Source organism: Serratia myotis, assembly GCF_027474885.1.
In the GTDB taxonomy this organism is placed as follows: Bacteria; Pseudomonadota; Gammaproteobacteria; order Enterobacterales; family Enterobacteriaceae; genus Serratia; species Serratia proteamaculans.
In genome coordinates this window covers 921,570-1,152,255 of record NZ_CP099707.1, presented here as the reverse complement: position 1 = coordinate 1,152,255, position 230,686 = coordinate 921,570, and the positions used below count along the sequence as shown (strand labels likewise).

The 230,686-nt window shown below is 55.4% G+C and carries 218 protein-coding genes, 1 tRNA gene and 1 other RNA gene (2 of these 220 only partly in view); 82 read left to right on the top strand and 138 right to left on the bottom strand.

Annotated features, from left to right (window positions below; all coding sequences use genetic code 11):
• Positions 1-1,727: the 3' portion of an alkyl/aryl-sulfatase gene (locus NHG65_RS05335; protein WP_261427406.1), read on the top strand. Its footprint begins 250 nt before the window's first position; the window shows 1,727 of its 1,977 coding nt (coding positions 251-1,977); its start codon lies off the left edge, out of view; the stop codon is at positions 1,725-1,727.
• Between the two features lie 586 nt (positions 1,728-2,313).
• Complete coding sequence (locus NHG65_RS05330) at positions 2,314-2,649, top strand: hypothetical protein (RefSeq protein WP_499183019.1); 336 nt, start codon at positions 2,314-2,316, stop codon at positions 2,647-2,649.
• A gap of 32 nt (positions 2,650-2,681) precedes the next feature.
• Here NHG65_RS05330 and NHG65_RS05325 read toward each other — a convergent pair whose 3' ends face one another.
• The 9 genes from NHG65_RS05325 to NHG65_RS05285 all read right to left on the bottom strand — a co-directional run bounded on the left by NHG65_RS05325 (position 2,682) and on the right by NHG65_RS05285 (position 11,549).
• Entirely contained in the window at positions 2,682-4,571 is a 1,890-nt protein-coding gene (locus NHG65_RS05325) for a hypothetical protein (RefSeq protein ID WP_499183018.1), read from the bottom strand.
• Between the two features lie 401 nt (positions 4,572-4,972).
• The gene (locus NHG65_RS05320) at positions 4,973-6,013 is read right to left on the bottom strand and encodes a major capsid protein (RefSeq protein ID WP_499183017.1); all 1,041 of its coding nucleotides are present in this window, start codon (positions 6,011-6,013) and stop codon (positions 4,973-4,975) included.
• Between the two features lie 34 nt (positions 6,014-6,047).
• Positions 6,048-6,416 (bottom strand): hypothetical protein, encoded by a 369-nt coding sequence (locus NHG65_RS05315; RefSeq protein ID WP_499183016.1) that lies wholly within the window; start codon positions 6,414-6,416, stop codon positions 6,048-6,050.
• Positions 6,417-6,431: 15 nt separating this feature from the next.
• Positions 6,432-6,650, bottom strand: a complete 219-nt coding sequence (locus NHG65_RS05310) for a hypothetical protein (protein WP_499183015.1) — start codon at positions 6,648-6,650, stop codon at positions 6,432-6,434.
• Positions 6,651-7,252: 602 nt separating this feature from the next.
• Entirely contained in the window at positions 7,253-7,552 is a 300-nt protein-coding gene (locus NHG65_RS05305) for a hypothetical protein (protein ID WP_499183014.1), read from the bottom strand.
• Positions 7,553-7,867, bottom strand: a complete 315-nt coding sequence (locus tag NHG65_RS05300; protein ID WP_499183013.1) for a hypothetical protein — start codon at positions 7,865-7,867, stop codon at positions 7,553-7,555.
• 498 nt (positions 7,868-8,365) lie between these two features.
• A complete protein-coding gene (locus tag NHG65_RS05295; protein ID WP_499183012.1) occupies positions 8,366-9,172 on the bottom strand; it encodes a hypothetical protein in 807 nt (268 codons plus the stop codon).
• Positions 9,173-9,320: 148 nt separating this feature from the next.
• Complete coding sequence (locus tag NHG65_RS05290) at positions 9,321-9,524, bottom strand: hypothetical protein (RefSeq protein ID WP_499183011.1); 204 nt, start codon at positions 9,522-9,524, stop codon at positions 9,321-9,323.
• A gap of 1,500 nt (positions 9,525-11,024) precedes the next feature.
• Positions 11,025-11,549, bottom strand: coding sequence for a hypothetical protein (locus NHG65_RS05285; RefSeq protein ID WP_499183010.1), 525 nt, complete (start codon positions 11,547-11,549; stop codon positions 11,025-11,027).
• 1,168 nt (positions 11,550-12,717) lie between these two features.
• Between NHG65_RS05285 and NHG65_RS05280 the strand changes: the two genes are divergently transcribed.
• The 3 genes from NHG65_RS05280 to NHG65_RS05270 are packed head-to-tail and all read left to right on the top strand — an operon-like array spanning position 12,718 to position 13,874.
• Positions 12,718-13,269 (top strand): tyrosine-type recombinase/integrase, encoded by a 552-nt coding sequence (locus NHG65_RS05280; RefSeq protein ID WP_499183009.1) that lies wholly within the window; start codon positions 12,718-12,720, stop codon positions 13,267-13,269.
• A 22-nt stretch (positions 13,270-13,291) separates the two neighbouring features.
• Positions 13,292-13,648, top strand: coding sequence for a hypothetical protein (locus NHG65_RS05275; protein ID WP_499183008.1), 357 nt, complete (start codon positions 13,292-13,294; stop codon positions 13,646-13,648).
• Positions 13,649-13,664: 16 nt separating this feature from the next.
• Positions 13,665-13,874 carry a hypothetical protein gene (locus tag NHG65_RS05270; protein ID WP_499183007.1) on the top strand — a complete coding sequence of 70 codons (210 nt, stop codon included), beginning with the start codon at positions 13,665-13,667 and terminating at the stop codon, positions 13,872-13,874.
• 3 nt (positions 13,875-13,877) lie between these two features.
• On the opposite strand, the gene NHG65_RS05265 is transcribed toward NHG65_RS05270, so the two are convergent.
• From NHG65_RS05265 to ffs, 3 genes are all read right to left on the bottom strand, one after another.
• Positions 13,878-14,354: a hypothetical protein gene (locus tag NHG65_RS05265; RefSeq protein WP_499183006.1), complete on the bottom strand. Its 477-nt coding sequence runs from the start codon at positions 14,352-14,354 to the stop codon at positions 13,878-13,880.
• A 101-nt stretch (positions 14,355-14,455) separates the two neighbouring features.
• Positions 14,456-15,535 carry a tyrosine-type recombinase/integrase gene (locus tag NHG65_RS05260; RefSeq protein WP_499183005.1) on the bottom strand — a complete coding sequence of 360 codons (1,080 nt, stop codon included), beginning with the start codon at positions 15,533-15,535 and terminating at the stop codon, positions 14,456-14,458.
• Between the two features lie 106 nt (positions 15,536-15,641).
• Positions 15,642-15,738: signal recognition particle sRNA small type (ffs, locus tag NHG65_RS05255), an RNA gene on the bottom strand.
• 158 nt (positions 15,739-15,896) lie between these two features.
• Here ffs and NHG65_RS05250 point away from each other — a divergent pair.
• A complete protein-coding gene (locus tag NHG65_RS05250) occupies positions 15,897-16,211 on the top strand; it encodes an MGMT family protein (RefSeq protein WP_099065378.1) in 315 nt (104 codons plus the stop codon).
• 65 nt (positions 16,212-16,276) lie between these two features.
• On the opposite strand, the gene NHG65_RS05245 is transcribed toward NHG65_RS05250, so the two are convergent.
• On the bottom strand, positions 16,277-16,768 hold the full coding sequence (locus tag NHG65_RS05245) for a YbaY family lipoprotein (RefSeq protein WP_099065379.1): 492 nt from the start codon (positions 16,766-16,768) through the stop codon (positions 16,277-16,279).
• A gap of 230 nt (positions 16,769-16,998) precedes the next feature.
• On the opposite strand from NHG65_RS05245, the gene tesB reads away from it, so the two are divergent.
• Positions 16,999-17,862 carry an acyl-CoA thioesterase II gene (gene tesB / locus NHG65_RS05240; protein WP_099065380.1) on the top strand — a complete coding sequence of 288 codons (864 nt, stop codon included), beginning with the start codon at positions 16,999-17,001 and terminating at the stop codon, positions 17,860-17,862.
• A gap of 90 nt (positions 17,863-17,952) precedes the next feature.
• Here the strand turns inward: tesB and amtB are convergent, their stop codons facing one another.
• From amtB to NHG65_RS05215, 5 genes are all read right to left on the bottom strand, one after another.
• Positions 17,953-19,239 carry an ammonium transporter AmtB gene (gene amtB / locus NHG65_RS05235; protein ID WP_157765418.1) on the bottom strand — a complete coding sequence of 429 codons (1,287 nt, stop codon included), beginning with the start codon at positions 19,237-19,239 and terminating at the stop codon, positions 17,953-17,955.
• A 36-nt stretch (positions 19,240-19,275) separates the two neighbouring features.
• Positions 19,276-19,614, bottom strand: coding sequence for a P-II family nitrogen regulator (gene glnK, locus NHG65_RS05230; RefSeq protein ID WP_012005549.1), 339 nt, complete (start codon positions 19,612-19,614; stop codon positions 19,276-19,278).
• Positions 19,615-19,907: 293 nt separating this feature from the next.
• On the bottom strand, positions 19,908-21,686 hold the full coding sequence (gene smdB / locus NHG65_RS05225) for a multidrug efflux ABC transporter permease/ATP-binding subunit SmdB (RefSeq protein ID WP_261427408.1): 1,779 nt from the start codon (positions 21,684-21,686) through the stop codon (positions 19,908-19,910).
• Complete coding sequence (locus tag NHG65_RS05220; RefSeq protein ID WP_261415415.1) at positions 21,679-23,454, bottom strand: SmdA family multidrug ABC transporter permease/ATP-binding protein; 1,776 nt, start codon at positions 23,452-23,454, stop codon at positions 21,679-21,681. Before NHG65_RS05220 ends, smdB begins: the two co-directional genes overlap by 8 nt.
• Positions 23,455-23,545: 91 nt before the next feature.
• Positions 23,546-24,007, bottom strand: a complete 462-nt coding sequence (locus NHG65_RS05215) for an Lrp/AsnC family transcriptional regulator (protein ID WP_085115469.1) — start codon at positions 24,005-24,007, stop codon at positions 23,546-23,548.
• 122 nt (positions 24,008-24,129) lie between these two features.
• On the opposite strand from NHG65_RS05215, the gene NHG65_RS05210 reads away from it, so the two are divergent.
• Positions 24,130-25,170, top strand: coding sequence for a PLP-dependent cysteine synthase family protein (locus NHG65_RS05210; RefSeq protein ID WP_085115535.1), 1,041 nt, complete (start codon positions 24,130-24,132; stop codon positions 25,168-25,170).
• Between the two features lie 60 nt (positions 25,171-25,230).
• Here the strand turns inward: NHG65_RS05210 and cof are convergent, their stop codons facing one another.
• Positions 25,231-26,055 carry an HMP-PP phosphatase gene (cof, locus tag NHG65_RS05205; protein WP_499183004.1) on the bottom strand — a complete coding sequence of 275 codons (825 nt, stop codon included), beginning with the start codon at positions 26,053-26,055 and terminating at the stop codon, positions 25,231-25,233.
• Between the two features lie 104 nt (positions 26,056-26,159).
• On the opposite strand from cof, the gene NHG65_RS05200 reads away from it, so the two are divergent.
• Complete coding sequence (locus NHG65_RS05200; protein ID WP_499183003.1) at positions 26,160-27,887, top strand: SgrR family transcriptional regulator; 1,728 nt, start codon at positions 26,160-26,162, stop codon at positions 27,885-27,887.
• Between the two features lie 118 nt (positions 27,888-28,005).
• Entirely contained in the window at positions 28,006-28,704 is a 699-nt protein-coding gene (queC, locus tag NHG65_RS05195; RefSeq protein ID WP_099062278.1) for a 7-cyano-7-deazaguanine synthase QueC, read from the top strand.
• A 130-nt stretch (positions 28,705-28,834) separates the two neighbouring features.
• Here the strand turns inward: queC and NHG65_RS05190 are convergent, their stop codons facing one another.
• The 9 genes from NHG65_RS05190 to bolA form a co-directional block, all read right to left on the bottom strand.
• Entirely contained in the window at positions 28,835-29,248 is a 414-nt protein-coding gene (locus tag NHG65_RS05190; protein WP_085115465.1) for an acyl-CoA thioesterase, read from the bottom strand.
• A 155-nt stretch (positions 29,249-29,403) separates the two neighbouring features.
• Entirely contained in the window at positions 29,404-29,787 is a 384-nt protein-coding gene (locus NHG65_RS05185; RefSeq protein ID WP_499183002.1) for a ComEA family DNA-binding protein, read from the bottom strand.
• A gap of 139 nt (positions 29,788-29,926) precedes the next feature.
• Entirely contained in the window at positions 29,927-31,813 is a 1,887-nt protein-coding gene (gene ppiD / locus NHG65_RS05180; RefSeq protein ID WP_499183001.1) for a peptidylprolyl isomerase, read from the bottom strand.
• 182 nt (positions 31,814-31,995) lie between these two features.
• The gene (gene hupB, locus NHG65_RS05175) at positions 31,996-32,268 is read right to left on the bottom strand and encodes a nucleoid-associated protein HU-beta (protein WP_085115462.1); all 273 of its coding nucleotides are present in this window, start codon (positions 32,266-32,268) and stop codon (positions 31,996-31,998) included.
• Between the two features lie 215 nt (positions 32,269-32,483).
• Positions 32,484-34,838 (bottom strand): endopeptidase La, encoded by a 2,355-nt coding sequence (gene lon / locus NHG65_RS05170; protein WP_112347696.1) that lies wholly within the window; start codon positions 34,836-34,838, stop codon positions 32,484-32,486.
• 194 nt (positions 34,839-35,032) lie between these two features.
• On the bottom strand, positions 35,033-36,304 hold the full coding sequence (clpX, locus tag NHG65_RS05165; protein ID WP_085115460.1) for an ATP-dependent protease ATP-binding subunit ClpX: 1,272 nt from the start codon (positions 36,302-36,304) through the stop codon (positions 35,033-35,035).
• Between the two features lie 162 nt (positions 36,305-36,466).
• The gene (gene clpP / locus NHG65_RS05160; protein ID WP_012005535.1) at positions 36,467-37,090 is read right to left on the bottom strand and encodes an ATP-dependent Clp endopeptidase proteolytic subunit ClpP; all 624 of its coding nucleotides are present in this window, start codon (positions 37,088-37,090) and stop codon (positions 36,467-36,469) included.
• Positions 37,091-37,651: 561 nt separating this feature from the next.
• Positions 37,652-38,956: a trigger factor gene (gene tig / locus NHG65_RS05155; RefSeq protein WP_099062283.1), complete on the bottom strand. Its 1,305-nt coding sequence runs from the start codon at positions 38,954-38,956 to the stop codon at positions 37,652-37,654.
• A 366-nt stretch (positions 38,957-39,322) separates the two neighbouring features.
• The gene (bolA, locus tag NHG65_RS05150; RefSeq protein ID WP_012005533.1) at positions 39,323-39,637 is read right to left on the bottom strand and encodes a transcriptional regulator BolA; all 315 of its coding nucleotides are present in this window, start codon (positions 39,635-39,637) and stop codon (positions 39,323-39,325) included.
• Positions 39,638-40,002: 365 nt separating this feature from the next.
• Here bolA and NHG65_RS05145 point away from each other — a divergent pair, with 365 nt between their 5' ends.
• The 8 genes from NHG65_RS05145 to NHG65_RS05110 all read left to right on the top strand — a co-directional run bounded on the left by NHG65_RS05145 (position 40,003) and on the right by NHG65_RS05110 (position 48,917).
• Positions 40,003-40,581 carry a lipoprotein gene (locus tag NHG65_RS05145; protein WP_099062285.1) on the top strand — a complete coding sequence of 193 codons (579 nt, stop codon included), beginning with the start codon at positions 40,003-40,005 and terminating at the stop codon, positions 40,579-40,581.
• A 53-nt stretch (positions 40,582-40,634) separates the two neighbouring features.
• On the top strand, positions 40,635-42,113 hold the full coding sequence (gene ampG / locus NHG65_RS05140) for a muropeptide MFS transporter AmpG (RefSeq protein WP_112347698.1): 1,479 nt from the start codon (positions 40,635-40,637) through the stop codon (positions 42,111-42,113).
• 443 nt (positions 42,114-42,556) lie between these two features.
• Positions 42,557-43,507, top strand: a complete 951-nt coding sequence (cyoA, locus tag NHG65_RS05135; protein ID WP_037424327.1) for a cytochrome o ubiquinol oxidase subunit II — start codon at positions 42,557-42,559, stop codon at positions 43,505-43,507.
• Between the two features lie 4 nt (positions 43,508-43,511).
• Entirely contained in the window at positions 43,512-45,503 is a 1,992-nt protein-coding gene (gene cyoB / locus NHG65_RS05130; protein WP_085115455.1) for a cytochrome o ubiquinol oxidase subunit I, read from the top strand.
• The gene (locus NHG65_RS05125; protein WP_012005528.1) at positions 45,493-46,110 is read left to right on the top strand and encodes a cytochrome o ubiquinol oxidase subunit III; all 618 of its coding nucleotides are present in this window, start codon (positions 45,493-45,495) and stop codon (positions 46,108-46,110) included. Before cyoB ends, NHG65_RS05125 begins: the two co-directional genes overlap by 11 nt.
• Positions 46,107-46,445 carry a cytochrome o ubiquinol oxidase subunit IV gene (locus NHG65_RS05120; protein ID WP_012005527.1) on the top strand — a complete coding sequence of 113 codons (339 nt, stop codon included), beginning with the start codon at positions 46,107-46,109 and terminating at the stop codon, positions 46,443-46,445. The genes NHG65_RS05125 and NHG65_RS05120 overlap by 4 nt, the downstream gene beginning before the upstream one ends.
• A 17-nt stretch (positions 46,446-46,462) precedes the next feature.
• Complete coding sequence (gene cyoE, locus NHG65_RS05115) at positions 46,463-47,353, top strand: heme o synthase (protein WP_012005526.1); 891 nt, start codon at positions 46,463-46,465, stop codon at positions 47,351-47,353.
• A gap of 199 nt (positions 47,354-47,552) precedes the next feature.
• Positions 47,553-48,917, top strand: a complete 1,365-nt coding sequence (locus NHG65_RS05110; protein ID WP_499183000.1) for an MFS transporter — start codon at positions 47,553-47,555, stop codon at positions 48,915-48,917.
• A 160-nt stretch (positions 48,918-49,077) separates the two neighbouring features.
• Here NHG65_RS05110 and NHG65_RS05105 read toward each other — a convergent pair whose 3' ends face one another.
• A complete protein-coding gene (locus tag NHG65_RS05105; protein WP_012005524.1) occupies positions 49,078-49,569 on the bottom strand; it encodes a YajQ family cyclic di-GMP-binding protein in 492 nt (163 codons plus the stop codon).
• 182 nt (positions 49,570-49,751) lie between these two features.
• Between NHG65_RS05105 and panE the strand changes: the two genes are divergently transcribed.
• Complete coding sequence (gene panE, locus NHG65_RS05100) at positions 49,752-50,663, top strand: 2-dehydropantoate 2-reductase (RefSeq protein ID WP_499182999.1); 912 nt, start codon at positions 49,752-49,754, stop codon at positions 50,661-50,663.
• Complete coding sequence (gene yajL, locus NHG65_RS05095) at positions 50,626-51,216, top strand: protein deglycase YajL (RefSeq protein ID WP_099062288.1); 591 nt, start codon at positions 50,626-50,628, stop codon at positions 51,214-51,216. The genes panE and yajL overlap by 38 nt, the downstream gene beginning before the upstream one ends.
• A 34-nt stretch (positions 51,217-51,250) precedes the next feature.
• On the opposite strand, the gene thiI is transcribed toward yajL, so the two are convergent.
• Positions 51,251-52,699, bottom strand: coding sequence for a tRNA uracil 4-sulfurtransferase ThiI (thiI, locus tag NHG65_RS05090; RefSeq protein ID WP_099062289.1), 1,449 nt, complete (start codon positions 52,697-52,699; stop codon positions 51,251-51,253).
• 232 nt (positions 52,700-52,931) lie between these two features.
• Between thiI and xseB the strand changes: the two genes are divergently transcribed.
• From xseB to NHG65_RS05070, 4 genes are all read left to right on the top strand, one after another.
• Positions 52,932-53,195 (top strand): exodeoxyribonuclease VII small subunit, encoded by a 264-nt coding sequence (xseB, locus tag NHG65_RS05085; RefSeq protein ID WP_099062290.1) that lies wholly within the window; start codon positions 52,932-52,934, stop codon positions 53,193-53,195.
• Positions 53,196-53,200: 5 nt separating this feature from the next.
• Positions 53,201-54,121 (top strand): (2E,6E)-farnesyl diphosphate synthase, encoded by a 921-nt coding sequence (gene ispA / locus NHG65_RS05080; RefSeq protein ID WP_099062291.1) that lies wholly within the window; start codon positions 53,201-53,203, stop codon positions 54,119-54,121.
• A gap of 34 nt (positions 54,122-54,155) precedes the next feature.
• On the top strand, positions 54,156-56,021 hold the full coding sequence (gene dxs, locus NHG65_RS05075) for a 1-deoxy-D-xylulose-5-phosphate synthase (RefSeq protein WP_099062292.1): 1,866 nt from the start codon (positions 54,156-54,158) through the stop codon (positions 56,019-56,021).
• Between the two features lie 107 nt (positions 56,022-56,128).
• Entirely contained in the window at positions 56,129-57,103 is a 975-nt protein-coding gene (locus NHG65_RS05070) for an aldo/keto reductase (RefSeq protein WP_099062293.1), read from the top strand.
• A gap of 43 nt (positions 57,104-57,146) precedes the next feature.
• Here NHG65_RS05070 and pgpA read toward each other — a convergent pair whose 3' ends face one another.
• The 6 genes from pgpA to nrdR all read right to left on the bottom strand — a co-directional run bounded on the left by pgpA (position 57,147) and on the right by nrdR (position 61,275).
• A complete protein-coding gene (gene pgpA, locus NHG65_RS05065; protein ID WP_219015541.1) occupies positions 57,147-57,701 on the bottom strand; it encodes a phosphatidylglycerophosphatase A in 555 nt (184 codons plus the stop codon).
• Positions 57,643-58,626, bottom strand: a complete 984-nt coding sequence (thiL, locus tag NHG65_RS05060; protein WP_099062295.1) for a thiamine-phosphate kinase — start codon at positions 58,624-58,626, stop codon at positions 57,643-57,645. The genes pgpA and thiL overlap by 59 nt, the downstream gene beginning before the upstream one ends.
• A gap of 52 nt (positions 58,627-58,678) precedes the next feature.
• Positions 58,679-59,095 (bottom strand): transcription antitermination factor NusB, encoded by a 417-nt coding sequence (gene nusB, locus NHG65_RS05055; protein ID WP_085115442.1) that lies wholly within the window; start codon positions 59,093-59,095, stop codon positions 58,679-58,681.
• A 20-nt stretch (positions 59,096-59,115) separates the two neighbouring features.
• The gene (gene ribH / locus NHG65_RS05050; protein ID WP_099062296.1) at positions 59,116-59,586 is read right to left on the bottom strand and encodes a 6,7-dimethyl-8-ribityllumazine synthase; all 471 of its coding nucleotides are present in this window, start codon (positions 59,584-59,586) and stop codon (positions 59,116-59,118) included.
• Between the two features lie 119 nt (positions 59,587-59,705).
• Positions 59,706-60,815 carry a bifunctional diaminohydroxyphosphoribosylaminopyrimidine deaminase/5-amino-6-(5-phosphoribosylamino)uracil reductase RibD gene (gene ribD / locus NHG65_RS05045; protein WP_099062297.1) on the bottom strand — a complete coding sequence of 370 codons (1,110 nt, stop codon included), beginning with the start codon at positions 60,813-60,815 and terminating at the stop codon, positions 59,706-59,708.
• A gap of 10 nt (positions 60,816-60,825) precedes the next feature.
• Entirely contained in the window at positions 60,826-61,275 is a 450-nt protein-coding gene (gene nrdR, locus NHG65_RS05040) for a transcriptional regulator NrdR (RefSeq protein ID WP_004949256.1), read from the bottom strand.
• 186 nt (positions 61,276-61,461) lie between these two features.
• Between nrdR and NHG65_RS05035 the strand changes: the two genes are divergently transcribed.
• Positions 61,462-62,016, top strand: a complete 555-nt coding sequence (locus NHG65_RS05035) for a SadB/YajI family lipoprotein (RefSeq protein ID WP_283602667.1) — start codon at positions 61,462-61,464, stop codon at positions 62,014-62,016.
• A 46-nt stretch (positions 62,017-62,062) separates the two neighbouring features.
• On the opposite strand, the gene ttrA is transcribed toward NHG65_RS05035, so the two are convergent.
• The 3 genes from ttrA to ttrB are packed head-to-tail and all read right to left on the bottom strand — an operon-like array spanning position 62,063 to position 66,928.
• Positions 62,063-65,146: a tetrathionate reductase subunit TtrA gene (gene ttrA, locus NHG65_RS05030; protein ID WP_261427420.1), complete on the bottom strand. Its 3,084-nt coding sequence runs from the start codon at positions 65,144-65,146 to the stop codon at positions 62,063-62,065.
• Positions 65,139-66,197 (bottom strand): tetrathionate reductase subunit TtrC, encoded by a 1,059-nt coding sequence (gene ttrC, locus NHG65_RS05025; RefSeq protein WP_499182998.1) that lies wholly within the window; start codon positions 66,195-66,197, stop codon positions 65,139-65,141. The genes ttrA and ttrC overlap by 8 nt, the downstream gene beginning before the upstream one ends.
• Complete coding sequence (ttrB, locus tag NHG65_RS05020; RefSeq protein ID WP_499182997.1) at positions 66,194-66,928, bottom strand: tetrathionate reductase subunit TtrB; 735 nt, start codon at positions 66,926-66,928, stop codon at positions 66,194-66,196. Before ttrB ends, ttrC begins: the two co-directional genes overlap by 4 nt.
• Before the next feature lie 153 nt (positions 66,929-67,081).
• Between ttrB and ttrS the strand changes: the two genes are divergently transcribed.
• Both ttrS and ttrR read left to right on the top strand, forming a co-directional pair.
• The gene (gene ttrS, locus NHG65_RS05015) at positions 67,082-68,839 is read left to right on the top strand and encodes a tetrathionate respiration histidine kinase TtrS (protein ID WP_499182996.1); all 1,758 of its coding nucleotides are present in this window, start codon (positions 67,082-67,084) and stop codon (positions 68,837-68,839) included.
• Entirely contained in the window at positions 68,814-69,434 is a 621-nt protein-coding gene (gene ttrR / locus NHG65_RS05010) for a tetrathionate respiration response regulator TtrR (RefSeq protein WP_262261326.1), read from the top strand. Before ttrS ends, ttrR begins: the two co-directional genes overlap by 26 nt.
• 59 nt (positions 69,435-69,493) lie before the next feature.
• On the opposite strand, the gene secF is transcribed toward ttrR, so the two are convergent.
• The 5 genes from secF to queA all read right to left on the bottom strand — a co-directional run bounded on the left by secF (position 69,494) and on the right by queA (position 74,979).
• Positions 69,494-70,462: a protein translocase subunit SecF gene (gene secF / locus NHG65_RS05005; protein WP_099062303.1), complete on the bottom strand. Its 969-nt coding sequence runs from the start codon at positions 70,460-70,462 to the stop codon at positions 69,494-69,496.
• 10 nt (positions 70,463-70,472) lie between these two features.
• Positions 70,473-72,320, bottom strand: a complete 1,848-nt coding sequence (gene secD / locus NHG65_RS05000) for a protein translocase subunit SecD (protein WP_099062304.1) — start codon at positions 72,318-72,320, stop codon at positions 70,473-70,475.
• A gap of 25 nt (positions 72,321-72,345) precedes the next feature.
• Positions 72,346-72,678, bottom strand: coding sequence for a preprotein translocase subunit YajC (gene yajC / locus NHG65_RS04995; RefSeq protein WP_012005503.1), 333 nt, complete (start codon positions 72,676-72,678; stop codon positions 72,346-72,348).
• A gap of 33 nt (positions 72,679-72,711) precedes the next feature.
• The gene (gene tgt, locus NHG65_RS04990) at positions 72,712-73,836 is read right to left on the bottom strand and encodes a tRNA guanosine(34) transglycosylase Tgt (protein WP_085115431.1); all 1,125 of its coding nucleotides are present in this window, start codon (positions 73,834-73,836) and stop codon (positions 72,712-72,714) included.
• Positions 73,837-73,908: 72 nt separating this feature from the next.
• The gene (gene queA / locus NHG65_RS04985) at positions 73,909-74,979 is read right to left on the bottom strand and encodes a tRNA preQ1(34) S-adenosylmethionine ribosyltransferase-isomerase QueA (protein WP_207976272.1); all 1,071 of its coding nucleotides are present in this window, start codon (positions 74,977-74,979) and stop codon (positions 73,909-73,911) included.
• Between the two features lie 122 nt (positions 74,980-75,101).
• Here queA and NHG65_RS04980 point away from each other — a divergent pair, with 122 nt between their 5' ends.
• From NHG65_RS04980 to ggt, 3 genes are all read left to right on the top strand, one after another.
• Positions 75,102-75,683: an ACP phosphodiesterase gene (locus tag NHG65_RS04980; protein WP_099062305.1), complete on the top strand. Its 582-nt coding sequence runs from the start codon at positions 75,102-75,104 to the stop codon at positions 75,681-75,683.
• 229 nt (positions 75,684-75,912) lie between these two features.
• Entirely contained in the window at positions 75,913-76,515 is a 603-nt protein-coding gene (locus tag NHG65_RS04975; RefSeq protein ID WP_012005499.1) for a peroxiredoxin C, read from the top strand.
• Between the two features lie 230 nt (positions 76,516-76,745).
• Positions 76,746-78,509: a gamma-glutamyltransferase gene (gene ggt, locus NHG65_RS04970; RefSeq protein WP_283602662.1), complete on the top strand. Its 1,764-nt coding sequence runs from the start codon at positions 76,746-76,748 to the stop codon at positions 78,507-78,509.
• Between the two features lie 64 nt (positions 78,510-78,573).
• Here ggt and malZ read toward each other — a convergent pair whose 3' ends face one another.
• Positions 78,574-80,397, bottom strand: coding sequence for a maltodextrin glucosidase (gene malZ / locus NHG65_RS04965; RefSeq protein ID WP_261415397.1), 1,824 nt, complete (start codon positions 80,395-80,397; stop codon positions 78,574-78,576).
• Positions 80,398-80,646: 249 nt separating this feature from the next.
• Between malZ and NHG65_RS04960 the strand changes: the two genes are divergently transcribed.
• Entirely contained in the window at positions 80,647-81,912 is a 1,266-nt protein-coding gene (locus tag NHG65_RS04960) for a mechanosensitive ion channel family protein (protein ID WP_413502073.1), read from the top strand.
• A 131-nt stretch (positions 81,913-82,043) separates the two neighbouring features.
• Entirely contained in the window at positions 82,044-82,307 is a 264-nt protein-coding gene (locus NHG65_RS04955) for a hypothetical protein (protein WP_099062310.1), read from the top strand.
• A gap of 33 nt (positions 82,308-82,340) precedes the next feature.
• On the opposite strand, the gene proY is transcribed toward NHG65_RS04955, so the two are convergent.
• The 6 genes from proY to phoB all read right to left on the bottom strand — a co-directional run bounded on the left by proY (position 82,341) and on the right by phoB (position 89,886).
• Positions 82,341-83,747 carry a proline-specific permease ProY gene (gene proY, locus NHG65_RS04950; protein WP_099062313.1) on the bottom strand — a complete coding sequence of 469 codons (1,407 nt, stop codon included), beginning with the start codon at positions 83,745-83,747 and terminating at the stop codon, positions 82,341-82,343.
• 71 nt (positions 83,748-83,818) lie between these two features.
• A complete protein-coding gene (brnQ, locus tag NHG65_RS04945) occupies positions 83,819-85,138 on the bottom strand; it encodes a branched-chain amino acid transport system II carrier protein (protein WP_261415394.1) in 1,320 nt (439 codons plus the stop codon).
• Positions 85,139-85,584: 446 nt separating this feature from the next.
• Positions 85,585-86,691 (bottom strand): cobalamin-independent methionine synthase II family protein, encoded by a 1,107-nt coding sequence (locus NHG65_RS04940; RefSeq protein ID WP_099062315.1) that lies wholly within the window; start codon positions 86,689-86,691, stop codon positions 85,585-85,587.
• A gap of 210 nt (positions 86,692-86,901) precedes the next feature.
• A complete protein-coding gene (locus NHG65_RS04935; RefSeq protein ID WP_099062316.1) occupies positions 86,902-87,840 on the bottom strand; it encodes a PstS family phosphate ABC transporter substrate-binding protein in 939 nt (312 codons plus the stop codon).
• A gap of 15 nt (positions 87,841-87,855) precedes the next feature.
• Positions 87,856-89,172, bottom strand: a complete 1,317-nt coding sequence (phoR, locus tag NHG65_RS04930) for a phosphate regulon sensor histidine kinase PhoR (protein WP_085115417.1) — start codon at positions 89,170-89,172, stop codon at positions 87,856-87,858.
• Positions 89,173-89,196: 24 nt separating this feature from the next.
• Complete coding sequence (gene phoB / locus NHG65_RS04925; RefSeq protein WP_020825449.1) at positions 89,197-89,886, bottom strand: phosphate response regulator transcription factor PhoB; 690 nt, start codon at positions 89,884-89,886, stop codon at positions 89,197-89,199.
• 201 nt (positions 89,887-90,087) lie between these two features.
• Here phoB and sbcD point away from each other — a divergent pair, with 201 nt between their 5' ends.
• The 3 genes from sbcD (at position 90,088) to licT (ending at position 95,736) form a co-directional block, all read left to right on the top strand.
• Positions 90,088-91,320, top strand: a complete 1,233-nt coding sequence (sbcD, locus tag NHG65_RS04920; RefSeq protein WP_413502074.1) for an exonuclease subunit SbcD — start codon at positions 90,088-90,090, stop codon at positions 91,318-91,320.
• The gene (sbcC, locus tag NHG65_RS04915) at positions 91,317-94,568 is read left to right on the top strand and encodes an exonuclease subunit SbcC (protein ID WP_499182995.1); all 3,252 of its coding nucleotides are present in this window, start codon (positions 91,317-91,319) and stop codon (positions 94,566-94,568) included. Before sbcD ends, sbcC begins: the two co-directional genes overlap by 4 nt.
• A gap of 325 nt (positions 94,569-94,893) precedes the next feature.
• Positions 94,894-95,736 carry a BglG family transcription antiterminator LicT gene (gene licT, locus NHG65_RS04910; RefSeq protein WP_099062319.1) on the top strand — a complete coding sequence of 281 codons (843 nt, stop codon included), beginning with the start codon at positions 94,894-94,896 and terminating at the stop codon, positions 95,734-95,736.
• A 2-nt stretch (positions 95,737-95,738) separates the two neighbouring features.
• Here the strand turns inward: licT and NHG65_RS04905 are convergent, their stop codons facing one another.
• The 3 genes from NHG65_RS04905 to mak form a co-directional block, all read right to left on the bottom strand.
• Positions 95,739-96,125, bottom strand: a complete 387-nt coding sequence (locus tag NHG65_RS04905) for a type II toxin-antitoxin system VapC family toxin (RefSeq protein WP_085115413.1) — start codon at positions 96,123-96,125, stop codon at positions 95,739-95,741.
• The gene (locus tag NHG65_RS04900) at positions 96,122-96,355 is read right to left on the bottom strand and encodes a type II toxin-antitoxin system Phd/YefM family antitoxin (RefSeq protein ID WP_099062320.1); all 234 of its coding nucleotides are present in this window, start codon (positions 96,353-96,355) and stop codon (positions 96,122-96,124) included. The genes NHG65_RS04905 and NHG65_RS04900 overlap by 4 nt, the downstream gene beginning before the upstream one ends.
• 102 nt (positions 96,356-96,457) lie before the next feature.
• The gene (mak, locus tag NHG65_RS04895) at positions 96,458-97,366 is read right to left on the bottom strand and encodes a fructokinase (RefSeq protein ID WP_261415391.1); all 909 of its coding nucleotides are present in this window, start codon (positions 97,364-97,366) and stop codon (positions 96,458-96,460) included.
• Positions 97,367-97,576: 210 nt separating this feature from the next.
• Here mak and NHG65_RS04890 point away from each other — a divergent pair, with 210 nt between their 5' ends.
• On the top strand, positions 97,577-98,317 hold the full coding sequence (locus tag NHG65_RS04890) for a response regulator (protein WP_112347729.1): 741 nt from the start codon (positions 97,577-97,579) through the stop codon (positions 98,315-98,317).
• Here NHG65_RS04890 and NHG65_RS04885 read toward each other — a convergent pair.
• The 6 genes from NHG65_RS04885 to NHG65_RS04860 all read right to left on the bottom strand — a co-directional run bounded on the left by NHG65_RS04885 (position 98,292) and on the right by NHG65_RS04860 (position 104,612).
• Positions 98,292-99,305: a carbohydrate kinase family protein gene (locus NHG65_RS04885; protein ID WP_261415390.1), complete on the bottom strand. Its 1,014-nt coding sequence runs from the start codon at positions 99,303-99,305 to the stop codon at positions 98,292-98,294. The two genes, NHG65_RS04890 and NHG65_RS04885, sit on opposite strands and share 26 nt — an antisense overlap.
• Positions 99,305-100,165, bottom strand: a complete 861-nt coding sequence (locus tag NHG65_RS04880; RefSeq protein WP_012005474.1) for a ketose 1,6-bisphosphate aldolase — start codon at positions 100,163-100,165, stop codon at positions 99,305-99,307. Before NHG65_RS04880 ends, NHG65_RS04885 begins: the two co-directional genes overlap by 1 nt.
• An 11-nt stretch (positions 100,166-100,176) precedes the next feature.
• On the bottom strand, positions 100,177-100,863 hold the full coding sequence (locus NHG65_RS04875) for a D-lyxose/D-mannose isomerase (RefSeq protein ID WP_413502076.1): 687 nt from the start codon (positions 100,861-100,863) through the stop codon (positions 100,177-100,179).
• Positions 100,864-100,924: 61 nt separating this feature from the next.
• Positions 100,925-101,869, bottom strand: a complete 945-nt coding sequence (locus tag NHG65_RS04870) for an ABC transporter substrate-binding protein (protein ID WP_085115406.1) — start codon at positions 101,867-101,869, stop codon at positions 100,925-100,927.
• A gap of 204 nt (positions 101,870-102,073) precedes the next feature.
• Positions 102,074-103,063, bottom strand: coding sequence for an ABC transporter permease subunit (locus tag NHG65_RS04865; protein ID WP_499182994.1), 990 nt, complete (start codon positions 103,061-103,063; stop codon positions 102,074-102,076).
• Between the two features lie 28 nt (positions 103,064-103,091).
• Entirely contained in the window at positions 103,092-104,612 is a 1,521-nt protein-coding gene (locus tag NHG65_RS04860) for a sugar ABC transporter ATP-binding protein (RefSeq protein ID WP_207976295.1), read from the bottom strand.
• 141 nt (positions 104,613-104,753) lie between these two features.
• On the opposite strand from NHG65_RS04860, the gene NHG65_RS04855 reads away from it, so the two are divergent.
• Positions 104,754-107,366, top strand: a complete 2,613-nt coding sequence (locus NHG65_RS04855; RefSeq protein ID WP_261415387.1) for an ATP-binding protein — start codon at positions 104,754-104,756, stop codon at positions 107,364-107,366.
• An 88-nt stretch (positions 107,367-107,454) separates the two neighbouring features.
• Positions 107,455-108,366 (top strand): recombination-associated protein RdgC, encoded by a 912-nt coding sequence (rdgC, locus tag NHG65_RS04850; protein ID WP_012005468.1) that lies wholly within the window; start codon positions 107,455-107,457, stop codon positions 108,364-108,366.
• A gap of 63 nt (positions 108,367-108,429) precedes the next feature.
• Here rdgC and ppnP read toward each other — a convergent pair whose 3' ends face one another.
• The 7 genes from ppnP to NHG65_RS04815 all read right to left on the bottom strand — a co-directional run bounded on the left by ppnP (position 108,430) and on the right by NHG65_RS04815 (position 114,071).
• A complete protein-coding gene (ppnP, locus tag NHG65_RS04845) occupies positions 108,430-108,720 on the bottom strand; it encodes a pyrimidine/purine nucleoside phosphorylase (protein ID WP_099062330.1) in 291 nt (96 codons plus the stop codon).
• 212 nt (positions 108,721-108,932) lie between these two features.
• A complete protein-coding gene (locus tag NHG65_RS04840) occupies positions 108,933-109,610 on the bottom strand; it encodes an AroM family protein (protein WP_207976299.1) in 678 nt (225 codons plus the stop codon).
• A gap of 4 nt (positions 109,611-109,614) precedes the next feature.
• A complete protein-coding gene (locus NHG65_RS04835; RefSeq protein ID WP_099062332.1) occupies positions 109,615-110,544 on the bottom strand; it encodes a DUF1177 domain-containing protein in 930 nt (309 codons plus the stop codon).
• A 32-nt stretch (positions 110,545-110,576) separates the two neighbouring features.
• A complete protein-coding gene (locus tag NHG65_RS04830; RefSeq protein WP_099062333.1) occupies positions 110,577-112,142 on the bottom strand; it encodes an OPT/YSL family transporter in 1,566 nt (521 codons plus the stop codon).
• Positions 112,143-112,337: 195 nt separating this feature from the next.
• Entirely contained in the window at positions 112,338-113,111 is a 774-nt protein-coding gene (locus NHG65_RS04825) for an IclR family transcriptional regulator (protein ID WP_099062334.1), read from the bottom strand.
• Positions 113,112-113,418: 307 nt separating this feature from the next.
• A complete protein-coding gene (locus NHG65_RS04820) occupies positions 113,419-113,619 on the bottom strand; it encodes a YaiA family protein (RefSeq protein ID WP_099064866.1) in 201 nt (66 codons plus the stop codon).
• Between the two features lie 47 nt (positions 113,620-113,666).
• Positions 113,667-114,071: a nuclear transport factor 2 family protein gene (locus tag NHG65_RS04815; RefSeq protein WP_489844782.1), complete on the bottom strand. Its 405-nt coding sequence runs from the start codon at positions 114,069-114,071 to the stop codon at positions 113,667-113,669.
• A gap of 98 nt (positions 114,072-114,169) precedes the next feature.
• On the opposite strand from NHG65_RS04815, the gene NHG65_RS04810 reads away from it, so the two are divergent.
• Complete coding sequence (locus tag NHG65_RS04810; RefSeq protein ID WP_413477188.1) at positions 114,170-114,931, top strand: helix-turn-helix domain-containing protein; 762 nt, start codon at positions 114,170-114,172, stop codon at positions 114,929-114,931.
• Here NHG65_RS04810 and NHG65_RS04805 read toward each other — a convergent pair.
• From NHG65_RS04805 to NHG65_RS04785, 5 genes are all read right to left on the bottom strand, one after another.
• On the bottom strand, positions 114,888-115,475 hold the full coding sequence (locus tag NHG65_RS04805; protein WP_219015510.1) for a TetR/AcrR family transcriptional regulator: 588 nt from the start codon (positions 115,473-115,475) through the stop codon (positions 114,888-114,890). The genes NHG65_RS04810 and NHG65_RS04805 overlap by 44 nt on opposite strands.
• Before the next feature lie 194 nt (positions 115,476-115,669).
• The gene (aroL, locus tag NHG65_RS04800) at positions 115,670-116,194 is read right to left on the bottom strand and encodes a shikimate kinase AroL (RefSeq protein WP_112347741.1); all 525 of its coding nucleotides are present in this window, start codon (positions 116,192-116,194) and stop codon (positions 115,670-115,672) included.
• Positions 116,195-116,311: 117 nt separating this feature from the next.
• Complete coding sequence (locus tag NHG65_RS04795; RefSeq protein ID WP_261427439.1) at positions 116,312-116,830, bottom strand: GNAT family N-acetyltransferase; 519 nt, start codon at positions 116,828-116,830, stop codon at positions 116,312-116,314.
• A gap of 89 nt (positions 116,831-116,919) precedes the next feature.
• Positions 116,920-119,043: a TonB-dependent siderophore receptor gene (locus NHG65_RS04790; protein ID WP_413502080.1), complete on the bottom strand. Its 2,124-nt coding sequence runs from the start codon at positions 119,041-119,043 to the stop codon at positions 116,920-116,922.
• The gene (locus tag NHG65_RS04785) at positions 119,036-120,151 is read right to left on the bottom strand and encodes an ABC transporter substrate-binding protein (RefSeq protein ID WP_207976314.1); all 1,116 of its coding nucleotides are present in this window, start codon (positions 120,149-120,151) and stop codon (positions 119,036-119,038) included. The genes NHG65_RS04790 and NHG65_RS04785 overlap by 8 nt, the downstream gene beginning before the upstream one ends.
• Before the next feature lie 218 nt (positions 120,152-120,369).
• Between NHG65_RS04785 and NHG65_RS04780 the strand changes: the two genes are divergently transcribed.
• On the top strand, positions 120,370-120,831 hold the full coding sequence (locus NHG65_RS04780; protein WP_099064874.1) for a GNAT family N-acetyltransferase: 462 nt from the start codon (positions 120,370-120,372) through the stop codon (positions 120,829-120,831).
• On the opposite strand, the gene NHG65_RS04775 is transcribed toward NHG65_RS04780, so the two are convergent.
• Positions 120,832-121,389 carry a class I SAM-dependent methyltransferase gene (locus NHG65_RS04775; RefSeq protein ID WP_112347746.1) on the bottom strand — a complete coding sequence of 186 codons (558 nt, stop codon included), beginning with the start codon at positions 121,387-121,389 and terminating at the stop codon, positions 120,832-120,834.
• Between the two features lie 244 nt (positions 121,390-121,633).
• The gene (locus NHG65_RS04770; RefSeq protein WP_099064876.1) at positions 121,634-121,918 is read right to left on the bottom strand and encodes a YdgH/BhsA/McbA family protein; all 285 of its coding nucleotides are present in this window, start codon (positions 121,916-121,918) and stop codon (positions 121,634-121,636) included.
• Between the two features lie 309 nt (positions 121,919-122,227).
• Here NHG65_RS04770 and NHG65_RS04765 point away from each other — a divergent pair, with 309 nt between their 5' ends.
• Positions 122,228-123,406, top strand: a complete 1,179-nt coding sequence (locus tag NHG65_RS04765) for a low temperature requirement protein A (RefSeq protein WP_099064877.1) — start codon at positions 122,228-122,230, stop codon at positions 123,404-123,406.
• A gap of 45 nt (positions 123,407-123,451) precedes the next feature.
• On the opposite strand, the gene NHG65_RS04760 is transcribed toward NHG65_RS04765, so the two are convergent.
• Positions 123,452-124,816, bottom strand: a complete 1,365-nt coding sequence (locus NHG65_RS04760) for an esterase-like activity of phytase family protein (protein WP_207976318.1) — start codon at positions 124,814-124,816, stop codon at positions 123,452-123,454.
• Between the two features lie 447 nt (positions 124,817-125,263).
• On the opposite strand from NHG65_RS04760, the gene aqpZ reads away from it, so the two are divergent.
• A complete protein-coding gene (gene aqpZ, locus NHG65_RS04755; protein ID WP_012005450.1) occupies positions 125,264-125,959 on the top strand; it encodes an aquaporin Z in 696 nt (231 codons plus the stop codon).
• Between the two features lie 114 nt (positions 125,960-126,073).
• On the opposite strand, the gene NHG65_RS04750 is transcribed toward aqpZ, so the two are convergent.
• Positions 126,074-126,844, bottom strand: a complete 771-nt coding sequence (locus NHG65_RS04750; protein ID WP_499182993.1) for a class I SAM-dependent methyltransferase — start codon at positions 126,842-126,844, stop codon at positions 126,074-126,076.
• 119 nt (positions 126,845-126,963) lie between these two features.
• On the opposite strand from NHG65_RS04750, the gene NHG65_RS04745 reads away from it, so the two are divergent.
• The 3 genes from NHG65_RS04745 (at position 126,964) to NHG65_RS04735 (ending at position 129,293) form a co-directional block, all read left to right on the top strand.
• Positions 126,964-127,749 (top strand): helix-turn-helix transcriptional regulator, encoded by a 786-nt coding sequence (locus NHG65_RS04745; RefSeq protein WP_099064880.1) that lies wholly within the window; start codon positions 126,964-126,966, stop codon positions 127,747-127,749.
• A 126-nt stretch (positions 127,750-127,875) separates the two neighbouring features.
• Positions 127,876-128,640: a DUF2076 domain-containing protein gene (locus tag NHG65_RS04740; RefSeq protein ID WP_499182992.1), complete on the top strand. Its 765-nt coding sequence runs from the start codon at positions 127,876-127,878 to the stop codon at positions 128,638-128,640.
• A gap of 101 nt (positions 128,641-128,741) precedes the next feature.
• Positions 128,742-129,293 (top strand): GNAT family N-acetyltransferase, encoded by a 552-nt coding sequence (locus NHG65_RS04735; protein ID WP_499182991.1) that lies wholly within the window; start codon positions 128,742-128,744, stop codon positions 129,291-129,293.
• On the opposite strand, the gene NHG65_RS04730 is transcribed toward NHG65_RS04735, so the two are convergent.
• From NHG65_RS04730 to NHG65_RS04705, 6 genes are all read right to left on the bottom strand, one after another.
• Positions 129,281-129,544: a hypothetical protein gene (locus NHG65_RS04730; protein WP_099064883.1), complete on the bottom strand. Its 264-nt coding sequence runs from the start codon at positions 129,542-129,544 to the stop codon at positions 129,281-129,283. The two genes, NHG65_RS04735 and NHG65_RS04730, sit on opposite strands and share 13 nt — an antisense overlap.
• A gap of 95 nt (positions 129,545-129,639) precedes the next feature.
• A complete protein-coding gene (locus NHG65_RS04725; RefSeq protein WP_207976328.1) occupies positions 129,640-130,083 on the bottom strand; it encodes a thiol-disulfide oxidoreductase DCC family protein in 444 nt (147 codons plus the stop codon).
• A gap of 63 nt (positions 130,084-130,146) precedes the next feature.
• Positions 130,147-130,476 (bottom strand): hypothetical protein, encoded by a 330-nt coding sequence (locus tag NHG65_RS04720; RefSeq protein WP_207976330.1) that lies wholly within the window; start codon positions 130,474-130,476, stop codon positions 130,147-130,149.
• Between the two features lie 213 nt (positions 130,477-130,689).
• On the bottom strand, positions 130,690-131,859 hold the full coding sequence (locus NHG65_RS04715) for a type I restriction endonuclease (RefSeq protein WP_207976501.1): 1,170 nt from the start codon (positions 131,857-131,859) through the stop codon (positions 130,690-130,692).
• A 431-nt stretch (positions 131,860-132,290) separates the two neighbouring features.
• Positions 132,291-132,917, bottom strand: coding sequence for an isochorismate family cysteine hydrolase YcaC (gene ycaC, locus NHG65_RS04710; RefSeq protein WP_012005442.1), 627 nt, complete (start codon positions 132,915-132,917; stop codon positions 132,291-132,293).
• A gap of 136 nt (positions 132,918-133,053) precedes the next feature.
• Positions 133,054-133,935, bottom strand: a complete 882-nt coding sequence (locus tag NHG65_RS04705; protein WP_219015501.1) for a pirin family protein — start codon at positions 133,933-133,935, stop codon at positions 133,054-133,056.
• Between the two features lie 126 nt (positions 133,936-134,061).
• Between NHG65_RS04705 and NHG65_RS04700 the strand changes: the two genes are divergently transcribed.
• Positions 134,062-134,970, top strand: coding sequence for a LysR family transcriptional regulator (locus NHG65_RS04700; protein ID WP_099064885.1), 909 nt, complete (start codon positions 134,062-134,064; stop codon positions 134,968-134,970).
• On the opposite strand, the gene NHG65_RS04695 is transcribed toward NHG65_RS04700, so the two are convergent.
• Both NHG65_RS04695 and NHG65_RS04690 read right to left on the bottom strand, forming a co-directional pair.
• Positions 134,971-135,354 (bottom strand): VOC family protein, encoded by a 384-nt coding sequence (locus tag NHG65_RS04695; protein ID WP_262261367.1) that lies wholly within the window; start codon positions 135,352-135,354, stop codon positions 134,971-134,973.
• 1 nt (position 135,355) lies between these two features.
• Positions 135,356-136,138, bottom strand: a complete 783-nt coding sequence (locus NHG65_RS04690) for a DeoR/GlpR family DNA-binding transcription regulator (protein ID WP_099064887.1) — start codon at positions 136,136-136,138, stop codon at positions 135,356-135,358.
• A 258-nt stretch (positions 136,139-136,396) separates the two neighbouring features.
• Here NHG65_RS04690 and NHG65_RS04685 point away from each other — a divergent pair, with 258 nt between their 5' ends.
• A complete protein-coding gene (locus NHG65_RS04685; protein WP_099064888.1) occupies positions 136,397-137,014 on the top strand; it encodes a hypothetical protein in 618 nt (205 codons plus the stop codon).
• Positions 137,015-137,023: 9 nt separating this feature from the next.
• Here the strand turns inward: NHG65_RS04685 and NHG65_RS04680 are convergent, their stop codons facing one another.
• From NHG65_RS04680 to pagP, 3 genes are all read right to left on the bottom strand, one after another.
• Positions 137,024-137,287, bottom strand: a complete 264-nt coding sequence (locus NHG65_RS04680; RefSeq protein ID WP_085115377.1) for a putative hemolysin — start codon at positions 137,285-137,287, stop codon at positions 137,024-137,026.
• A 57-nt stretch (positions 137,288-137,344) separates the two neighbouring features.
• Positions 137,345-137,830: a YjjA family protein gene (locus tag NHG65_RS04675; protein WP_099064889.1), complete on the bottom strand. Its 486-nt coding sequence runs from the start codon at positions 137,828-137,830 to the stop codon at positions 137,345-137,347.
• A gap of 247 nt (positions 137,831-138,077) precedes the next feature.
• Complete coding sequence (pagP, locus tag NHG65_RS04670; RefSeq protein WP_243457869.1) at positions 138,078-138,668, bottom strand: lipid IV(A) palmitoyltransferase PagP; 591 nt, start codon at positions 138,666-138,668, stop codon at positions 138,078-138,080.
• Between the two features lie 805 nt (positions 138,669-139,473).
• Between pagP and NHG65_RS04665 the strand changes: the two genes are divergently transcribed.
• Positions 139,474-141,150 carry an alpha-keto acid decarboxylase family protein gene (locus NHG65_RS04665; protein ID WP_207976339.1) on the top strand — a complete coding sequence of 559 codons (1,677 nt, stop codon included), beginning with the start codon at positions 139,474-139,476 and terminating at the stop codon, positions 141,148-141,150.
• Positions 141,151-141,176: 26 nt separating this feature from the next.
• Here NHG65_RS04665 and NHG65_RS04660 read toward each other — a convergent pair whose 3' ends face one another.
• Positions 141,177-142,085: a LysR family transcriptional regulator gene (locus NHG65_RS04660; RefSeq protein WP_499182990.1), complete on the bottom strand. Its 909-nt coding sequence runs from the start codon at positions 142,083-142,085 to the stop codon at positions 141,177-141,179.
• 67 nt (positions 142,086-142,152) lie between these two features.
• On the opposite strand from NHG65_RS04660, the gene NHG65_RS04655 reads away from it, so the two are divergent.
• Entirely contained in the window at positions 142,153-143,010 is an 858-nt protein-coding gene (locus tag NHG65_RS04655; protein ID WP_499183459.1) for an alpha/beta fold hydrolase, read from the top strand.
• A 15-nt stretch (positions 143,011-143,025) separates the two neighbouring features.
• Complete coding sequence (locus NHG65_RS04650) at positions 143,026-143,634, top strand: glutathione S-transferase (RefSeq protein ID WP_207976507.1); 609 nt, start codon at positions 143,026-143,028, stop codon at positions 143,632-143,634.
• Here the strand turns inward: NHG65_RS04650 and NHG65_RS04645 are convergent.
• Positions 143,631-144,746, bottom strand: a complete 1,116-nt coding sequence (locus NHG65_RS04645; RefSeq protein ID WP_499182989.1) for a DUF1615 domain-containing protein — start codon at positions 144,744-144,746, stop codon at positions 143,631-143,633. The genes NHG65_RS04650 and NHG65_RS04645 overlap by 4 nt on opposite strands.
• Positions 144,747-144,878: 132 nt before the next feature.
• Here NHG65_RS04645 and NHG65_RS04640 point away from each other — a divergent pair, with 132 nt between their 5' ends.
• From NHG65_RS04640 to NHG65_RS04625, 4 genes are all read left to right on the top strand, one after another.
• Entirely contained in the window at positions 144,879-145,349 is a 471-nt protein-coding gene (locus NHG65_RS04640; protein ID WP_207976343.1) for a GNAT family N-acetyltransferase, read from the top strand.
• Between the two features lie 122 nt (positions 145,350-145,471).
• Positions 145,472-146,332: an SAM-dependent methyltransferase TehB gene (gene tehB / locus NHG65_RS04635; RefSeq protein WP_499182988.1), complete on the top strand. Its 861-nt coding sequence runs from the start codon at positions 145,472-145,474 to the stop codon at positions 146,330-146,332.
• Positions 146,333-146,486: 154 nt separating this feature from the next.
• Positions 146,487-147,125 (top strand): leucine efflux protein LeuE, encoded by a 639-nt coding sequence (leuE, locus tag NHG65_RS04630; RefSeq protein WP_085115370.1) that lies wholly within the window; start codon positions 146,487-146,489, stop codon positions 147,123-147,125.
• 159 nt (positions 147,126-147,284) lie between these two features.
• A complete protein-coding gene (locus tag NHG65_RS04625) occupies positions 147,285-148,784 on the top strand; it encodes an aldehyde dehydrogenase family protein (RefSeq protein WP_499182987.1) in 1,500 nt (499 codons plus the stop codon).
• 36 nt (positions 148,785-148,820) lie between these two features.
• Here the strand turns inward: NHG65_RS04625 and feaR are convergent, their stop codons facing one another.
• Positions 148,821-149,729: a transcriptional regulator FeaR gene (gene feaR, locus NHG65_RS04620; RefSeq protein ID WP_207976349.1), complete on the bottom strand. Its 909-nt coding sequence runs from the start codon at positions 149,727-149,729 to the stop codon at positions 148,821-148,823.
• A 192-nt stretch (positions 149,730-149,921) separates the two neighbouring features.
• The gene (locus NHG65_RS04615) at positions 149,922-150,560 is read right to left on the bottom strand and encodes a DsbA family protein (RefSeq protein WP_261415365.1); all 639 of its coding nucleotides are present in this window, start codon (positions 150,558-150,560) and stop codon (positions 149,922-149,924) included.
• Positions 150,561-150,784: 224 nt separating this feature from the next.
• Here NHG65_RS04615 and NHG65_RS04610 point away from each other — a divergent pair, with 224 nt between their 5' ends.
• Positions 150,785-151,033 (top strand): hypothetical protein, encoded by a 249-nt coding sequence (locus NHG65_RS04610; RefSeq protein WP_099064903.1) that lies wholly within the window; start codon positions 150,785-150,787, stop codon positions 151,031-151,033.
• Positions 151,034-151,142: 109 nt separating this feature from the next.
• On the opposite strand, the gene NHG65_RS04605 is transcribed toward NHG65_RS04610, so the two are convergent.
• The 3 genes from NHG65_RS04605 to NHG65_RS04595 form a co-directional block, all read right to left on the bottom strand.
• Complete coding sequence (locus NHG65_RS04605) at positions 151,143-152,375, bottom strand: YncE family protein (RefSeq protein ID WP_499182986.1); 1,233 nt, start codon at positions 152,373-152,375, stop codon at positions 151,143-151,145.
• A gap of 46 nt (positions 152,376-152,421) precedes the next feature.
• Complete coding sequence (locus NHG65_RS04600) at positions 152,422-155,346, bottom strand: condensation domain-containing protein (protein WP_499182985.1); 2,925 nt, start codon at positions 155,344-155,346, stop codon at positions 152,422-152,424.
• Between the two features lie 100 nt (positions 155,347-155,446).
• Positions 155,447-157,570, bottom strand: a complete 2,124-nt coding sequence (locus NHG65_RS04595; protein ID WP_099064906.1) for a TonB-dependent receptor — start codon at positions 157,568-157,570, stop codon at positions 155,447-155,449.
• A 503-nt stretch (positions 157,571-158,073) separates the two neighbouring features.
• Between NHG65_RS04595 and NHG65_RS04590 the strand changes: the two genes are divergently transcribed.
• Positions 158,074-159,675 (top strand): condensation domain-containing protein, encoded by a 1,602-nt coding sequence (locus NHG65_RS04590; RefSeq protein WP_499182984.1) that lies wholly within the window; start codon positions 158,074-158,076, stop codon positions 159,673-159,675.
• A 72-nt stretch (positions 159,676-159,747) separates the two neighbouring features.
• Positions 159,748-162,843 (top strand): amino acid adenylation domain-containing protein, encoded by a 3,096-nt coding sequence (locus tag NHG65_RS04585; RefSeq protein ID WP_499182983.1) that lies wholly within the window; start codon positions 159,748-159,750, stop codon positions 162,841-162,843.
• A 46-nt stretch (positions 162,844-162,889) separates the two neighbouring features.
• On the opposite strand, the gene NHG65_RS04580 is transcribed toward NHG65_RS04585, so the two are convergent.
• Together NHG65_RS04580 and bhsA are read right to left on the bottom strand one after the other, a co-directional pair.
• Positions 162,890-164,236 (bottom strand): condensation domain-containing protein, encoded by a 1,347-nt coding sequence (locus tag NHG65_RS04580; RefSeq protein ID WP_499182982.1) that lies wholly within the window; start codon positions 164,234-164,236, stop codon positions 162,890-162,892.
• Between the two features lie 448 nt (positions 164,237-164,684).
• Positions 164,685-164,939, bottom strand: coding sequence for a multiple stress resistance protein BhsA (gene bhsA, locus NHG65_RS04575; RefSeq protein WP_099064910.1), 255 nt, complete (start codon positions 164,937-164,939; stop codon positions 164,685-164,687).
• 304 nt (positions 164,940-165,243) lie between these two features.
• Here bhsA and NHG65_RS04570 point away from each other — a divergent pair, with 304 nt between their 5' ends.
• From NHG65_RS04570 to NHG65_RS04560, 3 genes are all read left to right on the top strand, one after another.
• The gene (locus NHG65_RS04570; RefSeq protein WP_261251597.1) at positions 165,244-166,842 is read left to right on the top strand and encodes an ABC transporter substrate-binding protein; all 1,599 of its coding nucleotides are present in this window, start codon (positions 165,244-165,246) and stop codon (positions 166,840-166,842) included.
• Positions 166,843-166,959: 117 nt separating this feature from the next.
• A complete protein-coding gene (gene cybB / locus NHG65_RS04565) occupies positions 166,960-167,484 on the top strand; it encodes a cytochrome b561 (protein ID WP_085115534.1) in 525 nt (174 codons plus the stop codon).
• A gap of 384 nt (positions 167,485-167,868) precedes the next feature.
• The gene (locus tag NHG65_RS04560; RefSeq protein ID WP_499182981.1) at positions 167,869-168,474 is read left to right on the top strand and encodes a hypothetical protein; all 606 of its coding nucleotides are present in this window, start codon (positions 167,869-167,871) and stop codon (positions 168,472-168,474) included.
• Between the two features lie 82 nt (positions 168,475-168,556).
• Here the strand turns inward: NHG65_RS04560 and hxsA are convergent, their stop codons facing one another.
• From hxsA to gpt, 9 genes are all read right to left on the bottom strand, one after another.
• Positions 168,557-169,186, bottom strand: coding sequence for a His-Xaa-Ser repeat protein HxsA (gene hxsA / locus NHG65_RS04555; protein WP_499182980.1), 630 nt, complete (start codon positions 169,184-169,186; stop codon positions 168,557-168,559).
• On the bottom strand, positions 169,183-170,295 hold the full coding sequence (gene hxsC, locus NHG65_RS04550; RefSeq protein ID WP_499182979.1) for a His-Xaa-Ser system radical SAM maturase HxsC: 1,113 nt from the start codon (positions 170,293-170,295) through the stop codon (positions 169,183-169,185). Before hxsC ends, hxsA begins: the two co-directional genes overlap by 4 nt.
• On the bottom strand, positions 170,288-171,682 hold the full coding sequence (gene hxsB, locus NHG65_RS04545) for a His-Xaa-Ser system radical SAM maturase HxsB (RefSeq protein WP_499182978.1): 1,395 nt from the start codon (positions 171,680-171,682) through the stop codon (positions 170,288-170,290). Before hxsB ends, hxsC begins: the two co-directional genes overlap by 8 nt.
• Entirely contained in the window at positions 171,679-171,948 is a 270-nt protein-coding gene (hxsD, locus tag NHG65_RS04540; protein WP_499182977.1) for a His-Xaa-Ser system protein HxsD, read from the bottom strand. The genes hxsB and hxsD overlap by 4 nt, the downstream gene beginning before the upstream one ends.
• Positions 171,949-172,445: 497 nt before the next feature.
• Positions 172,446-173,699: a glutamate-5-semialdehyde dehydrogenase gene (gene proA / locus NHG65_RS04535; protein ID WP_061806728.1), complete on the bottom strand. Its 1,254-nt coding sequence runs from the start codon at positions 173,697-173,699 to the stop codon at positions 172,446-172,448.
• Positions 173,700-173,708: 9 nt separating this feature from the next.
• A complete protein-coding gene (gene proB / locus NHG65_RS04530) occupies positions 173,709-174,812 on the bottom strand; it encodes a glutamate 5-kinase (protein WP_499182976.1) in 1,104 nt (367 codons plus the stop codon).
• Between the two features lie 115 nt (positions 174,813-174,927).
• Positions 174,928-175,329: a sigma factor-binding protein Crl gene (gene crl / locus NHG65_RS04525; protein ID WP_262209253.1), complete on the bottom strand. Its 402-nt coding sequence runs from the start codon at positions 175,327-175,329 to the stop codon at positions 174,928-174,930.
• Positions 175,330-175,388: 59 nt separating this feature from the next.
• Positions 175,389-176,636 (bottom strand): esterase FrsA, encoded by a 1,248-nt coding sequence (gene frsA / locus NHG65_RS04520; RefSeq protein WP_261427475.1) that lies wholly within the window; start codon positions 176,634-176,636, stop codon positions 175,389-175,391.
• A gap of 144 nt (positions 176,637-176,780) precedes the next feature.
• Positions 176,781-177,239 carry a xanthine phosphoribosyltransferase gene (gene gpt / locus NHG65_RS04515; RefSeq protein WP_112347789.1) on the bottom strand — a complete coding sequence of 153 codons (459 nt, stop codon included), beginning with the start codon at positions 177,237-177,239 and terminating at the stop codon, positions 176,781-176,783.
• A gap of 323 nt (positions 177,240-177,562) precedes the next feature.
• Here gpt and pepD point away from each other — a divergent pair, with 323 nt between their 5' ends.
• Complete coding sequence (gene pepD, locus NHG65_RS04510; protein ID WP_112347790.1) at positions 177,563-179,023, top strand: beta-Ala-His dipeptidase; 1,461 nt, start codon at positions 177,563-177,565, stop codon at positions 179,021-179,023.
• 52 nt (positions 179,024-179,075) lie between these two features.
• On the opposite strand, the gene dinB is transcribed toward pepD, so the two are convergent.
• Positions 179,076-180,137 (bottom strand): DNA polymerase IV, encoded by a 1,062-nt coding sequence (gene dinB, locus NHG65_RS04505; protein WP_499182975.1) that lies wholly within the window; start codon positions 180,135-180,137, stop codon positions 179,076-179,078.
• 196 nt (positions 180,138-180,333) lie between these two features.
• On the opposite strand from dinB, the gene NHG65_RS04500 reads away from it, so the two are divergent.
• Positions 180,334-181,218: a glycerophosphodiester phosphodiesterase family protein gene (locus tag NHG65_RS04500; protein ID WP_499182974.1), complete on the top strand. Its 885-nt coding sequence runs from the start codon at positions 180,334-180,336 to the stop codon at positions 181,216-181,218.
• 37 nt (positions 181,219-181,255) lie between these two features.
• Here NHG65_RS04500 and nqrM read toward each other — a convergent pair whose 3' ends face one another.
• Genes nqrM through NHG65_RS04460 form a run of 8 tightly spaced genes read right to left on the bottom strand, consistent with a single transcriptional unit; the run spans position 181,256 to position 188,365 of the window.
• Complete coding sequence (nqrM, locus tag NHG65_RS04495; RefSeq protein ID WP_012005403.1) at positions 181,256-181,483, bottom strand: (Na+)-NQR maturation NqrM; 228 nt, start codon at positions 181,481-181,483, stop codon at positions 181,256-181,258.
• Between the two features lie 10 nt (positions 181,484-181,493).
• The gene (locus NHG65_RS04490) at positions 181,494-182,522 is read right to left on the bottom strand and encodes an FAD:protein FMN transferase (RefSeq protein ID WP_499182973.1); all 1,029 of its coding nucleotides are present in this window, start codon (positions 182,520-182,522) and stop codon (positions 181,494-181,496) included.
• Complete coding sequence (nqrF, locus tag NHG65_RS04485; RefSeq protein WP_099064925.1) at positions 182,523-183,746, bottom strand: NADH:ubiquinone reductase (Na(+)-transporting) subunit F; 1,224 nt, start codon at positions 183,744-183,746, stop codon at positions 182,523-182,525.
• A 15-nt stretch (positions 183,747-183,761) separates the two neighbouring features.
• Positions 183,762-184,358 carry an NADH:ubiquinone reductase (Na(+)-transporting) subunit E gene (gene nqrE / locus NHG65_RS04480; protein ID WP_085115343.1) on the bottom strand — a complete coding sequence of 199 codons (597 nt, stop codon included), beginning with the start codon at positions 184,356-184,358 and terminating at the stop codon, positions 183,762-183,764.
• 6 nt (positions 184,359-184,364) lie between these two features.
• The gene (locus tag NHG65_RS04475; RefSeq protein WP_020825369.1) at positions 184,365-184,994 is read right to left on the bottom strand and encodes an NADH:ubiquinone reductase (Na(+)-transporting) subunit D; all 630 of its coding nucleotides are present in this window, start codon (positions 184,992-184,994) and stop codon (positions 184,365-184,367) included.
• A complete protein-coding gene (locus tag NHG65_RS04470) occupies positions 184,987-185,781 on the bottom strand; it encodes a Na(+)-translocating NADH-quinone reductase subunit C (protein ID WP_085115342.1) in 795 nt (264 codons plus the stop codon). Before NHG65_RS04470 ends, NHG65_RS04475 begins: the two co-directional genes overlap by 8 nt.
• Positions 185,771-187,012 (bottom strand): NADH:ubiquinone reductase (Na(+)-transporting) subunit B, encoded by a 1,242-nt coding sequence (locus NHG65_RS04465; protein ID WP_085115341.1) that lies wholly within the window; start codon positions 187,010-187,012, stop codon positions 185,771-185,773. The genes NHG65_RS04470 and NHG65_RS04465 overlap by 11 nt, the downstream gene beginning before the upstream one ends.
• A 3-nt stretch (positions 187,013-187,015) precedes the next feature.
• Positions 187,016-188,365 carry a Na(+)-translocating NADH-quinone reductase subunit A gene (locus tag NHG65_RS04460; protein WP_499182972.1) on the bottom strand — a complete coding sequence of 450 codons (1,350 nt, stop codon included), beginning with the start codon at positions 188,363-188,365 and terminating at the stop codon, positions 187,016-187,018.
• Positions 188,366-188,849: 484 nt separating this feature from the next.
• On the opposite strand from NHG65_RS04460, the gene dpaA reads away from it, so the two are divergent.
• Entirely contained in the window at positions 188,850-189,620 is a 771-nt protein-coding gene (dpaA, locus tag NHG65_RS04455) for a peptidoglycan meso-diaminopimelic acid protein amidase (RefSeq protein ID WP_207976395.1), read from the top strand.
• Here the strand turns inward: dpaA and NHG65_RS04450 are convergent.
• Entirely contained in the window at positions 189,552-190,358 is an 807-nt protein-coding gene (locus tag NHG65_RS04450) for a class II glutamine amidotransferase (RefSeq protein WP_099064928.1), read from the bottom strand. The genes dpaA and NHG65_RS04450 overlap by 69 nt on opposite strands.
• A 98-nt stretch (positions 190,359-190,456) precedes the next feature.
• A complete protein-coding gene (gene lpcA, locus NHG65_RS04445) occupies positions 190,457-191,038 on the bottom strand; it encodes a D-sedoheptulose 7-phosphate isomerase (RefSeq protein ID WP_004949058.1) in 582 nt (193 codons plus the stop codon).
• Positions 191,039-191,283: 245 nt separating this feature from the next.
• On the opposite strand from lpcA, the gene fadE reads away from it, so the two are divergent.
• Both fadE and NHG65_RS04435 read left to right on the top strand, forming a co-directional pair.
• A complete protein-coding gene (fadE, locus tag NHG65_RS04440) occupies positions 191,284-193,740 on the top strand; it encodes an acyl-CoA dehydrogenase FadE (RefSeq protein WP_099064929.1) in 2,457 nt (818 codons plus the stop codon).
• Between the two features lie 284 nt (positions 193,741-194,024).
• On the top strand, positions 194,025-194,177 hold the full coding sequence (locus NHG65_RS04435) for a Hok/Gef family protein (protein WP_085115335.1): 153 nt from the start codon (positions 194,025-194,027) through the stop codon (positions 194,175-194,177).
• 84 nt (positions 194,178-194,261) lie between these two features.
• Here the strand turns inward: NHG65_RS04435 and mtnK are convergent, their stop codons facing one another.
• On the bottom strand, positions 194,262-195,461 hold the full coding sequence (mtnK, locus tag NHG65_RS04430) for an S-methyl-5-thioribose kinase (RefSeq protein WP_099064930.1): 1,200 nt from the start codon (positions 195,459-195,461) through the stop codon (positions 194,262-194,264).
• Between the two features lie 144 nt (positions 195,462-195,605).
• Between mtnK and mtnA the strand changes: the two genes are divergently transcribed.
• Entirely contained in the window at positions 195,606-196,634 is a 1,029-nt protein-coding gene (gene mtnA, locus NHG65_RS04425) for an S-methyl-5-thioribose-1-phosphate isomerase (protein ID WP_499182971.1), read from the top strand.
• Positions 196,635-196,651: 17 nt separating this feature from the next.
• Here mtnA and NHG65_RS04420 read toward each other — a convergent pair whose 3' ends face one another.
• The 3 genes from NHG65_RS04420 to NHG65_RS04410 are packed head-to-tail and all read right to left on the bottom strand — an operon-like array spanning position 196,652 to position 198,491.
• Entirely contained in the window at positions 196,652-197,194 is a 543-nt protein-coding gene (locus NHG65_RS04420) for a 1,2-dihydroxy-3-keto-5-methylthiopentene dioxygenase (protein ID WP_099064932.1), read from the bottom strand.
• Positions 197,191-197,880, bottom strand: coding sequence for an acireductone synthase (mtnC, locus tag NHG65_RS04415; protein ID WP_099064933.1), 690 nt, complete (start codon positions 197,878-197,880; stop codon positions 197,191-197,193). The genes NHG65_RS04420 and mtnC overlap by 4 nt, the downstream gene beginning before the upstream one ends.
• Positions 197,877-198,491, bottom strand: coding sequence for a methylthioribulose 1-phosphate dehydratase (locus tag NHG65_RS04410; RefSeq protein WP_207976401.1), 615 nt, complete (start codon positions 198,489-198,491; stop codon positions 197,877-197,879). Before NHG65_RS04410 ends, mtnC begins: the two co-directional genes overlap by 4 nt.
• Positions 198,492-198,652: 161 nt before the next feature.
• Between NHG65_RS04410 and NHG65_RS04405 the strand changes: the two genes are divergently transcribed.
• Together NHG65_RS04405 and NHG65_RS04400 are read left to right on the top strand one after the other, a co-directional pair.
• Entirely contained in the window at positions 198,653-199,813 is a 1,161-nt protein-coding gene (locus NHG65_RS04405; RefSeq protein WP_413481086.1) for a pyridoxal phosphate-dependent aminotransferase, read from the top strand.
• The gene (locus NHG65_RS04400; protein WP_099064935.1) at positions 199,801-200,574 is read left to right on the top strand and encodes an amidohydrolase; all 774 of its coding nucleotides are present in this window, start codon (positions 199,801-199,803) and stop codon (positions 200,572-200,574) included. Before NHG65_RS04405 ends, NHG65_RS04400 begins: the two co-directional genes overlap by 13 nt.
• A 33-nt stretch (positions 200,575-200,607) precedes the next feature.
• On the opposite strand, the gene NHG65_RS04395 is transcribed toward NHG65_RS04400, so the two are convergent.
• From NHG65_RS04395 to NHG65_RS04350, 10 genes are all read right to left on the bottom strand, one after another.
• Positions 200,608-201,960 (bottom strand): nucleobase:cation symporter-2 family protein, encoded by a 1,353-nt coding sequence (locus NHG65_RS04395; RefSeq protein ID WP_499182970.1) that lies wholly within the window; start codon positions 201,958-201,960, stop codon positions 200,608-200,610.
• Between the two features lie 37 nt (positions 201,961-201,997).
• The gene (gene uraH / locus NHG65_RS04390; RefSeq protein WP_499182969.1) at positions 201,998-202,333 is read right to left on the bottom strand and encodes a hydroxyisourate hydrolase; all 336 of its coding nucleotides are present in this window, start codon (positions 202,331-202,333) and stop codon (positions 201,998-202,000) included.
• Positions 202,326-202,826, bottom strand: a complete 501-nt coding sequence (uraD, locus tag NHG65_RS04385) for a 2-oxo-4-hydroxy-4-carboxy-5-ureidoimidazoline decarboxylase (RefSeq protein ID WP_261415281.1) — start codon at positions 202,824-202,826, stop codon at positions 202,326-202,328. The genes uraH and uraD overlap by 8 nt, the downstream gene beginning before the upstream one ends.
• The gene (gene hpxK, locus NHG65_RS04380) at positions 202,826-204,082 is read right to left on the bottom strand and encodes an allantoate amidohydrolase (RefSeq protein ID WP_499182968.1); all 1,257 of its coding nucleotides are present in this window, start codon (positions 204,080-204,082) and stop codon (positions 202,826-202,828) included. The genes uraD and hpxK overlap by 1 nt, the downstream gene beginning before the upstream one ends.
• The gene (locus tag NHG65_RS04375; RefSeq protein ID WP_099064940.1) at positions 204,082-205,323 is read right to left on the bottom strand and encodes a pyridoxal-phosphate-dependent aminotransferase family protein; all 1,242 of its coding nucleotides are present in this window, start codon (positions 205,321-205,323) and stop codon (positions 204,082-204,084) included. Before NHG65_RS04375 ends, hpxK begins: the two co-directional genes overlap by 1 nt.
• A 161-nt stretch (positions 205,324-205,484) precedes the next feature.
• A complete protein-coding gene (locus NHG65_RS04370; protein ID WP_099064941.1) occupies positions 205,485-206,228 on the bottom strand; it encodes an amino acid ABC transporter ATP-binding protein in 744 nt (247 codons plus the stop codon).
• Positions 206,209-206,865, bottom strand: a complete 657-nt coding sequence (locus NHG65_RS04365; protein WP_085115321.1) for an amino acid ABC transporter permease — start codon at positions 206,863-206,865, stop codon at positions 206,209-206,211. Before NHG65_RS04365 ends, NHG65_RS04370 begins: the two co-directional genes overlap by 20 nt.
• A complete protein-coding gene (locus NHG65_RS04360) occupies positions 206,865-207,530 on the bottom strand; it encodes an amino acid ABC transporter permease (RefSeq protein WP_099064942.1) in 666 nt (221 codons plus the stop codon). The genes NHG65_RS04365 and NHG65_RS04360 overlap by 1 nt, the downstream gene beginning before the upstream one ends.
• 12 nt (positions 207,531-207,542) lie before the next feature.
• Entirely contained in the window at positions 207,543-208,265 is a 723-nt protein-coding gene (locus tag NHG65_RS04355) for a transporter substrate-binding domain-containing protein (protein ID WP_488175598.1), read from the bottom strand.
• Between the two features lie 286 nt (positions 208,266-208,551).
• Positions 208,552-209,391 carry a MurR/RpiR family transcriptional regulator gene (locus NHG65_RS04350; protein ID WP_499182967.1) on the bottom strand — a complete coding sequence of 280 codons (840 nt, stop codon included), beginning with the start codon at positions 209,389-209,391 and terminating at the stop codon, positions 208,552-208,554.
• Between the two features lie 271 nt (positions 209,392-209,662).
• Here NHG65_RS04350 and NHG65_RS04345 point away from each other — a divergent pair, with 271 nt between their 5' ends.
• From NHG65_RS04345 to NHG65_RS04325, 5 genes are all read left to right on the top strand, one after another.
• The gene (locus tag NHG65_RS04345; protein WP_499182966.1) at positions 209,663-211,249 is read left to right on the top strand and encodes a gamma-glutamyltransferase family protein; all 1,587 of its coding nucleotides are present in this window, start codon (positions 209,663-209,665) and stop codon (positions 211,247-211,249) included.
• 25 nt (positions 211,250-211,274) lie between these two features.
• Entirely contained in the window at positions 211,275-211,466 is a 192-nt protein-coding gene (gene hpxX / locus NHG65_RS04340) for an oxalurate catabolism protein HpxX (protein WP_499182965.1), read from the top strand.
• On the top strand, positions 211,463-212,863 hold the full coding sequence (locus NHG65_RS04335; RefSeq protein ID WP_499182964.1) for an AtzE family amidohydrolase: 1,401 nt from the start codon (positions 211,463-211,465) through the stop codon (positions 212,861-212,863). The genes hpxX and NHG65_RS04335 overlap by 4 nt, the downstream gene beginning before the upstream one ends.
• 2 nt (positions 212,864-212,865) lie before the next feature.
• On the top strand, positions 212,866-213,252 hold the full coding sequence (gene hpxZ, locus NHG65_RS04330) for an oxalurate catabolism protein HpxZ (protein ID WP_112347814.1): 387 nt from the start codon (positions 212,866-212,868) through the stop codon (positions 213,250-213,252).
• A 227-nt stretch (positions 213,253-213,479) separates the two neighbouring features.
• Positions 213,480-213,773 (top strand): CopG family ribbon-helix-helix protein, encoded by a 294-nt coding sequence (locus NHG65_RS04325; RefSeq protein ID WP_261283689.1) that lies wholly within the window; start codon positions 213,480-213,482, stop codon positions 213,771-213,773.
• A gap of 9 nt (positions 213,774-213,782) precedes the next feature.
• On the opposite strand, the gene NHG65_RS04320 is transcribed toward NHG65_RS04325, so the two are convergent.
• On the bottom strand, positions 213,783-214,667 hold the full coding sequence (locus NHG65_RS04320; RefSeq protein WP_499182963.1) for a siderophore-interacting protein: 885 nt from the start codon (positions 214,665-214,667) through the stop codon (positions 213,783-213,785).
• A gap of 5 nt (positions 214,668-214,672) precedes the next feature.
• A complete protein-coding gene (locus tag NHG65_RS04315; RefSeq protein WP_219015459.1) occupies positions 214,673-215,896 on the bottom strand; it encodes an MFS transporter in 1,224 nt (407 codons plus the stop codon).
• 137 nt (positions 215,897-216,033) lie between these two features.
• On the opposite strand from NHG65_RS04315, the gene NHG65_RS04310 reads away from it, so the two are divergent.
• The 7 genes from NHG65_RS04310 to NHG65_RS04280 all read left to right on the top strand — a co-directional run bounded on the left by NHG65_RS04310 (position 216,034) and on the right by NHG65_RS04280 (position 224,861).
• Positions 216,034-217,779 carry an IucA/IucC family protein gene (locus NHG65_RS04310; protein WP_099064951.1) on the top strand — a complete coding sequence of 582 codons (1,746 nt, stop codon included), beginning with the start codon at positions 216,034-216,036 and terminating at the stop codon, positions 217,777-217,779.
• Entirely contained in the window at positions 217,776-218,726 is a 951-nt protein-coding gene (locus tag NHG65_RS04305; protein ID WP_099064952.1) for a GNAT family N-acetyltransferase, read from the top strand. Before NHG65_RS04310 ends, NHG65_RS04305 begins: the two co-directional genes overlap by 4 nt.
• Positions 218,723-220,471 carry an aerobactin synthase IucC gene (iucC, locus tag NHG65_RS04300; protein ID WP_499182962.1) on the top strand — a complete coding sequence of 583 codons (1,749 nt, stop codon included), beginning with the start codon at positions 218,723-218,725 and terminating at the stop codon, positions 220,469-220,471. The genes NHG65_RS04305 and iucC overlap by 4 nt, the downstream gene beginning before the upstream one ends.
• Positions 220,468-221,796 (top strand): lysine N(6)-hydroxylase/L-ornithine N(5)-oxygenase family protein, encoded by a 1,329-nt coding sequence (locus NHG65_RS04295; protein ID WP_499182961.1) that lies wholly within the window; start codon positions 220,468-220,470, stop codon positions 221,794-221,796. Before iucC ends, NHG65_RS04295 begins: the two co-directional genes overlap by 4 nt.
• A 36-nt stretch (positions 221,797-221,832) precedes the next feature.
• Positions 221,833-224,070 carry a TonB-dependent siderophore receptor gene (locus NHG65_RS04290; protein ID WP_099064955.1) on the top strand — a complete coding sequence of 746 codons (2,238 nt, stop codon included), beginning with the start codon at positions 221,833-221,835 and terminating at the stop codon, positions 224,068-224,070.
• Positions 224,071-224,170: 100 nt separating this feature from the next.
• Complete coding sequence (locus tag NHG65_RS04285; protein WP_099064956.1) at positions 224,171-224,545, top strand: type II toxin-antitoxin system RelE/ParE family toxin; 375 nt, start codon at positions 224,171-224,173, stop codon at positions 224,543-224,545.
• Entirely contained in the window at positions 224,532-224,861 is a 330-nt protein-coding gene (locus NHG65_RS04280) for a helix-turn-helix domain-containing protein (protein ID WP_207976426.1), read from the top strand. Before NHG65_RS04285 ends, NHG65_RS04280 begins: the two co-directional genes overlap by 14 nt.
• Before the next feature lie 27 nt (positions 224,862-224,888).
• Here the strand turns inward: NHG65_RS04280 and puuE are convergent, their stop codons facing one another.
• From puuE to NHG65_RS04265, 3 genes are read right to left on the bottom strand one after another with little or no spacing between them, the layout of a single operon-like run.
• On the bottom strand, positions 224,889-225,827 hold the full coding sequence (gene puuE / locus NHG65_RS04275) for an allantoinase PuuE (protein WP_219015454.1): 939 nt from the start codon (positions 225,825-225,827) through the stop codon (positions 224,889-224,891).
• 19 nt (positions 225,828-225,846) lie between these two features.
• Positions 225,847-226,590 (bottom strand): aspartate/glutamate racemase family protein, encoded by a 744-nt coding sequence (gene hpxA, locus NHG65_RS04270; RefSeq protein WP_219015453.1) that lies wholly within the window; start codon positions 226,588-226,590, stop codon positions 225,847-225,849.
• Positions 226,587-227,336, bottom strand: coding sequence for a GntR family transcriptional regulator (locus NHG65_RS04265; protein WP_219015452.1), 750 nt, complete (start codon positions 227,334-227,336; stop codon positions 226,587-226,589). The genes hpxA and NHG65_RS04265 overlap by 4 nt, the downstream gene beginning before the upstream one ends.
• Positions 227,337-227,502: 166 nt before the next feature.
• Between NHG65_RS04265 and NHG65_RS04260 the strand changes: the two genes are divergently transcribed.
• Positions 227,503-228,963 (top strand): NCS1 family nucleobase:cation symporter-1, encoded by a 1,461-nt coding sequence (locus NHG65_RS04260; protein ID WP_207976435.1) that lies wholly within the window; start codon positions 227,503-227,505, stop codon positions 228,961-228,963.
• Between the two features lie 46 nt (positions 228,964-229,009).
• Here the strand turns inward: NHG65_RS04260 and NHG65_RS04255 are convergent.
• Together NHG65_RS04255 and dnaQ are read right to left on the bottom strand one after the other, a co-directional pair.
• A tRNA-Asp gene (locus NHG65_RS04255) sits at positions 229,010-229,086 on the bottom strand.
• A 146-nt stretch (positions 229,087-229,232) separates the two neighbouring features.
• A complete protein-coding gene (gene dnaQ, locus NHG65_RS04250; protein WP_099064962.1) occupies positions 229,233-229,973 on the bottom strand; it encodes a DNA polymerase III subunit epsilon in 741 nt (246 codons plus the stop codon).
• A gap of 72 nt (positions 229,974-230,045) precedes the next feature.
• Between dnaQ and rnhA the strand changes: the two genes are divergently transcribed.
• Entirely contained in the window at positions 230,046-230,513 is a 468-nt protein-coding gene (gene rnhA, locus NHG65_RS04245; protein ID WP_099064963.1) for a ribonuclease HI, read from the top strand.
• Here the strand turns inward: rnhA and NHG65_RS04240 are convergent.
• Positions 230,510-230,686, bottom strand: the end of a protein-coding gene (locus NHG65_RS04240; RefSeq protein ID WP_099064964.1) for a class I SAM-dependent methyltransferase. The gene runs 543 nt beyond the window's last position; only the last 177 of its 720 coding nucleotides appear in the window; its start codon lies off the right edge, out of view; its stop codon occupies positions 230,510-230,512. The two genes, rnhA and NHG65_RS04240, sit on opposite strands and share 4 nt — an antisense overlap.

Sequence of the window (230,686 nt, the reverse complement as noted above, 5' to 3'; positions counted from 1 at the left end):
AGTATTCCTTCATCAAGGAAGGCGAAAAAGCGCCGGATACCGTCAACCCGAGCCTGTGGCGTCAGTCGCAGTTGATTAACATCAGCGGCCTGTTTGAGGTCACAGATGGTGTTTACCAGATCCGTAACCTGGATCTGTCCAACATGACCATCATTGAGGGCAAAGAGGGTGTGACTGTGGTTGACCCTCTGGTTTCAGCCGAAACCGCCAAAGTGGGCATGGATCTCTATTTTAAAAACCGAGGGAAAAAACCGGTTGTCGCTGTTATCTACACTCATAGCCACGTTGACCACTACGGTGGCGTACGAGGTGTGGTCGATGAAGCTGATGTTAAGTCGGGTAAAGTGAAAGTTTATGCGCCCGCCGGCTTTATGGAAGCGGCCGTGGCAGAAAATATCATGGCGGGTAACGTCATGAGTCGCCGCGCCAGCTACATGTACGGCAACCTGTTGAAACCAGAAACCAAAGGTCAGGTTGGTGCAGGTCTGGGTACCACCACGTCGGCAGGTACCGTCACCCTGATTGCCCCAACCAACATCATTGAGAAAGATGGCCAAAAAGAGGTCATCGACGGCCTTACTTATGATTTCATGCTGGCGCCAGGCTCTGAAGCACCATCAGAAATGCTGTGGTTTATCGAAGAGAAGAAACTCATCGAAGCGGCAGAAGATGTGACCCATACGCTGCATAATACTTATTCCCTGCGTGGCGCAAAAATTCGTGAGCCGCTCCCTTGGTCAAAATATATCAACGAAGCGATAGTTCGCTGGGGCGACAAAGCGGAAATCATTATGGCTCAGCACCACTGGCCAACCTGGGGCAACGAAAACGTCGTTAACCTTCTCAAGAGCCAGCGTGATCTTTACCGCTATATTAACGACCAGACTCTGAGAATGGCGAATGAAGGCCTGACCCGTGATGAAATAGCGGCGAAGTTCAAACTGCCGGACAGCCTGGCGAAAACCTGGGCCAACCGAGGTTATTACGGTTCTGTAAGTCATGATGTCAAAGCAACTTATGTGCTCTATCTCGGCTGGTTTGACGGCAATCCGGCCACGCTGGATGAACTGCCGCCGGAAGAGGCCGCGAAGAAATTTGTCGATTACATGGGCGGTGCTGATGCGATCCTTGAGAAAGCCAAAACCGACTTTGATCAGGGCAATTACCGTTGGGTTGCTCAGGTCGTCAGCAAAATAGTCTTTGCCGATCCGAACAATCAGGATGCACGCAATCTTGAGGCTGATGCGCTGGAACAACTGGGCTATCAGGCTGAATCTGGCCCATGGCGTAATTTCTATCTCACCGGTGCTCAGGAGCTACGTAACGGCGTGGTGAAAGGACCAACCCCGAATACCGCCAGTCCGGATACCGTGCGGGCGATGACGCCTGAGATGTTCTTTGACTTCCTGGCTGTACATATCAACGGTGAAAAAGCAGGCAAGGCCAAAGCCGTGTTTAACATTGATCTGGGCAGCGATGGCGGCAAGTACAAGCTGGAACTGGAAAATGGAGTACTCAACCACACCGCCAATGCCGAAGCGAAAGATGCCGATGCCACGCTCACGCTTAACCGCGACACCTTGAATAAAATTATCCTCAAGGAAGAAACGCTAAAACAGGCGGAGGATAAGGGAGAAGTGAAGGTGACGGGTAACGCTGCAAAAATGGACGAAATGTTAGGCTATATGGATAACTTTGAATTCTGGTTCAATATTGTAACTCCGTAACCCCAATACCCTGCGGCTTTCTACGTCGCAGGGTAAATCCGGCCAATACCAACGGTTCGCATATTGCCCTGTCGCCCTGCCACATTTAAAACCCTCCGACAGCCCATCGTCTCTTTCTGGCATCATGAAATTCGCCGGCATGCTGCCCTTGCGCTTTGCTTTTAGCCTGCAGTGGGTAATTTAAGGATTTAGTTTTATCGAGGGATAGCAAATGTCTTGGGGGGGACGAGCCGAGATTGCTCAGTGACTGAAATTGGTGGAGGCCCTGCCAGCTTGCGCTGAAAAGAAAAACCTCTTTGTATTCAATGCACTGTGAGTAGGTGATACACCATTATTGTGACACCTGTAGACGGCAAAATCAACGTTGGTAACGCTACGTGAAATCTGCAAGATTACGTGACCGTAGAGGGGGGAAATTTTACAGAGCAACATTTCTATTTACTGCATTTGAAAAACTGTTTAGCTCCTTTAATACATACTCTATAATCCCCTGTGCATTCTTGGGACTTGGCGTTATCATCCTCTTGGTGGAGATGTCCCGGGAGTGTCCCTCGATAACACTATGCTAAGGGAATAATAAAAACACATGAAGAAAATAATTTTTATTGCAATAATTTCATTTCTATTTAGCATGCCAGTCTTAGCAGAATCGTTTACATGTAAACATTCAATTTTCAAAGCTGAACATGAAGAAGAAAAATATTATTCAAACTCCGCTCAATTCAATATCACCCCCAGCATGCTAACTGTAAAGATGGGCGGGCAATCATTTTCATTCCCTCCATTAAGGGAGATAAATGACACAATGAAAGCCACACAATCAGGTAGAACCGTGGTAAGCATGGATCTAGGTTCTGAAGTTAGGTTCAAGGTTCTTGATTTAGATACTGGTGATTTAACAACATTCATTAATTGCAATTAAAAAATAAGGGGCTATCACACCCCCTTTACTTATCAATTCCAGTTATTACCCTGTGTTGCCTGCATTCCCAAAGTCATATTTCTAAACTCATCCCCTACTGCTTGCGCTGTTTTAGCTTGGATGATATTACCAAACTCAGGATCTGGACTAACATTAACTTGAGTGTTAAGGGTCGGCGTTAGGTTAACGTTAATCATCGGGTTTTGATATTGAACAGAACTATTCAGAAGCCCACTTTTATCTCTTAAATCTATAGTAGGTGTCGGTGTAGTTATTGGGCTTTGTGTTGAATCGCCTTTACCACTAAATACATTTCCAATGCTATCAGCAATCGAACCACCAAAAATAAATTTATTAAGTTGATCATTAGCAGAGGTGTACCAACTTTTCGGACTGCTATCACCTGCACTTTTCATTAGTCCATCAAAAGTAAACTTAGTGAGGAACTTGGAGATTCCATCCAGCTCATTAATAGTGTTACCCAGTAACCCACCAAGTTTATAAACAGGCTCGTGTAATAGTTTAAATGCCGAATCTAAATCCTTTGTTGAGCCTATAGCATCGGCAATACCCAGGGAGAATTTATCCTGCAATGCAGATGTTTGCATATCAATAGCAATTCCAAATTGATTGAGTTTCTGGGATGCTGCAATCATTTCCGGTGTTAGCATTGTCCCCGCATCCTTCATGTCTTTCAAGGATTGAACAAGAGCCGCACCATCATTCTCAAACAACGGACGGTAATAAAGTAGGTCATCACCTAGCCCTTCAAACAGGTTATTTATTTGATTGACTGACAAACCTAATTGCTTGCCTTGATTCTGAATGAGATTAAGGAATTCGAGAGGTCTATCTTTGTAGGAATCAATGGTATTTTTATCGAGTCCCAACTGATTAGCCACATCACCTACCGAGCCACCACCAGACCATTCTTGCTTTTTCGCATTCCAAGTCGCGTTATTTTGAAAATCACCGAGTTTTTCTGAAATATCCTTGAAATTGTCAGCTATTTTTTCGGGGTTAGCACTATCAACACCCTGCTCTCTACCATATTTAACCATGGCTTGGATTACGGATGCATATGTGTTGGAGTTTTTCGCGGCGAGGCTATATTGCATATTGCGGCCTGTAGATTGTTTAGCCGCATTTAGCCCCGCATAGCCAGCACCAGCAACACCAGCTAATGCTGCGCCACCTGCCAGATACGCACCCGCGCCAGTAGCAAGCCCACCAAAACCGAATCCGCCCCTACCTACTGCATTATGCGGTTTTTGTACTCTCTGTAATCTACGTGCTGCCGCCGCTGCGTCTCTCGTTTTCTGAGTTAACATAGCCATTTGGTGATTCATTGATCTGAGGTCAGACTCTCCACGGCGATATTGATTAACAATCTCCTGCGCCGCTTTAGCTGCCTGATATTTCTGGGTTGCATCTAATCCCTGCATTCTTTGGATATTATAGAGTGCTCTCTCCTGTTTCATAGTAGCGTTTAAATCGACTCGGGTAGCTACCGCCCGTTTCTTAGCTGCATCAGCCTGCTGCTTAGCCAATAGTTTTGCATCGGCCGTTTGTTGTGCCATAGCCTGAGTTTGGCGTTTAACCATTGCAGGGTCGCCGACAGCAGTCCCTACCATCCCCGTCCCCGAGCCTCCCTTTCCATGATTCGGTAAAGTTATTTTATAACGTTTGTTGGCGTTGTTTAGTTCATGGGCAATCTGTTTATTACCTACCCTAACGGCGCTCGCTGCTGCCTTGGCTTGCTTCTGAATATCTCTAACATCAAAAGCGTTTTTCATGGCGCCTTTAGCCTGCATTCCTTCTTTTAGGCGTTTCATTTCTGCCATGGCTTTTTTGAAGCTTTGGGCGTCTGTGGTATAAACTATTTTATTATACAGCGTTGCTGCGTTTACCTTTACTGCCATTTATTCTCCTATTATTTCACTCTTTGGTCTTCAATAGTTAAGGCTGTTGCCAAATCCATACCCTGTTCCATCCGAGAAATAACGGTACTACGCGCTATCCCGAAACACTTACATAGTGCATTGAGGTTTAGTACCTTTTTATCCAATGCTTCCTCCAGTGAAATATTCATAAACTTAGCATGGTTACTTTTTTCTATTACAAATCTCATAATGATAAATTACCTCTATCGATAAATATAACGAACATTGTTAAAAAGAAAGGAGCATTAAGCCCCTTATCTTTGCCTGCTCCACAGGTTTCATCTTTGATGAAATATTGCTGGCTATCGCCAGTTTCCCCAGAGGGGGGAAAGCTCCATAGGAGCCATGAAGTCGCAATGCGACCTTCTTTAATCAATAAATTATGCTGCGGTAGCAAATACTATTGCTTGCGGCAGTTGAACCAATGGCAAGACCGATGCTTCAAATGCAACTGTTGGGAAAGACCATTTATCGTCAGTGGTTACATATTGATGTGTTTCACCCAATCCTTGCCCCAGTGTAGCGTGTTTAACACCAACACCTGTATGCAAGGTATATACTCCAGCAGACTCAGAGAATTTAGGGATGAATACTGCACCATTCTCGCCAACATAAGCCTCTAACGCCGCGTCTCCGGTGACATCTACAAACGAGAATCCCTTAAACTTCCACGTGGTATACCCCGGTAGAGCCTCTGCAAATTGGGTGTAGAAGTTGCTAGGATCATTGCTTCCCAATACATACAGCATGGCCTGCGTAATTGATGGGTGATAACGCAGTGCGTTCGCCATATCCCCAGTACACAACACCACAACAGACTGTAGATTACCTGCCTGTTCCAGTGAAGCCTTGCGGATCACACGCCATACATTATCCAATTGTGCTGGAATGTTCGCAGTATCCGAAATATCGATAGTGGTCGTGGTTTTGGTCTGACCGAATTCGGTATAGAAATTCAGGTCGCCTTGGTCTGCATAGTCAGAATATGCCATTCCACCGAGAATTGCCTCTTGGAGGTATTTCTCTTTGGTGCGGTCATAGGCTTTCACCTGCTCGATTGCGAGATCACTCAGCACCTCACCAATCGCTTGTTGGCGATCCATTGATTTACGGCTGACATACTGCTCTACGTCGTGGCTCTCAACGCTGTTAATGGCGGAGAAATATTTCATATCGTAGAGATAGGCAGCACCAAACGGACGACGTACAGCGTTGAAATCGGAATGCACAGAACGTTTATTCTCAAGAAGCACTTGCGACTGGTCAGCAATGAGACGTTGGATTGCAACACGATTGACCGCATGATTTTCCGGGGTGAACAGGTTGAGTGAACTAATTACAAAATTTTCTTTCGGAACTGCGTTGTAAATGTCACTTGATAGGTCATATACATAACCATTTAGTGGATTAATAATATTCATATTTTTTTCCTTTATTATTGTTATTAGTGGATTATTACGAGGTGTAAACACCGCAGGTCGCAAACGAGAATCCCTGAGTAGAAAGTACGGTTTTCAAGGCGTTAAGGTCAGCGGCAGCGCCTGCAATCATCGCGGCATCAATCAGCACCACGCCGAATGGACGTGCAGCACAAATGAATTTCTCACCAGCGAATGTTTTTTCGAGGATGACGAAAATATTTTCAGATGTACTGGAAGCGGTAGCAAAACCACCTGTTGATTTATCCAGAATAGAGCCAGCGAGGAAATCGCGAGTTGCTGGAACACTCAGTTCAATTTTAATATCAGCCAAAAGGCTGTCTGTTGCATATGAAATCACATCTGCTTTACATAATTCGGATGCATTGGTATAAAATATAGGCATGGTTCTCCCTGTTAATTATTTAATTTTCAGTTTTTTATTTAATGATGTCATAAAATTGTCATCAGTTTCGACATTGCTTTTATTCAGCATTTTTACTACATCCTCAGACATCGAGACTTCGATATTCTCGGCTTTCGCCTTGAGGTATAATTCATTCGCGAGTTCAACATCATCGACTAACAGAGTCACTGCAATTCGATTATCTCTCGCTTTTTTAATTTCAATTGATTTCATTTTTCACATCCTTTTTTAATAACTTTCAAAGTTACTTTTAACTTTTATTTATTGATTTATAATGTATTTTTCTCATTGTTAACTATTACTTTCGAAGTGACTTTCATTAACCTTCACGGATTCAGATAAAAATATAGCCCCCACATGGGAGGCATATATTAACTAAAAGCAATTAAAGTAAAGAAAATAAAGAAAATAATCAACAAGGAGAATTATTGATTTGGGAAGGGAGTAAAAACGCGGTGGAGTTGTTCAGGCTATCGCGTTAATATCCCTAATCGGGTTACTCTCCACCGGGAATTATCATCCGATGGACAAGATAAAATTTGGTTGGGTAGTCAATGCCAATATCCTACCCGGAGCGGAAAGCCTACTTTCCAATAACGGCATCTTACTCTCTCACCCTTCTGAGAAGCTCCAGAATAATTTTTTCAGTGATAAATCCGCCAGTGACAAATTCAACACTATACGCATTAACACTCGCCCAGAACTGGTCAGAACATAAAGCGGCGTTTAATAACGTGAGGAGATAAAAAATATCCCCTCTAATACTATCTTAACAGTTTTCATTGTATTTGTCAATTAATCATATTGACTTGTCATTACTTTCGTGATAAAGACTCAATCAGTTCTCCAACGCTTTTCATATATTCCATAACAGCGACAGATAGGAATGAGGGGGTGATAACACCTTGATACTCCTCGAACTCCTCGTATATCTCCAACAGTCTGTCGTTAGCTTCACAATATGAATCTAGCACCATATCCACCTGCTCTGGGTAAACTACCGTCCGACCTACCAAGGTTGCCATTTGTTGTTGCAAGCGGGTTAAAGATACTTTTTGAAACTCATGTATCTTGGCTTGAAATAGATTGTTAATGTTATTAATTTTTATCTCCATTTAAATTGCTTTATAATTATTTTCTAATTTTTCCAATCCTACACTCGTCAGTGTCAGATCCTGCGGATACTCAATAGATAATTTCCTGACTGATTTTACTGCTGACCTGAGTTCACCAATTGAGGTTAATAATTTAATTATTCTCTTCTCGAGGTCAGTGTCGTATGGGTCAGATGTTTTATGAATGTACTCAAGATCTTTTATAATCTCGTCCAGCCCATCAAAAATAGCGATGCCATTTCTCACCAATTTCTTTCTTAACAGAACACTGAACATGGTTTCGAGGTTAGATAGTAGTTGATAGTTATTATTCATTGCCAGCCTCCCCACCTGATTTCTGGTGCAGGACGTCCACGCAATAACCCTCGTACATTTCATTCTGCAAACGATTCATTTGGAGCCAGCCGTTATATTCAAGCTCGCTATGAAAACCCATGCTTTCCCATTTCTCAAGGTATTGCAGGTGGTCAACGCCAATTAGCCGAGGTCGCGGTTTAAATACAACCCCTTTCCCAATGCTATCAATAATTTCTTTTTCCTCATCAGATAGAGGGCTTGACAGTTTATAGCGGGGTTTAGGTTCCCTGCGGGTAACAGTTCCTTTGTTGGTTTTCTTACCTGTTGCCTTGCGCTTCTTTTTAACATTATTGAATATTGAGTAATCTTCCAGTTGATTCGAGTTTGATTGACCGAATAGTCCGATTGAAATAACACCCCCTATTATTGTTTAGTTTTAAATTTTATATTGTGAATTGAAAAGAAAAGATACATTAGTACTAAAACATTTATGTAGAGCATAAACATGCATACCTCTCAAAATACTATATCGTCGCTCGATGTTGCGTAATCGTAGATATCCCCATCATCGGATAGATATCTCTCCAGTTGCCCATCGTTAACGAGGGCCGCATGATGCTGCCGATTAAATACCCTTCCCGTTGCCGTTTCATACACGTCAATAAGGCGCTGGACGTTGATACAGGAACCCCTGAATTCGGCCTTATGTTGGTAGGCAAACTCTCGAATATCGTTTAGCGTGGCGGTAGATGGCTCTGTATGTATTGTCGCTATGCGACTTTCATCAAAGATGAAACCTGCTTCGCAGGAATGAGGGGGTTTTAATTCCGTTGGATCAACATCATCCCATCCAGTAAAGTAGTCTGGATCTTCCTTTGGTTCCTCAGGACTGCTCCCAGGGATTTCTGTTGGTTCAGGTGCTGGTTGAACGACTAGATTTTGTGTAGCGCGATCAGTCACCTCGTGGCGTGTGCCCTTATTTTCAGCATAGGAGCGCCCTGTGGTCATTTCTGAAGTTATGTCGTTAACGGTGTATAGGTTGCTGCTGCCTACACGCTCAACACGCTCTATGAGGCCCATTGTAACTAATGCACCAATTCGATCTTTGGCAGCATCGCGGGAGATGCCAAACACGTCAGCTATTTTGTTGTGGCTGGGGAATGCTTCCGGCCAGTTTCTGAGATAACAGTATAGATTTTTTAGGGAGTCAGTAAATTTGTGCGTATTGCCACTATGAATAATTTGGTTAATTTTTAATATTTCATAATCAACCATTAGGAATTGTTTAGTTTGATTTACTTCTTGGTGTTCTTTTTTTGTCATCGTCCCTCTGTTCGCTTGAGTTTTTATTCGCTAGATCTTTTAGTAAGTGCCTGATAAAACCAGCACGGGAGTGATCACCACGCTGTTCATCGATATACCCCAGTACAGCCGCACTGAGTAGTAATTTTAATTCCATACTATTAACCTCTCATTGTTCCAATAGAAATAGTTCTAAAGCTTCCTGCGCGCTTCTCTTAGCATACACCGGATAGCCCATCATACGTTTTTTAAACTCGTCAACACTCAATATAGAGTCTCGCAGAATTCCTAGAAATATGTCGCGGCGGGTTGGCAGAACATCGTCTGGGTAAGGTGTTGTATAGTTTTTATCGTAGTTATTTTCAGTTGTCATTAGTCCTCAATTTCGGGGTTAACAGTAACGTTTGTGTTCCGTTTTTCGTAGAACTCAGCGAATTGCATAATCTCCCGTTTTAATAAATATGTTGTAAATTGCTCTCTACTCATTCCTGACATTTCACACATCAGGGATAAAAAATTTAGTTGGGTTTCATTTAATGCTTCTCTATATTCCGATTTAATCATTTACCCTCGTTTTTGTTGAGCGCTTCGAATTTCCTTGCACTTTCCTGTACTCTATATAATGCAATGCCAAGCCGGATGAGATCTTTATACTCGGTGGATGTTGCGCTGGTCGGGGACAATTTATTAATCAGTCGGCGTAGGTTTTGGGATCCGTCATGAATGGCATCTGCAACACTCTGCGCGCTTTTAAACTTTCTATTTTTATTCATATTCCTCCGATTTTGGATGTAAAAATGCCCACCGAGGGAAAACCCGGCAAGCTCTATATAAGTTAGTTTTATTTGCTACCTAATATTAATATAACACATATAAGTGACAATGTCAGTATATTACAGTAAATAATTAACCTATTTTATAATACTCTTTATTAGCAAGAATTACAAATTAATTTTACAACCTATCTAAAAGCTCCTGTAAGCCATTCTAAGCAACTCTAAGGGAATAGATACACATCGGCCTACCTAATGCAATAAAAAACCCACACAGAGGCGTACAGCCCGATATAGGAGCTATGGCACCTATACCTATAGGATAATAATACCCTCGCCGCGCAAAAGCTGAGGGCTGGCTGTGCCATGCCGTAGACACATCAACTCTATTGTATAAAGTGCTGTGTTTATTAGTTTATGACCAAATGGTCAAGTACTGTTTATGACTAAATGGTCATACAATACTAACTTAGATCTTATTTATACTAACTTATATTAATTTATTAACTACTAATAATAATTAATTACTAATAACTATTAATTTATAATTATTAAAATAAAAGATCATGTTTTATGGTCGGTACCGACCATGATCTTTAGTGCACGTCCGTGCACTGATCTCTATGCCTGCGGCACTTGAGCACATCAAACACGAATCAATAATGAATGTAATGAATATTGGTTATGAGTGTTAAAGATTAAAAGGTTGAGAGTAACGATAACCGAATTAAACCTTTTACATAGTCGTCGTGCGGAGCACAATAAAATACATCGGCATGATTACCAATTGTAGGCACATCAATACTAGCATAGTCATGCCGATAGACAGCATGACCGGAACGGGCATAGAGAACCTACAAAAAACATCATGATTATGGCTGATTACTATTAACCCTTTATCAGCCAATAAAATATTAATATTGTAAATAGTGTCCCATTGCCGCAGGCATAGAGATCATGGTCGGTACCGACCATAAAACATATATATATTAAATAATATAATAAAGGTTGATCTAATAGTTAATATAATAGTGGTAGGTTTTCCCCCTCCCCCGGGGGGTTTACTCCCTCCCCCCTCGGGGAGAATATCCCCCTACCAGTCAACCTATATTTACCACTTTTAGCACTTTTCCTTTAGGTGTATGAAGCCAAACGTTTGACAGACCCAAACTAGTTAGTGATACATTATCGTCGGAACCTGAAATTTCCTTAAGGAATCCTTTTAATACTATAGGGATATCTTTTTCCTCATCTCCAACCAACTCAAAATCTATACCTTCACGTGGATACCCCATAATCCCCATATCAGAACCATCTCCATCTCCATCTCCATTTCCTTGGACAAAATCAAAATAATAAAACTCATCCTCATAGGGAATCATGACATTGCCAATTTTGATTTTTACAGATGAGATTCCATAAGAACGAAGCGGCTCCCTTGCCATTTCTGGATCATGAAACACCTCGGGAACCTCCGTATAAATCAACTTAGCTCTAATTACGTTCATAAATAAAATCATATTTTCAGGGAGAAGATCCTCCTTACCTACCCCAGCAATAAAACACTCTTTTTTCTGTTTATTCATTTTATAGGCCACTTTGATTTCAAATTTATTATCACTCATAAAGTTATATCTCCTCTCAGACTAGTAATTACCTCTCCAAATATAAATATTCGAAGTGATGTTTTTTCTCGTTTGCTTGCTTCCCCTTTATTAAGTGATAAATCTAAATACTATTCAAGCCCCCTTAAAATTAAGAGAACAATGAAAACTATCAAAAATTGGTCAATAAATGACGAAAGTTGGCGGCAGCGCGTGGAACAGGAGAGAAAACGTAGTTGTAAAGATAGAGGCTGCCATAAAATAACAAACAAAAACATATTGTTATCTAACAAACCTCATTTAGAATTTACTTTGAATAAAGATACACCTATTTTATCAAATTATATCACTCCAGTAACAAACATCCTAATAACCAAAATAAATATAAAAATACAAATTACAATAAAAATGATATAAAAATAATCATTTAATCCCCCTTTATTCGATGCAATTACCCAGGGCAACCCAGTGACAGGGAACAACGGTAGAACCGCGTACAGACACGCTGAGGCCATCTCCTGCTTACTTCCGTGCAATATGGCGTATCAATACCTTCCAAACAGAATCATCTCTTTTTGAATGATTTAATTTATTGTTAATTTTTCTTTACAAAATGAATGATAATTGATCGTGTTTGTAATGATATTGATTCTCATTACCAAAAATGAAATCGGCACGGCCATGCCCCCATCGCTCTATGCGACAATATGACAAATTGGAAGTTAGATACTAGTAGCACTGTAATATCAGTCAGTTACGAACATGCTGATTGTTGTGTCTATGGCGCAGCCATTCTATTCAGTGTTTATTCACGTTTTATGCAGGATTATTTCGAGGGATATTTTGAAATCATAAAGGAATTTTTTTTACCCTTTGGCAATCTTGCTAAGCACTGCCACATCCACAATAATTATTTAAATATCAATCACTTATAACAAAATCCACTTAACTGTTTAAATGGTGCTTAAATAGCGTTTAATAGGGTTTAATACCCCTTAATTACCTTCAATTCCTTTCTAATAGTTACCACGCTAACCTTTATCATTTTGTGCTTAATGCAACTAGTAATCTGTTGAAATAGATCATATTTGTGATAAATAATAACTCTATTGAAATGTAAGTTAGATTGGTCACGTGGCTACTTTCCCTAAAGGGGAAATCTGCTTGGCAGACATAGAAGGAGATAGTCATGAGAGTTGAGGCGTTGCGCAGTAAAGAAGAAATCCAGGAATTCAAAACGTTGTTGGTCGAGATGAACAACGGCAACACGCTGTACCGCGATCTCTTCATCTTCCTTTCCCATACCGGCTATAGGATATCGGATGCCCTGCTGGTTGAGTTCTCACACATCAACGGTGATGAATTGGAGGTTAAGGAGCAAAAGACCGGCAAAATCCGCCGTGTTCGATTGCATCCTGCTGTTCTGGGCATGATTGCAGAACGCAGAGAGAGACACCCGCACCATACCTTCCTGTTCGAGGTTGAGAGCAACAGAGCCAAAGGCAAGCCCGTTAGCCGTCAATCTGTCAGCAAGGCGTTCAGGGAAGCTGGGGAACGGTTAGGAAAGAAGGTGGGGACGCATAGCGGGAGGAAGACGCTAGGATACGCTGTCTACAAGAAGACAAAAGACATTGGCTTGACCATGAAAATGCTTAATCATAGCAGCGCTGCCACAACTCAAGCTTACATTGGGATAACTGATAGTGATGTGTCCAAAGCCATGATGGAAGTTGATTTTTAAAAGTTAATAATAGGAATAAACCATGAAAAATTTATTGATGATTGTAGCTCTGTTAGCTTCTTTTGGTGTTAAAGCTGATCAGGTGTTTGAGTGTGATATGTATGTCAGCAAGCTAATGGAAGGAACGCCAGATATTCTTCCCGGCACTACTGTTAAAAAGGGCAAGGTTCAAATCTATAACAAAGCGACTGAGTTTGCACTCCTTGGAAAAGTTAAAGAAGATACAATCTCATCAGGTAAATTAGATAGTGATGGTGCCTCAGTTAGGCTTGCAGGAAAAGATAAAGTCGTCTTTGCCCGTGCAGGGGGAGCGTATGCAATAATTATGGGCACCGACATGCTTAATTTTCATAACTGTGTCTTAACTGCTGAGAATTAACCTGATAGGGATTGATATGAAAAACGCTCTGTACGCCCTTCTACTGGCTTTTAGCTTACCTGCTACCGCTGGAGTCACCTTGATACTCTCAGAAGAACAAGAAGCCTCTGGGGGCGGTAAAATCTGTATCTATGAAAACAGCCAGAGAACAGAAACGACTACGGTTAGCGCTGGTCGCTCCTGCCCTCATACAAAGACGTTTGAAGATGATGGTGCCAATAAGTAAATTTTATTTCGGAGAGGGAGACCAAGGCACCAAGTAAAACTCTTCACCATTACATAACACGCTCAGTCTGTCCCAATTTAAGGTGGCTGTAGCAGGGAATTCATCTTGATTAGGTAATGTATAGCCTGCGGTCCCGGAGATCATAAACGAATTACCAGTGATGGGTTTACCCGGTCGAGAGACATAAGATTCATAATCTGAAAGATAAATCCAACCTTCACTTCCCACCTTTGTAAAGATCAGTCCATAAATTTGCCCTTTGGAATCAACTATACGAAACTCATCATAAAGCATCGGTTTCGCGTCATCACCCAACTCCACAATACGTTTAATTTCGGGCGATACATTTGCAGGGACTCGGGTCATAACAGCGTTTAGAACCTCCGAATCTCTGACATCGGGATATTCTGCATTAATCCATTGATCACACGTATATTCCTTTCCACCATGGCAATAAAAAATCCTGCAATTTGAAGCCATAAATATCTCCTTTGCTGTGTATAAAGTCTTAAACATAGCGTAACCCGTTTAAAAGGCAATAGAAGTTATAAAGCCCGTTGGTGGTGATACGCACAAAGCAGTTACAACATCTCCACCAAAGCAACCAACTGGCCTACATCGACATTCTTCCCGTAACGGTTGTAGGTTATCGTCCCGTTGCTATGCCCAAGAAGTTGGCTTGCAAACTGTTCAGGCACTCCCATTTCTTTCAGCCTAGAGGCCGTGTAATGCCTTATGCTGTGAAATTCCGGCAATCCGTGAGGCTTGCGGAAACTCCCAAACCACTTACTGAACGCATGCGAAAAAAGGCCAAGGTGGGGTGACAGTTTAGGGAACAATCGAATCTCCTGTTTTTCAACATAGGTGAGCAACTCCGCGCCCAACAACCTCGAGCTGATAGGTACGAACCGCCGCGAACTGGAGGTTTTCAGGCTCTGCCCCTCGTTCAGATCATCAATGCGGAAACACCACGTACCGTTAACCTGCATTACGTCATTCTTATAGAGTTGGCAAGCCTCGTTTTGCCTCATGCCGGAGTAGCGGCAGATGAGAATGATCCATCTCCTCCACTCAACCACATCCTGAATAGCATTGTGCAACTGTTTCAGGTCATAGGCAGTGTAGGCAGGTCGCCTATCCATTGGTGCAGTCGAGTCTTTAACATTCATGCCCTCAAATGGATTTTTAATTTCATCATCAGTTCGCATGTTAAGCCACCGGAAGAACCCCGCATTTTTCTTGATATACCGGTTTCTGGTCGATGCTGAACCTTCCAACGTATCCACATAATCAGCCGCACTGCGCTTGCTGAATGGTTGTTCTGTTGTCGCCAGATAGGCGTTAACGCAGCGCTCTATGGTGAGCAACTCACGCTCTCCGACAGTATCTTTTTTAGATGCGATGTAAGTTTGCAACTCTTTCTTGAGATTGATTTTGGGGTGTTGGAGTTGTTGTTGTGCAGCCGCAGCAGGTGACGTGTGTGCCGGGATGCCCTCGGAGAGGGGGAAATGACGGGAAACAAGATAGCGCTGAACGCGTTCCAGAGCTTCACGCTTTGAACGGGTGCGAAGTGATACGCGGATTTCCCGACGTTTTCGAGCTGTCAGGTAGATTCGACGGTAATACCAAATGCCGTGGCGGGAGAGAACGAGGTGAGACATAGTTAGCTTCCTAAGTGATACACAAAAAGTGTGACACCTACGAATTCAATGCACTAAATCTCAATTAATAACTGATAAATCAATCAGTTACTTAAATTGGTGGAGGCCCTGCCAGCTACATCCCGGCACACACGTCACCTGCTGCGGCTGCTTCCTTCCGGATCTGACCGAGTTCACAAGTTAGTGTTGCGGGAGAACCAACAGGGCCCCCATTGACGGCTTCACATGACTGCGAAGCGGTGGCTAGTATCGGTGATGGCCAACCAAATAGCAAGCCAACCGGGGCCAACCGCTGTTTTCTTACCCACCTTGGCTGTGGCACACTTCCCTTATTGGTTTTTGCTGCAGCAGGAAAACAGAAATGGAACCAGAAGACGCCTCATTCAGCCAGCGCGTGTTCCACGTGGTGGCCGCCATTCCCTATGGCAAGGTCACGACCTATGGCGAAATAGCGAAACTGGCCGGTTCACCGCGCGCCGCGCGTCAGGTCGGTGGCGTATTAAGGCGCCTGCCGGAAGGCAGCAGCCTGCCCTGGCATCGGGTGATTAACCGGCACGGACAAATTTCGCAGCAGGGGGAGGACTTCCAACGCCAGCGGCAGGCATTGCTTGAAGAAGGGATTATCTTCGGTACGCACAGCACGGTTGACCTGTTGGTTTATGGTTGGCGCTGGTAACAACAAAACAGCCTTTGGCCGGAGCGCAAAGGCTGTTAAGGGTTTACTGCTTAAGGGTTACCGGCTTAAGGCATGGTCGCCGGGGCGGCCTGAACGGCAACGCCCTGCACCGGAACCATCACCAGATCGGCACGGGTGCCGTTACGGTTCACCACTTCCTGGATAGTGTCGGTAATAAAGGTCATCTGACCATTTACCGTAATTGCCGCACTCAGGATAATGCGTGCATTAGGCTGAATATCGGCCGGATTGTACGGCAGGACAAAATTAAACGGCGCCTGCTTGCCCTCGGTGCGAACCGCACGCTGGGCGATCACTTTAGACGGAGCATCCGCCAACGAGGCATCAGAGAGCGTGACGGTCAGTACCGCATCCGGTGGCAGCGCAATGCGCTGGCGAATGTTAACCGAACCAGTCACCGCCGGGCCCTGAATCTGCGTTTGCGCAATCGCCGGGTTTCCCGCTGTCGGAACAGGCACGTCCGCACTCTTTTGGGCACAACCCGCCAGGGTAACGGTTAACGCTGCTGCTCCACCTACGATTTGCCAGAGTTTCATGGATCGGTCTCCTTTTTTATTATCAACACGTTGGTGGCTTTCACCACCGCACCTATTAAACTTAGCACAAAACACTGAAAAATCCATTTAGTCCTGCCTATTAATCACTTACCCCTCTAATAACACTCAGCATTCAGTCAATTTTCTCTGTGCCATAACGCAATATATTGACGGCTTGCCGTGATATTCCGCACACTGCGCAAAATGATTATTAAAAGGGTAGTAACTTTATGAGCCAGGCACTGAAAAACCTCCTCGATCTGCTGGATCTGGAGAAAATTGAAGAAGGGCTGTACCGCGGGCAAAGTGAAGATCTGGGGTTACGCCAGGTATTCGGTGGTCAGGTGGTGGGTCAGGCGCTGTATGCCGCCAAACAATCGGTACCGGCGGAGCGCAGCGTTCACTCGTTCCACAGCTATTTTCTGCGTCCGGGTGACAGCAGCAAGCCGATTGTTTATGACGTGGAAATCCTGCGTGACGGCAACAGCTTTAGTGCCCGACGCGTCAGTGCCATTCAGCACGGCAAACCCATTTTCTATATGACCGCGTCCTTCCAAAGCCCGGAAGAAGGTTTTGAACATCAGAACACCATGCCGGACGTGCCACCGCCAGAAGGGCTGATGTCTGAGTCAGACATTGCCCAGAAGCTGTCGCATATGCTGCCGGACAAAGTACGTGAGAAGTTTATCGGCCAGAAGCCGATTGAGATGCGTCCGGTCAAATTCCACAATCCGCTGAAAGGCAGTGTGGAAGATCCGCACCGCTACGTGTGGTTCCGCGCCAACGGTACCATGCCGGACGATCTGCGCATCCATCAATATTTGCTGGGTTATGCGTCTGATTTCAACTTCCTGCCGACGGCGTTGCAACCCCACGGCGTCGGTTTCCTGGAGCCCGGCATGCAGGTAGCCACCATCGATCACTCAATGTGGTTCCACCGCCCATTCCGCATGGATGACTGGCTGTTGTACGTGGTGGAAAGCACTTCCGCTTCCGGTGCCCGTGGATTTGTACGCGGCCAATTCTATACCCGTGAAGGCGTACTGGTTGCCACCACGGTACAGGAAGGCGTTATCCGCCAGCGCGAAGCCTAAACGCCAGCCAAAGAAAAAGGGCGATGTCTCCATCGCCCTTTCTATCATCATTATTTTTCGAATTATTTAGCGCACTGCCCTTCTTCAGGCCTATTGGTTATAGGCACTCTCGCCATGGCTGTTGACGTCCAGACCTTCGCGTTCCTGTTCTTCCGGTACGCGCAGACCAACGATGGCGCCCGCCACTTTGAAGGCAATGAAGGCGGCCACACCAGACCACACCAGCGTGGTTACCACACTTAACAGCTGGATCCACACCTGATGCCCCATGGTGACACCCTCAGCATACCCCGTGCCACCCAGTGAAGTGGAGGTGAATACCCCGGTCAGCAAGCAACCGACGATACCGCACACGCCATGTACACCGAACACGTCACAGGTATCATCTACCTTCAGCCATTTCTTCAGCGTAACCACGCCCCACAGACCGGCAATACCGCCAATCAGGCCGATAATCAACGCCCCGCCCACGCCCACGGTGCCTGCCGCCGGCGTGATGGCAACCAGCCCGGCGATCATGCCGGAACAGGCGCCCAACAGTGAAGGTTTGCCACGAACAATCCACTCGGCAAAGGTCCAGGAGAGGATAGCACCCGCAGTCGCCACCACGGTGTTCAGGAACGCCAGTGCCGCAATGCCGTTAGCCGCGCTGGCAGAACCGGCGTTAAAGCCAAACCAGCCAATGTACAGAATGGAAGCCCCGGTAAACACCATTGGCAGGTTGTGCGGTTTGAACGCTTCTTTACCGAAACCGGCCCGTTTGCCCAACAGGTAAGCCCCCACCAGACCGGCGCTTGCGGCGTTGATATGCACAACGGTGCCGCCGGCAAAGTCCAGCGCGCCATCAGCGGCCAGGAAGCCGCCGCCCCACACCATGTGGGCAATCGGCAGGTAAGAGATGGTGAACCAGATGGCCGCGAAGATCACCACCGCAGAGAAGCGGATGCGCTCGGCAAAACCGCCCACTACCAGTGCCACGGTAATACAGGCGAATGAACACTGGAAAGCCACGTGGATCATCTGGCTAAAGGTTCCGGTGACACTATCGATACCAATGCCTTTCAGCATCGCCGTCTGGAAACCGCCGAAGAACGCATTGCCTTCGCTGAAGGCCAGGCTGTAGCCATAAAGCACCCAGAGTACGCACACCAGTGCAAAGGTGACGGTTACCTGGGTCAACATGGAGAGCACGTTTTTGGAACGCAGCAAACCACCGTAAAACAAAGCGACACCCGGCAGGGTCATGAACAGCACCAAAGCGGTGCAAATCATCATGAAGGCGTTATCCGCCTTGTCTGCGACCGCCGGAGCGGCCAGTGCCAAAGAAGGAACCATGGTTACCGTACTCAGGCCCAACATGGATAAAAGTTTTTTCATTATCAATCCATCCCCATTACTTTACTGAGCCAGTGATTACAGTGCTGCTTCGTCTGTTTCGCCGGTGCGAATGCGAATGACACGTTGCAATTCGGCAACGAAAATTTTGCCGTCACCGATTTTGCCGGTGTAGGCCGCTTTACTAATGACATCAACCACTTCATCTAACTGATCGTCAGCGATAGCGATGTCGATTTTTACTTTAGGTAAGAAGTTGACGCTGTATTCAGCTCCGCGATAGAGCTCAGCATGTCCCTTCTGGCGACCAAAGCCTTTTACTTCGCTTACGGTCAGCCCCTGAATACCTACAGAGGATAGGGCTTCACGCACGTCCTCCAGCTTGAATGGTTTAATCACCACGGTCACCAGCTTCATATTGCCCCTCCACGAATTAAGCCCAAACTCCCCCCTGGTACGAGTCTTATAAAGCAAAGGCTATGCCACAAATGGTTTTGTACGCTAATTCAGCAAATTAACCGGCAGGACGGCAATCGGGTGCACTGCGATGAGCCAACGACGCGCTACCGCACAGGGAATTGATTAAATATTGCGCACTATTTTGGTGCGTGACGCGTCGAAAAAGTGCAGAGAAAGGGATTTAAAACGCGGCGATGCCAGTTTGTGGTGCGTGGTGGAAAAGAAAGAGGCCGCTAAAGCGGCCTCTGACATTATGCAGGTTGTGTTTCTTCGCGGTTGGCGGCAGCCAGCTCTTCACCCACCAGTTGCAGTTGATACATCTGGTAGTAACGCCCCTGCTGCGCCAGCAGTTGCTGATGGTTGCCCTGCTCGACCGCCTGACCCCGGTGCAACACCAGAATCGAATCGGCATCAACAATGGTCGACAAACGGTGAGCGATCACCACCAGCGTGGTGTGTTCGCGGATCAAACGCAGCGCCCGCTGAATCGCTTGTTCCGTGCCTGAGTCAATGTTGGCGGTGGCCTCATCGAGGATCAGGATCTGCGGTGCCTGTACCAGTACCCTGGCCATCGCCAATAACTGCTTCTGGCCCACCGATAGATTATTGCCCTGTTCGCCCAGCCGGGTATGAATGCCCTGCGGGAAACTGCGCACCAACTCGGCCAGTTGTACCGTTTTCAATGCCTGCCAAACCGCCTCTTCGCTGATATTGCGTCCCAGCGTGACATTGGCCAGCACTGACTCGGCGATCACCACCGGGTCCTGCTGCACCATCGCGACACCCTGGCGCAGAGTCCGGTGTGAAAGGCTGGCCAGAGGACGTCCGTCGAGACGCACTTCCCCCTGATCGACCGGGTAATAGCCCATCAGCAGGTTGGCCAGCGTGCTCTTACCGCTGCCGGTATGGCCGACCAGCGCCACGAAGCCACGCGAAGGGACCGACAGCGAAATATGCTGCAGTACCTTTTTGTCATCACGGTAGGCAAAACTCAGGTCGTCAATATCAATACGGCCGCTCTCCAGTGGGCGATCGTCCGCCCCGTAGCTCTGCTGTTTGCGATCCATCAGTTCGAAAATACGCTCGCCGGCCACCACCGCCTGCTGCAGGATAGACTGCTGCGATGTCAGCTCAATCAACGGCTCATTCAGACGGCCCAGATAGTTGATAAAGGCATACAGCACACCAACGCCGATCGCCCCCTCACCGCTGAAGCCGAACAACATCAGCAGACCGCACAGTACCAGCGCCGAGAACAGGCTGAGCAGCGGACGCAGCAGGAAACCGTCCAACCGCAGCGTCTGCATACGCGCGGTATAGTGGGAACGGCTGGCGGCGCTCATGCGCTCCCCGAAGCGGATCTGCTGGCGGAACTGCTGGATCACGCCCATGCCGTTAATCACTTCGTTAAAGCCGTCGTTGATGTCCGCCAGATAGCTACGTACCCGGCGCACAATAGGGATGCTGTAGTACTGATAAATGCCCATCACCACAAATACCGCCGGGAAGATGCAGATCGCCACCAGCGCCATACGCCAGTCAAGGCTGAACATCGCCACCAGCATGGCACCGATCAGCGCCGCGCTTTTCAGCACCGTGGACACCACCATCACGTACAGATCTTTGATCACCTCGGTGTCATTGGTCACCCGCGAGATCAACTGCCCGACGGGTTGGGTATCAAAGGCGCTAAGTGGTTGGCGCAACGCAGCGTCCATCACGTCAGTTCGCAGACGTTGAACCACCCCGACCGCCGCCTGGTTGAACAACAACGCCTGAAAATAGTGCAGCGCCGCCGCCAACAGCTCCAACAGGATATAGGCTGCTGCCAGTCCGCAGACGATAGTCAGCGGTAACTGGCCCTTGGCAACGTAGTTATCGATAAAATAACTGACCAGGATCGGCCCGGCGACTTCCGCCGCCGCGGCGACCCACAGCATCACTACCGCCAGCCCCAGCGGCTTTCGGTACGGCGATCCATAAGCCAGCAAGCGCTTCAGCGTCGGCCACAGCTTTTGCATCTTATTCATTGGCTTCACTCTCCTCGCCGCTTTCCGGGGCCTCATCCAATGCCGCCTCCAGTTGCTGATAGCGATACATATCGCGATACCAGCCGGGTTGAGCAGCCAGGGACGCATGCTGGCCACGCTGTGCCACAGCGCCGTGCTGGATCACCAGAATTTCGCTGGCTTCGGTCAGTGCCGAAAGCCGGTGCGCGCTGATAATCACCGTGCGGTTTTGCCCCCAGCTGCGCAGGTTATGCAGGATCTGGTGTTCGGTACGGCCATCCACCGCCGACAACGCGTCGTCGAGGATCAGGATTTCTGCATCCAGTAACAGGGCGCGGGCAATGGAGATACGTTGCTTCTGCCCCCCAGAGAGCATCACGCCACGCTCGCCCACCTCGGTTTCATAACCCTGCGGCAGGCGCAAAATATCCTCATGCACACTGGCCAGGCGGGCCGCGCGCTCAATCTGTTCCTGCGTCGCCCCCGGATTTCCCAGCGCGATGTTGTTCGCCACGCTGTCCGAGAATAAGAACGGCGTCTGGCTGACCACGGACAACCGTGAGCGCCAGTCGTCGAGTTTGACCTGGGTCAACGGCAGCCCCTGATAGCTGATCTGGCCGTCATCAACATCAAATTGGCGCTGGATCAGTGACAACAGCGTCGATTTACCGGCGCCGGTCGGGCCACACAGGCCGAGCATTTGCCCTGGTTCCAGCTTCAGCACCACATCATGCAGCGTCGGCTGACTATTGCCCGGGTAGTGGAATGCGCGGATGTCGATCGCCAGATTGCCACGCCCGGCCGGCAGCGATTGCTCACCGTCGGTCACTGCCGGGGCTTCATCCAGCAGGCTGCGAATACGGCTATAGGCCGCGCTGCCGCGTTCAACGATATTGAACATCCAGGCCAACGCCAGCATCGGCCAAATCATCAGGCCGAGGTACATCACGAAGCTGGTCAGTTGGCCCAGCGTCATGGTTCCGTTCACCACCATCCAACTGCCACCGCCGATCGCCAGCAGATTGGCGGTACCGATGGCGATATAAATCGTTGGGTCGAAACGAGCATCCACCCGCGCCACGTGCATGTTTTTGGCACCGGTCTGGGCAGCGACTTCGGCAAACTGATTAGACTGATGATCTTCCAGACCGAACGCCTTGATCATACGGATGCTGGTCATGCTTTCCTGCGCCTGATCGTTCAGGCTGGAGAACGCCGCCTGCGCCGATTTAAAACGCTGGTGTAACTGGTCGCCATAGTACTTGATAACGATCGCCATGATTGGCATCGGGATCAGCGACAGCAGGGTTAGCTGCCAACTAATTTGGGTGCTCATCACCACCAGCACCGCCAATCCCATCACCAGCGAATCCACCAGCGTCAGCACCCCTTCACCGGCGGCGAAAACCACCCGATCGACATCGTTGGTGGCGCGCGCCATCAGATCACCGGTACGGTGACGCAAATAGAAGGCCGGATTCTGACGGCTAAGCTGGCGGTAGAAGTTTTCACGCAGTTCGACGGCAAGCTGGTAGGACGCCCCAAACAACAGCACCCGCCACACGTAGCGCAGCAGGTAGACAACCACGGCGGTGCCGAGCATCAGCCCCAGCCATGCCATCAGCACGCCGCCGGACATCTGTTTTTCGGTGACGCCATCCACAATGATCCCCACCAGCTTGGGCGGCAACAGTTGCAGTATGGCAATGATGATCAGCAGCACCACCGCCCCGAGGTAGCGACGCCACTCGCGGCGGAAATACCAGCCGATTTGAGCAAATAGTCTCACGCAGTTTTATTCCAGGATGTAATGGTTTTGTCTCTTGTTCTGCCTCAGCAGAGTAGGATACCACCGTTACTTTGCCAATTTGGTGAACTTTTCACTCAGGAATCGGCAGTGCAGTGGTGTATTTGATTTTTTCCATTGCGAAGCTGGAAGTGACGTCGATCAGCCCCGGTACGCCGTTCACCAGACGCTTGTAAAAGCTGTCGTAGCTCTTCATATCCGCCACTTCCACCTGCATCAGGTAGTCGTATTCTCCGGCCATGCGATAGAACGCCAGCACCTCTGGCATCTGCTTGGTCAGTTGCACAAACTGTTGATACCACTCGCTGCTGTGCTGCTGGGTTTTGATCAGCACAAATGCCGTCAGGCCCAGGCCGAGCTTTTCGTTATCCAGCAGCGCGACTCGCCCCCGGATATAACCGTCTTCTTCCAGCCGCTTGAGCCTTTTCCAACAGGGTGTCGACGTCAGATTGACCGCGTCGGCCAGCACCTGCAGCGGCTGCGTACAGTCCTGTTGCAGCATGCACAGTAATTTACGGTCTGTTTTATCTAGCATATCGGCAACCAGGAGAATAATTTTCTCTCATTAGGCGATTAAACAGGGAAAATGGCAATCCTTTTTTCCCCACAGCAGGCTATATTATGCATCAAACAAGCCCCCTATTCTGAGGCCAGATGATGACAAATTCTTGGGTAAAATATGCTATCGGCGAAATAGAAGCGGATTTTCAACGCTCCGCCGATACCCACCTGATCCGCCTGAACCTGCCGGAATTTCCCGGTATCTGCCTGTACCTGAAAGACGAAAGCACTCACCCGACCGGCAGCCTGAAGCACCGCTTGGCGCGTTCACTGTTCCTGTACGGCCTGTGTAACGGCTGGATCACCGAAAACACCACGATTATCGAGGCCTCCTCCGGCAGTACGGCGGTGTCCGAAGCCTACTTCGCCCGGTTGATTGGCCTGCCGTTTATTGCCGTAATGCCTTCCTGCACCGCACGCCGCAAGGTTGAGCAGATCGCGTTCTACGGCGGTCGTTGCCACTTCGTCGACCATGCGGCGCAGATTTACGCCGTCTCCGAACAGTTGGCGCAAGAGCTGAACGGCCACTATATGGATCAGTTCACCTACGCCGAACGGGCAACCGACTGGCGCGGCAACAACAACATCGCCGACAGCATCTTCCGGCAGATGGCGCGTGAACCCTTCCCGGTGCCAAAACATATCGTGATGAGCGCCGGCACTGGCGGCACCTCCGCGACTCTGGGCCGCTATATCCGCTATCAGGGGCACGACACCCGCCTGACGGTGGTCGATCCGGAAAACTCGGTGTTCTATGATTGCTTCCACCAGCGCGACCGTACCCTTATCGGCAGTTGCGGCAGCCGTATCGAGGGCATTGGCCGCCCACGCGCCGAGCCCTCGTTTATCCCGTCGGTGGTCGACAGCATGATCCGCGTGCCGGATGCCGCCAGCGTCGCCACCATCCACTGGCTGGAGACGGTTCTCGGGCGCAAGGTGGGGGCCTCTACCGGCACCAACGTATGGGGCGCGCTGCAGTTGGCGAAGCAAATGCGGGAAAACGGCGAGCAGGGTTCGATCGTCACTCTGCTGTGCGACAGCGGTGAGCGCTACCTGGACACCTATTACAACCCAGAATGGGTCAGCAACAATATCGGTGATCTGACGCCGTATCTGGCGCAGCTGGCGGATTTGTAATCGGCAGGTTCAGACGAAAAAAAGCCGGGTAAGTCTTACCCGGCGGCTGCCAATAAAGCCTCATAATTCGGGGGAATAGGTGAGGTAAGGTGAACGCAGCCAATGTTGCAAATAGTGAGCCACCGCCTGCTGTTCGCAGTGACCGATAACCTGTAGCTGTGGCAACAGCGACTTCAACTGTGGCAGAGCATTGCCCATCACCACCCCGTGCCCTACCGCCGCCAGCATTTCCTTGTCGTTCATCGCATCACCAAACGCCATACAGTCCGCCATCTTCAGCCCCAGATGGCGGCTCAGCATATTCAGCGCCGACCCCTTGTTGCAGCCCAGTGGCAACACTTCCAGGCATTCATAGGCCGAGAAACAAAGATCGACACGCGCAGCAAAGTGCTGACGCAGCTGCACCTGAAGTTTCAGCAATTCCTCGTGCGGACCAACAAAACAAACCTTGCTGTTGCCGAACGCCGGTAAACGCCGCAGTTCGGTAAGCTGGTAATGGAAGCCGCTCAGATGGTGGGCCAGCAACATTTCCTCCGGCAGCGCAAACCCGGTCATCCAGCCTTCATCACGGAAGACGTGCATGCTGGCGTCGGTTCGCCAGTGGGTATGCAGCACCTCTTCGGCAATATCGGCCGGCAAGTCGGTGGCGTGCAGTTGCTGCCCCTGATTGTCATAGACCCGCGTGCCGTTGCCGGTAATCAGGTAGCCCTGCAGGCCTAACTGCGCCATGATCGGCTGCGCATCAAGATAGTGCCGCCCGGTGGCGAAAGTGACGATCATCTCCCGCTCGAGGAGTTGCTTTAGCACCGCCAGAGTTTCCAGCCCGACCCGGTGATCCGGTGTCAACAACGTGCCGTCCATATCAAAAGCCGCCAGGCGATACATAAAGACCTCGTGAATGTGAACGCGATTACAGTCCCTGCAGTATGGGATGGTATTTGCGGAAGTAATAGTGAACAATTCTGGAAAACTGTTCCGGATTTACTGACATGCGTCTGACCCACCGCCTCAGCCAGTATCAACGCCTGTACCTGCAACTCGGTAGCGCACCGGTCGCCATCACCATTGGTGAGCTGGCAGCGATGTTCTATTGCAGCGAGCGCCACGCCCGCACTCTGGTACAACAACTGCAAGATCAGGGTTGGCTGAGCTGGCAGTCACAGCCCGGGCGCGGTAAACGTGCGCGTTTGCACTGTCTGATAACGCCGGACGAGCTGCGGGCTGCCCATCTTCAAAGGCTGCTGCAGGAGGGCGATCATCAGGGTGCGCTGGAAATGGCGCAGTTGGATCCGCAACATTTACAGGAACTGCTTAGCCCACATCTTGGTGGTCAATGGCAAGCCGGCAGCCCAACGCTGCGTATCCCCTACTACCGCACGCTCGAATCGCTGGATCCGCTGACCCTTACCGGCCGCGCCGAACAGCATTTGGTTGCCACCCTGCATGCCGGGTTAACGCGGTTTATTACCGGTAATCCCGAGCCACAATCAGATCTGGCTCACCATTGGCAAATCAGCGATGACGGCCTGCGCTGGCAATTCTTTCTGCGCGGCCAACTACGCTGGCACAACGGTGAACCACTGACCGGCCAGCAACTGCTGCAAACGCTGGAAAAACTGCAGCAGCATCCTCGCAGTCAACCCAGCCTGGCCAACGTTGCCAGCCTCAGTCTGCCCCATCCGCTGTGCCTGCAGTTTGATTTGCAGCATCCGGACTACTGGCTGGCGCACCGGCTGGCGGAATTGCCTTGCCTGCTGACCCACCCGGATGCTTCAGGCATGGGTGCCGGCCCGTTTAAATTGACGCTGAACCAACCGCACCTGGTCCGACTGGAGCAACACCCGTTTTACCATTTGCAGCATCCCTATCTGGAGAGCATTGAGTATTGGATCACTCCCGAACTGAATGTTGGCGATGCTTATACCAGTTGCCAGCATCCGGTACGCATTACCCTTGGTCAGCAGGAAGAGATGGCGTTGGCCCGCCCGGTACAGCGCAGCATGAGCCTGGGTTGGTGCTATCTGGCAGTGAATTTGAAGCACGGCGTACTCAGTGAAGCACAGGGGAAAAAACTGCTGATGCTGATCCAGCGATCCGGCCTGCTGGCCAATCTGCCGGTGCCCAACAGCGTCATCACCCCCAGCCACGAAATGCTGCCCGGCTGGGCAATCCCACAGCATCAGGCCGACGAGGATATTGCCCTGCCCGCCAAATTGACGCTGTTGTATCGGCCACCGGTGGAGCTGGAGACGGTCACAGTGGCCTTGCAGCAACTGTTGGCGCAACATGGCTGCGAGCTGGAGCTACGCTACTACGCGGGCAAACGTTGGCAGAGTACCGAACAAATCGAACAGGCCGATCTGCTACTGGCGGATAACCTGATCGGGGAATCACCGGAAGCGACGCTGGAAAGCTGGCTGCGGCAGGATACGCTGTGGCGGGGTATCCTGCCCGACGCTCGCTGGCAGCATCAGCAACAAACGCTGCAACAGATCCAGCAGCTCCCGGCACAGCCGCCGCGATATCAGCAATTGAAAGACTATTATCAGCAACTGATGGCGGCAGCGATCATCACTCCGCTGTTTCACTATCAGTATCAAATCAGCGCGCCACCGCGCATTCATGGCGTTACCCTGACCGCCCACGGTTGGTTCGATTTCTGTCAGGCCTGGCTACCACCGCCGGTGGACACCATGGGATCCCCTGCGACAAACTAAGTCTGGCTGGCTCTGCGGTAACCAGACATTTCTGCTACCATTGTTGCCGCAACGCATTTTTATCCTACCGCCCGAATGTGTATCGGGTAGGGTCTCAGCAATAATTTGAGGTTATTTTATGAAGCGCGCGGTTGTCGTTTTCAGCGGTGGACAAGATTCCACGACCTGCTTGATTCAGGCATTGAAACAGTATGATGAAGTTCACTGCGTCACCTTTGACTACGGCCAGCGCCATCGCGCCGAGATTGAGGTGGCTCAGGAACTGTCGGTGGCCCTGGGGGCCAAGGCGCATAAGCTGCTGGACGTAGGCCTGCTCAATGAGCTGGCGATCAGCAGCCTGACCCGTGACAACATTCCGGTTCCCGCCTACGACAGCACGCAGAGCAATGGGTTACCGAGCACCTTTGTGCCAGGTCGCAACATTTTGTTCCTGACGCTGGCAGCGATTTATGCCTATCAGGTCGAAGCTGAAGCGGTGATCACCGGCGTCTGTGAGACTGACTTCTCCGGCTACCCTGACTGCCGTGACGAGTTTGTCAAAGCGCTGAACCAGGCAATAGTGCTGGGCATCGCCCGCGATATCCGCTTTGAAACGCCACTGATGTGGCTGAACAAGGCAGAAACCTGGGCACTGGCGGATTACTACCATCAGTTGGATCTGGTGCAACAGGACACCCTGACCTGCTACAACGGTATTAAGGGTGACGGCTGCGGTGAATGTGCGGCCTGCCATCTGCGCGCCAACGGGCTGAAGCAATACCAAATCAACAAGGCCGAAGTGATGGCGAGCCTGAAGCAAAAGACCGGTCTGGTCTGATTGATCCCCCTAAATAATTCAAGTTGCATCGAGGCGGCAAGTAAACGATTCGGGTAAGTGAGTGCGGCCAACAAGGATGCGGCTTGAAGTATGACGGGGTTAACGGCGGCACGGGCTGCCGCTCGTTGCTTTACTGATCTTCTGGCGGCGTGAGCACCTGTAAGTGTTCGCGCAGTTGTCCCTCAATCGGCAAGGCCCGTTGGGTTTTCAGATCGACACAAACGAAGGTCAGTAGCGCATCCGCCACCTGAGCCCCCGTGGCATCCTGCAATACCTTCTGGCTCAACACGCCACTTTTGCCGTTTAGCTGCACCATCTGGCTGTCAATGCGTAGCTTGTCGCCCAATACTGCCGGGGTGCGATAGTTAATATTGATGTTCACCACGATGAAGGCGATGTTATTTTCCGTCATCCAGCGGAAGCCTTCCTGATTCTCCAGCCAATCCCAACGCGCCTCTTCCAGAAACTCCAGATAGCGGGCGTTATTCACGTGCTGATAAACATCAAGATGATAACCACGAACTTTGATAAAGGTCTGGTGCATAGGAAACGGCCACTCCTGCCTGGTGATTACAGAAAGAAGGAGCCGCAAGCGACTCCTTCACCCATTTGGTCAAGATGCCAAACTGGTAAGACCTGTAAAATGTAGCAGAGGAAAAAGGGCTGCATTATCACTTTGCCACGCAGCCGTGATCGAAATCACATTTTGAGCCGCGTGCGATTCCTTTCAAACAGTGCAGGCCCAATGCCCGGTACTTCCTGAAGTTGCTCAATCTGCGTAAAGGGGCCGTTCTGCTCACGGTAGCGCACAATGCTCTCCGCTTTCTTCAACCCTACCCCTTTGAGCATGCTGGCCAGTTGTTCGGCATCGGCCTGATTGATACTGACCGACGCCTCATCATTGGCAGTCGCTCCGGCCTCTGCACCTTGTCCTGCATTACCCGCCGGCACGGACAGCACCGGTTGCCCAGCCCCCACTTTCTCTTCCGCGGCCACCGATAGCCCGGCCAGGGAGAGCAGTGCTACGGTCAACAACGCTTTGAAGCTGAAAGCCTTTACCGCTTTTATTTCTGTAAGTTGCATGCTGTGTCCTCCTTGTGTTTAACAGCAAGCTCACCTTGCCGCAGCGGGCAAACTTCAGCAATTGGCGGATTTCAGATATGGAAAAGGCCGCGAAAGCGGCCTTTGAGGATTACATTGCGTTGCAGAAAACTGCGGCGCTTTACTGAGGTTGCTGCTGCTCAGCAGCGCCCATGGTGATCTTGGCTTCTTTGCGCAGGCTGGCCAGCAGAGAGTCAAAGGACACACCGGTCGAACCTTCTTCCATTTTGCTGACGAAGGTTTTCATTTCTTCTGCCGGCAAGGTGCCAGGGTTAACTGCATCCAGCGCAATCAGCACCACGTTGTCCTGACGATCCTGCGACATGCCATAAACCGGCTTGCCTTCCTGCGGATGCGGCAACGCGAACACGCTCTGCACCAACTGGCTGTCTTCCGGTGCACGAGCCATCTTCTGCACGCTGCCAAAGCTCAGGCCGGCCGCTTTCATCGCCTCGTCGCCCTTACCCTGTTTCAGCTCAACCAGCAGTTTCTCGCCCTGCAGTTTCGCTTCCTGTTCCGCTTTGTTGCGTTTGACCAGCTCCGCCACGCGATCTTTCACCTGGTCGAAGGGTTCAATGCCTTCCGGCTTGTGGCCAGACACGCGGATCACGAAGGCACGGTCGCCATCAACGGTGATCACGTCGGAGTTGCTGCCCGGAGAACCGCCCTCGCCAATCAGTGTGCCGTCGAAAATCGACTGAATGACCGGTTTGAAGTTCAGCGCTGCCGGAATATTGTCGCGGGTAAACCAGTCGGTATGTGCCGCTTTCACACCAGCCGCTTCTTCGGCTGATGCCAGAGACTCGTTATCGCTGGTAGCCGCTTCACTGACCTTCTGCTGCAGCGCGTAATAAGCGTCTACGGCTTTCTCCTGCTTAACCTGCTTGGCGATGGCGTCACGCACTTCGCTCAACGGCTTCACTTTCTCCGGCTGAATGTCGTTCAGACGGATCACCAGATACCCCACTGAGGACTTCACGACGCCGGAAAGCTGGCCTTTTTCGGTCAGGTTAGCCTGCTTCAGTTCGTCTGCCGTGGTGTCCGGCTCCAGCCAACCCAGCTCACCGCCAGTACGGCGTGAGATGATGTCGGTGGATTTGTCTTTCGCCAGCGTGGCGAAATCACCGCCTTTTTTCAGTTCGTCCAGTACCGCATTGGCTTCCGCCTCGGTTTTCAGCTGGATCACGCTGTAGTTCTTGCGCTCAGGCTGGCCGTAGCTGCTTTTGTGCTGGTCGTAGTAGGCGCTGATATCCGCATCGGCTACCGTTACCTTGTCCTGCATGGAAGCGGCATCCATTGGGATGTAGCTTACTTTGACCTGTTCTGGCGCAATGAAGCTGTTCTTGTTCTGGCTGTAGTAGTCTTTCAGCTCGTCGTCGGTCACGGTCTGCTTGGCCTGCAACGCTTTCAGATCCAGCGTCGCCAGACGCACATCGCGCTGTTGCAGCACCAGTGCCGTCATGTCCTGAGCTTCGGCAGGCAGAATAAAGCCTGAACCGCCGAAGGCCTGGATCACCTGCTGGTTAACCAGCTGCTGACGCATGGACTGCGCAAAGTTATCGGCGGTGTAACCCATGCGGCTAATCAGATCGAGATATTTGGCGTTATCGAACTGGCCGTCAGTCTGGAAGTAAGGCGCCTTGCGGATGGCGTCTTTTACCTGATCGTCGCTGACGCTCAGGCCTAATTTCTTGGCGTATTGATCCAGCAGCATGTTGTCGATCAACTGTGACAGCGCCTGGTGGCGCATCTGCTGCATATAGCCTTCGTTGCCCGCCAGTGCGGAGAACTGGTCACCCAGCTGTTGCTGCATGCGGCTGCGTTCGCTTTGGAAAGCCTGTTCCAGCTGAGCGCGCTCGATCACCTGACCATTTACTTTCGCTGCATAATCGCCGGAACCGCCGATCAGGTAGTTACCCACCCCGGTCAAAATAAATGACAAGATGATCAGGGCCAGGATGATTTTGAGCACGACGTTATTAGCTGCCGCGCGTAAATTGTCCATCATAGTGTGACAACACTCCGCTGTGATGTGGATTAAAAACACCCTTGCGCAGGCGCGTTCCCTGCGACAAAAATAAAAAAAGCGCATCAATCTGATGCGCCTTATATCTTACCTTACCAGCACCGTTGCGTCAGGTGATTGTTTATTACAAAACCCTGTAACGCTAAACGGTTAGACGCAAACAATCAGTTTACTGCGTCTTTCAGCGCTTTCCCTGCACGGAAGGCCGGAACTTTGGCTGCCGCGATGGCGATCTCTTTACCGGTTTGCGGATTACGGCCAGTACGGGCCGAGCGCTCACGCACGGTGAAGGAACCGAAACCTACCAGGGCCACATCATCCCCTTCCTTCAAGGATTCAGTAACAGATGCAATCACTGCATCTAAAGCACGCCCAGCTGCCGCTTTGGAAATATCAGCACCTGCGGCAATTTTGTCGATCAGTTGTGACTTATTCACTCTATCATCCCCTCTAGAATTCAATCGTCGCACCGAAAATTCCCTACGGCGCGACAGCGCAGCTGTTATATCAATCCCATCGTGCCTTGGCAAGCCACCGAAAGCGTGACAAAACGCGGGCCGACAGCTGTCTAACTTAGCGGTACAAAAAAAGACTGGCAAGTCCGAAATGACTTGCCAGCATAAGTTTTATCAATGGTTTTTGCGATACGTCACTATTTTGCCGCTACCGGCAGTGCGCCAAAGGCCGGATTAAGCAACGCAAGGTCCAAAACTTCATCAATTCGTTGCACCGGATGAATATCCAGATCGGCGATAACATTCGCCGGGATCTCTTCCAGATCGCGCTTGTTTTCATACGGGATCAGCACGGTTTTGATACCGCCGCGATGGGCCGCCAGCAGTTTCTCTTTCAGGCCACCAATCGGCAGTACCTGACCACGCAGCGTGATCTCGCCGGTCATCGCCACATCGGCGCGAACCGGGTTGCCCGTCAGGCAGGAAACCAGCGCGGTACACATCGCAATACCGGCGCTCGGGCCGTCCTTCGGTGTAGCGCCTTCCGGCACGTGCACGTGGATGTCACGCTTCTCGTAAAAATCAGGGTTAATCCCCAATTTATCCGCGCGCGCACGCACTACGGTCAGTGCAGCCTGAATCGACTCCTGCATCACTTCACCGAGCGAGCCGGTGTAGGTCAGCTTACCCTTGCCCGGTACGCAGGCGGTTTCGATGGTCAGCAGATCGCCACCCACTTCCGTCCACGCCAGGCCGGTAACCTCACCCACGCGGTTTTCGGTATCCGCACGGCCGTAGTCGACACGCTGTACGCCCAGGTAGTCTTTCAGGTTGTCGCCGTTGATCTCAATATGCTTGATCTTCTTGTCCATCAGCAGCGTTTTCACCGCTTTACGGCACAACTTGGAGATTTCACGCTCCAGGCTACGCACCCCAGCTTCACGGGTGTAGAAGCGGATAATGCCGGTGATGGCGCTATCGTCGACCGTCAGCTCACCTTTCTTCAGGGCGTTACGCTCGAGCTGCTTCGGCAACAGGTGCTGCTTGGCAATGTTGAGCTTCTCGTCCTCGGTGTATCCGGACAGGCGGATCACTTCCATACGGTCCAGCAACGGCGCAGGAATGTTCATCGAGTTCGAGGTAGCCACGAACATCACGTCGGACAGATCGTAATCCACTTCCAGATAGTGATCGTTAAACGCCACGTTCTGTTCCGGATCCAGTACCTCAAGCAGTGCAGAGGCTGGGTCACCGCGCATGTCGGAAGACATCTTGTCGATCTCGTCCAGCAGGAACAGTGGGTTTTTCACCCCAACCTTGGCCATTTTCTGGATCAGCTTGCCCGGCATGGAACCGATATAGGTACGACGGTGACCGCGAATTTCCGCTTCGTCACGCACGCCACCCAACGCCATACGCACGTATTGGCGACCGGTCGCTTTGGCGATCGACTGACCCAGCGAGGTTTTACCTACGCCAGGAGGCCCTACCAGACACAGGATAGGCCCCTTGATTTTGCTGACGCGGCTCTGTACTGCGAGATACTCAAGAATACGGTCTTTGACGCGCTCCAGGCCGTAGTGATCGATATCGAGCACTTCCTGCGCCTTGAGCAGGTCTTTCTTAACCTTGCTGCGCGCATTCCACGGCACCTGCAGCATCCAGTCGATGTAGCCGCGTACCACGGTGGCTTCCGCAGACATTGGCGACATCATTTTCAGCTTTTGCAGTTCCGCTTCGGTTTTTTCACGCGCGTCTTTCGGCATTTTCGCCGCTTCGATCTTGCGCTTCAGCGCTTCATGCTCGTCTGGCGCATCGTCCATCTCGCCCAGTTCTTTCTGAATCGCCTTCATCTGCTCATTCAGATAGTACTCGCGCTGACTTTTTTCCATCTGTTTTTTGACGCGGTTACGGATACGTTTTTCAACCTGCAGCAGGTCGATTTCCGATTCCATCATCGCCATCAGGTATTCAAGACGTTCAGTGATATCGAACATCTCCAGTACCGACTGCTTGTCGCTGAGTTTCAGCGGCATGTGCGCAGCGATGGTATCCGCCAGGCGTGCAGCATCGTCGATGCTGTTCAATGACGTCAGCACCTCCGGTGGAATTTTCTTGTTCAGTTTGATGTAGCCTTCAAACTGATTGATTGCAGTGCGCACCAGCACTTCTTGTTCACGCTCATCAATCGCAGGTGACTCAAGATATTCGGCCTGGGCAGCAAAATGCTCTCCGCTGTCGGAAAGCGTAGTAATACGCGCCCGCTGCAGACCTTCGACCAGCACTTTTACCGTGCCATCAGGCAATTTCAGCATTTGCAGGATCGACGCTACGGTGCCGACAGAGAACAAATCATTAATACCAGGTTCATCCGTTGAGGCCTCTTTCTGTGCCACCAGCATGATCTTCTTATCATGATCCATTGCTGCTTCGAGGCACCGAATTGATTTTTCCCGGCCAACAAATAACGGGATCACCATGTGCGGATAAACCACCACGTCGCGCAACGGCAAGACGGGGATTTCTATGCGTTCGGAACGCTCAGGGTTCATAGAGCTCTCTCTTAAGTTTAACTTCCGCCAGGTTGAGGGGGAATCTCATGAGACGCAAGCATCAAACGTTTCATAAAATCTGGTTAATGAGTATATGGGGATGAATCTCTTACATTCAACGGCAGAATGCAGGAAATAAAAATGGGGGATAAAATCCCCCATTTTGACATTAACTTTCTGGTTTGACTGGCGAATTATTCGCCTGAAGCCTGTGCTTCCGGTTTACCGTAAATCAGCAAGGGCTTGGACTGGCCGGCGATGACCGACTCGTCGATCACCACTTTGTCGACGCTGTCCATTGATGGCAGGTCGTACATGGTGTCCAGCAGCGCGGCTTCCACGATGGAACGCAGACCGCGAGCACCGGTTTTACGCTTCATGGCCTTCTTGGCGATGGCGTTCAGTGCTTCTTCACGGAATTCCAGTTCCACACCTTCCAGATTGAACAATGCCTGATACTGTTTGGTCAGGGCATTTTTCGGCTCTTTCAGGATCTGGATCAGCGCATCTTCGCTCAGCTCACTCAGCGTAGCCACCACCGGCAGACGACCGATGAACTCAGGGATCAGACCAAACTTGATCAGATCTTCCGGCTCAGCCTGCAGCAGCAGTTCGCCTTCGGTCGCTTTCTCAGCCTCACCCTTCACGGTGGCGCCAAAACCAATACCGGAACCGGTATTCACGCGCTGACCGATCACCTTATCCAGGCCGGCAAAGGCGCCGCCACAGATAAACAGGATTTTCGAGGTATCAACCTGCAGGAATTCCTGCTGCGGATGCTTACGGCCGCCCTGCGGCGGAACGGCGGCAATGGTGCCTTCGATCAGCTTCAACAGCGCCTGCTGCACGCCTTCACCCGAAACGTCACGGGTAATCGACGGGTTGTCTGACTTACGAGAAATCTTATCGATTTCATCGATGTAGACGATGCCGCGCTGAGCTTTCTGCACGTCGTAGTCACACTTCTGCAGCAGCTTCTGGATAATATTTTCCACGTCCTCACCCACATAACCAGCTTCGGTCAGCGTGGTGGCATCGGCCATGGTGAAAGGCACATCCAGGAAGCGTGCCAGCGTTTCCGCCAGCAGGGTTTTACCGCTACCGGTAGGACCAATCAGCAGAATGTTGCTTTTGCCCAACTCGATACCGTTGCTGGTATCGCCGTTGCGCAGGCGTTTGTAGTGGTTATACACCGCGACTGCCAGCACTTTCTTCGCCGGTTCCTGACCGATGACGTAGTCATCCAGGTGATGGCGGATCTCGTGCGGCGTCGGTAGCGCACTGCGCTCACGATGCGGTGAAACTTCTTTAATCTCTTCGCGAATAATGTCGTTACACAGGTCAACACATTCATCGCAGATATACACTGACGGACCGGCAATCAGCTTACGCACTTCATGCTGGCTTTTGCCGCAGAAAGAGCAGTACAGCAGCTTTCCTGAACCGTCTTTGCGCTTATCTGTCATCAGTAAACCTCTTCTTTAGTCTTTGTCCCGCAGGAAAATCACGGCGGCCGTGCGCCCCGAATTCATACCGGGAATGCCGATAATGCTCACCAGAGCGAGCCACGCCCGCTCTGATTACTATAGTCTATCGGCTCGCACAATTATCTCGCCAGCCGCGTGGTGTTACTTGCGGTGCGTCAGAATACCGTCAACCAGACCATATTCTACCGCTTCTTCCGCGGTCATAAAGCGATCGCGCTCGGTATCGCGTTCGATCTGCTCCAGTGTCTGGCCGGTGTGTTCTGCCATCAGCTCATTCATACGCGCCTTCACCTTCAGGATTTCACGCGCATGGATTTCGATATCCGTCGCCTGGCCCTGATAACCGCCCAGCGGCTGGTGGATCATCACGCGTGAATTCGGCAGACAGAAGCGCTTGCCCTTGGCACCGGCAGTCAGCAGGAAGGAGCCCATCGAGCACGCCTGACCCATACAAATGGTGCTGACGTCCGGCTTGATGAACTTCATGGTGTCATAGATTGACATGCCTGCGGTGATCACGCCACCCGGGGAGTTAATGTAGAGGAAAATGTCTTTTTCCGGGCTTTCTGCTTCGAGGAACAGCATCTGCGCCACAATCAGGTTGGCCATGTGATCTTCGACCTGGCCGGTCAGGAAAATAATGCGCTCTTTCAGCAGGCGGGAATAAATGTCGTAAGAACGCTCCCCGCGTGAAGTCTGCTCTACCACCATCGGCACCAGGGCCATGTTAGGTGCAAATTGATCTCGTTCGCCACTGTATGACATTACCGTCTCCTAATAGAAATTGCCTTGGCGGCCAGGGTTACACCCTATTACACCGATTCTACTTGAGAACGGTCATGATGACTATGCTCAAGCATTCGACCCACGCCACACGTACCCGACGGTTTTTTTATCCCGCGCACTCTGGCAAACAGCCTATACCCGTCATCTTTCAAGTCGCAGCGTTGTTACCTGCACTAGCTCACCCCAGTTACTTACTCGAGTAAGCGCCTGAAGATGAGCGAGCTGGCCGCCTAGCTGCGACTTGAAAGCTATAGGGTAAATATATACATTTTACAGATTGGGGCCACTGTCAGAATTTCAAGCCCGGCGGCGTATTTTTAGCGGTTATCCTGCACACCTTCGCTGCGGGTGATAACCATCATGCCAGACTGTTGCAAGATCAACAGTGTAAATATAGTGCATATTGTCACGCTTAACCTGAGATTAATCAGCAACGTGGCAAAAAGAAAAGCCCGCAACCGAAGGTTACGGGCTTTTTTAACGCCGGGACCGACCAGGCGGCCCCGAGAGCGCAACACGTTGCGCCCTGGCGTACAGACATTACGCCTGTTGAGTCTGGTTCATCAGCTCGCTGAAGGTAGTGGCTTTCTCAGTCACTTTCGCTTTTGCCAGCAGGGCTTCAACCGCTTGTTCTTCCAGAGCAACATTGCGCATGTTGTTCATCAGCTCTTTGTTTTTGCTGTAGAACTCAACAACTTCACTTGGATCTTCGTAAGCGGAAGCCATTTCTTCGATCAGCGTTTTAACGCGATCTTCGTCAGCTTTCAGATCGTTGGTGCTGATCACTTCGCCCAGCAGCAGACCGACAACGACGCGACGCTTAGCCTGCTCTTCGAACAGTTCGCGTGGCAGTTCCAGCGCTTGCTTCTCGTTGCCGCCGAAACGCTGTGCAGCCTGACGGCGCAGAACGTCAACTTCGCCGTCGATCAGCGCAGCAGGAACGTCGATTTCGTTAGCGCTGACCAGGCCGTCGATTGCCTGAGTCTTGATGCGGTTACGCACTGCGCCTTTCAGCTCGCGCTCCATGTTTTTACGCACTTCAGCACGCAGGCCTTCGGTAGAACCATCAGCCACGCCGAAACGTTTGATGAATTCTTCAGTCAGCTCTGGCAGTTCACGCTCTTCCACTTTCTTCAGAACGATGTCGAACTTAGCCGCTTTGCCCTTCAGATTTTCAGCGTGATAATCTTCTGGGAAGTTAACGTCGATAGCGAATTCTTCACCGGCTTTATGACCGACCAGACCTTCTTCGAAGCCTGGGATCATGCGGCCCTGGCCCATGGCCAGTACGAAATCAGAGGCTTTGCCGCCTTCAAATTCTTCACCGTCGATAGAGCCTGAGAAGTCAACGGTCACACGGTCTTCAGCCTGAGCTGCGCGATCGGTCTCTTTCCAGGTAGCCTGCTGCTTGCGCAGGGTGTCCAGCATGGTATCAACGTCAGCGTCGTTAACTTCAACCACTGGCTTCTCAACTTCGATGCCATCCAGGCCTTTCAGCTCAACTTCCGGATACACTTCGAACTCGACGGTGAAAGTGAAATCTTCACCTTCTTTGTACTCGCCCGGCACGTAGTTTGGTGCGCCGGCCGGATTGATCTTTTCTTTGATGATCGCATCAACGAAGCTGCGTTGCATCGCATCACCCAGTACGTCCTGACGAACGGAAGCGCCATAACGTTGCTCAACGATGTTCATCGGTACATGGCCTTTACGGAAGCCATCGATACGAACGCTTTTTGCAGCGTTGATCAGCTCTTTTTTAATAGCCTGCTTGATTGTATCAGCGGGTACAGTAATAGAGAGACGGCGCCCAAGGCCTTGAGTGGTTTCTACTGAAACTTGCATCTTGTTACCTCAAAAAAATCACAGTGCTCGGTCAACTCCGTTCCAAGAACCAGGACGGCTACATTACAGAACCGAGTTTCCTGATGACAGAAGCGTCCCGAAACCATTCCGGAAAAATAAGACGCGACATTATAGCGGCGCATGCGGAGCGAGTCGAGGAAAGCAAGGCGGCGGCGGCGCGCTAAAACTCACACTTTTGCCGATTTGATCGCCAAAAGGCCGCCGAAGCCGACCCGGCCTTGGCTGCATTGCGCATCGGCTGTGTCGTCGTCAAAAACAGAAACGGCCCGCAGGCCGTTCCAAAATTCGTCTGTAGTAATACCCCAAATCGTGGTCAAAGTTCCACTGATACCGCAAATTTAGCCGTCAGGCCAAGGTACCGGCCCCACGACAAGGGGGAGAAGCCGGCACGGTATCCTGCAACCCTTCCCACTCTTTCAGGGTATAGGTGTGCAGTGCCAGCGCATGCACGCCATCGGATAACTCTTCCGACAGAACGCCGTAAATCGAGCGATGCCGCGTCAAGAAACGTTCGCCGACGAAGCGATCGCTGACCAACACCACCTTGAAATGGCTTTCTGAGCCCGCCGGAACGTTATGACGATAGCTTTCATCAACGACTTCCAGATACGCGGGCTCAAATGCCGCCCTTAACTTTGCTTCTATTTGCTCGCGAATCATAGGATCTCCTTACTACACCGGCAGAGGACCGTCCCCATCTATTTCAATATTAGCCGCTTTCTTCCCGTTTAGACCATTCCTCAGCTAAATTTCTCTTCTTTGCGGGCAAAAAACGGCCAACATCCGCCGTCGCTTGAGGTTTTTCTGATTGAGACGGTCAAAAAAGCATGTTTTTATCAACGGCAGGTAAAAATTTGTCACTCCGGTGCGTTCTGCGCTTCCTCCGGCCGGCGGCGATGCTATGATGTCGACAATTTGTTGTTGGCTATCCCGCTCTGATTATTACAGAAAGCTTGCTCAAATCGGCCTCTCTGTCATGGGCTGTTTGCGTCGGCTTAAAATCCATCGAGAATGAGACAGTAACTATGTTAAAGAAACTTTGCCTTCCACTGTTGGCCGCACTGCTGCTGGCTGGCTGTGCTACCAGCAGCAACACCCTGAACGTCACGCCAAAGATCGTCTTGCCACAACAGGATCCGACGCTGCAAGGTGTGACCATCAGCATTAACGGTGCGGATCAGCGCCAGGATCAGGCACTGGCGAAAGTGAACCGCGACGGCCAGTTGGTGACCCTGACCCCATCCCGCGATCTGCGCTTCCTGCTGCAGGAAGTGCTGGAGAAACAAATGGGCGCGCGCGGCTATATGATCGGTGCTGACGGTGCCGTTGACCTGCAAATTGTGGTCAATAACCTGTATGCGGACGTCTCCGAAGGTAACCTGCGCTACAACATCACCACCAAGGCCGATATCTCTATCACCGCCCAGGCGAAGAACGGCAACAAGCAGGTGAAAAACTACCGCTCAACCTATAACGTGCAGGGCGCCTTCACGGCGACCAACGAGAAAATCACCAACGCGGTCAACACCGTGCTCGGCGACGTCATTGCCGATATGGCGCAAGACACCAGCGTCAACGATTTTATCAAGCAAAACGCGCGTTAAGCCACGAACGCCTTGTGCCGCCCGGACAGTCGGGCGGTGCAGACAGGGAACTCATGTCGAAAAACTATCTGAATATCTTCACCCAGCGTAACTCCGCCATCCTCCTGCTGCTGGGCTTTGCGTCGGGTCTGCCGTTGGCATTGACCTCCGGCACGCTGCAAGCCTGGATGACCGTCGAAAACATCGATCTGAAAACCATCGGCATCTTTTCGCTGGTCGGTCAGGCCTATGTGTTCAAATTCCTGTGGTCACCCTTTATGGATCGCTACACCCCGCCATTCCTTGGGCGGCGGCGCGGCTGGTTGCTGATCAGCCAACTGCTGCTGGTGGTGTCGATTGTGGCGATGGGCTTTATGCAACCGGCACAGCATCTGTGGTGGTTGGCAGCACTGGCGGTACTGGTGGCGTTCTGTTCTGCGTCGCAGGATATTGTTTTCGACGCCTATAAAACCGATCTGTTGAGCGCTGAAGAACGTGGCACTGGCGCTGCGGTCTCGGTTCTGGGTTACCGGCTGGCGATGCTGGTGTCCGGCGGGCTGGCACTGTGGCTGGCGGATCGCTATTTCGGCTGGCAGTCTACCTACTGGCTGATGGCCGGGCTGATGCTGATCGGTATCGTCGCCACCCTACTGGCACCGGAGCCGGACAACAGCATTCCTGCGCCGCGCACCATGGAAGAGGCGGTCGTCGCCCCGCTGCGTGATTTCTTCGCGCGTAACAACGCCTGGCTGATTTTACTGTTGATCGTGATGTACAAGATGGGCGATGCCTTTGCCGGTAGCCTGAGTACCACCTTCCTGATCCGCGGTGTCGGCTTCGATGCCGGGGAAGTCGGGCTGGTGAACAAAACCCTCGGCCTGTTCGCCACCATCGTCGGTGCACTGTTTGGCGGCGTGCTGATGCAGCGCCTTAGCCTGTTCCGTGCCCTGATGCTGTTTGGCATCCTGCAGGCGGTTTCCAATCTCGGTTACTGGATACTGGCGGTCACCGATAAAAACATCATGACCATGGGCAGTGCGATCTTCCTGGAAAACCTGTGCGGCGGCATGGGTACCGCCGCCTTCGTCGCGCTGCTGATGACGCTGTGCAACCGGTCATTTTCCGCCACTCAGTTTGCCCTGCTGTCAGCGCTGTCGGCGGTCGGTCGCGTCTATGTTGGCCCCATTGCCGGCTGGTTTGTCGAAGCACACGGCTGGCCGCTGTTCTATCTATTCTCGATCGCCGCGGCCTTGCCCGGCCTGCTGTTGCTGCGCCTGTGCCGACAGACGCTGGAATACACGCAGCGCACCGATAACTTCATGCCACGCACTGAATTTCGCCAGTTTTACCGCTGGGCGCTACGTATGCTGACCCTGGGTTGTTCACTGCTGGGGCTGTGGCTGATTCTGCTGATCACCAACGCGCTCGACTGGAGTGCCTTGCCGAACCTGGCCGATCGGTTGTTGCAGTTGGGTGCCGCTCTAAGTCTGGTCGGTATTGTGATGGGCAGTTTGCTGGACTATCTGGCACTGCGCCGCACTAAACTTGCCTGATATCGTCGGCCGGTGATCACACCGGTCGGCAAAAATGCATCAGCGTGATGAGTTTATTTCGAATAAAAGAACATAAATGGCGGAGGAATTATTTTTTTATCCGACTAAGGCACTCGGAAATAAAATTAAATTCACTTTAAATACACAATTATTTTACATTAAATAAACCTTTCCTGCGTATTTAAAAACGACAGCTAAATCTGCCAAACTCAGCATACCTTTAGTTTTCCTTAACATAGAGTCTGCTCGCCACGATTCAGCGAGCCAACGCTTTGTTGCCATTAGTAAATTGTCACGCAACGTGACATCTGTGACCCCCTTAACAGAAAGTGTCAACAAGGCGCTGACACTCCCTTAAGCATGTTTACAGTACTGCAACCTTCCCGTAAAATGCCCGCACACATGAAACGACAATATAGAGCCTTTGTAATTGGGGTCGTTAGATGAGACTTAAGAAATACAATAAAAGTATTGGGATGTTGTCATTAATTGCTTCCACTGTAATGCTCAGCGGTTGCAATATGGTATTGATGAATCCCAAAGGAGCAATTGGTGTTGAGCAACGGACACTGATTATCACTGCAATCGCCTTGATGTTGATCGTGGTGGTACCAGTCATCTTTATGGCGTTCGCCTTTGCCTGGAAGTACCGTGCTTCCAACAAAGATGCCAAATACAGTCCGAACTGGTCACACTCCAACAAAATCGAAGCGGTCGTCTGGACCATTCCTATCATTATCATCGCCATCCTTGGCACCATTACCTGGAAGACTACCCACGAGCTGGATCCGTTCAAGCCGATTGTCACTGACAAGAAGCCGATGACGATCGAAGTGGTGTCGCTTGACTGGAAATGGCTGTTTATCTACCCGGAACAAGGCATCGCAACGGTTAATGAACTGGCTTTCCCGAAAGATGTTCCAGTTGAATTCAAAATCACCTCTAACTCGGTAATGAACTCGTTCTTTATTCCTCAGTTAGGTGGGCAGATTTATGCGATGGCCGGGATGCAGACCAAACTGCACCTGATCGGCAATGAAGCCGGTAAATACGACGGTATTTCCAGCAGCTTCAGCGGTCGCGGGTTCTCCGGCATGAAATTCACCGCCATTGTCACCCCAACCGAAGGCGACTTCGATCAGTGGGTTGCCAAGGTGAAAGCATCGTCGACTAACCTTAACGCCACCAGCGACTTTAACAAACTGGCAGAGCCGAGTGAAAATAACCCGGTCGAGTACTTCTCCAGTGTCAAACCTAATTTGTTCAAAGAAACTATTGGCAAATTCATGGGCGATATGAACATGCACAAGGGCGCTACCACGCACGAAGGTATGGACATGAGCCAGGGTATGGACATGGGTGAACATGCTGCTCACGCCGGAGCCGAGGAATAAACTGATGTTGGGAAAATTAACGATTGATGCGGTTCCGTACCACGAACCGATCATCATGGTCACCGTTGCTGCAATTGTTATCGGGGGCCTGGCTCTGCTGGCGCTGATAACCTATTTCGGCAAGTGGAAATGGCTATGGAGCGATTGGCTGACTTCGGTCGACCATAAAAAAATTGGTATCATGTACATCATCGTGGCAATGGTTATGTTGCTGCGTGGTTTTGCCGATGCCATCATGATGCGTAGCCAGCAGGCGCTTGCGTCCGCCGGCGAGGCCGGATTCCTGCCGCCGCACCACTACGACCAGATCTTTACCGCCCACGGCGTAATCATGATCTTCTTCATGGCGATGCCTTTCGTGGTCGGCCTGATGAACGTGGTTGTACCCTTGCAAATCGGTGCACGTGACGTTGCCTTCCCGTTCCTGAACTCCCTGAGTTTCTGGTTCTTCGTGGTAGGTGTCGTACTGATCAACATCTCTCTGGGTGTCGGTGAGTTTGCGCAGACCGGTTGGTTGGCGTATCCGCCGCTGTCGGGCAAGGAATACAGTCCTGGCGTCGGGGTCGATTACTGGATCTGGAGTCTGCAGATTTCCGGTCTGGGTACCCTGTTGACCGGTGTGAACTTCTTCGCCACCATCATGAAGATGCGTGCTCCTGGCATGCCTCTGATGAAGATGCCGGTGTTCACCTGGGCGGCGCTGTGTACTAACGTACTGATCATCGTTTCTTTCCCAATTCTGACTGTTACCATCGCGTTGCTGACCCTGGATCGCTACCTGGGCTTCCATTTCTTTACCAATGATATGGGCGGCAACATGATGATGTACATCAACCTGATTTGGGCCTGGGGTCACCCAGAGGTGTATATCCTGGTTCTGCCAGTGTTTGGTGTGTTCTCTGAAGTCACCGCGACCTTCTCAAGAAAACGCCTGTTCGGCTATACCTCACTGGTATGGGCAACCATCGCGATTACCGTTCTGTCGTTCATCGTATGGCTGCACCACTTCTTTACCATGGGGTCCGGCGCGAACGTTAACGCCTTCTTCGGTATCGCCACCATGATCATTTCCATCCCTACCGGGGTGAAAATCTTCAACTGGCTGTTCACCATGTACCAGGGCCGCATTCAGCTCAACTCCGCAATGCTGTGGACCATCGGCTTTATCATCACCTTCTCCGTGGGTGGGATGACCGGCGTTCTGCTGGCAGTACCGGGCGCGAACTTCGTGCTGCACAACAGTCTGTTCCTGATTGCCCACTTCCATAACGTAATTATCGGTGGTGTGGTGTTTGGTTGCTTCGCCGGCCTGACCTACTGGTTCCCTAAATCCTTCGGCTTCACGCTGAACGAAACCTGGGGTATCCGTGCGTTCTGGTTCTGGATCATCGGTTTCTTCGTGGCCTTTATGCCACTGTATGCTCTGGGCTTTATGGGTATGACTCGTCGTATCAGCCAGAACATCAACCCAGAGTTCCACCCACTGCTGCTGGTAGCGGCTGGCGGCGCGGCTCTGATTGCCTGCGGTATCCTGTGCCAACTGATTCAGATCTACGTCAGTGTGCGTGACCGTGAGCAGAACCGTGATCTGACCGGTGACCCATGGGGCGCTCGTACGCTGGAGTGGTCTACTTCGTCTCCACCGCCGTTCTATAACTTTGCCGTAGTGCCACAGATTCATGACCGTGATGAATTCTGGGACATGAAAGAAAAAGGCAACGCTTATAAGAAACCGGCGAAATACGAGCCGATTCATATGCCGAAAAATACCGGTGCCGGTGTGATTATTGCTGGCTTCAGCCTGGTATTTGGTTTCGCGATGATCTGGGACATCTGGTGGATGGCGATCGCTGCCTTCGTAGGTATGATCGTGACCTGGATTGCCAAGAGCTTCGATCAAGATGTTGATTACTATGTGCAGGTTGATGAAATCGAGCGCATTGAAAACCAACACTATGAACAAATCAGCAAAGCAGGCGTGAAACATGTCAACTGATACTCTGACTAACCATGATGCAGCCCATGCAGAGCATGGGCACCACGACGCAGGAGAGACCAAAGTCTTCGGATTCTGGATCTACCTGATGAGCGACTGTATTTTGTTTGCGAGCTTGTTCGCGACTTATGCAGTACTGGTGAACGGGACCGCTGGCGGTCCCTCTGGCAAAGACATCTTCGATCTGAAGTTTGTTCTGGTTGAGACCTTCCTGCTGTTGTTCAGCTCCATCACCTACGGTATGGCGATGATCGGCATGAACAAAGGCAAGGTTGGCAGCGTGAATACCTGGCTGTTCCTGACCTTCCTGTTTGGTCTGGGCTTCGTAGCGATGGAAATCTATGAGTTCCATCACCTGATCGTAGAAGGCTATGGCCCGGATCGCAGCGCGTTCCTGTCAGGCTTCTTCGCACTGGTTGCTACCCACGGTCTGCACGTGACTACCGGTCTGGTTTGGATCGTTATCATGATGATTCAGGTCAGCAAGCGCGGCCTGACTTCAACTAATAAAACCCGTCTGATGTGCCTGAGCCTGTTCTGGCACTTCCTGGACGTGGTTTGGATCTGCGTATTCACCGTTGTTTACCTGCTGGGGGTTATGTCATGAGTCATTCATCCCATGAAACTTCTCACGGCGGCGCAAGCCACGGTAGCGTCAAGACCTATCTGATCGGCTTTATTCTGTCGATCATCCTGACGGTGATTCCATTTGCGATGGTGATGAGCGGCACCGCCTCTCATTCAACTATCCTGGCGGTTGTAGTCGGCATGGCGGTCATTCAGGTGGTTGTTCACCTGATTTACTTCCTGCACATGAATACCTCATCGGAAGAGCGCTGGAACCTGGTGGCATTGCTGTTCACCGCTATGATCATCGGTATCGTTGTTGTGGGTTCACTCTGGATTATGTACAACCTCAACATCAATATGATGGTCGATTAAGAGCAGAGCTGGACGTGATGATTAAGCAATACCTGCAAGTAACTAAACCAGGAATTATTTTCGGCAATTTAATTTCTGTCGTCGGGGGATTCCTGCTCGCCTCTAAAGGGAGCATCGACTATCCCCTGTTTCTCGCCACCCTGGTGGGTGTCTCGTTGGTTGTCGCTTCGGGCTGTGTGTTTAACAACTACATTGACCGCGACATCGACAAGAAAATGGAGAGAACGAAGAATCGGGTGCTGGTTAAGGGCCTGATCGCGCCGAGTGTAAGCCTGGTTTACGCTACCGCTCTGGGTATTGCGGGCTTTGCGTTGCTGTATATCGGCGCCAACCCGCTGGCCATGTGGCTGGCGGTGATGGGCTTTGTGGTTTATGTCGGCGTCTACAGCCTGTACATGAAACGCCACTCGGTCTATGGCACGCTGATCGGCAGCTTGTCGGGCGCTGCGCCACCGGTTATCGGTTATTGCGCAGTCACCAACGAGTTCGATGCCGGTGCGTTGATCCTGCTGGCTATCTTTAGCCTGTGGCAGATGCCGCATTCCTATGCGATTGCCATCTTCCGCTTTAAAGATTACCAGGCAGCCAACATTCCGGTCCTGCCGGTTGTGAAAGGCATTTCGGTGGCGAAGAACCACATCACGGTCTACATTGTGGCGTTTATGATTGCCACCCTGATGTTGACCCTGGGCGGCTACGCCGGCTACAAATACCTGATTGTCGCTGCGGCGGTAAGCGTATGGTGGCTGGGCATGGCGCTGCGTGGTTACAAAACCGAAAATGACAGCGTCTGGGCACGTAAGCTGTTTGTGTTCTCGATTGTTGCCATCACTTCGCTGAGCGTAATGATGTCTATCGACTTCAGTGCGACAGCCGCACCGGAAGCGCTGATGACGTACGTCTGGTAAGCCAAATCGTCTGTGAATGGGCCGCTTTCGCGGCCCATTTTATTTGTCTCGCCAAAAAGCCGACGAACTGTAATATCTGTTAAACAACATTAGATTTACCCCCCCTGCCCTTCACACTAAAATGACGCAGCTTTGACAGAAGCTATCCCCTCAGGCGTATCACCGATAGCCTGACGGAATGGCTTTTAATGAGGTTTTAATGAACGATAATGCAATGACCCCACTGGAACGACGAGCGACCTGGGGATTAGGAACCGTATTCTCACTGCGCATGCTGGGCATGTTTATGGTGCTGCCGGTACTGACCACCTACGGTATGGCGTTGAACGGCGCCAGCGAAACGCTGATCGGTATCGCCATCGGTATTTATGGCCTGGCGCAGGCGATATTCCAGATCCCCTTCGGCCTGATCTCCGATCGTATCGGCCGCAAGCCGCTGATTGTCGGCGGCCTGCTGATCTTTGCGCTGGGTAGCGTGATTGCCGCCGCGACCGACTCCATCTGGGGCGTGATCCTCGGCCGGGCATTACAGGGCTCCGGCGCTATTGCCGCGGCGGTGATGGCGCTGCTGTCCGACCTGACCCGCGAACAGAACCGCACCAAGGCGATGGCGTTTATCGGCGTCAGCTTCGGTATTACCTTCGCCATTGCCATGGTGGTGGGCCCGATCGTCACTCACGCCTTTGGCCTGCATGCGCTGTTTTGGATGATTGCGGTACTGGCATTGGCCGGCATCGTGATCACTCTGGCGGTAGTCCCTTCCGCCAGCCACCACGTGTTGAACCGTGAATCCAGCATCGTGCGCGGCAGCTTCAGTAAGGTGTTGAGCAATTCCCGCCTGCTAAAGCTGAATTTCGGCATCATGTGTCTGCATATCCTGCTGATGTCCAGCTTCGTGGCGTTGCCGCTGGCAATGGGGAAAGCCGGTTTGGCCCCGAGCGAGCACTGGATTGTCTATCTGGTCACTATGCTGGTTTCTTTTGCCGCCGTGGTGCCGTTTATCATTTATGCCGAGAAAAAGCGCCGCATGAAGCAGGTCTTTATGGGTTGCGTAGCGGTGTTGTTCTGCGCTGAAGTGCTGCTGTGGCTGTCCGGCGCACACCTGTGGGGCATCATTGCCGGCGTGCAGCTGTTCTTTATGGCGTTTAACGTGATGGAAGCGATACTGCCTTCGCTGATCAGTAAAGAGTCTCCGGCCGGCTACAAAGGGACGGCGATGGGAGTTTACTCCACCAGTCAGTTTATCGGCGTGGCGATCGGCGGCAGCCTGGGTGGCTTGCTGTATGGCCTGCAGGGGGCAGGACTGGTGTTTATCGCCGGGGCGGTATTAGCTGCCGTTTGGTTCCTGGTCAGCAGCACCATGCAAGAACCGCCTTACGTCAGCAGCCTGCGTATTACGCTGTCGGAACTGGCGGTGAAAGATTCGGCGTTGGAAAGCCGCCTGAAAGCCCAGCCGGGCGTGGCAGAAGCGATAGTGGTGCCGGAAGAGCGTAGCGCCTACGTCAAGGTCGATACCAAACAAACCAACCGCGGCCAATTGGAAGCGCTGGTGAATTCACTGTAAAGAAAAGGGCCAGCAAGCTGGCCCACGTTTGATAACAAAGTTGTTTTTAGCCCGCGATACCCGGGCCTAGCGCACCGAGGGGCGCTCCGGCAACTAAAGTTGCTACGACCCCTCGGCACGCTCTCCCTAATAACTGGCTTTGTCAGTAGTTAGATAAACCTTAATCGCGGAAGTTCTTGAACTGGAAAGGCTGTCCCAGATCGGCACCGCGCACCAGCGCCATCACGCCCTGCAGATCGTCGCGTGACTTGCCGGTTACCCGCACTTCATCACCCTGAATCTGTACCTGGACCTTCAGCTTGCTGTCTTTGATCAGCTTGACGAGTTTCTTCGCCTGGGCGCTTTCAATCCCCTGCTTCAGCTTGGCATCCACACTGTAGGTTTTACCGCTGTGAGTCATTTCTTCCGGGATCTCGAGTGCGCTGCCTTCGATGCTGCGTTTACTGAGCTTTTCACGCAGAATATCGAGCAACTGCTGCACCTGGAAATCAGACTCACTGGCGACTTTAATGCTTTCGTCTTTTTCGTTCAGCTCAAAACTGGCCGGCACGTTACGGAAATCCCAACGGGTGCCAAGATCGCGCGTGGCGTTCTCGACGGCGTTACGCACTTCCTGCATATCAATTTCGGAAACAATGTCGAAAGATGGCATACTTCTTCCTCCTGAATGAGAGCCTAATGCGATAGGCGATTTCGATGCCGAGCATGATAACCGCTTTAGCGCCGCAGGCAAAATCGGCTGAAGCTACCGGCGAATAAGCCGTCGAACAGCAGAAAAGTCTATAATTATAAGACCGTCATTGAGCGATATTCCCGTTACCCCCAGGAGTCTGGATGAAAATAACTATTCTTGGTTGCGGTGCGCTCGGACAACTGTGGCTCTCCCGGCTTTATCAGCAGGGTCACGATGTTCAGGGGTGGCTACGAGTGCCACAACCCTTCTGCGCAGTGAACGTGATTGAGCCGGAAGGCGCTTCGTTCAACCGTAATTTGCCCACCAACGATCCCGAACATTTAGCCCAGAGCGAACTGCTGCTGGTCACGTTGAAGGCCTGGCAGGTGTCCAGCGCGGTCAGCACGCTGCTGCCAAAGCTGAACCCGCGTTGCGCCATCCTGCTGCTGCATAACGGCATGGGCACCCAGGATGAACTGCCGCCGAACAACCAACCGATACTGCAGGGTACTACCACCCATGCGGCGCGCCATGACGGCAGCACTATTATCCATGTCGCCGGTGGCACCACCCATATCGGCCCGACCTCCCCGGCGGCGCAATCCCTTAGCCACCTGGCGGAAGTGCTGCATCAGGCCCTGGCTGACGTCGCCTGGCACAACAACATTGCCTCGGCGAACTGGCGCAAGCTGGCGGTCAACTGCGTGATCAACCCACTAACGGCGCTGTATAATTGCCGTAATGGCGATTTACAACGCTATCCAGAGCAAATCGAGACCCTCTGCCGCGAGGTCGCCAGCATCATGGAAATGGAGGGCTACCACACCTCATGCGAAGGCTTGCAGCAATATGTCATGCAGGTGATCCAAAGCACCGCAGACAACGTCTCTTCGATGCTGCAGGACATCCGCACCCAGCGACACACCGAGATCGACTACATTACCGGCTACCTGCTGCGCCGCGCGCGTAGCCACGGCGTGACTCTGCCAGAGAACGCACGACTGTTTGAATTGATTAAGCAAAAGGAAAATGAATATGAGCGTATCGGCGCTGGTCTGCCTGGCACCTGGTAGCGAAGAAACCGAAGCCGTCACCACCATCGATCTGCTGGTGCGGGCGGGTGTCAAAGTCACCACTGCCAGCGTGGCCGGCGATGGCGACCGGACTATAGTCTGTTCACGCGGGGTAAAGCTGCTGGCCGACGCGCCGCTGGTGTCGATTGTGGACGATCATTTTGACGCCATCGTGCTGCCCGGCGGTCTGAAAGGCGCCGAGTGCTTCCGTGACAGCCCGCTGCTGGTGGAGAAAGTACGTCAGATGCACCTGCAGGGCAATATCGTCGCCGCCATCTGCGCAGCACCGGCGCTGGTGCTACAACACCACGATCTGTTCCCCATCGGCAATATGACCGGGTTCCCGGGGCTGAAAGAACAGATCCCGGCCGACAAATGGATAGAAAAACGTGTGGTGTTTGATCCGCGCGTTAACCTGCTCACCAGCCAGGGGCCGGGAACCTCGATGGAGTTTGCGCTGAAGCTGATTGATTTGCTGCTGGGTAAAGCCAAAGCGGCGGAGATCGCCGCTCAGTTGGTGTTGATACCGGGAATGTACGATTTCCGCGATTAAATCACGGGGGCGGCAGATGCGCCCCCTGAATGACTTACGGGCGGTAAACCTTCACGTTGGTGAAGCCCTGCTCCAGCAAATATAGCGCCTGCAGGCGGCTCATCACGCCACGCTCACAGTACAGCAGGTAGGTTTTGCTCTGATCCAAATCGCCAAACTGGCTGCTGAGCTTGTAGAACGGCAGCGGTTTCACCTCAACCTGCTCCAGCTTCAGCGGCTTGTCTTCCTGCTCATCGTTAGAACGAATATCCAGGATCACCTGATCAGCGTCAAACTCTGCCACGGTTTCCACTTCGGCAACCTGCTCCTGCGCCTGTTCGGCGATGGTGCGGATATCCACGTTCTTGGCTTCGCTAACCACGCGATCAAGAATGCTGAAATCAAAGTGCCCTTCTTCCTCTTCGATCTTGGCTTTAATCGCCTTCACCGTCGGGCTTTTTGAGATCACGCCGCAGTATTCCGGCATGGTCTTGGCAAAGTCTTCGGTGCCAATCTCACGCGCCACTTTGATGATGTGCTCTTTGTCGTGAGAGATCAGCGGACGCAGGATCAGCGTATCGGACGCGTTGTCGATCAAGCGCAGGTTAGTCAGCGTCTGGCTGGAGACCTGCCCCAACGCCTCACCGGTCACCAGTGCCTGCACGCCATAACGTTCGGCTATCTGTGAAGCGGCACGTACCATCATGCGTTTAAGCACCACGCCCATCTGACCGTCTTCGACCTTTTCCAGGATCTCGCCAACCACAGGTTCAAAATCGATAGCGATAAAGCGCACCTTGTGCGAACTGGCAAAGCGGTTCCACAGGTAATGAGCCACCTGCCGCACGCCAATTTCATGCGCGGCACCGCCCAGATTAAAGAAGCAATAATGCACGCGGCAACCACGACGCATCAGCATATAGCTGGAAACGCCCGAGTCGAAACCACCGGAAATCAGCGACAGCACGTCTTCCTGAGTCCCGACCGGATAACCGCCGATGCCTTCACGGCGAGCTTTAACCAGCATCAACTTGTCGTCTTCGATCTCCAGATTGACCGTCACCTGCGGATGCGACAGCTTAACGCGAGCGCTGGCAATGTGCTGGTTCAGACCGCCGCCAACGTAACGTTCTACGTCCTGCGAATTGAAGTCCTGCTTGCCGCGGCGCTTAACGCGCACGCAGAAGGTTTTGCCTTCCAGTTGCTCGCGATAGGCTTCCAGCGTCTGCTCAAAAATGTGGTGCATATCGGTATAGTCGCGATCTTCCACTTCCAGGATGTGGTGAATGCCAGGAATGCGCGTCAGCGCATCGGCAATCACAGGCCGCTGGTTTTCATCTTTGGCGCGAACTTCGATATGATCCCAGTGACGGACAACCGCCAGTGTTTCATCATACTGCTTCAGGACGTTGCGAATACTGGTCGAGAGGATCTTGATAAAGCGCAAGCGCACAGATTGGCTCTTGATGGTGATTTCCGGGAACAATTTAATGATAAACTTCATGGCGGTCTTTATTGTCAGAATTACGAGGGAAAAGGATTTACAATGTATATGCGATTGATAAAACCAACGGGGTTGCCGAATGTTTTATCAATCGCATTTGCGGCGCAGAGTATACCACTATCTGGTGGGGCTCGGTGCACAAAACCACACAGGTACGCCATGATTTGCTAATCAAGATCCGCTAGGATAGGCTCTGGCGTCACTGTTCACATGATGATGTAAAAAGAAAATTATGCCAAAAAAACCTGCACAATCAGACAGTACAGAGCAAAGCGTCAGCTTTGAAAACTCCCTCAGCGAGTTGGAAAACATCGTGACGCGTCTGGAATCGGGTGAGCTACCGCTGGAAGACGCGCTGAATGAATTCGAACGCGGCGTACAGTTGGCGCGTCAGGGCCAGCAGAAATTGCAGCAGGCGGAGCAACGCGTACAGATTTTGCTTAACGACAGCGCCGATGATGCCGCGCTGGCGCCTTTCACACCGGATGCCGAGTAATTACCATGTCCGAAACTGTCCAACAGACCGCTTTTTCTGACCAGTTGCAGGCCTTGCGCCAGCGGGCCGACCGCACGCTGCTGGATTTTATCGCGCCGCTGCCGTTCAACGATGGCAATATGGTGGCGGCAATGCGTCACGGCGCTGTGCTGGGCGGTAAACGCCTGCGTCCGTTCCTGGTGTACACCACCGGGCAGATGTTTGGCGTATCACTGAATAATTTGGATGCGCCCGCCGCTGCGGTAGAATGCATTCACGCCTATTCACTGATCCATGACGACTTGCCGGCCATGGACGACGACGACCTGCGTCGCGGTCAGCCGACCTGCCACATCAAATTTGGTGAGGCCAACGCCATTTTGGCCGGCGATGCACTGCAGACGCTGGCATTTTCCATTCTGGCCGATGCCGAGATGCCCGACGTGGCGCTGCGCGATCGGCTGGCGATGGTCTCTGAACTGGCAACCGCCAGCGGTGTTGCCGGCATGTGTGGCGGCCAGTCGTTGGATCTCGAAGCTGAGGGCCAGCAGATTGGTCTGGAAGCGCTGGAGCAGATCCATCGCCATAAGACTGGCGCGTTAATTCGCGCAGCCGTTCGTCTGGGAGCGTTAGCCGCCGGTGAACCTGGCCGTGCCGCACTGGTGCAGCTTGACCGCTACGCCGCCGCGATTGGCCTGGCGTTCCAGGTGCAGGATGATATTTTGGACGTGGTCGGCGAAACCGAAAAAATCGGTAAACGCCAGGGGGCCGACCAGCAACACGGAAAGAGTACCTATCCAGCTTTGCTCGGACTTGACAGCGCGAAAGCAAAAGCGTGGGATCTCTATCAGGAAGCTTTAGCTGCATTAGACACTTTGGCAGCACAATCTTATAACACAGCGCCATTGCAAGCGTTAGCCAGCTTCATTATTGAACGCGACAATTAACGTGTGACGTTAACTCCTCTGATATGAGTATCGAATGAGTCTTGATATAGCCAAATACCCGACCCTGGCGCTAGCGGAAAATCCCGATGAACTCCGTTCGCTGCCAAAAGAGAGCCTACCGAAGCTGTGTGACGAACTTCGGCAATACCTGCTGGACAGCGTTAGCCGCTCCAGTGGCCACTTTGCCTCCGGGCTGGGTACCGTCGAACTGACGGTGGCGTTGCACTATGTGTACCAAACCCCCTTCGATCATCTGGTCTGGGACGTTGGCCACCAGGCTTACCCGCATAAAATCCTGACCGGGCGTCGCGATAAAATCGCCACCATTCGCCAAAAAAATGGCCTGCACCCTTTCCCGTGGCGTGCGGAAAGTGAATATGACGTTCTGTCGGTTGGTCACTCATCCACCTCGATCAGCGCCGGTCTCGGCATGGCCGTAGCCGCAGCACGTGAAGGCAAAAATCGCCGCACGGTCTGTGTGATTGGCGATGGCGCCATCACCGCCGGTATGGCGTTTGAAGCCATGAACCACGCCGGTGACATCGATCCGGATATGCTGGTGGTGCTGAACGATAACGAAATGTCGATTTCGGAAAACGTCGGCGCGCTGAACAACCATCTGGCGCAGCTGCTGTCCGGCAAGCTCTACTCCACCCTGCGTGAGGGCGGTAAAAAAGTATTGTCCGGCCTGCCGCCAATCAAAGAGTTGGTCAAGCGCACCGAAGAGCACCTGAAAGGCATGGTGGTACCGGGCACGCTGTTCGAAGAGCTGGGCTTTAACTACATCGGTCCGGTCGACGGCCACGATGTCCAGGGGCTGGTCGCCACGCTGAAAAATATGCGTGACTTGAAAGGCCCGCAACTGCTGCACATCATGACCAAAAAAGGCCGTGGTTACGCCCCGGCGGAAAAAGACCCGATCAGCTTCCACGCGGTGCCGAAATTCGATCCGGCCAGCGGTACCCTGCCGAAAAGCGCCGGTGGCCTGCCGACCTATTCAAAAATCTTTGGCGACTGGCTGTGTGAAACCGCCGCCAAAGACAGCTCGCTGATGGCCATCACCCCGGCCATGCGTGAAGGCTCGGGCATGGTGCAGTTCTCCCGCGACTATCCACAGCAGTATTTTGACGTGGCGATTGCCGAACAGCATGCGGTGACCTTCGCCGCCGGCCTGGCGATTGGTGGCTACAAGCCGGTGGTGGCAATTTACTCCACCTTCCTGCAGCGCGCTTACGATCAGTTGATCCACGACGTCGCCATTCAAAAACTGCCGGTGATGTTTGCCATCGATCGCGGCGGTATTGTCGGCGCTGACGGCCAGACTCACCAGGGAGCCTTCGATCTGTCATTCATGCGTTGCATCCCAACCATGGTGATCATGACGCCAAGCGATGAGAACGAGTGCCGCCAAATGCTGTACACCGGCTATCACTATAACGAAGGCCCAAGCGCCGTACGCTATCCGCGTGGTAACGGTACCGGGGCGTCGCTGGAACCTCTCAGCGCGTTGCCGATCGGCAAAGGCGTTGTTCGTCGTGAAGGCGAAAAGCTGGCGATCCTGAACTTCGGCACGCTGTTGCCGGAAGCCGCGCAGGTAGCAGAAAACCTCAACGCCACGCTGGTGGATATGCGCTTCGTGAAGCCACTGGATGAACAGTTGGTACTTGAACTGGCAGCCAGCCACGGCACGCTGGTCACGCTGGAAGAAAACGCCATTATGGGGGGGGCCGGCAGTGGTGTGAACGAGCTGCTGATGGCCAAACGCCGCGTAGTTCCGGTGTTGAATATCGGCCTGCCGGACTACTTTGTCTCCCAGGGTAGCCAGGAAGAAGTCCGTAGCGATCTGGGTCTGGACGCTGCCGGTATACAACGGCAAATTGAGACCTGGCTGGCGCAATAATCCTCGCGCCGGGTTGTTCAACGCCTCCGCTTTGCGGGGGCGTTTTTGTTTCTGCCGTCCGAAAATCCGCTACAGTTAAAGTTCTGTGCTGACACCGGGAGGCAAGCATGAAGTATCTGAAATTGGGTAACACCGACCTGAACGTCTCACGCATCTGTCTGGGCTGTATGACCTACGGTGAACCCAGCCGCGGCAACCATGCCTGGACGTTACCGGAGGAAAGCAGCCGACCACTGCTGAAACAGGCGCTGGATGCCGGTATCAACTTCTTCGACACCGCCAACAGCTACTCAGATGGCAGCAGTGAGGAGATCGTCGGCCGGGCACTGCGCGATTATGCCCGCCGCGACCAGGTGGTGATCGCTACCAAAGTCTATTTCCCCCTGAGCAATCTGGAACGCGGCCTGTCGCGCGCCAAAATCATGCAGTCCATCGACGACAGCCTGCGCCGCCTGGGCACCGATTACGTTGACCTGCTGCAGATCCACCGCTGGGATTATGAAACGCCGCTGGAGGAAACACTGGAAGCGCTGCATGAGGTGGTGAAAGCCGGTAAGGCACGCTACATCGGCGCATCCTCAATGTACGCCTGGCAGTTCGCCAAGGCGCTGTACACCGCCGATCTGCACGGTTGGACGCGCTTCGTCAGCATGCAGGACCAGTACAACCTGATCCAGCGTGAAGAGGAGCGGGAAATGCTGCCACTGTGTGCCGCAGAGGGCATTGCGGTGCTGCCGTGGAGCCCGCTGGCACGGGGTCGATTAACCCGCCCCTGGGGCGAAACGACCGCGCGGCTGGTATCCGATCAGGTCGGTAAAAATCTGTACGATGAAACCGAAGGCATCGATGCCATCATTGCCGAACGCGTGGCCAGTATTGCTGAAGAACGCGGTGTGACGCGTGCGCAAGTCGCACTGGCGTGGCTGTTGAGCAAGCCGGTTGTCAGCGCACCGATTATCGGCGCATCACGCCATGATCATCTGGAAGACGCCGTCGCCGCCGTCGATCTTGAGTTAACACCGGAAGAGATTGCCGAGCTGGAAACGGCTTATGTACCGCACCATGTGACAGGATTTGAATAACGCAGAGGGTTCAAGGGCGTAGCATTGAACTACGCCCTCAAGATCAGAGCAACCCAAGCGGCCAGTGGTGGCCAATCAGGTAGATAATACCGGCGGAAAACACCCCGGCGACAATGTCGTCGACCATGATCCCCATGCCGCCGTGCACGTTGCGATCAAACCAGCGGATTGGCCATGGCTTCCAGATATCCAAAACACGGAAAATCACGAAGCCCGCCGCAACCCACTGCCAGTCATTGACCGGCAGAGCCATCAGCGTGATCCACATACCGACAAATTCGTCCCAGACGATGCTGCCGTGGTCGTGTACCTTCATGTCTTTGGCGGTCTGGTGGCACAGGTAGACGCCAATGCAGATGCTGAACATCACCAACAGCGAATACAGTTGCCATGGCAATTGGATCAGCAGCAGCCAGAACGGGATCGCCGCCAATGACCCCATGGTGCCCGGCATCACCGGCGACAAACCGCTACCGAAGCCGGTGGCCAACAGGTGCCACGGATTGCTCATCCGCAAGCGGCGTTTAGCTTCATCCATGTTACGCCTGCCCTTCACTGAAATGATCGAAACCCTGCCATGGCAGTTCCACCACTTCATCGTTGCGGTAGAACTTGATGCCTTCGGACAGCGGGCCAATCTGACCAATACAAGTGTAGTCAGCGCCCAGATGGCTCAACGCCACTTCCAGCGCGCCGCGGTTGATTTCCGGCACGGTGAAGCACAGTTCGTAATCCTCACCGCCGGTCAACGCCCAGCGCAGTGCCTGATCAGCGTCCGTATGGCTGCTTAACGCCTGCGACAACGGCAGCTCATCCAGATTGATGCGCGCCCCGCAATCAGAAGCTTTCAGCACGTGCTTCAGATCGGAAATCAGGCCATCCGAAATATCAATCGCCGAACTGGCCAGATCGCGCAACGCCTGCCCTTGCAACACCCGTGGCTGCGGCCGCAGATGGCGACCAAGCAGGTAATTGCGTGCTTCGGTATCTGTCACCTGCAAACGGTCCTGCAGCACAGCCAGGCCCGCGGCGCTGTCACCCAGCGTACCTGTGGTGTAGATCCAGTCACCGATGCGCGCGCCGCTGCGGGTCAATGCCCGACCGGCCGGGATCAGGCCGTGAATGGTTAACGTCATGCTTAACGGACCGCGAGTGGTATCGCCGCCAATCAACTGCATGCCGTAATAATTAAGTTGCTCGAACAGGCTGTCGCTGAACGCCTTCAGCCAGGGCTCATTCACATCCGGCAGGGTTAGTGCCAATGAAAGCCAGGCGGGATCGGCGCCCATGGCCGCCAGGTCGCTCAGGTTAACTGCCAGTGCTTTGTAGCCGAGATCGGCGGGATCGATATCCGCCAAGAAGTGAACGCCCGAAACGAGAGTGTCGGTACTGACGGCCAAAAGCTGTTTTTCTGCCACTGTCAGAAGTGCGCAGTCATCTCCAATGCCCAACTGTACATCCCGGCGCAGACTCTTAAACCGGTCAAAATAGCGGGCAATGAGGTCAAATTCGCCACATGCCATGGTCGATATTCCAATAGAAGAAATTAAGGCCGGGGATACCGGCCTTAATTTTTTATTTTTTCTTGCGGATGCTTGGTGCCACTTTATCCAGCACGCCATTCACAAACTTGTGGCTGTCTTCAGCGCCGAAGGTTTTCGCCAGCTCGATCGCTTCGTTGATTGCCACCTTGTAAGGCACATCCTCACGCATTTTCAGCTCGTACAGCGCAATGCGCAGAACGGCCCTTTCTACCTGGCCCAGCTCTTCGAGCTGACGCGACAGGACAGGTGCCATCAGGCTATCCAGCAGACCTGCATTCACCGCCACGCCGGACAGCAGCTCCCGAAAATAGGCGATGTCTGCATCTTTGACATCTTGCTCCGACAGGAACTGGTGTTCAACATCGGCAATGTCATTTTTAGACAACTGCCAAGAGTAAAGCGCTTGAACAGCGCACTCACGAGCGCGGCGACGAGCAGCAGGTTTCACGGAATTCCCCTTAACTAAATTCAGGCTTTAATAGCTTTGATAACATTAATCATTTCAAGTGCGGTCAGAGCCGCTTCAGCGCCTTTGTTGCCTGCTTTGGTGCCGGCACGCTCGATAGCCTGTTCGATGCTTTCGGTCGTCAGCACGCCAAAGGCAACCGGGATTTCAGTGTTCAGAGAAACACTGCCCAGGCCGGAGCTGGCTTCGCCCGCGACAAATTCGAAGTGCGCGGTGCCCCCACGGATAACCGTGCCCAGTGCGATCACTGCATCGTATTTGCCGGTGTTAGCCAGCACGCGTGCAGTCAGCGGCAACTCGTAAGCGCCCGGGACCCAGACAACGGTGATGTTGTCGTCAGCAACCTGACCAATGCGCTTCAGTGCGTCGATGGCACCTTGCAACAGGCTGTCATTGATGAAATTGTTAAAACGTGCAATTGCAATCGCCACACGGGCATTTGGAGTAGCAACAACACCTTCGATAACTTTCATGGGCTTTCCTTAAAAATGGGTTCAATACCCCGCAGGGGGGCGGATTCTATCACATTCTTTATCAGCCTGCGCGGGCGGTTTTGTAAAACGACAACCGTCCCGGCAAGCGGACGTTACATTCAGTATTTTGCCTTCAATCGCAGCCGTAAATCAGGGCCGATTTGCCGTACTTCGCTGAAGACGAACTCCGGTGTATCAGCCAGGCGCTCGAGGCCCGGCAGGTGACACAGGCCGCGGCCATTATCACCCAACAATTTTGGCGCGATATACAAAATGAGCTCATCGACCAACCCGGCCTGCAGCAAGGCACCGGCCAACTGCGCGCCGGCCTCGACCCAGATGGAATTCACCTGACGTTTCGCCAGTTGCATCATCATAACCACCAGATCGACCCCACCGCCGTGCGCCGGGAAGGTCAGTTGCTCGACATCCTGCGGCCAGGTTTGCCGATCCGGCTGCAGGCGTGCCAGCCAGGTAGGCCCTGGCTGTTGCACCACCCGATGCTGCGGGGTGACACGATTTTGGCTATCCAGAATAATACGCAGCGGTTGCCGCAGGTTTTCACGCGGGTAAATGCTTTGCGTCTCGGCGTCCAGCTCATCCCAACGCACCGTCAGTGACGGATCGTCCGCCAGCACGGTAGCGCTGGTGCTGAGGATCGCGGCGCTTTGCGCCCGCAGGCGCTGTACATCCTGACGCGCCTGCGGTGAGGTGATCCATTGGCTTTCGCCGGAAGCCATCGCCGTGCGGCCATCCAGTGAAGCGCCGAGCTTGAGTTGTACATAAGGAAAGCCGGTGCGCATCCGTTTGAGGAAACCCAGATTCACCGCTTCGGCCTCCGCCAGCATAAAACCGTGGCGGACATCCAACCCCGCCTGCTGCAATTTGTACAGCCCACGACCGGCAACTTCCGGGTTGGGATCCTGCATCGCCGCCACAACCCGGGCTACGCCGGCAGCCACCAGCGCATCGGCACAGGGTGGCGTGCGGCCATGATGGCTGCAGGGTTCCAGCGTGACATAAGCGGTGGCACCCCGCGCCTTTTCGCCCGCCATGCGCAGCGCATGCACTTCCGCATGGGGTTCACCGGCGCGCAGATGGTAACCTTCTCCGACGATTTCGCCATCGCGCACGATAACGCAGCCGACATTGGGATTCGGTGCGGTAGTGAAACGGCCCAATCGAGCCAGTTCAAAGGCACGTGCCATATACAATTCGTCGTTATGCATCAAAGGTCCCTTAGTCCTGCAGACGGGCGATCTCTTCGCCGAATTCACGGATATCTTCAAAGCTGCGGTAGACCGAAGCAAAGCGAATATAGGCCACTTTATCCAACTTTTTCAACGCGTCCATCACCAGGTTGCCGACCAGTTTAGTCGGCACTTCACGCTCGCCGGTGGCGCGCAACTGGGATTTAATGTGGTTGATCGCGTTCTCCACGTCGTCAGAGCTGACCGGGCGTTTTTCCAACGCCTTCAGCATGCCGCGACGCAGCTTGTCTTCGTTGAAAGGCTCACGGACTTCGTCGCTTTTGATTACCCGCGGCATCACCAGCTCAGCCACTTCAAAAGTGGTGAAGCGTTCATTACAAACCAAACATTGGCGGCGACGGCGCACCTGCGAACCATCACCCACCAGGCGGGAATCAATGACTTTGGTATCAACGGCGGCGCAGAAAGGGCAATGCATAACACGTCCTGATAAACGTTTTCATAGTTAAGAACAGTTTACCCCGAAGTGCGGTTACAACAAAGGCCGTCGGTTATTTGTTGCGAAGACCCGTTATCAACGGCGGTCAAAACGAGGGTTAACATGACTTTCCCGGCCAGGCGGACTAAGCTGATAACAGGAGAAGTTGAATAGGAAATCCCCGCCATGACAACCCGTTACCCCAAGATTTTCCTGCTCGGCACACTGGTGCTGCTGTCAGGCTGCGCGCAAACTCGCGAAGTGCCAAAACTGCATAATCAGGTGGTTGCACTGAATCAGCAATTAACCACCCTGACTAACCAGGCCACGGCGCTGGAACAGCAAAACCAGTTGAACCAAAACTCCACCAGCGGCGTTTACCTGCTGCCGGCGGCCAATAACGGCGCTCGCCTGCACAGCAGTCTCGGTGAACTGAGCGTGTCACTCAGCCACGTGAAGAGCGAGGCTAACGGCACCCAGGCCATGCTGCACGTCCGCACGCTTTCGCAGGCGTCGCTGCCGGCATTCAAGGCCACAGTGGAATGGGGCCAACTGGATGCGGCCACCGGCAAGCCACTGACGGCCGATGCGCTTTCTCAGCCGATCGCCAGTGCGGACTCGCTGCTACCCAAAACGGAGCACAGTTTTGAGCTGCGTTTCAGTGGCCTGACGCCAGATCAACTGGGCTATGTTCGACTGCACAGCGTAGAACCCACTGCAGCGGCAGCCGCAGCAAACTAACCAGGCCCGGCCCACACTCAACCCTTCGCGAGAGTGGGCCATCAGCTTAACCCAGCCGTTGCAGCCTGGCCGGTAGCCCCTGGCGCACCGCCGCCCCGCTGACCCAGTCAAGCCAGCTATTGCTGATTTCTCTGGTCGGATCGGGCAACCCGAGATCGTTTAAGTTGATACCGGAGGCAATGCGCGCATCGGCTGCCAGCGGCTGACCATCCAGCATATGCGTTCGCGCCCCCATCTCGCGATGGCCATAACCGTGCTCAATAGCAATCACGCCGGGCATCACGCCATCCAGCAAGCTGATCTGCGCCTCAACGCTGCCGCCCGGGGTCTGCAACCGCACCCGATCGCCATGCTGTAGAGCATAACGCTCAGCATCGGCCGGATTAAGCGCCACCAGATTGACCGGCTTCACCGCGCGCAGACGATCGATCGGCGCCGTTGAACTGCTCATCAGGTGCGACTTAAACGACATCAGGCGGAACGGCCATGCCTCCTCTGGATAGTGTTCCCCAACGTCGGACCCGTCGGCAAAGCGTGGCGGATAATAGGTCGGACAGCCGCTATAACGTTCTCCGGTCATCGCATGGCGATGGCGCGCCACCTCTTCGTTCCAGATATTCAGCCCTTTCTTCCACTGCGGCCCGGTTTCATTTCCTCGCCAGCCCTGTTCATAAGGCGCGAAACGTCCACCACGCGCTAGCATATAGCCGACCCGCAACCGCTCATCCGTTTTCAAGACCCTATCCAACGCCGGTTGCAGGCGATCCACCCCGGTCAGCCGCAGCTCGCTTTCCGTCGCTTCCGGCAGTGGCTCACCGGCAAAAGCCACATTGGCCGCAGCACGCAGATAATAATCTTCGGCGTTGTGCAAGCCGCAGGCATTCCCCTGCGCATCCTGCAAGGCGGCATCGCCAAACCCCGGCAGCTGCATCGCCTTCGACAACGCAATAACAAAGCTTTCCAGTGCCACTGGCTGACCGTCCGCCGTGGTCGCAGTCCGCGACGAAACCACTGGCCAGCGTGCAGTGCTTGCCCGCACCATCACGCCGGACCAGGGCGCGGTAAAGCCCCAGCTCTCGAAGTTATGGGTGTCCGGCACGATATAATCCGCCAGGGCGCTGGTTTCGTTAATAAAAGCGTCGATCGCGATAAACAACGGCAATTGGCGGGGATCTTTCAGCCGGCTTTCAACCACCTCGCGCAGACCGGCAACGCCGTACAGCGGGTTACCCATATGGCTGATCCAGGCCTTCAGCGGGTAGGGGTATCCCATCAGCGCCGGAGCCAGTTGCTCGGTGAATTGCCCCGCGACAAACGGGTACCAGGGCCCGCGCGCCGGATAAGGTTTTTCACCTTGCTCAAGTTTGCGGCGATATTCGTCCGACTGCTCGTATGCCTGTTTGCTGCGCGAAAGCACCAGTCCTTTCGGTTTCACCATGCCGGGGAAGCTCTTCAGGTTATAGCGAGGCCCATCGGCAAACTCTTTGAACTTACCGCCACCGACCGAGACGCCGCCCTTAAGGTTCAGGTTACCGATCAGCGCATTGAGCATCATCACCGCCCAACTGTTATAGAAGCCATTGCCGCTCATCATGCCGCCATGGGCGATCACCGCCGCTTGCCGCTGATAGGAAGTAAACTCCCTGGCCAGCGCGGCAATGGTCTCGGCACTGACGCCACAGCGGGTACTGTACTCAGCCAGCGTGAAGCGCTCAGCCGCCCGCTGCAGACAGAGAAAGCTCGAACGCACCTGGACCTGTGAACCGTCGGCCAGCCGCAGCTGTTGCTCCACCCGCAACGCGCCCTGTAGCGCCTGGTTGGCCGACACCGGTTCAGCCCGCTGCGTATCCCAGACCAAAGGCGGACTTTCGGCCTCTCCGGTTGTGCCGCCGTCCAAATGTACCTGGCGCAAAAACTGGCCGCACAACGGATGATCGTCATTCATCACCACCAGATGTGTGGCATTGGTCCAGCTCTTTTCACCGGCCGCCTGCATGGCCGTCTCGCCGGGCAGCGCCAGGTAGTCAGCGTTATAACGCTCCTGCTCGATGATCCAACGGATCATGCCCATCACCAGCGCGGAATCGGTACCCGGCAACACCGGGACCCAACGGTTGTGATCGTTGGCCAGCGTGGTGGTTAATGGCAATGCCGGGGCCACTACCACGTAACGGAATTCATCGCGCAGACGGGCGTTGGCCAACTGACGCCCCTGGCGTTTGAATGGGTTGCCGGACTGCGCCGGCGAGGTACCGAGAAACAGTCCAAAACGTAAATGGTCCCAATCCGGTTTAACGTGCGCATTGGTTTCCAAATCGCCCATTAATGCCCCGGAGCCCGCCCGGTAAGCCAGCCCGCAATAAGCGCCATGATGGCCGAAGTTACGTGTCCCAAAGGCGTTTTGCGCAAACCGTTTGATAAAAGCGTCCCGCCCTTCATCACCGGCGTTGGTGACCAGCAACTGATTGGCCTTTGGCCCCAGCGAAGGTTGCTCAGGATCGAGCGGCGTTTCGAGATCGCGGATCGCTCGCAGCCCCTCAACCGGCCCCTCGCCAAACAGATCGCCGCCCTCGACCACTTCGTGGATCAACTGTTCAAAACTGATGCGCTGCCACTGCCCGCTGCCGCGTGGCCCTACCCGCTTCATCGGTTCCAGCACGCGATAGGGGCTGGTCAGCCCTTCCAGCAAGGTCGCGCCACGGGCGCAGGCGGTGGAACGCTGTTCAAGACCTTCATCGCCCCCCAGACGGTTGAGTGCATCACTCACCGGTAAAGAGTAGGGAAAGTGGTGGTCGTGAGACAGCGGATGATAAGGGTTGCCCGCCACGCGCAAGATCTGATTGCTGTCGCGATCCACCCTGACCCGCAGGCCGCAAAGCGTCCAGCAGCCAAAACATTGGGTCATGGACACCGCCTGCTGTGGATTGGCCTGCCAGCCATCCGAGTGCCGACGGCCTTCTGTCGGTAACGAGTTGGCGCTGATCCGATCGAGCGTCAGTTTGCCGCTGCTGCCGTCGCGCAGGCCGGTAAACACTTTCTGCACCATCTCACTGTAACTGGCACCAAACAGGGTCAATCCGCCCAGCGCGAGCCCACCCTTCAACCACTGACGCCGCGTTGACTTAGCCATAGTGTTTTTTCTCCATCAGCCCATGCTGTAGTTCACGAATTCCAATGATTAAAGCTATCCACAAGCCCAGGGTGCCCAGGATCGCCAACAGCCCTTCGCTGCCGAGGGGTAACACATAAGGATTGGTCAATACGTTGAACTTGGGCAGCGTCTGGGTTTGCATCAGCAACATCCAGCGCACGCCCCAGCACAGCAGCAGCGCTGCGGCACACTGCACCCGTAGCCCATTCGAGCCCAACGCCTGAGTGCGTGCTCGCCATGCCAGCGCCACCAGCAACAGGGTCAAGCCGACAAAAGTGACACCTGCCCAGAGCCAGACGGCCCCCTGAGTCGCCAGCGAGTGCAATGCGACGGAAGACCTGCTGCCATCCAGCCACCAGCCAAGAGCCGAGACACACAGCAACAGCAGGCTGATGACCTGATAGCGAGCCAGGCGCCGCTGCCATTGCGTCTCCTGACGCAGCCAATAAGCCAACAGCGGCGCAACGGCCTGGATAGCGGTCAATAACAATAGCCAAGGTAACCAGAGGCTGTACCACAGCGGCTGCGCCCGCAGCACCGAAACCTCACGCCCGGTATAGAGCAGGATGCTGAACGCCGAAAGCAAAGTGGCCAATGCCACCCCGCGCAGCCATTTATCTTCACGCCATGCCGGCCGGAACTGTAGCCAACGAGCCCACAACGGCAGGCTTTTCGTGCGTAGTTGCCCCCGTAACAGCAGGACGAAATAGCTGACCACCAGCAGGGTAAACAGCGGTAAAAACAGTGAGCCGAGCGACATCCACGACCAGGGGGTAAAGTAGGCGTAGAAATGCCAGATACGAGCGGGCTGATGTAAATCTGCGCTCAGGGCCATCGGTGCCACGGTGCCGCTCACCAGCGCCAACGAGACGGCGGCCAGTTCCAGCCGTGACGTATTCTGCGGATCGCGCCAGCGCAGCCAAACGGCAATCATGATGCTGCCGCAGGCCAGACCGATAAAGAAAAAATACTGCACCGCCCAGGGCAACCAGGCGATCTCCTGCGGGCGGGCCATAATTTCGCGGATCATGGGTGTACCTCCTGCCACAGCGCCGGTTGTCCCCGGACGTGACTGACAAAAGCCTCATCCAGCCCCAGATAGAACACCTGAGGGTGGGTTCCCTGTTCGGGTTTCAATACCTTGAGCTGTGCCTGATGCTCATCCAAAGCGCGCCTTAATACACCTTGCCGATCGTTGAGATCGCCGATCATCCGGGCGCCACCAACACAGGATTCAACACAGGCGGGCAGCAGCCCGGCATCCAGCCGGTGCACGCAGAAAGTGCATTTGTCGGCGGTCTGGGTTTCGTGGTTGATAAACCGCGCCTCATAAGGGCAGGCCTGCACGCAATAGGCGCAGCCGACGCAGCGGGTGTTGTCGATCACCACGATGCCGTCCTGACGCTGAAAGGTCGCCTGCACCGGGCAGACCGGTACGCAGGGCGGATTGTCACAGTGGTTGCACAGCCGGGGTAACAACACGTTGGTGGTCGAATCCTGTCCCGTCAGGCTGACCTGATATTGCTGTACACTGGTACGGAATTGCCCCTGTGGCAGCCGGTTTTCCACCGCGCAGCTGACCGTACAAGCCTGACAACCGATGCAACGGCGCAGGTCGATCAACATCGCCATGCGCTTTTTGCTGTCACCTTCCCGCCGGGCCGGTTGCAACTGCCACCCTGACTGCGCCAGTGGCACCAAAGCGGCACCGGCGGTCAGCGCACCGAGTCGTTGTAAAAACTGCCGTTTCCCACTGTCCATTGATTTCTCCCAATAAGTATCCGCCGGGGAACTGATACAAAGGAGTGTAAAAACGACGACCGACCGCCAATATTGTGGTTTACCACATTCCCGACGGCGGCTTGATCCAGGACAATTCAACCCGGTGATGTGGATCATAAAAGCGGAGACGATGTGAAAAGAGCAGTGCTAATTCTGTTGCTGGGCGGTTGGTTAAACACGGCCTGGGCAGGACAATGGACCATTGCGGTGCTGGCGCTGCGCGGCGATGCCCATGCACTGGCCCAGTGGCAACCCCTCGTCGACCACCTCAATCGCCAGTTTCCCGACGACCATTTCCAACTGTCGCCGCTAAGCCTGACCGGTATCGATGACGCGGTCCGTAACCAACGCGTGGATTTTTTGCTCACCAACCCGGCGCAATATGTTCAGTTGGATAACCGCTACCCGTTGCGCTGGCTGGTTTCACTGCGATCCGCCCAACAGCCGCAACAGGCCTCAGGCAACGTGGTCGGCAGCGTCATACTGGTGCGCCACGACAGTCCCATTACCACGGCCAGCCAGCTACTCGGTAAAAAGGTCGGTGCCGTCGCCGCTGACGCCTTTGGCGGCTACCTGCTGGGGTATAAAGAACTGCTTGGTGCCGGCCTGCAGCCGGAGAAAGACCTGCAACTGCACTTCAGCGGTTATCCGGCGGATGCCCTGCTTTATCAGTTGCGCGATCGGGCGCTGGATGCGGTGATAGTACCGGTTTGTCTGTTGGAGAAAATGCAGGCGGAAGGCTTGCTACAGGCCAGCGATTACCGCGCCCTGTTGGCGAAGCACAGTGACCAGCGCTGCCTGACCAGCACCGAGCTGTATCCCAATTGGTCATTTGCCGCCTTAAACCACGTCCCGGACCGGCTGGCAGATGAGTTAACCCGCCAGTTACTGCAGATGAAGGCTCCCGGCCTGCCGGTTTGGGGCGCCCCGGCGTCATCCCGCCAGGTTAATCAATTACTGAGCGATTTGAATATCCACCCAACCCAGCGATCGCTCTGGCAAGACGTATTCCTTTGGGCGCAGCAACACCGATTGTTGCTCGGTGCCATCTTCGGCGGAATGCTGCTGCTTGGCGCTAACCATCTGTGGATTGGTCATCTGGTCCGCCGTCGCGGGCGTCAGCTCGAACAAATGCATCAGATGCTGCGCGCCAGGGAAACCGCTCTGGCCAAGGCGCAACGCCTCAGTACCCTGGGGGAGATGGCTTCCGGCTTTGCTCATGAACTCAACCAACCGCTGGCGGCGATCCGGCATTATGCGGAGGGCTGCCGCATTCGTCTTGAGCGCAGCGATCGACAGCATGAACTGCTGCCGATCCTCGAACAGATTGGTCAGCAGGCGCAGCGGGGCGCGGAAAGCATTGTCAATTTACGCCGCTGGGCCAGCAAGACTCCACACCATGAAAACGCGCAGCCCCTGTTATTGCGACCGCTGGTGGAACACCTGGTTAAACTGATGCAGATAGAACAGCAGTATCCGCAGTGCCAGATAACCCTGGCCATCCCGGACCAAAGTCAGTTGTATAGCCAGACCACGTTATTGGAGCAGGTGCTCGCCAATTTGCTGAGTAACAGCCTGCAAGCGGGTGCCCTACACATCACCCTGCGGCTGGAAACCGACTCCCACCAGCAACGGCTGATTATTGAAGATGACGGCGGCGGTCTAAGCACCGAACAGCTGACACTGCCGTTCGTGCCCTTTCGCAGCAGCAAGCAGGAAGGCCTCGGCCTGGGGCTGGTGATCTGCCAGCGGCTGCTGAAAAACCAGGGGGGTGAACTGACACTGGAAAATTACTTTTCCACCACTCAACGACAGGGGCTGCGCGTGACTCTGCACTTCCCCGTGATCCAAAAGGAAACCCGCCATGGCGCTAATACATCTGGTCGATGACGACTTAGCCGTCACCGACGCCTGTCGTTTCTTACTCGAGGGACTTAACTATCGGGTGCAGATTTGGCACGACAGCCAAAGGTTCGTCGATCAAGTCAGTCTTTATCAATGCGGTGTGGTGATGCTGGATATTCGGATGCCGGGAATGGACGGACAACAGGTTCATCAGCAACTGCGCCGACAGGAAAGTACGCTGGCGGTGGTGATTGTCACCGGTCACGGCGATATTGCCATGGCCGTGGCAGAGATGAAGCTGGGAGCCGTGGATTTCTTGCAAAAACCTATTGCCGCCGCGCCGCTGATCGAAGCATTGGAGCGGGGGATCGCCCATTCTCAAGACCGATTGGAACGCTACCAGTTGCAGCAGCGTTTCAGTGCGCTGACGCCGCGTGAACGCGAGATAGCCCGCGCCGTGGCCGCTGGAATGACCAATAAGCTGATCGCCGATCGTCACTTCATTGCGGTGCGTACCGTTGAAGTCCATCGGGCCAGAGTGATGGAAAAAATGCAGGCCGCCAGCCTGGCGGAGCTGGTGAACTCACTCAACCAATTGACGTTAACCGAGCGCCCGGAGAGCGGAGTCAGCCGCCTATAGGCAAAAAAATGCCGGTCGGGATAAACCGACCGGCATGATATTTTCAACTCACGGGCAAATCACGGCATAATCGAAGGCTGATCTGCGCCCTCTTTTTCCACTTTCTGCTGCAGCATGTGTTCGCGTTTCATACCCAGTTTCAACGCCAGCGCGGACGCCACGTAGATAGAAGATATGGTACCGATAGACACACCAATCAGCATAGCCAGAGAGAAGCCGTGCAGCATTGCGCCGCCGAAGATGTACAGCATCAGAACCACCATCAGGGTGGTACCGGAAGTCATCAAGGTACGGCTCAGCGTCTGGGTCAACGACACGTTCATGATTTCGTAAGGCGTCCCGCGGCGGATCTTGCGGAAGTTCTCACGAATACGGTCGGAAACCACGATGCTGTCGTTCAACGAGTAACCGATAACCGACATCAATGATGCGACGATGGTCAGGTCAATCTCGATACGGAACAACGACAGCACGCCCATGGTGATAATCACGTCGTGCGCCAACGCGATAACCGCCCCCAGCGCCAGGCGCCATTCGAAGCGGAAACCGACGTAGATCAGAATACAGATCAACGCCACCAGCAGCGCCATGCCGCCGTTTTGCGCCAGTTCGGTGCCCACGCTCGGGCCGACGAACTCAATCCTCTTCACGGTGGCGTTTTTATCCACCGAGTCGTTGATCACGCCGATCACTTTGTTACCCAGTTCCTGGCCTGCGGTGCCGATCGCCGGTGGCATACGCACCATCACGTCACGGCTGCTGCCAAAGTTCTGAATAACCGGGTCCTGGAACCCGGCTTTTTCCAGCGTATCGCGCATCAGATCGAGGTTGGCCGGTTGTTCCAGGCTGATTTCAATGACGGTACCGCCAGTGAAGTCCAGACCCCAGTTAAAACCACGCACCGACATAATGGCGATTGACGCGATCAGCAGCACCAGCGAGATGCCGAAGGCCACGTAATCCCAGCGCATAAAGTCATAGACTTTACGGCCGTAGTTGAGTTGTTCAACAGTATAATCCTGTGCCACAACGCACTCCTCAGATAGACAGCTTGTTAATGCGTTTGCCGCCGTAAAGCAGGTTGACGATGGCACGGGTACCGACAATCGCGGTGAACATGGACGTCGCCACACCGATTGCGGTGGTAATCGCAAAGCCTTTGATCGAACCGGTGCCCACTGCGTACAGAATAATCGCGGTGATCAGGGTGGTGATGTTGGCATCAACGATACTGGAGAACGCGCCTTTATAGCCCTCATGGATCGCCTGCTGAACGGAACGTCCGTTCTTCAGCTCTTCCTTGATACGTTCATTGATCAGTACGTTGGCGTCGACCGCCACCGCCAGCGTCAGCACGATACCGGCAATACCCGGCATGGTCAGCGTCGCCCCCGGCAGCAGGGACATCACGCCGACAATCAGTACCAGGTTGGCGACCAGCGCCGTGGTCGCGATCATGCCGAACTTACGGTACCAAACCACCATAAACACGATGGATGCCACCAGGCCCCACAGGCAGGCTTCCAGACCTTGGGTGATGTTCTGTTGTCCCAGGGTCGGACCGATAGTACGCTCTTCCACGATCTGGATAGGCGCAATCAGCGCACCGGCGCGCAGCAGCAGCGAGAGCTGGCGTGCTTCGTTCGGGTTGCCGATACCGGTAATACGGAAGCTGTTGCCCAGACGCGACTGAATGTTCGCCACGTTGATCACTTCTTCCTGTTTCACCAGGACTGCACGGCCGTTAGCGTCTTTCTTGCCGCTGTCCTTGTACTCCACAAACAGGGTCGCCATCGGCTTGCCGATATTGTCCTTGGTGAAGTTGGACATTGCGGTACCGCCGGCACTGTCCAGCGAGATATTAACCTGCGGCTGGTTATATTCGTCGGTGCTGGAGGTGGAGTCGGTAATGTGGTCACCGGTCAGGATCACTCGCTTGTACAGCACAACCGGCTGGCCTTCACGGGTGTCTTTTACTTCGGAGTCGCCCGGCACGCGGCCGTTGGCTGCCGCAGTGGTATCCGCGTTGGTGTTAACCAAACGGAATTCCAGAGTCGCAGTGGCACCCAGGATCTCTTTGGCGCGTGCGGTATCCTGAATACCCGGCAGTTCGACCACGATGCGGTCAGAACCCTGGCGTTGTACCAGCGGTTCGGCAACGCCGAGCTGGTTAACGCGGTTACGCAGGATAGTGATGTTCTGCTGCACCGCATACTCACGCGCTTCGCTCAGGCGGGCATCCGTCAAGCTGGCTTTCAGAGTATTGGTGCCATTGGCCGAGAGCACCATATCGCGCTGGCGCGAGCTGATGTAGCTGATGGCCTGATCGCGGGCAGCATCGTCACGGAAACGTACTTCCACGCCGTTGTTGTCCAGCTTGCGGATAGACGCATAAGGAATGCCCTTTTCACGCAGTTCACTGCGCAGGGTGTCCATGGTCTGTTCCTGCAGCTTGCTCAGCGCAGTGTCCATGTCCACTTCCATCAGGAAGTGCACACCACCACGCAGGTCCAGACCGAGTTTCATCGGTTCGGCGCCCAGCATGGCCAACCAGGTCGGCGTTGCCGGGGCCAGGTTCAGTGCCACCACGAACTTGTCGCCCAGTTCTGCCATCAAGGCTTCACGGGCGCGCAGCTGAATATCAGGATTGCTAAAGCGAGCCAGGATGGCGCCATTTTCCAGCGCAATCGACTTGCTCGCGATCTTGTCTTTTTCTAATACGGTACGGACTTGGTCCAGCGTAGTTTCACTGGCGGCGACACCGCGCGCGCCAGTGATTTGTACAGCCGGATCCTCACCATAGAGGTTGGGAAGCGCATAAAGCAGACCGACGAGGATCACGACGATCAGCATCAGATACTTCCACAAAGGATAACGGTTTAGCACGGCAATTCCCTTCGGGAAAACAAAATTACAGGGCCTTCATGGTACCTTTCGGCAGAACGGCCGCCACGAAGTCACGCTTGATCATCACTTCCGTGGTGTCGTTCAGCGCAATAGCGATAATGCCGGTGTCAGCCACTTTGGTCACGCGGCCAATCAGGCCACCGGTGGTCAGCACTTCATCACCCTTGCCGATCGAGTCCATCAGTTTCTTGTGCTCTTTAGCGCGTTTCTGCTGTGGACGCAGGATCATGAAATAGAAAATCAGGCCAAAAACCACCAGCATAATGATCAGAGAGTACGGGCTTCCCTGAGACGGAGCTCCTGCGGATGCGACGGCGTCAGAAATGAAAAAGCTCATTGAAATTCCCTCATTAAGTTATCAATTATTAATTCAAGCGTTTAAAGGTGGAATCGGTTTACCGATCCGACCGTAGAAATCCGCAACAAACAGCTCTAATTTACCCTGTTCAATGGCCTCGCGTAAACCCGCCATCAGGCGTTGGTAGTGACGCAGGTTATGAATGGTGTTCAATCGGGCACCCAGTATTTCGTTGCAACGATCGAGATGATGCAAGTAGGCGCGGCTGTAATTGCGACACGTGTAGCAATCACAGTCTTTATCCAGCGGAGAAGTATCATCCTTGTGCTTGGCATTACGGATTTTTACCACACCGTCAGTCACGAACAGATGACCGTTACGGGCATTACGCGTTGGCATCACACAGTCGAACATATCGATACCGCGACGCACGCCTTCAACCAGATCTTCCGGTTTGCCCACGCCCATCAGGTAGCGTGGCTTATCTTCCGGAATTTGCGGGCAAACATGTTCAAGAATGCGATGCATATCCTCTTTTGGCTCACCGACTGCCAAGCCGCCCACAGCGTAACCATCAAAACCGATATCCACCAGCCCTTTTACTGATACATCACGTAAATCTTCGTAAACACCGCCCTGAATAATGCCGAATAAAGCGTTCTTATTATTCAGTTCGTCAAAACGCTGACGGCTGCGCTGCGCCCAGCGCAGGGACATTTCCATCGAGCTCTTGGCGTAGTCCCAGTCTGCCGGGTACGGCGTACATTCGTCGAAGATCATGACGATGTCGGAACCCAGGTCATACTGGATTTCCATCGATTTTTCCGGGCTGAGGAACACTTTATCGCCGTTAATCGGATTACGGAAATGAACGCCTTCTTCTTTAATCTTGCGCATCGCGCCCAGGCTGAACACCTGGAAGCCGCCGGAGTCGGTGAGGATCGGGCCATGCCACTGCATGAAATCATGCAGATCGCCATGCAGCTTCATGATCTCCTGCCCTGGGCGCAGCCACAGGTGGAAGGTGTTGCCCAGCAGGATCTGCGCACCGGTCTCTTTCACTTCTTCCGGCGTCATGCCCTTTACCGTGCCGTAGGTGCCGACCGGCATAAAGGCTGGGGTTTCCACCACGCCACGTTCAAAGATCAGGCGGCCACGGCGGGCGCGGCCATCGGTTGTGTCTAATTCGTACTTCACAAAGCCTCCAGCATCAGAGAAACAGTCTGATGTCGTTAAAACAGGGTTGCGCCAGATGCGCAGCCCAGGAAATCAGGCGCCGACGGACTCTTGCTCCGCCTGCGGGTTACGGCTGATGAACATCGCATCGCCATAGCTAAAGAAACGGTACTGCTCGGCCACCGCCTGCTGATAGGCATGCATGGTGTTTTTATAACCGGCAAAAGCGGAAACCAACATAATCAGCGTCGACTCCGGCAGGTGGAAATTGGTCACCAGCGCGTCGATCACCTGATAGTGGTAACCCGGGAAAATAAAGATGCTGGTATCGCCGAAGAACGGGGCAATTAATGCCTCTTTGCTGGCGTTGGCGGCGCTTTCCAGCGATCGCACCGAGGTGGTGCCGACTGCTACCACACGCTTGCCACGCGCTTTGCAGGCCAATACTGCGTCAACCACGTCCTGCGGCACCTCTGCGTACTCGGCATGCATGACGTGTTCTTCGATAGTTTCCACCCGTACCGGCTGGAAGGTGCCCGCGCCCACGTGCAGGGTGACAAACGCCATCTCAATGCCCTTCTCACGCAGTGCAGCCAGCAGCGGCTCATCGAAGTGCAGCCCGGCGGTCGGTGCCGCCACGGCGCCCGGTTTCTCGCTGTAGACCGTCTGATAAAGCTCACGGTCGGCGTCTTCGTCCGGACGGTCGATATACGGCGGCAGTGGCATATGGCCGACGGCATTAAGGATAGTGAATACGTCGCGCTCATCATTAAAGCGCAGTTCGAACAGCGTATCGTGGCGCGCGACCATAGTCGCGGCGATGCTTTCGTCGTCACCCAACAGCAAGTCGGTGCCCGGCTTGGGAGCCTTCGAGGCGCGTACATGCGCCAGCACCCGGTGATCGTCCAGCACCCGCTCAACCAGCACTTCAATCTTGCCGCCGCTGACCTTGCGGCCAAATATGCGCGCCGGGATCACCCGGGTGTTGTTGAACACCAGCAGATCGCCGGCTTCCAGGTTATCCAGCAAATCGGTGAATACGCCATGCTTAAGCTCCCCGCTCGGCCCGTCCAACTGCAGCAGACGGCAAGCGCTGCGCTCAGGTTGAGGGTAGTGGGCAATCAGGGACTCGGGAAGTTCAAACGAAAAATCGGCGACGCGCATGGCTCTATTCACTTCTTCAATATAGGACGGGTTGGTAAAAAACAGGCGGCCTAGTCTAAAGCTGCGGGCGGTCAGCGGCAAGAAATAAGGAGGATTTGCATGACTTCAGGTATAGTTGCCGGATGAATTTTCTCGCTCATCTCCATTTAGCCTCACTGGCGGAAAGCTCGTTGTTGGGCAATCTGTTGGCCGACTTCGTGCGCGGCAACCCCGCAGGCGAGTACGATCCCGCCGTGGTGGCCGGCATTATGATGCACCGCCGCATCGATGTTCTGACCGACAGTCTGCCGCAGGTAAAGGCCTGCCGCGCGTATTTCTCTGATGAGCACCGGCGCGTGGCCCCCATCACGCTGGACGTGGTGTGGGATCACTTCCTGGCGCGCCATTGGCAACAACTGGAGCCCTCTCTCAGCCTGCAGGGGTTTACCCAGCACGCCCGCAGCCAGATCGTGCCGCATTTAGCGCTGACGCCACCGCGTTTTCAGAATTTGAACGGCTATTTATGGCCGGAACGCTGGCTGGAGCGCTACGCCGAGCTGCCGTTTATCGGCAACGTGCTGGCAGGCATGGCCAGCCGTCGTCCGCGCCTTGCCGCACTGGCCGGTTCTTTCGCCGACGTGGAACGCAACTATCATCAGCTTGAAACACAATTCTGGCAGTTTTACCCGCAGATGATGGAGCAGGCCAAAGACAAGAAGCTGTAAGGTCAAGCCAAAGCCATTGAAAATGCGATGCTTTACAAGAAATTGCTTTTTAAGCCTTGCCCTTTTATGGGAAAAGGTTATTTTTAAAGACTGCTAAATTTAATCATCGACTTTGATAGGTGAAAGCTATCTCATTGATTGGTCTTTTACCCTTTCTTCACCAAGTCGTGGCCCCTATACTGGCCCTTGCTTTTACATCAACCCCTTAACACCTATTACAGGAGTAATTATGGTCCTGGTAACTCGTCAAGCCCCTGACTTCACTGCAGCTGCCGTACTCGGCAGTGGCGAAATCGTAGAAAACTTCAACTTCAAGAAGCACCTGAACGGCAAACCAGCCGTCCTGTTCTTCTGGCCGATGGACTTCACCTTCGTATGTCCTTCTGAGCTGATCGCTTTCGATCACCGCTATGAAGAATTCCAGAAGCGTGGCGTTGAAGTGGTTGGCGTTTCATTCGACTCAGAATTTGTCCACAACGCATGGCGTAAAACCCCAGTCGAGAATGGCGGCATCGGGGAAGTGAAATACGCAATGGTTGCTGACATCAAGCGTGAAATTCAGAAAGCTTACGGCATCGAGCACCCAGAAGCAGGCGTTGCCCTGCGTGGTTCTTTCCTGATCGACAAAGACGGTGTGGTTCGCGCTCAGGTTGTTAACGACCTGCCAATCGGCCGTAACATCGACGAAATGATCCGTACCGTTGACGCGCTGCAATTCCACGAGCAACACGGCGAAGTTTGCCCGGCTCAGTGGGAAAAAGGCAAAGCAGGTATGGGCGCATCTCCGGACGGCGTAGCTAAGTACCTGTCTGAGAACGCTTCCAAGCTGTAATTTCAGCCTGCAAGTGTATCAACCGGCCCTCGCGGCCGGTTTTTTTTTGCCCTTTTTTAGGGCAGCCGCCTCCATTGTGTGCTTCATTTCCTTGTTTCCGCTCACATTTACCCGGCTGTTCTCCGCGCTATCCCTGAACTCTGACTAGTATCAATAACGCTGGCCCGCTCTTTGCACAGCTGGAGAGGCAAGCCAAACACAATAAGAAAACTGACAGGGTAGGAATAACTATGTTTTTACAAAAATGGAGCAAACCGCTGACCATGGCGGCGCTGCTGGTCAGCAGCAGCCTGTATGCCGCATCCAATCCGGCGGTCGAAGCCAAAAACGGCATGGTAGTGACATCGCAACATCTGGCCTCGCAGGTCGGCGTGGATATATTGAAACTGGGCGGCAATGCAATTGATGCCGCCGTAGCCGTCGGCTATGCGCAGGCAGTAGTTAACCCTTGCTGCGGCAACATTGGCGGCGGTGGTTTTATGACGGTGCACCTGGCCGACGGCACCGACACCTTTATCAACTTCCGTGAAACCGCGCCGGCAGCGGCCAGTGCCAATATGTATCTGGATGCCGCAGGCAACGTGAAGAAAGGCGCCAGCCTGTACGGCTATCTGGCTGCAGGCGTGCCGGGCACCGTGTTGGGCATGGAAACCGCACGCAAAAAATACGGCAAACTGAGCCGCGAGCAGGTGATGGAGCCGGCAATCAAACTGGCACGCGAGGGCTTTGTTTTGACCCGTGCCGATACCGATATCCTCGATACCACCATCGCGCGCTTTAAACAGGATCCAGAATCTGCCCGGATCTTCCTGCGCCCGGACGGCACGCCGTTGCAGCCGGGCGATCGCCTGGTGCAGAGCGACCTGGCCAATACGCTGGAGGCCATCGCCAAAGACGGCCCGGATGCCTTCTATAAAGGCAAAATTCCACAGGCGGTTGAGGCTGCCGCCAAACAGGGCGGCGGCATCCTGACCGCAGCCGATTTCGCCAATTACAAAGTCACCGAAACCCCACCGATTACCTGCAGCTATCGCGGTTATAAATTTGTTTCGGCCCCGCCACCCAGCTCCGGCGGCGTGACGCTGTGCGAAATCCTCAACGTGGTTGAAGGTTATGACCTAAAAAGCATGGGCTTTAATTCGGCGGCGGCCATCCACACCATGACCGAAGCCATGCGCCATGCCTATATGGACCGTAATACCTACCTCGGCGACCCGGAGTTCATCAAGAACCCGATCGACAGGCTGGTCAGCAAGAGCTATGCCGAAGAGATCCGCAAGAAAATCGTTGCGGACAAGGCCACGCCGTCTGAGAACGTGCAGCCCGGTATGGAACCCCACGAGAAGCCGGAAACCACCCACTACTCGATTGTCGATCATCAGGGTAACGCCGTCTCCACCACCTATACCGTCAACGGTCGTTTTGGCGCGGTAGTGATCGCCCCAGGCACAGGTTTCTTCCTCAACGATGAAATGGACGACTTTACCGTCAAAGTGGGGGAGAAAAACCTCTACGGGCTGGTGCAGGGAACCGCCAACAGCATTGCCCCCGGTAAGCGCCCACTATCGTCAATGAGCCCGACACTGGTGACCAAAGACAATAAAATCTTTATGGTACTCGGCTCGCCGGGCGGGTCACGCATCATCACCATCACGCTGCAGACCGCACTGAACGTGATCGACCACGGCATGGCACCGCAGGAAGCTGTCGATGCGCCGCGCATTCACCATCAATGGCTGCCGGATGAGGTTTACTACGAACAGCGCGGGGTTTCTGCCGATACGCTGAAAATCCTCAGCGGTATGGGTTACAAAATGGTTGAACAAACCCCCTGGGGCGCAGCCGAACTGATTCTGGTTGGCCTGCCAGGTGCGGCAGGCGTCAGCCCGGCTAACTCAGGCAATGACTCTGCGGTGTCCGGCAAGGTGCGCGAAGGCTACCTGTACGGTGCCAACGACGTTCGTCGTCCGGCCGGTTCCGCCGTAGGTTATTGATCTGACTGGGCGTGTGAACGCCCACTAACTTATCCAGGGGCCGGAAAATCGGCCCCTGTCAGCCTTACCCTACCCGCCGCCACAGGCTCACCGATTCCTCGCCCAACTGCAGCGAGATCGCGCTCAGCTCATTATTCAACTCACCGTCCCCTTCCAGACGTTGCCATTGGCCTGCCGCCAGCAGCGGGCTGTGCGGCAACGTCACTTTGCCGCTCCCGCCACGTTGTAACGCCACCAACACCTGTTCCTGCTGATAGAGACGCACAAATATCAGTGTTTCTGCCGCAGCATACAGCACCTGACAGCCGCCGCGACGCAGTGCCAGACTCTGTTTACGCAGTGCTGCCATGCGCTGGCACAGGGCCAACAGGCTGTGATCCCACTGGCTTTCGTCCCACGGGAAAGGCTTGCGGCAGAACGGATCGTTGGCACCATCCAGGCCAATCTCGTCGCCGTAATATAAGCAAGGCACACCGATCCAGCTCATCAGCCACACCGCCGCCATGCGCATCCGCGCCTGATTGCCCTGCAGCAGTGTCAGAAAGCGCGCAGTGTCATGACTGTCCAGCTGGTTGAACTGAATCAACTGGCGGCCATGCGGCAACCCGGCCCGGTAGTCGTCCATCCATTGGGCACAGTCCGCCGCATCCATCTGCACCGGGTGGTGCGCCACGTCCAGCCCGGCGAGGAATCCCCGCACCGGCAGAGCGAAGCCCATGTAGTTCATCGCGGCATCTTCCACACCGGCATGCAGCCAACGACGCGCATCGCCAAAATGCTCGCCCAGCACGTAAGCCTGCGGGTTTTCCTGTTTAACCGCCTGATAAATGCCCGCCAGATGTTGCAGGTTGCCGGTGGCGCCGCCGTTTTCACCCAGCATATGCACCACGTCCAGCCGCCAACCGTCAATGCTGTACGGCGGCCGCAGCCAGTGACGCACCACGCTACCGTCGCCGCGATAAATCGCCTCTGCCACCTGCGGCTCGGCAAAATTGAGCTTTGGCAGGCTGGCATTGCCCTTCCAGTCGAGCGCGCGGCCATCGGGGTAGAAATTGAACCAGCCGCGGTACGGTGAATCCGGGTGATGGCAAGCACCGTTATCACCTTGCTGGTGGCGGTCAAACCACGGATGCGAATCACCGGTATGGTTAAACACCCCATCCAGCACCAGTTTCATTCCCACCTTGTGAGTACTCACTCGCAAACGCTGCAGGGCGGCGTTACCGCCGAGATAGGGATCGACCTGGTAATAGTCTTCGGTATCGTATTTATGCACGCTGGGTGCGGTAAAAATCGGATTCAGATACAGCGCCGTCACGCCCAGCTGCTGTAGATAAGGCAGTTTTTGGCTAATCCCCTCCAAATCGCCACCGTAGAAGGTGGACGCGGCATGGTGGTCTTCCAGCGGATGCTGCCAATCGTGGCGCACTACATCGCAACCGGCCGCATGATGACGATAGCTGCCGCTCTGAATGCCATGTTCCCCCCCGCTACTGGCAAAGCGATCGGGGAAAATTTGATAGAAAACCTGATCCGCCACCCAGGCTGGACTGCTGTCGGGCATATCGATAGCAAACTGTGTCAGTTGCCCCGGCGGCGTCACCGACCAGCCCTGGGGGCCGAACCATTGCTGACGATCGGCCCAAACCAGCTTGAAGCAGTAACGGCGGGTCGGCTCGCCCTCATTCAGCGTCAGGCTGGCCTGATAGCGATGCAGCCCGTCAATCTGCTGCACTTTCATCGTCAGCAGCCATTCTTCGTTATCCGGTTCGGCACGTAAAAATACCCGTTCGGGTAAATCATCCCCCTGTAACCACAGCGTGATATCAAGGCGCTGCCCCTTCTTCACCACGAAGGGCGGGACCGGTTGGTGCCAGGCGTTAAGCATGACTTTCCTCCTGCTGTACAAAACGAAATCGACGACGTTATTCAATGCCACGAACAATGCCACGTTGAGTGCCAGTCCCCCTCCTCTCTGGCCGGTAAACTCGGGGAGGAGCCGGGGGGTGGAGATAGTCAGTCAGCGGCAAGCCTATGTAAAAAAGGGTAAAAAGACGCACATTATGGCCCGCAGCCATTAGGCTAACGTGTTTTGAGTGTATTGGATATTTTTTGCACATTTTTTAAAGGAGCGGTAATGCAACAACAGATAACCCTGTGGCTGGAGAAGTTCGGGCTGGAATTTAGCGGGGTGATGTCTCTGCTGATGGTGCTGGGGCTGATCGCCCTGATTTCGGTGGTGATCCATCTGGTGCTGCACCGCGTGGTACTGAAGGCGATCCAACGTCGTGGTCAGCAATCGCAGCGCGTATGGCAACAGGCAATCACTCAGTACAAGCTGTTCCAGCGCATGGCGCTGTTACTGCAAGGGGTGATCATTAATTTGCAGGCGGTGCTGTGGTTGCACGCCGGCGGTCAGACCCAGGCAATTATCGTCACCGCCGCCCAGGTGTGGATCATGGGCTTCGCCCTGTTGTCGTTGTTTTCCCTGCTGGATACGTTGTTGGCGATGCTGCGCCAAAGCCCGATTTCAAACCAGTTGCCGTTGCGCGGGATTTTCCAGGGGCTGAAGCTGGTCGCGGCCATTCTGATTGGCATCATGATCGTCTCCCTGCTGATGGGTAAGTCACCTCTGCTGCTGCTCAGCGGTCTGGGGGCGATGACCGCCGTGCTGATGTTGGTGTTTAAAGATCCGATCCTCGGTCTGGTGGCCGGCATTCAGCTTTCCGCCAACGATATGCTGACCATTGGCGACTGGCTGGAGATGCCGAAATACGGCGCGGACGGTGCGGTCACCGACATCGGCCTGACCACGGTAAAAGTACGCAACTGGGATAATACCGTCACCACCATCCCGACCTACGCGCTGATCTCCGACTCCTTTAAGAACTGGCGCTCAATGTCCGAATCCGGCGGACGTCGCATCAAGCGCAGCATCAATATCGACACCACCAGCGTGCATTTCTTGTCGGATGAAGAGCAGCAACGGCTGAACCGCAACCCGCTGCTGCAACGCTATCTGAACGATAAAACGCAGGAGTTAAGCCAACATAACCAGCAGATTGCCGTCGATCTCAGTTCCCCTCTCAACGGCCGCCGCCTGACCAACCTCGGTACGTTGCGCGCTTATCTGGTGGCGTATCTGCGCGCCCACCCGAATATTCATCAGAATATGACGCTGATGGTGCGCCAGCTGGCACCGCTACCGGAAGGATTGCCACTGGAGATTTACGCCTTCACCAACACCACGGTCTGGGCTGAATACGAAAGTATTCAATCGGATATTTTTGACCATATTCTGGCGGTGATTAATGAATTCGATCTGCGGGTGCACCAAACGCCAACCGGCAACGACATGCGCAGCATGCTTAGCCAAATGCGACAAACGGCGGAGATTTCCTGACGCAGGCTGACGTAACTGTTTCAGCCGGTAATGACTATCAACCCAGGGGCAACGGATGTCTCGGCCCGCTTTTCTTTCGGCCTAAAAACAGCGTTAATGCATTGATTATCGCTCGCTGAAGGAAAAGAGGATTGCTGAAACCATTACGCCACCGGCTGTTCGCCCTGTTGGCCGCCCTGATGTTTGTCGGCTGCTTGCACAATGCTTCTGTGGACGAAAGCCGTATGAGCCAAACCTTGCAGCCGGCACTGAGTACCCTGAGCCGCAACATGCAGGATATCCGCGAGATGCTGGCACGCGCAGCAGGTGAAGAGAAGGAAGATCAATTGAATGACGGCAGCCTGCGCATCGAAGCCCGAGCTTCCGGCGACGATGAGCCCGAGGAAAAACGTTAAAAAAACACCGGCGCATGGCCGGTGTTTTTATTTTTAATCCTGCTGCTGCGCCAGCACCGCCAGCTTCTTCTGGTGGTTAAGCTTGAAGTAGTAACCCGCCAGCAACACCACGACCCAGACCAGACCGGCGTACAGTGATACGCGGGTGGTTGGGAAGTAGCCAATCAGACCGATGATAAACACCAGGAAGATGATCGCCACCACCGAGGTAAATACGCCGCCGCGCAGCGGGAAGGCCAGGTTTTTCACCTGCTCTTTGCTCAGGCTGCGACGGAAGGCAATCTGAGAGAACAGGATCATGATCCATACCCACACGGTGGCGAAGGTCGCCAGAGACGCAATCACCAGGAACACGTTTTCCGGCATGATGTAGTTGAGATACACCGCCAGCAGCAGTGCCAGCATCATCACCACTACCGTGACCCACGGAATACCGCGTTTGGAGACCTTGCTGAATATTTTCGGCGCGTGGCCCTGTTCGGCCATGCCGTGCAGCATGCGGCCAACGCCAAATACATCGCTGTTAATCGCGGACAGTGACGCGGTAATCACCACAAAGTTAAGGATACCCGCCGCCACGGTAATACCCATGTGCTGGAAGGTCAGCACGAACGGACTGCCGCTGGTGCCCACCTGGTTCCACGGGTAAATCGACATGATGACAAACAGCGTACCGACGTAGAACACCAGGATGCGCCAGGGTACTGAGTTGATGGCCTTGGGAATCGAGGTTTTCGGATCCTTGGCTTCGCCGGCGGTGATACCGATAATTTCGATACCGCCGTAGGCAAACATCACCAACTGCAGCGACAGGATCATGCCAATAAAGCCGTTACTGAAGAAGCCGCCGTTAGACCACAGGTTATGGATACCGGTCGGCTGACCGCCGTTGCCAATCCCCCAAATGATGATGCCGATACCGGCAGCAATCATGATGATGATGGTGGCCACTTTAAAGAATGAGAACCAGAACTCCAGCTCACCGAACACCTTCACGCTCATCAGGTTGATGGCACCAATCACCAGCACCACGCTCAGCACCCAAATCCAGTGCGGGACCTCAGGGAACCAGACGCCCATATAGATACCAAAGGCGGTAACATCGGCAATGGCGACAATCAGGATCTCAAAACAGTAGGTCCAGCCGGTGATATAGCCGGCCATCGGGCCAAGGTAGTCCTGCGCGTAGCGTGAAAACGAACTGGCCTGCGGGTTGTTGACCGACATCTCGCCCAGCGCACGCATGATGATAAAGGCAACGATGCCGCCAATCAGATACGCCAGCAAAACGCTTGGGCCGGCCATTTTAATCGCGTCCGCCGAGCCGTAGAACAGACCGGTGCCGATAGCCGAACCCAGAGCCATAAAGCGAATGTGACGCGTGCTGAGACCGCGTTTCAGCTTATTGGCCGCGGGGGCGGCGGGTGACTGTTGTTGCATGAAAATAACCCGTGGTTTTTAAACGTAAAAAAGCCACGGACAAGTCCGTGGCCCAAAATTTAGCCGGGGAATCAGGAGTGCGCGGTCACTTCGGAGCGCGTACAAACCCGGTCATAAATCGCGACCAGCACCAGCATCAACAGCGACGGCGGCAACCATGCCAGTCCCTGATCCGCCAATGGCAGGTGATTGGTCCACTCCGGCAAAAAGTGCTGGAAGGTAGACGCTTTCACCGCGTCAAGGATACCAAACAACAGGCTGACTAACATCACCGGCGCAATGATACGCGGTGCGCTGTTCCACCAACGCAGGGTGAAACTCAGCACCACCAGCACGATGCACGGCGGATAAATCGCGGTCAGCACCGGGATAGAGATCTGGATCAGATGGCTCAGGCCCAGGTTGGAAACCAGCATCGAGAACAGCCCCAGAATGAACACCAGCGTCTTGTAAGAGAACGGCAGGTATTGGGCAAAGAACTCGGCGCAGGCACAGGTCAGGCCGACCGCAGTTACCATACAGGCGATGAAGATCAGCGCCGCCAGGAAGAAGCTGCCCAGCCCACCGAAGGTATTCTGTACGTAAGCATGCAGGATCACCGCGCCATTGGTTGCATCAGGCACCAATACGCCGCTGCCGGAACCCAGCTTGAACAGGCTCAGGTAAACCAGCGTCAGGCCCACCCCGGCGATCAATCCCGCCAGAATGGTGTAACGCGTCAGCAATTTGGCATCTTTCACGCCACGGGAACGCGCGGCGTTAACAATGACGATGCCGAATACCAGCGCGCCCAGCGTATCCATGGTCAGATAGCCGTTAACGAAGCCGGTAGAGAATGGAACGTTCTGATAAATCTCGGTCGCCGGAATTGGCGTACCTGCAGGCCAGGCCAGCGCGGCGATGCCGAGCGCGCCCAACGCAACAATTTTCAGCGGTGCCAATACGTGGCCCACGGTATCGAGCAGGCGGCCCGGATACAGAGAAATGGCGATCACCAGGGCGAAGTACACCAGGCTGTAAATAAACAGCGGCATGGCGCCATCACCGGTCAGCGGTGCAATCCCCACTTCGAAGGAGACGGTCGCAGTACGCGGGGTAGCGAACAGCGGGCCAACAGCCAGATAACAGACGGTCGCCAGCAGCAGACCGGCGCGGCGGCCAATCGGCGTGCTCAGGGCGTCAATACCGCCACCGACGCGTGCCAGCGCAATCACGGTCATCACCGGCAGACCGACGGCGGTGATCAGGAAGCCGATAGCTGCGGTCCAGACGTGATCACCGGACTGTAAACCGACCATCGGCGGGAAAATGATATTCCCGGCGCCGACGAATAAGGCAAAGGTCATAAAACCCAATGCGATAATATCTTTTGACGTTAAACGATGACTCATACGATGTCGTGTTGCCTGTTCAAATGAAAAAAAGTGCCCGATACGTGGTGGCGTTATGCCCCACCCGGTTGCCGGCTTGCCATTTCATCGCGAGACCAATAAGAGCAGAAAACGCATAACGTCCGGCGTTTTGTCCTTATTCGAAAGTGACCACTCATGATGATGGGCAGAGTTTTAAGAGTTATAAATGGAGGTTTAGTCCGACAACGGAGGCTAAGTTAAACGTTTATAGCGTTGAAAGGCAAGGCGCATGACAGAAAGCAGAGTTATAGACCAGATAATCTTTCGGGGCCAGTCGATCATAGTGGCTATCAATAAATATACAATACATGATTTGTATCATTTTTGAGCGACACATTCACAAAACGTGAAGCCTAAGGCGAATGACCGCGCGAAAACGCCAATAAACAGCCAATTTCCGCGCGGTCTGGACGGGATTTTCGCCGTTACCAAACCTGTCGGGCGATGTTCACCACGCTTTGCAGTTTATTCCACTGCTGTGATTCACTCAGGCTGTTGCCCTCTTCGGTCGAGGCAAAACCGCACTGGGTGCTGAGGCAAAGTTGGCGGCGATCGACAAATTGCGCAGCCTCCTCAAGACGCTGTTTCACCTGTTCAGGATTTTCCAGTTCGCCGTTTTTGGTGGTGATCAACCCCAGCACCACCTGCTGTTTACCCGGTTTGATAAAACGTAACGGCTCGAACCCGCCGGAGCGCTCATTGTCGTACTCCAGGAAGAAGGCATCGATATTCACCTGACCAAACAAGATCTCCGCCACCGGCTCATAGCCGCCTTCGGAGATCCAGGTGGAGCGGAAATTGCCGCGGCAAACGTGTAAACCAATGATCAGATCGTCCGGCTTGTCGGCGATCGCTGCATTCAACACATCCGCGTAAATACGCGCCAGACGATCCGGATCTTCTCCGCGCTCGCGGATCTGCCGCCGTTGATCGTCCGAGCACAGATAGGCCCAAACGGTGTCATCCAGTTGCAGGTAGCGGCAGCCGGCGTCATAAAACGCCTTGATCGCGTCGCGGTAGGTCTGCGCCAGATCGTCAAAATAGGCGTTCAGATCCGGGTAAACCTGGCTGTCTATGGCCTTGCGCCCGCCGCGAAAGTGCAGCACGCTTGGGCTGGGAATGGTCATTTTCGGCACCGCATCACCGGCGGTCGCCTTCAGGAAGCGAAAATCTGCCAGCATCGGGTGCTGCGGGTTAAAACCCAGCTTGCCGACCACCTTGATACTGCGCGCCCGGGTTTGCACGCCGTTGAACTGGATCCCCTGCTCCGCGTCATAACCTTCCACGCCGTCCAGCCCTTCCAGAAAATCAAAATGCCACCACGCCCGACGAAATTCGCCGTCGGTCACCACCGCCAGGCCAAGATCTTTCTGTTTGGCCACCGCCAGACGGATCTGCTCGTCTTCAACCGCACGCAGTTGGTCAGCATTAATTTCATCCCGCTGGAACTGTTGGCGAGCGGTTTTCAGCGCCTCAGGGCGCAACAGGCTGCCGACAACGTCAGCGTGAAAAGCGTGATTGCAATCGCACATATTATGACTCCCGGTGGCAGGCAAAAGATCGGGCCTTTGCCTCAGTAATTTACGGTGTGAACTATTACGCTGGGTTACAATAGACATCCAGACGTCTAGAAATCCAATAAACAGCATGCTGTCATATCGACTGCCGGGCAGCAATAGAAGAAATTTCATCGGTAGTGAGAGAAATTCATGTTGGGCGCGTGGCCGCACCCCGGGAGAAGTTTATTTCAGGCCTAATGCCAGGCGGGTTTTCTTCAGGGTGGCCGACGGCAGCGGCAGATAGCCGTCGTGGTTCACCAGGTTTTGTCCGGTATCGGACAGCACACGATCGAGAAATGCGGCGGTCAGCGGCTCCAACGGCTGGTTGGGGGCTTTGTTGATGTAAATGTACAGATAGCGTGACAGCGGGTAGCTGCCGTTGCGCACGTTGGTGTCATTGGGGATGACATAGTTTTCGCCGGACTCCGCCAGGGGCAACAGCCGCACGCCGCTGGCACGAAAACCGATGCTGGCGTAGCCGATACTGTTCAACGAACCGGCCACCGCCTGTACCACCGAGGCCGAGCCGGGCAATTCATTGACCCGTGGCATAAAGTCACCACCACACAGCGCACGCAGTTTGAAATAGCCGTAGGTACCGGATGCCGAATTGCGACCAAAGCGCTGTAGAGTGCGCTGCTGCCAATCGCCGCTCAGCCCCAGTTCTCCCCAGCGCGTCAACGGTCGGTTTTCGCCACAGCGTAGAGTCGCGGAGAAAATCCGGTCAAGCTGTTGCAGGTTAAGACCACGCAGCGGGTTGTCCTGATGCACCAGCACCACCAGCGCATCCACCGCAACCGGTACTGCCAGCGGTGCATAGCCATAACGGTGTTCGAAAGCCGACACCTCTGCCGCTTTCATCGGGCGGCTCATGGGGCCAAGCTGCGCGGCACCTGCCGCCAATGCGGTAGGCGCGGTCGAGGAACCTGCTGCCTGGATCTGCAAATTAACGTTGGGGTAATGCTGACTGAAGTCCTGCGCCCACAGCGCCATCAGATTGGCCAACGTATCGGAACCGACGCTCGACAGGTTGCCGGACAGCATGCCATCCGGCTGCGCTAACGCGCCACGGCTCGCCAGCAGCGCCAGGCAAAGCAACAGCCCTCGGGTCATTCGGTTCATACCAGCCTCTCCGCGTTAATTTTTCACCGCATTCTCTGACAAAGCTGCGGGAACAATCAACCGGTTAGGCAAGGTAAAGATGAATCGGGTGCCGATGCCCTGCTCACTGAGGATCTCCAGCCGCGCGTCGTGGTGGCTGAGAGCATGCTTGACGATCGCCAGCCCCAACCCACTGCCGCCGGTCTGGCGTGAACGGGCCTTGTCGACGCGATAGAAGCGTTCGGTCAGGCGCGGAATATGCTCGGCAGCGATGCCCGGCCCATTATCACTGACCTGGAACTGCGCTCCATTTGGCGTCTGCTGCCAGCTCACCTCAATATTGGTGCCGTTCGGCGTATGATTGACGGCGTTATACACCAGGTTTGATACCGCACTGCGCAGTTGGTCGTCGTTACCGAAGACCTTGAGCTGCTCGTTCACTCGGAAAGTAATCTCATGGTTGCCCCCGCTCAGCGACTGAGCTTCGCGTTGCAGCACCCGTAGCATCAGCGGGATATCGACCCGTTCGTTCATTTCGACATTAGGCGCTGCCTCAATCCGCGACAGCGTCAGCAACTGCTTGACCAGCCCGTCCATTCGTCGGGTCTGCTCCTGCATGGTGCCCAGCGCCTTGCCGCGCAGCGAGCCATCCAGCTCTTCGTCGCTCATCATCTCCAGATAGCCCTGCAACACCGTCAACGGAGTGCGAAGCTCGTGGCTGACGTTAGCGAAGAAGTTGCGTCGCGCACCTTCCAGTTGGCGCATCTGGGTGACATCACGCGCCACCATCAGCAACTGCCCTTCGGAATAAGGCATCACACGAAATTCGACGTAATGTTCATTGTTCAACTGCAAGGTTAACGGCCGGGAGAACTCCTGCTGTTGCAGATAGTGGCTGAACTCCGGGTAACGCAGCAGGTTAAGGATGTGCTGACCATTGTCTTCCGGCCAGCGGAAACCCAACAGATGCTGCGCCAAACCGTTACACCAGAAGATATTGCCTTCGACGGTGGTCATCACCACCGCATCGGGCAGCGATTCCGCTCCGCTGCGGAAACGTTTGATCAACAGCGCCAGCTCACGACGCCGGCGACGGTTGCGCTGCTGCATCTGGTACAGTCCGTAAAACAGCGGTTCCCAGCTCCAGCGGCCAGGGGGTGGCGTCATGCTGCGATCGACCCACAGCCAGTGGGAAAGTTTGAGTTGGTTGTAGAAATTCCATACCAGCGCCGCCAGCACGGAGGCCAGCAGCAGCCAGGGCAGATAGCCGAAAATCAGCCCCAGCAGTAAGGCAGGCAGGCAGAAAAGGGCCAGCTCCAGGGCCAGCCTCTTCCAGGATAGACGTTCTAGCACGGCATATTCTCCAGCGCGGCGCGATCAGTAGCGCGTTGAGAATCGGTAGCCGGTGCCCCGAACGGTTTGAACCATTTTGTCATGACCACTGGTCTCTAACGCCTTACGGAGTCGACGGATATGCACGTCAACGGTGCGGTCTTCCACATAAACGTTAGTGCCCCAGACGTGATTAAGCAACTGCTCGCGGCTATAAACACGCTCAGGATGGGTCATAAAGAAGTGCAGTAATTTGAACTCGGTCGGCCCCATATCCAGCGCCTGTTCGTTGGCCATCACCCGGTGTGAAGAAGGATCCAGGCTCAGCCCTTGCATTTCAATCACTTCTTCCACCGCCATCGGTGAAATACGGCGCATGACCGCCTTGATGCGTGCCACCAGTTCCTTTGGCGAGAAGGGTTTGGTGATGTAATCATCCGCCCCGACTTCCAGACCACGTACCCGGTCTTCTTCTTCACCGCGGGCAGTCAGCATCATCACCGGAATATCTCGGGTCAGCGCTTCACGCTTCATATGTTTGATAAACTGAATGCCGGAGCCTCCGGGTAACATCCAGTCGAGCAACACTAAATCAGGGAACGGCTCAGACAGGCGCGTCACTGCGCTGTCATAATCCTCAGCTTCCAACGGTTGGTAACCATTCTGTTCCAACACAAAGCACACCATCTCACGGATCGGCGCTTCGTCTTCCACCACCAGTATGCGTCTTGCCATCGTCAATCCTGCCAATGTGTTAGCGATCACAGTTGATTGCGGTCGCCATTATGCGTCAGTTTTGTGACAGATTTATGAAATAAATAGCCATGAAAAAACCTGCCTGTTGTAGGCAGTAAGCATAGCGATTATTTCTAGTCACGCAGAAACATCATATTCCCTTTATAATCCCTGCCATTACTCTATCGCCCTGGGAGTGTCATGCGCCTGATCCACACCTCTGACTGGCATCTTGGCCAGTATTTTTTCACCAAAAGCCGCGCCGCCGAACATCAGGCTTTTCTGCGCTGGTTGATCGAGCAGATCGAACAACAGCAGGTGGATGCGCTGATCGTCGCCGGGGATCTGTTCGATACCGGCTCGCCGCCAAGTTATGCCCGCGAGCTGTATAACCGTTTTGTGGTCGAGCTGCAGCGCACCGGTTGCCAGTTGGTGGTGTTGGGCGGCAACCACGACTCCGTGGCAACTTTAAATGAATCGCGTGAATTGCTTTCTTGCCTGAATACCACCGTGATTGCCAACGCACAGAGCGAAACCGAACAGCAAATCCTGGTGCTGAATCAGCGCGACGGCCAGCCGGGTGCGGTGCTGTGCGCCATCCCGTTCCTGCGCCCGCGCGATTTGCTCACCAGCCGCGCCGGGGAATCCGGGGTACAAAAACAGCAGGCGCTGCAAGAGGCCATCGCCGACCATTATCAAACGCTGTATCAGGCGGCCTGTGCACGCCGTGACGCGCTGGGCTTGCCCCTGCCGATTGTTGCCACCGGCCACCTGACCACCGTAGGCGTCACCACCTCCGACTCGGTGCGCGATATCTATATTGGTACGCTGGACGCCTTTCCGGCGCAGGCCTTCCCACCGGCCGACTACATCGCGCTGGGGCATATTCACCGTGCACAAAACGTCGCCAAATCCGAACATATTCGCTACAGCGGCTCGCCGATCCCCCTCAGTTTTGACGAGTTGGGCAAGGCCAAAAGCGTGTTTATGGTGGATTTCAGCGCGGGTGCCCTGCAACAGGTCAGCGCGCTGGAGATCCCCAGCTTCCAGCCCATGCAGCTTATCAAGGGCGATTTGGCGCAGATCGAGCAACAATTGCGGCAGTTCGCCGATTATCAGGGTGAATTACCGGTGTGGCTGGATATCGAAGTGGCAACGCAGGATTACCTTAGCGACATTCAGCGCCGCATCCAGCTCCTGGCCGATCAGCTGCCGGTAGAAGTGGTGCTGTTGCGCCGCAGCAAAGAACAACGCCGCCAGGCGATTGAACAGCAGGACAAAGAAACGCTAAACGAACTGAGTGTTAATGAGGTGTTCGAACGGCGGCTGGCACAGGAACCTGAAATGGCTGAAGAACGTCGGCAGCGAATGAGCCAAATGTTCCAGCAGGTGGTCGAGACCGTTCAGCACAACGACCAGGAGCCGAGCCAATGAAAATTCTCAGCCTGAGATTAAAGAACCTCAATTCATTGCAGGGCGAATGGAAGATCGACTTCACCGCCGAACCCTTTGCCAGTAATGGGTTGTTCGCCATCACCGGGCCCACCGGCGCGGGCAAAACTACCCTGCTGGATGCCATCTGTCTGGCGTTGTACCACCAAACGCCGCGCCTTAACGTCACGCCAAGCCAAAACGAGCTGATGACGCGCCACACCGCCGAATCGCTGGCTGAGGTCGAATTTGAAGTTAAAGGCGTCGGCTACCGTGCTTTCTGGAGCCAACGACGCGCCAAAAACGCCCCGGACGGCAATTTGCAGGCACCAAAGGTCGAACTGGCGCTGCGTGAAGACGGCAAGATCCTGGCAGACAAAGTGCGCGACAAGCTGGATATGACCGCCGCGATCACCGGCTTGGATTTCGGCCGCTTTACCAAATCGATGATGCTGTCCCAGGGGCAGTTCGCCGCCTTCCTCAATGCCGACGCCAACGATCGCGCCGAACTACTGGAAGAGCTGACCGGCACCGAGATCTACGGCCAGCTTTCCGAGCGGGTTTTCGAACAGCATAAGCAGGCCAAGGCCGACCTGGATGCACTGCACCAACGCGCCAGCGGCATTGAACTGCTGAATGACGAACAGCGTCAGCAACTGGAAAATCAGTTGGTTGAGCTGGGGACGCAGGAAAATACCCTTAGCGGACAGACCCGCCAGCAGCAGCAGGCGCTGAACTGGTTACAGCAGTGGCAACAGACGCAGCACAAGCAGCAGGAATACCAACGCCAGTTGAGCGCTGCACAGCAGGAACAGGCCGCGGCCGAACCGCAACTGCAGCAGTTAGCGCGCAGCGAGCCGGCAGAAAAACTGCGACCGCTGCTTAACGAACGTAACCGCTGCCGCCACGATCAACAGGCGCTGCAACAGCAGATCGCCCAGTTGACGCAGCAGCAGGCGCAACAGCTTGCCCAGATGGCGCCGTTGCAACAGGCGGTAGAACAAGCGCGCGCGCAACTGCAGGCGCATGTTGAATACCAGCAGACTCAGCAGCGTGTGATCGACGAGCAAGTGGTTCCGCTCGATAACCAGATCGCCCAGTGGCAGAAAACCCAGGCCGAACTGCAACAGGCCTGCACTAACGCCATCCAGCAATACGCACTGCAAAAAGCGGAGCTGGAAAAGCTCGAGCTTCAGCGAGCCCAGTTAACCGTACAGGCCGGACAGCATCAGGAAAAGCTTAACGGTCTCACCGCCGCGCTGGCAACGCAGCAACAGCGGCAAAATGCGCTGGAAGCCCAGTCCCCGCTGGCGGCGCTGCGTCAGCGTCAGACCGAATTGGCCGAGCTGCGTCTGGTGCGCCAGCAGTTATTCACCCTCTCCTCGCTGTTCAGTCAGGTCAGCGAGCGGCTGGAGCAGCAGCGTAAAGAATTTGCCGCCCGGCAGACGCAACTCGGCGACCATGAAAAACAGCTCGAAGAGACGCGGCAGCAGTATAAACAACAAAAAGCCCACCAGTTGGACGTGGAGAAAGCCCTCGAGCTGGAACAGCGCATTGTCAGCCTGGAGGCCGAACGCGCTCGTCTGCAAACCGGTGAACCCTGTCCGCTGTGCGGTTCCAGCAGTCATCCGGCCATTGAGCAGTATCAGGCGGTAAAACCTTCTGAGACCGCATTACGCCTGGCCCAGATGCGCGTTACAACCGAGGCTTTGTATACTCAGGGCACCGAGTTGCGCACCCGTTGCGAAAGCCTGAAAGAACAGCAACAGCGCCAACAGCAACTCATCGCGCAAGACGAGCAACAGCTAGCCGCACACCTGCAGCAGTGGCAAACACTCAGCACACCGCTGGCGTTTGATTTTGCCCTGCAGGATGCCGAGCGTCTGAGCCAGTGGCTGAACGCCTGCGACAGCGAAGAACGTCTGGGTCAGGCCGCTCTGCTGCAACACGAGCAGGCGTCGCACGCCGTACAACAGGCCAAGGACCAATTGGCCGCACTGCAAACACAGCAGCAGCAGGCGCAACAAGACAAGGCGCGGCTGGACGAGCGTTTCACCCTGCTGGAGAGAAGCCACACCGAAGCCCAGTTGCAACAGCAGCGCTTGCAGCAGCAGTGGCAGGAGGGTGAACAAGCCCTTGGTGAGCAACGTGCGCAGCGACTGGCCCTGTTTGGCGAACAGCAAATCACGCAGGTGCGCGAACAGTTGCGCACCCGCCAGACGGCCTGTGAGCAGGCCAGCCAGCAGGCTGCCGAACAATGGCAGAAAGCCCAGGAACAACGCGATCGTCTGAGCGGCCAGTTGGCCGTACTACAGCAGCAACTGCTGCAACAGACCGAGCGGTTGCAGCAGGCAGAGCAAGAGTGGCTACAGGCGCTGGCCGCCAGTGAATTCAGCGACGAGGCCGCCTTTAGCGCCGCGCTGTTGGATGACCACCAGCGCCAGCAATTGCAACAGCGTAAAGAGCAGTTGCAACAGCGTCAGGTTGAAGCCAGCGCCCTGCTGGCCCAGGCCACAGACAGCCTGCAGCAGCAACAACAACAACGCCCTGAAGGGCTGGATGAGAGTCAGGTCGATCCCCAGACCCTGAGCCAGAGTCTGGAAGCGCTGGCACAGCAGTTAAAAACCCTGCAGCTACGCCAGGGTGAGGTGCGCAATCAGTTAGAAAGCGATGCCGCACGCCGCATCAATCAGCAGTCGCTGTTTGAACAAATCAGTCAAAGCCAGAGCCAGTACGACGACTGGAGCTATCTCAACCAGCTCATCGGCTCCAAAGAGGGGGACAAATTCCGCAAGTTTGCCCAGGGGCTGACGCTCGATCATCTGGTGTATCTGGCAAATAACCAGCTTGGGCGGCTGCATGGGCGTTACCTGCTGCAACGCAAAACCAGCGACGCGCTGGAGCTGCAGGTGGTGGATACCTGGCAGGCGGATGCGCTGCGCGATACCCGCACCCTGTCCGGCGGTGAAAGCTTCCTGGTGAGCCTGGCGCTGGCATTGGCGCTGTCCGATCTGGTCAGCCACAAGACCAGCATCGACTCGCTGTTCCTCGACGAAGGCTTTGGCACGCTGGATGCAGAAACCCTGGATACCGCGCTGGACGCGCTCGACAGCCTGAACGCCTCCGGGAAAACCATTGGCGTAATCAGCCATGTTGAAGCCATGAAAGAACGCATTCCGGTGCAGATTAAGGTGAAAAAGGTTAACGGTCTCGGCATCAGCCGGCTGGAGCCGCAGTTCCGCCTGGAATAATGCTGCACTGACTAAGAAATGTGACCGCGGCGGCAGTCCCCGGCTAAAAGCATTGAGCCAACGCTAGCAAGGGTTATGATGCGGCTGATAACAGGATTGTTACTGTATACCCGTCGCCTTTCAAGCCGCAGCGTTGTTACCTGCACTCGCTCACCCCAGTTACTTACTCAAGTAAGCGCCTGGGGATGAGCGAGTTGGCCGCCTAGCCGCAGCTTGAAATTCATAGGGTAGAGATATTTAAATACAGGCAAAACCTGACGCACGGGATCGCTCCTGTGCGTCAGGTTTTTTCGTTTTCAGCATGCTGAAACATCCGGGAATAGCCATGAAGATCGAAAAAATACTCAATAATAACGTGGTGATTACGCTGGACGATCGTCAGGAAGAAACGGTCGTCATGGGGAAAGGTATTGGTTTTAAAAAGAAGGCTGGCGATCCGCTGGACGAAAGCCTGATCGAGAAGATCTTCACCCTGAACGGCAGCGAAATGGCCGAGCGCTTTAAAACGCTGCTGTCGGAGATCCCGTTGGCCTGCGTGACCACCGCCGACAAGATCATCACCCTTGCCCGCCAGCGTCTGCCGGGTAAGTTGCACAACATCGTCTATATCACGCTGACCGATCATATCCACTTTGCGCTGCAGCGCCACGCGCAAGGGCTGGACATTAAAAACGTGCTGCTGTGGGAAATCAAAAAACTCTACCCGGCGGAGTTTGCCGTCGGGCTGGAAGCGCTGGCGCTGATCGCTCAACGACTGGGCACCGCCCTGCCGGAAGATGAGGCCGGGTTTATCGCTCTGCACCTGGTCAACGCCCAACTGAATGACGAAATGCACAACACCCTGCACATCACCCGGGTGATGCAGGAGATCCTGAACATCGTCAAATATCACTTCCGTTTTGACTACAACGAAGAAGCCCTGAGCTATCACCGTTTTGTCACCCATCTGAAGTTCTTTGCGCAGCGCCTGCTGGGGAAAAACTACGTCGACAGCGACGACGATTCGCTCTATCAGGTAGTGAAAGAAAAGTACCGCGAGTCCTTCGCCTGCTCAGGCAAGATTAACCAACACATCGAAAAAAATTACCAGCACCAGCTAACCAGCGAAGAAATGATGTTCCTGACTATTCATATCGAACGGGTACGCAGCGAGAGCGAAGTGAAATAGATCTAGCGCCGGGCGTCAAACACCCGGATGCCATACTGCGGGAAAGCGGCATCGGCGGAAATCAACGTCAGCCCTTCGGCCTGCGCCTGGGCGATCAGCATGCGATCAAAAGGATCCTGATGATGCGGCGGCAATTGGCCCGCCTGCTGACCATGAAAGGCGGCCATCGGCAACGGCAGAAAATCTTCGGCATCAATTACCTCGAAAATGTCCTCCGGCAGCGCCAGCTTGCCCAACGCCCGCTTAATCGAAATCTCCCAAATGCTGGCCGCGCTGACGTACACCACATTACCGGGATCGGCGATCTGCCTTCTGGCGTTCTCCCCCAGGCTGGCGTCATCGATCAGCCACCACAGCAACGCATGGGTATCCAGCAGCAGACGTTTCATTCATCGCCCTCAAACAGCGCGGTGATATCTGCATCGCCATCATTAAAATTGTCCGGCACGGTAAACTTGCCCTTGGCGGCACCAGGCTTACGGGTTTGCCCCTTGATGGCCATCAGTTGAACATACGGCTTCCCTGCTTTCGCTATAATCACGGTCTCTCCCTGTGCGGCTTTATCCGCCAGTTGGCTCAGGTTGGATTTGGCTTCGTGCATATTGGCCTGGATAGGCATACGCGATCTCCTTAGCTAAGTTAGCTAAAGCATAGAGGGGAGTCTAATTTTTGTACAGAGAATTGATTAAAGCGCGAGCGGGCCCGCGCTTTTTTGCAACAGTTACAGCTGTGGCCACAACCAGGCCGCGCCGCGCACGCCGCTGGAGTCGCCGTGGACGGCCTTGCGGATCGGGGTTTCACATTCGCCGCCGAATACCCAGGATTTCACTAACTGCGGTACCCGCTGATACAGACGATCCACATTGCTCATCCCGCCGCCCAACACCACCACGTCCGGATCAAAAATATTGATCACGTGCGCCAGCGACTTCGCCAACCGCAGCTCGTAACGGCTGATGGCTTGCTCTGCCAGCCTGTCCCCTTGCTCCACCAACGTCATGATTTCATGCCCTTTCAGCGGGTTGCCGCTCAAACGTGCATAGTCGGTGGCAAAACCGGTACCGGAGATAAAGGTTTCAATGCAGCCCTGCTTCCCACAGTAACAAGGGACCTCTGCGCGAAAACGCAGCTCGTCCTCATCCAACCACGGCAGCGGGTTATGCCCCCACTCGCCAGAGATCCCGTTCCCGCCCGAGTGTGCCTGGCCGTTGATCGCCACTCCAGCACCGCAGCCGGTGCCGATAATCACCGCAAACACGGTTTGCTTGCCGGCGGCAGCGCCATCGGTGGCTTCCGATACCGCCAGACAGTTGGCATCGTTGGCAATACGGACTTCACGCGCCAGCATCGCTGACAGGTCTTTATCCAGCGGTTGGCCGTTGAGCCACACCGAGTTGGCGTTTTTGACCAGCCCGGTATAGGGCGACAGCGTGCCGGGAATGCCCACGCCGACCGAGCCCTGCTGGCCGGTATTTTCTTCTGCCAGCTTCACCAGACCGGTAATCGCATCCAGCGTTTGCTGGTAGTCATGGCGCGGCGTGGCGATGCGATGGCGGAACAGTTCCTGCCCATCGTTAGCCAACGCGATCACTTCAATTTTGGTGCCACCCAGGTCGATACCAATGCGCACGATTTTTCTCCTCAATGCACCACAACGTTGCCACAGCCTAATATATTCAGTTGCCAGGATCACTCAATCAGCGCCGAGTGTGACGGTGATGGCAATTTCCGCATCAGATCCACACCGACTACCGCTTATTAATTAGCCATCGGGTACACTGCAGTTAGCCAGTTAACTTATTGATAACATTTTCCGCATCATAAAATCCGGAGAGCAGCGATGAAACCTGCCATATTGATTGTCGATGACGACCCCGCTATCTGTGATCTGCTCTGCGACGTGCTCAATGAGCACGTATTTACCGTGCATGCCTGCCACCGGGGCAGCGAGGCGCTGACGCTACTCAACCAGCAGCCGGACATTGCGCTGGTGCTGCTTGATCTGATCCTGCCGGACACCAACGGCCTGCTGGTGTTGCAGCAGATCCACCGGCTGCGCCCGGATCTGCCGGTGGTGATGCTGACCGGCCTGGGCTCCGAGTCCGACGTGGTGGTCGGTCTGGAGATGGGTGCCGACGACTACATCGCCAAACCCTTTAACCCACGCGTGGTGGTCGCCCGCGCCAAGGCGGTATTACGTCGTACCGGTGCCTTGGCGCTGGAACCGGCCGCCGCCGGTCACAACAAACCCGAAGGCTGGCAGTTTAACGGCTGGTGTCTGGATACTGCCCGCTGCACCTTGCACAACCCGCAGCGACAACCGGTCGATCTGACCCAGGGCGAATACGGCCTGCTGCTGGCGCTGGTGCAACATGCGCGCAAAGTACTGACCCGCGACCGCCTGTTGGAACTAACCCACAGCGAAACGCTGGAGGTGTTCGATCGCACCATCGACGTGCTGATCATGCGGTTACGACGCAAAATCGAGAGCAATCCACATCAGCCAGAATTGATCCGTACCATTCGCGGGCTGGGCTATGTTTTTGCCGCCGACGTCAGCCAACCGGTGGCTGTCGCCTGATATAATCCTGCAGTTCCGGCAAGGATCGTGCGCCATCGATCGCGTTGGCGCACAGTAAATTGAACCGCGCACAGGCATGTGCCAACTGCAACGTCGCTACCAACGGCCAGTCTTCATGGCTGGCGTACAACACACCGGCGCAGAAAGCATCCCCGGCACCGACGCTGCCGACAATTTCGCTTTCACTGACACGCCAAGACGGCTGCCAGCGCGCTTCTCCCCCTTGCTCGACACCGTATGCGCCTTCCGGGCAGTGGATCACCACTCGTCGCCGCACACCGGCCTGCAATAACTGTTCTGCCGCCTCGGCCATCAACTGCGGCTGCACCTCACCATTAGCCGCACGCAATGCCAGCCCGGTAAACTCACCGGCCTCCAGTTCGTTGATCACCAGATAATCCAGCCAGCGCAGTGCCGGTAACACCAGCGGGCGATAGCGTGGATCCCCCTGGCGCGACACCAGATCCAATGAAGTCTGGTAACCGCGCTGCTGCATCTGTGCCAGCAGGCGGGCGCTGCGAGTGCCGAATTCCTCATCCGGTCGATCCAGGCTGTCGAGTAGCAGCAGATAACCCAGATGGAAAATTTTATGCTCGCTGTCCAGTCCGTCAAAATCGGTCAGATCCAGACACCGATTGGCACCCGGAGCATGGAAAAACGTCCGCTGCCCGCCCGGTTCGGTCATCACCTGCGACATGGCGGTCATGGCCGTTTCGCTACGCCGCACCAGGTCGCTGTCGACCCGATGCTGCGCCAGCATCTGCAGGATGTAGTCACCATCCGCATCGCAGCCGATCAACCCGAGCGCCGCCAGCGGCAATCCGGTCTCCATACGTGCCAATGTCAGCAGCACATTCAGTGGGGCACCGCCGGTGGCTCGTTGGCTGTGTTCAATCTCCACCAACCAGCCCGGCTGCGGCCAGTGAGCAATTTGATGCACATGATCCACCAGCATATTGCCGGCCGAAACAATGCCACGCCGGTTCATCACAACCGTCCGGCGCTGCCGAAAATATGCATCTGCTGCTGCACCACTTCGCTGATCGACTGCTCCACCGCCAGCAGCACTTCGGCAAACTCATCGTAAATCGCGTGGCGCTGCGTGATGCGCTGTTCAACCGCCCCCAGCGCTGCCTGCGACATGCCGGTATAGAAGTTGATTTTGTGAATGCCCAGGCCGATCGCACGTTTGAAATCGGCATCGCTGATGCCGGACCCGCCGTGCAGCACCAGCGGGATACCGGCCTGCTGCTGGATCGCCGCCAGCCGCTCAAAATCGAGCTTCGGCTCGCCTTTGTATTTGCCGTGCGCATTGCCAATCGCCACCGCCAGCGCATCAATGCCGGTCAATTCGACAAACTCGCGCGCCCGCTGCGGATCGGTAAATTTGTTGCTGTCCGCCTCACCGTACAGCGCACCCCCTTCGTCACCGCCGACCGCCCCCAGTTCCGCCTCCACCGAGACGCCGACCGCGTGGCACATGCGTACCACTTCCTGCGTCTGACGTACGTTCTCTTCGTAGCTCAGGCCGGAGCCGTCGAACATCACCGAGCTGAACCCCAGTCGCAGCGCCTGCACTACTGCTTCGAAATGCAGGCCGTGATCCAGGTTCAACACCACCGGAATATCGTGCTGCGCCACTTCGCTTTTAATCGCCGCCACCAGGGATTCCAGCGAGACGTACTTAAAGTGCACTTCGGCAATATTGATAATAAAGGGCGATCTCGCCGCCTGCGCCGCGGCAAACAAGGCACGCAGAAAGTGGCTGTCGAGCACGTTGAACGCGCCCAGCGCATAACCGTGTTGACGAGCCTGCGCCAACCCCTGCGCCAGTGAAATCAATGCCATGCTGGTTCTCCTTAAGCGATAAAGCGTAAGTATTCGTGACACAGCAACCACTGCGGCGGCTGGTCTTCTTCAAGCTGGCTAAAACGACTGAGCGGCAGCAGGAAACGGTTGTCGTTGTCGTCATCGTTCACCGTCGACACTTCGCCCACCAATACGTCACCAAACCCCTCCTCGCCCCAGAAGCTATGATAGATACCCGGCGTCAGGCAGATGCTTTCTCCCGGTGCCAGCCGCAGGCGCGAACCGGCGGCGTGGGTCTGTCGGCAGCCATCCAGCGTCACGGTCACCGCGCTATCGGCCAGCCCTTCCTGAAGGTCTGCGTTATACAGCTCGACGATCAGGTTGCCACCACCACGGTTGATAATGTCTTCCCGCTTGCGCCAGTGGAAATGCATCGGCGTCACCTGCGTTTCGCGACAATGCATGATTTTCTCCGCGTAGCCTTTGGCGTAAGGTTGCCCACCGGGCGAACCGTTACGCAGGGTAAATAGCGTTAACCCTTTGCGGGCGAAATCATCGTCGCCAAATGCCGTGACGTCCCAACCCAGTTTCAGGTCAAACACTTCCTGCCACGGCTGACGATCGAGCTGCTGCCAGACCGCTGGGCTAAAATGGGCAAACGGCGGCAGATGGACGTCGAAGCGGGCAAAAAAATGCTGGGTTTGCTGCAGGATTTGGTTCACGGCGGAACGGTTCATGGTGCCTCCGGAAGCGATAAGGAATGAGGGGCCCGATCGGGCAGGCCCCGCCGATAACAGGTTATTTCACCGTCCAGCCTTTGTAGCTGCCGATATTGTTTTTATCGATCATGGTTACCGGGATCAGCACCGGGCCGGTTGGCGCGGGTTTACCCTGCAGAATGTCGTAACCGATCTCGACCGCCTTGGCCGCCATCACCTGAGGATCCTGTGCCGGCGTCGCGACAAACAGCGATTTTCCGCCGCGCTTGAGCGCCTCTTCACCGTCCGGCGATCCATCTACGCCAACAATAAAGAATTCGCTGCGCTGCGCCTGCTTGGCGGCCAGATCGGCACCGATCGCCGTAGGATCGTTAATCGCGAACACCCCGTCGATCTTCGGATTGGCCGCCAACAGCGCGGTCATGATCTCCAGCCCACCTTCACGGCTACCCTTGGCGTTTTGGTTATAAGACAGCAGTTTGATCTCCGGGTGTTTCTTCAGCTCGGTCATGCAACCTTCTACCCGGTTTTGCACGGCAGACACCGGCGGCCCGTTGATGATCACCACGTTGCCTTTCTCTTTCAGGCGATCGCTGATGTATTTACAGGCCATCGCCCCGGCCTGGGTGTTGTCCGAGGTGATCGTGGCATCGGCCCCTTCGGCCGCCACGTCAACCGCCACCACCACGATACCGGCATCCTTGGCGCGTTTTACCGCCGGGCCGATGCCCTTGGAGTCTGCGGCGTTCAGGATGATCATATCGACCTTGGCAGCGATAAAGTTGTCGATCTGCGCCACCTGCTGGCCAAGATCATAACCGCTCGACACCAGCGTCACGTTGACCTTGTCGCCGGCCAACTCACGCGCTTTCATTTCCGCACCCTTGGTGATCTGGACAAAGAACGGGTTGGCCAAATCGCCTACCGTCACCCCAATCGATTTCAACTCTTTTGCCTGCACCAACGAGGCACTGCCGAGCGCGGCGGTAACCAGTAAAGCGGTAATCAATGGCTTGAAACGCATAGTGTTTTCCTCATTATTTTCCGATCTACGAAAAATCTGCCCCGGTGGGCGCCAACCAACCTTTCTTTATCACCCAACCTACCCTATGGATTTCAAGTTGCAGCCAGGCGGCCAGCTAGTTCATCCCCAGGCGCTTACTTGAGTAAGTAACTGGGGTGGGCTAGTGCAGGTAACAACGCTGCGGCTTGAAAGACGACGGGTAAGCTAGTGCTGGTAATTGCGGGTGCGGTACTTGTCTATCAGCACAGCTATGATGATCACCGCCCCTTTGATCACCAATTGCCAGAAGTATGAGACGCCCATCAGCGTCATGCCGTTGTTCAGGGTGGCGATAATCAGCGCCCCCACCAGCGTGCCGGTAATGGTGCCAATGCCGCCGACAAAACTGGTGCCGCCGAGGATCACCGCAGCGATCGCGTCCAGTTCATAGCCCATGCCGAGGTTGCCGTTGGCGCTGTACAAGCGTGAGGCACTCATTATCCCCCCCAACCCTGACAGCAAGCCGCTCATGCCGTAGACGAACAGCAGTACCGCACCGACCTTGATCCCGGTCAGGCGCGCCGCCTGGATATTACCGCCCACCGCATAGATATAGACGCCCAGGGTAGTGCGGCGCAGGATGAACCAGCACAGCGCGATCACCGCGAAAGCGATAATCACCAGCCAGGGGATCGGCCCCAGATAAGAGTTGCCGATCCATTCAAAACTGATGTCAGAATTGATGATGGTGGTACCGTCGGCCAGCAAGTAAGCCGCACCGCGCAGGGCGGTATAGGTCCCCAGCGTGACAATAAACGGCGGCAGCCCGGCATAGGCCACCAGAAAACCGTTAAACAACCCCATGCCCAAACCGGCCAGCAGCGCCAGGGGGATCGACAACCCGGCCAGGCCCGGCATCAGTGAGACCGCCATCGCCACCACCGCGGTGGTACCCAGCATCGAGCCCACCGAGAGATCGATACCGCCGGTCAGGATGATGAAGGTCATACCCGCCGCCAATACGATGTTAATCGACGCTTGCCGGGCAATATTCAGCAGGTTGGCGTCGGTAAAGAAATTTGGCGCGACAAAGCCGAAAACCGCGACGATCAGGATCAAGATCGGCAAGATCCCGACGGTTTGCATCATATCGCCCAAAAATGCCCGTTTCAGCGTCGGATTTTTTGCGGCCGGTGGCAGCGGATTTGAAGTCATGACAGGCTCCTTGAGCGTAGGGATAGAATTATTCATGGCTGGCCGCCTCCAGGACAGGTTCGACGCCGGTAGCCAGCGTCATAATGCTCTCCTGACTGATCTCGCCGCCGCTCAGCTCCCCGGCAATGCTGCCTTCGTGCATCACGTAGACCCGGTCACTCATGCCGACCACCTCGGGCAGTTCACTGGATATCATCAGGATCGCCACTCCCTGCTGCGCCATCTGGCTCATAATGCGGTAAATTTCGCTTTTGGCGCCGACGTCAACGCCGCGTGTCGGTTCATCGAGGATCAGAATTCGCGGGCCGATCGCCACCCAGCGTGAAATCAGCAGCTTTTGCTGGTTGCCGCCGGACAGCCCACCGGCCCGTACCTGAGCATGCGGCACGCGAATATTCAGCAGGCCGATGGCATCGCTGGAAATACGCTGTGCCTTGCGGCGATTAAGCAGGCCATAGCGCCCGTCGCGCTCCAGCGTCGCCATAACGATATTTTCATGCGCCGCCAGATCGAGGAACAAGCCCTGCTCTTTGCGGTTTTCGGTGAGAAAACCGATGCCCAGCGCAATGGCGTCGCGCGGTGAATGGATATTGGCCGGTTTGCCGTCAATTTCTACCGTACCGCCGATCGGCTTGCGCACGCCGAAAATCAACTGCGCCAGTTCGGAACGTCCTGCCCCCACCAGCCCGGCAAGACCGACGATCTCTCCGGCACGGACCTGCAGGCTGACCGGTTTCACTTTCTTGCCGTCGGTCAGCCCGTGTAGCGTCAGGCGCGGCTCACCCACGGCAATACCTTGTTCCTTGTTGAACAAATCGCTCAGTGGACGGCCCACCATCATGCGCACCAATTCGCTGGCAGACAGTTTGTCGCGCATCAGGCTACCGACGTACTGGCCGTCGCGCAGCACGCTAACGCGATCCGACAGCTCGTACACTTCCGCCATGCGGTGGCTGATGTAAATGATCGCCATTCCCTCATCGCGCAGACGTTTGATCAACTCAAACAGCCGATGCGTCTCACGCGAAGAGAGTGCCGCCGTCGGTTCGTCCATCACCAGAATACGGCTGTTGCGGTGCAGCGCGCGGGCGATTTCCACCTGCTGCTGTTCGGCGATGGTTAATTTCATCACCCGATCGCCGGCGCTGAACTGCGCGCCCAAACGATCGATCACCTTCTGTGCTTCCAGCAACATCTGCTGGCGCTTCACCAGGCCACCGCGCTGGATCTCGCTGCCCAGAAAAATGTTTTCCGCCACCGTCAGATTCGGCGCCAGATTCATTTCCTGATAAATCAGCGTGATGCCTGCTGCCAGGGCATCTTTTGGCCCTTTAATGGCAAACGGCTGCCCATCGATAAAAATTTCCCCGCTGCTGGCGATATAAGCGCCGGCCAATATTTTCATTAACGTGCTTTTACCCGCGCCGTTTTCACCCATCAGCGCGTGGATCTCACCGCTATAAACCGTCAGGTTGACGCCTTTCAGCGCATAGAACTGACCAAAACTCTTGGCGATGTTGTGCATTTCCAGAATCGGGGTTGCGCTCATCGTCATACCTCAGGTTGCGGTTCGGATTGAGTGCAGTTAACCACGCATAAATAAATGCAAAATGTCAGCGGCCGTTCATCTTTGTCATATTGTTAATGGAACGAGGATTTATACTGCGAACAGTCAGTTACGGGGGATACGATGCGCAGACTGCCTTTCCTTGCCGGTGCACGTGGGCGCCTGCTGATGTTCAACCTGCTGGTGGTGGCGGTGACGCTGATGGTCAGCGGCGTGGCGATCGTCGGTTTTAACCATGCGGGCAAGCTGCAGGAACAGGTGCAGGCACAGACGCTGAAAGAAATGAACGGCAGCATGGCGCTAAGCCGGGATACCTCCAACGTGGCGACCGCCGCCATTCGGCTTTCACAGGTGGTGGGCGCGCTGGAGTACCAGAGCGAATCGGCCCGCCTGAAGCAGACCCAGTTAGCGCTGCAGGCCTCGCTCAGCCGACTGGCGGACGCTCCGTTGGCACACAGCGAGCCGGAACTGGTCCAGCGCATCATCAGCCGCAGCAACGCGCTGGAAACCAGCGTGACCCGCATGCTGGATCTCGGCCATGCGCGGCATCTGCAACGCAATATCCTGCTCAGCGGGCTGTATCAGTCACAGAGCACACTGCGGCATATCGCCAGCCTCAATCAGCGTAATAACCTGGACCAGCCTTCGCTGCCGCTGCTGAGCCAGATCGACCGACTGCTGGCGATCGCCATTCAAACCCCAACACCCAAGGCCGCCGCCCAACAGCTCGACAGCGTGATGGCCTACTGGCCGCAGCGCAGCCCGGATGCCCTGGTAGACGAGAAAATGCGGCAGTTTCGCGACAGTGAGCAGCGCCTGCTGCCCGAAACGCTGGAGCTGGAGCAAAGCGATCTGGCGCTGGCCTATTACACCTACCATATCAAAGCCCTGGTGGCGATGCTCAACGACGACATCAACCTTTACGTGCAGAAGGTGGCGGACGAGTCGGAGCTGCGCACCCACCAAACGCATCGTGAGCTCAGCTCCATCAGCTGGTTTATCGGCCTGTTCGCACTGTTGGCGCTGGTGATTACCGGCTTCGCCGGGCTGTATATCTACCGCAATCTCGGTTCGAACCTGACGGCGATCGCCGGTGCCATGACGCGGCTGGCGCGCGGTGAACGTGACGTCAGCGTACCGGCGTTGCAACGGCGTGACGAACTGGGCGAATTGGCGCGGGCATTCAACGTCTTTGCGCGCAACACCGCTTCGCTGGAACAGACCTCCCGCCTGCTGAAAGAAAAAAGCACCCAACTTGAAACCACCTTTTTGGCGATGCGCGACGGCTTTGCGCTGTTCGATAACGACGGCCAATTGGTGGTGTGGAACCCGCAGTATCCGTTGTTGCTGGGGCTCAACGAACACCAGTTACACCGTGGTCAGCACTACCGTGAGTTGCTGCAACACGTGACGCCACCGGCGGGCCAGCGTTGGGAAGCGGTACTGGCTAACCTGACCAGCGAACTGCCGCAGCCACAGGAGCTGCGCCTGAGCGATGGCCGCACCGTCGAACTGCGCTTTAGCCCGGTACCCAATCGCGGCGTAGTCAACGTGGTGCTGGAACGCACCGAGCGCAAAGCGCTGGAAGAGGCGCTGCTGCACAGCCAAAAAATGAAGGCGGTCGGCCAGCTCACCGGCGGTCTGGCGCATGATTTTAACAACCTGCTGGCGGTGATCATCGGCAGCCTGGAACTCACCACCCAACAGACTCAGGATGCGCAGACCGAGCAGCGCATCGCCCGCGCGCTGAAGGCCGCCGAACGCGGTGCACAGCTTACCCAGCGTTTACTGGCCTTCTCGCGTAAACAGGCACTGCACCCGCAGGCCGTCACACTGCAGTCACTGGTGGAGAATCTGCAGGAGCTGCTGCGTCACTCTCTGCCTACCACGCTGTCGCTGAGCATTGAGTCTCAGCGGCCCGGCTGGCCGGCGTGGGTCGATGCCAATCAGTTGGAAAATGCGCTGATCAACCTGGTGGTCAACGCCCGGGATGCCATGGAAGGCCGTAGCGGCGTAGTGAAGATCCGCATCTACAACCAGCGGGTACAACGCAGCGGCGGCAAAAAGCAGGACATGGTGGCGCTGGAGGTGATCGACACCGGCTGCGGTATGTCGGAAGAGGTGAAGGCACAGGTGTTCGAGCCCTTCTTCACCACCAAGCCCGTCGGCAGTGGCAGCGGGCTGGGGTTGTCGATGGTGTATGGTTTTGTCCGCCAGTCCGGCGGTCGGGTGCAGATTGAGACCGCGCCGGGCGAAGGTACGCTGGTTCGTCTGCAACTGCCGCGAGCCCCTACACCGGCCGTCGTGCAAGCGCCAACACTGCCGCCCGAGGAAAACGACGGCACCGACAATCTGGTGCTGGTGCTGGAAGATGAAAACGACGTGCGTCATACGCTGTGTGAGCACCTGCACCAGCTCGGCTACCTGACGCTGGACTGCGCGGAGAGCCATGAGGCGCTGGCCCTGCTGCGCCAGACGCCGGATATTGGGGTATTGATCAGCGATCTGATGTTGCCGGGTGAACTGGATGGCGTGCAGGTGATTGGCCTGGCGCGAGAGATTAATCCGCATATCACCGCGCTGCTGATCAGCGGTCAGGATATACGCCGCCACCACGAAGACACACTGCCCAATGTGGAACTGCTGCGCAAGCCTTTCAGCCAGCGGCAACTGGCGCTGGCACTGCAACGGGCACGCCATTCAAACGCGGCCGGCGACGCAATTAGGAGGGAATGAGGCGATTTTTCGCCTCTGATTCGTTATTATGCCGCCCTGCTTTTGATGAATCAGCGTGCCAGACGCACGCCCAGCCAGGGATAACATTATGCTGTGGTTTAAGAATTTGATGGTTTACCGTTTGAGCCGCGAAGTGGCGTTAAACGCGGATGAAATGGAAAAACAGCTCAGCGCTTTTGCTTTCACCCCGTGCGGCAGCCAGGACATGGCGAAGACCGGCTGGGTTTCCCCGATGGGCTCACACAGCGAGTCACTGACGCATGCGGTTAACGGCCAGATCGTTATCTGCGCGCGCAAGGAAGAAAAAATCCTGCCGTCGCCGGTCATCAAACAAGAGTTGCAGGCCAAGATTGAACGCCTGGAAGGCGAACAGCACCGCAAGCTGAAGAAAACCGAGAAAGATGCGCTGAAAGATGAAGTGCTGCACAGCCTGTTGCCACGCGCCTTCAGCCGCTTTAACCAGACCTTTATGTGGATCGACACGGTAAACGACCTGATCATGGTTGATGCCGCCAGCGCCAAACGCGCGGAAGACACCCTGGCGCTGCTGCGCAAGAGCCTGGGCTCACTGCCGGTGGTGCCGTTGACCATGGAAAGCCCAATCGAACTGACGCTGACCGAATGGGTGCGTTCCGGCGAACTGCCGGCCGGATTTATCATTCAGGACGAAGCGGAGTTGAAAGCAATTCTGGAAGACGGCGGCGTGATCCGTTGCAAAAAACAGAACCTGATCAGCGATGAGATTGCGGTGCATATCGAAGCCGGCAAGCTGGTGACCAAGCTGGCAGTGGACTGGCAAGAGCGTATTCAGCTGGTACTGGCAGACGACGGCTCACTGAAGCGTTTGAAATTTGCCGATACGCTGCGTGAACAGAATGACGATATCGATCGTGACGACTTCGCCCAGCGTTTTGACGCCGACTTTATCCTGATGACCAGCGAACTGGCGGCGTTAATCAAGAACACCATCGAAGCCCTGGGTGGCGAAGCCCAACGTTAATCCTGCCTGAAAATACCAAGGGCTCTGCATGCAGAGCCCTGATTTATCACCGAAGGGTGAAAATTATTTACTTAAGTAACGGCACAGGTAGGCGGTTGCGTCAGCCACCTGCAGGTTGAACTCACTGTGGGCCGGCACGAAGAATTTCTCACCCGGCATAAACACCTGCCAGTCCGGCGAGCCCGGCAGCAACACTTTCAACGCTCCGGTAATCACGGTCATTTCTTCCGGCTGGGCGGTGGTAAAGGTGTACTCTCCCTCTTCCATAACACCGACGCTGGTAAGGCCGATGCTGCTACTATCGAAACCGATAGACTTCACTTTTCCGGCAAAATACTCGTTCACTTTCAGCATAGACTGACACCCGCGTAATCAACTTTATGGGAAATCCATATTGGGGGATTGCGGTTGATCTGTCACTGGTTTTTCTCACGAAATGCGATCGTGGCGCAGAGTAAAACTCTGCCGAGCAGTTGACCGTCAGCCCGCCGTTCTGGATCCACGGCCAAAAGCACGCAGCGGCGCCCCCGACGGACCGCGAGATAAGATTTTATTAGCTTTTTTAATCAGTCGATTAGCTCTGCAGCCAGCTTGGCCACCAGCGCGTTGGACAACAGCACCGGTATTTCAAGCCGTGCCTGCAGGAAATCACGATGCTGGCGGTGATAACCGATACAGTCGAGCACCACTACCTGCGCCCCCTGCCGCTGCAGCTCGCACGCGGCCAACTCCAGTACCGCGTCATCCGCCAGATAAGGGCTGGCAACGGCGAAACAGGGCGGCGTCGCCAGTAACTGCCACTTGCCTGCCTGCTGGCTGATTTGCTCCGCCACCGGCACCACAATGCCAACCCGATGTTGGCTGACGATGGCAGAAATCAGCGGTGGAATAATGCGATCCGGCTCCAGTAACAGCGCCTGTTCTGCATGCAACTGACCAAACTCCCCGGTGCACAACAGCAGGATCACCTCGCAACCCTCCGCTTCCAGCGCATTGATTTTCTGCTGCAACCCCTGCTCAACCCGCGAGGCCGCCAATCTCACCTGTGTGCCGTCCAGCAGGCGTGAAACCAACACCTTCTCTCCGGCCTGCGGTGCGTAACCTTCGTCAATCTGGCGGGTATTCAGCCCGTCCAGCAACCCAACGTGCCTCACCTGCTCCGCGGGCAGATAGGCAGACAGCAACGGCATGATGTCGTTGCGCGGCGCCTGGCCGATAGTCAGCGTGGCAAATGAGGCATTCATCCGGTTATTTCCTTTTTTGCAGGTGGCTCAGGCTGCCGTACAGCGCCAGCAGCTGCGCATATTCGTCGACCTGATAAAAATGACAGGTACCGCGCCCGAACTCTTTCGCCACTTCCACCGCAAACTTAACGGTTAGCGCAATATCCACTTCATGGCTGGCACCGGTACCGCAGCCCGGCACCACCGACTCGGTACAAATCGCCACGCCAACCACCGGTGCAGAGGTCGCGGTAGAAGGCTGCAGAATGCTGTTCAGATGGTGCACCCCGTTACCGTACGGCGTAATGTCCTGGGTGGTGATCGGGAAGGTCACCGCCGGGCGACCGCTGGTCATCTCCATAATCCGCAGCAGATCTTCCGCCACCCGCAGGATGTAGCCTTCCTTCACCGTCGGCGACAACGCATAACCTTTGTGGTTGATGATGCGATTGCCCTTGGTGGTGTCGATGGACAAAATCGCATCGACCTCCGCCACCACTTCATTATCGTTCATCGTCACGTCATCGATCGGTGAATCCATAAAATCGACCGGATCGTGCGGACGAGTGGGCGCATCTGGACAAATATGGGTGGTGATGATCACATCGCCCGCCAGCACATCGCCCTTGCGCTGCATTTCCGCCAGTTTCAGCGCACTGGCAATCGCAGCGATCGCCCCGTCGCCGTCGGATACCAGGCCAATACGCGTTGGCCGCGCACCGATGCCGCCCAATCGGCCGATGATGCCCAACGTCGGCGCATCGCCACCCTGACTTTTACCGGCGCTGCCGGGGATCTCAATGCGCACGAAGTCGGTCGCACCTTTCGGCCCGCTGGCGCGCAGCGTGCTGGCCCGGATACCGGGATACGACGTGAACAGATCGACGACCTCCTGACCGCTCGCGTAAGCACTATCAATTAATTCAAAGACCTGCAGCGTTTGTTGCAAACTCATAATGGGTTGACCTCACAATTTAACCGGATGGGTTATTTCCCTTTGCTGGAAAAAATGGAATTGAAGAAGCTGTACAGCGCGTCACCGGCGATAAAACCGGCTGCCATGATCTCCATCGGCGTGCGGCCCTTGTCACCCCAGCGGCGAATAATCAGGATGCGCAGCGCAATACCGACGAGCACGGCCCAACCCGCCAACGCGTTATTGATCAACAGGCCGGTGGCCAACAGCACACCGAGCTGACGCTTGGGTCCGCCAATCCACTGTACGATGGCTCCGGGGATCGCCCAGATCAGCAGGCTGTAGGCAATGCCCGGCTGGGCACCCGCCTCGATGGTTTTGGCATACACCCGTGCAACCGGCGGGATCAGGTCCTGCAGGAAGTAGCTGGTGTAAGCGAAGTACACCACCGGGATGGCAACGACAAAGGCGATCAATGCGGCAAACAACTGAATGCGGCGCCCCAGCAGCTCCTGCTGCAGGTCTTTGCCGTAGCCACGCAGAATGAAGCCGGCTTTCAAATCAAAGCCCATGTCGGCGAATGCCGGGCCGGTGGCGGCGGTAAACCCGGTCAGCACGCACAGCGCCAACGGTGGGAAACCAATCAGAATGCCGATAATCAGGGTAATCAGCGCCACAGCAAAGGCCGGGAACCAGCCGGAATGCATCGCGGCAATGCCGACGATCAACTCATGCACGAAGGCGGCAAACGCGGCGTAAATCACAAACAACACCAGCATGCCCAGCGACATCTCGCTGTACAGCCCAGCGGCCAATGCCAGCAGCGCCGCAATAACGATATAGCCCACCGCGCCCAACCCCAGTGCCTTGCGGACTTCGCTGTCGTCCCGGCTGAAACCGGCGGTGTCCGTGTGTTTGCTGCGGATCACCTGCACCACCTGGATCAACGCCACCAGCCCGGCACCGACCATCACTCCGTGAGGGATGAAATTCGCATTGATGTCGAAACCCGCCATCGGTTCTGCGTAGGCTCGCAACAACAGGCCAACACCAAACATACCCAATGCCCAGATATTGCCGATAAACGCGGTACCAAACGCCGCCATCGGGATTTTAAGCATCGAACCGGCGATACCTACCGCCACGCCTACCACCAACAGCCAGGCCTGTTTACCGCCCCGGTCACCGGCCTTAATGGCTTCCGCCGCCGCGACGCCCGGTGGCCAGGCATTGGCCGCAGGAAAGATTTTGGTGTCAAACATGCGATACAGCAGGTAGGCGTCCAGCAACATCGCCGCAGCCACCCCGCAAAACATCGGCAGGATCAGCTGCGGTTGCCCCATCACATAAGGCACGGCAATCGGCATCAGCAATGAGTTGGCAGCGCCAAAGGTGGCGGAAGAGATCACCGTCTGCGCCAGGTTTTGCGTATGCACCGAGCGGTAACGCTGGAACATTTGCAGCGGAATACGCGCCAACAACATGGCGAGTAACGCGCCAATGATCGACGTGTTGGGCGTAACCCCCAGCGTGGTGATCAACTGCACGCCGATAATTGCGCCGACGATGGACAGCAGCACCATCACCAGCAGGGTGCCAATATCTTTCAACGGATTGATGCTGCTATTTGGTTTCATCGTTTTAATTTCCCTGAATATTCCCTGGCGTTTGACCACGTTAATTTCGGCATAAAGCGGCCATCGCAGTTCCAAATATTGGAACTGCGAATGAAATTAAAGAGTTATTACCCATAACGCTAAGTGAGATAATTAAGAAATTCCCTGGTGTTGGTTTTCTTTAATTATCGGGTGCTGACGAACTGTTTCGGTGTGTTATTTGATCTGTTGCCAATAATCATCACCGAGTTTTTCCGCCAATTGCCGGGATACTGTCATTAATGCCTCCAGCACGCCGGGTGAATACGGCTGTTCTTCCGCCTGCGTGGGGAAAGACAAGCACAGACCGACCGTTTCATTGCGGTGTTTGTTGGTCACCGCAGTCGCCAGCGAACTGATGCCTTGCAGGGTTTCGTTGCGCGCCAGGGACCAGCCCTGCCGCCGGATCTGCGCCAGCTTATTCAATAACGCCTCCAGCGTTTGCGGAGCGTTAGGTGAAGCCGCACGGTAGCCGGCCGTAAAACGCGCTATCACCTGTTCATCGCTGTCACGCGCCAATATCGCCCGGCCCACCGAGGTTTCCGCCACCGGTGAACGGCTGCCTGCCGGCGTCACCACCTGGAGGAAATGGCGGCCAGGGAACATGCGCATCACCATGATTTCCTGCGCCTCCAGCACCGAGACATAACCCGTGCAGTGGGTCTGTTGACTGAGCTGCACCATGTTGGCTGCCACGCTGTCGACCAACGGCGTCGACAGATAGTGACTGGAGACTGATAACAACAAACGGCCAATTTTATACAGCTTGCTGTCAGCATCCCGTTCCAGCATGCCCTGGATTTCCATAGTCTGCAGCAGGCGTGATGCGGTGCTTTTTGGCAACGCCAATTGATTCACCACATCACTGAATGAAATACCGGACTGGCCGTGCATCATTCGCTGTTGTGAAAATAACTTTAATACCGCAGCAGCATTTTCCAGTGTTGTCATGATGCGCCTTGTTCCACTATATGGAACTTAGTTCCTGTTTGATAATAAGAAACTAAAACTCGTACAACTTATCGTCAAGCAGTTTATTTTCCATCCTGTAGGTTAATAGCAGCGGATGATGCTTCGCTAAATTAAATACAACAGAGAACGCTGATAAAACAGGTCAATTACCGCGTGGTTATTCGACTGTACCGTTATAAACCAGCATGTCATGCTAATTTGGCACGGCGTTGCGAGGTAATTAGTGAAAGTGGTAAGCGGAATAAATAAAGAAACCGACCTGACGCCGGTTTCTGAGGCGAGCTAATTAATCTTCCAGCGCCGGATCTTCATAGCGGTGCTTGGCATCGAGCGCTTCCTGCTCGGTAGGGTGTTCACTGAGTAGCGTATTGGGCTCAATGTCATCGGTGCGCACCTCAAAACGGTGCATATTCAAGCTCGGGTCGCCCCGGTCAACGGCGACCACTCGGGCAGTTCTCGGATAGCCAGGCCGATTATTTTCGCGCATGCTGATCTCCCCTGTCGTTTACACAGAGTTAAGTATAGCAGTGGTATTTATACCGACACGCGCGACCCCAAATCGCGATCGTCGTGCTCACCTTCCAGCAGTTGTGTCAGCTCATCGCAGGCGCAGATCTTGCCGTCGCGTACGGTGAAATGCGCCAACACCTTGATCAGGCTGCGGGCACCGTCACGTTTTTCCACCCGTACCCGGTGGTGGGTCAGTACCGAATCTCCCTGCCCGGCCACGGCGACGATCTCCAGCGTCATGCTGCGGGTGAGTTGTTTCAGTAACGCCATATGCTGGATAAAATGGACGTAATCCAGCGTGTTACCGTCCACCTGCTGATGGTAATCCTCACTGAAAAACTCAGCGATCAGCACCGGCTGGTGTTGAGGTGCCGCGACGACCCGTTGCAAGGCCTCGAGCACGAGGGCGGTTGGGGTTTTCAGGCTCATCATTTATCTCCAAAATTGAATGATGTGGAGATCATAGATCAGGCAGAAGGTGGCATAATAACCGTAACTGGACTTTCTATACGGAAAATCGGCCAATCATCATGATCCTGCAAAGCGAGCGACTTTGGCATGAGAAAAAACACTTAACGCCCTGGCATCAACACGCCAGCGGACAGGTCTATTTATTAACCCACGGCATGATCGCGCTGGAAACCCAGGAGCAGCAATGGGCTATGACCGCCGGTAGCATCGGCTGGCTGCCACCGAACTGCGCGCACCAGGCATTGGCCTGTGGCAACGTTGCCGGCTGGAGCCTGTATCTGCCCGGATCCCAATGTGCAGCGCTGCCGGAACAGCCGCATCTGAGCAGCGCATCCGGGTTGATTGTGGCGTTAATGGAACGCATTGCACAATTCGCAGGCCAAAGGCTGAATGCGCCGCAACGGCGACTACTGCAAGTATTGTTGGATGAGATGCGCGCGCAGGAAAACACGCCGTTGCAACTGCCGTTGCCGCAGGATGCCCGACTGCTGAAAATCGCCCGGGCGCTACTCAATGAGCCGGCCAGCAAACGCAGCCAGAGTGAATGGGCCGCCTGGGCCGGGTTGAGCGTCCGCACCCTGAGCCGGCATTTTCTCAGCGAAACCGGCGTGACTTTCGCCCGCTGGCGCCAGCAAGCCCGGGTGATCCGCTCGCTGGAGCCGCTATCACGCGGTGAAGCCGTCAATCAGATTGCCGGCGACTGTGGTTATGACAATGTCAGCGCCTATATTGCCGCTTTCCGCCAACGCTTTGGCACTACCCCAGCGCTGTATTTTACTCAGCGTCCGCCGGCAGCAATGCCTGACGCGCCGCGTTAAGAAACTGTTCCGACACAGCATCACCCTGGGTTGCCCTCGCCAGCGTTAGCGCGCCCACCAGCATCGCCATCTGCGCCAGTGCCTGCTGCTGCCGTTGTTGCTCATCTTCCACCGCGGACAGTGACTCCAGCCGCGCCAGCATGGATTTCACGCCATTCAGGTAAGCCTGATGTACCGGTTTATCCACCCCCTCTCGCGCCACATCGCTGGCCAGGGCAGTCACCACACAGCCTTCGGCCGGGCAGTCGCGATGCTTAACATTCAGATAACCGTCAATCAGGGCCTGCAAATTGTGTTGACCAGGTTGACGGCTCATCGCTTCCCAGCGCTGAGCGGACTCTTCTGCCGCCCTGCGACTGGCTACCGCGGCCAATTCGTCCTTGGAGGCAAAATGGCCATAGAAACCACCGTGTGTCAGCCCCACAGCCGCCATCAGATCGTTGACGCTGACGCCATTCAGGCCGCGTTCGCGAAACAGTTGTGAGGACACCTGCTCAATCGCCTCGCGATTGCGCTCCATCTGTTGCTTTGATACCCGTGCCATGGCGTTTCCCCTTATCAATCTGACACCATCTTAGGCCATCCCCGAACGGCGCTCAATAGATGATGACCTTCATCCAAAAAATCACCGAGGGGCAGCACGGCTACGGGGCAATCTATCGAGAGTGAGGAAAAAAGAGAGGAATAGCAGGGATTCGGGCACCAGTAGCGGCGCCCGAAGGAAAAACGAAAGGCGGGTTACTTTACCGTTTCCAACTGCAGGGCGGCCAGGATCTGCTCTACCACCTGCTGCGGGTTGCCGGTGCCGTCCATCACGTAGTGTGCGGCCTCCTGATACAAGGCTTCGCGCGCCGCCAGCACTTCCAGCATCTCTTCGGTAATCGGACGGCCGGTCAACGTGGGGCGCTGCGTGTCTTGTGGGTACTCTTCCAGCCGCTGTGCCAACACTTCGGCCGGGGAGCGCAGATAAATAACGGTGCCGTGCTGACGCATAAAACGGCGGTTCTCTTCCGCCAGGATCGCGCCACCACCGGTGGCAACTACAGTTGACGGTTGAGTCACCGTTTGCAACGCAATGCTTTCACGGCGGCGGAATCCCAGCCAGCCTTCTTTTTCGACCATTTCCGCCACGCTCATCTGCGTAGTCTGCTGCATAAACAGATCGGTATCGATAAATTGATAGCCCAGCGCCAACGCCAGTGCGCTACCCACCGTGGTTTTACCGGCTCCGCGCGCGCCTACCATGAAAATGGTTTGTGTCATTACGGGTTATCCCTTATACGGTGACTTGAATACATTTTTGCCCGCCAGAAACCGGCGTGCAGATCCTGCGATGGCGTGGTTGCTGCATCATACCGCCATCCGCCTGTATTTCAATATTTACGATAGTGTAAATTCCATTGCACAGCGACTGCCTGCGGCAAAGCCCTGTGCCCGTTCTTCCGCCAGGTGATGGCTCAGTGACGCACTGAGCCGTTCGACGGCTACCGGCCGGAACCCCAGCCGTTGGTAATAAGGTGCATTCCAGGGCACATCAATAAAGGTGGTCAGCGTCAGGCGCTGCGCCCCTTGCAATCGGGCCTGAGCGGCCACTTCGGCGATCAATCGACGCCCAATCCCCAGGCGTTGCCAGTCGGCAGCAACCGACAGTTCGGCGATATGCCAATCCTGCGGTTGCGGCACCACGGCGATAAATCCGACCGCCTCACCCGCGGCGCTCTCCGCCAGCCATTCTCCCTGCCGCTGAATAAAATCGGCATGTTGCTCTGAGCTCATCACCGGACCTTCAGCGATATAACGCCAGGCCGGATATTGATGGAACAGTTGCGCCGCCGATCGTTCAACGGCAATCAACTGGGCAATATCCTGCGGCTGCGCCAGACGTATCTTCAGGCTCATCGGGCTCTCCTCAACAACAGGGCCGGGTATTTAACCAAATTTCCCCGGCGGCAGATACCTGCCACCGGGCCAGCTTTTTAACTGCCAGATCAGAAATCAACGCTGGCACGCAGCACCACTTCCCGCGGTTCCCCCACCGCCACGCGTAAATTGCCGCCGCTGGAAGGGTAATAGGTTTTGTCGAACAGGTTTTTTACATTCAACTGCCATTTCACCCGGTAACCATTCACCGGCATGGTGTAAGCGGCAAAGGCGTCGGCGACGGTGTAGTTATCAAGGTTAAAGCTGTTGGCAGCATCACCCGGACGGCGCCCTACGTAACGCGCACCGGCCCCCATTCGCACGTTGTCCCCGCTGTACAATCCTGGGGAACCCAGATCCTGCGTCAGGAACAATGAGGCAGTATGACGCGCTACGTTGGTCATTTCTTTGCCTTTGTTGTCAGGATCATCCACCACCCGCGCGTCGGTATAGGCGTAAGACCCGATCAGGCTCAGGGAATCGGTAATATTCCCGGCGACATCCAGCTCCACACCCTGCGAGCGCACACGCCCAGCGGTGCGGGTGACGGTTTCACCATTCACCAACTCGCTGACCATCACGTTGCGCTTGGTGATGTCAAACAGCGCCAGCGTGCCGGTAATGCCATTCGGCAACTCAACCTTGCTGCCCACTTCCCAGGCCTTGCCTTGTTCCGGCGGCAACGAACCAATCTGGCTGGCGATGGAAGAGTTCGGCTTGAAAGACTCGGTGTAGCTGCTGTACAGCGATACATACGGCGTCAGCTTGTAGACCACCCCGGCACGTGGCACCAGTTTGCCGTCAGAGCTGTCGGTATTGGTGACAAACGGCCGCCCCTTGCCGGCAAACACGTCAAAAGCGTCGTAGCGCAATCCGCCCATCACCAGCCATTTATCGGTCAGTTGCACGGAGTCCTGCATAAACCAGCCGTAACTGGTGAGGTTTTCACGCTGATCGCTGTCTTTGGCACTGACGGCGTTCGAGGTGGGCATCTGGCCGTACACCGGATTGTAGATATTGAAGTCGCTGTTCTTTTTACCGCGGATCATATCGCCACGGTAGGTGCGGTTATCTTCAAAATCAAAGCCGAACAGCATCTGGTGGTTGATACTGCCCCAGTCGACGTCACCGTTGAGCGTCAGTTGCACCGCATTGGCATGGCTAACGGCATGGGCGGTGGAGTCAGCCTGCCGCGACAGCACGCCGGTTTCAGGATCCAAAGCCAGCGCACGCGCCTGATTGTCACTGTAGCTGTTGCGGCTGTAGGCGTAAGTCAGCGAGCTTTTCCAGCTCTCATTCAGCACCTGATCGACCTGTAAAGTAACGCTATCCTGATCGCCACGCGTGGCGTTATAACCTTCGTCGAAGCGGCGGTCGCGCGGCGTATTCACCGGCTTGCCAGTACGCGAATCGATGATGGTGCCGCGATCGAACGGCACCAGATATTCCATATGCTCGTAGGCAACGCGCACCGTGGTGCTCTCGCCGTACCACATCAACGAGGGTGCGATCACCGTCTGGCGATTTCGCCCGAAGTTGCGCCAGTAGTCGGTTTCGTCGTGATCGACAATCATCCGATAAGCAAATCCGGAAGTCCCCAACGGCCCGGTAACGTCCAACTGGCCGCCACCGCCCTTGAAACTGCTGCCCCAGCCTTCCACATGGGTGTGTTGCTGCAACTGCGGTTTCTTGGTGATCATATTGATCATCCCGCCCGGCTCACCCATGCCGTACAACATCGAGGCCGGGCCTTTCAGCACCTCAACCCGTTCGGTGGTGGGGGTAAAGTTGCGTGCCTGCACCGAGCGCACACCGTCACGCAGAATTGAGCCGTCGCGGTTATCGCCAAAGCCACGCTTCATCACCGCGTCCTGAGTTCCGCCCAAGGTATTCGCCTGGGTGATACCGCTGACGTTATACAAAGCCTCATCCAGGCTGCTGACCGCCTGATCGGTAATCACCTGCTGCGGCACCACGTCGATAGCCTGCGGCACGTTCAGCAAGCTGGTTTCCGTTCGGGTACCGGTCACGCTGGTCAGCGGCTGATAGCTTTGCACGCCATCGGTCTGCACCTGGCCGACCACCACCAGGGTCTCGCCCTTCTGTGCGGTTTTGTCGGCACCGATCGCCGGTGCAGAAGCACAGGCTGCCAAAGGCAGTGCACACCACCAGCCACGCTGAGTGTTATTCATTATTTAACTGACTCCAATAGGTCCCTGAAAAAGGTAACGGCAAAAATTGTTGATATAACTGCTTAAAGGTCTGCTGCGGGTTGATGTCTGCAAACAGATCCGGATAGAAGGCTTTGGCAAACATCTCAACCGCCACCACGTGGTAAGGGCTGAGATAGAAGTTGTGCCAGATGCTCCAGGCCTGGTGGTTTTTTATTGCTTTCAGGTTGGCGAGCATCGGCTGTTTTTGCATAACCCTGCGAAAGCTCTCATCGGCTTCCTGCTGGGTGACCAGTGGCCCAAGGCGTAGATCGGAGAAATGCTTGCCCTGCGGCCCGGCCATGCCGGTGGCAATGTAGATGTCAGGATTGGCGGTCAGGATGGTTTCCGGGTTCAGCTCACCGTAGACGCCCTTGATGCTGGCGCTGGCAATATTGTCGCCGCCGGCAAAGGCCAGCAGGTCGCCGAGGTTGCCATGGGCCGCCGTGGTGCAGCAGGTTTCGCGCCGCCCGAGGTGCAGGTGCAGCATCACCTTGGGTTTCGGCCCCTGGTAGCCGGCCAGCCGCTGCTGGATCACCGTCATATGCTGCTGATAGAAGCTGATGAATTGCTCTGCACGCTGCTGACGGTTAAGCACCTCACCCAACAGGCGGACGCTCGGCACGGTGTTATTCAGCAAATCGACCCGCAAATCGACGTAGATCACCGCAATGCCGGCCTTGCTCAACGTGCTCAGCACCAGATCGCTGTCGCCCTCTTCCCGTGCATAGCGCGCAAGGATCACCAGATCCGGCTTCAACCGGATCAGGTTTTCAATATTAACCTGGCGAAAATTGCCCTTGCTAATAGAAGGTATCGCTGTGATCTGTGGGAATTTCTGCGTATAGAGCTGCCAGCTTTGCGCATCGAAACGCGCCATGTCTTCTGGCCAGCCGACGATACGTTGGGCAGGGTTACCCGGCTCCAGCAGCGCCAGGGTATACAACATTCGGCTCTCGCCCAGCACGATGCGCTGTGGGTTGTCTGGCACTTTCACCTGACGGCCAATGATGTCGGTGACCATTTTAGCCTGAACGCCAAAAGCGCCGAGTAGCAGGGAAAGCAGCAGAAAAATGAGGGAATTGCGCATCAGTAAGCCGGATTAGCTAAATTATGCGCGCATGATAATCACTCTCATTAACACTTTCAATCCCAACACGCTCGGAGCGGGTCAAATCCGCTGAATTGCGCTATTTCGACGCTGATGCGTGCAAAACCGCTGTAAATACGGTTTTATAAAGTTAAAAATTTGGTCGATAACCCGATTATGGAACAGCCAGATTGGCTGAAGATTCAGGAGGTACAGAAATGACCCAACGCATTATTCCCCTGACGGAGTGCCCAGAGTTCAGCGACGTCTGTGCCGCATGGGCATTTGGGCAATGGGGCTCGCAACGCGGTGGTTCGCTGGAACGCACGCGTCAGCGCTTTGCGCTGTGTACCCAGCCGAGTGAAGACTACACCACGTTGTTGATGCTTGAGGGTGAGCGCCCACTGGGAATGGCCAGCCTGTGGCCGAGCGATGATCATCACCGGATGGACCTTTCCCCCTGGCTGGCGGGGGTGTTTGTTCATCCTGACCATCGTCGTCAGGGGATTGCACAGCGCCTGGAGGCCGCCATCGTACAATTGGCGCGCCAACGCAACCACCCGGTATTACACCTGATCACCGATCAATCCGAGGCGCTGTATACGGGCTGGGGCTGGCAAACCATCGAACGTCGGCAGCAATATGATGACCAGGTGGTGGTGATGGAAAAAAGGCTTTAGCTAACGCGGCGTACAGACATACACCAGCGCCGGCGGGAAGTTACGCACCACCCGCAGCCGTTTCCAGTGGAAATAGCGGGACAGCAGCTTTTCCGACAGATGGCTGTACTGGAACAACACCAGGGTCCCGTTGCGTGCACGCAAGCATTGCTGCGCCTGCTGCAAAATACGGATGCTGATTTTAAGCGGGATCGACAGCAGCGGCAGGCAGGAAAACACCACGTCGTAATCACGGGCCATCTGTTCCGCCGAACGGTCCATCACCTGCAGGCGACGATCGTCAATTTTCCGCAGCTGATGAACAAAATGGGATTGGATTTCGAAGGCCTCAAGCGAAGCATCGGCACGCATGCGCCCCAGTATCCGCTTGGTCAACACGCCGTCCGCCGCACCCAGCTCCGCGATCGACAGCGCGCCGGTCCATTCAATCTGATTGAGCATCGCCTGGCACAGCCAGGGAGAAGAAGGCGCCAGTGTGCCAATGGTTCGCGGCGAAGCCATAAACTGCTGGAGGTAGGAAAAGTGGTTCTTCAGTTGCAGCCGTGTCGCATTTAACATTGGGGGCCTCCTTAGGTTGAGTAGCCACCAATCTGAACTCAATTCCTTAAGTATTCATTAACATGTTTCCTAAAACCACCGACACAGTTGTAATAAAATGCGACTGACCACAGGCAAAAAAAAAGGTTGTGGTCATCATCATCGGGTAAGCCAGGAATGGCATTACCGGTCAGATTATTATCCACAACCGTTTATTTTATCGGCCACCTGTTACAGTGGCCGAATTGTATTTATTGCCGGATTATTAGCGGTATATTTCCGCATTACCACGCCAGTTGCTGGAATCTCCTGGGGTGTCCAGCCCGATAATACGCAGGTGGCTGGCACCATCGGCCTGAGCTTTTTCTTTCAGCGCGTGAACCGCATCACCCGGTGAACCACTGACGCCGGAAACCGATACTACGCCAAGGCTCTGTAGGCCGCTGGCCTGCTCTGTGCTGACCTGTTTTACCGACGACAGCGGCGCTGCAAAGGAAGAGAACGAAGCGGCTGCCAATAGAACTGCTGCGATGCCAGGTAATAGTTTCATGATTAACTCCAGGTGTTTTTGTTTATTTTCTCGTATCAATGGAGTTAATTATCCGCCAGGCAATGAAAATAGACGTAATCCAATGTAAAGAACATCAATCATTGTGATGAAAATAAGGAGGAGGTGCATGCAGATATGTCTTACAGGGAATAATAGCGGACTACACAGCGACTCTACTCCCGGCAGATGACAATTAAAAGTCCGTTTGGTCAGGGAAAGATAAAAAACCTCACTTTTAAGATTTCTCTCCCACCCGCAGGTGGCTGAACTACGCTATTGCTGAAGGTTATCATTTTGGAAGGATCCCCTATGTCGCAAACCTTGCTTCGTGTGCGTGATGGTCGTGGCGCCTCGGTTTCGTTCTCGGAACTGTTATTCGACCTGATCTACGTTTTTGCCGTGACCCAACTTTCCCACTATCTGCTGCACCATCTGACGCTGACCGGTGCGCTGGAAACCCTGCTGTTGTGGTTTGCCGTCTGGCTGGCGTGGCAATACACCGCCTGGGTCACCAACTGGTTTAACCCGGATACCCGGCCCATCCGTATCCTGCTGTTCGCCATCATGCTGCTGGGGCTGTTCGCCTCCTCCGCGCTACCCCAGGCGTTTGGTGAACGCGGGCTGATGTTCGCGCTGTTCTATGTAGCCATTCAGGTTGGCCGCTCGCTGGTGGTGCTGAAGCTGCTCCCCGCCCACCATCCACTGAAACAAAACTTTCGGCGCATTCTCGGCTGGATGTGCATTTCGGCGGTGTTCTGGATCCTCGGCGGGCTGGCGGAAGGCCATCACCGGCTGTTGCTGTGGGCCATCGCGGTGCTGTGCGAATATGTTTCACCGATGTTCGGTTTCCGCCTGCCGGTGCTTGGTCGCTCCGACAGCAGCAGTGAATGGACCATCGAAGGCCATCATCTGGCGGAACGCTGCCAACTGTTCGTGATAGTGGCATTGGGGGAAACCATTCTGATCACCGGCTCCACCCTCAGCGAAATGGAGTCCTGGAGCGCGCCGGTACTGATTGCGTCGTTGGTGGCCTTTCTCGGCAGCCTGGCGATGTGGTGGGTGTATTTCGATACCAGCAGCAAAGCCGGTAGCCATGCCATCAGCCAGGCGGAAAACCCTGGCCAACTGGGTGCCAACTTCCATTATGTTCATGTGGTACTGGTTGGCGCGATCATCGTCTGCGCCGTCGCCAATGAGCTGGTGATCGCCCACCCTGACGGCCATATCAACAACGTGACAGCCGCGGTGCTGCTGCTCGGCCCGGCGATTTATCTGCTCGCCAATGCGCTGTACAAGCGACTGGTATATCGCCGTTTCCCGCTGTCGCATCTGCTGGGACTGATCGCGCTGGCGGTACTGGCACCGATCGCTTTTCTCACCGATTTGCTGATGGTAAATGCCCTGACCACCTTGATTATGGTGGCAGTGGCCGTGTGGGAGAGCATTTCGCGCGGCAGAGCGCCGCAAGCCAACAGTGAGGCCATCTAATAAATAAAGAAGGGAGACCGGGGGCCACGCCCCCGGCCGTGATGCTTACTTCAGCGGTTGTGGCAGCGTCAGTACCCACAGCTCACTGAGCGATTCCGGTTTATCCAGCGGGCGCAGTTCGATACGGGTCGATACGGCTTTGCCCTCCAGGCTCAGGTTACCCTGTTGATCCAACTGGTAATCGCCGACTTTCTTCGCCTTCGGCTGTGCGTCCACCAGCTTGGCCTGCAGACCAAAATCGTTATCGTTAATCACCGCCAACGTGCGATCGTCAATCAGCGACAGACCTTCGACCTTCTCCTGCTGCCAGCCTAATTTACGCAGATCCACCACTTCCCGCTTCTGCGCCAGCTTCACGCCACGTTTAGCGAGATCTTTTGCATCATCAAACTCCAGCGCTTTTCCCTTACCGTCAAAGGCCGTCAGATCGGTCGCCTGGCTGAGATCAACCAGGTAGATCTTGTTGATCATCTGCTTGTCTTTATCGCTACCCTGTTCGACCAGCAGGATGTGTTGATTGTCCACCGCCACGATGTCGCCCACCTTGGCGTCTTTAGCCTTTTTATAGCTGTCGATATCGATCGGATAGCCGTACATTGCCGTTTTTCCGCTGGCCGGATCAAAACTGACCAGACGGGTGAACTGCGCCTTGTTCTTGCTTTTACCCTCAACGTCGAGCGTGCTCTGCACCGCTGCCAGAATGCGTCCGTCCGGCAAACGGGTGATGCCTTCAAAACCCCGGTTCGGCTGACGCCACTTGATTATATTCGGCAACCCACCGGCCACCGCCTGCTCGCCCTGCTCCGGCGTTGGGCCGTATTTGGCGAGGATCTTGCCCTGGTTGTCGATGTGGATCAGGAACGGGCCGTATTCGTCACACAGCCAGTAGCCCCCCTTACCATCCGCCGTAATGCCTTCGGTATCCAACCCACGGCGATCGCCCTGTAACGTTTTCAGCGTATCGCTCAGCGCCACTTCGTTGGTTGAACCAATCAGGCCTGCCGGCAACGGCAACCCGCTGATTGGCCCTTGCTGGTCATGCAGCGGGCGTGAATTGCTGGCGACCGCTTTGCCACCGCCGACGCGAATATCCATCAATAAAGGAACAAACTCAGGGTTGGCGAAGATTTTCGCTTCCTGTTCACCGACCGCAGGCGCATCAGCGTTTGGGCCGCGATCGGTCAGGGTAGTCAACAGCAGATCATTGCCTTCACGGCCATTGAATACCAGGCCAGAACCAATACCCACCGGCAACCCCTGTGGGAAATTCTTGGCAAAAGCGCCCTGATAACTTACATGTTCGCCGCCGGGAAAGCTGACCACATAGCGCGCCACCTCAACGTCAGTGGCAGCATAGGAGAACAGAGGAAACAACGAACTGATTAACAGCGAAACCGATTTTATTTTCATGATTATGGCTCAGAGTTAAGGGTGTGAAGTTGGCAGCTTGCTAAGGTATTAGCCCAGCATGACAGTTTGATGACAAACCGGTCTAATACTCTGAATTTTCGTGAAAATTAAATATGGCAAATAGGAATTAACAATTAACACGGACAAATCGAATGGGAAAATCATATGAAAAATTGAATTTAACCGTAGCTATTTCCCGCCAGTAATACTTATACCGCTAAGCTTAGGGTAAATTCTTATAACAGCGATAAAAAAACCAGCAAACACACCGCAACGCCCCAAATATAGCCGTATTCGCATAGACAAAGTTAATTGACGGGGATTTAATATCTGCTGTTATTCAAGCTGCATTAAGAATAATCCTGATAGAAACCTGCATTAAATGAAAAAGGTGTTCTATAGTTTTTAGTGCTAACGCCCGTTAGTATTTTCCGTAGGATGGAGTCTATGTCAAAGCGACTTTTTGCCGAATTTTTTGGCACATTTTGGTTGGTGTTTGGTGGTTGTGGTAGCGCAGTATTAGCAGCAGCATTTCCACAGCTGGGTATTGGTTTTCTTGGTGTGGCACTCGCTTTTGGTCTGACCGTGGTCACCATGGCTTATGCCGTTGGCCATATTTCTGGCGGGCACTTTAACCCGGCCATTACCGTAGGATTATTTGCCGGTGGCCGTTTCGCTGCCAAAGACGTGATTCCCTATGTGATTGCTCAGGTTATTGGCGGGATCGCTGCAGCAGCGGTGTTGTATTTGATCGCCAGCGGTAAAGCAGGTTTTGACGCTACCGGCGGCGGCTTTGCCTCCAACGGTTACGGCGAGCACTCGCCGGGTGGCTATTCTCTGCAGTCGGCTATCGTAATTGAACTGGTGCTGACCGCATTCTTCCTGATCGTTATTCATGGTGTGACCGATAAACGTGCGCCTGCGGGCTTTGCTCCGCTGGCCATTGGTTTGACGTTAACCCTGATCCACCTGATCAGTATTCCGGTAACCAATACTTCCGTGAACCCGGCGCGCAGTACCGGTGTGGCAATATTCCAGGGAACCTGGGCATTGCAACAGCTTTGGGTATTCTGGCTGGTGCCATTAGTGGGCGGTGTTATCGGCGGCCTGATTTATCGCTGCCTGCTGGAAGACAAGAAGTAATTTCTATCCGGTAATGATCGGTCAGGGCAGTCGCTATATCCCATGAATTTCCGATTGCAGCCAATCCCGCTGCAATCGGAAAAATAAAGGGTCTATTGACTGCCCTGATGTTATTTATCCTCTGACTACCTCAAACATCATAATATCGCTGGTGAATGTTCCGTCCGGTTCGATGGCAAAATGCCGCATCACCTCTTCAGAAACCCCCTGCTGATAAGCACGGATCGCGGTAACGAAATGCTCCGGCGTACGCATCCGCTCTACCCAACTGCTGAACTCCAGATGCAGCCGGTCCGACGTCACTTCCTGTACCAACAATCCAGACTCTGTCAGCAAGCCCAACCATTCGCCTGGGGCATAATTGCGCACATGTGATGTATCGCGCAGCACCTCAACGGTTTGCAGATAGATATCCAGCAGCGGATGCCCCGGTGAAACCACATCCATAAAGATCGCTCTGCCACCCGGTTTCAGCACCCGTCGAACTTCACGCAATGCCTGGCCGACGTCATGCCAATGGTGTGCCGAGTAGCGGCTGATCACCAGATCAAAGCTCGCTTCGTCAAACGGCAAGGATTCCGCCACGCCCTGCTGTACCTGGATGTTGTTGAAGCCTTTGTCCGCTGCCGCCTGGCTTACCACTGCCAGCATCTGCGCCGACAAATCATAGGCTACCACCTGCGCCACTTTGGCTGCTGCGGTAAAGCTGGCGTGCCCAGCGCCGCAACCCAGATCCAGTAATCTGGCGTTGGTGTGAGGTTCCAACAATCGTGCCAGCCGCTGTAAATCCTTTCCCTGTGCATGCACTGCGCTAGTCAGATAGGCGCTGGCTTGCTCACCAAACTGACGGTCAACCGCATTTTTATGGCTATTGCTGATGCTCATAGGTGCTCCCTTATTATTGTATGGCTTTCGCCTGTGCCGGATGGCTTTTAATGACTATAATCGCCTTATTATACGGGTACAATATAAGCAGTTATCCTAGTATCAGAAGGTACCAGTCTATGCAATCAGAAGCCTTGTCCGGCCCTAAAGCCCTGGGTGCCTTCCTGCGTGCGCACCGTGAACGTATCACACCGGAAATGCTGGGGTTACCCAGCGCCCCGCGCCGTCGCACCAGCGGCCTGCGTCGTGAAGAGCTGGCTCAAATCAGCGGTATCAGCGCCACCTGGTATACCTGGATAGAACAGGGGCGCGAGGTTTCCATATCACCCCATACGCTGGCTCGCATCGCCAAGGCACTGCGGCTGGGGCCAGCCGAACGTCACTACCTGTTTACCCTGGCGCGCGTAGCCGATCCCGAGCAGGAGCATCATCAGGAAACGGCCAACAGTGCCGTTTTGCAAAGTGTTCACCAGGTGACGGTGCCTTGTTACCTGCTGGATATCACCTGGAATGTTGTCGCCTGGAACCCACAGGCGGAGAGCCTGTTCAGCGGCTGGCTGGATCAGGCCGGCAGCCCCAATCTGCTGCACTTTATGTTTTTCCACCCGTTGGCAAAAACGTTGGTCAGCGACTGGGACGATCGTGCACGGCGCGTGGTCGCCGAGTTCCGTGCCGAAACCAGCCACCACCAGAACACCGAAGAGATACGCGCTTTCGTGCGCAACATGACGCACAACAGCGAGGCCTTTCATCACTGGTGGAAACAGCAAGACGTGCTGGCGCGGGAGGGAGGCGAGCGAGCATTTACCCATTTGCAGCAGGGGGCGTTGCGCTATCGGCAACTGACGTTTAATCCGGCGGAAAATAGCGGGCTGAAGCTGGTGATGCTGATCCCTTTGCCGTAACTGGTAACAAATTCATGAACAGGTTTACCTGCCATTTATTTATTGGTTCATATAAACGCGCTAGGGTGATAGTTACCGATGATAGTCATCATCCAGTAACGTTATTAATCTCCTTGAGGTAATCCTATGCAATCCGAAGAACAACGTCTTATCGATGGTCTGTTTGGCCGCTTGAAAGAAGCCGAGACCAAGACGGGCCAGAGGGATCTCCAGGCAGAACAGCAAATCAATCAGCACATTCGTGAACAACCTTCCGCCCCCTATTACATGGCGCAGGCGATGATCATTCAGGAAGCGGCACTGAAGCAGTTGGACCAACGGGTGAAAGATCTGGAAAGCCAGATTGCCCAACAGCAGCAAAATAGTGCCAACCCGCCAAGCAGCGGCGGTTTTCTGGCCGGGCTGTTCGGCGGCGGTAACCGCAGTACGCCAAGCCCGCGCGAGCAGTATCAGGCACAACAGCAGAATAACGCGGCCTGGAACAATCAGCCCCAGCCGGGCTATGCTCCGCAACAGCAGCAGCAGCCGACCTACAGTCAACCTCAGCAGGCAGCACCTTCACGCGCCGGCGGGTTCCTCGGTGGGGCATTACAGACCGCAGCCGGCGTGGCGGGCGGTGTGGTGCTGGCCGATATGCTGACCGGCATGTTCCGCCATTCGCAGCCGCAAGAGATTGTGAACATCATCGACGAGACCCCAGCAGCACCGGTGACACCGGTAGATGACAGCGCGATGAAAAATGTCGACGCCTCCAACAACCTCGACACCTTCAACGGTGGCGATAGTCGCTTCCTCAATCAGGACAACGGCTTCCAGAATGCGGATTATCAAAACGACGATAACACCGACTTCTCGGATGACGACTACAACGACGACGATTCGTTTATCTGATGCAGCCCCCCTCTCCGTCCGGGGAGGGGTTTAGTGTTTCTTGTTCCCCGCATCCTGGTCTACAGTTAACCCTGCCCAATGACCACAGGTGACGAGAAGCCATGCCGCAAATTCCCCCTACGCCCCTTTTTGTTAGCGCCCGTATGCTGATGCGTCCGCCGGTGGCCGACGATGTTGCCCGCTTTTACGCTATTTTTGGCGATCCGGAAACTCAACGCTTTAACCCCGCCGGACCTGTCGCCAGTGAACAGTTGGCACGACAGGCACTGACTGAACGGATCGAAAACTGGCAACAGCACGGCTATGGTTCCTGGGCGATTGCATTACATGAACGGCCGGAGTGGATTATTGGATTTGGCGGGATTTCCTGGCGGCCACTGGGGGCACAGCGCACGGTGAATCTGGGCTATCGCTTTGATACGCAGGTTTGGGGCCGTGGATTGGCGACGGAACTGGCGCAAGCTTCACTGAAATATGGTTTTGAACAGCTACGGCTGGCAGAAATTTCCGCGATTGTACGTGAAAAAAATCTGGCCTCGTGCCGCGTGCTGGAAAAAGCGGGTTTACGTTTGGTAGATACCCTGGATGACGTGCCCGGCGATAGGCCAAGCCTGGTTTACAGCCTGCTGCGCAGCGAGTATCAGAGCTGCTGAGACGGCGGATCATCATTGATTTTCGCCAGTTCCCGGCGATAGGACCTCACCTTTTGGCGCTTCTTCAGCCAGGTGGTGGTGGCGACGATAAAAATCAGCCCGGACATAGTCAGTACGCCAATCGGATGGCCATAAAACACCATCATGGCGAAGTAAATGGCAGAGACCATCGCCACCCATTTCGCCGTATTTCCCACCGCATTCTTTTCCTGGCTTAAACGGCGAATGTGCTCTTCTTCACTGATTCCCATACCCTCTCCTGATTGACTGAACGTTCCATTATATGGGGCCGGAGTGCTGATATTTCAATCGATTAAAGGGTAAAGAAGCGTAAAGCTCAGCAGATTTACTCACTGCGATGATGCAAATAACGCCCTGGTAAATGCTCACCGGGCAAGGCGGTGCCCTGATTGCGGCCAAACAATCGGTAGCGGTTGCTCGCAACCGCATTGTAAAACGCGTCCGCCAGCCGCTGCGGCAGAAAGCGGGCCCATGCCAGCAGGCGAAATGGCCAGCCAAGCTGGCGCAGTGCCTGAAAAAATGCTGCTGAACGTAACCAGTGCTGGTCTTGTTGCAGGTAAACAATGGAGTCAAAACGGTCGGTGGGTAACGCCAGCCAACGCAGGATCGCCTGCCCTTCCTCGGATTGCACCGTGGCCAGCAGGATCTTGCCCTGCCGATCGGCACGGATCAAAAATCGCACCAGCCCGTGACACAGGTTGCATTCGCCATCGAATAACAACACCCGATCACCAGGCCGCAGATAAGGGGGGAGCGTTGACCGATTCATTTGGCCTCCTGAGGGAATGCCACCAGACTAACGCGCATTCCCCCTCAGAGCCAGCAGACCCGTTTAAGGCACCGAAGGAGCCAGGGGTTTATCCGGCAATGCTACTACCGAAACGCGGACTTCATAATGCTTGGCCGCACTGGCCGGGATCACCGAAGTCAGCTTATTGATGGTTTCGGTCGGATTATCGCTGGCGGAAGTCGCGCAGAACAACTCCCCCCCGTGGCAGAAACCCGGTTTGGGCATATGCCCGCCAGGGAAAGGCGGCAAGCGGAAGCCTTGCTCAGTTTGCGGTGGTGCAGTTTTATCAGCAGGAGCGGAAAGAGCACTGACGCTGAACAGCGTCACGGCAGCCAGAAAAGGCACTGCCAGTACTTTGATGGTGTTTTTCATCTCATTGACCTCATGTGTCGGGATTGGGCTTAACCTACCCCGCCCCCGGCACATGAGAAAGTCGCTTTTCACGACCTTTTCACCCCGATGATCTTTACTTACATCCCACCGCTAACGTGATGAAAGCTTAAGGATTATGTAAAGAACATGAGGATATTTATCTTAAAAGAACACACTGCGATACTTTATAAAACCACTCACCCTAATCCATTATTACGATAGCGTTTTTTTCTTCTGCCTGAAGTTTTCATCATCAATGCAATAATGGTAGGAGTCGATAATCAAACCTGTCAGCCGCAAGATATTCTCTGGCCGATCAATAATAATATGTCCCCCGGCGGCAAGTTCCAGGCCAGCTCGGATAATTTCGGCATGCCTCTCTTCGTTGATTTCCAAAGGGAGTAATATGGTAGGCCGTTGTTTATTGTCGAAATAACGCAGGACCCATCGGGTTGTCTTTCCCTGAACCAAAATACTGAAATAACTTTCAGTATCTTTTGCTGTTAAGTCTGCGTTTTCACCCAGAATCATTGCCACATTTTCAAATAATGCCCTTTCAGCATAAGTGGTCACTATCTTGCTGTTTTCCGGGTCAACAATCGGCGCTAGCGGATCGGTTTTGTTGCCTTCGTTAGCGTCACCAAACTCTTCAGTCGGCGCTTTATTTTCAGAAGTCACAGACAACCCGGAAACCACCATTGCGCTTACCGCTTTTTCTACCGCCAGTCGTACCAAAGGGGTGATAGTCTCAAGAAAACGTTGATTAAGTTGACGTTGGACGTTAGAACGATTCGCCACATACCTGACAAAATCCGCGTCCACATCTCTTAGACTGGCACTGATTGTTTTGGTGAATGATGTCAAATAAATACTCTCCTCAGCCAAGGTTCTCAACGCCTCAGGCTGAAATTGATCATGCCTAAACCTATAAAGCTGTTCAATATCAGAGTCATTTAAATCATTAAAATCTATCTTAAGGAATGGCGTATCATCCATGATGTTTTTATCTTTCAGATCGGTAAAGAACCGCCATTCTTTACCGTTGGTGATCGCTGATACCGTGACTTCTGGGGTGGCATTAAAGTAACGTGACAGCTGTGGGCTGTGATTGGATAAGTTTTGATTGAAGGATTTCGCCTCAATAAACATGACAGGCACGGCATGACAGAAAAGAGAGTAATCCACCCGCTCACCCACTTTAACCCCAGGAAAATCAGCGCCGTACTCTGCTTTTACTTTAGTGGGATCATAAGGATGAAAACCAAGAATTTCCAATAAAGGTAAAATTAATGCCTGCTTTGTTGTTTCTTCCGTGTTGCAATGCTGGCCTACCGCAGCCACATGATGTACATGCGCTTTAAGCTTATCTCTGAATGCATTCATCAACCATCCCTCTTGCTGTGTTAGAAATTTGTCATTTCTTAAAGTCATACCTACAGAAAGGTTTACTAATTTCACCAGCACTGCCTTATTGGTTGCTGGCTAATTTTATTTATTGAAGAAAACCACATTAACCTTAAACATTAAATATATAGCAGAACAAGCAAGCTTTGATCAAAGGCATTAATTCAATATTAATACGCAGTTCAAAAATAATCGGCCAACATTAATAACCAAAAAAAACTTATAGAAACTTAATCATTTCAATCACAATTGAATTTCAGTATTTCACGATTGAATTTCTGGTATTTTCTTGGTGAAACAGAATGGGATAAGCGGTAAGGAGGTGGGTATAACAGATGGATTTATCTACTAATATTTTTCAGTCAGCTAATATCAAATGGAGCACAGCCAGCAGCTGCGCTCCAGAGACATTACTTACCGCTGGTCAGCGTGCTGTAACTGGTCATCAGGTTGCGGTAGTCGGGGATATGGTTGGCAAACAGTGCACCCAGCCCTTCGACATCATTGCGCCAGTCGCGATGCAGTTCGCAGGCGACGCCGAACCAGGTCATCAGCTGTGCGCCTTCGGCTTCCATGCGGCTCCAGGCGGATTGGCGCGTCAGTTCATTAAAGGTGCCGGAGGCGTCGGTGACTACAAACACCTCAAAACCTTCGCTGAGGGCAGACAGCGCCGGGAAGGCCACGCACACCTCGGTGACTACCCCGGCAATAATCAACTGCTTACGCCCGGTCGCTTTCACTGCCTTGACGAAGTCATCGTTGTCCCAGGCATTAATCTGTCCAGGGCGAGGAATAAAGGGCGCATCGGGGAATTGAGCTTTTAGCTCCGGTACCAGCGGGCCGTTGGGGCCGTCTTCAAAACTGGTGGTCAGAATGGTCGGCAGGTTGAAATACTTCGCTAAATCCCCCAGTGCCAGTACGTTATTTTTGAAACGATCGGGATCGATATCTCGTACCAGTGAAAGCAGCCCTGCCTGATGATCCACCAGCAATACGGCGGCCTGATCCTTGTCGAGGCGTTTGTAATTTGCAGTCATGGTTTACTCCTGTGGGGTTTTGATTATTGCGGTTAAAAGTGCCCTTGGCCGTTAAGCCAGAGCGCAGAGGTTGTCTTAAAGTGTAGAACCGGATCCGGCATTATTTTACCGGATCGGTTCTCGGGTATGGATGGGTTTAGCCGACGTCGTGCTCTGCCGCCATGCTGCCGAACTTGCCACCGTTGAAGTCATGGAAAGCCTGCTGAATTTCCGCGTCGCTGTTCATGACAAACGGGCCGTAGCCGACGATTGGCTCGTCGATTGGCTCACCGCTCAGTACCAGCAAGCTGACGTCGTTGTTGGCTTCGATGGTGATTGAATCCCCCGCCCGGTCAAACCTGACCATTTGGGTTTCACGCACCACTTCCTCGCCGTTAACATGAATAGCCCCGTGCAGCATTACCAGCGCCAGCGTATGGCCTTCTTGCACTGTCAACGTGGTGGTATGACCGGCGTTCAGCTTCATGTCCCAGACATTGAGCGGGCTGAAGGTGCGTGCCGGGCCGGCTGCATCGCCGAAGCTACCGGCGATCACCCGAACCTGCCCTGCGCCATCCGCCAGTGGAACCACCGGAATATCCGCATTCAACAGCGTCTGGTAACCCGGCTCAGCCATTTTGTCCTTGGCCGGCAGGTTCACCCACAGCTGGACCATTTCCATGGTGCCGCCATTGCGCGAGAAATCCCGGGAATGGAACTCTTCGTGCAAAATACCTGAGGCGGCGGTCATCCACTGCACGTCGCCAGGGCCAATCACCCCGCCGCTGCCGGTGGAATCCCGGTGCTCGACTTCCCCCTGGTAGACGATGGTCACCGTTTCAAACCCGCGATGCGGGTGCTGGCCAACGCCACGGGTACCGGAGGCAGAGCGGAACTTGGTTGGCGCCGCATGATCCAACAGCAGGAACGGGCTCATTTCCGCCCCCAGATCGTTATAGGAGAACAGCGAATTCACCAGGAAGCCGTTGCCGACCCAGTGGGCTTCAGGGCTGTTGTAAATACCGAGGATCTTTTTCATCTTGAACTCCTGTTTCAGGTCTCACGACCTTAGGTTGATGCCAGAAGTTTAATCCAACGCCATTTGCTGCAGTAGTAGGCAAGATGTACACTCAGAGTTCTATTTATAGAACGATAAGGACAGGCGATGTTCACCGACTTGAACGATCTGTTTTATTTCGCCAGCGTGGTCGACCATCAGGGATTCGCCCCCGCCAGTCGTGCGCTGGGCATCCCGAAGTCCAAACTGAGCCGCCGCGTGGCGTTGCTGGAAGAACGTCTGGGTGTTCGCCTGATCCAGCGCTCTACGCGACGTTTCTCCGTCACTGAGGTCGGTCAGAACTACTATGCCCACTGTAAGGCGATGCTGGTAGAAGCCGATGCGGCACAGCAGGCGATCGAACAAACCCGCGCCGAACCCTGCGGTACGGTGCGTATGTCCTGTCCGGTGGCGATCTTGCATACCCGGGTCGGCAGTATGGTGGCGGCCTTTATGGCCGATTACCCGAAAGTCACGGTGCATCTGGATGCCACCAACCGCCGGGTAGATGTGGTGGGAGAAGGGTTGGATCTGGCGATCCGCGTGCGGCCGCCGCCGCTGGAAGACAGCGATCTGGTGCTGAAGATCCTGGCGCAGCGTACCTGGTGCGTCGCTGCCAGCCCGGCACTGGTACGCACCCTCGGGCCGGTACAACGGCCAGAGGATCTGCATAAATATCCCACGCTCGATCTTGGTCCCGCACGCGCGCAACACCTGTGGCAATTGACCGGGCCGGACGGTGAAAAAGTGGAGTGGGAACACACGCCACGGCTGGTGACTGACGACATGCTGATGCTGCGTACTGCCGCGATTGCCGGTGCCGGTATTGTGCAACTGCCCTCGATGATGATGCGCGATAACATCCTGCGTGGGGAACTGGTGCAACTGTTACCCGGCTGGCAGCCACAGGGCGGCGTGGTGCACGCGGTTTACCCGTCACGCCGTGGGTTACTGCCGGCGGTGCGGCTGCTGCTCGACTATCTGGCGCAGCAGTTCGCCATCATTGAAGAAGAGTGATCAGCCGGTGATTTCGATGGCGTTGCCGTCCGGATCGCGGATGATCGCTTCGTAAAAACCATCGCCGGTCCAGCGCGGCGACGCTTGAAGGATCCCCTCCTGCTGCGCGCGCTGCGCTAACTGGTCGACAAGGTCCTCGTCGCCTAACGACAGCGCAATGTGCGCCCAACCCACACGTTCTTCGGCCTGATCCGCCGGCAGCAACGCCGGTAAACCCATGATCTCCAGCGTCGGGCCGCTAGCCAGGCTGACAAAACGGGAAACAAAACCCGGGCGGTTTTTGCTAACGTACAATTCTCCGGCCACGCCGTTAAAGTAACGCTGCCAGAACGCCACCTGGGCATCAATATCGCGGGTCCACAGGGCAACATGGGCTATTTTCATTTCACTCTCCAATTGATGAGTCGCTGTACAGCACCTTGCCACCGCTGTGGGTCACCTGCTGTTCGAGCTGCGGATGTCGGCCAGGCGGCGTCACCAAATAATCGACGCGGTTGGCAGGCAGGAAACTGTAGGGGGCGTAGGTATTCAATTTGTCGCCGGTACAGAGCACCGCTACGTTACCGGAACGCGTCAACAGGCGTTTCTTGAACTGGGCATCCTGATAATTCAACGCCGAGAAACCGCTGGCCGGGTCGTAAGCGCAGATGCCGGTGAAAGCGATGTCGAAATGAAAACCGTCAATTTCCTGCACTGCTTTGGCATCGACACAGCCGCCGATGTCGGCATCCAGCTCACCGCCAATTAAAATAGTGCGGATCCCCGGCCTTTCCAGCATTTTAGCGGCGATACTCAGCGCGTTAGTCACCACCGTCAGCCGCTGGTCAGGGGGCAACAGATCGGCCAGATAAAGATGGGTGCTACCGGCATCGAGGAAAATCACCTGCCCTTCCTCGATTAGCGCCAGTGCGGCCAGCGCCAACGCCTGTTTCTCATCACCGCTCAAATGCAGTCGATCCCCGATCGGCCCGGTTGCCGGTGTGGGGGCCAGTGCTCCGCCATAGATGCGTTTACACAGGTTTTGTGCCGCCAACTGGCGCAGATCGCGCCGAATGGTCGCTTCGGTGGTATTCAGACGCTCCGCCATTTCAACCGCCAGCACACGCCCCTGCTGTTGCAGCGTGGTGAGGATCGCCTCATGACGTTGGTTGGGTAACAGTTTGGACATTTTGCCTCTCGCTGGCGAACAAGTGATCATCAATGTACACAAACGTGCAAAAACGTACAAATAATTCGAGAACAGGGCTGGGCTGCTGAGTTTTGCGGTTGCCGTCGTTGTGGGCATTTACTGCTGCTGTTGCTGGGAGAAGGAAGCGGGTAAACACGGGAATTTCATGAGACGCTCACCTCTTGGCGAACGATTTGGCTATACTGAGGCAGGCAACGTTACCGCAGAACGTAACGGCTTGGGCGCTAAGGGAAAAAGATGCTGTCAAAAATAGTGAAGTGGCTGTTTCAATTGCCGGGCAGGCTGTTTGGCGGGATTTTCAGGAGTCGCCTGACGATTTTTATCTTCTTTATGCTGATTGCCGTTGGGGTGTTCAGCACCAAACGCTATCTGCGTGCCCATCAAAATGACGATGAGTTTGTCTCGATCACCCCCACGGATTACAACCGGGCCATCCAGCGTGAAATGCCGCTGCGCGAGGCTCGCGAACAGTGCGGAGGCCCGCTGCATGACAATGCCGGACAACCCTGGCCCGCGTCGGCCGGTTACCTGCATCAACCAGAGCACAAAAACAGCGGTCGCTTGCAGCAGCTGACACTGGACAATCAAAACAACGATTTCCCGGTGCTGGTCAAACTGGAAACGCCCGGCCAGCCACAACAGCTGGCTGAAGTGTTTATTCCCGCTGCCGGCAGTTTCAATATCAAAACCAATCCGGCCGGCGAATACATCATGAAGATCAGAAACATCAAAAGCGGCTGTAACTTCCGTTCCAGGCCCTTCACCCTCAGCAGCCATCTGGACTGGCGGCTGCCGCTCAATACGCAAACGGACGGCAGCGTGCGGCTCCAGCCGATCAGCGATCGTGAGTTTTAACCCGAGCGCTTATTTCTTCACCGGGTGGTCACGACGGAACAGTTCCCAGCTTTCAATTTCCTGGCCATTAGGCAAGGTGCAGGTGGAATACTGGCCGTTGGCATTTTGTTTGGCATTCAATTTGCCGCCGATCTCGGTGCAATAAACGTCTGCCGGGTTGGCCATGCCGATCGGTTTCATCTGCGGTGGAGGTGGCGCATCGTTGGATTTCATGGTGCAGCCCTGTAGCATCGCCATCCCTGCAAGCAGGGAGACCATCAGAATTTTTTTCATTTTTTCAGCTTATACAAATTAAAAACGGCGGTGCATAAGCAACCGCCGTTTACGTTATCAGGAAATGAAGGACGCGCCCTGCTTCAGGACCAGATCACAGGCTTTTTGCTTCACTTTTTCGGTGATTTGCGAAGTGCCCAAGCTGTTCAAATCCAGGCTCTTGCCTTCGCCGGTTTGCAGCAGACCGCCCAGCCCTTGCTGGTAGTCCTGGCTTTTGGCGTTCTCAGTGCTGCTGATGCCCAATTTGCCCAACAGCTTGTCTTGCACGCCTTGAACGCCATTGGCTGACAGTACGTTGTTTTTCACACAGTACTGCAGGATACCGGCGGCATTAGTCATGCTGCTGGAGCTCAGCGCTTTATCGCCACCGTTCAGCAAGCCGGTCAGCGAGGACAGTGAAGTGCCGCCCGTGCTGTCGCCTGACTTGCTCAGCTCACCGGCTGCGCTGCTCAGGGAATCCATCAATCCGGCAGCCTGAGCCGCCCCACAGGTCATAGCGGTGGTCAATGTCAGCGCCAACAGTAAACGATGCTTGGTGTTCATGGGGTAAAACTCCTGTTTATCTTGCCATCCCTGCCTGTTTCCCCTGGCTCTGCGGCGGGAGAAATCAGGTGGGTATATCGTATGCAATAAGCGCAATGCGCTGGGTCACCTCTTCGGACGCCACCACCCGCGACAAGTTCCTTTTATCTGACAATGCAGTGATTTTTTCAGAATTCAGGTAATTTTCTGGCTGGAAAACGCACGACAGGGAGAATTGGGGGTGGCAGAATGAACGACCCGACGGCGATCAGAACTGCCAACGGAACCAGCCAAAGAACACGTTACCGTTATTGTAGGTACCGGGAATATAGGTGGCCTGAAAGGTCAGTTGTTTATAGCCGATAGAGGCCAGAGGCAACGGCGCCGGGATAGGAATGTAATTCCAGTTATCGCGCGCGGTAATACTGGCGGTAAAGCCCAGACCCAAACGGAAATCCTTGTCCTCCAGCGGCCGCCAGATCTTCTCATAAGCATAACCGCCGATCGGTTCCCACTTATTGAACGAATCCTTGAATACCATCAGATAGAGACCATGCCAGTCACCGTCGCTGTCGTAGCGCGAGATGCCATAACCACCGCCCCAGGGGCGCTCGTTGTAGGAGTCGATTTTTTCCTGGCTGTAGGTAAGACGGTTGTGCCAGGTAATCGCCGGCACATAGAGATCTTTATTCGGTGAGTTGTTCCAGGTTTCCGCCACGTTACGAGTGAAACGCTGCCACAGGCCCGGTTTTTCAGCCTGCACGGCATTGCTATTTTCGGCACCAACCTCAGCGTAAGAAGGTAGTGCAGGAAATAGCAGCGCCACTGTGCAAGCCAAAATGGTCCGTTTAAAAAGCATTATCAAACTCCTGTAAAAAATAAGGCCGGGGATTCTTACCTATCACCTAATCAAGATCAAGCTGTATCTTATTTATCCAGCCAGTTTTTCCTTACTTGTTGTCACTTGGTTAAGTTTAGCTGCCGTCAGGCGGAAAGGCGGTTTGCGGCGCACAGGCTACTCTTCCCTCAGTGCAGCGTCTGTCAGAAAACTCCGCAATCGTGCCGTCAGCGCAGAGGGCGCTAGCGGTTAGCTGGCATGCGGTAAAACTTCTTTCCTTCGCCAGGTGTAGCGGAATCTTTACTGCCGCCCGGCAAGCTAATGTAACGGCGATCACGTTTTTAATCGGGACTGAAAAGCCGTTTTACCGGCGCTCCTGCCACGCTAAGGGTTCTGTCGCCTGGCACTGCTGTAAATATGCAGTTACATCACTGCCGTAGAGGTCGGTGCCATCAAAAACGGGCAGATGACCGGTAGCCATTTAATCCGCGGGCAAAAGTACCGGGCACTCACCCAGCACGCTATGAACTGGCGACACAAGCCAGATTTTACATCTCTATTACATTCAATGAAAAATACCACCGCCGATAACCCCACCTTTAATACCGATTAGTCACAACGTAAACCCGGGAATACAAATCACCCGCCCCCGCGACAGCCACCTCAACTTGAACAAGCCGATAGTTTAAATAATTGTTAAAGCTAACCAGCGCCCCCCTGACTGTACGGGTCCAGCGTTATTTTAAGGTTCTCTACACAACATCGTCGGCAATTAACTTGCTGTTCTCTGCCTGATAAAAGAAAGATAAAAAATCCGGAGAATTACATGAAAATCACTATTGGAGCTTTCATCCTGCAGCAGCTCCGCACCCTGAACATCGATCGTATTTATGGCGTACCCGGCGACTATAATTTGGCGCTGCTGGAATTGATTGAACAGGAGGATAACCTTGAGTTCATCGGCAACTGCAATGAACTGAATGCATCCTATGCGGCCGACGGCTATGCACGGCTAAAAGGTGCCGGGGCACTGATCACCACCTACGGTGTCGGCGATCTGGCCGCGCTGTCCGGTATTGCCGGTGCCTACGCCGAATCTGCCCCGGTGGTCTGTCTGTCCGGCACCCCGCCGCTGCACGCAATGAAAAACCATCTGCTGCTGCACCACACGCTGGCAGACGGTAACTTTGATAACGTGATGAACTGCTTTAAACAATTCACCGTCGCCCAGGCATTAATTACACCGGAAAATGCGGCGGTGGAAATTCCCCGGGTTATTTCCCGTGCCTGGACGGAAAAGAAACCGGTTTATTTACAATTACCTTCCGATATTTGCGATGTGGAAATTGAAATTACTCAGGTGATAACCCCGCCGCAATTGCCGGCCAGCGACAAATATAATGTTCAACTGGCGGCGATGGCGTTACTAGCGCGGATCAAACAGGCGAAAAAACCGATTATTCTGGTCGACCAAATGGTGGATCGCTTTCATCTACAGCAGTTAGTGATCGACGTGGCGCATAAATTCGCTATCCCACTCACCAATATGCCGACGGCCAAATGCATTATTCCGGAAACCACACCGGGTTGGATGGGCGGTTACAGCGGCAATCTGTCGCGCCCCGAACTGTATGAACACATGGCGCACGCCGACTGCGTGCTGAGCTTTGGGGTACGGCTGGTGGACTCCACCACCGGCTATTTCTCGCATCGCATCCCGTCCGACGCGCAAATTGATATTCAACCGTTTTCTGTGAAGCTGGGTGACACTTCTTACCCGGCAGTGGCAACGGCAGACCTGTTGCAGGCACTGCTGGCGCTGGGCGAAGGCGTGGCAAATTATCACCCGGCTCCACTGCCTGAAGCGCGCCATCGGCTGGCGACGCCGAGCGAAACCCCGATCGACCAGGCCTATTTATGGCAGCGCCTGCAACGCTTTATTCGGGCCGATGATGTCCTGGTGGTAGAGAATGGCACTTCGGGCGCAGCGATTGGCGGCATGCGGATGCCGGACGGCGTCCAGGTGGTCAATCAGCCGATCTGGGGCTCGATCGGTTATACCTTACCGGCGCTGTTGGGCACCATGATGGCCGCACCGGATCGCCGTCATCTGCTGTTTATCGGCGATGGCTCCTTCCAACTGACCGCGCAGGAAGTTTCCACCCTGCTGCGTTACGATCAGAAGCCGATTATCTTCCTGATTAATAACGACGGCTACACCATCGAGCGCTACATTCTCGGGGAGAACTCGTCATACAACGATATTGGGCCGTGGGACTACGCCAAACTGCCGGCGGTACTCAACACCCAGGCGACGCCGTTCAGCGTGGCGGTAGAAACCACTCAACAGTTGGAAATTGCGCTGGAGCACGCCTCGCGGCAGGATCGGCTGGCCTTTATCGAAGTGAAGGTACCGATGATGGACACCCCGCCGGTGATGAAGGAGTTCTGCAATCGCTGTAATCACTTTAACTTCGGCCTGACCAACCCGCGTCGAGCTTAACCCCATCAGCATCCATCCGCCGTTGCTCAGGGAACGGCGGCTGGCCCCAGAGCCTGCACCACCTGCTGTTGCAAGGTTTGCAGTAGTGGGTGGTGCCGCTTGGCCCCCAGACGTAACGCATGCGCCACGCTCGGTAAGGGCAGCAGGCGCTCTAAGCGGGTCTCGATCTGCACCCGTCGATCGATAGACTGCTGATTGAGCAGGCCAATGCCCATCCCGGCAGCAATGGCCGCCAACATCCCCGCCACCGACGGACATTCCACCGACACCTGGCAGGCAATACCCGCGGCGCTCAGTCGCTCTTCCGCCAGGCGGCGGTAAAAACAGTCCGGCCCATAGCTGACCAGCTTCACCCTGTCTCCTGACTGATAGCGCCACCCCGGTGGCACACACCAGTGAATGCGCTCCGTTGCCAGCACCACATCTTCTGCGCTCAGCGCATCGCAAAACTGTTGATGCAGCACCAGATCCAGCGTCCCTTGATCCAGTGCGTTACGCAGCACCTGGCTTTGCTCGATGACCAACTGCACATCCACCTGCGGGTGTTGGTGGGTGAATGCCGCCAGCAAGGCCGCCAACTGCGGTAAAGACATCTGCTCCGTGGCACCAAACCGCACCCTGCCCTGCAATAACGAGGGGGAGAAATGCGCCAATGCCCGATCGTGAGCCTGCAAAATCTGCCGCCCATGCGACAACAGCGCCTCGCCATCCGCTGTGGCAGTCAACGTCATGCCCTGACGATCGACCAGTCTGCGCCCCAACTGCTCCTCCAGACGTTTGATTTTCCAACTCACCGCCGACTGGCTGAGATTGAGCTGTTGTGCCGCACGCGTCATGCTACCGGTATCGATCACGCTCAGTAGCGCTCGCAATGCATCAATGGATAAACGCTGGTTCATAAACAGGCCATGACAAAAGTTGGATTTAAGCACCATAACTTGTCATTAGCGTCATGGAAAGACGGTAGGTATGGTTTGTCTACAACACGACAATCCGTGAGTCATCATGAACGACTTAGTCTCTCTGCTTAATCAGCAAGTTATCATTCAGGGTCACCGTATTGCCACCGGCATCCAGGGCGCAGGTGAACCGCTGGTGTTGGTACACGGCACCCCTGCCCACTCGATCATCTGGCGAGATTTGTTACCCAGCCTGACGGCAGCGGGCTTCAGGGTTTATATCTACGATTTACTGGGCTATGGCGCATCAGAACGCCCGTTGTCGGCAGACACCTCAATAGCAGCACAGGCGGAATTACTGATCGGCCTGCTGGACCACTGGCAACTGGATTCCGCCCACGTGTTTGGTCACGATATTGGGGGCGCATTGTCACTGCGTGCAGCGTTCGAGCACTCCCGACGCTTTCGCTCGCTAACCATCGCGGATATTTGCAGTTACGACTCCTGGCCTTCTCCGACCTGGCGCGGCATCCGTGATAGCTATCGCCAGTACGCGGTCATGGACGCGTCACAGCACGAGGAAACCCTGGCTCGCCAACTGAAAATGGCGGTGTTCAACAAGTCGCGGATGTCCGGAGAGCTATTGCAGCACTATCTGGCGCCGATCGTCGGTGTGGTCGGCCAACCGGCATTTTATCAACATCAAATCGCCCATTACGACGCCCGCTATACTGAAGACTTCGCCCAACGCCTGCCAGAGCTCCGCCTGCCGGTGCAAATCCTCTGGGGTGAGGACGATGAGTGGCAGCCGGTAAGTTACGCCTACCGTTTGCAGGGCGACATTCCCGGTGCCAGGCTGCAGGTAATCCTACAGGCAGGACATTTTTTAATGGAAGACGCGCCGGAAACGGTAGTCCAACGACTGGTGACGTTTATTCATTCACTTAAATCGGGCGAATAGGCTCAGGAGAACATGATGCAACTGATTGGCATGCTGGATTCACCCTATGTGCGCCGGGTGGCAATTTGTCTGAAATTATTGGAGATCGAATTTGAGCACCACGCCATTTCGGTGTTCCGCGGTTTTGAACAATTCAAAGCCATTAATCCGGTGGTGAAAGCCCCAACGCTGGTGCTGGCCGACGATCAAATCCTGATGGACTCTTCGTTGATCCTGGAGTATGCCGCCGGCATCGCCCCCACCGGCAAGGCTCTGCTGCCGACTCAGGGCGCTGCACGACTCTATGCTCTGCAACTGACTGGGCTGGCGCTGGCCGCCTGCGAAAAGACGGTGCAGATCGTTTATGAGCAGCAGTTACGGCCGCAGGAGAAACAGCATCAACCCTGGTTGGATCGCGTTCAGGGCCAACTGCTGGCAGCCTACGCAGAACTGGAGAAACAGTTGCTGCGAGCCCCCGCAACACCTCAGGTTACGGGCAGCGCTGAAGTCAGCGTGGCGGTGGCCTGGAGCTTCACTCAACTCATGCTCCCCGGGCTGATTAGCGCCGACAACCACCCGACGCTGGCGGCATTTGCCGCTCAGGCCGAGCGGCATCCTGCGTTTATCAGTACCCCACAGGTTTAACCCGCCGAGGCGCGCGTCATACAACGTTGGCGCCGCTCGTCCACCCGCTTGGCAAACCAGGCGGTGGTCAGCTTACGGGTAATTTTCGGGCTTTCCAGTTGAATGCCCGGCAGCATTTCCCGTGGCAGTTTCTTGCCGGTGGATTTCTCCGCCAGGGCATAGACTCGCTCATACAGGTCGGTGTCGGCAAACTCCAGCAAATCGCCCTTCTCCAGCGCCCGGCGAATCGACGAGTTGCTCATATCCAGGCGCTTGCCGAGGGTACGCACGGCCAGTTCGGTAGTGCCCGGCTTGTCGGTGCCGTAGTTAATCAAATCGCCGTCCAGTGCCAGCGGAATCCCCGTCGTCCGGCTGACTGCACTTTGGAAAGCCGCGTTGCGGCTGGCGTACCAACCGGCATTGAAGTCGGCAAAGCGGTAAATCGGTTGGCTGTAGTTGGCCGGATACCCCAGCAGGTGAGCAATACCGAAATACATGCCACCACGGCGGCTGAATACTTCGCGGCGGATTGAGCCGTCAATCGGGTACGGATAACCTTTGGCATGGGCTTCGGCGAAGGCAATACTCACCTGCATTGGCCCAGCGGTATGCACCGGATTCAGGCTGCCAAACAGCTTCTGCCCCATCGGCACCGAATCGATCATGTCATCAAAAATATCGCTCAGGTCTTTCTCTGTGCGCACCTTGTCCAACCGCTCGCTGTAGCTCTTGCCATTCGACGATTTAATCAGCAAGGCGGTGTGCACCAGGAAATTGGGAATATGCAGTTGGTCGGCGCGGCGGTCGATCTCTTTCCAGGCGATTTTTGGCAGCCCCGGCACCAGCGGGTTGGCCTGGAAGGTCGACTCCTGCTCGGTGACAGCCAGCACCGAACACAGGTTTTGGTCGCTGGGTTCAATACCCTGCGCGGCAAAGGCGGCGGTGATATCGGTGGCCCAGCCCTGGCGATCGGCGGTATTGGCCGGCATTAACCGCACCAACTGGGCTTTGACGTCTGCCGGACGTTGCACCGGCGCAGTAGGCGTTTTAGTGGTACAGCCGGCCAGCACCAGCAGCGCGAGCAGACTCAACGGACGTAAGGTCATCGGGTTGATAAAACGGCGAATTAGCATCTTTTCCCTGATCGTTTTAGCTTAAACTGCACTGACGTTAGCCCAGTCGCAGACCCTGATCCAGTTTAAATATGCCGTTTCGGTCGTTAATACCGGGCCATGAAAGGAAAATAACCGTCAAGGAACAACCCAATGATTGAACTCAGAGACATGAACCAGCAGGAATTCGAGCGTTACTGCACTCACGCAATCGAAGAATATGCCAGGGATCTGCAGCGTTCTCTGCTGCTGAGCCAGGAGCAGGCGCAGGTGGAAGCCGCAGCCACCTATAACGACTCGTTGCCCCAGGGGTTGGCGACGCCCAACCATAGGTTGGTTTGTGCCCGGCTGATGGGAGCAGAAGAGAATATCGCCATCGTCTGGTACAACATCAAACAACGCACCTACGGTAAGCAGTTGTTTATCTATGATTTTGAAGTGGATAGCGCCTGGCGGGGCAAAGGTTACGGTGAGAAGATCCTCAGCGCGGTGCTGGATGCCGGACGGGATGCCGGCGCCGAATATGCCGAACTGGCGGTCTTCGACGACAATCCGACGGCGGCCAGACTATATACCCGGCTCGGCTTCAGGGCGGTCAATACCCGAATGCACCGTAAGCTCTAAATCACGCCTTTCATGCTACTGGGCATTTTCAACGGCCCCATAAACATGTATTTTATATGCAACATATAAAATCATTCTGTTCGCCCGCCACATGCGGCAACGCAGAACCCAAGGAGTGATACATGAACGAACTGCTTTGTTATAAAACCCTGCCAGAATGGAACAGCACCACGCTGCCGGAGAGTTTCCAGCAAAAGCACAACACCCAAAGCGGCACCTGGGCCAAACTCAGGCTACTGAGCGGGACATTGACCTTCGCACTGATGAACGAACAGGGCGAGACTACCGAAACCTGGCAGTTCAGCCCCGAGAGCCAACCGCCGTTTATCGAGCCGCAGCAATGGCACCGCATCGTTTCGTTCTCCGATGATATGACCTGCCAACTGGCTTTCTATTGTTCGCCGGAAGATTACTACCACAAGAAATACCAACTGACGCGTACCCACTCCGAAGTGATTGAGGCCGTCCAGCAGATCGCGCCCGGCAAGACGCTGGATTTGGGCTGCGGCGGCGGACGCAACTCGCTTTATCTCAACCTGAAAGGCTTTGACGTCACCGCCTGGGACAAGCACGGCCCATCGATTGATAATCTCAATGGCATCATCGATAGCGAAGGCTTGTCGCACATGCGCGCCAGCGTGCAAGACCTCAACACCCACAGCTTCAGCGGCGAATACGACTTTATCCTTTCTACCGTGGTGTTGATGTTCCTCAACCCGGCGCAGATCCCCTCGCTGGTGAAAAACATGCAGGACAGTACCGTCAACGGCGGTTACAACCTGATTGTCGCGGCGATGGATACACCGGATTATCCTTGTAGCCTGCCTTTCCCGTTCACCTTTAAACCGGGTGAGCTGAAAGAGTATTACGCCGATTGGGAAGTGCTTAAGTACAACGAAGAGGTTGGCCAACTGCACAAGACCGACGCCGCCGGTAACCGCATTTCGCTGCGTTTCGCCACGCTGCTGGCACGCAAGCCATAACCCCTTTTTAACCACTGTGTAACGGGCGGCGAAATACGGCAAACAACATGAAGTTTATTACGTTGCCAACCCGCCGCTGCGGCGTTAGGATCGCGCCCGGCTACGGGTGTAGCCAGTGTTATTGGCTGTCAGTCCCGCGCATGGAGAGGTTATTGTGTTAGAGAGTTTTGGCGTCCTGAATCTTTGGACCTATCTGGCCGGGGTGATTTTTATCATCATCCTGCCGGGCCCGAATACGTTGTACGTGCTGAAAACCGGCGTGACACGCGGTGTGCGAGCGGGCTATACCGCCGCACTGGGCGTGTTTATCGGTGATGCAATTCTGATTTTCTGCGCCTATATCGGCGTGGCTTCGCTGATCCGCACCACGCCGTTCCTGTTTACCCTGGTGCGTTTTCTCGGCGCGATTTACCTGCTGTTTCTGGGTGCAAAAATTCTCTATGCCACCTTTATCCAGAAAAATGCGGCACAGCATCAACAGATTGAAGGCAGCCACAGTATTCTGCGCAAATCGCTGACGCTCAGTCTGACCAACCCGAAAGCGATCCTGTTCTATGTGTCGTTCTTCGTGCAGTTTATCGACTTCGACTATGCCCACACCGGCCTGTCGTTCACCATTCTGGCGTTGATCCTCGAGTCGGTCAGTTTTCTCTATATGACCACGCTGATCTTCTCCGGCGCGATGCTGGCGCACTTCTTCAACCACAAGAAAGGCCTGGCAAAACTGGGCAATGGTCTGATTGGTTTGCTGTTCCTCGGCTTCGCCACCCGTCTGGCGACCCTCAGTTCCTGATCCGGTTCCCTAACGGCTGACCCGTTCAGCCGTTAGCTTCTCCCCCATCATGTCACGCAGGGCAAACCGATTGTCAGGCAGACAAAAGTCGATCCTCTCCACCTGCTGTAAGCTTTTAAGGTTAACGATAGCGACCTTTTTTGTCTGACAGGAGGGCGTATGCCTGACAATACCCTAGCAGTGATGGACAGCGTTTCGCGTTTTCTCGATCGTCATCATGGGCTATATATCGACGGCCAATGGTGCGAAGCCAGCGCCGAAGGCCGGCTGGCGGTGTATAACCCCGCCGACGGACAGCAAATCTCTTCTACCGCCGATGCCAACGCACAAGACGTCGCGCGTGCCGTGCAATCGGCCCATCAGGCTTTTACCGCCGGGATCTGGGCACAGCGTTTACCCACCGAACGCGAACTCATTTTACTGCGCTATGCCGATCTCCTTGAGCAACACACCGAAGAGCTGGCCCAGTTGGAAACGCTGGAACAGGGCAAGTCGATCAATATCGCCCGCATGTTTGAAGTCGGCAGCACGGTGAACTGGATGCGCTACACCGCCGGGCTGACCACCAAGATCACCGGCCAAACGCTGGACGTGTCGATCCCGATACCACCGGGTGCCAAATATCAGGTATATACCCGCAAAGAACCGATTGGCGTAGTGGCCGGTATCGTGCCGTGGAACTTCCCGCTGATGATCGCCATGTGGAAAGTGATGCCGGCGCTGGCGGCGGGTTGCTCTATCGTCATCAAACCCTCGGAAACCACCCCTCTCACCGTGCTGCGCATGGCCGAACTGGCCACCGAGGCCGGTATTCCGCCGGGCGTATTCAACGTGGTCACCGGCAAAGGCACCGGCTGCGGCAAGGCACTGACCGAACACCCGCTGGTCGCCAAAGTGAGCTTTACCGGCTCCACGCCGGTCGGCAAAGGTATCGCGCGCGCAGCGGCAGATCGTCTGACCCGCGTCACGCTGGAACTGGGCGGTAAAAACCCGGCCATCGTGCTAAAAGACGCCGATCACCAACAGGTCATCGAAGGCCTGATGGCGGGCAGCTTCCTCAATCAGGGCCAGGTGTGCGCCGCCAGTTCGCGGATTTATATTGAAGCACCGATCTACGACACCCTGGTGGCCGGGTTCGAGCAGGCGGTGAAATCCCTGACCGTCGGGCCGGGCATGGATGCCAATGCGCAGATCAACCCGTTGGTATCCAGCGATCACCGTAATAAAGTGGCAGCCTATCTGGACGATGCCAGATCCAAGCATGCGGAGCTGATCAGCGGCGCGACCGGGCCAGACTCGCAGGGGTTTTATATTCCGCCGACCCTGGTGATTAACCCAGACGATAAGCTGAACCTGACGCGCGAAGAAGTGTTTGGCCCGGTGGTGAATCTGATTCGGGTGGCGGACGCCGAAGAAGCGCTGCGCAAAGCCAATGACACCGACTACGGCCTGACCGCCAGTCTGTGGACCACCAGTCTGCAGGCAGCAATGGCGTACACGCCACGCATTCAGGCCGGTACGGTCTGGGTCAACACCCACACCTTGATCGACCCCAACATGCCTTTCGGCGGCTTTAAACAATCGGGCAGTGGCCGCGACTTCGGCCCGGACTGGCTGGATGCCTATACCGAATCCAAATCGGTGTGTATCCGTTACTAAACAACGCCTTAATCATCAGTAGCGCCACCTGTGGCGCTACTGATGCTGTTTGCGGTATTCGCTCGGCGAAACGCCAAAACGGCTTTTGAAGGCGGTGGAAAAGTGGCTGTGATCGCTAAAGCCCCAGTCATAGCCGATAGTGGCCAGTTTCTGTCGCTCCGGTGCGCTGCGTAATGCCTGCGCGCACAAATCCAGACGGCGGTGCTTGATATATTGCGCCACCACCAGTCCCTGACGAGCAAACATCCGATACAAACTGCGTACCGAAACGCCAAGCTCGCCGGCAATCCACTCCGGCCGCAACTGCGGTGACTGAATATGCGTATCGATAAACACCAGCGTTCGGCTAAAGCTGCGCGGATGACGGTCTTCCTCAACCACGCGCTCGACCAGCGCCGGACGCAACAGCGTCGCCACCGCGTTCAGTATCGCTTCACTTTCCGGAGCGCTCATCTGCGAGTCCTGCATGCAACCCAACACCAGTTGCCGACTAAGGCGCACCACGCTGCTTTGCGCATCGAGCCGCCGGGCGTACTGTACTTCGGACGCAGACTGCTCGAGATAGCTGCGCGGCATCAGTAATGAGATTTGGCGGGAATTCTGTTGGAAGGTAAAGCTGCTGGTGCGTGAAGCGTCGATCAATGTGACGTCACCGGCGGACAACACCGCCTGCCGATCGCCCTGCTCCATCAATGAGCTGCCACGCAGTTGAAACACCGTGAAAAAGTGCGAACCGTCGCTGCGGGCAATCTCCTGTTGGGTGCGGTACAGCCGGGTCTGGGCGGCATCAACCACGCTCAGACGCAACGCGTGGGCGCGGAACTCCTGCATCGCGCCGCTAAAGCCAGGCCCCAGCGTCTTGGCGCAAAACCGGCCACAGGCGGAATTGATTTTCGCCAGCCATTCCTCGAAACCGACCTCCCTGACCTGTGCGGAAATTGCCATGGCTTACCCCTCAAAACATCAGCGATGAAACGCGAACGGCGTCGAACAGAAAATCAACATAACAACCCGGTAACATACAAGCAATGTCGGGAACGGGATTTGGCGCTGGGATCACAGATTGCGCCTTACTCCACGCAACATGAAAAACCCGGCCGTAGCCGGGTAGGTAAAAACAAGAGTAAGGGGAAAATCTTAAGGTTGGGTGGTCAGCAGATAGCGGACCACGGCGGCGTACTCTTTGGCGTAACCGTCAACGCTTTGGCTCGCCATACCGGCATTGTCGATTTTGTACTTGCCGGAGACATAAAACGATGGCGTTGCACGCACGTCCAGCGCCTTCACGGCTTCATTCTGTTTGGCAATCATGCCTTTCACCAGCAGGCTGTGGCGCGCATTTTCATAGGTAGCAGCATCCACACCGGCAGCGGCAAACACCCGCTGGATATCTTGTTCACTGTTGATGGCGCGCTTCTTTTGCAGCTCGTCGAACAGCAAGCCTTCAATTTTGTCCTCAATGCCCATCACCATCGCCACCGACCAGGCTTCGGTCAGCTCATTACCCAGTTTGCCCATCAGGCCAACGTGGTATTTGGTCAGTTTGGTACCCGCAGGCAATGCCTGGCTGACGGTGCTGCCCACATGGTAGGTATCGGCAAACTGATAGCAGGGGCCGCAATAGAAGGAGAAAAACTCCACCACCGCAGGGGCAGAGGCCACCGGCTTATCCAGGCGGGTATATTGTTCACCCGCGCGGTAATCCGCCGCCGCAGCGACAGCAGGAAGCAATAACGCCAGTAACGCACCGGCAAACAGTCGATTCACTTTAGCCAACTTAAATACTCCAATTCAGATGAGAACATTGTCCCTAACGCCGTTGTTTATAATCAAATTATCGGTTCAAGGCCAGGCTTTATTACCTTATGTTTATGTGGGATTGACCCATATCAAAGGTGTCGGGCTGAGAGTCGGTGGTGCTCAGCGACTCAGGGACTATGCTTAAAGGAAGGCGTTGACCGGTGCGTAGCGGCACCAGGAAATCCGATACCGAGGTTAAAATGACATCGATTAATAAGAACATTGGCGAATACGACTTCACCGCGCAAAAGAGAGCGGACATGATCACCGGCACCATCAGCGGTGAATTCCCGGACAGCGATGCCAGCCTTCCCCTGCTGCCATTCTCCGGGACCTTTGCCGCCCCTTCCGTGGCAGAAGCCATCGCAGAGATTAAACGCAAGTTCCCCCATATAGAGCCGGCCATTATCGATTTATTACGCGATGAAATGCTCAGGGCGGGATATTAACCCGCCCTTTTAAAACAACAGAATAAGCAAACGCCAGAGAGCCGCCCCGCTAATCACTATTAATAAGGGAATACGCTGCGTCAGCGTTCACTGACGCAGCAGGGTAAAACTAGTTTTTTGGCAGTTGAATGCGCACGACGCTTTCCGGTTTACCGGCCTTGGTGCCGGCGCCGTCATTTTTCACCGTCACGAACAGCACGTTGTTGCGGGTGTCCAGCGCCAGGCTGTTAGGGTGCGGTGGCAGTTCTACCCTTTGTTGGCGTTTAAGGGTCTTCGCATCAAACACCGTCAAGGTCCCTGCACCGTGATCGACACGGATCCCTTTGCGGTTAGCGACGTAGATCCGCTGGTTACGATCGTCCAGCAGCAGGCCGATCGGCACTTCGTCGGTCAATTCGCTGGCCAACACCTTGCCGCTGTCCGCATCCAGTGCAAACACCCGATGGCCACTGCTGCGCTTCACGTAGTCATGCCCCAAATGAGTGTTACGGTAGTTATCGCGATCGATCCCCTGATCCACGCCTAACAAGCGGTTGTTCTTGCCGTCATACACCAGGTTCAGCAACTGATCCGCCTGGATCTCCTGGGTGGAGGCGATCGCCAGCGTATCGGCATTCAGGGTGATCAACTGCCCCTGCATGTTGGACACGAAGACCCGCCGCCCTTTTTCATCGATAGTGATCCCCACCGCGTTGTAACCGAAACCGGGGATGGTTTTCTCCAGCTTTTTGGTTTTGGTGTCTACCACAAACAGCACGCTGTCGACCCCGAACCCCAGTCCCGGCAGGAACAGACGGCCGGTCTGCGCATCATATTTTGCCTCGCGGATGCGGTACTGGTAATCCTCGGTGATCTTGAAGCGCTTAAGCTCCTCAAGCAGAAATTCCAGCCGCTTTCCACTGATGCCGGCATCTTTGTAGGTCTTTTCCAGCATCGTCTTTTCAGTCACGGGAATGCTGTCCAGCGCACGGTTGGTGGCGGTATCCACCACGCCGACCGAGCCGTTGAAGCCCTGCGTCAGATACAAGCGATGACCGGCGTCATCCAGCGCCACGCCAAAGCCTTTTACCTGCAGAGGGATTTCCGCCTGCACCGCCAGCGTGGCAGGATCCAGACGCAGCACGCGAGATTTCGCCTCTTCCTTCCAGTCCGGTGCGCTGACAAACAGCGACTGCTGGCTTGGGCTATAGGCCATTTCCACCACCGCCGACGACAACGGCTGACGCTTGATATCCTCTGGCTTAATCCCGTTATCACGGGCCTGTGCCGCCCCCGCTACCACCAACGACGTGGCGATCAACAGTGACAATAAAGCGCGAGGTGTTCCTGGTGTTCCAGACATCCGTTTATCTCCATGAAAGTAATAAAGTCAGTTAGGGTGAACAACGTCATTGCTGTGGTGCCGGTGGCAGAGCCGCAAGTTGCATCTCCCCACCTGCCTGCTGAGAAAAATGCGAAAACACCTGCTCAATGGTGCCGGCGATCAGCCCCGCCTGTTGCGCGGTATAGTGATCGGTACGGTAGGTCATCATCACGCGCAGGGATTTCACGCCATCGAGATTTTCTTCCATCACTTCAAACTGCAGGCCGAGCAAGGATTCGGTTTTCTCCGGCTCCACCTGACGGTAGGCCACCGTGCTGCCGTCCTGCAGGGTGAATGCGCCGTTCAGCTTGATGCGGCTGTGGATCTGAATGAACACTTCGAACATGTGGTTCTTGCGATCGGCATCTACACCAAACAACCCTTCCTCCACCAGATCGATGGGAATATCGGTGTAGGGCATCGAACCGTTAATGGTGTTTTTAACCTGGTCGATCAGCCCCGCCACCGTAAGCTGTTCGCCAAAGCGCACCCGGTGCACCACCACGGTAGTAAAGTAGCCGATGGTGTCGAAGAACTCGGCGTCGTTACGCCCTGAGGTAGAGGTGCCCACCAGCAGATCCGCCGGCCCCCCCAGCAGCCGCAGCGCTGTGGTAATACCGGCGTAGACTACGTTGAACAGTGAGGCGTTGTTCTTTCTGGCCTGCGCATACAGCCCATCGGCCACCGCCGGGTCGACGTCGAACTCCAGCCAGCCACCGTTGACGTCGGCCTCTGCCGGTATCGCAGGATGGTGCGAGGGTTCCTGCTGGAACAATGGCTGACCGACCGGCGCATCGCGCAGGTTATCAAGCCAATAATCCAGGTGCTGCTGCACGACGCCGCCCGCCTGCTGCTGTCGGGCAAAGGTATAAAACTGCGGTACTTCGCTGTTCCACTGCGGTGGCTGCCCCGCCATGCGGTCGCGGTAAGCCATGCCCAGTTCGTCCATCATCAGGTTCAGCGACCATTCGTCGATCACCACATGATGGAACAACAGCGAAAGCAATTGCTGACCGGTTGCCGCATCACGCAGGAAGGTGGCGCGCAACGGCAGTTCGGCAGTCAGGTCAAAGCGGTGATCCCCCGCCCTGGCCAGCAACTCGCTGGCGTTACCGGCCGGTGTGTCATCGGAGAAAGAGAACCAGGCGTAGTCCAGCAGCTCAGCGGCCGGCACCACCTGCTGATACACCTCTCCCTGACGTTGGATAAACAGCGAGCGCAATACGCTGTGGCGCGTCATCACGTCGATAAACGCCTGACGCAGCACCGTTTCGTCCACCGGATCAAGGAAGCTGATGGCAAAGGGCAGGTTGAAGATCTCGTCGTGACCAAACGCCTCGTAAACTTTCCACAGGGAATGCTGCGCCAGCGACAACGGCGCCTGGACGGCTTCGCCCTGTTGTTGCGTGGCGAGTTCCTGCGCGACCGGTAGCGCCACTGCCTGACGTTTGGCGTAAGCCGACAATCCTCGGGCGGTGGCGTGACTGAACAGATCGTTAATGTTGAGTTCGATGCGATGCAGGCTGAGCAAACGACCGATGACACGAGTGGCCACCAGCGAGTGTCCGCCACGGTCGAAGAAATCTTCATCGGCGGTCATCTCCGGTGCGACCAGCGCATCGCGGAATTCCGCCAGGATCAGTTGGGCGATCTCGGCATTTTCTTCCTGCGTGTCCTCAACGGCCAAAACGCCCTCGGCCAGCGTTGAGGGGTGTTCAGCAGCGGCAAGCAGCGCCGGGGTTATCGTCCTTCCGGCGAGGAAAGCGACAAACTGCTCCAGCAGGAAAGGGGCTGCATGTGGGGTTAAGCGGGGATCGGCCACCAGTTCCAACACCACCGAATCCGGATCCGGCAGGCTCAACGCCAGCACCAATTCAAAAGGCGTGTGTAGCGGTGGCAGCAATAACCGTTCGGCACTGACACCGTCAAGTTGCAGCGCCACCGACGGGTCCGCCAGCCAGGTCACCAGCAGTTGGGCCCACTGAAGATTGACCGCTTCTGCCGTTTGTTGTGCCAGCAGTCGGCTTTCCACCTCAGGATCCGTAGGCTGCAGGGTCAGACGTTTCAATCGTGCCGTGCTCATCCAGGCATCCAGACCACTCGCCTGTTGCGCGTCATCCTGCGGCACACTCAGTTGCACCGGCAGCCCGCCGGACTGGGCTGAGATAAAGCGACCAAAGCGCACGGCAATCGCCGCCAGCAGCGTCGCCGGGTTGTCTGCGACCGGCAAGATTTTGCGCGCTACGCGGGTCGCTATACGCACCCCGGCCTGCGCCAGAAGCGCATCCTGGGGTACGGATGCCTGGTAATCCCGCAGAGCCGTCGCCTGGCGTGGCCACGGCAGCACCAGATCTGCCACTTCCGGCTGCGGGGCCACCGCAGGGATCGTGGCAAAACTCTGCGTTGGCTCAATTCCGTTATACAGCGCCGACAGCGTGGTCAATAATTGCCGACAGGAGAGCGTTGGAGCCAAAATATCGTGTGCCACCACGCCCAGCACCGCACTGGCACCGGTGAACAGCAGAAAACGTACCGGTGCTTCACGTGCCAGCTCGAGAGGCGTGGCCTGCGCCTGCAACACACGGCTAACCGCCTGTCGTTCGTCTGCCACTGCCTGAATGCTCACCGGGTTTAGCGTCGCGTTACCGCGCAGCTTGCATAGACCCTGCTCGTCATCAAAGTCATAACGCACGTCCAGCTCTGGCATCAGCCGCGTCAGGGCTTCCAGTGCACTGACCAACCGGCCGAGATCCGGCTCACCGCCTAATCGCCAGGCCATCGCCTGCTGGCTGCCACCATCACCCCGCTGCTGGTGCATAAACCACGCCAGCTCTTCCGCTTCGCTTAATGGCTGGGAGGCCTCTGCTGCCCGCGCGCCCAGCGCCTCAAACGCCAGATCCAGACGCTGGGCCTCGTCATCGCTAAGAATATTGTCAAAATAACCGCTCACTGCTCTATCTCCTTGTGCCCGGCCACGCCGGAACATCGGGGAACGCTGATGATAAGAAGGGGCGTCGATACGCCCCTGGTGCAGACGGGCTGCTAACGCATCAGAAGGTCAGTTCAAGTGCCGCACCGATCATACGCGGACGCTGTTGAGACGCCGTATACACATCATTGCCGGTCACCATCACGCGACGTTCCGAATCAAACAGGTTCTGTGCATACAGAGTGGCGCGGCCATAGGCGAAGGTGTACGCCAACTGAGTATTTGCCGACCAGTAGGAACCGATATGCCCGCGTGAGTCGTTGTCGTACTGTGAGTAGTAAGAGTCTGAGAACGCCACGTTGCCGCTCAATTCCAGCCCGGCCATCAACTGGTACTTGGCACCCATGTTGGCCGTATAGGCCGGTGCGCGCGCCAACTCATGCCCTTCTACGCCGCTACCCGAGAACTTCTTGATCTTGGTCTTCAACAGGCCAACGTTGGTGAACAGCTCGAAGTCCCAGCGCGGCTGCCAGGTAGCACCCATTTCCGCACCGTAGGTTTCCACCTTGTCGGCATTGCGTATCACACTCGAGTTCTCGCCCAAAGAATAAGGCAGTTGCATATCCTTGTAGTCGTTATAGAAAACGTTGCTGGTCAGGATGACGTTGGCATCTTTCAAGTGATGACGGGAATACAGCTCATAGTTCCAGACATACTCGGAGCCATAGGTGTAGTTGACCACCGGCGTGCCGATAGTGATGCCTGCGCCGCCGGCGTTATAGCCGCGCGCCACCTTGGCACCGTAGGTCTGGGTATCCGTCGGTTTCCAGGCCAGATCGAGCTTCGGCAGGAACACGTCGTAGGTCTCGTCGAAGTCGATACGCGCGGTGTTGCTACCGCCGGTACGGCGGCGATGTTCGTGCTCCAGGCGGCTGGCAGCGGTAAGATCAACTTTTGGCGTGATGGCAAAGGTCAGTTCGGCAAAGGCTGAATTAGTATCGGTTTTATCCTTGAAACTGGAACCACCGAAAATATTGACGAATTCATCCTGCTTGGCGTGGAAATAGCGCAACCCCGCCAACCCATGCAGACGGCTATCCGGCCCGCCAAAGCGTGCCACCGGCTCCACATGCACCTCTTTACCGTTAACTTCAGCATATTGAATGTTGTAAGCAGTAGGACGGTTGATATTAAAGTCGGTGTAGATCACCCGGTTTTCCAGCGTCAGGCTGTCGGACTGTTCCCAGGCGATATCCCAAACACCGCTGTTGTTGTTGCTTTTAAACACCGCGCGACGGGGATCGTGGCGTGGGTTAGTAGGGTGAACCAGTGGGTTGAGGCTCTCGTTTTGCGGTGAGGTGCTGCCAAAATGGTTAAAGGTCAGCTTGGTGGTCAGTTCGCGCATACCTGCCGGGTTGAACAACAGCTTGGCGCGGGCGGTGGTAGCTTCTACCTCGCGCGGATCGCCCACCGGTTCATAAGCAGGCAGGTCGGCATCGCTGCGGCGACGCTGACGATCAACGCTGACGCGGAACGCCAACTGATCCTCCACCAATGGGCCGGAGGCCATGGCGGACAACTGCGAAGAATGCTGATTGCCAACCCCGCCCTTAAAGGCGCTTTCCCAGTCGAAAGTAGGATCCTTACTGGTCATCACGATGGCACCGGCAATGGCGTTACGCCCCTGGATATAGCTCTGTGGGCCGAGGAACACTTCAACGCGATCCAGATCCCACAGCGACTGCGGGCCGTAGGCCTGCTCGTTATAGGTTAGCGAGCGGCCATCCAGTGACAGATTGAGGCGCGGACGGGTGCCGCTGAGGAAGGCATTGGCACCGGTATTGGGGCCGGAGCCATCGATACCGCGCACGGTGGGCAAATTGTTGCCAATGCCCAAATCCACCACGTTGGTGGTCATACGTAGCAAATCAGGGATCTGCAATGCATTGGGCATGGATGCAATACGTTCACTGTCGAACACTTGCACGCTGGAGCCGGTATCAAAAATGCTGCGTTTAATTTTTTCGCCGGTAACCAACAGGCTCTCCGAGTCCTGCCAATTATCGTTACGTTTACTGTCGGCGGCTTCCTGAACCTTCTCGTCCACGACGGCGGCGTTAACGCTGCCCACCGACAAAGAACAAAGACCCAGAAAGAGTGAGGAAAATGCCCCAATGGCCTGTAAGCCTGCTTTTTCCTTGTTTCCTACGATTTTATGCCTTTGAGCCGCTGAATGCTTGCTCATAGATGTATTCTCCTTTCATCCCAGATGCACAAAAATTTAATTGTTTTCACATAGGTAACGACGCTGATTCTCACACTGACAATGGCATTGCGGCCTTCCTGACCTTGCTATGCATATCCCTGCCGCAGACAACTGCCCCACCCCGAGATACAGCGGGCGGAAGCGGTTTTTTTGTCTGGAAACGTAAAGAAATGTTAATAATGATAATATTTTACATTTTTTAATGCAAATCATTATCACCTAAGTGAATGGGTACGTTAAAAACAATCAGCAGGGAAAGCAGTAAAGCGAAATTTTAAAATCACCAAAAAAGCCAATGATTTCATTTAAAATGAATATAAAACATAACTATATCAATATTACTATTTTCTCACCCTGAGGAAATACCGCGATTAACCTCATGACTCCCGCGCCTTATATCAACAAATAAAAATAGTAATAATTTTCATTCCCATTAACATTGCAATATATTCTTACAGTCTCTCAATACTGATGGAAACCCAATGAAAGCGTTGACCACGATGCAGGCCGCCTACTGGGTGGGCCGGCAATCTGAAGCGCCGCTGGGGGGCGTCTCCGCCCACCTGTATGCGGAATTTAACTGCTGCGACCTGGACGTCGAACGACTGAGACAGGCCGTTGCCACTCTTTACCAGCATCACCCGATGCTGCGCCTGCAGATCACCGCCGATGGCCAGCAGACCATTGCCCCCAGCGGCCCGCAGCATCGCCTGCAGTTGGACGATTTTAGCCAGGCGAATACTGCCGATGTCACCCACCGGCTTGCCGAAAAACGTCAGGCAAAAAGCAGCCAAAAGTTGCCGCTGGAACAGGGTATCCCCTGTGATATCAGCCTCAGTCTGTTGCCGGGTGGCCACAGCCGGTTGCATGTCGATCTGGACATGATCGCCGGAGATGCCATGGGTTTCCGCGTGCTAATGGAAGATTTGGCGCGCTTTTATCATCAGTGCCCTGCCGCTCCCAACGACAACGGCGTGGCCTACTTTGACTATCTCGACCGGCAGCATGCCGATACGACGCTGCAGGCACGCCGCACCCACGCTCAGGGTTGGTGGCGGGAACGCCTGGCTCAATTGCCACCCGCCCCGCACCTGTTGCGAACGCCGGACCGCTGCCGTAGCGATCGGCTGGCGCTGCAACTGAACGCCAAAGAAACCAAAGCACTGGAAGATGCGGCCAAAGCGCACCGCATCACGCTTTCATCGTTGTTTTTAGCGCTGTTCGCCGTCACCGTCGGCCACGGCTGGAACCTGTCGCGTTTTCGGCTAAACGTGCCGTTATTCCATCGGGCCGAAGAGAACGTCGGCAATATCATTGGCGACTTCTCCAATTTGGTGCTGCTCGGCGTGGAATTGGATCCGGCTGAAAACCTGCCCACCTTCTGCCAGCGCCTGATGGCACAACTGGCGGAATTGATTGCCCATGCCGACTACCCTGGCGTCAGCGTGATGCGCGATTTGTCGCGCCTGCAGGGCAGCATGCAGCCTTCACCGGTGGTGTTTACCGCCGGTTTCGGCATCCACGGCAAGGCGTTGTTCTCCGACAACGTCACCCACACCTTTGGCCCGCTGGAATGGGTGATCTCCCAGGGGCCACAGGTGGCGCTGGATGCTCAGGTGGCACACGCCAACGGCGGCATTTTGATCAACTGGGACGTGCGCCTGGACGCCTTTCCGGATCGGCTGCTGCCACAGTTGTTCGCCACCTACGGCGCCTTGCTGAAACGGGCCGCCAATCGGCCGGACAGTTTCAGGCAACCGCTAGCGCAGTGGCTGGAACAATGCTCTGCAGCCGCGCTGGCCCGCCAAATACCGGTGCGTCAATTACTGCACCGGCTGCTGGCGCGTGTCGCACCGGATGCCCGGCTCGGCGACGACGATGACATTAACGCCCTGCAACTGCCGCAGGCCGGTCTGCAGGCCTTGCTGGCGGTGGTTAACAAATATCTGCCGGTGGCGCTGACCACGGCAGACGTGGCGACCCACCCTACCCCGGCTGCGCTTGCCGCCCTGATCTGCGAGCGGGCACCCAACGCCGAGGAGGCGGTGCAAATGCTGTTGAAGGTGCTGACGCCCAAAGCCTGATATCGGTTCCGGGCGTGTAACCTCACGCGCCCTGCTTTCTTTTTCATTGGTTAGCGACAATAGGGAAATACCATGGAGACACCATTAACCGCGCTGCAGCAGGCTTATCTGCTCGGCCGCAGCGAACAATGGCCGCTCGGCGGCGTGGCAATGCACGACTTTCGCGAATATCGCGGTCTGAAGCTGGATTTGGCCCGGCTGGAAGCCCGACTGAGCGAACTGGTGCAACATTACGCGGCGCTTCGCACCTGCATCGATCCCCAGCGTTTTACTCAGCGGGTACGATCAGAAGCCACTTTGAATCTGGATCGGCACGATCTGCGGGCGCTCGATCCTCAGGCCGCGCAACAACGCCTGACGGCCCTGCGAGAACAGTATTCGCACCAGCGCCACGATCCCGCACAGCCGCTGTGGCGCATTGCCGCCATTCAGTTACCTGTAACGCCAGATGTAACGGGCAATAACTACGACACCGTGATTTTCACCAGCTTCGACGCGCTGATCCTCGACGGTCAGGGCATCTCCACCGTGATCGCCCGGCTGTTTGACAATGCCCCACTGCCGCCAATCGCGCCGACAAGCTCACCGGTCGCCGCCACGGCGGCACAACGCCAGGCCGATGCCGCCTATTGGCAGGCCAAGCTACAGGACATCACCACCCCGTCGGCCTTGCCATGGATCACTCCGCTGGCCAACATCAAATCTTCGCGCTACCGTCGCGCCAACCTGACCCTGCCGCGCGAAGTGCTGAAACAATTTTCACGCCTGGGTTCTGCCCATGCCCTGCTGCGCAACAGCAGCCTTTCGGCGTTGATCCTCGATACGCTGGCGCAATGGACCACCGACGGCGAACTGTGCGTCGGCGTACCCGTGGCATTTCCGGCGGCGGATGGCTCACTCAGTAACGCCTCCACTTTTGTGGCGGTGCGCTATAGCCGCCTGGGCGGCACCTTTGTCAGCCGTGCGCAGGCGCTGCAAGACGATGTGTTGGGCGCGCTCGATCACCTGAAATTTTCCGGCATTGATCTGGCGCGACAGCTACTGAATCACAGCCAGGGATCCCCTGTGCTGCCGGTGATCCTCACCAACTGCCTGGGCTGGGAGACGCTGCCGGCCGATGCGCCGGTGCATTACCATGACGGCGTAACCCAGACGCCGCAGGTGGCGATCGATATCCGGCTGACGCAGGATGCCGACAAAAATCTGCTGCTGTGCGTTGACTACGCCGAGCAGGCGCTGGACGGCGAACAGGTGCAGGCGATGCTGGACGCGCTGCAACGCCGGGTGACGCTGATGTGCCAGGAGGGCGAGTTGGAGATTGCTCCGGCGCAATTTATCGATTACCAGCACTACCGACATAACCACAGCGAGGCAGCATTTACTGCCTATCCGTACCTGACGCAACTGGCTGAGCGCTTGTTTAACGATCCACAGCCACGACCGGCGTTAATCTGCGATCAACAGAGCCTGACTTATCCGCAGCTTGGTCAACAGGTCGGCGCGGTAATGGCCAATCTGCAGCTGCGCGGTTTGGAGCCCGGCAGCGTGCTGGCGCTGTATCTGGCACGCAGCCCGGAACATGTCACTATCTCCTTAGCCTGTGCGCTGCTGGGCGTTATCTGGGTGCCGATCGACATCAACTCGCCGCCGGAGCGCACCGCTTATCTGCTGACCAACTGTCGGCCGGATCTGGTGGTGCATCACGGCGAGCTGGATACGCCGCACGGGGTCACGCCTGCGGAACTGCTCGCCCCGACGGCGGACAATGCGGCACTCCCGGACAGCCAGACGCTGACCGAGCGCAGCGCCAGCACCGAGGCCAGCTATTACCTGTATACCTCCGGCACCACCGGCAAGCCAAAATGCGTGGTACTCAACAACCGCGCCACCGCTAACGTTATCGGCCAGACTCTGCAACGCTGGGCAGTCACCGCCGATGACGTGATGATCTCGGTCACCCCACCGCACCATGACATGTCAATGTTTGATCTGTTCGGCTCGCTCAGCGCCGGTGCGACACTGGTGTTACCGGCAGCACATCAGGAAAAAGACGCCATCAGCTGGAACCAGTTGGTGGAGCGCCATCGCGTTAGCCTGTGGTGTTCGGTTCCCGCCATTCTGGAGATGCTGCTCACCTGCAAAACCGACGACAGCCTGCGCTCACTGCGGTTGGTGGCTCAGGGCGGCGACTACATCAAACCGGCCACGGTGCAGCAACTACGCCGCCTGCGCCCGGATATCAGCCTGTTCTCGCTCGGCGGGCCGACCGAAACCACCATCTGGAGTATCTGGCACCCGATTGCGCCGCAGGACACCGGAACCGTGCCCTATGGTCAGCCACTGCCGGCCAACCAATACTTTATTTGCCATGACGACGGCAGCCACTGCCCGGTCGGCGTGGTTGGCCGCATCCACACTGCGGGGGTGAATCTGGCATTGGGTTATCTGGAAGACGGCGATTTAAAACAGCATGATTTCGTCACGCTGGACGGCCCCGATGGGCAACCGTTGCGCGCCTTCCGTACCGGCGACCAGGGTTACTATCGCCCGGACGGCAACATTCTGTTCGCCAGCCGGGTGAACGGTTACGTGAAAATCCGTGGTGTGCGCGTTTCGCTGCCGGAGATTGAAGATGTACTGCGAGGACACGAGGCGATCCTCGACATCGTGGTGGTGGATTACCCCGGTGGTGATAACGCCGAGGCCACGCTGGGGGCGATGTACCTTACCCACGACGGTAAACCGCTGTCGCTGGCGGCAATCCGCGCCTTCTCAACCGGCTACCTGCCTTGCACTCATATCCCGACGCGCTTTATTCACGCCGAAGCGCTGCCGCTTTCGGGCAATGGCAAGACAGATCGCCACCGCATTCGTGCCGCCTTCAGCGCCGATCGGGCAGCGCCGGGACTCAACGCCTGTGCAGCGCCGTTGCCAAGCGCACCACCGGCCAACAGCGGCAAGATTTTGGCTATCTATTGGCAGACGATCGGCACTACGCCGCGCCCGGAGTGGGGGGAAGAAACTGCCTTTATCAGCATGGGGTTGAAACTGCCGCACATTCGACAGGTGGCTGCACAGCTCAACGAGGCCTTCGGCACCCGTCTGCCGCCCACGCTGCTGATCCCCTGTAAAAATGCCCGGGAGGTTGCAGCGCTGCTGGCGCGTTAACGGTTATTAATCGGGGCGAACATGTTCGCCCCCTACCGGATCGCCATCAGGCGGGCACCGCCACCAGTTCACCGACCGCCGTTTCCAACGCCTCTTCCCGCAACGCACGCAGTAAAAACTCCTGCAAGGCATTGCCGTAGTCGGCAACCCCTGCCGTGGGGAACTGCTGCACGTAAATATCAATATCCAGATACAGATCGCCGGCATCGGTGCGACCACGAAAGGTCAGGTTTGCGCCGTCGCCAGAACCACCGGCCAGTACCCGACGCGTGCTGGTGCAACCGCTGAAACCGGCTGGATCAAACGGCTGGACGTTAATAAACGGGGAGATAAATAAACGAGAAGCGGGTGTCACACCACGATCGGCGGCTATCTGCCGCAGCCGGTAAGCGGCATGGCTGCGCAGCTCGCGCAGTGTTTGTGCCATCTCAGACAGAAAACGCCCCAGCGTCTCCTCCCCGCGCAGTGATACCAAAAACGGCAAGGTATTCACCGCCAGCGCCGGGGTATTGGTCGCCTGGCTACTGCGGCGGTTCATCACCGGCATCCATAGGGTGCGCGTATCGCCTTTATCATGCGGCAACGGCGGTAAGGTAAAGAACAACCAGGCGGCGGACAGCGCCAACAGCAGATCGGGCCAGCCGATACCGCTACGCTCCGATAACTCACGCAGCCGCTGCGAGATCTCTTCCGGCAGTGCGGTGCTGGTGCTCAGGCATTTCACGCCGTATTGCCGACCGCCCTTGCGCACCGTCGGCAAGGTCTGCGACGGCGGCAGATAGCGCTGCCAAAAATGCCGATCCTTTGAGCAGCGTTCAGAGGCGGCATAGGCCAATTCATGATGCTGGAAAGCGCTGAAGGAGCCCAGCGCCTGCCCCGCCGTGCCGCTGCCAAGAAAGTGCGCGTATAGCGTGGCGCAGCGGTGTTCAACCAGCGCCATCCCGAACCCATCAATCACAATATGGTGAGCGCGCAGATACCAGATAAAGCGCGCTGGCCCCAGTTTGAGTAACCACACTGCCGCCACCGGTTGACTGCACAAGTCCATCGGCAGTTCGACATCCGCCTGCATCAGCCGCATCGCGGCCTGATAAGGATCGGGCTGTGCTTGCAGATCAATACGATGCAACTCGGGCACCCACTGAGGATCGTAACGCTGGCGCGGTGGGTGCGCCTCCGCGTCGGCACCAAAGCGCAGTGCAAACGCCTGCGTTTCCGCCATGGTGAGCGTAATTGCACGAGACAGCGCCGACTCGTCCACTGCGCCGCGTAATTCAGTGACGTGGGCGACGGTGGAAAACGGCTGCTCAGGGTGCAGAGTAAATTCTTCCCAGAAGTCTAACTGCGCCGGTGTTAGCGGCAGCCATTCAGTAGCCAAAACAGTTTCCGACATGTTACCTACCTTTGATAAGCCATAAACAAATGTTGAAACAACGGAAGCCAAAACCCCGCCGCCGCAAAGTGCATCTGATAGCGGCCAAAACGGGGTGAATGCCGGACACGGCTGAACGGCCAACTCGCGGCAGCCCGGCGTGAACGTTCTTATTGTGGTTGGCGTGCTTGCCCCCCTGGCGCACGTAGTGACTGGACGGCATCGCCTATTCAAACGGCCACCGCAGCGCACTGAAGATGTTTCGATTCAGTTACAAATGAAAATGATAATAACACTTATTATCATTTTCATGAATATAGAATAACCTGCTCATACCGCAAGGAAGGAACGAACAAAGAGAGAATGTGGCGGCAATAACGCCGTTAAGGAGAGGGAAAGAAGCCTAAAAACGGGGTTGTTGGGGCGGCAGTGGCGAGTACCGCCCCGATTGAACGCAATGTCGCGACCATTATTGGTAAATCACCGCCACGCCGTGCAGTTTGTTGCCCCCGCTGGCAGCAATAATGCGGTAGGAACTGGCCCCGGCCTCGTCGGCTTTTTTCGCCAATTTGTTCTCCAGACCGGAGAGCGTCAGCGCACCGCTGGCGGATACCACACCGATTTTGGTCAGCCCCTGCTCAGAGCTAACGCTGCTGGCCGCAAAGCTGCTGGTTGAAGCCACAGCCAGGAGTAGAGCCGCCATAACATATTTAGTTGCTTTCATAATAACCACCTCGTTGGATTGACCAGACCCGATTCTGCCTGGTGAGGTGATTCTAAGCGGGGGTTACTGACCCCAAAATGACCCGTTGATAACATTTTTGTCAGACAGCCGAAAAATCGGGGTTATTTACCTAAGCATACAATTTCCCTGGCTAAACTGACGGCGGTGTTAACCTGACGACTCGATCAATCATCAAGCACCAGTTCCCATATCCTCTATCAATCACTTATATTTAAACTGAGGGCTGCCTGAATGCCACAGCGGCGGCAGTGTCCTCATTCAACCTGAGGGAGCCATCCATTTTATGCGTTTAAAACCAAGCACTGTGGGTCTGTTATTGGCGGGAACCGGCCTGTTGACGGCGGGCAATGCCCTGGCCGCCAGCGATACCCTGGTCTACTGCACCGTGGCCTCACCGGAGTCTTTCAACCCGCAGCTTTCCAGCTCCGGTACCACCTTTATCGCCACCTCGCAGGTGCTGTATAACCGCCTGTTGACGCTGCGTGAAAGCGATAAAACCCCCGCTCCCTCACTGGCAACCGAGTGGACCATCAGCCCGGACGGCAAGACCTACACCTTTACACTGCGCAAGGGCGTGAAATTCAACAGCAACAAGTACTTCACCCCAACACGTGACTTTAACGCCGAGGACGTGGTGTTCACCGTGATGCGTCAAAAAGATGCCAATAATCCGTATCACAAGGTGTCCGGCGGCAACTACGAGTACTTTACCGATACCGGGCTGGACAAGCTGATCACCAAAGTGGAAGCGGTGGATAACGACCACGTGCGCTTTACCCTCAGCCAGCCTAACGCCGCGTTTCTGGCGGACTGGACCATGGACTTCGCGTCGATCCTGTCCGCCGAATATGCCGACGCCATGCTGAAAAAAGGCACGCCGGAGTATGTCGACAATTGGCCGATCGGCACTGGTCCATTCGCGCTGCAACAGTACAAACAGGATTCGCTGATCCGCTACATCGCCAACCCGCATTACTGGCAGGGCGAGGTGGCCAGCAAGCACCTTATCTTCTCCATCACGCCGAACCCGCAAACCCGGCTGGCCAAACTGAAAACCAACGAGTGCCAGATCATCCCTGCCCCGCTGGCCGAGCAGTTTGACGCCATCAAGAGCGACAAAAACCTGCAATTGCACGATATCAACGGCCTGAACGTCGGCTATCTGGCATTCAATACCCAGAAGAAACCGTTTGATAATGTGCTGGTACGCCAGGCACTGAGCTATGCGGTGGACAAAAAGGCCATCGTCGCGGCGGTGTTCAAGGAAAGCGGCACCACGGCCAACTCGATCCTGCCGCCGGGTATGCTGGGCTATAACGACAAGCTGCCGGAATACGCTTATAACCCGGAGAAAGCGCGTGAACTGCTCAAACAGGCCGGGCTGGAAAAAGGCTTTGAGACCGACATCTGGTCAATGCCGGTGGCGCGACCTTACAACCCTAATTCACGACGCATCGCCGAGATGATCCAGAGCGACTGGGCGAAAGTGGGCGTGAAAGCCAAAATCGTCACCTGGGAATGGGGCCAATACCTGGCCGGGCTGCGTAAAGGGGAACAGCAAAGCGCGCTGTATGGCTGGATGTCGGATAACGGCGACCCGGACAACTTCGCCACGCTGCTCAACTGCGCTGGCGTACAGACCGGTGCCAACGTGTCCCGCTGGTGCGACAGCAGCTATGACAAGCTGATCCATCAGGCAATTTTGGTCAGTGCCCCGGCCGAACGCGCCAAGCTTTATCAGCAGGCGCAGGTGATTTTTGCCAAACAGGTACCACTGCTGCCATTGGCTAACGGCAAGGTGTTTTACGCCACCCGCAGCAACGTCAGCGGCTATGTAGTTGACGTTAACGGCAGTGACTTCGCCAAAGCCAAGGTCGACTGAGTAACACCAAGCGCCGGATGATATTCACATCCGGCGCTTTCCTCTCTTGTAACATTTGGTTACTCTCATCAGCACTGTGATTTAACATTCGAAGGCAACCCGGTGCAGAACTCTTATATGCCGATGCAGATCCGCCTGCACTGGCTGGTGGCGATCCTGTTGGTCGTGACCTGTACGACGATTGAGCTGAGAGGCTTTAGCGTGCCAGGCACCCCGCTGTGGTACGTGCTGGTGGTGACCCACTTCAGTTGTGGCGTGACGGTATTTGTATTGATGATCGCCCGCCTGTTGCTGCGCTGGCGCCACACCAGCCCCGCCATCAACCCGAAACCGGCTAAATGGCAAACCGGCGCGGCCCATCTGGTGCACAGCCTGATTTATCTGTTGCTGCTGACGCTACCGGTGCTGGGCGTTTATTCCCGCTATCTGGGCGGTAAAGAGTGGTTTCTGTTTGGCCTGCCGATGCCCTTTGCCGAAGTCGCCGACCGGCCACAGGCGCGGATGATTATCGGCTGGCACAAGACGCTGGCAGCCTTCGGCTATTGGCTGATTGGGCTACATGCCGCAGCGGCGCTGTTCCATCACTACCTCGTGAAGGACAATGCGCTGGTGCGTATGCTGCCATGGCTGAAAAAGCCTTAGCTAAAGGTGACAAGACCCCATAGTGTAATAATAAGCATGTATATATAGGCCAATAGATATAATCCATTGGCTTATTGTTTTCATAGTTTATGGCGATTAAAAATAAATTCGCATCCGGCGAGTTGTATCTATTCCGTTTATTGACTAAGGTTATTCATACAAATTATAAGCCCACGGGCTGACGAAGATCCGCAACCAATATTATTAACCACTCATTATATTCATCTTAAAAAACGCCAGTTACTTTTCAGGAGAGCTCTGTCATGCCCTGTGGTCACACAAGGCGATGCGGTGCACCCATGATTTCATTAATTAAATTCCATCGGCTACACACACGGGAAAGTTAATATTACTTTTCCAAACATAAAAGTCAGGAGCAAAGTAATGAAAATAATGACTGGCGTTATTTTACCTACGGTTGCCGCCCTCGCAATGGCGGGTATGGCACATGCAGCAGACAGCAAACAACCGATGACCGGCAAAGAGACGGTTACCCTGGAACACGTGCATGCCGTGCAAGAGAATGGCAGCCCCGCGCCCAAGCACGACGCGGCCTGTATGAAAGAGCTTTCGATGCCGACGTCCAAGTATGTCGGGATGAAAGTCACCAGCGAATATACCGTTAACCCCAGCTCGATGATGATGTCGGCGAAATCGATGCTGCCATCCCCGATGGCTACGCAACCGATGGAACTGACGATTGATTTATCTGCACTCGGCATGGAAGGGGTTTATGCGTTTGGCGCGTTCAAACCAAGTTCTTTACCGCAGGACTATGTTTATTTCACCATCGACAAAGATTTTAAAAACCCGGTCAGCACCTTTATGGTCATTAATAAAGGAAAAGAATATAACTGCGTTATTTCCAGCTCCAACAAGGCGATGACTAAAGAACAACGCAAACATCTTATGGTTAAGAAACAACGGGAATATAGATGGGTAATACTGGGGGCTTCGGGTGGTTTTTACTGCCCTGGCCCCAAATTTTAAAACGTTGTTCAATTACGACTCACCCACAGGTTCAGAGTATCTTGAAGGCCATATCTCCGCAGGGGGCATGGAAAAAATAGAATCACCGTGCCAATACACCAAGTGAATTTAGCAGTTGCGTATCAAGCGTCTCAGATATCGGGAGTGGTAGTCCTTTATTAACTCGGTATGTTCTTATAGAGGACCTTGTCGCCGGTCCCATAACACCATCAATGACGCCGTCATAATAACCTTTATCGAACAACGCGAACTGAACCCTCATTATCAGCCGACGCCGTTTTTCTTTATCAGCTGACACTGTTCCCATTGTTGAGTTTGTGCCAGCTACCCTAGAAGCCCCGGTTGTTGATGATCCATTGCTTGAACTGAGAGAGCGAACAGATGAGGATGTAGTTGAACCAGAGTTCGACGATGAAGACGTTGTACTACGAGTACTCGAAGGCGAGCTTGTCGTTTTTGGATAGTAAGGCGAGCTGTAATAACCGCCACCGGAAGAAGATCGATGTGAACTATGGCTTCTATGAGAGCTATGACTACGATGCCCTGCGATATAGAAAGGAATATCAGTATTCAAAGGAGCCAGAATAAGATCATGCTCGTTTAGGGACATATTTGAGATATCCCCAATCTCTTTAGCCGAGTCGCTTGCCCATACAGAGTTATTTAGAGCAAAAAGTCCTGGGAGTAATGCAGCAAAATTAAATTTTTTCATAATATTGGTCTCGGAGCTTGATGAAATCGTCCTTTTGAAGAGCTGAAATAACCAGCGCAAACAAGCTTTTTACTGCATGGATCACACTCTTCTGGGTAGAAGTTTTTCCAATCAGAAATCGATTGAACAGAGAAATGCCGTAGATCGTCGGGTAGATGACAAAGTGGATAATTAAAAATCAACACATCAAGTCCTGACCTAGATGCTACCGCTACCGACTCTGATAAATAACTAGATAACTCATTGTGCTCGATAAATATTTCAGGCCAGTTCTTTCTTGCCCACCCAATTGGCTCTAGTCCCATAATGGAGATTTGATTCACATTGGAAAAAATGCGGCCAACATACTCAATAATGTGAGGTAGATCTTGATAATTTCCTTTTGTAGGAATTATTCTCAACTCAATATTAATACCCAAATTCCCTGCATTTATCAACCCGCAAACTGTTTCGTTGAAGGCTCCATCACTGCCAACAAGTTGGTCGTGAATTATTTTTCGTGATGAATACAGTGGGATACCAAAAGTGATATTTACGTGTTCACATCGCAACTTCACTTCCCGGGCAAAGGAACTGTCTGCAAATGCTCTCCCATTAGTAAGTACATGCAATGAAGTCTCAGGGGAGTTTTCAACGATAAAATCCAGAAAATCCAGAAAACTAGTACCATACAGTAAAGGCTCGCCACCACTAATTCCCACAACACCATCAAGATTAAATGCAGCAATGGCTAGAGCTGATTGAGTCAGCAACCAATCATCATTACCTTTTTTTGGCGGTTGCGAGCAGAACGTACAAAGATTGTTGCATCGTTCGGTGACAAGAACAGTATTGTGATTAGCTTTACGAGAAAGAATCACCCTGAGCATGTTGCCATTATTAACAATAGCTACATCACCATCCTCAATTGCATTAAAAAGGCTTTTACTCTCAATACAGGCTGCGTAATAAGGAAACAACTCCTTCTCAGACGTGCCTGAGCTTACTAACAAATTAGGTAGGTAGAACCTTGGGTTTTCTGGCTTAGTCTTATATAACTGATAGAATCCCGGGGGCACAATATTTTCACTTTTATATCTAAAAATATCGTTCCTTATCACCTCAGACATAAGCCCATCCCTTCAAAATATCTGCTACATCACCGCCGCCTGCAAGTTTACCCATCAAAAATCTGAACATACCTTTATGGTATTGACAAAACGTTGATTTACTCCTGTCGCCGACAGGCTCTCCTTGCATACTTATGTTTTGGCAGGGATCAGACCCACAGAAGGGTTGATAAGCACAGACATCACACCCAGGTAATGTGAAATTAAATGATGATGCCAAGACTGTTCGATAGTAGTCACTTTTCGAAAATGACATGTTAGTGACTTTACCTGCACTAAAATCTACTTCTCCATTAACCTTCTGCAACATCCGACTCTCATCACTGCCATACACACGGCCATCATAGTTAAAGAGGATACAATTCAGGACAACACCGCTGGGCGATTTCAGATCAGCGTAACCACTGAACCCTGGATTAAAAATTCGCTTCAGATGTATCGCTGCCGAATGTTCAACAACAGGGATCCCATTTTTATTACGTCTTACAATATCTTCTATAAGTTTTTCATAAAACGTATAGTACTCAGCCATAGAGAAAGAAAAATCATCTTTATGTGCAAATCCATACGGGCTTACCGGCCTGACAAAAATATCAGTCAATCCTAATTCTAAGTGAGCATCGATGATAGAAGACGGATTTCTAATAAGCTCTTTCGTCACAGTGGTTACCGTAGATACTCGACTTTTCCCCAACTCGTTCTTAATTCTACGGATACCGTCAACGGCTTTGGAATGTGATTTTCTGCCGGTCAGAATACGATTTTTGTTATGGATGCCCTCACCACCATCCAACGATACAGAGAAAGTAATATTGCGCTCTTTGACCCAAGAGAGAATTGATGGCTCTAACAAGGACAAACTCGTGGCAATCACCATCTCGAAGGCGTCGTCTCCTAGGTCCTGTTCGCACTGCTCGTAGATTGATTTAACAAGGTCAAATCGAAGAAGAGGCTCCCCGCCCTGCACTTCTATTTTGTATGGGGCTGACGATAATCTTTTGATCTTTCTTATTATTATAGGAATTAGGTTCGGATCAAGATCATAATCACTTGCACCAACGGCAGCTCGACTTACCTGGCAATACTTACAGGTATGATCACATCTTAGCGTTGGAACAATCATAAAAATCGGATTTACAGCCAAGTCACTCATAACCCGCTTTGCAAAGCCGGAACTCAAAACTGAAGCTGTAAACGGCTGTTCAGTATCTCCAGAAATGAACAATTTGCTCTCTAAAGAATCATTGAAAACCTGATCCGCAGTGGTCGAATACTCAGCTAGCTGGAAAAAATTTTCAGTGGTAATGAACTTATGAAATCCCGCTAAGTTGCTAATGAAAACCGTATCATCGTTTAACCTGTCAAAGTTGAACGGCATAAGCTTCATTCTGCCAACCTCGCATCTATACTACTCAAGACGTTATCTATAATTGATGATTTGATGTGACCCGTTTTTTTTTGAAGCAACTCCCTAAGTGTGTAGTCATTAAGAAGTCTTTCGAATTCAAATTCTTGGCCTGGCGAGTTTATGGTTATCACCCACTCTGAGCCCTCATCTTCAAGGTGCCACTGTGTGTACGCAGTCATCCAATAGAGTGTGTTTCGGATAACCCATTCCGAACACAGTTTTTTTTCAATCCTTTTTTTCCACATTGACATTACCCAATAATATTAATAGTTTAAAGTGGTTATTATTTCTTATTAAACAAAGAGTAATCTTATTGACATTACTCTACATCATTTTACCCACTCTGCAATAGTTTGTAGTCAAGGTGTGAAGTGTTCGTTAAATCAGTGATGAACTGAATTAGTTTCTTCTAACACCGCCAGTAATATAAAAACCCCATTTAAATATAAAATTATATTTTTATTAATACCAATTATTAGCACGTAAAGCATGATGAATTGAGTGCACACTACCAAAAAATCATTAATATTCATTTGGTATTTTAATTAATACATTTATTTTTTGAATGATTCCGTATTGAAAATAGTTCTGTGATAAATAATTCAATAATAAAAATGGTGTCGACCAACTTTTCATCAACCATAGAAATGCAGGAACTCCCCATCGAACTGAAAACAAAATACAAAAAGGGCACAGTCCAAATGAACTGCGCCCCTGCATTTTTGAAACACCGAACTAAAACTTAGCTACGAACCAAATCATCACCATAACCGATCCACTTGTAGGTGGTCAGTGCATCCAGGCCCATTGGGCCGCGGGCGTGCAGTTTCTGGGTGCTGACGGCCACTTCTGCGCCCAGGCCGAACTGGCCGCCGTCGGTGAAGCGGGTGCTGGCGTTGACGTACACCGCGCTGGAGTCCACCGCACGCACGAAGTGCTCGGCGCTGCTCAGTGAACGGGTGAGGATCGCGTCGGAATGGCTGGTGCCGTGGGTGCGAATATGGTCGATGGCCTGATCGATGTCATCCACCAGCGCCACGTTCAAGTCCAACGACAGCCATTCGTCGTCGTAATCTTCCGCCGCTACCGCCACCACCGTTGCCGGGCCGTCTTGCAACAGCGGCATGGCGTTCTCCGCTGCGTGCAGGGTGACGCCGACCGCCGCCATTCGCGTACTCAAGGCAGGTAAGAACTCTGCGGCGATGTTGCGATTCACCAGCAGCGTCTCCAGCGAGTTACAGGCGCTTGGGCGTTGAATTTTGGCGTTCTCGATCACCGTCAGCGCTTTGTCGAAATCCACGCTGTCATCCACGTAGGTATGGCAAACGCCGATACCGCCGGTGATCACCGGGATGGTCGACTGTTCGCGGCACAGTTTGTGCAGGCCCGCGCCGCCGCGTGGGATCAGCATGTCGACGTAGCGATCCAGGCGCAGCAGTTCATTCACCAGGGCGCGATCCGGGCTTTCAATCGCCTGTACCGCCGCTGCCGGCAGGCCGCACTGTTCCAGCGCCTGCTGTATCACCTTCACCGTCGCCTGATTGGTGTGGTGGGTTTCTTTACCGCCACGCAGGATCACCGCGTTGCCGGTTTTCAGGCACAGGCTGGCGACGTCGATGGTGACGTTTGGCCGTGCTTCATAAATCACGCCAATCACCCCGAGCGGTACCCGGCGGCGTTCCAGCTTCAAGCCACTGTCCAGCAGGCTGCCGTCCAATACGTGGCCGACCGGGTCGTTCAGGCGGCATACCTGACGCACGTCATTGGCGATCGCCGCCAGGCGTGCCGGGGTCAGTAACAGGCGATCGAGCAGCGCTTCGGTCATCCCGCTGGCGCGTGCCTGTTCCATGTCCTGTTCGTTAGCCTGTAAAATCACTTCGCTTTCGGCTTCCAGTCTGTCGGCAATGACCGACAGCACCTGGTTTTTCTTCGCCGTGCTCAGCACCGCCAGTTGCCAGGAGGCCTGCTTGGCGGCCTTCCCCATCTGCTCTAGCATGCTCACTCCTTAGCTGACAATCATATCGTCGCGGTGTACTGCCACCGGGCCGTATTCATAACCGAGAATTTCGCTGATTTCCTGCGAGTGGTGACCGGCAATCATGCGCATCGCGTCGCTGTTATAACGGCTGACGCCGTGCGCCAGATCGCGCCCCGTCAGGTTGTGGATGCGGATCACTTCACCACGGGAGAAATCGCCTTTGACTTCGCGAATGCCCTTCGGCAGCAGTGAACTGCCGCGCGCCATAATGGCGTCGACCGCACCGTCGTCGACGGTGATCTCACCGGCCGGGGGTGCGCCGAAGATCCAGCGTTTGCGGTTTTCCAATGGGGTTTCCAGCGCGTGGAAACGGGTGCCCACCGGTTTGCCCTCAATCACATCACTCACTACGCCCGGCTTGCTGCCGGCCGCGATGATCACGTCGATACCGGCACGGCAGGCCACGTCGGCGGCTTGCAGCTTGGTGCCCATGCCGCCGGTACCCAGGCCGGAGACGCTGTCGCCGGCGATGGCTCGCAGTGCGTCGTCGATGCCGTGCACTTCACGGATCAGCTCTGCCTGCGGGTTATTGCGTGGGTCGGCGGTGTACAGCCCCTGCTGATCGGTCAGCAACAACAGTTTATCGGCCCCGGCCAGGATCGCCGCCAGTGCCGACAGGTTGTCGTTGTCGCCCACCTTGATTTCTGCGGTCGCAACCGCGTCATTCTCATTGATTACCGGCACGATACGGTTGTCCAGCAACGCCGTCATGGTGTCACGCGCGTTGAGGAAGCGTTCGCGGTCTTCCAGATCGGCGCGCGTCAGCAACATCTGCCCGACGTGGATGCCATAGATGGAGAACAGTTGCTCCCACAGTTGGATCAACCGGCTCTGCCCGACCGCCGCCAGTAACTGCTTGGAGGCGATGGTGGCGGGGAGTTCGGGGTAGCCCAAATGCTCGCGCCCGGCGGCAATCGCGCCAGAGGTGACGATAACGATGCGGTGACCCGCTGCATGCTGTTGTGCGCACTGGCGAACCAGTTCGACAATATGGGCACGGTTAAGACGCAGCGATCCGCCGGTCAACACGCTGGTGCCCAATTTCACAACCAGTGTCTGGCTGCCGTTCATAGTGTTTCTGCCGTGTAAGATGAGAAGAATAGTGCAAAGGACTTTGTAACAGGAGAGACGCGTTATGCCAACAGGCACAACGCGAAATCAGCAGAATACTTGCGGTCAAACGGGGTCAGGCGGAAAGTTTAATCAATTTTTCTTTGAAATCAGGGGCCGGTTCAAGCGTCAGCTCCATGGTGGTCAGCAGATCACCCAGACGACGATGGAAATCACGCAGGGTGGTTTCCAGCTTGGTTTTTACTTCAGTATCTTTAATCTTTTCCGGCGTCCACTGCCCTTTCTTATCAAACAGGCCAAACTGATAGGCGTAGGTGAAACGCGTATCTTCAGCATGCAGTTCGATCCACCAACCCCAAAACTCTCGCAGCTCTGGAGCAGGCTTAACATTGACGCAGACGGCTAAACAATCAAAGAAAAAACGGTCGTTCTCACATTGCCCTTCACGCAGATACGGCCCCAAGCTGGCGAAACGTTTCATTAGTCGGCTTTTAGGGTGACCACTCGGTAACGTCATTCTTAAGCTCCTCAATGTAGACCATTCTTTTTAACAAATTGTTAAAATTTAGCAACTATTTAACGCATTTTATCTTTCATCCAATGAGACATTTGCTGCAGCGCCTTGTGAAAACTGCTGTACACCGGCTTGCGCGGTATGGCGATCAATTTGCCGTCCATCGAGGATGAAGCGATCAGCTGCGCCTCTTCTTTCGGGCTGAGCGGATCCTGATCCCAGTAACCGGCCAGCATCGGCGTCGGGCAGCGGCGGCCCAACAGCCCCTGATTTTTCAACGAATAGCTGTTCAGCTCGACCTTCAGCACATGGTCCGAAGCGTTGGCCATGCCCATCCGGCTGGCCAGCACGTCCATATACATGTCCGGCACGTTCTTCTGGGTGTTGATGTCGCACAGCAGGCGATGCACCACCGGCCCCAGGCAGGCCACGCCCCGTAGCCGCTGTGGCTCCAGATAGGCTAACCGGACGGCCACATTGGCACCAAAGCGGAAGCCAAACGCGGTGACGCGCTGATGGTCAATCCACGGCACTGAGGCTAATTGGGTCAGCACCTGCTGATGCAGAAAGCTGGAATCCTGGGTTAGCTTCCACTTATAAGAAGAACCGATGGAAGGCATATCAATGGTCAGCATGGCGATGCCCTGCGGTGCCAGATAATCGCGGAACAGGCGGTGATAGTCGGTCTGCAGGGTATCCAGGCTGCCGCACATAAAGACCGTCGGGAACGGCGCTTCGCCCTTCTCCGGCAAATGCAGGAAGCCGGTAATGCTGCTGCCGCCTTCAATGCGGAATTCCAGCTCTTTCAACTGGTATGGCAATAACAGCGCGGCCTCTTCGTAAGCCCGGTTGGACAACGACTCCGCCTGCTCGGCCAACTCGTCGCCTTTCAGGTGCGGGTAGCCGGCAATGCTGTAAAAGTTGGCGGCGTTAAGCCAGTACTGGCCGCCAATCAGCGGATCCTGTTGTTCCAGCGCACGCTGTTGCCAGAGCATGCCCTGATGCACCCACTCGTAGATCCAGTTGCCGTTACGGTAACCGATCACGGTATCCAGCCATTTGTCGTTGGTGTGTTCCACATCCGCGACCGCAATGCGTGCCAGCACTTCGTTGATTTCGATCGGATCAACACCGCGCCAGGCCCACAACAGCGGGTTGAGCATACGGTACCAATTGCTGACGGTGTCGCCTTCCAGTGTGGAATGCAGATCGGCGCTGACTTTGTTGCGCGCGCGCAGTACCAGAGTTGAGGTCTCAGGGTGTTTAAATGAGGGTTTGAACAGGATTTCAGAAAGGTTGGCTTGTGCCATGGTAACAACAGCCTCCGTAAATCTGGTAATAGGCCGCAAACAGCCTAATCAACTGGAGGTAGTGTACCTAACTCTGGAGCGATAAAGCAAAATAACGCAAACGCCCGGCAGAACCGGGCGTTTTGGTGAAGCAGCGTGGCTAGCTTAACGGCCGCCGATCGGTGGCACGAAGGTCACCGCCATGTCCCATGGCTGCTCGATCCAGGTATCCTGTGGGATATCAACCACATAGTCATCAACCAGCGGGCGACCTGCCGGCTTGGCGAAGATGGTGACGAAATGCGCTTTCGGATACATATCACGGATCGCTTTGGCGGTGCCGCCGGTATCCACCAGATCGTCGATCACGATAAAGCCTTCACCGTCGCCTTCGGCGCGCTTGAGCACTTTCATTTCGCGTTGGTTGTCATGGTCATAGCTGGAGATGCAGACGGTATCTACATGGCGAATACCCAGCTCACGCGCCAGTAACGCTGCCGGTACCAGACCGCCGCGGCTTACGGCAATAATGCCAGTCCATTGTTCAACAGGCAGCAGGCGGTGAGCCAGTTTGCGCGCTTGCATTTGCAGCATGTCCCAGGTAACAACGTATTTTTCGCTCATAGAATGGTGTCCCAGCCAGCAGTGGTGCGGCTTACTCAGTAATCAGGGGAAAAAAGGTTGCGCGAGATTATAAAGACTGGACGCACCAAATACCAGTTGTACCTTGGAAATCATAAGTATTTCGTCTGGTGATTGATGCTGCATAAATGAGCAATGACGCATCAAACTAGTGTGATCAAGCGCTTAAACAGCGCAATACGGCACGGGCACCGCCCGGAAGAAAGTGATATTCTCTGGAGATCGTGCCACGAAGCACAGATGCCCCTAACCCTAACCGAGCGGCATTCCCGCATTGCCGAGAATGCTGTTACAGGAGACTTATAGTGTCTGAATTGTCTCAACTTTCGCCACAGCCGCTGTGGGATATTTTTGCCAAAATCTGCTCTATTCCGCATCCTTCTTATCATGAAGAAGCGCTGGCACAGCACATCCTCGAGTGGGCCAAAGAGAAACACCTGCACGCCGAGCGTGACCATGTAGGCAACATCCTGCTGCGTAAACCTGCCACCAAAGGCATGGAAAACCGCAAACCGGTCGCCCTGCAGGCGCACCTGGATATGGTGCCGCAGAAAAATAACGACACCGTGCACGACTTCGCCAAGGATCCGATCCTGCCGTACATTGACGGCGAGTGGATCAAAGCCCGCGGCACCACGCTGGGTGCCGACAACGGTATCGGTATGGCTTCCGCGCTGGCCGTGCTGGCTGACGACAGCGTCGAGCACGGTCCACTGGAAGTGCTGCTGACCATGACCGAAGAAGCGGGCATGGACGGCGCATTCGGCCTGCAGGCGAACTGGCTGCAGGCGGATATCCTGATCAACACCGACTCCGAAGAGGAAGGCGAGATCTACATGGGTTGCGCCGGGGGTATTGATTTTATCACCACCCTGCCGCTGCAGCGCGAAGCCGTGCCTGCCGGTTATCAAACCCTGAAACTGACGCTCAAAGGCCTGAAAGGCGGCCACTCTGGCGCGGATATCCACGTCGGGCTGGGCAATGCCAACAAACTGCTGGCACGCTTCCTGTTCGATCATAGCGCTGAGCTGAACCTGCGCCTGCTGGATCTGAACGGCGGCACGCTGCGTAATGCTATCCCGCGTGAGGCCTCTGCGGTGGTTGCCGTACCGGCCGAGAAAGCCGATGCGCTGAAAGCGCTGAGCCAGGCGTTCCTGGCGACCCTGCAAAACGAGCTGGCGGCCAAAGAGAAGAACATCACCGTGCTGCTGGAGCCTGTCACCAGCACCTCTCAGGCGATGACTGCCGACAGCCAACAGCGTTTTGTGGCACTGCTGAACGGTACGCCAAACGGTGTGATCCGCATGAGCGACGCGGTGAAAGGCGTGGTGGAAACCTCACTGAACGTGGGCGTGGTTACCACCAGCGACAGCGAAGCAGAAATCATCTGCCTGATCCGCTCGCTGATCGACAGCGGTAAAGACTACGTGGTCGGCATGCTGACCGCACTGGGCCAGTTGGCCAACGCCAAGGTCGCACCAAAAGGCGGCTACCCAGGCTGGCAGCCGGACGCAGACTCACCGGTCATGCATCTGGTGCGCGAGATCTATCAGGACCTGTTCAACAAGACGCCGAACATCATGGTGATCCACGCCGGTCTGGAATGCGGCCTGTTCAAAAAGCCGTACCCGAATATGGATATGGTGTCGATTGGGCCAACCATCACCGGGCCACACTCGCCGGATGAGCAGGTGCATATCGAAAGCGTGGGTCTGTACTGGAAGTTACTGACCGCACTGCTGAAGGCCATCCCAGAGCGCGCGTAATATTACAGATGATTTAGTGATTAAACCAAAGGCGCAAATATTTGCGCCTTTGTTATTCCCAGGGCAGCAGCAGTTGCCGTTCCAGCTGCGGATCCAGTAACGTCACGTGCAACCCGACCAGTCGCACCCCGCGTCCTTCACGCCGCTCACGCCAGACCTGCCGCGCCACGTTGATCAAATCGTCTTTATTCAGTACCGGCCAGACGTGTTCCTGGGTGGTTTGCTGGAAATCCTGAAACTTGAATTTTACCCCTTGTCGGGCGATGTGCAGATCCGGTTTCACCTTACGCAACCGCAGTTCCAGCTCGGGATAAAGCTTGTCGACAATCAGTGTTTCACAATCTTCCCAGTCATGAATATCTTCCGCCAGCGTACGCTCCACCCCCACCGACTTACGCAGCCGCTCTGGCGAGACCTCACGCAGATCGATCCCCTGACAACGCTCCCACAGGACCCGGCCAAATTTGCCGAAGCGCTTTAACAGCAACACCAGATCATACTGCTGCACGTCGGCACAGGTGATCAGCCCCACGTCCTCCAGCCGTTTGGCCGTCACTTTGCCCACGCCGGGAATTTTACTCAGCGGCAACTGCTGTAAAAACGCCGGCACCTGCGCCGGCGTGATGACGTATTGTCCGTTCGGTTTATTCAGCTCTGAGGCAATCTTGGCGAGGAACTTGATCGGAGCGATACCGGCAGAGGCAGTGAGGTTGAGTTCATCGGAGATAGTCTGGCGGATTTGTTCGGCGATCAGCGTCGCCGAGCCGTTGCACTGGCTGCAGTCGGTCACGTCCAGATAGGCTTCATCCAGTGACAGTGGCTCAATCAACGGGGTGTAACGGGCAAAGATTTCACGGATATGCTGCGAGGCTTCTTTATACGCCGCCATGCGGCCGGGCAGCAGTTTCAGGTGTGGGCAAAGCTTGAGCGCCATCGCCGTCGACATCGCACTGTGCACGCCATAGCGACGGGCAGGATAGTTGGCGGTGCTGATCACCCCACGCCGGTCGGCACTGCCGCCGATCGCCAATGGAATATCGCGCAGGCTGGGATCGTCGCGCATTTCTACCGCCGCGAAGAAGCAGTCCATATCGACATGAATGATTTTACGCATATCGCCTCCAATAACACTGTATAAGTATACAGGCAACAATGGAAAGCTCAAGCCTCGGCTCCACTCGGAGAAAACAGGGTTTCACCCAATTATCTTCGACTTGTTAAAAAAGCGTAATTTTTCAATAGTACGCTGTGGCAAATTAACCGCCGCGCTTACTGATAACAATAACGCTACGCACAGGATGGTGCCCTACATGAAAACATTATCGGTCTATTTATTAGCTTCAGCCTTATCCCTGATATCCCTTGCCGCTACCGCCGCCCCCGCCATTATCGCTCACCGTGGTGGAACGGCCGACGCCCCTGAAAATACCCGCGTCGCCATTGAAACCGCACTGAAAAACGGCGCCGATGCCATTTGGATCACCCTGCAGGAATCCAAAGACGGGGTGATTGTGCTGTACCGCCCTTCGGATCTAAAGGCGCTGACCAATCAGCAGGGGCTGGTTTCTGCCTTTACTGCCGCGCAACTGGCAAACGTTGACGCCGGTTGGTCATTTGCCAAAGGGGAAACTCATCCGTTCCGCGGTAAGGGCATTGGTATTCCCCGGCTGGATGAGATCCTCAACGCCTTCCCCAAGGTCAATTTCTATCTGGATATCAAATCACCGGACGCTAACCCGGCCCAGTTCGGCAAAGCCCTGCTGGCAACGCTGGAAAAGACCCACAGCCTGAACCGCACCCGCGTGTACTCCACCGATGCCAAATATCTGCAGGCGCTGCCACCGGCGATTAAACGTTTTGAGACCCGCGATGAAACCCGCGACCTGCTGGCGAATATCAGCCTGTCACACCTGTGTGAGCTGAAGCCAGACAATCAGCAACCGCGCTGGTACGGGCTGGAACTGAAACGTGAAGTGGAAGTGGTGGAGAAATTTACGTTGGGTGAAGGGCGCTCCAAGGCGTTTCTGACCTGGGATAAAGAATCGATCGACTGCTTCCGTTCACAAGGACCGGCGCACATCATCCTGTTCGGCATCAACTCACCGGCGGAATACCAGCAGGCGCTGGCGCTAGGCGTGGATGGGGTTATGGTCAACTCACCGGCCGAAGCAAAGAGCTTCGTTAAGGCCAAATAACTGATGTAAAAAGGGGCGCTGCATGCGCCCCTGTGATTCAGATGATCCGGTGTTTTTCCAACTGCTGCTGGCGCAGCGCCTCTTTTTCCAGACGCTTTTTACGGGCATCGCAGGGTTCAGGACAGTCGCAGACTTTATCCATCCCCAGCGCCGTAATGCCGCCGCAACTGCCCTGCAGGCTTTTACGCTTGAACACGTAACCCAACGACATCCCGCCGACAATCAGCAGAAACAACACGAAGCTGGCGACAAATACTGTCAACATAGCGACCTCATCAGCTCTTATTCAAATAGGGTTTGAACGCCTCGGAGTAGCGCTCTTCAAAACCTTTAGCGGTTTTCACAATCATGAACACCGGGATCCCCATCAGGTTCGCCAGCGCCATGCCGCGTTCCGGCCCCAGTACGTTCAGCCCGGTCGACAGGCCGTCGGCAGCCATACAGGTCGGGCTCAACACGGTGACCGAGACCAGATGGTGGTGGATCGGCTTGCCGGTGACCGGATCTATGGTATGCGAATAACGCACGCCGCCCTGCTCGAAGTAGTTGCGGTAATCCCCCGAAGTAGCGATCGACATCTCGCCCGGTTGGATCACCAACTGCGCCTTCTGCTCCATGCCGGCGGTTGGCCGTTCAATGGCGATACGCCACGGTTTTTTCTCACCGTTATGGCCGCGAGTCCGTACCTCACCGCCAATATCCACCATGTAGTTCTTAACCTGCTGCGATTGCAGGTACTGGGCAATCACATCCACCCCATAGCCCTTGGCGATCGAGGAAAGATCGACATACAGCTCAGGAATGCTCTTTACCAATGCGTTGCCCTGCACCGACAGCTTGTCGATCCCGGTCCAGGCGCGGCGTTGCTCCAGCTCGGCGGCGCTCGGTACTTTGTCCGGGCGGCCTTCCGGGCCAAAGCCCCACAGATTAACCAACGGCCCGACGGTCACATCCAGCGCACCGTCGGTGACGCGGTTGATACGCAACGCCTCCAGCACCACCTCGGTGGTCGCTGCCGATACCGGGAAGGGTTTATCCACCGCGCGGCTGGCGTTGAAGCGGCTCAGTTCAGAGCCCGGCCGGTAGGTGGACATTTGGTCATTCACCAACTCCAGGCGCTTGTCGATCTCCGCCTGCATTTTGGTGGCAGACGGCGTGTCGTCCCCGGTGACATAGCGGATCGAATAAGAGGTCCCCATGGTTTTGCCATCGAGATTCACCTGCTCTGGTCCGCAGCCGGTCAATAACAGGGCAGCGCTAAGCGCCACCGTCGTCATTAACCCCTTCATTGCCCTTGCACGCATTTAGCCACCAAAGTCATCAAGCATGATATTTTCGTCTTCGACGCCCAGATCTTTCAGCATCTTGATCACCGCGGCGTTCATCATTGGCGGACCGCACATGTAAAACTCGCAGTCTTCCGGCGCCGGGTGGTTACGCAGATAGTTCTCCAGCAGAACATTATGGATAAAGCCGGTGTAACCCGTCCAGTTATCCTCAGGCTGCGGATCGGAAAGCGCCACATGCCAGGTAAAGTTCTCGTTCTCTGCCTGCAGTTGGTTGAAATCTTCCTCGTAGAACATTTCACGCAGTGAACGCGCGCCGTACCAGAAGGTGATTTTACGCTTCGACTTCAGGCGGTTGAGCTGGTCAAAGATGTGTGAACGCATCGGAGCCATACCGGCACCGCCGCCGATGAAGATCATTTCCGCGTCGGTCTCCTTGGCGAAGAACTCGCCGAACGGCCCGGAGATGGTCACCTTGTCACCGGCTTTCAACGACCAGATATAAGAAGACATAATGCCCGGTGGCACGTCCGGATCACGCGGTGGCGGCGTAGCGATACGCACGTTGAGCATGATGATGCCCTTCTCGTCCGGGTAGTTGGCCATTGAGTAGGCGCGCACCGTGGTTTCATTCACCACTGAGCGGTAGCGGAACAGGTTGAACTTGTCCCAGTCGCCACGGTATTCGTCCGGCACTTCAAAATCGGCATAGCTGATGTCATGTGCCGGCGCTTCGATCTGGATAAAACCACCGGCGCGGAACGGCACATCTTCCCCATCAGGGATTTTCAGCTTCAGCTCTTTGATAAAAGTGGCTTTGTTATCATTGGAGATAACCTCGCATTCCCACTTCTTCACGCCAAAAATTTCTTCCGGCAGCTCGATTTTCAGGTTCTGCTTCACGTTCACCTGGCAAGCCAGGCGACAGCCCTCTTTCGCTTCACGCTTGTTGATGTGCGACAGCTCGGTCGGCAGGATATCGCCGCCGCCCTCTTTGATCACCACCCGACACTGGCCGCAAGAACCACCGCCGCCGCAGGCAGACGAAACAAAGATCCCCTGGCTGGAGAGCATATTCAGCAGCTTGTCGCCCGCCGGAGCGGTAAAGCTCTTGTCCAGATCGCCGTTCACTTCCACCGCAATGTCACCGGTGTTCACCAGCTTGGACTTAGCGAACAGGATGAGCAGCACCAGCACCATAACGATGCCGGTAAACATCGCGACGCCTAAAATAATTTCCATAAATTCTTCCCGCCTTTACAACTGAACACCGGAGAAGGACATAAAGCCCAACGCCATCAGCCCGGTGGTGATAAAGGTAATGCCCAGGCCGCGCAACCCTGCGGGGACATTGGCATACTTGAGTTTTTCGCGGATCCCCGCCATCGCGACAATCGCCAACATCCAGCCGGTGCCGGAGCCGAAACCGTACACTACCGATTCGACGAAGTTGTAGTCACGTTGCACCATGAAGGACACGCCGCCAAAGATGGCGCAGTTCACGGTGATCAATGGCAGGAAAATGCCGAGTGCGTTGTACAGCGACGGGAAGAAGCGATCGAGGATCATCTCCAGAATCTGCACCAGCGCCGCAATCACGCCGATAAAGGTAATGAAGTTAAGGAAGCTCAGATCAACGCCTTCCACCAGCGCGCCGTCGCGCAGGATCAGGTTGTAGACCAGGTTGTTCACCGGTACGGAGATCCCGAGCACCAGCGTTACCGCGATACCCAGACCAAAGGCGGTCGACACCTTTTTCGACACCGCCAGGAAGGTACACATCCCCAGGAAGAACGCCAACGCCATGTTCTCAACGAACACCGCGCGTACAAACAGGCTGATATAATGTTCCATCGGCCATTACTCCTTTTCGATCTGCGCTGGTTTCAGGGTGCGTAGCGCCCAAATCAGCAGGCCGATGATAAAGAACGCGCTCGGTGCCAGCAGGAACAGGCCGTTCGGCTGATACCAGCCGCCGTTCTGTACCGTCTCCAGCACCGGAATGCCGAACAGCTTGCCGGAACCAAACAGCTCACGCAGGAAGCCGACCAACACCAGGATCACCCCGTAGCCCAGCCCGTTACCGATGCCGTCCATAAAGCTCTCGATCGGCGGTGACTTCATGGCGTACGCCTCGGCGCGCCCCATCACGATACAGTTTGTGATGATCAAGCCGACAAACACCGACAGCTGCTTGGAGATTTCAAACGCATAGGCGCGCAGCAACTGATCGACCACAATCACCAGTGAGGCAATAATCGCCATCTGTACGATGATGCGCACGCTGTTCGGAATATGGTGACGGATCAGGGAAATAAAGAAGCTGGAGAACGCGGTGACCAGCGTCACCGCAATGGTCATCACCACCGCCGTCTCCAGCTTGGTGGTTACCGCCAGCGCGGAACAGACGCCCAACACCTGCAAGGCAATCGGGTTGTTGTCGAACAGCGGCCCTAAAAGAACCCGTTTAATCTCTTTGGAATCAGCCATTTTTCAGCGCTCCTTCACGAACTTTTTGCAGGAACGGGCCAAAGCCGTGCTCGCCCAACCAGAAGTCAAAAGTATGCTGCACGCCGTTGGAGGTCAGCGTGGCACCGGACAAGCCGTCCACCCCGTGTTCATCCCCCTGACGCGCCCCGCCTTTCACCACGCGGATCGCCGGTTGGCCGTTGTCGTCAAACAACTTTTTACCGATCCACTGCTGGCGCCAGCTGGCATTCTCAACTTCACCGCCCAGTCCCGGAGTTTCCCCCTGCTGGTAGTAAGTGATGCCTTTCACCGTGTTGCCGTCGTTATCCAACGCCACAAAGGCGTACATCATCGACCACAGGCCGGTGCCGTAGACGGGCAGCACGATTTTGTTGACCGCACCGCTGTCGTCACGCACCAGATAGATTTCCGCCTGATTGCTGCGACGCTTGATACCGGCCGGATCGTCAGCCGCCGGCAGCGCTACGCTTTTGGCGTCATCACGCAGGGCCGCAGCCAAATCGAACGCCGTCGCCTTGCCGGTGACAAACTCACCGCTGTTCAAATCCAGCAGGTGCGGTTCGATACGTTGGGTGAACAGCGCCTTGACCTGCTCGCCTTCCATTTTCGGCTGCAGCAAGCCGGCCACGTCGAGAATATTGCGCTGCTTGTCGAGCAGCTTCTGTTCCTGCTGTTTGGACTTCAGGCCGACGGCGGAACCCGCCACCACCACAGAACACACCAGGCACAGCAGCAGTACCACCAGCAGCGTTTTACCGATGCTGTCGTTTTTAGATTCATTCGCCACGGGCTTTTCTCCGCTTGATGTTGGCCTGCACCACCAGGTAATCGAACAGCGGCGCGAACAGGTTGGCGAACAGGATCGCCAGCATCATGCCTTCCGGATAGGCCGGGTTGACCACCCGGATCAGCACGCACATCACGCCAATCAGAATGCCGTACCACCATTTCCCCTTGTTGGTAAACGAGGCAGAAACCGGGTCGGTAGCCATAAAGATCATACCGAAGGCGAAGCCCCCCAACACCAGGTGCCAGTACCACGGCATGGCGAACAGCGGGTTGGTGGTAGAGCCGATCGAATTGAACAGGAAGGCGGTAGCCATCATGCCGAGCATCACACCGGCGACAATGCGCCAGGAAGCCACGCGGCCAAACAGGATTATCGCCCCGCCGAGCAGGATCATCAGCGTGGAGACTTCACCGACCGAGCCGGGGATGTTGCCAAGAAACGCGTCCATCCAGCTAATGGAATGGCCGGTAGCCACGTTGCTCAGGCTGTGTGCCCCGCCCGCACTCCACTGTGCCAGCGGAGTCGCGCCGGAGAAACCGTCGGCGGAGGTCCACACCAGGTCACCGGAAATCTGCGCCGGGTAAGCGAAGAACAGGAATGCACGCCCCGCCAACGCCGGGTTAAGGAAGTTGCGTCCGGTGCCGCCGAATATCTCTTTGGCTACCACTACGCCGAAGGTAATACCCAGCGCGGCCTGCCACAGCGGCAGCGTTGGCGGCACAATCAGCGCAAACAGAATCGAGGTGACGAAGAAGCCTTCGTTAATCTCATGCTTGCGAATGACCGCGAACAGCACCTCCCAGAAGCCCCCCACCAGGAACACCACGGCATAAATTGGCAGGAAATAGCAGGCACCCAGCACCATTTTGCTGATCCAGCCCGCGTCCGCCGCCAGGGATGCCCCGAGCCATTGCGCCAACCGGTAGTGCCAATCGCCCGCCAGCACCTGCTGCAGTTGATCGCCACTGTAAAGGTGGTGCAGCGCCGGAATGGCCTGCTGGCCGACGTTGTACATCCCCCAGAACATCGCCGGGAAGACCGCCAGCCACACCAGGATCATCATGCGTTTCAGATCGATAGCATCGCGCACGTGCGAAGCACCGCGCGTCACCTGCCCCGGGGTGTAGAACACCGTGGTGGTCGCTTCATACAGCGGGTACCACTTTTCCAGCTTGCCGCCCGGAGTGAAGTGATGCTCGATCTTTTCAAAAAAATTCTTCAGGCCCATCGGTTATCCTTCCTGCTCAATCTTGGTCAGCACATCGCGCAGCACCGGAGCGTATTCATACTTGCCGGGGCAAACAAAGGTGCACAGCGCCAGATCTTCTTCATCCAGCTCCAGACAGCCCAGCGCCTGCGCGCTGTCACTGTCACCCGCCAGCAGGTCACGCAGCAGCAGGGTCGGCAGGATATCCAGCGGCATTACCCGCTCGTAGTTGCCGATCGGCACCATCGCACGCTCACCGCCGTGAGTCGTGGTCGAGAAGGCAAACAGCTTGTTCTTCAGGAAGTGGCCCAGCGTGGTGCGGGTAATGGAGAATTTATCCGGTGATGGGGCAATCCAACCGAACAGCTCTTTATCACGCCCTTCCTGCAGCACGGAAACCAACGAGTGGAAACGGCCAAGGTAAGCGTTCGGCCCGGCGACGTGGGTGCCGCTCAGCACCGAGCCGGAAATGACCCGGTTCTCGCCTGCTTTCAGACGGCCGGCGGTCAGTTCGTCGATGCTGGCGCCCAACCGGGTGCGCAGCAGTACCGGCTGTTCCACCTGCGGCCCGGCCAGTGCCACTACCCGGCGGGTATCGAGCTTGCCGGTAGTGAACAAGGTGCCGATGGCAATCGCGTCCTGATAGCCGATATGCCAGACGGTTTTTTTCAAACTGACCGGCTCGAGGAAATGAATATGGGTGCCCACCAGCCCGGCAGGATGCGGACCGGCGAATTCGTTATAGGTCACCTGCGCATCGGGTTGCTTGCCCAGGTTCACCCCTGCGGCATGACAAACGTGCACCTTGCCGTCGGTCAGGCGAGCCAAGACCGCCAGCCCGGCGTTAAACGCCGTCAACTGCTCGGAAATGATCACCTGCGGATCGGCGGCCAGCGGCTGGCTGTCGATGGCGGTAACGAAGATGGCGCGTGGGCTGGTGCCCGGTGCCGGTGTTTTGCTGAAGGGACGGGTGCGCAGTGCGGTCCACAGGCCACTGGCGATCAGTTCGCTTTCAACCTGTTCGCGCGGCAGCATCGCCAGTTCGGCGACCGGAAAATGAGCGAACTCCAATTGATCATCGCCGCCGTTTTCAACGGCAATGACGACCGACTGCAATACGCGTCGTTCACCGCGATTGATGGCCACAATGCGACCACTGGCAGGCGCGGTGAAGAAAACCCCGGGGGTCTTTTTATCTTCAAACAGTGCCTGGCCTTTTTTAACGCTGTCGCCTTCCTGCACCAGCATAGACGGGCGCATTCCGACGTAATCTTCCCCAAGCAGGGCGACATGCTGAATGACTGGGCCGTCCTGAATCGCCTGAACCGGGGTTCCGGCAATTGGCAGGTCTAACCCTTTTCTGATTTTAATCATAGGTTTTATACGATGTTGGTTAGTTTCACACGTCTTACCGACCCCAGAGGCTGGTACTGACGATGCCTGGATGATGAGGCCGCATCAGCAGCCTCTGGGTTGAGCGCAACGGCATCACGCTCAACATGAAATCTTTCGCACTGATAAAATGGGCTAACGTACATTCCGTTGATTAACTCCTGCGTCCATTTTTTGCGCATTTATTCGAGCCGGAATATTAACATTTTCCACAACATTTTTCTGCGTCAGGCAGTGACCTGAGTCAAGCAAACACAATTAAATTTCGGCCGTTTTACGCGACTAATCGTTAAAATCTGCCTATAGATTCACTTTTATCGAAGTTTGTAGTTTTTTTATACACATCGCATATTGCTAAAAAAGAACACACTGGTAATCTGGCGGTGTTTTAAGACCGTAAAACAATAATCAGTGGCATGTTGGCCAATTGCATTGAGCCGACAGATAAATATAAGCAGGAATAATAATGAGCAAAATCGCGTTGTTGTTTGCGATGCTTTTTTCTATGCCGATGATCACGGCCTGCAGCGCCAGCGAGCAGGTTCCCGAGGTTCCGGTAGTTAAGCAGCAATTAGTGGGTTCACCGGTCTATATTCAGATCTTCAAAGAAGAACGCACGCTGGAATTGTATGCCAAAATGGGCAACGAATTCCGTCTGGTGAACTCTTTCCAAATCTGTAATTTCTCCGGCGGCCTCGGCCCGAAACGCCGTGAAGGTGACTTTAAGAGTCCGGAAGGCTTTTATAGCGTCGACGCGCGCCATCTGAAACCCGACAGCAAGTATTATCGGGCAATCAATATCGGCTTCCCTAATGATTACGATAAATCACAGGGCTATTCCGGCGCTTATCTGATGATCCACGGTGAATGTAAATCGATTGGTTGTTATGCGATGACCAACACCTATATGGATGAGATTTACCGCTACGTCGAAGCTGCGTTCGCCTACGGCCAAAACCGGATTGATATCAGTATCTATCCGTTCCGCATGACCGATAAGAACCTGAAACGCCACAGTTCTTCCAGCTACATCGCCTTCTGGCGTCAGCTGAAACCGGGCTATGACTACTTTGTCAAAAACCATCAGCCGCCGATGGTCAGCGTAGCCAATGGGCAGTACGTATTGGGTCAACCCGTGCTGAGCAGTGGCCAGATGACGCAGTATGCGTCAAACACGGCTCCCGCTGTCAGTACCAATCCCTTCGCTCAGGCCAAGCCGCTCACCGAAGTGAAATAATGCGAATTCGCCTGGTGCAATCTTGTGCCAGGTTTCATTCGCCGTCAGCGGCTGGGTAGCAATCACCGTGACCACATCGTTGGGTGTGGTCTGCTGCTGAAAATCAATCTCCACATCCTGATCGAGTAACGTGGCTTTGCCAAACGGCGCGCGCCGCGTGATCCAATACAGGTTGGTGGAGCAATAAGCCATCACAAAGCGCCCATCCGACAGCAGCATATTGAATACCCCCTTCTGACGCAGTTGATCCGCCAGCAGAGCGATATAACGGAACACCGGCGGCCAACGGCTTGGGGTACGCGGGTATTTCAGGGAAAGCTGATGCAGCAACCAGCAGAAAGCGTACTCGCTGTCAGTCTGGCCGACCGGGCGGAAAGTGCCGGTTTCCAACTGACGGTAGCCTTTCAACTGGCCATTGTGCGCATAGGTCCAGTTACGGCCCCACAGTTCGCGGGTAAACGGGTGAGTATTCTCCAGCGCCACTTCACCGCGATTGGCCTGACGGATATGTGATACCACCGCGCAGGATTTGATCGGGTATTCCTGCACCAGACGGGCGATCGGCGAGTCGAAACTCGGCTGGGGATCCTTAAACGTGCGGCAACCGTTCCCTTCATAGAAGGTAATGCCCCAACCATCTTTATGTGGCCCGGTACGGCCACCGCGCTGAACCAGCCCGGTAAAGCTAAAGCAAATATCGGTCGGTACGTTTGCGCTCATCCCGAGCAATTCACACATCGCCAGCCACTCCTTAACTCCCACTGACACCGTCTATTCGGGCGCGATCAACTGCGCCCCTGTGCATTATTAACGGGGCGCCATGCCCCCTAAAGCCGTTAAGCCTTAACCATCTCTTTTTCAATCAGCTGAATCAAGATGTGGATCGCTTTGATATGAATTTCCTGAATGCGGTCTGCGTAACCGAAGTGCGGTACGCGGATTTCCACATCGGCAGAACCGGCCATTTTGCCGCCGTCTTTGCCGGTCAGGGTGATCACTTTCATCCCTTTGGCGCGCGCCGCTTCGATGGCTTTAATGATGTTGCCGGAATTGCCTGAGGTGGAAATACCCAGCAATACGTCGCCTTCACGACCTACCGCTTCCACATAGCGTGAAAATACATACTCGTAACCAAAGTCGTTGCTGACGCAAGACAGGTGGCTAACGTCGGAAATGGCAATCGCCGGATAACCCGGACGGTTTTCACGGTATCGGCCAGTCAGCTCTTCGGCAAAGTGCATCGCGTCACAGTGGGAGCCACCGTTACCGCAAGAAATGACTTTCCCACCGGCTTTAAAGGAATCGGCCAGCAGCACGGCTGCGCGTTGGATCGCGTCGATATTGGCGTCGTCATTGATAAATTTCGCCAGGGTATCGGCCGCTTCGTTCAGTTCACTACGAATAAGGTCGTGGTACATGAGGAACCTCTTGTTATCGTCAATCTTCCGCCCCGCAGTGTAACGGATCGGGGAAAAACCGAGAAGCATTGTCAGTCAAACAGCAGCCCGGTTGAGGCGCCGATGAGGTTTTTGATGATTGATGCGGTCAGTTTGTGACTTAAGTTGTAATTAAACTGTAAATGCATTGATAAAAATATGGGGTTGTACTAAAACCTATTACATACACACAACAGGTCAGACCTCTTGCCACTTCGGAGCTTCTTATGATGGTTCTTAGTATTGTTGTTTTACTGGCACTCATTGGTGTGGTGTTTTATCACCGAGTGAACCTCACCCTCAGTAGCCTTATTCTTCTGGCATACACCGCCGCCATGGGCGCCATCGGTCTGTGGACCTTCTGGATGCTGCTGCCGCTGGCGATTATTCTGCTGCCACTGAACGTCACGTCACTGCGCCGTTCGTTGCTGTCTGCACCGGCGCTGCGCGCGTTCCGCAAGGTGATGCCGCCAATGTCCACCACCGAAAAGGAAGCGATCGAAGCCGGGACCACCTGGTGGGAAGGCGATCTGTTCCGCGGTACGCCGGACTGGAACAAGCTGCATAACTACCCGAAACCGCAGTTGACCGCCGAAGAACAGGCGTTTATCGACGGTCCGGTGGAAGAAGCCTGCCGCATGGCCAACGATTTCCAGATCACCCATGAACTGGCCGATTTGCCGCCGGAACTTTGGGCATACCTGAAAGAACACCGCTTCTTCGCGATGATCATCAAGAAAGAATACGGCGGCCTGGACTTCTCTCCTTATGCTCAGGCACGCGTACTGCAAAAACTGTCCGGTGTTTCCGGCATTCTGGCCATCACCGTCGGCGTGCCGAACTCCCTCGGTCCGGGCGAACTGCTGCAACATTACGGTACTGACGAACAGAAAAACCATTACCTGCCAGGCCTGGCGCGCGGCGACGAGATCCCTTGTTTCGCCCTGACCAGCCCGGAAGCGGGTTCCGATGCCGGTGCCATTCCGGACGTCGGCACCGTCTGCATGGGCGAGTGGCAAGGCGAACAGGTTCTGGGCATGCGCCTGACCTGGAACAAACGCTATATCACGTTGGCACCGGTGGCGACCGTGTTGGGCCTGGCGTTCAAACTGTATGACCCGAACCACCTGCTGAGCACCAACGAATCTCCGGGCATCACCTGTGCGCTGATCCCAACCAGCACTCCCGGTGTTGAAATCGGCAACCGTCACTTCCCGCTGAACGTGCCGTTCCAGAACGGTCCGACTCGCGGCAATGACGTGTTCGTCCCGATTGATTACATCATCGGCGGGCCAAAAATGGCCGGTCAGGGCTGGCGTATGCTGGTTGAATGCCTGTCGGTAGGACGCGGCATCACCCTGCCTTCCAACTCTACCGGTAGCGTGAAGTCCATGGCGCTGGGAATAGGCGCATACGCCCATATCCGCCGTCAGTTCAAGCTGTCGATCGGCAAGATGGAAGGTATTGAAGAACCGCTGGCGCGTATCGCCGGTAACACTTATGTGATGGATGCAGCGGCTACGCTTATCACCAGTGGTCTGATGCTGGGCGAGAAACCGGCCGTGCTGTCGGCCATCGTGAAATACCACTGTACCCACCGCGGCCAGCAGGCAATCATTGATGCAATGGATATCGCCGGCGGTAAAGGCATCATGCTGGGTAAATCCAACTTCCTGGCCCGTGCCTATCAGGGCGCGCCTATCGCTATCACGGTAGAAGGCGCCAACATCCTGACCCGTACCATGATGATCTTCGGTCAGGGTGCGATCCGTTGCCATCCTTATGTGCTGGACGAAATGGCGGCAGCGCAGAATAACGACCTGAACGCCTATGACAAATTGCTGTTCGGCCATCTGGGCCACGTAGGCAGCAACAAGGTACGCAGCTTCTGGCTGGGTCTGACCAACGGCCGCACCAGCAGTACACCGACCAAGGACGCTACCCGTCGTTACTACCAGCAGTTGAACCGCCTGAGCGCTAACCTGGCGCTGCTGTCGGACGTTTCCATGGGCGTACTGGGCGGCAGCCTGAAGCGCCGTGAGCGTATTTCCGCCCGTCTGGGAGATATCCTCAGCCAAATGTACCTGGCTTCCGCTTCGCTGAAACGCTTTGAAGATGAAGGCCGTCAGAAAGAAGATTTGCCGCTGGTACATTGGGCCGTACAGGACAGTCTGCATCAGGCAGAACAGGCGCTGGACGATCTGCTGCGCAACTTCCCGAACCGCTTTATCGCCGGCGTGATGCGTCTGGTTATCTTCCCGTTAGGCCGCGTGCATACTGCACCGTCTGACCGTCTGGATCACCAGTTGGCCAAGATTATCCAACAACCGTCCGCCACCCGTAGCCGTCTGGGTCGTGGTCAGTATCTGACGCCAAGTGAGCATAACCCGGTCGGCCTGCTGGAAGCCGCATTGGTTGACGTGATCGCCGCCGAGCCGATCCACGATCGTCTGTGCAAGGCGGCCGGTAAGAACCTGCCGTTCACCCGACTGGATCGTCTGGCGCAGCGTGCGCTGGAAGAAGGCAAGATTAACGCCGACGAAGCGAAGATCCTGGTGAAAGCCGAAGAGAGCCGTTTGCGTTCCATCAACGTGGATGACTTTGAGCCGGATGCGCTGGCGGCCAGTAAGCCGGAAAAGTTGCTCAAGCAGGATAAGCGCCAGAAACACACCGAAGCCGCGTAACTGCAATAAACTGACTTACCCAGGGGCGATAATCATCGCCCCTTTTCTATTTATCCCCATAAATGCGCAGAGCTTCGCAACGTTATCAGAACGGCTAATTTAACCCTGGGGATAATCGGATAGACTGCGGATGGGTGCTCTGGATCTTTCTGTCCGGAGCCTTGGTAACGGATAGAAAGAGAAAGGCCCCGAGTCGATATTATCAACCCGAGGCCACTCTGTATGTCCAAACAACATCAGGTTAGCCTCTTACCCGCCGCAAGGCAAGGATAAGGAGGTCAAAAATGCAGCAGGAACGGGTCGTTCTGAGGCTGATGATTATCTGCATCACGCTGATAGCGTTGATGTGGATCACTCGCGGTTCTCTATGTGAACTGCGCATCACACTGGGAGACACGGAGGTTGCCGCCATTTTGGCTTACGAACCCGAAGGGTAAGGCAACCCAACGGCGGGGCTTGCCCCCGCCTGTTGGTTGTTAGCGACGGATCCATGAGCACCCTTTTCACCACATCCAGGAGGCTTAGCCGTTCTGGCGGATGCGCGCCAACAACGCGTCGATATGTTCGATTTGCGACGCGTTGACGATCAGCGCGCGGCCCAGACTCAACGCACTGCGCTGGCATTCGGCACGCATATCGTCATCGCTGATGCTGTCCAGATCGGCAACGTGCGCCAGACCTATGGTGCGACGGATCAACTCACTACCACAGTAACCAACCGCATCGGTCCACACCTGTTGCAGAAACTGTTCGGCGTAGCCCGGAACTGCCAGCGCCAGTTCTCGTGTCTGTTGGTGACACAATGCCAGGAAACGATCGGCAAAAATCAGCCAGAGTTCGCGAACATCCTGCAAGCGCTGCTCGCGCCCGGCAGCGGCGTCACGCGGCCCCAAAAGCCCTGGCAGACCGCAATAGTTCAGTAACAAATTGCCCAATACGCTACCGACGTCGAAACCGATCGGGCCATAGAAACCAAACTCGGCGTCTATCGCCTTCAGCTTGCCTTCCGCGACAAAAACCGAGCCGCTGTGGATATCACCGTGCAACAGCGCTTCCGCCTTGCTCAGGAAACGATGCTTCAATCCGGCGACCGCCAGCCTCAGTGCCGCATCGTCACGCAGCTCAAGGACCTGCGGCAACAGCACCGGATCAAACTGATTACGCTCATGGTCAATATAGGGATCGGTAAAGAACAGATCTTCGGTGATCTGGCACAGTTCGGGGTTACTAAAGCGACTAACCTCCGCTTTTTTCTCCTGCGCGGTCTGATAAAAGTCAGAAGTATGGAACAGGGTTTGCGCCAAATACTCCGCCAGTTGCCCGGCAGCCAACGGGTAATAGTGCCCCTTGAGTAACTCACTGCGCCAGATATGGTGATCAGAAAGATCTTCCTGCACCATCACCGCCAGTTCAGGATCGTGATACAACACCTTTACCGTATGCCTTGGACAAAAACCGCCATGGATCAACAGGGTTTCCGCTTCAATACGTGCGCGATCCAGGGTTAACGGCCAGGATTCGCCCACGCATCGAACATACGGCAGCGCCTGTTTGACTATCACCCGGCTCACACCATCACGATCGCGGATCTTGAACACCAGGTTCAGATTACCGTCACCAATCTCGTCAGCGCTCACCAACGCCTGGGGATCGGCTAACTGCCCATATTGACGGGCATACTCAACGGCATCAGCAGCAGTAAACGTACGATAATGCGACATTCCCAACCCCTCTGAACTTTCTCACTGACCCAGCGATTATATTTTTTTAGACGTAAAAGCATTTGGACGTCTATACATCCGGAAGTCATGTTGGCAGAATAGCTTTCCAGATGCAATAACTACGCAACAAGGAATTAACCGCCGATGCAAGCGCTTAACACCACCAGTTTGACCCTGAGCGACAACCGACTTTGGATCCTCGACCAGCAGGCTTTGCCGCAGGAAAAACAGTGGCGGACCTGCGACAGCGTGGAACAGCTGGTTGATCATATTCTCACCTTGCGGGTGCGGGGTGCGCCGCTGATCGGCCTGTCTGCCAGCCTGTTACTGGCTCTGCTGGCAGAGCGCGGCTTACCGCGTGAGGAACTGGAGCAGGCGCTGATCACCCTGCGCGCCTCACGACCGACGGCGGTCAACCTGATGAACAACCTGGACCGCATGAAGCTGGCACTGGCACAACCGCACTGGGTGCCGGCAATGGTGGAAGAAGCGCTACGCCTGGTGGAAGAAGATCGTCAATTGTGCGATCGCATTGCCGATCACGGCGCCGAGCTGGTGAAACCCGGCAGCCGCCTGCTGACCCACTGCAATACCGGGGGTCTGGCAACCGCCGGCATTGGTACCGCTATCGGCGTGCTGTTGCGCGCTCATCAGCAGGGCAAGGTGCAGCAGGTGTGGGTCGATGAAACCCGCCCGTTGCTGCAAGGTGGCCGATTGACCGCCTGGGAACTGGGTGAGTTTGGTATCCCCTATCGGCTGATTTGTGACTCCATGGCAGCCAGCCTGATGGCGCAAGGCCAGGTGGATGCGGTGTGGGTGGGTGCAGACCGCATCGCCGCTAACGGTGACGTCGCCAACAAGATTGGCACTTATAGCCTGGCAGTACTGGCGCACTATCACCGCATTCCGTTCTACGTCGCGGCCCCGCACACTACGCACGATCCGCACTGTCCGAATGGTGCCGCAATCCCTATCGAGCAGCGTGCCGCAACTGAAGTGACCGGTGTGTCCGGCAGTTTTGGCTCTTGCCAGTGGGCCCCTGCCGATGCCCAGGTTTATAACCCGGCGTTTGACGTGACGCCCGCGGCGTTGATTAGCGGTTGGGTGTTCGACAGCGGCGTGATCACGCCACAGCAGGTCAATGAAGGGATTTTCCAGCGGGCGTTAGGTTAACACCCGCATCGTAGCGGTCAGTCTAGGCGCGGGTAGGCATCGGCGATGTTATCGCCGGTGAAATGCGCTACCCAGCCTTCCGGGTTATCGAACACCCTGATAGCAGTGAAATTCGGTGCCGAACCCATATCGAACCAATGGCGGGTATCAGCCGGCACCGAGATCAGATCGTTCTTCTCACACAGGATCTGGAAGATCTTGCCATCCAGATGCAGGCAGAACAGCCCGGCCCCTTCAACAAAGAAACGTACTTCATCTTCGCCGTGCGTGTGTTCGGATAAAAACTTGCTGCGCAGCACTTCACGCTGGGCATTATCCGGACGCATGCTGATCACATCCCAACTCTGGTAGCCCTTCTCCGCCACCAGCCGATCGATTTGCTGCTGATAGGCGGCAATCACCGTCGCCGGCTCCGGGTTTTCACCCAGTTCACGGTCCGCCTGCCAGCGCTCAAAACGAACGCCAATTTGCGCCAGTTGCTGCTGGATGGCCTGCGCGTCGCGGCTCTGCCACAGTGGCTGCTGCGGCTCTTTATCACTGAAAATAGTCAATCCACTCATGAGGCAAACTCCCCTAAATCGATATGATCAAAACGGTTAACCTGCGGATGTTGACTCTGGTTATCGGCGTCATCGCGGATCAGTTGGCAGGTATGCCAACCTGCGGCACGAGCGGCGTCCAGCTCTTGATGAATGTCGGAAAGGAATAACAGCTGGTCAGGGACGATACCGATTTCACTGGCGATATTGCGGTACGAAGCGGTTTCACGCTTGGCACCGACGTGGGTATCGAAATAACCGCTGAACAGCGGCTGTAAATCCCCGGCGTCGCTGTAGCCGAACAGCAGTTTCTGCGCCTCCACCGAGCCGGAAGAATAGACGTACAGCTTCAGCCCCTGCAATTGCCAGGCGGCCAGTTGCTCAGCCACCTCCGGGTACAAATGCCCGCGAAAATCGCCGTTCTGGTAGCCGCTGCGCCAGATGATGCCTTGCAGCGCCTTCAGCGCGGTAGATTTACGGTCTTCATCCATAAAGCGGTACAACGCGGTAATCAGTTGCTCGATATCCGCCTGCGGCTGCTCAAGTTCCTGGCGCAAAGCGGCCAGCGGGGCGGCGACTTCGGCCTCTCCAGCGTGCTGACGGAGAAAGGTCGCCAGGCGTTCGCGTGCATAGGGGAACAGCACCTGATGGACGAAACGGATATCGCTGGTCGTGCCTTCAATGTCGGTAACAATGGCGCGGATCATTTTGCCTCCAGTAAACGGCGTTGTAGTTCGCACTGGAACAGGAATTCCAGCCCTTCAAGATGACGACGTGCTTCCGCGACCTGGTGGCCCCAGCAATACAAACCGTGGCCGCGCACCAGAAAACCGTACTGCAGCGGCGTGACTTCGGCATGGGCCGCCACGCGCGCCGCTAAACGCGGGATATCCTGGTCGTTATCGAAAATCGGGATCACCACGCTGTCCAGATGCGAACTCTGGCCGCCGAGGGATTTTTGCATCTCATAGCCCTGCAACACCAGTCCATCGCTGCGTTCAACCCGCGACAGCACGGTCGCATTCACCGAATGCGTATGCAGCACCGCACCAATCTGCGGATATAGCCGGTAAATCAGGGTATGCAGACCGGTTTCCGCCGACGGCGTGCGGCCGCTCGGCACATGGTTGCTGGCGGTTTCCACCAGCAGGAAGTCAGTTTCGGTCAGGCTGCCTTTATCCTTACCGGATTCGGTCACCAGACAATGCTGGTCATCGAGACGCAGCGACATATTGCCACCGGTCGCCGGGCACCAGCCCTTTTCACCAATCCAGTGACAGGCAGACAATAGCGCTGTAAGTTGCGGATTTTCGGTCATTATCGTTTCCCGGTCTGTAAGGTCATCTGCAGGTGAAGCTTAGAATGATTTGATTAATGGTTAGATTTTTTCTTCATTTAGCCATCTAAGCGTCTTGATTGCCAAATACTAACATCGTGTTATATTGACGGCAACATAAGCGCCAGGAGTATTAGCCTGCTATGAGCACTTCAGCATTGATTCCCGAAAGTAAACTGCCCGCGCTGGGCACCACCATTTTCACCCAGATGAGTGCGCTGGCGGCGCAGCATCAGGCGATCAACCTGTCGCAGGGCTTCCCCGATTTCGATGGCCCGGACTACCTGAAAGAACGTCTGGCCTGGCATGTCAGCCAGGGCGCGAACCAATATGCTCCGATGACCGGTGTCGCCCCACTGCGTGAGGCCATCGCCGAGAAAACCGCCGCCCTGTACGGCTGGCTGCCGGACGCCACTAACGAAGTCACCGTCACCGCGGGTGCCACCGAGGCGCTGTTCGCCGCTATCAGCGCGCTGGTACGCCCTGGCGATGAAGTGATCTGCTTTGATCCCAGCTACGACAGCTATGCGCCGGCGGTGACCTTATCCGGCGGCACGCTAAAACGTATTGCGCTGCAACCCCCGGCGTTCAGCGTCGACTGGCAACAGTTTGCTGAGTTGCTGTCACCCCGCACCCGGCTGGTGATCCTCAATACGCCGCACAACCCTTCCGCCACGGCCTGGCAGGCGGAAGATATGCAGCAACTGTGGCATGCCATTGGCGATCACGAGATCTACGTGCTGAGCGATGAAGTCTACGAGCACATTTGTTTCGCCAAGGGCGGCCACACCAGCGTATTGGCGCACCCGCAGTTGCGTCAGCGCGCCATCGCCGTGTCTTCCTTCGGCAAAACCTTCCACATGACCGGCTGGAAAGTGGGTTACTGCGTGGCTCCGGCCGCGCTGAGTGCGGAAGTGCGCAAGGTGCACCAGTACCTGACCTTCTCGGTCAACACCCCGGCCCAGTTGGCGCTGGCGGACATGCTGCGCAGCGAGCCGGAACACTGGCAGCAATTGTCGGCATTTTATCGCGCCAAGCGCGATCGTTTTGTGCAGGCGCTGTCCAACAGTCGACTGGAAATTTTGCCCTGCGAGGGTACATACTTCTTACTGGCCGATTACAGCGCCGTTTCCAATTTGGACGACGTGGCATTCTGCCATTGGTTAACCGAGCACGTTGGCGTGGCGGCGATCCCGCTGTCGGTCTTCTGTGCCGATCCTTTCCCTCATAAATTGATCCGGCTGTGCTTCGCTAAACAGGATGCCACGCTGGATGCGGCTGCGGAGCGGTTATGTCGACTTTAAAAATTACCCTGTTGCAGCAACCTTTGGTTTGGCGAGATGGCGAAGCCAACCTGCGTCATTTTGATGCGCTGCTGGCGCCGTTAAGCGGCCGCGACCTGATCGTACTGCCGGAGATGTTTACCACCGGCTTTGCTATGGATGCCGGGGAAAGCGCACTGCCGGAACAGCAGGTCGTCGACTGGTTGCACGGCTGGGCAAGTAAAAGTAACGCCCTGGTCGGCGGCAGCGTAGCGCTGAAAACTGCCGAGGGCGCGGTTAATCGTTTCCTGCTGGTCGAGCCGAACGGCCGGGTGCATGCCTACGATAAACGCCATCTGTTCCGCATGGCCGGCGAGCACCTGCACTATCAGGCCGGCAAACGGCGTGAAATTTTCGAGTGGCGCGGTTGGCGAATCCTGCCGCAGATCTGTTATGACCTGCGTTTCCCGGTGTGGTCCCGCTATCAACAGGATTACGATCTGGCACTGTACGTCGCCAACTGGCCGGCACCGCGCAGCAAACACTGGCAAACGCTGCTGGCAGCACGCGCCATTGAGAACCAGGTGTTCGTGGCCGGCTGCAACCGCGTCGGCGAAGACGGCAACGGCCTGAACTACAGCGGTGACAGCCTGATCCTCAGCCCGCAGGGGGAAACATTGGCCCAGGCGGAACCCGGTGCCGCCGCACGGCTGGACGCCGAACTGTCGCTGGAAAACCTGCAAAGCTACCGCAGCGCCTTCCCGGCCTGGCGTGATGCCGACAGCTTCCTGCGCCACGATTAATCCTTCCGGGCGCAGTCCGCTGCGCCCGTTTTTTCAGGAAAGCTCCTCTTCCACCGCGTTTTCTTCTTTGGCACCAATAGGGTTAAACAGCAGGTTCAGCAGCAACGCCACCAGGCAGGAAGCGCTGATACCGGAATGCAATAAGGTGCGCACCCAGTTCGGGAACTGATCGTAGAAGGTCGGCATCACGATCGGGATCATGCCGAAGGCAATCGCCGTCGCCACCACCACCAGATTCATATTGTCCTTGTAATCCACCTTTGCCAGGGTGCGGATCCCGCTGGCAGCCACCGAACCGAACAGCACCACGCCTGCGCCCCCCAAAACCGGCAACGGAATACAGGCCACCAGCCGCCCCAGTACCGGCAGTAACCCCAGCAGCACCAAAATGGCCCCTCCGGCGCTGACCACAAAGCGGCTCTTCACGCCGGTGATCGCCACCAATCCGATGTTCTGGGCAAACGAGCTTTGTGGGAATGAGTTGAACACTGGCGACAGCGCGCTGGACAGCATATCAGCGCGCAGGCCATTGGCTATGCGGCGCGCATTCACCGGCGAACCGACGATCTCGCCAACCGCCATCAACCCGGCGGTGGTTTCCGTCAGCAACACCAACACGATCAACAGCATCGAGAGGATCGCGCTCAGTTCGAAGGTCGGCCAACCGTAGGCGAAAGGCTCAGGGAATGCCAGCCATGGCCCGCTGCTTACGGCGGCAAAGCTTATTTTACCCGCCAGCACGGCGACCACGCAGCCGACCGCCATCGCCAGCAACACCGACAGCCGCTTCAGCGCCGGAGAGCCGACCTTGTTCAGCAGCAAAATCACCGCCAGCGTGAAGGCCGCCAGGCCAATATTTCCGGTTGATCCCCAGTCTGCCGCCCTGGCGTTGCCGCCCATGGCCCAGCGCACCGCCACCGGCATCAGCGACAGCCCGATCACCGTCACCACGGTACCGGTGACCACCGGCGGGAAGAAGCGGATAATTTGTGAGAAGAACGGCGCGATCAACAACCCAATCAGCGAGGCGGCAATCACCGCACCGAACACCGCCGGCAACCCGCCATCGCCGGTCACAATCGTCACCATGGTCGCCACCCCGGCAAAGGACACGCCCTGTACCAGCGGCAGACGCGAACCGAAGCCGGGTGCCCCAAGGGTTTGCAACAGCGTCGCCAACCCGCTGACAAACAGGGCTGCCGTCACCAGCATGCCAATCTGCGGCGCGCCTAACCCTGCGGCCGACCCGATGATCAGCGGCGGTGCGATAATCCCGCCGTACATGGTCAGAATATGCTGCAAGCCGTAGGCGAAGGTCTTTGCCAGCGGCAGTTTTTCATCTTCCGGGCAGCACGAAGCCGCGCCCTTATCCTGAGACAGAGCCATAGGTACCTCGTCAATGCGGGTTAACCGCTAAGGGCGTTTAACTGCCCCGGTAGGTTGAGTAGGAATACGGGCTGATGAGCAGCGGTAAATGGTAATGCTGCGCCGCATCATTGATGACAAAATCGATAATTGCCGTGGCATACAAGGTTGCACGCCGGTCAGCGGCAAAGTAAGCGCCGAGATCGGCAGACAGACGGTAATGCCCGGCGGGCAGGCTGTCAGGAGTTAGGTCACGCGCACGGCCGTCGGCATCGGTATAGCTTTCTGCCAGGGTTCGCCACTGCCCGCCCTGTTGCTGCTCCAGCCACACCCGCACGCCCGCAGCGGGTTTACCGAGTGAGGTGTCCAGAATATGGGTGCTGATATTACTCATCGCTCAGTAACTCCTTAAAACGCAGCATCACGATTTCACGCAGTTGTTCGGCGGTTTCCTGCCGTTCCTGCTCCGCACTGTTATTCAATCGCCGTTGTAACTCACGTAAAATACTCTGACCATCGCGACCGGCGGCACGGATCAAAAATACCTGACCAAATTGCTGTTCATAGCGTCGGTTCCCGTCCCACAGCGCTTCGGTCAGCTCAGCATCCTGCGCGTTGACCGCCGCTTGCTCACGCTGTGAAAATTGCGCCTCTTGCCCCTGGCCCTTGGCACGTTCACCGATACGCGGGTGCTGCGCCAATGCCTGGCTGATCTCTTCCGGCTGCCAGCGCAGTGCCGCTTGCCAGGCCACCGCCAGCGCGGCGTCGATGCTGCTGAAGGGCCGCGCTACTATCACCGCCGCGATCCAGGCCGCAATATCCACGCAGGGCCGCAGTAAACGCTCCGCTTCCGCCTGTGGCAATTGATTAAATCGTTGCAGACTCATCAGGCCTCCTCCCAACCGCTAACCGTCTGGCAGTAAGCCTGGATCGCCAGCGCCACATCGGACTGGCTGACGGCTTCGGCCGGATGGTGGCTAATGCCGCGATCGCAGCGGACAAACAGCATCCCCACCGGCCAACAGGCCGCTACGGCAATCGCATCGTGCCCGGCGCCGCTCGGCAACGCCATACTGCGCCCCTGTACCGCCATCACGCTCTGCTGCCAGCGCTGTTGCAAATTTGCATCACAGGCCGTTGCATTTATGCGGTAAAACTCTTCACTGTCAAAACGCAGTCCCCGACGGGTACAGATCGCCTGCGCCTGTTCCAGCAACTGCGTCAACAGCGCTGCCAGCGGGCCATCTTCCGGGCCGCGTACATCGAGGGTCAGTTTGACTTCACCGGGGATCACATTGACCGCCCCCGGCAGGCTTTCAATTCGGCCAACGGTAGCCACCAGGTGCCGATCGCTGGCTGAAGTCATCGCCTCTACCGCCACCATCCATTCCGCCGCCGCCGCCAGCGCGTCTTTACGTTGCCCCATCGGCACGGTACCGGCATGGCCTGCCTGGCCGGTAAAGGTACAGTTAAGCCGACGGGCGCCGTTAATTGCCGTCACCACGCCCAAAGCCAGATCAGCCGCCTCCAGACAAGGCCCTTGCTCAATATGCAGTTCCAGATAGCCGCAGATATCACTTTGCGCGCGTCGCGCTTCGCCAACTGCCGCAGGATCCAGCCCAAACTCACGTAATGCCTGTGCCACGCTAATGCCATCAGCATCGGTGCGTTCCAGCCAATCCGCCGGCCACTGTCCAGTAATGCCCCGGCTGCCCAGCAGCGCGATACCAAAGCGCGTGCCTTCTTCATCAGCAAAGCCAATCACCTCAACCGCCACCGGCAACCGCCGCTGCTGCCGATGCAAATGCGCCACCACTTCCAGCGCGGTCAACACGCCGAGCATGCCGTCATAGCGCCCGGCGTTGCGCACCGTGTCCAGATGTGAACCCAGCAGCAACGCAGGCGCATCTGGCGTTTGGCCTTCGTAGCGGCCACAGAGGTTACCGACGCTGTCCTGCCAGACCTTCATGCCAATAGTGCGCATCCAGTCGCCGACCAACAGGTTGGCGCGTTGATGCTCCGGCGACAGATAAACCCGCGTCAACTGGCCCGGCGTAGCGCTGATCGCCGCCAGCGCATCGCAGCGGGCCATCACCCGAGCCGCAGCCTGCTCCGCCTCCTGGGCGGTTAACAGCGCCGCCATCAACGACTCCCGTCGTCGTAGGTATTCCAGGCCGCCTGCAGCGCTTCACCCTGTTTGCTGGCGAAACCCAGCCGGTTCAGCACCGCTTCCAGCGCGGTGAGGGTCTGCAGCACGCAGTCTTTACGCGCGTTGTAGCCCATGGTGCCGATGCGCCAAATCTTGCCCTGCAGCGGGCCGAACGAGGTGCCGATCTCAATGGCGAAATCGTTCAGCATCATCTGACGGACCTGCTCGCCGTGCACCTGTTGCGGGATCACCACACCGAGCACGTTATTCATGCGGTTATCAAGATCGCCGAACACTTCCAGCCCCATGCCCTGAATGCCGGCCAGCATCGCCGCACCGTGCAATTTATGCCGGGCGATGGTGTTATCCAGCCCTTCTTCCAGGATCACCCGGGCGCACTCACGCGCGGCAAACAGCATGCTGGTGGCTTCGGTATGGTGATTCAGACGCTCCGGGCCCCAGTAATCCATGATCATGCCGAGATCGAAGTAGTTGGAGTAGATCATTTCGTCGTCACCATCCGCGTGGTCGAGGGTGCGAATGCCCTGCTCTACGCATTTGCGGCGGCGAACGATCTCTTCAAACTGCGGGCTGAGAGTGACCGGCGAACTGCCCGACGGGCCACCCAGACATTTCTGCAGGCCGGCAGAGACCGCATCCAGCCCCCAGGCATCGGTTTCCAGCGGGTTGCCGGCAAACGAAGCGGTGGCATCGGTGTAAAACAGCACGCCATGGCGGCGGCAGATATCCCCCAATTCCGCCAGCGGCTGCAGCATGGTGGTAGAGGTGTCGCCTTGCACCGTCAACAGCAGGCGCGGGCGTACCTTCTTGATCGCGTCTTCAATCTGGTCGGCAGTGAATACCTCGCCCCAGGGCACCTCTATGGTGTGCACTTCGGCGCGGCAGCGGCGGGCTATCTCACACAGCAGATGACCGAAACGCCCAAACACCGGCACCAGCACCTTGTCGCCAGGGCGGATTGAAGAGACCAGCATCGCTTCGATACCGGAGCGGGAAGTGCCGTCTACCAACAGCGTCCAGCGGTTTTCGGTGCGGAACAGCGCGCGATACAGCTCCATCACCTGATTCATGTAACCGGTCATCGCCGGATCGTACTGACCAATCAACTGGCTCGACATGGCGCGCAGCACGCGCGGATCCGCGTTGATCGGCCCCGGCCCCATCAGCAGGCGGGCAGGTGGATTAATCTGATCGAATTGGGTGATATCTAACATGTTGATTCCTTACCAGCTTAATATACCCTTCATCTTTCAAGTTGCAGATGCGTTGGCTTTCCTCGCTCGCCCTGGTCACGTACTACCTGTACGCTCCCAGGGACTTGCTGCGTTGCCGCCTTCCTGCATCTTGAAATCTATTGGGTAGAGATTTACGCGCATCAGTGCTCAGACAGGCCGCGAACCGATGCAATAAACTGTTTTAATTCCTGCGTTTGCGGATTGGCGAACAGCGTGCGACTGTCGCCCTGCTCCCATACCTTGCCCTGGTGCATAAACACCACCCGGTCGCCGACCTCGCGGGCAAAGTTCATTTCATGGGTCACCAGGATCAGCGTCATGCCCTCTTTGGCCAGTTGCTCCAGCACCTTGAGCACTTCGCCCACCAGCTCAGGATCCAACGCCGAGGTAATTTCATCACACAGCAAGACTTTCGGGTTCATCGCCAGCGCCCGGGCAATCGCCACCCGCTGCTGCTGTCCGCCGGAAAGGTTAGCCGGTGAATAATGCATGCGCTCAGCCAGCCCGACCTTGTTCAACATCTCTTCCGCCAGTTCACGGCATTCGGCCGGGCTTTTCTTCAGCACCCGACGCGGCGCCAGCATCACGTTCTCCAGCGCGGTCATGTGCGGGAATAAATTGAAGTTCTGGAACACCATGCCAATGGAGCGGCTGATTTCACGGGCCTGTGAATCGCGATCGGTGACGGTCATGCCACCCAGCTTGATACTGCCTTCCTGATAGCCTTCCAACCCGTTGATGCAGCGTAACAAGGTGCTCTTGCCGGAGCCGCTGCGGCCGATGATCGAAATCACCTCGCCCATATCGATATCCAAATCCACGCCCTTCAGCACATGGTTCTGACCGTAATATTTCTGCACCTGATTAATTGTGATGAGCGGCATGGAATTTCTTCTCCAGATAATGACTGTAGCGCGACAGCGGATAACACATCAGGAAATAGCCCAACGCGACCAGGCCGAAAACTTTAAACGGTTGATAAGTGACATTGTTCAGCATGGTGCCGGCCTTGGTCAGTTCGATAAAACCAATGATCGACGCCAGTGCGGTGCCCTTGATCACCTGCACCGAAAAACCGACGGTAGGGGCGATAGCGATACGCACCGCCTGCGGCACAATCACCCGCACCAGGGTCTGACCAAAACTCAGCCCCAGACAGCGCGACGCTTCCCACTGGCCTTTCGGCAACGCGGCAATACTGCCGGACCAGATATCCACCAGAAAAGCGCTGGTAAACAAAGTCAGTGCCAAAGCGGCAGCGGTCCAGGGGCTAACATCAATGCCGAACAGCGCCAGACCAAAGAAGGCCAGGAACAACTGCATCAGCAGCGGCGTGCCCTGAAACAGTTCGGAATAACAGCGGACAAACCGCAACGCCCACTTACGCTTGCTCAGGCGCAGCAATAACAGCGGCAACGTCACCAGGGTGCCGCCAAAAAACGCCGTCAGCGACAGCAGCAGGGTCCAGCGTGCCGCCAACAGCAGGTTGCGCACAATGTCCCAGTCGGTAAAAGTCAGCATCAGCCCTGGCTCCCTAGAAAACGGCGTCCGGCGGCCAGCAACAGCTGGCGCATCAATATGGATAACAACAGGTAAAACAGCGCCGTCACCAGATAGACCTCAAAACTGAGGAAGGTCCGTGACTGGATCAGGTTGGCGGCGAAGGTCAACTCTTCGAACGACACCTGTGACACCACCGATGACCCCAGCATGACGATAATGCACTGGCTGACCAACGCCGGATAAATCCGTTGCAGCGACGGCGGCAACACGATGCGCAAAAATGTCTGGCTGCGGCTGAGACCCAACACCCTACCGGCTTCCCACTGGCCTTTCGGCGTCACCTGAATGCCGGCACGGATGATCTCGGTGCTGTAGGCCCCCAGGTTAATCACCATCGCCAGCAGCGCCGCCTGCCCGGCGGTCAGTTTCCAGCCCAGACTCGGCAGGCCGAAGACGATGAAGAACAGTTGCACCACGAACGGCGTATTGCGCACCACCTCAACGTAAATACCCCAAACGCGGCTGAGCAAGTTGGCCTTGCCGCTGCGGATCGCCGCACCGCAAATACCCAGCGCCACCCCCATCAAGGTGGCCAGCGCCGTCAGCTCAATGGTGGTCAGCAGACCGGCCAGCAATTCGGGCAGGTAAGGCCACAGGGCAGGAAAGTTCAGCTGATAGGTCATCAGGCGCTCCCGTTATGCGCCGAAGTCGGCAGGCAGCGGCGCTTTCAGCCATTTCTCGGACAGGCCATTGAGGGTGTTGTCCTTCAACGCCTGTTCAATCAGCTCGTCCACTTTCGCTTTCAGCGCCGGCTCACCCAGACGCAGACCGACATAGCAGGGTGAATCTTTCAGCATAAATTTGGCCACCGGCGCTTTGGTCGGGTTCTGCCGCGCTATGGCGCTCACCACCAGGTTGCCGGTGGCGATGTATTGCACCTGGCCGGACAGATAGGCCGACAGCGTAGTGTTGTTGTCTTCATAGCGCTTGATTTGTGCGCCCTTCGGCGCGGTATCACTCAGCACCATGTCTTCCACCGCACCGCGCGTCACGCCGATGGTTTTACCGTCCAACTGCGCGGCGTCAGCCAGTACCGACTCTTTCGGGCCAAACACGCCCAGGAAGAACGGCGCATAGATACGGCTGAAGGCGATCGCCTTCTCGCGTTCCGCGTTTTTGCCCAGGCTGGAAATCACCAGATCGACCTTGTTGGTTTGCAGATAAGGTACGCGATTGGCGCTGGTGACCGGCACCAACTGCAACTTAAGTTTCATCTTGTCGGCCAGATACTGCGCCATATCGATGTCATAACCCTGCGGCTGCAGATCGGTGCCCACGGAGCCGAATGGCGGGAAGTCCTGGGGTACCGCCACCCGCAGCACGCCACGCTGCTGGATTTCCTGCAGTTGATCCGCCATCGCCGAAGCGGCCTGCGCCAGCAACAGCACCGCACCTAACGCCACTACCCCGATTTTCTTGAAGTTCATAGATTATCCCCGATGGTGAAATGATGAAACAAAAGATTCTTTGATTATCACTTTGCAACTAATGTGCCAATCCGGGGTGTCAGGAACGATCGGCTTTAGTGACCGTAAGTTAGGGCATTAAGAAGGAAACTCCCCTGTCAAAGTGATAGCAGGGGGATCTATTAAGCGGGCAAGTAGCGCACCATCTAAGTGCGAAAGCACCAAAATGGCGCTGAGTTTAGCGCTGTTCCAACTCATCCAGATCGCTATACAGATCGGCAATCTGGTGAATACGTTGCCGCCCTTGCGCCAGCGTCTCATGCAGCAAGGCATTGCTGAGCAGATTGGCCAGACTCATGGCGGCAGAGTAGCTGTCGAAAGCAGAAACGCTGTCGAGTGGCGCCGCCAGATGCCAGTTGGCCAGCGGGATCAACGCCTGCGCCTGCGGCTCACACACCAGCAAAGTCGGCACCTGTTGAACCTGTAACTGCGTCAATAACGCCCGCAACTGGCGTGGCCGACGACGAAATGCCACCACCACCGCTACATCCCGCCGATCAATATCAACCAGTTCCTCCGCCAGCGTCTGGCCGGGCTGCGGCACCAGTAACACCTGCTCACGCACCTGCATCAGTTGTTGACGCAGATGCATCGCCACCGGATAGCTATTGCGAAACCCCATCAGCACCACCCGCCGCGCCTGCACCAAAGCAGCGATCACCGCGTTGAACTGCTCGGCATCAATATGGTTCACCCACTGGGTGAGATTAGCCATTTCCTGCTTGTAGTGGCGTGCCAGCAGGGTATTGCCCTGCACCGCATCGCGGTTATCGGTCAGCGGCATACCGCTCTGACGCAGGGTGCGCAATTCATCACGCATAGTGCGGTAGCTCGGGTAACCCAGGCGTTTGAACAAGCGGCTGACGGTGGCTTTGGAGACGCCGCTCAGGCGCGCCAGTTCGGCACTGTTGTAGCTGATCAGGTCATCAAAGTGATCGAAAATAAAATCGGCCACCCGCTGTTCCTGCGGCGTGAGCTGCGGATAGTCCCCGCGCAGGCGTTCATCAATCTGCTTCATTGTTACTCCTGCTTTCCCCAATAGATTTCAAAGTGCAGCCAGGCGGCAACCGAGCAAGTCCCCAGAAGCTTAGTCAACTAAGTGACTGGGTTGAGCGAGGGAAGCCAACGCCGCAGCAATATGAAATATGACGGGGATTGTAACCTTTGTTTCAGCGGAACATACCACGGCCAATCCACCCGCTGGCAAGCGATTATTGCCCTGGCAGAAAACATGGAACGTCTCTTGCTTGTGTTTAAGGCAGACGCTGACCTCAAACAAGGGCCAAGAAATGATTAACAGCAACACCGCGCCATTGGGCATGGCCGTCACGCCACATCACCTCGCCAGTGAAAGTGCACTGGCGGTACTGCGCGCAGGCGGTAACGCGATTGAAGCCATGGTCGCCGCCGCCGCGACCATCGCCGTGGTCTACCCGCACATGAATGGCCTTGGGGGCGACGGATTCTGGCTGATCGTTCCGCCACAGGGTGATCCGGTGGCGATCGACGCCAGCGGCGCTGCCGGATCGCTGGCCACTCTGGATTTTTACGCCGGTGAAAGTCACATTCCACATCGGGGGCCAAAAGCCGCGCTGACCGTCGCCGGTACCGTCGGTGGCTGGCAGGAAGCACTGGACTACTCCGTTGAATTGGGCGGCGAACAGTTGCCGCTGTCGCGCCTGCTGGCAGATGCGATTCGCTATGCCGCAGACGGCATTCCGGTCACTGCCTCGCAGGAGGCGGCTACCCGCAGCAAATATCATGAGTTGGCAGATCGGGAGCATTTTGCCCGCACCTACCTGCCGCACGGGGAAATCCCTCACGCCGGACAACGTTTCTGTCAGCCGCAGTTAGCGGATACTCTGATCGCTCTGGCCGAACAGGGCCTGGACAGCTTCTATCGCGGCCCGCTGGCACAGGGCATGGCGGCGGATATGGCCAAGCTCGGTATGCCGCTCACCGCGCAGGATCTGGCAGATTATCGGCCGCGCCGCCGCACCCCGCTGCGGCTGGAGCATCAGAAAGGGGAGATATTTAACCTGACACCACCGACTCAGGGCCTGGTCTCGCTGGCAATCCTCGGGCTAACCGATCGCCTGCCGCTCGCCAGCCGTAGCGAAGGCGCGGTGGTACACAGCATCGTCGAGGCCACCAAACTGGCCTTCGGCCTGCGCGATCAATTTATCACCGACCCGCGTCAAATGACTCAGGATCCGCAAGAACTACTGACGGCAGAACATCTGGATACCCTGGCCAGGCGCATCGATCCTGAACAAGCCGCCGCCTGGGGCAAAGGCAAAGGGCCGGGCGATACCGTTTGGATGGGGGTGATGGACAGCAGCGGTCTGGCGGTGTCCTTTATCCAGAGTATCTATCACGAATTCGGCAGCGGCGTGGTACTGCCGCAAAGTGGCGTACTGTGGCAAAACCGGGGCGCGTCCTTCAGCCTGGATGCCGCGCACCTGCTGGCACTGGCACCCGGCAAACAACCTTTCCACACGTTGAACCCGGCAGCGGCACGTCTGTATGACGGGCGTACCCTGGTGTACGGCTCCATGGGGGGTGATGGCCAGCCGCAAACCCAGGCGGCGGTATTTGTCCGCCATGTGGTGCAGGGGCTGCCGCTGCAACAGGCGATCAGTGCGCCGCGCTGGCTACTCGGCCGCACCTGGGGTGAAAGCTCCGACTCATTAAAACTGGAGGGGCGTTTCAGCCAAGAAACCCTTGTCTACCTGCGTCAACGCGGCCACGACGTGGAACTGTTGCCGGACTTCAGCGAAGCGGTCGGCCACGCCGGTGCCATTGTTCGCCATACTAACGGCATGCTCGAAGGCGCTTTTGATCCACGCAGCAACGGCAGCGCCGCCGGCTTCTAACCGATCTCTCAAAAAGGGGACACCGATGAACCACCCACCTGCCACCGACTGGGCGAACTATATCAGCCAGATGGAAGCCGTGCTGGCCCTGGAGCTGAATGACGTGCGCCGTCAGGAACTGCTGATCCAATTCAACCGCATCGCTGCGATGGCGGAACCGCTGATGGCCCTGCCACTCGATCAGCGTCTGGAGATTGCCGGGGTATATCGAGCATGAATCCACTAAGCGCACTGTCGATCGCCGAGATCCGCGCAGCCCTGAAACAAGGCGCGATTTCCGCCCGCGAGATCGCCCAGCAAACGCTGGACAATATCGACAGCCAAAATCCTTCGCTGAACGCCTATACCCACGTCACCCGCGAACGTATGTTGAGTGAGGCCGATCTTCTCGATCGCAGCCGTGCCCAGGGGCAAACGCTACCCAGCCTGGCAGCCATTCCTTACGCGGTGAAAAACCTGTTCGACGTCACCGGGGAAACCACCCTGGCCGGTGCCAGCCTGTTCAGCGATAACCCCCCTGCCAAACAAGATGCCTGGGTGGTAAACAAGCTGGCGGCGCAAGGCGCGCTGCTCTCTGGCATGCTGAATATGGACGCCTATGCCTACGGTTTTACCACCGAAAATAGCCACTACGGTGCAACGCGCAACCCACACGACACCACACGTATTGCCGGTGGATCCTCTGGCGGATCAGCGGCTGCAGTCGCCGCCGGACTGGTGACATTTTCGCTCGGCAGCGATACCAACGGCTCGATACGCGTGCCCGCCTCGCTGTGCGGCATCTTTGGCCTGAAACCGACCTTTGGCCGCCTTTCGCGCAGTGGCAGCCAGCCGTTTGTCGCCAGTCTGGATCATGTCGGTCCCTTTGCCCGTCGGGTACGCGATCTGGCAGCGGTGTATGACGTGATGCAGGGTACCGACGTCGAAGACCGCTTCCAGGCGGAAAAACCGATCACCCAAACCGAATCGCTGCTGCCGCGTGGTCAGCAGGGGCTGCGTTGTGCGGTACTGGCCGGTTATTTCCAGCAGTGGTGCAATGACGACGCCAAAGCGGCGGTGCAACAGGTCGCTCAGGCGCTGGAGGCCATCGCCGAAGTCGAACTGCCGCAGGCCGAACTGGCACGCTCGGCGGCGTTCATTCTCACCGCCGCCGAGGGGGGGAACCAGTATCTCCCGCAGTTGCGCAGCCAGCCTGAGCGCTTTGAACCGCTGTCGCGCGAGCGGCTGCTGGCCGGTGCCATGCTGCCCGCCGCCTGGTATCTGCAGGCGCAACGTTTCCGCTCTCATTTTCAGCAGCAGGTACTGCCGCTGTTTGAACACTGGGACATTCTGATCGCCCCGGCCACGCCGTGCGGCGCAACGGAGATTGGTCAGGAAACCATGCGTATCAACGGCACCGACCTGCCGATCCGTGCCAGCATGGGCATGTTGACACAGCCGATCTCCTTCCTCGGTCTGCCGGTGGTGACGGTGCCGCTGAAAACTGCGGCCGGGCTGCCGATCGGCCTGCAGCTTATCGCGCCGCCGTGGCGTGAGGATCTGGCGCTGCGAGCCGCCTATGCGCTGGAGCAACGCGGCGTGGCCTTCTGTGGTTTAGCGGAAAAACAGGATTAACCTTGAAAAGTGAATATATCGATCGACCGGCGGTATTGGCAGAAGTGAACAGCGCGTTTTATCGCTATGAACAGGCGCTGATTGGCAATGATATTGAAGTTTTGGATGAGCTGTTTTGGCACGATGGGCGCACTGTCCGTTACGGTGCGACGGAAAATTTGTACGGCATCGATCAGATCCGTGACTTCCGCCAGCAGCGCCCCTCGAAAGGGCTGGATCGTCTGCTGGAGAACACCGTCATCACCACCTACGGTGATGATATGGCGGTGGCCAGTACCGAATTCCGCCGCCCGGGCAGCGATAGGCTCGGCCGCCAGATGCAAACCTGGGTCAAACTGCCCTGCGGCTGGCGTATCGTCGCCGCGCATGTGAGTTTGATGGCGGAATAATCGTGGCTGAACGAAATTCGGACAACTCGACTCAACCCGCCGTATAGTAGCCAAAGGTACTATCTGAATTTGATGAAAAAGTTGTCTTTGAACCCGAGATACCCGGGCCTAGCGCACCGAGGGGCGCTCCGGCAGCCAAGGCTGCTACGACCCCTTCGGCACGCTCTCCCTAATAACGGGCTTTGTCAGCCGTCTGAGGTATTATTTTTAGCTAACAGGGAAGACCAATGACGAGTGCAACATTGATTAAAATTGATGAACAACTGAAGCAGCGGGTGCAGCAAATTGCGGCTACACGTCAGCGCAGCGCGCACTGGATAATGCGTGAGGCGATCCGTGAATATGTCGAACGAGAAGAAAAACGCGAAGCGCTGCGCAAAGATGCGTTACAGGCATGGGAAGCCTATCAGGCAAATGGTAGACATCTGTCTCAGGAAGAGACCAATAATTGGCTCGTCGACCTGGAAAGAGGTGACGACGCGGAGATCCCGGTGCGCCACCAAAGTGAAGCCGGCTATTGAAGGATTAGCTCAGCACCAATAGGCCATAAAGTTCACGGTGGAACGGTCCAAATCGCGTTCGCCAATCAGGTAACGGCGTAATGCCTTCACCGCTGAAGACTCCGCCGCAACCCAGGCGTAGAAACTTTTCGCCCCTTCCGCTCGTTCCCACAGCAGGTCGCCGCCCAGGCTGTTTTCCGTCAGCGACTGTGCTTGCGTACGCGCCGACTCTGGAATATTTACCCGCTGGCGTACCGACTCCACCAGCAGTGTGCCATGTATTTGCTGGTGCCCAACGTCACGCGGTAACCAATACACCTCGGCAAACGGGAAACGGTCCATATTCAGGCAATCCCCCGCTACCGGTACTTCAAAGAACGCCTGCACTTGCGGTGGATTGGGCCGCTGCGCCAGCTGTTCCAAAATACCTACCGCCGCCGGTACCGCCGTTTCATCAGCGATCAGCAGGGCATGTTGCAGCACGCTCGGCGGTGCCCATTCATAACCGCCGCTGTCACCGTCAAAATCGGCATTGGGTGCCACTGCCTGAAGGGTATCTCCCGGTTTGGCCTGGGTCGCCCAGGCGGAAGCCGGGCCGTTGACGCCATGCAGCACAAACTCGACGTCCATCTGATTGTGTTCCGTGCGCAACGCACGCAGCGTATAAGTCCGCATCATCGGGCGTTGTTCTTTCGGGATCGCCATATAGTGGCGGTACCAGTCGTCGCTGTTTTCCAACAGTGGCTGCTGGCCATTCTCGGCCGGGAACAACAGTTTGATGCGCTGATCCGGCGCCTCTAACTTCATGCGATGGACGTCCGGTCCTTCGAATACGCAGCGCAGCAAGGAAGGCGATACGTTTTCTTTTACTTTCAGTGTGATATCAAAAATTCTGTAGCTTGATGCGCCGGACATAACAGTTACTCTCCCGCAGAATTTACCTGGATACGGTGCTGGCACCACAACCAGCCGCTGATACCGCCCAGCAGAACCGCCATCATCAGAGCCGCCGCGATCAGCTGCGACTCACCATAAAACCTGGCCACCACCGGCACCATCAGCGCACTCAGGCCATAACCCAGCGTGTGGCTGGTGGCGATAGCGCCCGATCCTTTGCCGGTGGATAATTTATCGTTCAACATCAGTTGATAGCCCGGTGTCGCCATGGCCGCGCCAAAGGAGGCCAGCGCACAACCGGCATAGAACAAGGCCAGCGGCTGAGCACACATCAGGCCCAGGCCGACGACCATCAACACCGCCGCAATCAGCAGCAATTGTGGCGCGCTAAAGCGCTGTGGCCGCACCACCAGGAACTGTGCCAACAACGTACAGGCCGCCGCCACACTCAGCAACACCGCCACATGATGGCTGACGCCAGTGGCCGAGTGGCTGAACATCCGGGTCAAATGCGGTGCCAATCCCAGTTGCATCAGGCTGACCGAAGCCGCCAACAGCACCGCGCACAGCAGGTAAGGCACCATATTAAGACGCAGTCGATTCTGCTGATGGGCCACCGGCGGTAAAGGCGGATCCTTTTGTTGGCGGTATATCACCAACAAGGCGATTAAAGGCGCAATCGCCATCAGCCACAGCGGCGCCATCGGATGAATCGACAACGCCAATGCCGCACACAGCGGGCCAAGCAGCCGCCCGCAGCTCAACCCGGAGCTGATGGTCGCCAGCGCCGACATCCGTTGTTCGTAACCGGCACGCTGCAAAGCCCAGGTCTGGCTGGCCGGTACCATGCCGGAGACCGTCAAACCATAAATAATCCGCGCCACGATCAGGCCGCCCAGCCCCAGCATCGGCGAAAGCCAGCCGGCCGCCAGCCCCCAAACCGCCAATGCCAGTAAAGCAAAACTGAACAAATACCCTGTTAAGGCCAGGGTTACTACAAACTTGCAGCCACGAATTTCAGACTGCCTGCCCCACCACGGAGAGCCAACCAGAAACAGCATTGAGCCGAGCGTTAGTAGCCCGGCCCAGACGGAAAGCGACAGGTGAGTCATGCTGACCAACACCGGTAACGCCACCAGCAGGCCGTTTTGCCCGATGCCCAACAACCCGGCGCAAAGTGCCAGCGGCCAGTTGGAAGGAGACGTATTCCCAATTGTCGGTGATTTTGGGGGAGAAGAAATATGCATCAAACGTAAATTTACCGTTAATAATATTATAAGGTTATGTTCAATTCATTGAAAAATTGTATCATAGGACGATTGATAACAATAAATATTATTGATATAAGAATCATTCTCAATTGATTCAACAGTGAAATGGGATCATGACAATCCAGTTTGAAACCGCGACGACCGACGTGGCTGCACAATGTTTTCTCAACGCATTGATGCGTGAAACCCGGGACTGGCAAATCATTCCGCCAGCCAACGACCAACAGCATCCGCAGCTCCACATTCCACTTTCGCCTTCTCAGGCTATTCGCATCGCTTTACGCCATATCTCCCCCACTCAGCATCACCAATATCGGTTCCCCGCCTACCTGCATCAGCAAGATGACGGTGCCGGCGTTGCGCTGAGCGTGGAACAGCTCATCTCCTTGATGTTGGAAAAACCGGCGGTGAGAGGCGAACTGTCGGATGACGTGGTCGCTCGTTTTCGTCAGCGTGTGCTGGAGAGTCATGGTAATACCCAACAGGCGATCGATATCCGTCTGGACTGGCCTGCGCTGCGCGACAAGCCGCTGAACTTCGCCCAGGCGGAACAGGGCCTGCTGGTCGGTCACGCCTTCCACCCGGCACCGAAGTCTCATGAGCCGTTCAACCAACAGCAGGCACGCCGTTATCTGCCGGACTTTGGCGCCAGCTTCCCGCTGCGTTGGTTCGCCGTGGATAAACGCCAACTGTGCGGTGACAGCCTGAACCTGACGCTGCAGCAACGCCTGCAACGTTTTGCCGCCGAAAGCGCCCCGCAGCTGCTGGCCCATTTTAGCGATGACGTCTGGCTGCTGCCGATGCATCCCTGGCAGGCCGACCATTTGCTGACCCAGAGCTGGTGTCAGGATCTGGTGGCCCAGGGGCTGCTGCACGATCTGGGCGAAGCCGGCGAACGCTGGCTGCCAACCAGCTCTTCGCGCTCGCTGTACAGCGCCAGCAACCGCGACATGATCAAGTTTTCCCTCAGCGTGCGTCTGACCAACTCGGTACGCACCCTGTCAGTAAAAGAAGTGAAGCGCGGCATCCGCCTGGCACGTCTGGCGCAAACATCACGCTGGCAGCAGTTGCAGGCGCGCTATCCGACCTTCCGCGTAATGCAGGAAGACGGCTGGGCCGGTCTGCGTTCGGCGGACGGCACCATCCAGGAAGAAAGCCTGATGGCGCTGCGCGATAACCTGCTGTTCGATCAGCCACAAAGCCAGACCAACGTGTTGGTGACGCTGACCCAGGCCGCGCCGGATGGCGGTGACAGCCTGCTGGCTGCAGCGGTACGCCGTTTGGCCAGCCGTCTGAATCTGCCATTGCAACAGGCCGCCCACACCTGGCTCGACGCTTACTGCCAACAGGTCCTGCTGCCGCTGTTCAGCACCGAAGCCGATTACGGCCTGGTGTTGCTGGCTCACCAGCAAAATATTTTGGTTGAGATGCAGCAGGATTTGCCGATCGGCATGCTGTACCGCGACTGTCAGGGCAGCGGCTTTACCCGTGATGCTGGCCCCTGGCTGGAAGAAATTGGCGAAGCCGATGCGGAAAACCGCTTCAGCGAACAGCAACTGCTGCGCTACTTCCCTTACTACCTGCTGGTGAACTCCAGCCTGGCGGTAACCGCCGCGCTGGCCGCGGCCGGTTTCGACAGTGAAGAACCGTTGATGGCCCGGGTTCGCGACGCACTGAGCGGCCTGCGCGCCAGCGCCAAAAATACTCTGTGCCTGGACTATGTGCTCGACAGCAGCCACTGGAATTGCAAAGGCAACTTCTTCTGTTATCTGCACGACCATAACGAAAACACCATCGTCGATCCGGCGGTGATTTACTTCGACTTCGTTAACCCGCTGCGCCAGGGGGCTGCCCAATGATGCCACACGCCAAACTGATGCATGCCGGCAGCGGTTTTCGCTGTGAGCGGCTGGAACAGGAGTTGCAATTGGGTTTCGGTCTCGATGGCAGCGCCGTGCTGCACTATCCGGGCCCGTTGCCGCAGGGCTGGCTGGTAGTGGCGCTGGACCAGTTATTGGTAGCGGCACCGCAGCTCAGCGGTGTCACCTTGCCCTATGCGCAATGGCGTGAAGAACCGCAGGCGCAGGCACTGTTCGCCCTGGCCAGCAGTGACTATCTGGCGCGCGAAACCTTTTATCAATTACCACTGTGGCTCATTGCTGAACGCAACCGTGCCTCTGGCCAGATGCAGTATGACGCTGAACGCAGCCTGTGGTTTCCACAGCGCCCGGTACGGCCCAGCGGTGAGGTCTATCGCCGTTACGATCCGCAATTGAAGAAGACCCTGAGCTTCCGCCTGCCGGAAGTGGAACGCGACGCCGAACAATTCACCCGCTGGATGAACTCGCCGCGTGTCGATGCCTTCTGGGAAATGAGCGGCCCGCTCGAAACCCAGGCCGCCTACCTGCAGCGTCAACTGGACTCCAGCTACTGCTACCCGCTGCTGGGTTGCTTTGACGATCGCCCGTTCGGTTATTTCGAAGTTTATTGGGCGCCGGAGGATCGCATTGGCCGTCACTACCGTTGGCAGCCATTCGATCGCGGGCTGCATATGCTGGTCGGTGAGGAAGACTGCCGCGGCGCACAGTACATCCGCAGTTGGCTACGCGGCCTGACGCATTACTTGTATCTGGATGAGCCACGCACCACGCGAGTGGTCGCCGAGCCGCGCGCTGACAATCAGCGGCTGTTCCGCCACCTGCCTGCCGCCGGCTATCACACCCTTAAAGAGTTTGATTTCCCACATAAACGTTCGCGTTTGATAATGAATCAGCGTGATGAATTCTTCCGGGAGGCTTGCGTATGATGACCCCTGATTACGCCGACTGGCAGCGCGTTAACCGCCAGATGATCGCCAAGATCCTGGCCGAACTGGAATACGAACGCACGCTGCACGCCGAACAACAGGATGGACAATGGCGCATTGCGCTGGGCGATGCCCACTACCGCTTCAGCGCCGAACGCGGTATCTGGGGTTGGCTGCACATCGATCCGACTACGCTGGTCTGCGATCAATCGCCGTTAGCCGCCGACCAAACGCTGCGCCAACTGGCACAGGTGTTGAAGATGGACGATGCGCAGGTCGCCGAACATCTGGAAGACCTGTACGCCACACTGCGCGGCGATATGCAGTTGCTGTCTGCCCGCCACGGTATGAGCGCACAGGATCTGATCGCACTGGACGCCGATGCGCTGCAATGTCTGCTGGCAGGACATCCCAAGTTTATCTTTAACAAAGGCCGTCGCGGTTGGGGGCTGACCGCGCTGCAGCAGTATGCGCCGGAATACCAGGGCCAGTTCCGGCTGCACTGGGTAGCAGCCAAACGTGGCAGCTTCGTCTGGTGTGCTGATGAAGCCTATCCGCTGGCCAATCTGCTGGATAGCGCCATGGATAGCGCCGAACGTCAGCGCTTTGACCGCCGCTGGCGCGAGCTGAAACTGACCCAAGACTGGATCCCGGTGCCACTGCACCCGTGGCAGTGGCAGCAAAAAATCGCCCTGCACTTCCTGCCGCAGCTGGCCGAAGGGGAACTGGTGGAGCTGGGTGAGTTCGGCGACAGCTATCTGGCCCAGCAATCGTTGCGCACCCTGACCAACATCAGCCGCCGCTCCGCATTCGACATCAAGCTGCCGCTGACAATTTACAACACCTCGTGTTATCGCGGCATTCCTGGCAAATATATCAGCGCCGGACCGGCCGCTTCCCGCTGGCTACAACAGATTTTTGCCGAAGACAGCACGCTGCGTACCAGCGGGGCCGAGATCCTTGGCGAACCGGCGGCAGGTTACATGACTCATCCAACCTACGCTTCGCTGACCAAGGCGCCCTACCGCTATCAGGAAATGCTGGGGGTGATCTGGCGCGAGAACCCTTCTTGTTATCTGCAGGAAGGCGAACAGGCCATTTTGATGGCGACGCTGATGGAAACCGACAACCTCGGCCAACCGTTGATCGCCGCCTATATTGCCAATTCCGCTCTCGACGCCGAAGCCTGGCTGCAACAGATGTTCCGCGTGGTGGTGCTGCCGATGTACCACCTGATGTGCCGCTACGGCGTGGCGCTGATCGCCCACGGGCAGAACATCACGCTGGTGATGAAAGACCAGGTGCCGCAGCGCGTGCTGTTGAAAGACTTCCAGGGGGATATGCGCCTGGTGGATCAGGACTTCCCCGAAGCGGCTTCGCTGCCGAAAGTGGTGAAAGACGTCACTGTGCGTCTGTCCGCCGACTATCTGATCCATGATTTGCAAACCGGGCATTTCGTCACCGTGCTGCGTTTTATCTCACCGTTGATGCAAGCCTGCGGGGTCAGTGAACCGCGTTTCTATCAACTGCTGGCGCAGGTGCTGGAAAGCTATATGGCACAGCACCCGGAGATGGCGGAACGTTTTGCCCTGTTTGATTTGTTTAAACCGCAAATCATTCGCGTGGTGCTCAACCCGGTGAAACTCACTTACTCGGAGCAGGATGGCGGCAGCCGTATGTTGCCAAACTATCTGCAGGATCTGGATAACCCTCTTTACCTGGTCACCAAGGAGCTTGCCCAATGAATCAGCCCCTGGATTTCATCGGCATTGGCGTAGGCCCGTTCAACCTCAGCATTGCCGCACTGGGCAGTGAAGTTGCCGGTTTTAACATGAAGTTTCTCGAGCGCAAACCGCACTTTTCCTGGCACCCCGGCATGATGGTGCCGGACTGCCATATGCAGACCAGTTTCCTGAAGGATCTGGTCAGCGCGGTATCGCCGACCAATCCCTACAGCTTTATTAACTATCTGGTGAAACGGAAGAAATTTTACCGTTTCCTGACCACCGAACTGCGCACGGTATCGCGTGAAGAGTTCGCCGACTACCTCGACTGGGCCGCCAATGGCCTGAAATCGCTCGAGTTCAGCCAGGAAATTGAAAGCGTGGATTTTGACGACCAGCAGCGCCAATTTGTCGTCACCACCCCGCGAGCCACCTACCGGGCGCGCCACGTCTGTCTGGGTATCGGCAAACGCATCAAGCTGCCGGACTGCGTCACCGAACAGAACGACCGCTGCTTCCACGCCAGTGAGATGACGCTGCGCAACCCGGACCTGACCGGCAAGCGCGTCACCATCGTCGGCGGCGGCCAGAGCGGTGCCGATCTGTTCCTGAACATCTTCCGCGCCGAATGGGGCCAGCCGGCGCAGTTGAACTGGATCTCACGTCGCAACAACTATAACGCGCTGGACGAAGCCGCCTTCGCCAACGAGTACTTCACGCCGGACTACGTCGACAGCTTCTATGGCCTGAACGACAGCGCCAAGCAGCGCATGCTGACCGAGCAGAAGATGACCTCCGACGGCATCACCAGCGATTCGCTGCTGGCAATTTACCGCGCTATGTATCACCAGTTTGAAGTGCTGCGTGAGAAACCCTGGGCGCACTTGCTGCCAAGCCGCTCACTGGCGGCGATCCAGGCCGCAGGCAACGGCTGGCAGTTGGTGACTCATCACCATCTCGATCAGGGTAAGGAAACTTTCGATGCCGACGTGGTGATCTTCGCCACTGGCTATCAGCAGGATCGCCCGGCTTTCCTCGAGCCGCTGGCGGATCGTCTGCTGACCACGGCCGATGACCAGTATCGCGTGGCCCCCGACTTCACCCTCGAATGGGAAGGCCCCAAGGAAAACTGCCTGTTTGCGGTTAACGCCGGCATGCACAGTCACGGCATCGCCGAACCCCAGCTCAGCCTGATGGCCTGGCGATCGGCTCGTATTCTCAACCGGGCTTTAGGACGGGACCAGTTCGATTTAACGTCCACCCCGGCGGTGATCCAATGGCGCAGTCGGCAGCCGGGCACCCCAGCCCGTGCCGATCACGCCATGCTCAATTACACCGAGTTTTAACTACACACCAATGATGGGAACCACTGGAAAATAATGATGAAGCGCAAACACCTCTGGGTATTAAATCCTTGTCTGCTGGCGATGATCGCACCCGCAGCAGCCTGGGCAGAAGAACAAAAAAGCGAAGAGCAAATGGTGGTTTCCGCCAGCCGCTCGCACCGTTCCGTGGCAGAAATGGCGCAGACCACCTGGGTGATTGAAAGCCAGGAAATTGAGCAACAGGTACAGGGTGGCAAAGAGATCAAGGACATGCTGGCGCAGTTGATCCCAGGGATGGACGTCAGCGGTCAGGGCCGTACCAACTACGGCATGAACCTGCGCGGCCGTTCGATGATGGTGATGATCGACGGCGTGCGTTTGAACTCTTCACGCAGCGACAGCCGCCAGTTGGACTCGATCGACCCGTTTAACATCGACCACATTGAAGTGATCTCCGGTGCCACCTCGCTGTACGGCGGCGGCAGCACCGGCGGTTTGATCAACATCGTCACCAAAAAGGGCCAGAAAGAGCAGCAGGTTGAGCTACAGGTCGGCGGCAAAACCGGCTTTGGCGGCCATAACGACCACGATGAGAACGTAGCGGCGGCGGTCAGCGGTGGCAACGACAATGCCTCGGGCCGCTTGTCGGTCTCTTACCAGCGTTACGGCGGCTGGTACGATGGCAAAGGCAATGAAGTCCTGATCGACAATACCCAGACCGGCCTGCAGTATTCCGATCGTCTCGACGTGATGGGTACCGGCACCATTAATATTGACGATCACCAGCAGTTGCAGCTGACCACCCAGTATTACAAAAGCCAGTCCGATGGTGACCACGGCCTGTATCTGGGGGAGAATTTCGCGGCCGTTACCGGCAGCGCCAAGGCGTACAACAGCGGTGACCTGAATTCGGATCGTATTCCAGGCACCGAACGCCACCTGATTAACCTGCAATACTCCAACACCGATTTCCTCGGGCAGGATCTGGTCGCTCAGGTTTATTATCGCGATGAGTCGCTGACCTTCTATCCGTTCCCGACGCTGGCGGGCAAAGCGCCGGACTACTATGTCAGCAGCATCGGTGCCTCACAGCAGAAAACCGATTTTTACGGCGGCAAGCTGACGCTGAACAGTAAACCGATCGACGCCCTGACGCTGACCTACGGCATCGACGCCGAGCATGAAAGCTTTAACTCCAATCAGCAGTTCTTCAATCTGGCAAAGGCGCAGCAATCCGGCGGTATGACGCTGGAAAATGCCTATAACACCGGCCGCTATCCGGGTTATACCACCAGCAATCTGGCCACCTTTATGCAGGCCAGTTACGACATCAACCCGATCTTTACCCTGAGCGGCGGTGTGCGTTATCAGTACACCGAAAACAAGATTGATGACTTTGTCGGCTATAACCAACAGCAGGCCATCGCTACCGGCGGTGCAACCTCAGCGGATGCGATCCCAGGCGGGAAAACCGACTACAACAACGCCCTGTTCAACGCCGGCCTGCTGGCGCACCTGACCGAACGTCAACAGACCTGGGTCAACTTCTCACAGGGCTACGAAATTCCGGATCCGGGCAAATATTACGGCAACGGCACTTATTCGCTGAACAACGGCCACTATCAGTTGAACAAAAGCGTCAACGTCGGCGATTCCAAGCTGGAAGGCATCAAGGTTAACTCCTATGAGCTCGGCTGGCGCTATACCGGCGACAACCTGCGCACGCAGATCGCCGGCTATTATTCTCTGTCCGATAAGAGTATTTCGATCAACAAAACCGACATGACCATTAACGTCAATTCGGATAAGCGTCGTATCTATGGGGTAGAAGGCGCGGTCGATTACTTCTTCGAAGACAGTGACTGGAGTGCGGGCACCAACTTCAACTTCATTCGCTCCGAGACCAAGGTCAACGGCGAGTGGAAAAAGTTGCTGGTGGACACCGCCAGCCCGTCGAAAGTCACCGCCTATGTTGGCTGGGCACCGGGCGACTGGAACCTGCGCCTGCAGTCACAGCAGAGCTTCGACGTGTCGGATGACGGCGACTACACCAAGGCCGGCTCCACTCAGGGCCGCAAGATTGATGGCTACAACACCATCGATTTCCTCGGCAGCTATGCCCTGCCAGTGGGTAAAGTCAGCTTCAGCGTAGAGAACCTGCTGGACAAGGAATACACCACGGTCTGGGGCCAGCGCGCACCGATCCTTTATAGCCCAACTTACGGCTCGCCAGAGCTTTACAGCTATAAAGGCCGCGGCCGCACCTTTGGCCTGAACTACTCCGTCCTGTTCTGATCCTTCGGGCGGAGGTCACTCCGCCCAACCTCCCTTCCCGCATTGCCGCTTTATATCAGTTGTGTAATAATCCAAAAATATGATCAAGGAGTGATCGTTCATGGACACACATCGGGTAAGACAGTTGGTATGGATCGCCAGCAGCAAAAAAGATCTGCTTTCGCTGCCGGATGAGGTCATTAAATCCGTCGGTTATTCCCTTCATTGCGCGCAGGCCGGATTAATCCCCCCTGGCGTGAAGGCTCTCAAGGGGTTTCAAGGCGCAGGCGTATTGGAAGTCGTAGAAGACCATGACAGTAATACCTACCGAGCGGTTTATACCCTACGATTTGAGGATGCCGTGTTTGTGCTGCACTGCTTTCAGAAAAAATCCAAGACAGGTGTAGCGACGCCAAAAGCGGATATTGAACTCATCAAGTCTCGCCTTAATAGAGCCAAACAGGTTTATGAGGACATGAAAAATGGCAAAATATGACGAAAATGATTTTGAGCTCGGCTCGGATAACATTTTTGCCGATTTAAATCTGCCTGATGCCGACAATCTGCAACTAAAAGCCGATCTCGCTATCCAGATCATCAGTACCATCAAACAATTAGGTCTCAATCAGGCTGAAGCGGGCAAACGCATGAACCTGCCACAGGCGCGCGTCTCTGCCCTGTATAACGGTAAATTTTTCAACATGTCGGAAAAAAAGTTGATGGATTGTCTCAACCGCCTCGGCTATGACATTGAAATTGTTGTCAGGCCGAGCCAGGATCCCGTTGGTCATCGAACCCTTTCGGTGGCGTAAAAATTCAGGGCCGTATCGGCCCTTTCTTTATTGCTTGAACGGGTGCTGCGCCAGCCAATGGTCGGCGATATCCTGCCGGCGACATACCCAGACCCGATCGTGCTGCTCGATATAGTCCAGGAAACGCTGCAACGCGCGGAACTTGCCCGGACGCCCGAGTAAACGGCAATGCATGCCGATAGACAACATCTTCGGCGACTCCGCCCCTTCGGCATACAGCACGTCAAAGCTGTCCTTCAGATAGGTAAAGAACTGCTCACCGGTGTTAAACCCCTGCGGCGAAGCAAAGCGCATGTCGTTAGCCTCGAGCGTATAAGGCACGATCAAATGCGGCTTCGTCTCACCGTTGGCACACTGCACCTCGGTCCAGAACGGCAGGTCATCACCGTAATAATCGCTGTCGTACAACAGTCCACCTTGCTCCACCACCAACCGGCGGGTGTTCGGGCTGTCGCGGCCGGTATACCAGCCGAGCGGTGCCTTGCCGAACAGATCGCGCAATACCGCGATCGCCTGTTGCATATGCTGCCGTTCGGTCGCTTCGTCCATGTGCTGGTAGTGGATCCAGCGCCAGCCATGGCTGACCACGTCATAATTGGCATTTTTAATTGCCTCAACCACCAACGGATTACGCGCCAGCGCCATCGCCACACCAAACACCGTCAACGGCAGGCCACGGCGCTGAAACTCATTATGGATACGCCAGAACCCGGCGCGAGAACCGTATTCGTACAGGGACTCCATCGACATATGCCGTTCAGGGTAGCTGGCCGCGCCGATAATATCGGAGAGAAACTGTTCAGAACCGGCGTCGCCGTGCAGCACGCTATTTTCCGCCCCTTCCTCGTAGTTGAGGACAAACTGCACCGCGATCCGCGCCTGTCCCGGCCAACGAGCATGGGGTGGCTGGCCACCGTAGCCGATCAAATCACGGGGATAATCCTGGTTGAACTGGTAGTCACTCATCGCTGTTTCCCTTTACTGATTACCGGTTAAAACCGCCAAACATACCGGACAGGGGTTTGGCCTGCGGAAAAGCCAGATCGCCGTGTTTGCTGGTGTTCAGGCCGAGCGCATGCAACGACTCGATCATTTTTACCGCGGCGCTGACGCCGTCGATCACCGGGATCCCCAGTTCCTGAGTCAACTCACGCGCCAAATCGGCCATGCCGCCGCACCCGAGCACAATCGCCCCGCTGCCGTCCTGTTGTTTTGCCTGAATACAGTGTTCACGCACCTTTTGCTGCGCCAGACCGCTGCCGTCTTCCAGCGCCAATACCGGCAGATCGATCGCATGCAGTGCGGCGCAGTGGCGCTCAAAACCGTATTGATGCAGTAAATGCCGCGCAATAACCAACGTACGCGGCAAGGTGGTGACAATGGAAAAACGCGTCGCCACCAGCGTCGCCATATGCATGGCCGCCTCGGCGATGCCAATCACCGGCCGGTTTGCCAACTCCCGCGCCGCCAGCAGGCCCGGATCGCCAAAACAGGCGATGACATGGCCGCTGACACCCGCCTCTCGTCCCAACTTCACCTGCTGTAATACGCCGATGGCAGCAATGGCTTCGTCAAAATGCCCTTCTATTGATGGCACCCCTTCCTGCGGGCAGACCGCCAGGATCTCGGTATCGGGTGCGGCCACCGATCGGGCTGCCACAGCAATGGTTTCGGTCATGCTCCGGCTGGTGTTCGGATTGATGACCTGAATGATGCAGCCCGCGGTCATAGCGACTCCCGCGTGCCGGATTCGGCAAAGATTTGGGCGAAATCTGGCGTTTCATTTACAGCCTGGTCAAACCGCAGATTGGCCACAATGTCGTCAAAATGACGGGCCATATGATCCGCCAGCGCCGCGCTGTCTTTGTCGCGCAGTAACATCAGCAAATCACTGTGATCGTGGCAGCGACAGCCCTGCTGCCAGGGAGAGCCGTAAACGGCTATCACCAACGATGAACGCAGGGTGAGCAGTGAAACCATCTCGGTCAGCACCTGATTACCGGCGATCGCCTGCAGTTGAACGTGAAACGCGGCGGACAGGCGGATCGCCGCCGCACCGTCCTGATCGCGGTGGGCCTGCTGCTCCTGCGCCACTATCTGTTCCATCACCAACAGGTGCTCTTCACGGCAGTGGGCAATCACCTGCGGCAGATTGGCGCACTCCAGCATTTTTCGCGTCTGGAAAACATTCGCCGCTTCGCCCTGCCCCGGCGTGGCGACCTGTGCACCACGTTTGGGCAGTTGGGTAACCAATTGCACTGCGGCAAGGCGCTGCAGCACCCGCCGGATACCGGTGCGGCTGACACCAAAGGTCTCCGCCAACGCTTCTTCCGGCAATTTGCTGCCGGGCAGCAACCGATGCTCAACAATCGCCTTCACCAGTGAGTTGTAAATATGATCGTCTTTATCTTCAATGAAATAACTGGCCTGCTGCCCATGCCACGCGGCATTGGTGCCGATCGCTGTACCGATCATTTTGCTGCTCCCCGTCCCCTTAGATAATCAAATCGTATACAAGAATAATATCTCTTGTATACAAAAATGAGCAGTCTGGCCTGGATCCTGCAAAAGCCCTCTCAGCAATCTTTGCCAAAAAACAGATAACAACATCCGGGTGACGTTCTTGAGAGGAGCACGATTTATGCCAAACCCTAATGAAAACTACAGTCCCAAGCTGTGTAACGACGACCTGGCCCCCACGCGTGACCAGAACTGGAGTTGGTACAACATCTTTTCTTTCTGGATGTCGGATGTGCACAGCATGGGCGGCTATGTGGTGGCCGCCAGCTTCTTCGCCCTCGGGTTGTCGAGCTGGCAGGTCTTGATTTGTCTGCTGGTGGGGATTTGCATCGTGCAGTTTTGCGCCAACCTGGTGGCTAAACCCAGCCAGCTCGGCGGCGTGCCCTACGCCGTTTTAAGCCGTCAGGCGTTTGGCGTGTTCGGTGCCAATATTCCGGCGGTGATCCGTGGCATGATCGCCTTCGCCTGGTACGGCATCCAAACCTATCTGGCTTCCAACGCACTGATGCTGACGCTGCTGAAATTCTTCCCGTCGCTGGAGCCGATGACCCAGCCGCATTTCCTCGGGTTGTCGCAACTGGGTTGGGTCTGTTACATCACCATGTGGCTGTTGCAGGCGATGGTGTTTTGGCACGGCATGCAGGCCATTAAGCGTTTTATCGATATCGCCGGACCGGCCGTTTACCTGGTGATGTTCGCGCTGGCAGGCTGGATTGTTTACCGCGTCGGTTTTTCCAACCTGTCCCTCACGCTGTCGAGCAAAACCCTGAGCACCGGTGAACAGGGTTGGCTGATGTTGACCGCTACCGCGCTGGTGGTGTCTTACTTCTCCGGCCCGCTGCTTAACTTCGGTGACTTTACCCGCTATGGCAAAAGCTTTGCCGAAGTGCAGCGCGGTAACCGTTGGGGCCTGCCCTTCAACTATCTGCTGTTCTCGCTGGTGACCGTGGTGATCGTTTCCGGCACCCTGCCGCTGTTTGGGCAGCTCATCACCGATCCGATCGAAACCGTCACCCGCCTCGACAGCGATATCGCCGTCGCCCTGGGTTTGCTGACCATGATTGTCGCTACCATCGGCATCAATATCGTGGCCAATTTTGTGTCGCCGGCGTTTGATTTCTCCAACTGCTCACCGCAGAAGATCAGCTTCCGCACCGGTGGGATGATCGCCGCCGTCGGCTCATTCCTGCTGACGCCGTGGAACCTGTTCCAGTCACCCGAGCTGATTCATTACACGCTGGATGTACTGGCCGCCTTTATCGGCCCGCTGTTCGGCATTCTGTTGGTGGACTTTTACATCATCAAGCGCGGCGAACTGCACGTCGACGACCTGTATAACGCCACGCCAAACGGCCGTTACTGGTACAAGAACGGCTTCAATCCGAATGCGATTTGGGCACTGGTGCCGGCCGTGGCGATCGGGCTGGCCATCAGCTTTACGCCGGGCCTGCATCAGGTGGCTAACTTCAGTTGGTTTATCGGTGCGGCACTGGGTGGGGGAGGTTATCGAATCATTGCCCGCCGCGAATGGGCAGCCAACCAGGCAGTGACCTTTGCCAAGGCAGAATTAAGCAAAGATTAAAAACAACGAAGCCCTGAGTTATTGCTAACTCAGGGCTTCTGAATGTTGGCGGAACGGACGGGGCTCGAACCCGCGACCCCCTGCGTGACAGGCAGGTATTCTAACCAACTGAACTACCGCTCCGCGCCGTTCTTCTCTTTCGAGAGGAACGAGGCGCATATTACGGTTGAGCCACTATGGCGTCAATGCCTTTCTCTTACCAAATGAACCGTTTGCACAGTTTTTCAGCTAACAGGGGCAAAAGATTATCTGCCCAGATTAAAACAGCGTTATTCCACTTCTGTACGCCACAGGCAACTGCCGCCCTTTTTCGCCACCAAATCCAGACGTGCCTCGTGAGCCACCACTTCTTCATCGCTGGCGTAGACCACTTTCATCGTCGTCGCCGGACGCACAATGCGCTGAATGTCCTGCGTTGAATTATTATTCTGCGTATCGCCTTCCATCTGGAATGCCATCGACGTCTGACCGCCGGTCATCGCCAGATAGACTTCCGCCAGGATCTCGGCATCGAGCAACGCGCCGTGCAGCGTACGCTTGCTGTTGTCTATCTCGTAGCGGCCACACAGGGCATCGAGGTTGTTGCGCTTGCCCGGGAACAGGCGGCGCGCCATTAACAGGCTGTCGGTGATGGTACAGAAGGTATCGGTCTTCGGGATGCCCTGCTGCAGCATGCGGAATTCGTGATCCATAAAGCCGATGTCGAACGCCGCGTTATGGATGACTAACTCGCCACCGCGGATAAAGTCGATAAACTCATCGGCAATCTGGGCAAAGGTCGGTTTATCCGCCAGGAACTCATCGCTGATGCCGTGAACCCCATAGGCCTCAGGATCCACCAGCCGATCCGGCTTGATGTAGACGTGGTAGTGACGGCCGGTCGGACGGCGGTTAATCACTTCCAGTGCACCAATTTCAATGATGCGGTGGCCTTCGTAATGCACCCCGAGTTTATTCATACCGGTGGTTTCGGTATCGAGGACAATCTGTCTGGTGGTTGTAGAGATCATATTGCAGTGCTCGCAGCGCGTGTTTATGTCAGACTTGGCTTTTATAAAACTGATAGGAAGAGTCTACCAGAGATGCTCAAACAGGTAGAAATTTTCACCGACGGCTCCTGCCTTGGCAACCCGGGCCCCGGTGGTTATGGCGCAATACTGCGTTATAAGCAGACTGAAAAAACCTTCAGCGCGGGCTTCCGCCTGACCACCAACAACCGCATGGAGATGATGGCGGCGATTGTCGCGCTGGAAGCTCTGACCACCCCTTGCGAAGTGGTTCTGAGCACCGACAGCCAGTATGTGCGCCAGGGCATTACCACTTGGATCCACAACTGGAAAAAGCGCGGCTGGAAAACGGCCGACAAAAAACCGGTCAAGAATGTCGATTTATGGCAGCGATTGGATTTGGCCATTCAGCGCCACACCATCAAATGGGAATGGGTCAAGGGCCATGCCGGCCATCCGGAAAACGAACGCTGCGACGTGCTGGCGCGCGATGCGGCCGGTAATCCAACCCAGGATGACGTCGGTTATAAACCGGAAAGTTAAGGCAGTTTGCGATAACTCTTGGTCGCGCCGACGGCGCGGCTGAGAGCAGGCTTCCTGGCACCGAACTTCATCGGTGTTGGCGTCAGCGGCAGGGTGCGTTTACGCGCCACAATCACGCTCATGCACCCCAGCGCCGGTAAGTGAGTGCATAAAAACTTCCCACCTTTACGTTG

What these genes read in the sequence shown, in the direction of transcription:
- NHG65_RS05330 (WP_499183019.1), top strand. Translation starts at nt 2,314, where the DNA reads ATGAAGAAAATAATTTTTATTGCAATAATTTCATTTCTATTTAGCATG.
- NHG65_RS05325 (WP_499183018.1), bottom strand. Translation starts at nt 4,571, where the DNA reads ATGGCAGTAAAGGTAAACGCAGCAACGCTGTATAATAAAATAGTTTAT.
- NHG65_RS05320 (WP_499183017.1), bottom strand. Translation starts at nt 6,013, where the DNA reads ATGAATATTATTAATCCACTAAATGGTTATGTATATGACCTATCAAGT.
- NHG65_RS05315 (WP_499183016.1), bottom strand. Translation starts at nt 6,416, where the DNA reads ATGCCTATATTTTATACCAATGCATCCGAATTATGTAAAGCAGATGTG.
- NHG65_RS05310 (WP_499183015.1), bottom strand. Translation starts at nt 6,650, where the DNA reads ATGAAATCAATTGAAATTAAAAAAGCGAGAGATAATCGAATTGCAGTG.
- NHG65_RS05305 (WP_499183014.1), bottom strand. Translation starts at nt 7,552, where the DNA reads ATGGAGATAAAAATTAATAACATTAACAATCTATTTCAAGCCAAGATA.
- NHG65_RS05300 (WP_499183013.1), bottom strand. Translation starts at nt 7,867, where the DNA reads ATGAATAATAACTATCAACTACTATCTAACCTCGAAACCATGTTCAGT.
- NHG65_RS05295 (WP_499183012.1), bottom strand. Translation starts at nt 9,172, where the DNA reads ATGACAAAAAAAGAACACCAAGAAGTAAATCAAACTAAACAATTCCTA.
- NHG65_RS05290 (WP_499183011.1), bottom strand. Translation starts at nt 9,524, where the DNA reads ATGACAACTGAAAATAACTACGATAAAAACTATACAACACCTTACCCA.
- NHG65_RS05285 (WP_499183010.1), bottom strand. Translation starts at nt 11,549, where the DNA reads ATGAGTGATAATAAATTTGAAATCAAAGTGGCCTATAAAATGAATAAA.
- NHG65_RS05280 (WP_499183009.1), top strand. Translation starts at nt 12,718, where the DNA reads ATGAGAGTTGAGGCGTTGCGCAGTAAAGAAGAAATCCAGGAATTCAAA.
- NHG65_RS05275 (WP_499183008.1), top strand. Translation starts at nt 13,292, where the DNA reads ATGAAAAATTTATTGATGATTGTAGCTCTGTTAGCTTCTTTTGGTGTT.
- NHG65_RS05270 (WP_499183007.1), top strand. Translation starts at nt 13,665, where the DNA reads ATGAAAAACGCTCTGTACGCCCTTCTACTGGCTTTTAGCTTACCTGCT.
- NHG65_RS05265 (WP_499183006.1), bottom strand. Translation starts at nt 14,354, where the DNA reads ATGGCTTCAAATTGCAGGATTTTTTATTGCCATGGTGGAAAGGAATAT.
- NHG65_RS05260 (WP_499183005.1), bottom strand. Translation starts at nt 15,535, where the DNA reads ATGTCTCACCTCGTTCTCTCCCGCCACGGCATTTGGTATTACCGTCGA.
- NHG65_RS05250 (WP_099065378.1), top strand. Translation starts at nt 15,897, where the DNA reads ATGGAACCAGAAGACGCCTCATTCAGCCAGCGCGTGTTCCACGTGGTG.
- NHG65_RS05245 (WP_099065379.1), bottom strand. Translation starts at nt 16,768, where the DNA reads ATGAAACTCTGGCAAATCGTAGGTGGAGCAGCAGCGTTAACCGTTACC.
- tesB (WP_099065380.1), top strand. Translation starts at nt 16,999, where the DNA reads ATGAGCCAGGCACTGAAAAACCTCCTCGATCTGCTGGATCTGGAGAAA.
- amtB (WP_157765418.1), bottom strand. Translation starts at nt 19,239, where the DNA reads ATGAAAAAACTTTTATCCATGTTGGGCCTGAGTACGGTAACCATGGTT.
- glnK (WP_012005549.1), bottom strand. Translation starts at nt 19,614, where the DNA reads ATGAAGCTGGTGACCGTGGTGATTAAACCATTCAAGCTGGAGGACGTG.
- smdB (WP_261427408.1), bottom strand. Translation starts at nt 21,686, where the DNA reads ATGAATAAGATGCAAAAGCTGTGGCCGACGCTGAAGCGCTTGCTGGCT.
- NHG65_RS05215 (WP_085115469.1), bottom strand. Translation starts at nt 24,007, where the DNA reads ATGCTAGATAAAACAGACCGTAAATTACTGTGCATGCTGCAACAGGAC.
- NHG65_RS05210 (WP_085115535.1), top strand. Translation starts at nt 24,130, where the DNA reads ATGACAAATTCTTGGGTAAAATATGCTATCGGCGAAATAGAAGCGGAT.
- cof (WP_499183004.1), bottom strand. Translation starts at nt 26,055, where the DNA reads ATGTATCGCCTGGCGGCTTTTGATATGGACGGCACGTTGTTGACACCG.
- NHG65_RS05200 (WP_499183003.1), top strand. Translation starts at nt 26,160, where the DNA reads ATGCGTCTGACCCACCGCCTCAGCCAGTATCAACGCCTGTACCTGCAA.
- queC (WP_099062278.1), top strand. Translation starts at nt 28,006, where the DNA reads ATGAAGCGCGCGGTTGTCGTTTTCAGCGGTGGACAAGATTCCACGACC.
- NHG65_RS05190 (WP_085115465.1), bottom strand. Translation starts at nt 29,248, where the DNA reads ATGCACCAGACCTTTATCAAAGTTCGTGGTTATCATCTTGATGTTTAT.
- NHG65_RS05185 (WP_499183002.1), bottom strand. Translation starts at nt 29,787, where the DNA reads ATGCAACTTACAGAAATAAAAGCGGTAAAGGCTTTCAGCTTCAAAGCG.
- ppiD (WP_499183001.1), bottom strand. Translation starts at nt 31,813, where the DNA reads ATGATGGACAATTTACGCGCGGCAGCTAATAACGTCGTGCTCAAAATC.
- lon (WP_112347696.1), bottom strand. Translation starts at nt 34,838, where the DNA reads ATGAACCCTGAGCGTTCCGAACGCATAGAAATCCCCGTCTTGCCGTTG.
- clpX (WP_085115460.1), bottom strand. Translation starts at nt 36,304, where the DNA reads ATGACAGATAAGCGCAAAGACGGTTCAGGAAAGCTGCTGTACTGCTCT.
- clpP (WP_012005535.1), bottom strand. Translation starts at nt 37,090, where the DNA reads ATGTCATACAGTGGCGAACGAGATCAATTTGCACCTAACATGGCCCTG.
- tig (WP_099062283.1), bottom strand. Translation starts at nt 38,956, where the DNA reads ATGCAAGTTTCAGTAGAAACCACTCAAGGCCTTGGGCGCCGTCTCTCT.
- bolA (WP_012005533.1), bottom strand. Translation starts at nt 39,637, where the DNA reads ATGATTCGCGAGCAAATAGAAGCAAAGTTAAGGGCGGCATTTGAGCCC.
- NHG65_RS05145 (WP_099062285.1), top strand. Translation starts at nt 40,003, where the DNA reads ATGTTAAAGAAACTTTGCCTTCCACTGTTGGCCGCACTGCTGCTGGCT.
- ampG (WP_112347698.1), top strand. Translation starts at nt 40,635, where the DNA reads ATGTCGAAAAACTATCTGAATATCTTCACCCAGCGTAACTCCGCCATC.
- cyoA (WP_037424327.1), top strand. Translation starts at nt 42,557, where the DNA reads ATGAGACTTAAGAAATACAATAAAAGTATTGGGATGTTGTCATTAATT.
- cyoB (WP_085115455.1), top strand. Translation starts at nt 43,512, where the DNA reads ATGTTGGGAAAATTAACGATTGATGCGGTTCCGTACCACGAACCGATC.
- NHG65_RS05125 (WP_012005528.1), top strand. Translation starts at nt 45,493, where the DNA reads ATGTCAACTGATACTCTGACTAACCATGATGCAGCCCATGCAGAGCAT.
- NHG65_RS05120 (WP_012005527.1), top strand. Translation starts at nt 46,107, where the DNA reads ATGAGTCATTCATCCCATGAAACTTCTCACGGCGGCGCAAGCCACGGT.
- cyoE (WP_012005526.1), top strand. Translation starts at nt 46,463, where the DNA reads ATGATTAAGCAATACCTGCAAGTAACTAAACCAGGAATTATTTTCGGC.
- NHG65_RS05110 (WP_499183000.1), top strand. Translation starts at nt 47,553, where the DNA reads ATGAACGATAATGCAATGACCCCACTGGAACGACGAGCGACCTGGGGA.
- NHG65_RS05105 (WP_012005524.1), bottom strand. Translation starts at nt 49,569, where the DNA reads ATGCCATCTTTCGACATTGTTTCCGAAATTGATATGCAGGAAGTGCGT.
- panE (WP_499182999.1), top strand. Translation starts at nt 49,752, where the DNA reads ATGAAAATAACTATTCTTGGTTGCGGTGCGCTCGGACAACTGTGGCTC.
- yajL (WP_099062288.1), top strand. Translation starts at nt 50,626, where the DNA reads ATGAGCGTATCGGCGCTGGTCTGCCTGGCACCTGGTAGCGAAGAAACC.
- thiI (WP_099062289.1), bottom strand. Translation starts at nt 52,699, where the DNA reads ATGAAGTTTATCATTAAATTGTTCCCGGAAATCACCATCAAGAGCCAA.
- xseB (WP_099062290.1), top strand. Translation starts at nt 52,932, where the DNA reads ATGCCAAAAAAACCTGCACAATCAGACAGTACAGAGCAAAGCGTCAGC.
- ispA (WP_099062291.1), top strand. Translation starts at nt 53,201, where the DNA reads ATGTCCGAAACTGTCCAACAGACCGCTTTTTCTGACCAGTTGCAGGCC.
- dxs (WP_099062292.1), top strand. Translation starts at nt 54,156, where the DNA reads ATGAGTCTTGATATAGCCAAATACCCGACCCTGGCGCTAGCGGAAAAT.
- NHG65_RS05070 (WP_099062293.1), top strand. Translation starts at nt 56,129, where the DNA reads ATGAAGTATCTGAAATTGGGTAACACCGACCTGAACGTCTCACGCATC.
- pgpA (WP_219015541.1), bottom strand. Translation starts at nt 57,701, where the DNA reads ATGAAGTGGTGGAACTGCCATGGCAGGGTTTCGATCATTTCAGTGAAG.
- thiL (WP_099062295.1), bottom strand. Translation starts at nt 58,626, where the DNA reads ATGGCATGTGGCGAATTTGACCTCATTGCCCGCTATTTTGACCGGTTT.
- ribH (WP_099062296.1), bottom strand. Translation starts at nt 59,586, where the DNA reads ATGAAAGTTATCGAAGGTGTTGTTGCTACTCCAAATGCCCGTGTGGCG.
- ribD (WP_099062297.1), bottom strand. Translation starts at nt 60,815, where the DNA reads ATGCATAACGACGAATTGTATATGGCACGTGCCTTTGAACTGGCTCGA.
- nrdR (WP_004949256.1), bottom strand. Translation starts at nt 61,275, where the DNA reads ATGCATTGCCCTTTCTGCGCCGCCGTTGATACCAAAGTCATTGATTCC.
- NHG65_RS05035 (WP_283602667.1), top strand. Translation starts at nt 61,462, where the DNA reads ATGACAACCCGTTACCCCAAGATTTTCCTGCTCGGCACACTGGTGCTG.
- ttrA (WP_261427420.1), bottom strand. Translation starts at nt 65,146, where the DNA reads ATGGCTAAGTCAACGCGGCGTCAGTGGTTGAAGGGTGGGCTCGCGCTG.
- ttrC (WP_499182998.1), bottom strand. Translation starts at nt 66,197, where the DNA reads ATGATCCGCGAAATTATGGCCCGCCCGCAGGAGATCGCCTGGTTGCCC.
- ttrB (WP_499182997.1), bottom strand. Translation starts at nt 66,928, where the DNA reads ATGGACAGTGGGAAACGGCAGTTTTTACAACGACTCGGTGCGCTGACC.
- ttrR (WP_262261326.1), top strand. Translation starts at nt 68,814, where the DNA reads ATGGCGCTAATACATCTGGTCGATGACGACTTAGCCGTCACCGACGCC.
- yajC (WP_012005503.1), bottom strand. Translation starts at nt 72,678, where the DNA reads ATGAGCTTTTTCATTTCTGACGCCGTCGCATCCGCAGGAGCTCCGTCT.
- queA (WP_207976272.1), bottom strand. Translation starts at nt 74,979, where the DNA reads ATGCGCGTCGCCGATTTTTCGTTTGAACTTCCCGAGTCCCTGATTGCC.
- NHG65_RS04980 (WP_099062305.1), top strand. Translation starts at nt 75,102, where the DNA reads ATGAATTTTCTCGCTCATCTCCATTTAGCCTCACTGGCGGAAAGCTCG.
- NHG65_RS04975 (WP_012005499.1), top strand. Translation starts at nt 75,913, where the DNA reads ATGGTCCTGGTAACTCGTCAAGCCCCTGACTTCACTGCAGCTGCCGTA.
- ggt (WP_283602662.1), top strand. Translation starts at nt 76,746, where the DNA reads ATGTTTTTACAAAAATGGAGCAAACCGCTGACCATGGCGGCGCTGCTG.
- malZ (WP_261415397.1), bottom strand. Translation starts at nt 80,397, where the DNA reads ATGCTTAACGCCTGGCACCAACCGGTCCCGCCCTTCGTGGTGAAGAAG.
- NHG65_RS04960 (WP_413502073.1), top strand. Translation starts at nt 80,647, where the DNA reads ATGCAACAACAGATAACCCTGTGGCTGGAGAAGTTCGGGCTGGAATTT.
- proY (WP_099062313.1), bottom strand. Translation starts at nt 83,747, where the DNA reads ATGCAACAACAGTCACCCGCCGCCCCCGCGGCCAATAAGCTGAAACGC.
- brnQ (WP_261415394.1), bottom strand. Translation starts at nt 85,138, where the DNA reads ATGAGTCATCGTTTAACGTCAAAAGATATTATCGCATTGGGTTTTATG.
- NHG65_RS04940 (WP_099062315.1), bottom strand. Translation starts at nt 86,691, where the DNA reads ATGTGCGATTGCAATCACGCTTTTCACGCTGACGTTGTCGGCAGCCTG.
- NHG65_RS04935 (WP_099062316.1), bottom strand. Translation starts at nt 87,840, where the DNA reads ATGAACCGAATGACCCGAGGGCTGTTGCTTTGCCTGGCGCTGCTGGCG.
- phoB (WP_020825449.1), bottom strand. Translation starts at nt 89,886, where the DNA reads ATGGCAAGACGCATACTGGTGGTGGAAGACGAAGCGCCGATCCGTGAG.
- sbcD (WP_413502074.1), top strand. Translation starts at nt 90,088, where the DNA reads ATGCGCCTGATCCACACCTCTGACTGGCATCTTGGCCAGTATTTTTTC.
- sbcC (WP_499182995.1), top strand. Translation starts at nt 91,317, where the DNA reads ATGAAAATTCTCAGCCTGAGATTAAAGAACCTCAATTCATTGCAGGGC.
- licT (WP_099062319.1), top strand. Translation starts at nt 94,894, where the DNA reads ATGAAGATCGAAAAAATACTCAATAATAACGTGGTGATTACGCTGGAC.
- NHG65_RS04905 (WP_085115413.1), bottom strand. Translation starts at nt 96,125, where the DNA reads ATGAAACGTCTGCTGCTGGATACCCATGCGTTGCTGTGGTGGCTGATC.
- NHG65_RS04900 (WP_099062320.1), bottom strand. Translation starts at nt 96,355, where the DNA reads ATGCCTATCCAGGCCAATATGCACGAAGCCAAATCCAACCTGAGCCAA.
- NHG65_RS04890 (WP_112347729.1), top strand. Translation starts at nt 97,577, where the DNA reads ATGAAACCTGCCATATTGATTGTCGATGACGACCCCGCTATCTGTGAT.
- NHG65_RS04885 (WP_261415390.1), bottom strand. Translation starts at nt 99,305, where the DNA reads ATGAACCGGCGTGGCATTGTTTCGGCCGGCAATATGCTGGTGGATCAT.
- NHG65_RS04880 (WP_012005474.1), bottom strand. Translation starts at nt 100,165, where the DNA reads ATGGCATTGATTTCACTGGCGCAGGGGTTGGCGCAGGCTCGTCAACAC.
- NHG65_RS04875 (WP_413502076.1), bottom strand. Translation starts at nt 100,863, where the DNA reads ATGAACCGTTCCGCCGTGAACCAAATCCTGCAGCAAACCCAGCATTTT.
- NHG65_RS04870 (WP_085115406.1), bottom strand. Translation starts at nt 101,869, where the DNA reads ATGCGTTTCAAGCCATTGATTACCGCTTTACTGGTTACCGCCGCGCTC.
- NHG65_RS04865 (WP_499182994.1), bottom strand. Translation starts at nt 103,063, where the DNA reads ATGACTTCAAATCCGCTGCCACCGGCCGCAAAAAATCCGACGCTGAAA.
- NHG65_RS04860 (WP_207976295.1), bottom strand. Translation starts at nt 104,612, where the DNA reads ATGAGCGCAACCCCGATTCTGGAAATGCACAACATCGCCAAGAGTTTT.
- NHG65_RS04855 (WP_261415387.1), top strand. Translation starts at nt 104,754, where the DNA reads ATGCGCAGACTGCCTTTCCTTGCCGGTGCACGTGGGCGCCTGCTGATG.
- rdgC (WP_012005468.1), top strand. Translation starts at nt 107,455, where the DNA reads ATGCTGTGGTTTAAGAATTTGATGGTTTACCGTTTGAGCCGCGAAGTG.
- ppnP (WP_099062330.1), bottom strand. Translation starts at nt 108,720, where the DNA reads ATGCTGAAAGTGAACGAGTATTTTGCCGGAAAAGTGAAGTCTATCGGT.
- NHG65_RS04840 (WP_207976299.1), bottom strand. Translation starts at nt 109,610, where the DNA reads ATGAATGCCTCATTTGCCACGCTGACTATCGGCCAGGCGCCGCGCAAC.
- NHG65_RS04835 (WP_099062332.1), bottom strand. Translation starts at nt 110,544, where the DNA reads ATGAGTTTGCAACAAACGCTGCAGGTCTTTGAATTAATTGATAGTGCT.
- NHG65_RS04830 (WP_099062333.1), bottom strand. Translation starts at nt 112,142, where the DNA reads ATGAAACCAAATAGCAGCATCAATCCGTTGAAAGATATTGGCACCCTG.
- NHG65_RS04825 (WP_099062334.1), bottom strand. Translation starts at nt 113,111, where the DNA reads ATGACAACACTGGAAAATGCTGCTGCGGTATTAAAGTTATTTTCACAA.
- NHG65_RS04820 (WP_099064866.1), bottom strand. Translation starts at nt 113,619, where the DNA reads ATGCGCGAAAATAATCGGCCTGGCTATCCGAGAACTGCCCGAGTGGTC.
- NHG65_RS04815 (WP_489844782.1), bottom strand. Translation starts at nt 114,071, where the DNA reads ATGAGCCTGAAAACCCCAACCGCCCTCGTGCTCGAGGCCTTGCAACGG.
- NHG65_RS04805 (WP_219015510.1), bottom strand. Translation starts at nt 115,475, where the DNA reads ATGGCACGGGTATCAAAGCAACAGATGGAGCGCAATCGCGAGGCGATT.
- aroL (WP_112347741.1), bottom strand. Translation starts at nt 116,194, where the DNA reads ATGACACAAACCATTTTCATGGTAGGCGCGCGCGGAGCCGGTAAAACC.
- NHG65_RS04795 (WP_261427439.1), bottom strand. Translation starts at nt 116,830, where the DNA reads ATGAGCCTGAAGATACGTCTGGCGCAGCCGCAGGATATTGCCCAGTTG.
- NHG65_RS04790 (WP_413502080.1), bottom strand. Translation starts at nt 119,043, where the DNA reads ATGAATAACACTCAGCGTGGCTGGTGGTGTGCACTGCCTTTGGCAGCC.
- NHG65_RS04785 (WP_207976314.1), bottom strand. Translation starts at nt 120,151, where the DNA reads ATGCGCAATTCCCTCATTTTTCTGCTGCTTTCCCTGCTACTCGGCGCT.
- NHG65_RS04780 (WP_099064874.1), top strand. Translation starts at nt 120,370, where the DNA reads ATGACCCAACGCATTATTCCCCTGACGGAGTGCCCAGAGTTCAGCGAC.
- NHG65_RS04775 (WP_112347746.1), bottom strand. Translation starts at nt 121,389, where the DNA reads ATGTTAAATGCGACACGGCTGCAACTGAAGAACCACTTTTCCTACCTC.
- NHG65_RS04770 (WP_099064876.1), bottom strand. Translation starts at nt 121,918, where the DNA reads ATGAAACTATTACCTGGCATCGCAGCAGTTCTATTGGCAGCCGCTTCG.
- NHG65_RS04765 (WP_099064877.1), top strand. Translation starts at nt 122,228, where the DNA reads ATGTCGCAAACCTTGCTTCGTGTGCGTGATGGTCGTGGCGCCTCGGTT.
- NHG65_RS04760 (WP_207976318.1), bottom strand. Translation starts at nt 124,816, where the DNA reads ATGAAAATAAAATCGGTTTCGCTGTTAATCAGTTCGTTGTTTCCTCTG.
- aqpZ (WP_012005450.1), top strand. Translation starts at nt 125,264, where the DNA reads ATGTCAAAGCGACTTTTTGCCGAATTTTTTGGCACATTTTGGTTGGTG.
- NHG65_RS04750 (WP_499182993.1), bottom strand. Translation starts at nt 126,844, where the DNA reads ATGAGCATCAGCAATAGCCATAAAAATGCGGTTGACCGTCAGTTTGGT.
- NHG65_RS04745 (WP_099064880.1), top strand. Translation starts at nt 126,964, where the DNA reads ATGCAATCAGAAGCCTTGTCCGGCCCTAAAGCCCTGGGTGCCTTCCTG.
- NHG65_RS04740 (WP_499182992.1), top strand. Translation starts at nt 127,876, where the DNA reads ATGCAATCCGAAGAACAACGTCTTATCGATGGTCTGTTTGGCCGCTTG.
- NHG65_RS04735 (WP_499182991.1), top strand. Translation starts at nt 128,742, where the DNA reads ATGCCGCAAATTCCCCCTACGCCCCTTTTTGTTAGCGCCCGTATGCTG.
- NHG65_RS04730 (WP_099064883.1), bottom strand. Translation starts at nt 129,544, where the DNA reads ATGGGAATCAGTGAAGAAGAGCACATTCGCCGTTTAAGCCAGGAAAAG.
- NHG65_RS04725 (WP_207976328.1), bottom strand. Translation starts at nt 130,083, where the DNA reads ATGAATCGGTCAACGCTCCCCCCTTATCTGCGGCCTGGTGATCGGGTG.
- NHG65_RS04720 (WP_207976330.1), bottom strand. Translation starts at nt 130,476, where the DNA reads ATGAAAAACACCATCAAAGTACTGGCAGTGCCTTTTCTGGCTGCCGTG.
- NHG65_RS04715 (WP_207976501.1), bottom strand. Translation starts at nt 131,859, where the DNA reads ATGAATGCATTCAGAGATAAGCTTAAAGCGCATGTACATCATGTGGCT.
- ycaC (WP_012005442.1), bottom strand. Translation starts at nt 132,917, where the DNA reads ATGACTGCAAATTACAAACGCCTCGACAAGGATCAGGCCGCCGTATTG.
- NHG65_RS04705 (WP_219015501.1), bottom strand. Translation starts at nt 133,935, where the DNA reads ATGAAAAAGATCCTCGGTATTTACAACAGCCCTGAAGCCCACTGGGTC.
- NHG65_RS04700 (WP_099064885.1), top strand. Translation starts at nt 134,062, where the DNA reads ATGTTCACCGACTTGAACGATCTGTTTTATTTCGCCAGCGTGGTCGAC.
- NHG65_RS04695 (WP_262261367.1), bottom strand. Translation starts at nt 135,354, where the DNA reads ATGAAAATAGCCCATGTTGCCCTGTGGACCCGCGATATTGATGCCCAG.
- NHG65_RS04690 (WP_099064887.1), bottom strand. Translation starts at nt 136,138, where the DNA reads ATGTCCAAACTGTTACCCAACCAACGTCATGAGGCGATCCTCACCACG.
- NHG65_RS04685 (WP_099064888.1), top strand. Translation starts at nt 136,397, where the DNA reads ATGCTGTCAAAAATAGTGAAGTGGCTGTTTCAATTGCCGGGCAGGCTG.
- NHG65_RS04680 (WP_085115377.1), bottom strand. Translation starts at nt 137,287, where the DNA reads ATGAAAAAAATTCTGATGGTCTCCCTGCTTGCAGGGATGGCGATGCTA.
- NHG65_RS04675 (WP_099064889.1), bottom strand. Translation starts at nt 137,830, where the DNA reads ATGAACACCAAGCATCGTTTACTGTTGGCGCTGACATTGACCACCGCT.
- pagP (WP_243457869.1), bottom strand. Translation starts at nt 138,668, where the DNA reads ATGCTTTTTAAACGGACCATTTTGGCTTGCACAGTGGCGCTGCTATTT.
- NHG65_RS04665 (WP_207976339.1), top strand. Translation starts at nt 139,474, where the DNA reads ATGAAAATCACTATTGGAGCTTTCATCCTGCAGCAGCTCCGCACCCTG.
- NHG65_RS04660 (WP_499182990.1), bottom strand. Translation starts at nt 142,085, where the DNA reads ATGGTGCTTAAATCCAACTTTTGTCATGGCCTGTTTATGAACCAGCGT.
- NHG65_RS04650 (WP_207976507.1), top strand. Translation starts at nt 143,026, where the DNA reads ATGCAACTGATTGGCATGCTGGATTCACCCTATGTGCGCCGGGTGGCA.
- NHG65_RS04645 (WP_499182989.1), bottom strand. Translation starts at nt 144,746, where the DNA reads ATGCTAATTCGCCGTTTTATCAACCCGATGACCTTACGTCCGTTGAGT.
- NHG65_RS04640 (WP_207976343.1), top strand. Translation starts at nt 144,879, where the DNA reads ATGATTGAACTCAGAGACATGAACCAGCAGGAATTCGAGCGTTACTGC.
- tehB (WP_499182988.1), top strand. Translation starts at nt 145,472, where the DNA reads ATGAACGAACTGCTTTGTTATAAAACCCTGCCAGAATGGAACAGCACC.
- NHG65_RS04625 (WP_499182987.1), top strand. Translation starts at nt 147,285, where the DNA reads ATGCCTGACAATACCCTAGCAGTGATGGACAGCGTTTCGCGTTTTCTC.
- feaR (WP_207976349.1), bottom strand. Translation starts at nt 149,729, where the DNA reads ATGGCAATTTCCGCACAGGTCAGGGAGGTCGGTTTCGAGGAATGGCTG.
- NHG65_RS04610 (WP_099064903.1), top strand. Translation starts at nt 150,785, where the DNA reads ATGACATCGATTAATAAGAACATTGGCGAATACGACTTCACCGCGCAA.
- NHG65_RS04605 (WP_499182986.1), bottom strand. Translation starts at nt 152,375, where the DNA reads ATGTCTGGAACACCAGGAACACCTCGCGCTTTATTGTCACTGTTGATC.
- NHG65_RS04595 (WP_099064906.1), bottom strand. Translation starts at nt 157,570, where the DNA reads ATGAGCAAGCATTCAGCGGCTCAAAGGCATAAAATCGTAGGAAACAAG.
- NHG65_RS04590 (WP_499182984.1), top strand. Translation starts at nt 158,074, where the DNA reads ATGAAAGCGTTGACCACGATGCAGGCCGCCTACTGGGTGGGCCGGCAA.
- NHG65_RS04585 (WP_499182983.1), top strand. Translation starts at nt 159,748, where the DNA reads ATGGAGACACCATTAACCGCGCTGCAGCAGGCTTATCTGCTCGGCCGC.
- NHG65_RS04580 (WP_499182982.1), bottom strand. Translation starts at nt 164,236, where the DNA reads ATGTCGGAAACTGTTTTGGCTACTGAATGGCTGCCGCTAACACCGGCG.
- bhsA (WP_099064910.1), bottom strand. Translation starts at nt 164,939, where the DNA reads ATGAAAGCAACTAAATATGTTATGGCGGCTCTACTCCTGGCTGTGGCT.
- NHG65_RS04570 (WP_261251597.1), top strand. Translation starts at nt 165,244, where the DNA reads ATGCGTTTAAAACCAAGCACTGTGGGTCTGTTATTGGCGGGAACCGGC.
- cybB (WP_085115534.1), top strand. Translation starts at nt 166,960, where the DNA reads ATGCCGATGCAGATCCGCCTGCACTGGCTGGTGGCGATCCTGTTGGTC.
- NHG65_RS04560 (WP_499182981.1), top strand. Translation starts at nt 167,869, where the DNA reads ATGAAAATAATGACTGGCGTTATTTTACCTACGGTTGCCGCCCTCGCA.
- hxsA (WP_499182980.1), bottom strand. Translation starts at nt 169,186, where the DNA reads ATGAAAAAATTTAATTTTGCTGCATTACTCCCAGGACTTTTTGCTCTA.
- hxsC (WP_499182979.1), bottom strand. Translation starts at nt 170,295, where the DNA reads ATGTCTGAGGTGATAAGGAACGATATTTTTAGATATAAAAGTGAAAAT.
- hxsB (WP_499182978.1), bottom strand. Translation starts at nt 171,682, where the DNA reads ATGAAGCTTATGCCGTTCAACTTTGACAGGTTAAACGATGATACGGTT.
- hxsD (WP_499182977.1), bottom strand. Translation starts at nt 171,948, where the DNA reads ATGTGGAAAAAAAGGATTGAAAAAAAACTGTGTTCGGAATGGGTTATC.
- proA (WP_061806728.1), bottom strand. Translation starts at nt 173,699, where the DNA reads ATGCTAGAGCAGATGGGGAAGGCCGCCAAGCAGGCCTCCTGGCAACTG.
- proB (WP_499182976.1), bottom strand. Translation starts at nt 174,812, where the DNA reads ATGAACGGCAGCCAGACACTGGTTGTGAAATTGGGCACCAGCGTGTTG.
- crl (WP_262209253.1), bottom strand. Translation starts at nt 175,329, where the DNA reads ATGACGTTACCGAGTGGTCACCCTAAAAGCCGACTAATGAAACGTTTC.
- frsA (WP_261427475.1), bottom strand. Translation starts at nt 176,636, where the DNA reads ATGGCACAAGCCAACCTTTCTGAAATCCTGTTCAAACCCTCATTTAAA.
- gpt (WP_112347789.1), bottom strand. Translation starts at nt 177,239, where the DNA reads ATGAGCGAAAAATACGTTGTTACCTGGGACATGCTGCAAATGCAAGCG.
- dinB (WP_499182975.1), bottom strand. Translation starts at nt 180,137, where the DNA reads ATGCGTAAAATCATTCATGTCGATATGGACTGCTTCTTCGCGGCGGTA.
- NHG65_RS04500 (WP_499182974.1), top strand. Translation starts at nt 180,334, where the DNA reads ATGAAAACATTATCGGTCTATTTATTAGCTTCAGCCTTATCCCTGATA.
- nqrM (WP_012005403.1), bottom strand. Translation starts at nt 181,483, where the DNA reads ATGTTGACAGTATTTGTCGCCAGCTTCGTGTTGTTTCTGCTGATTGTC.
- NHG65_RS04490 (WP_499182973.1), bottom strand. Translation starts at nt 182,522, where the DNA reads ATGCGTGCAAGGGCAATGAAGGGGTTAATGACGACGGTGGCGCTTAGC.
- nqrF (WP_099064925.1), bottom strand. Translation starts at nt 183,746, where the DNA reads ATGGAAATTATTTTAGGCGTCGCGATGTTTACCGGCATCGTTATGGTG.
- nqrE (WP_085115343.1), bottom strand. Translation starts at nt 184,358, where the DNA reads ATGGAACATTATATCAGCCTGTTTGTACGCGCGGTGTTCGTTGAGAAC.
- NHG65_RS04475 (WP_020825369.1), bottom strand. Translation starts at nt 184,994, where the DNA reads ATGGCTGATTCCAAAGAGATTAAACGGGTTCTTTTAGGGCCGCTGTTC.
- NHG65_RS04465 (WP_085115341.1), bottom strand. Translation starts at nt 187,012, where the DNA reads ATGGGCCTGAAGAATTTTTTTGAAAAGATCGAGCATCACTTCACTCCG.
- NHG65_RS04460 (WP_499182972.1), bottom strand. Translation starts at nt 188,365, where the DNA reads ATGATTAAAATCAGAAAAGGGTTAGACCTGCCAATTGCCGGAACCCCG.
- dpaA (WP_207976395.1), top strand. Translation starts at nt 188,850, where the DNA reads ATGAGCAAAATCGCGTTGTTGTTTGCGATGCTTTTTTCTATGCCGATG.
- NHG65_RS04450 (WP_099064928.1), bottom strand. Translation starts at nt 190,358, where the DNA reads ATGTGTGAATTGCTCGGGATGAGCGCAAACGTACCGACCGATATTTGC.
- lpcA (WP_004949058.1), bottom strand. Translation starts at nt 191,038, where the DNA reads ATGTACCACGACCTTATTCGTAGTGAACTGAACGAAGCGGCCGATACC.
- fadE (WP_099064929.1), top strand. Translation starts at nt 191,284, where the DNA reads ATGATGGTTCTTAGTATTGTTGTTTTACTGGCACTCATTGGTGTGGTG.
- NHG65_RS04435 (WP_085115335.1), top strand. Translation starts at nt 194,025, where the DNA reads ATGCAGCAGGAACGGGTCGTTCTGAGGCTGATGATTATCTGCATCACG.
- mtnK (WP_099064930.1), bottom strand. Translation starts at nt 195,461, where the DNA reads ATGTCGCATTATCGTACGTTTACTGCTGCTGATGCCGTTGAGTATGCC.
- mtnA (WP_499182971.1), top strand. Translation starts at nt 195,606, where the DNA reads ATGCAAGCGCTTAACACCACCAGTTTGACCCTGAGCGACAACCGACTT.
- NHG65_RS04420 (WP_099064932.1), bottom strand. Translation starts at nt 197,194, where the DNA reads ATGAGTGGATTGACTATTTTCAGTGATAAAGAGCCGCAGCAGCCACTG.
- mtnC (WP_099064933.1), bottom strand. Translation starts at nt 197,880, where the DNA reads ATGATCCGCGCCATTGTTACCGACATTGAAGGCACGACCAGCGATATC.
- NHG65_RS04410 (WP_207976401.1), bottom strand. Translation starts at nt 198,491, where the DNA reads ATGACCGAAAATCCGCAACTTACAGCGCTATTGTCTGCCTGTCACTGG.
- NHG65_RS04405 (WP_413481086.1), top strand. Translation starts at nt 198,653, where the DNA reads ATGAGCACTTCAGCATTGATTCCCGAAAGTAAACTGCCCGCGCTGGGC.
- NHG65_RS04400 (WP_099064935.1), top strand. Translation starts at nt 199,801, where the DNA reads ATGTCGACTTTAAAAATTACCCTGTTGCAGCAACCTTTGGTTTGGCGA.
- NHG65_RS04395 (WP_499182970.1), bottom strand. Translation starts at nt 201,960, where the DNA reads ATGGCTCTGTCTCAGGATAAGGGCGCGGCTTCGTGCTGCCCGGAAGAT.
- uraH (WP_499182969.1), bottom strand. Translation starts at nt 202,333, where the DNA reads ATGAGTAATATCAGCACCCATATTCTGGACACCTCACTCGGTAAACCC.
- uraD (WP_261415281.1), bottom strand. Translation starts at nt 202,826, where the DNA reads ATGAGTCTGCAACGATTTAATCAATTGCCACAGGCGGAAGCGGAGCGT.
- hpxK (WP_499182968.1), bottom strand. Translation starts at nt 204,082, where the DNA reads ATGGCGGCGCTGTTAACCGCCCAGGAGGCGGAGCAGGCTGCGGCTCGG.
- NHG65_RS04375 (WP_099064940.1), bottom strand. Translation starts at nt 205,323, where the DNA reads ATGTTAGATATCACCCAATTCGATCAGATTAATCCACCTGCCCGCCTG.
- NHG65_RS04370 (WP_099064941.1), bottom strand. Translation starts at nt 206,228, where the DNA reads ATGCCGCTCATCACAATTAATCAGGTGCAGAAATATTACGGTCAGAAC.
- NHG65_RS04365 (WP_085115321.1), bottom strand. Translation starts at nt 206,865, where the DNA reads ATGCTGACTTTTACCGACTGGGACATTGTGCGCAACCTGCTGTTGGCG.
- NHG65_RS04360 (WP_099064942.1), bottom strand. Translation starts at nt 207,530, where the DNA reads ATGACCTATCAGCTGAACTTTCCTGCCCTGTGGCCTTACCTGCCCGAA.
- NHG65_RS04355 (WP_488175598.1), bottom strand. Translation starts at nt 208,265, where the DNA reads ATGGCGGATCAACTGCAGGAAATCCAGCAGCGTGGCGTGCTGCGGGTG.
- NHG65_RS04350 (WP_499182967.1), bottom strand. Translation starts at nt 209,391, where the DNA reads ATGAAGCAGATTGATGAACGCCTGCGCGGGGACTATCCGCAGCTCACG.
- NHG65_RS04345 (WP_499182966.1), top strand. Translation starts at nt 209,663, where the DNA reads ATGATTAACAGCAACACCGCGCCATTGGGCATGGCCGTCACGCCACAT.
- hpxX (WP_499182965.1), top strand. Translation starts at nt 211,275, where the DNA reads ATGAACCACCCACCTGCCACCGACTGGGCGAACTATATCAGCCAGATG.
- NHG65_RS04335 (WP_499182964.1), top strand. Translation starts at nt 211,463, where the DNA reads ATGAATCCACTAAGCGCACTGTCGATCGCCGAGATCCGCGCAGCCCTG.
- NHG65_RS04325 (WP_261283689.1), top strand. Translation starts at nt 213,480, where the DNA reads ATGACGAGTGCAACATTGATTAAAATTGATGAACAACTGAAGCAGCGG.
- NHG65_RS04320 (WP_499182963.1), bottom strand. Translation starts at nt 214,667, where the DNA reads ATGTCCGGCGCATCAAGCTACAGAATTTTTGATATCACACTGAAAGTA.
- NHG65_RS04315 (WP_219015459.1), bottom strand. Translation starts at nt 215,896, where the DNA reads ATGCATATTTCTTCTCCCCCAAAATCACCGACAATTGGGAATACGTCT.
- NHG65_RS04310 (WP_099064951.1), top strand. Translation starts at nt 216,034, where the DNA reads ATGACAATCCAGTTTGAAACCGCGACGACCGACGTGGCTGCACAATGT.
- NHG65_RS04305 (WP_099064952.1), top strand. Translation starts at nt 217,776, where the DNA reads ATGATGCCACACGCCAAACTGATGCATGCCGGCAGCGGTTTTCGCTGT.
- iucC (WP_499182962.1), top strand. Translation starts at nt 218,723, where the DNA reads ATGATGACCCCTGATTACGCCGACTGGCAGCGCGTTAACCGCCAGATG.
- NHG65_RS04295 (WP_499182961.1), top strand. Translation starts at nt 220,468, where the DNA reads ATGAATCAGCCCCTGGATTTCATCGGCATTGGCGTAGGCCCGTTCAAC.
- NHG65_RS04290 (WP_099064955.1), top strand. Translation starts at nt 221,833, where the DNA reads ATGAAGCGCAAACACCTCTGGGTATTAAATCCTTGTCTGCTGGCGATG.
- NHG65_RS04285 (WP_099064956.1), top strand. Translation starts at nt 224,171, where the DNA reads ATGGACACACATCGGGTAAGACAGTTGGTATGGATCGCCAGCAGCAAA.
- NHG65_RS04280 (WP_207976426.1), top strand. Translation starts at nt 224,532, where the DNA reads ATGGCAAAATATGACGAAAATGATTTTGAGCTCGGCTCGGATAACATT.
- puuE (WP_219015454.1), bottom strand. Translation starts at nt 225,827, where the DNA reads ATGAGTGACTACCAGTTCAACCAGGATTATCCCCGTGATTTGATCGGC.
- hpxA (WP_219015453.1), bottom strand. Translation starts at nt 226,590, where the DNA reads ATGACCGCGGGCTGCATCATTCAGGTCATCAATCCGAACACCAGCCGG.
- NHG65_RS04265 (WP_219015452.1), bottom strand. Translation starts at nt 227,336, where the DNA reads ATGATCGGTACAGCGATCGGCACCAATGCCGCGTGGCATGGGCAGCAG.
- NHG65_RS04260 (WP_207976435.1), top strand. Translation starts at nt 227,503, where the DNA reads ATGCCAAACCCTAATGAAAACTACAGTCCCAAGCTGTGTAACGACGAC.
- dnaQ (WP_099064962.1), bottom strand. Translation starts at nt 229,973, where the DNA reads ATGATCTCTACAACCACCAGACAGATTGTCCTCGATACCGAAACCACC.
- rnhA (WP_099064963.1), top strand. Translation starts at nt 230,046, where the DNA reads ATGCTCAAACAGGTAGAAATTTTCACCGACGGCTCCTGCCTTGGCAAC.